General features: G+C 62.3%; 211 protein-coding genes, 6 tRNA genes, 1 pseudogene and 1 riboswitch (2 of these 219 only partly in view). Of the genes and pseudogenes, 60 read left to right on the top strand and 158 right to left on the bottom strand.

Going from position 1 to position 228,867, the window contains the following annotated elements:
- From LZ012_RS04815 to LZ012_RS04770, 10 genes are all read left to right on the top strand, one after another.
- Positions 1-1,026, top strand: partial view of a c-type cytochrome gene (locus tag LZ012_RS04815; protein WP_275708100.1) — the 3' portion only. It extends 507 nt beyond the left edge of the window; the window shows 1,026 of its 1,533 coding nt (coding positions 508-1,533); the start codon falls outside the window, past its left edge; the stop codon is at positions 1,024-1,026.
- Between the two features lie 14 nt (positions 1,027-1,040).
- Entirely contained in the window at positions 1,041-2,519 is a 1,479-nt protein-coding gene (locus tag LZ012_RS04810; RefSeq protein ID WP_275708098.1) for a c-type cytochrome, read from the top strand.
- A 51-nt stretch (positions 2,520-2,570) separates the two neighbouring features.
- Positions 2,571-3,059, top strand: coding sequence for a hypothetical protein (locus LZ012_RS04805; protein WP_275708096.1), 489 nt, complete (start codon positions 2,571-2,573; stop codon positions 3,057-3,059).
- A gap of 139 nt (positions 3,060-3,198) precedes the next feature.
- On the top strand, positions 3,199-3,477 hold the full coding sequence (locus tag LZ012_RS04800) for a hypothetical protein (protein ID WP_275708093.1): 279 nt from the start codon (positions 3,199-3,201) through the stop codon (positions 3,475-3,477).
- Between the two features lie 28 nt (positions 3,478-3,505).
- Positions 3,506-4,777 carry a cyclophane-forming radical SAM/SPASM peptide maturase GrrM/OscB gene (gene grrM / locus LZ012_RS04795; protein WP_275708091.1) on the top strand — a complete coding sequence of 424 codons (1,272 nt, stop codon included), beginning with the start codon at positions 3,506-3,508 and terminating at the stop codon, positions 4,775-4,777.
- Entirely contained in the window at positions 4,774-5,907 is a 1,134-nt protein-coding gene (locus LZ012_RS04790; RefSeq protein WP_275708089.1) for a TIR domain-containing protein, read from the top strand. Before grrM ends, LZ012_RS04790 begins: the two co-directional genes overlap by 4 nt.
- Positions 5,904-9,254: an nSTAND1 domain-containing NTPase gene (locus LZ012_RS04785; RefSeq protein ID WP_275708087.1), complete on the top strand. Its 3,351-nt coding sequence runs from the start codon at positions 5,904-5,906 to the stop codon at positions 9,252-9,254. The genes LZ012_RS04790 and LZ012_RS04785 overlap by 4 nt, the downstream gene beginning before the upstream one ends.
- Positions 9,255-9,588: 334 nt before the next feature.
- Positions 9,589-11,214 carry a methyl-accepting chemotaxis protein gene (locus tag LZ012_RS04780; protein ID WP_275708085.1) on the top strand — a complete coding sequence of 542 codons (1,626 nt, stop codon included), beginning with the start codon at positions 9,589-9,591 and terminating at the stop codon, positions 11,212-11,214.
- A gap of 294 nt (positions 11,215-11,508) precedes the next feature.
- Positions 11,509-12,480 carry a LysR family transcriptional regulator gene (locus LZ012_RS04775; protein ID WP_275708083.1) on the top strand — a complete coding sequence of 324 codons (972 nt, stop codon included), beginning with the start codon at positions 11,509-11,511 and terminating at the stop codon, positions 12,478-12,480.
- Positions 12,481-12,587: 107 nt separating this feature from the next.
- Positions 12,588-15,176, top strand: coding sequence for a PAS domain S-box protein (locus LZ012_RS04770; RefSeq protein WP_275708081.1), 2,589 nt, complete (start codon positions 12,588-12,590; stop codon positions 15,174-15,176).
- Positions 15,177-15,331: 155 nt separating this feature from the next.
- Here the strand turns inward: LZ012_RS04770 and loiP are convergent, their stop codons facing one another.
- Entirely contained in the window at positions 15,332-16,120 is a 789-nt protein-coding gene (loiP, locus tag LZ012_RS04765) for a metalloprotease LoiP (RefSeq protein WP_275708079.1), read from the bottom strand.
- A gap of 228 nt (positions 16,121-16,348) precedes the next feature.
- Here loiP and uvrA point away from each other — a divergent pair, with 228 nt between their 5' ends.
- Together uvrA and LZ012_RS04755 are read left to right on the top strand one after the other, a co-directional pair.
- Positions 16,349-19,174 (top strand): excinuclease ABC subunit UvrA, encoded by a 2,826-nt coding sequence (uvrA, locus tag LZ012_RS04760; protein WP_275708076.1) that lies wholly within the window; start codon positions 16,349-16,351, stop codon positions 19,172-19,174.
- Entirely contained in the window at positions 19,171-19,560 is a 390-nt protein-coding gene (locus tag LZ012_RS04755) for a diacylglycerol kinase (RefSeq protein ID WP_275708073.1), read from the top strand. The genes uvrA and LZ012_RS04755 overlap by 4 nt, the downstream gene beginning before the upstream one ends.
- A gap of 20 nt (positions 19,561-19,580) precedes the next feature.
- Here LZ012_RS04755 and LZ012_RS04750 read toward each other — a convergent pair whose 3' ends face one another.
- From LZ012_RS04750 to LZ012_RS04710, 9 genes are all read right to left on the bottom strand, one after another.
- On the bottom strand, positions 19,581-21,248 hold the full coding sequence (locus tag LZ012_RS04750; protein WP_275708071.1) for a phosphoethanolamine transferase: 1,668 nt from the start codon (positions 21,246-21,248) through the stop codon (positions 19,581-19,583).
- A 52-nt stretch (positions 21,249-21,300) separates the two neighbouring features.
- Positions 21,301-22,605 carry a GGDEF domain-containing protein gene (locus tag LZ012_RS04745; protein ID WP_275708070.1) on the bottom strand — a complete coding sequence of 435 codons (1,305 nt, stop codon included), beginning with the start codon at positions 22,603-22,605 and terminating at the stop codon, positions 21,301-21,303.
- A gap of 39 nt (positions 22,606-22,644) precedes the next feature.
- The gene (locus LZ012_RS04740) at positions 22,645-23,388 is read right to left on the bottom strand and encodes a substrate-binding periplasmic protein (protein WP_275708068.1); all 744 of its coding nucleotides are present in this window, start codon (positions 23,386-23,388) and stop codon (positions 22,645-22,647) included.
- Between the two features lie 64 nt (positions 23,389-23,452).
- Positions 23,453-26,845, bottom strand: a complete 3,393-nt coding sequence (locus LZ012_RS04735) for a UvrD-helicase domain-containing protein (RefSeq protein ID WP_275708066.1) — start codon at positions 26,843-26,845, stop codon at positions 23,453-23,455.
- Positions 26,842-27,228, bottom strand: coding sequence for a response regulator (locus LZ012_RS04730; protein WP_275708064.1), 387 nt, complete (start codon positions 27,226-27,228; stop codon positions 26,842-26,844). The genes LZ012_RS04735 and LZ012_RS04730 overlap by 4 nt, the downstream gene beginning before the upstream one ends.
- 51 nt (positions 27,229-27,279) lie before the next feature.
- Positions 27,280-27,828 carry an NADPH-dependent FMN reductase gene (locus tag LZ012_RS04725; protein ID WP_275708061.1) on the bottom strand — a complete coding sequence of 183 codons (549 nt, stop codon included), beginning with the start codon at positions 27,826-27,828 and terminating at the stop codon, positions 27,280-27,282.
- Between the two features lie 13 nt (positions 27,829-27,841).
- Positions 27,842-30,550: a PD-(D/E)XK nuclease family protein gene (locus tag LZ012_RS04720; RefSeq protein ID WP_275708059.1), complete on the bottom strand. Its 2,709-nt coding sequence runs from the start codon at positions 30,548-30,550 to the stop codon at positions 27,842-27,844.
- Positions 30,551-30,577: 27 nt separating this feature from the next.
- On the bottom strand, positions 30,578-31,252 hold the full coding sequence (locus LZ012_RS04715; RefSeq protein ID WP_275708057.1) for a ComEA family DNA-binding protein: 675 nt from the start codon (positions 31,250-31,252) through the stop codon (positions 30,578-30,580).
- 117 nt (positions 31,253-31,369) lie between these two features.
- A complete protein-coding gene (locus tag LZ012_RS04710) occupies positions 31,370-32,035 on the bottom strand; it encodes an OmpA family protein (protein WP_420839493.1) in 666 nt (221 codons plus the stop codon).
- A 183-nt stretch (positions 32,036-32,218) separates the two neighbouring features.
- On the opposite strand from LZ012_RS04710, the gene LZ012_RS04705 reads away from it, so the two are divergent.
- Genes LZ012_RS04705 through LZ012_RS04695 form a run of 3 tightly spaced genes read left to right on the top strand, consistent with a single transcriptional unit; the run spans position 32,219 to position 39,614 of the window.
- Positions 32,219-34,279 (top strand): site-specific recombinase, encoded by a 2,061-nt coding sequence (locus tag LZ012_RS04705; RefSeq protein ID WP_275708053.1) that lies wholly within the window; start codon positions 32,219-32,221, stop codon positions 34,277-34,279.
- A gap of 9 nt (positions 34,280-34,288) precedes the next feature.
- Positions 34,289-35,977: an autotransporter assembly complex protein TamA gene (locus tag LZ012_RS04700; protein WP_275708051.1), complete on the top strand. Its 1,689-nt coding sequence runs from the start codon at positions 34,289-34,291 to the stop codon at positions 35,975-35,977.
- Position 35,978: 1 nt separating this feature from the next.
- Positions 35,979-39,614, top strand: a complete 3,636-nt coding sequence (locus tag LZ012_RS04695) for a translocation/assembly module TamB domain-containing protein (RefSeq protein WP_275708049.1) — start codon at positions 35,979-35,981, stop codon at positions 39,612-39,614.
- Positions 39,615-39,620: 6 nt separating this feature from the next.
- Here LZ012_RS04695 and LZ012_RS04690 read toward each other — a convergent pair whose 3' ends face one another.
- The 38 genes from LZ012_RS04690 to LZ012_RS04505 all read right to left on the bottom strand — a co-directional run bounded on the left by LZ012_RS04690 (position 39,621) and on the right by LZ012_RS04505 (position 86,503).
- Entirely contained in the window at positions 39,621-40,067 is a 447-nt protein-coding gene (locus LZ012_RS04690; RefSeq protein ID WP_275708047.1) for a DUF4149 domain-containing protein, read from the bottom strand.
- A gap of 7 nt (positions 40,068-40,074) precedes the next feature.
- Positions 40,075-43,146, bottom strand: coding sequence for an efflux RND transporter permease subunit (locus tag LZ012_RS04685; protein WP_275708045.1), 3,072 nt, complete (start codon positions 43,144-43,146; stop codon positions 40,075-40,077).
- Entirely contained in the window at positions 43,143-44,279 is a 1,137-nt protein-coding gene (locus tag LZ012_RS04680) for an efflux RND transporter periplasmic adaptor subunit (RefSeq protein ID WP_275708042.1), read from the bottom strand. The genes LZ012_RS04685 and LZ012_RS04680 overlap by 4 nt, the downstream gene beginning before the upstream one ends.
- Positions 44,280-44,389: 110 nt before the next feature.
- Positions 44,390-46,393: an acyl CoA:acetate/3-ketoacid CoA transferase gene (locus LZ012_RS04675; protein WP_275708040.1), complete on the bottom strand. Its 2,004-nt coding sequence runs from the start codon at positions 46,391-46,393 to the stop codon at positions 44,390-44,392.
- A gap of 26 nt (positions 46,394-46,419) precedes the next feature.
- Positions 46,420-47,817: a GntP family permease gene (locus LZ012_RS04670; protein ID WP_275708038.1), complete on the bottom strand. Its 1,398-nt coding sequence runs from the start codon at positions 47,815-47,817 to the stop codon at positions 46,420-46,422.
- A gap of 160 nt (positions 47,818-47,977) precedes the next feature.
- Positions 47,978-49,384: a sigma-54 interaction domain-containing protein gene (locus LZ012_RS04665; RefSeq protein ID WP_275708036.1), complete on the bottom strand. Its 1,407-nt coding sequence runs from the start codon at positions 49,382-49,384 to the stop codon at positions 47,978-47,980.
- 15 nt (positions 49,385-49,399) lie between these two features.
- Positions 49,400-49,984, bottom strand: coding sequence for a CBS domain-containing protein (locus LZ012_RS04660; protein ID WP_275708033.1), 585 nt, complete (start codon positions 49,982-49,984; stop codon positions 49,400-49,402).
- Positions 49,985-50,248: 264 nt separating this feature from the next.
- Positions 50,249-51,160 (bottom strand): MraY family glycosyltransferase, encoded by a 912-nt coding sequence (locus LZ012_RS04655; RefSeq protein ID WP_275708030.1) that lies wholly within the window; start codon positions 51,158-51,160, stop codon positions 50,249-50,251.
- Between the two features lie 1,038 nt (positions 51,161-52,198).
- Positions 52,199-53,458: a glycosyltransferase family 4 protein gene (locus LZ012_RS04650; RefSeq protein ID WP_275708028.1), complete on the bottom strand. Its 1,260-nt coding sequence runs from the start codon at positions 53,456-53,458 to the stop codon at positions 52,199-52,201.
- Positions 53,455-54,678, bottom strand: a complete 1,224-nt coding sequence (locus LZ012_RS04645) for a glycosyltransferase (RefSeq protein ID WP_275708026.1) — start codon at positions 54,676-54,678, stop codon at positions 53,455-53,457. Before LZ012_RS04645 ends, LZ012_RS04650 begins: the two co-directional genes overlap by 4 nt.
- Before the next feature lies 1 nt (position 54,679).
- Entirely contained in the window at positions 54,680-55,717 is a 1,038-nt protein-coding gene (locus LZ012_RS04640; RefSeq protein WP_275708024.1) for a glycosyltransferase, read from the bottom strand.
- 204 nt (positions 55,718-55,921) lie between these two features.
- On the bottom strand, positions 55,922-57,451 hold the full coding sequence (locus LZ012_RS04635; RefSeq protein ID WP_275708021.1) for a hypothetical protein: 1,530 nt from the start codon (positions 57,449-57,451) through the stop codon (positions 55,922-55,924).
- A gap of 1 nt (position 57,452) precedes the next feature.
- Positions 57,453-58,850 carry a hypothetical protein gene (locus LZ012_RS04630; RefSeq protein ID WP_275708018.1) on the bottom strand — a complete coding sequence of 466 codons (1,398 nt, stop codon included), beginning with the start codon at positions 58,848-58,850 and terminating at the stop codon, positions 57,453-57,455.
- Positions 58,843-60,747, bottom strand: coding sequence for an asparagine synthase (glutamine-hydrolyzing) (gene asnB / locus LZ012_RS04625; protein WP_275708016.1), 1,905 nt, complete (start codon positions 60,745-60,747; stop codon positions 58,843-58,845). Before asnB (LZ012_RS04625) ends, LZ012_RS04630 begins: the two co-directional genes overlap by 8 nt.
- Before the next feature lie 6 nt (positions 60,748-60,753).
- A complete protein-coding gene (locus tag LZ012_RS04620; RefSeq protein ID WP_275708014.1) occupies positions 60,754-62,091 on the bottom strand; it encodes a glycosyltransferase in 1,338 nt (445 codons plus the stop codon).
- A 6-nt stretch (positions 62,092-62,097) separates the two neighbouring features.
- On the bottom strand, positions 62,098-62,922 hold the full coding sequence (locus LZ012_RS04615; protein ID WP_275708012.1) for a class I SAM-dependent methyltransferase: 825 nt from the start codon (positions 62,920-62,922) through the stop codon (positions 62,098-62,100).
- Between the two features lie 43 nt (positions 62,923-62,965).
- Positions 62,966-63,718, bottom strand: a complete 753-nt coding sequence (locus LZ012_RS04610) for an ABC transporter permease (protein ID WP_275708010.1) — start codon at positions 63,716-63,718, stop codon at positions 62,966-62,968.
- 51 nt (positions 63,719-63,769) lie between these two features.
- A complete protein-coding gene (locus tag LZ012_RS04605; protein ID WP_275708007.1) occupies positions 63,770-64,987 on the bottom strand; it encodes an ABC transporter ATP-binding protein in 1,218 nt (405 codons plus the stop codon).
- Positions 64,984-66,138 (bottom strand): ABC transporter ATP-binding protein, encoded by a 1,155-nt coding sequence (locus LZ012_RS04600; RefSeq protein WP_275709627.1) that lies wholly within the window; start codon positions 66,136-66,138, stop codon positions 64,984-64,986. Before LZ012_RS04600 ends, LZ012_RS04605 begins: the two co-directional genes overlap by 4 nt.
- 7 nt (positions 66,139-66,145) lie before the next feature.
- Positions 66,146-67,705, bottom strand: a complete 1,560-nt coding sequence (locus LZ012_RS04595; protein WP_275708004.1) for a hypothetical protein — start codon at positions 67,703-67,705, stop codon at positions 66,146-66,148.
- A gap of 118 nt (positions 67,706-67,823) precedes the next feature.
- On the bottom strand, positions 67,824-68,579 hold the full coding sequence (locus LZ012_RS04590; RefSeq protein ID WP_275708001.1) for a WbqC family protein: 756 nt from the start codon (positions 68,577-68,579) through the stop codon (positions 67,824-67,826).
- Positions 68,572-69,087, bottom strand: coding sequence for a GNAT family N-acetyltransferase (locus LZ012_RS04585; protein WP_275707999.1), 516 nt, complete (start codon positions 69,085-69,087; stop codon positions 68,572-68,574). The genes LZ012_RS04590 and LZ012_RS04585 overlap by 8 nt, the downstream gene beginning before the upstream one ends.
- Positions 69,084-70,430, bottom strand: a complete 1,347-nt coding sequence (locus tag LZ012_RS04580; protein WP_275707997.1) for a polysaccharide deacetylase family protein — start codon at positions 70,428-70,430, stop codon at positions 69,084-69,086. Before LZ012_RS04580 ends, LZ012_RS04585 begins: the two co-directional genes overlap by 4 nt.
- 173 nt (positions 70,431-70,603) lie before the next feature.
- Complete coding sequence (locus tag LZ012_RS04575) at positions 70,604-71,137, bottom strand: acyltransferase (RefSeq protein WP_275707995.1); 534 nt, start codon at positions 71,135-71,137, stop codon at positions 70,604-70,606.
- Between the two features lie 209 nt (positions 71,138-71,346).
- Positions 71,347-72,414 carry a GNAT family N-acetyltransferase gene (locus LZ012_RS04570; protein WP_275707992.1) on the bottom strand — a complete coding sequence of 356 codons (1,068 nt, stop codon included), beginning with the start codon at positions 72,412-72,414 and terminating at the stop codon, positions 71,347-71,349.
- Entirely contained in the window at positions 72,404-73,453 is a 1,050-nt protein-coding gene (locus tag LZ012_RS04565) for a DegT/DnrJ/EryC1/StrS family aminotransferase (RefSeq protein ID WP_275707989.1), read from the bottom strand. Before LZ012_RS04565 ends, LZ012_RS04570 begins: the two co-directional genes overlap by 11 nt.
- Entirely contained in the window at positions 73,450-75,333 is a 1,884-nt protein-coding gene (gene asnB, locus LZ012_RS04560; protein ID WP_275707986.1) for an asparagine synthase (glutamine-hydrolyzing), read from the bottom strand. Before asnB (LZ012_RS04560) ends, LZ012_RS04565 begins: the two co-directional genes overlap by 4 nt.
- 3 nt (positions 75,334-75,336) lie before the next feature.
- Complete coding sequence (locus tag LZ012_RS04555; RefSeq protein ID WP_275707983.1) at positions 75,337-76,482, bottom strand: DegT/DnrJ/EryC1/StrS family aminotransferase; 1,146 nt, start codon at positions 76,480-76,482, stop codon at positions 75,337-75,339.
- The gene (locus tag LZ012_RS04550) at positions 76,482-77,462 is read right to left on the bottom strand and encodes an NAD-dependent epimerase/dehydratase family protein (protein WP_275707980.1); all 981 of its coding nucleotides are present in this window, start codon (positions 77,460-77,462) and stop codon (positions 76,482-76,484) included. The genes LZ012_RS04555 and LZ012_RS04550 overlap by 1 nt, the downstream gene beginning before the upstream one ends.
- Positions 77,463-77,464: 2 nt before the next feature.
- Positions 77,465-78,586: an NAD(P)/FAD-dependent oxidoreductase gene (locus LZ012_RS04545; RefSeq protein WP_275707977.1), complete on the bottom strand. Its 1,122-nt coding sequence runs from the start codon at positions 78,584-78,586 to the stop codon at positions 77,465-77,467.
- A 3-nt stretch (positions 78,587-78,589) separates the two neighbouring features.
- Positions 78,590-79,660 (bottom strand): NAD-dependent epimerase/dehydratase family protein, encoded by a 1,071-nt coding sequence (locus LZ012_RS04540; RefSeq protein ID WP_275707975.1) that lies wholly within the window; start codon positions 79,658-79,660, stop codon positions 78,590-78,592.
- 13 nt (positions 79,661-79,673) lie between these two features.
- On the bottom strand, positions 79,674-80,606 hold the full coding sequence (locus LZ012_RS04535) for an NAD-dependent epimerase/dehydratase family protein (RefSeq protein WP_275707973.1): 933 nt from the start codon (positions 80,604-80,606) through the stop codon (positions 79,674-79,676).
- Between the two features lie 14 nt (positions 80,607-80,620).
- On the bottom strand, positions 80,621-81,556 hold the full coding sequence (locus LZ012_RS04530) for an NAD-dependent epimerase/dehydratase family protein (protein WP_275707971.1): 936 nt from the start codon (positions 81,554-81,556) through the stop codon (positions 80,621-80,623).
- A 43-nt stretch (positions 81,557-81,599) separates the two neighbouring features.
- A complete protein-coding gene (wecB, locus tag LZ012_RS04525) occupies positions 81,600-82,679 on the bottom strand; it encodes a non-hydrolyzing UDP-N-acetylglucosamine 2-epimerase (protein ID WP_275707969.1) in 1,080 nt (359 codons plus the stop codon).
- Positions 82,676-83,773 (bottom strand): DegT/DnrJ/EryC1/StrS family aminotransferase, encoded by a 1,098-nt coding sequence (locus LZ012_RS04520; RefSeq protein WP_275707967.1) that lies wholly within the window; start codon positions 83,771-83,773, stop codon positions 82,676-82,678. The genes wecB and LZ012_RS04520 overlap by 4 nt, the downstream gene beginning before the upstream one ends.
- Positions 83,770-84,351: a UDP-2-acetamido-3-amino-2,3-dideoxy-D-glucuronate N-acetyltransferase gene (wbpD, locus tag LZ012_RS04515; RefSeq protein WP_275707965.1), complete on the bottom strand. Its 582-nt coding sequence runs from the start codon at positions 84,349-84,351 to the stop codon at positions 83,770-83,772. The genes LZ012_RS04520 and wbpD overlap by 4 nt, the downstream gene beginning before the upstream one ends.
- Complete coding sequence (locus tag LZ012_RS04510) at positions 84,351-85,502, bottom strand: Gfo/Idh/MocA family protein (protein WP_275707962.1); 1,152 nt, start codon at positions 85,500-85,502, stop codon at positions 84,351-84,353. The genes wbpD and LZ012_RS04510 overlap by 1 nt, the downstream gene beginning before the upstream one ends.
- 925 nt (positions 85,503-86,427) lie before the next feature.
- Positions 86,428-86,503: transfer RNA gene (locus LZ012_RS04505), tRNA-Ala, on the bottom strand.
- A 114-nt stretch (positions 86,504-86,617) separates the two neighbouring features.
- On the opposite strand from LZ012_RS04505, the gene LZ012_RS04500 reads away from it, so the two are divergent.
- Positions 86,618-86,956: a 4a-hydroxytetrahydrobiopterin dehydratase gene (locus LZ012_RS04500; RefSeq protein ID WP_275707959.1), complete on the top strand. Its 339-nt coding sequence runs from the start codon at positions 86,618-86,620 to the stop codon at positions 86,954-86,956.
- Between the two features lie 10 nt (positions 86,957-86,966).
- Here the strand turns inward: LZ012_RS04500 and LZ012_RS04495 are convergent, their stop codons facing one another.
- From LZ012_RS04495 to LZ012_RS04470, 6 genes are all read right to left on the bottom strand, one after another.
- Positions 86,967-87,962: an L-threonylcarbamoyladenylate synthase gene (locus LZ012_RS04495; RefSeq protein ID WP_275707956.1), complete on the bottom strand. Its 996-nt coding sequence runs from the start codon at positions 87,960-87,962 to the stop codon at positions 86,967-86,969.
- A complete protein-coding gene (locus LZ012_RS04490; protein ID WP_275707954.1) occupies positions 87,962-89,101 on the bottom strand; it encodes a 5-(carboxyamino)imidazole ribonucleotide synthase in 1,140 nt (379 codons plus the stop codon). Before LZ012_RS04490 ends, LZ012_RS04495 begins: the two co-directional genes overlap by 1 nt.
- A gap of 5 nt (positions 89,102-89,106) precedes the next feature.
- The gene (purE, locus tag LZ012_RS04485) at positions 89,107-89,607 is read right to left on the bottom strand and encodes a 5-(carboxyamino)imidazole ribonucleotide mutase (RefSeq protein WP_275707952.1); all 501 of its coding nucleotides are present in this window, start codon (positions 89,605-89,607) and stop codon (positions 89,107-89,109) included.
- Positions 89,608-90,465 carry a bifunctional methylenetetrahydrofolate dehydrogenase/methenyltetrahydrofolate cyclohydrolase FolD gene (folD, locus tag LZ012_RS04480; RefSeq protein WP_275707949.1) on the bottom strand — a complete coding sequence of 286 codons (858 nt, stop codon included), beginning with the start codon at positions 90,463-90,465 and terminating at the stop codon, positions 89,608-89,610.
- A gap of 73 nt (positions 90,466-90,538) precedes the next feature.
- Positions 90,539-91,150, bottom strand: a complete 612-nt coding sequence (locus LZ012_RS04475; RefSeq protein WP_275707947.1) for an indolepyruvate oxidoreductase subunit beta — start codon at positions 91,148-91,150, stop codon at positions 90,539-90,541.
- Positions 91,147-93,024 carry a thiamine pyrophosphate-dependent enzyme gene (locus tag LZ012_RS04470; protein WP_275707945.1) on the bottom strand — a complete coding sequence of 626 codons (1,878 nt, stop codon included), beginning with the start codon at positions 93,022-93,024 and terminating at the stop codon, positions 91,147-91,149. Before LZ012_RS04470 ends, LZ012_RS04475 begins: the two co-directional genes overlap by 4 nt.
- A 186-nt stretch (positions 93,025-93,210) precedes the next feature.
- Between LZ012_RS04470 and LZ012_RS04465 the strand changes: the two genes are divergently transcribed.
- The 6 genes from LZ012_RS04465 (at position 93,211) to LZ012_RS04440 (ending at position 101,061) form a co-directional block, all read left to right on the top strand.
- Positions 93,211-93,810 carry a cytochrome c oxidase subunit 3 family protein gene (locus LZ012_RS04465; RefSeq protein ID WP_275707942.1) on the top strand — a complete coding sequence of 200 codons (600 nt, stop codon included), beginning with the start codon at positions 93,211-93,213 and terminating at the stop codon, positions 93,808-93,810.
- A 2-nt stretch (positions 93,811-93,812) separates the two neighbouring features.
- Positions 93,813-94,106, top strand: coding sequence for a hypothetical protein (locus LZ012_RS04460; protein ID WP_275707939.1), 294 nt, complete (start codon positions 93,813-93,815; stop codon positions 94,104-94,106).
- A 244-nt stretch (positions 94,107-94,350) separates the two neighbouring features.
- On the top strand, positions 94,351-97,032 hold the full coding sequence (gene aceE, locus LZ012_RS04455) for a pyruvate dehydrogenase (acetyl-transferring), homodimeric type (RefSeq protein WP_275707937.1): 2,682 nt from the start codon (positions 94,351-94,353) through the stop codon (positions 97,030-97,032).
- 14 nt (positions 97,033-97,046) lie between these two features.
- Positions 97,047-98,693 carry a dihydrolipoyllysine-residue acetyltransferase gene (aceF, locus tag LZ012_RS04450; RefSeq protein WP_275707934.1) on the top strand — a complete coding sequence of 549 codons (1,647 nt, stop codon included), beginning with the start codon at positions 97,047-97,049 and terminating at the stop codon, positions 98,691-98,693.
- Between the two features lie 12 nt (positions 98,694-98,705).
- Positions 98,706-100,481, top strand: a complete 1,776-nt coding sequence (gene lpdA / locus LZ012_RS04445) for a dihydrolipoyl dehydrogenase (RefSeq protein ID WP_275707931.1) — start codon at positions 98,706-98,708, stop codon at positions 100,479-100,481.
- Positions 100,482-100,569: 88 nt separating this feature from the next.
- The gene (locus LZ012_RS04440) at positions 100,570-101,061 is read left to right on the top strand and encodes a thioesterase family protein (RefSeq protein ID WP_275707929.1); all 492 of its coding nucleotides are present in this window, start codon (positions 100,570-100,572) and stop codon (positions 101,059-101,061) included.
- Here LZ012_RS04440 and ppk2 read toward each other — a convergent pair whose 3' ends face one another.
- From ppk2 to LZ012_RS04390, 10 genes are all read right to left on the bottom strand, one after another.
- Positions 101,062-101,991: a polyphosphate kinase 2 gene (gene ppk2, locus LZ012_RS04435; protein WP_420839492.1), complete on the bottom strand. Its 930-nt coding sequence runs from the start codon at positions 101,989-101,991 to the stop codon at positions 101,062-101,064.
- 245 nt (positions 101,992-102,236) lie between these two features.
- On the bottom strand, positions 102,237-102,692 hold the full coding sequence (locus LZ012_RS04430; protein ID WP_275707925.1) for a SixA phosphatase family protein: 456 nt from the start codon (positions 102,690-102,692) through the stop codon (positions 102,237-102,239).
- A 145-nt stretch (positions 102,693-102,837) separates the two neighbouring features.
- Positions 102,838-102,913, bottom strand: a tRNA-Phe gene (locus tag LZ012_RS04425).
- Positions 102,914-102,992: 79 nt separating this feature from the next.
- Positions 102,993-104,498 carry a sensor histidine kinase N-terminal domain-containing protein gene (locus tag LZ012_RS04420; RefSeq protein ID WP_275707922.1) on the bottom strand — a complete coding sequence of 502 codons (1,506 nt, stop codon included), beginning with the start codon at positions 104,496-104,498 and terminating at the stop codon, positions 102,993-102,995.
- Positions 104,476-105,147, bottom strand: coding sequence for a response regulator transcription factor (locus tag LZ012_RS04415; protein ID WP_275707920.1), 672 nt, complete (start codon positions 105,145-105,147; stop codon positions 104,476-104,478). Before LZ012_RS04415 ends, LZ012_RS04420 begins: the two co-directional genes overlap by 23 nt.
- A 324-nt stretch (positions 105,148-105,471) precedes the next feature.
- The gene (locus LZ012_RS04410; protein WP_275707917.1) at positions 105,472-107,148 is read right to left on the bottom strand and encodes a cation acetate symporter; all 1,677 of its coding nucleotides are present in this window, start codon (positions 107,146-107,148) and stop codon (positions 105,472-105,474) included.
- 1 nt (position 107,149) lies between these two features.
- Entirely contained in the window at positions 107,150-107,455 is a 306-nt protein-coding gene (locus tag LZ012_RS04405) for a DUF485 domain-containing protein (RefSeq protein WP_275707915.1), read from the bottom strand.
- A gap of 216 nt (positions 107,456-107,671) precedes the next feature.
- Positions 107,672-109,324, bottom strand: coding sequence for a chaperonin GroEL (gene groL, locus LZ012_RS04400; RefSeq protein WP_275707913.1), 1,653 nt, complete (start codon positions 109,322-109,324; stop codon positions 107,672-107,674).
- A 45-nt stretch (positions 109,325-109,369) separates the two neighbouring features.
- The gene (gene groES, locus LZ012_RS04395) at positions 109,370-109,660 is read right to left on the bottom strand and encodes a co-chaperone GroES (protein ID WP_275707910.1); all 291 of its coding nucleotides are present in this window, start codon (positions 109,658-109,660) and stop codon (positions 109,370-109,372) included.
- Between the two features lie 564 nt (positions 109,661-110,224).
- Positions 110,225-110,749: a hypothetical protein gene (locus LZ012_RS04390; RefSeq protein ID WP_275707908.1), complete on the bottom strand. Its 525-nt coding sequence runs from the start codon at positions 110,747-110,749 to the stop codon at positions 110,225-110,227.
- Positions 110,750-110,981: 232 nt separating this feature from the next.
- Between LZ012_RS04390 and LZ012_RS04385 the strand changes: the two genes are divergently transcribed.
- The 12 genes and pseudogenes from LZ012_RS04385 to LZ012_RS04335 all read left to right on the top strand — a co-directional run bounded on the left by LZ012_RS04385 (position 110,982) and on the right by LZ012_RS04335 (position 124,506).
- The gene (locus tag LZ012_RS04385) at positions 110,982-112,127 is read left to right on the top strand and encodes a sensor histidine kinase (RefSeq protein ID WP_275707906.1); all 1,146 of its coding nucleotides are present in this window, start codon (positions 110,982-110,984) and stop codon (positions 112,125-112,127) included.
- The gene (locus LZ012_RS04380; protein ID WP_275707904.1) at positions 112,124-112,765 is read left to right on the top strand and encodes a response regulator; all 642 of its coding nucleotides are present in this window, start codon (positions 112,124-112,126) and stop codon (positions 112,763-112,765) included. Before LZ012_RS04385 ends, LZ012_RS04380 begins: the two co-directional genes overlap by 4 nt.
- A gap of 141 nt (positions 112,766-112,906) precedes the next feature.
- Positions 112,907-114,841, top strand: a complete 1,935-nt coding sequence (gene nosZ / locus LZ012_RS04375; protein ID WP_275707902.1) for a TAT-dependent nitrous-oxide reductase — start codon at positions 112,907-112,909, stop codon at positions 114,839-114,841.
- 144 nt (positions 114,842-114,985) lie between these two features.
- Positions 114,986-117,133 (top strand): 4Fe-4S binding protein, encoded by a 2,148-nt coding sequence (locus tag LZ012_RS04370; RefSeq protein ID WP_275707900.1) that lies wholly within the window; start codon positions 114,986-114,988, stop codon positions 117,131-117,133.
- Between the two features lie 8 nt (positions 117,134-117,141).
- On the top strand, positions 117,142-118,395 hold the full coding sequence (locus LZ012_RS04365) for a nitrous oxide reductase family maturation protein NosD (protein WP_275707898.1): 1,254 nt from the start codon (positions 117,142-117,144) through the stop codon (positions 118,393-118,395).
- Positions 118,376-119,296, top strand: coding sequence for an ABC transporter ATP-binding protein (locus LZ012_RS04360; protein ID WP_275707895.1), 921 nt, complete (start codon positions 118,376-118,378; stop codon positions 119,294-119,296). Before LZ012_RS04365 ends, LZ012_RS04360 begins: the two co-directional genes overlap by 20 nt.
- A gap of 5 nt (positions 119,297-119,301) precedes the next feature.
- Positions 119,302-120,114: an ABC transporter permease gene (locus LZ012_RS04355; protein WP_338033154.1), complete on the top strand. Its 813-nt coding sequence runs from the start codon at positions 119,302-119,304 to the stop codon at positions 120,112-120,114.
- On the top strand, positions 120,111-120,638 hold the full coding sequence (locus tag LZ012_RS04350; protein ID WP_275707891.1) for a nitrous oxide reductase accessory protein NosL: 528 nt from the start codon (positions 120,111-120,113) through the stop codon (positions 120,636-120,638). Before LZ012_RS04355 ends, LZ012_RS04350 begins: the two co-directional genes overlap by 4 nt.
- Positions 120,639-120,707: 69 nt before the next feature.
- Positions 120,708-121,019, top strand: coding sequence for a c-type cytochrome (locus LZ012_RS04345; RefSeq protein ID WP_275707889.1), 312 nt, complete (start codon positions 120,708-120,710; stop codon positions 121,017-121,019).
- 167 nt (positions 121,020-121,186) lie between these two features.
- Positions 121,187-121,861 (top strand): annotated as a pseudogene (locus tag LZ012_RS19780) (methyl-accepting chemotaxis protein); the annotation flags it as partial.
- Between the two features lie 3 nt (positions 121,862-121,864).
- A complete protein-coding gene (locus LZ012_RS19775; protein WP_420839491.1) occupies positions 121,865-122,299 on the top strand; it encodes a CZB domain-containing protein in 435 nt (144 codons plus the stop codon).
- 26 nt (positions 122,300-122,325) lie between these two features.
- Complete coding sequence (locus LZ012_RS04335) at positions 122,326-124,506, top strand: putative bifunctional diguanylate cyclase/phosphodiesterase (RefSeq protein ID WP_275707885.1); 2,181 nt, start codon at positions 122,326-122,328, stop codon at positions 124,504-124,506.
- 20 nt (positions 124,507-124,526) lie between these two features.
- Here the strand turns inward: LZ012_RS04335 and LZ012_RS04330 are convergent, their stop codons facing one another.
- Positions 124,527-126,008, bottom strand: coding sequence for a type IV pili methyl-accepting chemotaxis transducer N-terminal domain-containing protein (locus LZ012_RS04330; RefSeq protein WP_275707883.1), 1,482 nt, complete (start codon positions 126,006-126,008; stop codon positions 124,527-124,529).
- A 227-nt stretch (positions 126,009-126,235) separates the two neighbouring features.
- On the opposite strand from LZ012_RS04330, the gene dacB reads away from it, so the two are divergent.
- Genes dacB through LZ012_RS04315 form a run of 3 tightly spaced genes read left to right on the top strand, consistent with a single transcriptional unit; the run spans position 126,236 to position 128,971 of the window.
- Entirely contained in the window at positions 126,236-127,675 is a 1,440-nt protein-coding gene (gene dacB / locus LZ012_RS04325; RefSeq protein WP_275707881.1) for a D-alanyl-D-alanine carboxypeptidase/D-alanyl-D-alanine endopeptidase, read from the top strand.
- On the top strand, positions 127,668-128,363 hold the full coding sequence (locus LZ012_RS04320) for a hypothetical protein (protein ID WP_275707879.1): 696 nt from the start codon (positions 127,668-127,670) through the stop codon (positions 128,361-128,363). The genes dacB and LZ012_RS04320 overlap by 8 nt, the downstream gene beginning before the upstream one ends.
- Complete coding sequence (locus LZ012_RS04315; protein WP_275707877.1) at positions 128,363-128,971, top strand: YitT family protein; 609 nt, start codon at positions 128,363-128,365, stop codon at positions 128,969-128,971. Before LZ012_RS04320 ends, LZ012_RS04315 begins: the two co-directional genes overlap by 1 nt.
- On the opposite strand, the gene LZ012_RS04310 is transcribed toward LZ012_RS04315, so the two are convergent.
- The 7 genes from LZ012_RS04310 to LZ012_RS04280 form a co-directional block, all read right to left on the bottom strand.
- On the bottom strand, positions 128,968-129,372 hold the full coding sequence (locus LZ012_RS04310) for a DUF4870 family protein (protein WP_275707875.1): 405 nt from the start codon (positions 129,370-129,372) through the stop codon (positions 128,968-128,970). The two genes, LZ012_RS04315 and LZ012_RS04310, sit on opposite strands and share 4 nt — an antisense overlap.
- The gene (locus LZ012_RS04305; protein WP_275707873.1) at positions 129,369-129,872 is read right to left on the bottom strand and encodes a GNAT family N-acetyltransferase; all 504 of its coding nucleotides are present in this window, start codon (positions 129,870-129,872) and stop codon (positions 129,369-129,371) included. Before LZ012_RS04305 ends, LZ012_RS04310 begins: the two co-directional genes overlap by 4 nt.
- Positions 129,873-129,931: 59 nt before the next feature.
- Positions 129,932-131,302 carry a peptide-modifying radical SAM enzyme CbpB gene (gene cbpB, locus LZ012_RS04300; RefSeq protein ID WP_275707871.1) on the bottom strand — a complete coding sequence of 457 codons (1,371 nt, stop codon included), beginning with the start codon at positions 131,300-131,302 and terminating at the stop codon, positions 129,932-129,934.
- Complete coding sequence (gene cbpA / locus LZ012_RS04295) at positions 131,299-131,454, bottom strand: modified peptide precursor CbpA (protein WP_275707869.1); 156 nt, start codon at positions 131,452-131,454, stop codon at positions 131,299-131,301. The genes cbpB and cbpA overlap by 4 nt, the downstream gene beginning before the upstream one ends.
- Positions 131,455-131,561: 107 nt before the next feature.
- Positions 131,562-131,697: riboswitch (cobalamin riboswitch) on the bottom strand.
- A gap of 62 nt (positions 131,698-131,759) precedes the next feature.
- Positions 131,760-133,235 (bottom strand): 4-hydroxy-3-polyprenylbenzoate decarboxylase, encoded by a 1,476-nt coding sequence (gene ubiD, locus LZ012_RS04290; protein WP_275707866.1) that lies wholly within the window; start codon positions 133,233-133,235, stop codon positions 131,760-131,762.
- Positions 133,232-134,122, bottom strand: a complete 891-nt coding sequence (gene ubiA, locus LZ012_RS04285) for a 4-hydroxybenzoate octaprenyltransferase (protein ID WP_275707864.1) — start codon at positions 134,120-134,122, stop codon at positions 133,232-133,234. Before ubiA ends, ubiD begins: the two co-directional genes overlap by 4 nt.
- A 58-nt stretch (positions 134,123-134,180) precedes the next feature.
- Positions 134,181-134,942 carry a hypothetical protein gene (locus LZ012_RS04280; RefSeq protein ID WP_275707862.1) on the bottom strand — a complete coding sequence of 254 codons (762 nt, stop codon included), beginning with the start codon at positions 134,940-134,942 and terminating at the stop codon, positions 134,181-134,183.
- 123 nt (positions 134,943-135,065) lie between these two features.
- Here LZ012_RS04280 and LZ012_RS04275 point away from each other — a divergent pair, with 123 nt between their 5' ends.
- Both LZ012_RS04275 and LZ012_RS04270 read left to right on the top strand, forming a co-directional pair.
- Positions 135,066-135,620, top strand: a complete 555-nt coding sequence (locus LZ012_RS04275; protein ID WP_275707860.1) for a thioredoxin domain-containing protein — start codon at positions 135,066-135,068, stop codon at positions 135,618-135,620.
- The gene (locus LZ012_RS04270) at positions 135,620-136,669 is read left to right on the top strand and encodes a class I SAM-dependent methyltransferase (RefSeq protein WP_275707858.1); all 1,050 of its coding nucleotides are present in this window, start codon (positions 135,620-135,622) and stop codon (positions 136,667-136,669) included. Before LZ012_RS04275 ends, LZ012_RS04270 begins: the two co-directional genes overlap by 1 nt.
- Positions 136,670-136,706: 37 nt before the next feature.
- Here LZ012_RS04270 and LZ012_RS04265 read toward each other — a convergent pair whose 3' ends face one another.
- A complete protein-coding gene (locus LZ012_RS04265) occupies positions 136,707-139,724 on the bottom strand; it encodes a response regulator (RefSeq protein WP_275707856.1) in 3,018 nt (1,005 codons plus the stop codon).
- 225 nt (positions 139,725-139,949) lie between these two features.
- Between LZ012_RS04265 and LZ012_RS04260 the strand changes: the two genes are divergently transcribed.
- Positions 139,950-140,312, top strand: coding sequence for an STAS/SEC14 domain-containing protein (locus LZ012_RS04260; RefSeq protein ID WP_275707854.1), 363 nt, complete (start codon positions 139,950-139,952; stop codon positions 140,310-140,312).
- A 9-nt stretch (positions 140,313-140,321) separates the two neighbouring features.
- Here LZ012_RS04260 and LZ012_RS04255 read toward each other — a convergent pair whose 3' ends face one another.
- The 8 genes from LZ012_RS04255 to LZ012_RS04220 form a co-directional block, all read right to left on the bottom strand.
- Complete coding sequence (locus tag LZ012_RS04255; protein ID WP_275707852.1) at positions 140,322-141,770, bottom strand: radical SAM protein; 1,449 nt, start codon at positions 141,768-141,770, stop codon at positions 140,322-140,324.
- 75 nt (positions 141,771-141,845) lie between these two features.
- A complete protein-coding gene (locus LZ012_RS04250) occupies positions 141,846-142,079 on the bottom strand; it encodes a hypothetical protein (RefSeq protein ID WP_275707850.1) in 234 nt (77 codons plus the stop codon).
- Positions 142,076-142,285 (bottom strand): hypothetical protein, encoded by a 210-nt coding sequence (locus tag LZ012_RS04245; RefSeq protein ID WP_275707848.1) that lies wholly within the window; start codon positions 142,283-142,285, stop codon positions 142,076-142,078. The genes LZ012_RS04250 and LZ012_RS04245 overlap by 4 nt, the downstream gene beginning before the upstream one ends.
- Positions 142,282-143,049 (bottom strand): prolipoprotein diacylglyceryl transferase, encoded by a 768-nt coding sequence (locus LZ012_RS04240; protein WP_275707846.1) that lies wholly within the window; start codon positions 143,047-143,049, stop codon positions 142,282-142,284. The genes LZ012_RS04245 and LZ012_RS04240 overlap by 4 nt, the downstream gene beginning before the upstream one ends.
- 21 nt (positions 143,050-143,070) lie before the next feature.
- Positions 143,071-144,951, bottom strand: a complete 1,881-nt coding sequence (locus tag LZ012_RS04235) for an MFS transporter (protein ID WP_275707844.1) — start codon at positions 144,949-144,951, stop codon at positions 143,071-143,073.
- The gene (gene aas / locus LZ012_RS04230) at positions 144,948-147,092 is read right to left on the bottom strand and encodes a bifunctional acyl-ACP--phospholipid O-acyltransferase/long-chain-fatty-acid--ACP ligase (RefSeq protein ID WP_275707842.1); all 2,145 of its coding nucleotides are present in this window, start codon (positions 147,090-147,092) and stop codon (positions 144,948-144,950) included. The genes LZ012_RS04235 and aas overlap by 4 nt, the downstream gene beginning before the upstream one ends.
- Entirely contained in the window at positions 147,092-147,403 is a 312-nt protein-coding gene (locus tag LZ012_RS04225) for an ArsR/SmtB family transcription factor (RefSeq protein ID WP_275707840.1), read from the bottom strand. Before LZ012_RS04225 ends, aas begins: the two co-directional genes overlap by 1 nt.
- Positions 147,404-147,638: 235 nt before the next feature.
- Positions 147,639-148,541: a LysR family transcriptional regulator gene (locus tag LZ012_RS04220; RefSeq protein ID WP_275707838.1), complete on the bottom strand. Its 903-nt coding sequence runs from the start codon at positions 148,539-148,541 to the stop codon at positions 147,639-147,641.
- A gap of 112 nt (positions 148,542-148,653) precedes the next feature.
- On the opposite strand from LZ012_RS04220, the gene rnk reads away from it, so the two are divergent.
- The 3 genes from rnk to LZ012_RS04205 all read left to right on the top strand — a co-directional run bounded on the left by rnk (position 148,654) and on the right by LZ012_RS04205 (position 150,457).
- Positions 148,654-149,064, top strand: a complete 411-nt coding sequence (gene rnk / locus LZ012_RS04215; RefSeq protein WP_275707835.1) for a nucleoside diphosphate kinase regulator — start codon at positions 148,654-148,656, stop codon at positions 149,062-149,064.
- Positions 149,065-149,161: 97 nt separating this feature from the next.
- The gene (locus LZ012_RS04210; RefSeq protein ID WP_275707833.1) at positions 149,162-149,407 is read left to right on the top strand and encodes a hypothetical protein; all 246 of its coding nucleotides are present in this window, start codon (positions 149,162-149,164) and stop codon (positions 149,405-149,407) included.
- Positions 149,408-149,578: 171 nt separating this feature from the next.
- Positions 149,579-150,457, top strand: a complete 879-nt coding sequence (locus LZ012_RS04205; RefSeq protein WP_275707831.1) for a pirin family protein — start codon at positions 149,579-149,581, stop codon at positions 150,455-150,457.
- Here LZ012_RS04205 and LZ012_RS04200 read toward each other — a convergent pair.
- Positions 150,454-151,398 (bottom strand): VTT domain-containing protein, encoded by a 945-nt coding sequence (locus LZ012_RS04200; RefSeq protein ID WP_275707829.1) that lies wholly within the window; start codon positions 151,396-151,398, stop codon positions 150,454-150,456. The genes LZ012_RS04205 and LZ012_RS04200 overlap by 4 nt on opposite strands.
- A gap of 192 nt (positions 151,399-151,590) precedes the next feature.
- On the opposite strand from LZ012_RS04200, the gene LZ012_RS04195 reads away from it, so the two are divergent.
- Positions 151,591-152,478, top strand: coding sequence for an alpha/beta fold hydrolase (locus LZ012_RS04195; protein WP_275707827.1), 888 nt, complete (start codon positions 151,591-151,593; stop codon positions 152,476-152,478).
- Between the two features lie 274 nt (positions 152,479-152,752).
- On the opposite strand, the gene LZ012_RS04190 is transcribed toward LZ012_RS04195, so the two are convergent.
- Genes LZ012_RS04190 through LZ012_RS04180 form a run of 3 tightly spaced genes read right to left on the bottom strand, consistent with a single transcriptional unit; the run spans position 152,753 to position 155,168 of the window.
- Positions 152,753-152,956, bottom strand: coding sequence for a 4-oxalocrotonate tautomerase family protein (locus LZ012_RS04190; protein WP_275707825.1), 204 nt, complete (start codon positions 152,954-152,956; stop codon positions 152,753-152,755).
- 12 nt (positions 152,957-152,968) lie between these two features.
- Positions 152,969-153,952, bottom strand: coding sequence for an acrylyl-CoA reductase (NADPH) (gene acuI / locus LZ012_RS04185; RefSeq protein WP_275707823.1), 984 nt, complete (start codon positions 153,950-153,952; stop codon positions 152,969-152,971).
- Between the two features lie 13 nt (positions 153,953-153,965).
- Positions 153,966-155,168, bottom strand: coding sequence for a YbfB/YjiJ family MFS transporter (locus LZ012_RS04180; RefSeq protein WP_275707821.1), 1,203 nt, complete (start codon positions 155,166-155,168; stop codon positions 153,966-153,968).
- A gap of 101 nt (positions 155,169-155,269) precedes the next feature.
- Between LZ012_RS04180 and LZ012_RS04175 the strand changes: the two genes are divergently transcribed.
- A complete protein-coding gene (locus tag LZ012_RS04175) occupies positions 155,270-156,133 on the top strand; it encodes a LysR substrate-binding domain-containing protein (protein WP_275707819.1) in 864 nt (287 codons plus the stop codon).
- 36 nt (positions 156,134-156,169) lie between these two features.
- Here LZ012_RS04175 and recG read toward each other — a convergent pair whose 3' ends face one another.
- Entirely contained in the window at positions 156,170-158,209 is a 2,040-nt protein-coding gene (gene recG / locus LZ012_RS04170; protein ID WP_275707817.1) for an ATP-dependent DNA helicase RecG, read from the bottom strand.
- Positions 158,210-158,218: 9 nt separating this feature from the next.
- Complete coding sequence (locus LZ012_RS04165; protein WP_275707814.1) at positions 158,219-158,599, bottom strand: RidA family protein; 381 nt, start codon at positions 158,597-158,599, stop codon at positions 158,219-158,221.
- Between the two features lie 40 nt (positions 158,600-158,639).
- Here LZ012_RS04165 and LZ012_RS04160 point away from each other — a divergent pair, with 40 nt between their 5' ends.
- A complete protein-coding gene (locus tag LZ012_RS04160; protein WP_275707812.1) occupies positions 158,640-158,984 on the top strand; it encodes a tetratricopeptide repeat protein in 345 nt (114 codons plus the stop codon).
- Positions 158,985-159,073: 89 nt separating this feature from the next.
- A complete protein-coding gene (locus tag LZ012_RS04155) occupies positions 159,074-159,415 on the top strand; it encodes a hypothetical protein (protein ID WP_275707810.1) in 342 nt (113 codons plus the stop codon).
- A gap of 58 nt (positions 159,416-159,473) precedes the next feature.
- Here LZ012_RS04155 and LZ012_RS04150 read toward each other — a convergent pair whose 3' ends face one another.
- The 4 genes from LZ012_RS04150 to LZ012_RS04135 are packed head-to-tail and all read right to left on the bottom strand — an operon-like array spanning position 159,474 to position 162,490.
- The gene (locus LZ012_RS04150) at positions 159,474-160,283 is read right to left on the bottom strand and encodes an SPOR domain-containing protein (RefSeq protein ID WP_275707808.1); all 810 of its coding nucleotides are present in this window, start codon (positions 160,281-160,283) and stop codon (positions 159,474-159,476) included.
- 8 nt (positions 160,284-160,291) lie between these two features.
- The gene (locus LZ012_RS04145; protein WP_275707806.1) at positions 160,292-160,801 is read right to left on the bottom strand and encodes a DUF2802 domain-containing protein; all 510 of its coding nucleotides are present in this window, start codon (positions 160,799-160,801) and stop codon (positions 160,292-160,294) included.
- Between the two features lie 45 nt (positions 160,802-160,846).
- On the bottom strand, positions 160,847-162,031 hold the full coding sequence (locus LZ012_RS04140) for an OmpP1/FadL family transporter (protein WP_275707804.1): 1,185 nt from the start codon (positions 162,029-162,031) through the stop codon (positions 160,847-160,849).
- Between the two features lie 60 nt (positions 162,032-162,091).
- Positions 162,092-162,490 carry an acyl-CoA thioesterase gene (locus LZ012_RS04135; RefSeq protein WP_275707802.1) on the bottom strand — a complete coding sequence of 133 codons (399 nt, stop codon included), beginning with the start codon at positions 162,488-162,490 and terminating at the stop codon, positions 162,092-162,094.
- A 94-nt stretch (positions 162,491-162,584) separates the two neighbouring features.
- Here LZ012_RS04135 and LZ012_RS04130 point away from each other — a divergent pair, with 94 nt between their 5' ends.
- On the top strand, positions 162,585-164,399 hold the full coding sequence (locus tag LZ012_RS04130) for an ABCB family ABC transporter ATP-binding protein/permease (protein ID WP_275707800.1): 1,815 nt from the start codon (positions 162,585-162,587) through the stop codon (positions 164,397-164,399).
- Between the two features lie 158 nt (positions 164,400-164,557).
- Positions 164,558-166,087 carry a SpoIIE family protein phosphatase gene (locus tag LZ012_RS04125; RefSeq protein WP_275707797.1) on the top strand — a complete coding sequence of 510 codons (1,530 nt, stop codon included), beginning with the start codon at positions 164,558-164,560 and terminating at the stop codon, positions 166,085-166,087.
- Between the two features lie 80 nt (positions 166,088-166,167).
- Here LZ012_RS04125 and rplQ read toward each other — a convergent pair whose 3' ends face one another.
- From rplQ to ilvD, 49 genes are all read right to left on the bottom strand, one after another.
- Positions 166,168-166,569 (bottom strand): 50S ribosomal protein L17, encoded by a 402-nt coding sequence (gene rplQ / locus LZ012_RS04120; protein ID WP_275707796.1) that lies wholly within the window; start codon positions 166,567-166,569, stop codon positions 166,168-166,170.
- A 56-nt stretch (positions 166,570-166,625) separates the two neighbouring features.
- Positions 166,626-167,600, bottom strand: a complete 975-nt coding sequence (locus LZ012_RS04115) for a DNA-directed RNA polymerase subunit alpha (protein WP_275707793.1) — start codon at positions 167,598-167,600, stop codon at positions 166,626-166,628.
- Between the two features lie 23 nt (positions 167,601-167,623).
- The gene (gene rpsD, locus LZ012_RS04110; RefSeq protein ID WP_275707791.1) at positions 167,624-168,253 is read right to left on the bottom strand and encodes a 30S ribosomal protein S4; all 630 of its coding nucleotides are present in this window, start codon (positions 168,251-168,253) and stop codon (positions 167,624-167,626) included.
- Between the two features lie 12 nt (positions 168,254-168,265).
- Positions 168,266-168,655, bottom strand: coding sequence for a 30S ribosomal protein S11 (rpsK, locus tag LZ012_RS04105; protein WP_150429728.1), 390 nt, complete (start codon positions 168,653-168,655; stop codon positions 168,266-168,268).
- Positions 168,656-168,667: 12 nt separating this feature from the next.
- Positions 168,668-169,030: a 30S ribosomal protein S13 gene (gene rpsM, locus LZ012_RS04100; RefSeq protein ID WP_275707789.1), complete on the bottom strand. Its 363-nt coding sequence runs from the start codon at positions 169,028-169,030 to the stop codon at positions 168,668-168,670.
- A 49-nt stretch (positions 169,031-169,079) separates the two neighbouring features.
- Positions 169,080-169,193 (bottom strand): 50S ribosomal protein L36, encoded by a 114-nt coding sequence (gene rpmJ / locus LZ012_RS04095; RefSeq protein WP_011286109.1) that lies wholly within the window; start codon positions 169,191-169,193, stop codon positions 169,080-169,082.
- Between the two features lie 76 nt (positions 169,194-169,269).
- Positions 169,270-169,488, bottom strand: coding sequence for a translation initiation factor IF-1 (infA, locus tag LZ012_RS04090; protein WP_027456657.1), 219 nt, complete (start codon positions 169,486-169,488; stop codon positions 169,270-169,272).
- Positions 169,489-169,497: 9 nt separating this feature from the next.
- Positions 169,498-170,820, bottom strand: a complete 1,323-nt coding sequence (secY, locus tag LZ012_RS04085) for a preprotein translocase subunit SecY (protein WP_275707787.1) — start codon at positions 170,818-170,820, stop codon at positions 169,498-169,500.
- Between the two features lie 20 nt (positions 170,821-170,840).
- Complete coding sequence (gene rplO, locus LZ012_RS04080) at positions 170,841-171,275, bottom strand: 50S ribosomal protein L15 (RefSeq protein ID WP_275707785.1); 435 nt, start codon at positions 171,273-171,275, stop codon at positions 170,841-170,843.
- Positions 171,276-171,278: 3 nt separating this feature from the next.
- Complete coding sequence (rpmD, locus tag LZ012_RS04075) at positions 171,279-171,461, bottom strand: 50S ribosomal protein L30 (RefSeq protein ID WP_203468451.1); 183 nt, start codon at positions 171,459-171,461, stop codon at positions 171,279-171,281.
- Positions 171,462-171,464: 3 nt separating this feature from the next.
- The gene (rpsE, locus tag LZ012_RS04070; RefSeq protein ID WP_275707783.1) at positions 171,465-171,992 is read right to left on the bottom strand and encodes a 30S ribosomal protein S5; all 528 of its coding nucleotides are present in this window, start codon (positions 171,990-171,992) and stop codon (positions 171,465-171,467) included.
- 27 nt (positions 171,993-172,019) lie between these two features.
- Positions 172,020-172,376: a 50S ribosomal protein L18 gene (gene rplR / locus LZ012_RS04065; RefSeq protein WP_275707781.1), complete on the bottom strand. Its 357-nt coding sequence runs from the start codon at positions 172,374-172,376 to the stop codon at positions 172,020-172,022.
- 9 nt (positions 172,377-172,385) lie between these two features.
- Positions 172,386-172,916, bottom strand: coding sequence for a 50S ribosomal protein L6 (gene rplF, locus LZ012_RS04060; protein ID WP_275707779.1), 531 nt, complete (start codon positions 172,914-172,916; stop codon positions 172,386-172,388).
- A 14-nt stretch (positions 172,917-172,930) separates the two neighbouring features.
- A complete protein-coding gene (rpsH, locus tag LZ012_RS04055) occupies positions 172,931-173,326 on the bottom strand; it encodes a 30S ribosomal protein S8 (RefSeq protein ID WP_150429720.1) in 396 nt (131 codons plus the stop codon).
- A 15-nt stretch (positions 173,327-173,341) separates the two neighbouring features.
- Entirely contained in the window at positions 173,342-173,647 is a 306-nt protein-coding gene (rpsN, locus tag LZ012_RS04050) for a 30S ribosomal protein S14 (RefSeq protein ID WP_150429719.1), read from the bottom strand.
- A gap of 7 nt (positions 173,648-173,654) precedes the next feature.
- Positions 173,655-174,194: a 50S ribosomal protein L5 gene (rplE, locus tag LZ012_RS04045; RefSeq protein ID WP_275707777.1), complete on the bottom strand. Its 540-nt coding sequence runs from the start codon at positions 174,192-174,194 to the stop codon at positions 173,655-173,657.
- Between the two features lie 9 nt (positions 174,195-174,203).
- On the bottom strand, positions 174,204-174,521 hold the full coding sequence (gene rplX / locus LZ012_RS04040; RefSeq protein WP_476728681.1) for a 50S ribosomal protein L24: 318 nt from the start codon (positions 174,519-174,521) through the stop codon (positions 174,204-174,206).
- Between the two features lie 10 nt (positions 174,522-174,531).
- A complete protein-coding gene (gene rplN / locus LZ012_RS04035; RefSeq protein WP_027456668.1) occupies positions 174,532-174,900 on the bottom strand; it encodes a 50S ribosomal protein L14 in 369 nt (122 codons plus the stop codon).
- Positions 174,901-175,052: 152 nt separating this feature from the next.
- Positions 175,053-175,319 carry a 30S ribosomal protein S17 gene (gene rpsQ / locus LZ012_RS04030; RefSeq protein WP_275707773.1) on the bottom strand — a complete coding sequence of 89 codons (267 nt, stop codon included), beginning with the start codon at positions 175,317-175,319 and terminating at the stop codon, positions 175,053-175,055.
- Positions 175,316-175,510, bottom strand: a complete 195-nt coding sequence (gene rpmC / locus LZ012_RS04025) for a 50S ribosomal protein L29 (RefSeq protein WP_027456670.1) — start codon at positions 175,508-175,510, stop codon at positions 175,316-175,318. Before rpmC ends, rpsQ begins: the two co-directional genes overlap by 4 nt.
- Positions 175,511-175,512: 2 nt before the next feature.
- On the bottom strand, positions 175,513-175,926 hold the full coding sequence (gene rplP, locus LZ012_RS04020) for a 50S ribosomal protein L16 (protein ID WP_150429715.1): 414 nt from the start codon (positions 175,924-175,926) through the stop codon (positions 175,513-175,515).
- Complete coding sequence (gene rpsC / locus LZ012_RS04015) at positions 175,927-176,712, bottom strand: 30S ribosomal protein S3 (RefSeq protein ID WP_150429714.1); 786 nt, start codon at positions 176,710-176,712, stop codon at positions 175,927-175,929.
- Positions 176,713-176,721: 9 nt separating this feature from the next.
- Complete coding sequence (gene rplV, locus LZ012_RS04010; RefSeq protein ID WP_150429713.1) at positions 176,722-177,051, bottom strand: 50S ribosomal protein L22; 330 nt, start codon at positions 177,049-177,051, stop codon at positions 176,722-176,724.
- A 9-nt stretch (positions 177,052-177,060) separates the two neighbouring features.
- Positions 177,061-177,336: a 30S ribosomal protein S19 gene (gene rpsS / locus LZ012_RS04005; RefSeq protein ID WP_076091637.1), complete on the bottom strand. Its 276-nt coding sequence runs from the start codon at positions 177,334-177,336 to the stop codon at positions 177,061-177,063.
- 10 nt (positions 177,337-177,346) lie between these two features.
- Positions 177,347-178,174 carry a 50S ribosomal protein L2 gene (gene rplB, locus LZ012_RS04000; protein ID WP_275707771.1) on the bottom strand — a complete coding sequence of 276 codons (828 nt, stop codon included), beginning with the start codon at positions 178,172-178,174 and terminating at the stop codon, positions 177,347-177,349.
- Positions 178,174-178,476 carry a 50S ribosomal protein L23 gene (rplW, locus tag LZ012_RS03995; protein ID WP_150429711.1) on the bottom strand — a complete coding sequence of 101 codons (303 nt, stop codon included), beginning with the start codon at positions 178,474-178,476 and terminating at the stop codon, positions 178,174-178,176. Before rplW ends, rplB begins: the two co-directional genes overlap by 1 nt.
- Positions 178,473-179,096, bottom strand: a complete 624-nt coding sequence (gene rplD / locus LZ012_RS03990; RefSeq protein WP_275707769.1) for a 50S ribosomal protein L4 — start codon at positions 179,094-179,096, stop codon at positions 178,473-178,475. Before rplD ends, rplW begins: the two co-directional genes overlap by 4 nt.
- Positions 179,097-179,105: 9 nt before the next feature.
- The gene (gene rplC, locus LZ012_RS03985; RefSeq protein ID WP_275707767.1) at positions 179,106-179,744 is read right to left on the bottom strand and encodes a 50S ribosomal protein L3; all 639 of its coding nucleotides are present in this window, start codon (positions 179,742-179,744) and stop codon (positions 179,106-179,108) included.
- A 110-nt stretch (positions 179,745-179,854) separates the two neighbouring features.
- Positions 179,855-180,166 carry a 30S ribosomal protein S10 gene (gene rpsJ / locus LZ012_RS03980; protein ID WP_028994183.1) on the bottom strand — a complete coding sequence of 104 codons (312 nt, stop codon included), beginning with the start codon at positions 180,164-180,166 and terminating at the stop codon, positions 179,855-179,857.
- Positions 180,167-180,229: 63 nt separating this feature from the next.
- A complete protein-coding gene (gene tuf / locus LZ012_RS03975) occupies positions 180,230-181,420 on the bottom strand; it encodes an elongation factor Tu (RefSeq protein ID WP_275707748.1) in 1,191 nt (396 codons plus the stop codon).
- A 21-nt stretch (positions 181,421-181,441) separates the two neighbouring features.
- Positions 181,442-183,535 (bottom strand): elongation factor G, encoded by a 2,094-nt coding sequence (fusA, locus tag LZ012_RS03970; protein ID WP_275707765.1) that lies wholly within the window; start codon positions 183,533-183,535, stop codon positions 181,442-181,444.
- A gap of 17 nt (positions 183,536-183,552) precedes the next feature.
- Positions 183,553-184,023, bottom strand: coding sequence for a 30S ribosomal protein S7 (gene rpsG, locus LZ012_RS03965; RefSeq protein WP_275707762.1), 471 nt, complete (start codon positions 184,021-184,023; stop codon positions 183,553-183,555).
- Positions 184,024-184,133: 110 nt separating this feature from the next.
- A complete protein-coding gene (gene rpsL, locus LZ012_RS03960; protein WP_011286083.1) occupies positions 184,134-184,511 on the bottom strand; it encodes a 30S ribosomal protein S12 in 378 nt (125 codons plus the stop codon).
- Between the two features lie 157 nt (positions 184,512-184,668).
- Positions 184,669-188,880, bottom strand: a complete 4,212-nt coding sequence (gene rpoC / locus LZ012_RS03955) for a DNA-directed RNA polymerase subunit beta' (RefSeq protein WP_275707760.1) — start codon at positions 188,878-188,880, stop codon at positions 184,669-184,671.
- A 22-nt stretch (positions 188,881-188,902) separates the two neighbouring features.
- Positions 188,903-193,186, bottom strand: coding sequence for a DNA-directed RNA polymerase subunit beta (rpoB, locus tag LZ012_RS03950; RefSeq protein ID WP_275707758.1), 4,284 nt, complete (start codon positions 193,184-193,186; stop codon positions 188,903-188,905).
- A gap of 210 nt (positions 193,187-193,396) precedes the next feature.
- Positions 193,397-193,771 carry a 50S ribosomal protein L7/L12 gene (rplL, locus tag LZ012_RS03945; RefSeq protein ID WP_150429704.1) on the bottom strand — a complete coding sequence of 125 codons (375 nt, stop codon included), beginning with the start codon at positions 193,769-193,771 and terminating at the stop codon, positions 193,397-193,399.
- A 37-nt stretch (positions 193,772-193,808) separates the two neighbouring features.
- The gene (gene rplJ, locus LZ012_RS03940) at positions 193,809-194,306 is read right to left on the bottom strand and encodes a 50S ribosomal protein L10 (protein WP_150429703.1); all 498 of its coding nucleotides are present in this window, start codon (positions 194,304-194,306) and stop codon (positions 193,809-193,811) included.
- Between the two features lie 225 nt (positions 194,307-194,531).
- Positions 194,532-195,227 carry a 50S ribosomal protein L1 gene (gene rplA, locus LZ012_RS03935; RefSeq protein ID WP_275707756.1) on the bottom strand — a complete coding sequence of 232 codons (696 nt, stop codon included), beginning with the start codon at positions 195,225-195,227 and terminating at the stop codon, positions 194,532-194,534.
- Positions 195,228-195,229: 2 nt separating this feature from the next.
- A complete protein-coding gene (gene rplK / locus LZ012_RS03930) occupies positions 195,230-195,661 on the bottom strand; it encodes a 50S ribosomal protein L11 (RefSeq protein ID WP_275707754.1) in 432 nt (143 codons plus the stop codon).
- A 106-nt stretch (positions 195,662-195,767) separates the two neighbouring features.
- Positions 195,768-196,301, bottom strand: a complete 534-nt coding sequence (gene nusG / locus LZ012_RS03925; RefSeq protein ID WP_275707752.1) for a transcription termination/antitermination protein NusG — start codon at positions 196,299-196,301, stop codon at positions 195,768-195,770.
- The gene (gene secE, locus LZ012_RS03920; RefSeq protein ID WP_275707750.1) at positions 196,298-196,651 is read right to left on the bottom strand and encodes a preprotein translocase subunit SecE; all 354 of its coding nucleotides are present in this window, start codon (positions 196,649-196,651) and stop codon (positions 196,298-196,300) included. Before secE ends, nusG begins: the two co-directional genes overlap by 4 nt.
- A 24-nt stretch (positions 196,652-196,675) precedes the next feature.
- Positions 196,676-196,751: transfer RNA gene (locus LZ012_RS03915), tRNA-Trp, on the bottom strand.
- Positions 196,752-196,814: 63 nt separating this feature from the next.
- On the bottom strand, positions 196,815-198,005 hold the full coding sequence (gene tuf / locus LZ012_RS03910; protein ID WP_275707748.1) for an elongation factor Tu: 1,191 nt from the start codon (positions 198,003-198,005) through the stop codon (positions 196,815-196,817).
- 52 nt (positions 198,006-198,057) lie between these two features.
- Positions 198,058-198,132 (bottom strand) — tRNA-Thr (locus tag LZ012_RS03905).
- A 30-nt stretch (positions 198,133-198,162) separates the two neighbouring features.
- Positions 198,163-198,236 (bottom strand) — tRNA-Gly (locus tag LZ012_RS03900).
- 42 nt (positions 198,237-198,278) lie between these two features.
- Positions 198,279-198,363, bottom strand: a tRNA-Tyr gene (locus LZ012_RS03895).
- A gap of 100 nt (positions 198,364-198,463) precedes the next feature.
- Complete coding sequence (locus LZ012_RS03890; RefSeq protein ID WP_275707746.1) at positions 198,464-198,772, bottom strand: c-type cytochrome; 309 nt, start codon at positions 198,770-198,772, stop codon at positions 198,464-198,466.
- A gap of 146 nt (positions 198,773-198,918) precedes the next feature.
- The gene (gene rhtB, locus LZ012_RS03885) at positions 198,919-199,539 is read right to left on the bottom strand and encodes a homoserine/homoserine lactone efflux protein (protein WP_275707744.1); all 621 of its coding nucleotides are present in this window, start codon (positions 199,537-199,539) and stop codon (positions 198,919-198,921) included.
- Complete coding sequence (ilvD, locus tag LZ012_RS03880; protein WP_275707742.1) at positions 199,536-201,392, bottom strand: dihydroxy-acid dehydratase; 1,857 nt, start codon at positions 201,390-201,392, stop codon at positions 199,536-199,538. Before ilvD ends, rhtB begins: the two co-directional genes overlap by 4 nt.
- 88 nt (positions 201,393-201,480) lie before the next feature.
- On the opposite strand from ilvD, the gene lgt reads away from it, so the two are divergent.
- The 3 genes from lgt to LZ012_RS03865 are packed head-to-tail and all read left to right on the top strand — an operon-like array spanning position 201,481 to position 203,548.
- Positions 201,481-202,272, top strand: a complete 792-nt coding sequence (gene lgt / locus LZ012_RS03875) for a prolipoprotein diacylglyceryl transferase (protein ID WP_275707740.1) — start codon at positions 201,481-201,483, stop codon at positions 202,270-202,272.
- Positions 202,273-202,312: 40 nt separating this feature from the next.
- Positions 202,313-202,789, top strand: a complete 477-nt coding sequence (locus LZ012_RS03870; RefSeq protein WP_275707738.1) for a VOC family protein — start codon at positions 202,313-202,315, stop codon at positions 202,787-202,789.
- Positions 202,790-202,795: 6 nt separating this feature from the next.
- The gene (locus LZ012_RS03865) at positions 202,796-203,548 is read left to right on the top strand and encodes a hypothetical protein (protein WP_275707736.1); all 753 of its coding nucleotides are present in this window, start codon (positions 202,796-202,798) and stop codon (positions 203,546-203,548) included.
- On the opposite strand, the gene LZ012_RS03860 is transcribed toward LZ012_RS03865, so the two are convergent.
- The 6 genes from LZ012_RS03860 to htpX form a co-directional block, all read right to left on the bottom strand.
- Positions 203,545-204,471, bottom strand: coding sequence for a GAF domain-containing protein (locus LZ012_RS03860; RefSeq protein ID WP_275707734.1), 927 nt, complete (start codon positions 204,469-204,471; stop codon positions 203,545-203,547). The two genes, LZ012_RS03865 and LZ012_RS03860, sit on opposite strands and share 4 nt — an antisense overlap.
- Before the next feature lie 116 nt (positions 204,472-204,587).
- On the bottom strand, positions 204,588-204,926 hold the full coding sequence (locus tag LZ012_RS03855; protein WP_275707732.1) for a P-II family nitrogen regulator: 339 nt from the start codon (positions 204,924-204,926) through the stop codon (positions 204,588-204,590).
- Positions 204,923-208,033 (bottom strand): efflux RND transporter permease subunit, encoded by a 3,111-nt coding sequence (locus LZ012_RS03850; RefSeq protein ID WP_275707731.1) that lies wholly within the window; start codon positions 208,031-208,033, stop codon positions 204,923-204,925. The genes LZ012_RS03855 and LZ012_RS03850 overlap by 4 nt, the downstream gene beginning before the upstream one ends.
- Positions 208,030-209,169: an efflux RND transporter periplasmic adaptor subunit gene (locus LZ012_RS03845; RefSeq protein WP_275707730.1), complete on the bottom strand. Its 1,140-nt coding sequence runs from the start codon at positions 209,167-209,169 to the stop codon at positions 208,030-208,032. Before LZ012_RS03845 ends, LZ012_RS03850 begins: the two co-directional genes overlap by 4 nt.
- Positions 209,166-210,410: a TolC family protein gene (locus tag LZ012_RS03840; RefSeq protein ID WP_275707729.1), complete on the bottom strand. Its 1,245-nt coding sequence runs from the start codon at positions 210,408-210,410 to the stop codon at positions 209,166-209,168. The genes LZ012_RS03845 and LZ012_RS03840 overlap by 4 nt, the downstream gene beginning before the upstream one ends.
- A gap of 228 nt (positions 210,411-210,638) precedes the next feature.
- Positions 210,639-211,523 carry a protease HtpX gene (htpX, locus tag LZ012_RS03835; RefSeq protein WP_275707728.1) on the bottom strand — a complete coding sequence of 295 codons (885 nt, stop codon included), beginning with the start codon at positions 211,521-211,523 and terminating at the stop codon, positions 210,639-210,641.
- Positions 211,524-211,623: 100 nt separating this feature from the next.
- Between htpX and LZ012_RS03830 the strand changes: the two genes are divergently transcribed.
- The 6 genes from LZ012_RS03830 (at position 211,624) to lipA (ending at position 216,546) form a co-directional block, all read left to right on the top strand.
- Positions 211,624-212,532, top strand: a complete 909-nt coding sequence (locus LZ012_RS03830) for a LysR family transcriptional regulator (protein ID WP_275707726.1) — start codon at positions 211,624-211,626, stop codon at positions 212,530-212,532.
- On the top strand, positions 212,532-213,707 hold the full coding sequence (locus LZ012_RS03825; protein ID WP_275707724.1) for a D-alanyl-D-alanine carboxypeptidase family protein: 1,176 nt from the start codon (positions 212,532-212,534) through the stop codon (positions 213,705-213,707). Before LZ012_RS03830 ends, LZ012_RS03825 begins: the two co-directional genes overlap by 1 nt.
- Before the next feature lie 4 nt (positions 213,708-213,711).
- Complete coding sequence (locus tag LZ012_RS03820) at positions 213,712-214,587, top strand: D-amino acid aminotransferase (protein WP_275707722.1); 876 nt, start codon at positions 213,712-213,714, stop codon at positions 214,585-214,587.
- A 1-nt stretch (position 214,588) separates the two neighbouring features.
- The gene (locus LZ012_RS03815; protein ID WP_121458068.1) at positions 214,589-214,858 is read left to right on the top strand and encodes an HP0495 family protein; all 270 of its coding nucleotides are present in this window, start codon (positions 214,589-214,591) and stop codon (positions 214,856-214,858) included.
- 73 nt (positions 214,859-214,931) lie between these two features.
- Entirely contained in the window at positions 214,932-215,582 is a 651-nt protein-coding gene (gene lipB, locus LZ012_RS03810) for a lipoyl(octanoyl) transferase LipB (protein WP_420839469.1), read from the top strand.
- The gene (gene lipA, locus LZ012_RS03805) at positions 215,575-216,546 is read left to right on the top strand and encodes a lipoyl synthase (protein WP_275707720.1); all 972 of its coding nucleotides are present in this window, start codon (positions 215,575-215,577) and stop codon (positions 216,544-216,546) included. The genes lipB and lipA overlap by 8 nt, the downstream gene beginning before the upstream one ends.
- A 68-nt stretch (positions 216,547-216,614) precedes the next feature.
- Here lipA and LZ012_RS03800 read toward each other — a convergent pair whose 3' ends face one another.
- The 6 genes from LZ012_RS03800 to LZ012_RS03775 all read right to left on the bottom strand — a co-directional run bounded on the left by LZ012_RS03800 (position 216,615) and on the right by LZ012_RS03775 (position 221,531).
- Positions 216,615-217,163, bottom strand: coding sequence for a YMGG-like glycine zipper-containing protein (locus LZ012_RS03800; RefSeq protein ID WP_275707718.1), 549 nt, complete (start codon positions 217,161-217,163; stop codon positions 216,615-216,617).
- A gap of 1 nt (position 217,164) precedes the next feature.
- Positions 217,165-217,506, bottom strand: a complete 342-nt coding sequence (locus tag LZ012_RS03795) for a hypothetical protein (RefSeq protein ID WP_275707717.1) — start codon at positions 217,504-217,506, stop codon at positions 217,165-217,167.
- Positions 217,507-217,669: 163 nt separating this feature from the next.
- Positions 217,670-218,965, bottom strand: a complete 1,296-nt coding sequence (locus LZ012_RS03790; RefSeq protein WP_275707713.1) for an acetyl-CoA hydrolase/transferase family protein — start codon at positions 218,963-218,965, stop codon at positions 217,670-217,672.
- Between the two features lie 127 nt (positions 218,966-219,092).
- Entirely contained in the window at positions 219,093-220,235 is a 1,143-nt protein-coding gene (locus tag LZ012_RS03785) for a THUMP domain-containing class I SAM-dependent RNA methyltransferase (protein WP_275707711.1), read from the bottom strand.
- 1 nt (position 220,236) lies between these two features.
- Positions 220,237-220,653 carry a CopD family protein gene (locus LZ012_RS03780; RefSeq protein ID WP_275707709.1) on the bottom strand — a complete coding sequence of 139 codons (417 nt, stop codon included), beginning with the start codon at positions 220,651-220,653 and terminating at the stop codon, positions 220,237-220,239.
- Positions 220,641-221,531, bottom strand: coding sequence for an NAD-dependent epimerase/dehydratase family protein (locus LZ012_RS03775; protein ID WP_275707707.1), 891 nt, complete (start codon positions 221,529-221,531; stop codon positions 220,641-220,643). The genes LZ012_RS03780 and LZ012_RS03775 overlap by 13 nt, the downstream gene beginning before the upstream one ends.
- Before the next feature lie 33 nt (positions 221,532-221,564).
- Here LZ012_RS03775 and LZ012_RS03770 point away from each other — a divergent pair, with 33 nt between their 5' ends.
- Entirely contained in the window at positions 221,565-222,578 is a 1,014-nt protein-coding gene (locus LZ012_RS03770; protein WP_275707705.1) for a CDP-6-deoxy-delta-3,4-glucoseen reductase, read from the top strand.
- 45 nt (positions 222,579-222,623) lie between these two features.
- Here the strand turns inward: LZ012_RS03770 and LZ012_RS03765 are convergent, their stop codons facing one another.
- From LZ012_RS03765 to LZ012_RS03740, 6 genes are all read right to left on the bottom strand, one after another.
- A complete protein-coding gene (locus LZ012_RS03765; RefSeq protein WP_275707702.1) occupies positions 222,624-223,277 on the bottom strand; it encodes a hypothetical protein in 654 nt (217 codons plus the stop codon).
- Positions 223,278-223,369: 92 nt separating this feature from the next.
- Entirely contained in the window at positions 223,370-224,074 is a 705-nt protein-coding gene (locus tag LZ012_RS03760; RefSeq protein WP_275707700.1) for an ABC transporter ATP-binding protein, read from the bottom strand.
- The gene (locus tag LZ012_RS03755) at positions 224,067-224,828 is read right to left on the bottom strand and encodes an ABC transporter ATP-binding protein (protein ID WP_275707698.1); all 762 of its coding nucleotides are present in this window, start codon (positions 224,826-224,828) and stop codon (positions 224,067-224,069) included. The genes LZ012_RS03760 and LZ012_RS03755 overlap by 8 nt, the downstream gene beginning before the upstream one ends.
- Positions 224,825-225,886 carry an ABC transporter permease subunit gene (locus tag LZ012_RS03750; RefSeq protein WP_275707696.1) on the bottom strand — a complete coding sequence of 354 codons (1,062 nt, stop codon included), beginning with the start codon at positions 225,884-225,886 and terminating at the stop codon, positions 224,825-224,827. The genes LZ012_RS03755 and LZ012_RS03750 overlap by 4 nt, the downstream gene beginning before the upstream one ends.
- A 121-nt stretch (positions 225,887-226,007) precedes the next feature.
- Positions 226,008-226,931 carry a branched-chain amino acid ABC transporter permease gene (locus LZ012_RS03745; protein ID WP_275707694.1) on the bottom strand — a complete coding sequence of 308 codons (924 nt, stop codon included), beginning with the start codon at positions 226,929-226,931 and terminating at the stop codon, positions 226,008-226,010.
- 70 nt (positions 226,932-227,001) lie between these two features.
- A complete protein-coding gene (locus LZ012_RS03740) occupies positions 227,002-228,405 on the bottom strand; it encodes a branched-chain amino acid ABC transporter substrate-binding protein (protein ID WP_275707692.1) in 1,404 nt (467 codons plus the stop codon).
- 120 nt (positions 228,406-228,525) lie between these two features.
- On the opposite strand from LZ012_RS03740, the gene LZ012_RS03735 reads away from it, so the two are divergent.
- Positions 228,526-228,867: the start of a GNAT family N-acetyltransferase gene (locus LZ012_RS03735; RefSeq protein ID WP_275707690.1), read on the top strand. It continues 957 nt past the right edge of the window; only the first 342 of its 1,299 coding nucleotides appear in the window; the start codon lies at positions 228,526-228,528; the stop codon falls past the right edge of the window.

Here is a 228,867-nt window from a genome sequence, read left to right as displayed (position 1 = left end):
GCCGATCCCAAATTCTCGAAGGAATACATCCTGCCGGAAATCGAGAAACAGGGCGCCAATCTCGACCTGCTCGACCGCTACCTGGTCTACCCCATCGCCATCGCCATCATGCGCGACCGGGTGCTGGCCCTGGCCGGGCGTTTCGACTGGGTGTTCAAGCAGCACGAATGGGGGCCGGGCCGGGTCGATACCTTCAACTCGGCCAAGGTTATTTTCAATTTCCCGATGAGCCACCTCGACCCCGGGGAATTCGACGCCCCGGCCGACTTCCCGTCGATCTGGCGGCAGCGCCAGCGCAAGGAGCCGAAGGAGATGCAACTGCACTGGGACGGCAACAACACCACTGTCGAGGAGCGCAACAAGAGCGCCGCCTTCGGCACCGGCACGACGCCGCCGACCATCGACCTCGCCCGCATCAAGCGCGTCGAGGCGTGGATCATGGACGCCACGCCGCCGGCCTTTGCCGACTTCTTCACTATCGACCGCCAGCTGGCCGCCCAGGGCGCCCCGATTTACCAGAAATACTGCGCGGCCTGCCACGGCGCCTCGGGCAGCGACTTCAGCGGCGAGTACGTCGGCACCGTCGAGCCGCTGACCAGGATCGGCACCGACCGCCGGCGGCTGGATTCCTACACCTACACGCTGGCCGCCAATCAGGCCACGCTGTACGCCGGCTACCCGTGGCGCTTCACGCATTTCCAGAAGACCCACGGCTACGCCAACATGCCGCTCGACGGCCTGTGGCTGCGCGCCCCCTACCTGCACAACGGCTCGGTGCCCAGCCTGCGCGACCTGCTGGAACCGGCGGCCAGGCGCCCGACCGCCTTCTATCGCGGCAACGATGTGTATGACCCGGTGAAGGTCGGCTTCGTCTCCAACGTGGCGGAAGCCGGCGGCAAGAAATTCTTCCGCCTCGACACCAGCGTGCCGGGCAACGGCAACGGCGGCCACGAGGGCAAGGCCTATGGGACGGAACTGAGCGCCGCCGAGAAGACGGCGCTGGTCGAGTTCCTGAAGACATTCTGAGAGGGGATGACATCATGACGACCTCCTGCTCGTGCAAGACCTGGCTGAAATACGCCGCGCTCGGCGTCGCCACGCTGGCCGTGATCGGCGCCATGATCGGCTACGACCGCGGCTTCCGCGAATACCCGCAACCCGACTGGGTGACCGCGACGCCGGAGATGCGCTTCAAGTACGGCTCGATCGGTGCCGAGCACGACGCCGGCATCCCGTACTGGATTTTCTACGTCCTGCCCCGGGTCTTTCCGGAAAAATTCAGGGAAGACGGCAAGGTCGTCCCCGGCGGCTACGCGGCGCTCGGCGTCGCCTGGGAGATGGGCCAGGAACTGCCGGTCGGCTTCACCAAGAAGACCATCGGCTTCCCGCGCGTTGCCAACAACTGCGCCGTCTGCCACACCACCAGCTACCGCGCGACGCCGGACAGCAACCCGGTCTTCGTGGTCGGCGGCGCCGGCCATACCACCAACGTCCAGGCCTTCTTCCGGCTGCTCATCGACTGCGCCAAGGACCCGCGCTTCAACGCCGACATCCTGATGGCCGAGATCAACCGCGTGACGCACCTCGACTGGATCGACAAGCTGCTCTACCGCTTTTTGGTCATCCCCATCACCAAGAAGCGCCTGCTCGAACGCGAAGCCCAGTTTGCCTGGCTCTACCGCCCGGATTTTCCCGAGTGGGGCCGCGGCCGCGACGACGCGATGAACCTGACCAAGTACTTCATGATCAAGGCGCCGATGGACGACACCTTCGGCCCGACCGACATGCCGTCGCTGTGGAACCTGAAGAAATACGTCTGGGACAAGGGCCATCGGATGAACTACGCCGGCGACAGCCACGACGCCTACTCGGTAATCATGGATTCCGCCCTCGGCGTGCTCGGCGCCCCGCCGGCCGACAAGGCGGACTTCCTGGCGCAGGTGAAGTGGCTCAAGGACTACCTGTCGGAGCTGCCGCCGCCCAAATACCCGTTCTCCATCAACGCCGCCAAAGCGGCCGCCGGCAAGCCACTGTTCAACACCCACTGCGCTGGCTGCCACGCCAGCGACAAGACCGGGACCCCGCTGCCGCTGGCCGCCGTCGGCACAGACCGCGGCCGGCTTGACTCGTGGAACAAGGGCGCCGCCATCAAGGCCAACCAGGTGGTCAAGGAGATGGGGCTGGAGCGCAAGGGCCTGGTCGAGGCCGACCTGATCGGTTACATCGCCCCCTTCCTCGACGGCATCTGGCTGAAAGCCCCTTACTTGCACAACGGCTCGGTGCCGACCCTGCGCGACCTGCTCGAACCCGCCGCCAGGCGGCCCAAGGTCTTCTGGCGGGGCTACGACGTGTATGACCAGGCGAAGGCGGGATTCGTCAGCGACGGCGCCGAGGCGCGCCGGGTCGGCACCCGACTCGACGTCGCGACCAAGGGCGGCGGCAACCAGGGGCACGAATTCGGGACGACCCTGCCGGCCGCCGACAAGGAGGCCCTGGTCGAGTATCTGAAGACGCTGTGATTTGCCCGGCCGCCATGGCTGGCGGCAGCGAAGAGGAAAGGAAGGTTTGCGATGAAACAAAATCTCCTGATCGCCGGCACTCTGCTGGCATTTGCCTGCACCGCCGCCTTCGGCGCTCCCGACAAACTGTCGCCGGCCGACCAGACGGCAGCCTTCAAGGCAGCCGGTTTCAAGCTCAAGAGCAAGCGCTGGCAAGCCTGTGACGACCCCAGCCCGTCCTACACGCCGGGTGTCATCGAAGACGTCCGCGACCTCAACGGCGATGGCCTGCCCGAGGCCATCATCAGCGAAGGCAGCAGCAACTGCTACGGCAATACCGGTGTCGCTTACAGCCTGGTCAGCAAACAGGCCGATGGCAGCTGGAAGCTGATCACCAAGGGCACGGGCATGCTCAATGTCCTGAACACGCGGGGAGCCGGCAACTGGCCCGATCTCGAAGTCGGCGGCCCCGGCTTCTGCTTCCCGATCGAGCGCTGGAACGGCCAGCAATATGCCTTGCATCGCCACCAGTACGAAGGCAAGGCTTGCCGACCGAAATAACTGCGGCGCCGTTGCCGGATTGCCGTACGCATCAAGGATCAACCGGAACTTTATTCACAATGAGAAATCACAAATTTGTTAGCTGCATGGTTTTGTGGGTGTTCCTGTCGGGGGAACCGTGAACAATTCAGGAAATCGCGTGATCGCTGTGCTGCGCCGCCTGTGCCTGGCCTTGCTGGCTGCTGTCGGGGGCCTGGGTACCGCGACGGCTGGCGCCAGTGTCGAGGAAGCGAAAACCGAGCGGCAGATTCTGGAAGCGCGCGTCCTCGAGATGCGCAAGTTCCTGCACGATGCGCAGTCCCCCGACGCCGGCAGCGAACCCGGACCGAAATACGCCCAGTGGTTCAACTGGCAGAACTGGGGCAACTGGAACAACTGGCCGAACTGGCGGAACTGGGGTAACTGGTTCAATCGTTAATCTGCGCAAGGGGGAAGTGACGGTGAGCATGGTGTCGACTATCCGCTGGAGTCCACGGCCCACTTCGACAGCGGTCCGGTCGGAAGCGGCCAGCTTCGCCCCGGCCGATTTCTTCCCGGCGCTGCGTACCCGGCTGCTGATATTGCAGCCGACCCCGTTCTGCAATCTCGACTGCGACTATTGCTACCTGCCGCAGCGCGACGCCAAGGCGCGAATGAGCCTGGAAACCGTGCGCAAGGCCGCCCGGCGACTGGTGGACGATGGACTGGCCGGCGCCGAGTTGACGGTGGTCTGGCATGCCGGCGAACCGCTGACCGTGCCGCCATCGTTCTACGACGAGGCCATTCCCTTGATCGCCGACGTGCTCGGTGCAAGCTGCGCGGTTTCGCATTCCATCCAGACCAATGCCACGCTAATTGACGACGCCTGGTGCCGACTGTTCACACGCCACGGCGTACGCATCGGCATCAGCGTCGACGGGCCGGCCTGGCTGCACGACCGGCATCGCCGCACCCGGCGCGGGCAGACCACCCACCAGCGGGTCGTGCAGGGCATGGCCCGGCTACGCGAACACGGCATTCCGTATCACGCCATTGCCGTCGTCACGGCGGAAACGCTGGGCCACGCCGATGCCTTCTGCGACTTCTTCCTGGCGCAGGGGATACACGAAGTCGGTTGCAACTTCGACGAGGCCGAGGGCGTGAACGACCGCTCCAGCCTGGCCGATCACGAGCCGCCCCACGCCCGCTTCGTCGAGCGCCTGCTCGCGCGCAGCATCGAGAGCGGCGGCAGTCTGCGGTTCCGCGAACTGGAGATGGCCATGCATCTGATCGCCGAGCCGCTGGCGAGTTACCGCTGGCGGGGCCGTGAACTGCCGGACAATGCGCAGACCCTGCCCTTCGCGCTGATTACCGTGGCGCACAACGGCGATTTCACGACCTTTTCGCCGGAACTCCTCGGCCAGCCGTCGCCGGAATACGGCGATTTCGTGCTCGGCAACGTGCACGCCGACAGCTTCCTGGACAGTGCGCGGCATCAGCATTTCGTCGATCTGTGGACGGCCATCCGTCGCGGCACTGGGATGTGCGAAGCGAGCTGCGCCTACTTCGGCTTCTGCGGCGGCGGCGCCCCGGCCAACAAGCTGTACGAAAACGGCGATCTGGCCAGCGCCGAGACGCTGTATTGCCGCACGATGCTGAAGCGCCCATTCGACGCGGTGCTCGCACGGCTGGAACGCGACGCGGCCGGCGACCGCAAGGACAGTTGCACCGCACTAGCGGAGATGGAGGGGATGCCATGACTGAAGCAATGGAGCGCCCGTTTTCCGAATGCCGGTTTTATGCATTCTTCAGCTATTCGGTGCCGGACGACGAGGGCTGGAATCAGTGGGTGTCCTGCTTCAAGGACGAACTGTTCTATTCCTTGCCCAGCCGCTTGCGGGGCATCAAATTGCCGCCCATCCACCTGTGCGGCGACGATCCCCTGGTCTCCGGCGTGCTCAACGAGCGCCTGGAAGACAACGTGCGCGATTCGTTTTCGCTGTTCCTGTTCGTGCACGACAACTACCTCGACTCGAAATGGTGCCTGAAGGAACTGGAATATTTCCGCAAACATTTCGGCGAGGATGGATTCCGCTATCGGCTCTACGTCATTGCGATGTCCAAGGACGCGATCGACACGCTGACCAGCCGCGACGCCTGGAAGACCATCTGCCCCTTCGAAGGGCAGCTGTGGATGCCTTTTTACCAGCTGGCCAAGCCGAACCGGCCGGTGCCGATCTATTCCGGCGACGACAATTCGGCCGAAGGCAAGCGGCGGGTCGTCTCCAATGCGTTCTGGGAGGCCTTCGTCGAAATCCGCGAGGGGCTGGCCGACAAAATCCGCCAGGCTGCGACCCGCAGCAAACAGCTAGTCGCCCCCGCGCCGACCGAGGACTCCGCCACCGTGCGCATTTACATCGAGAGCAACGAGCGGCAGGAAACCTATTGGGAGTCGCTGGGCAAACAGGTCACCAAGAGCTGGGACCAGCTGATCGCCAGCGAGCACGTCGAACCCTCTCTGTACGTGCGGCCAACCGGTCTACCGATGAACGAAATCAACAGCCGCCCCTATCTCGACGATGCCGATGGCGTCGTCCTGTTGTGGGACAAGAAGACTTCGGAGTCGCTGCTGGCGCAGATCACGATGGTCGAAGGCAAGCTGCGCGGCAGGACCGCCGCGCCCTGCATCATCGCCTACCTGATGGAGCCCGGCGGCAAGCCGCCGGAGGCCAACCGCGTGTCAAACTGGCAGGTCCTGAAATTCGAGCCGGATGGGCAAGGCGGCCTGCACATCGCCGACCAGGATGGCACGGCGCTGGTCATCTTTCTGACCAAGGTCCTGGAGCGCAAACGCCAGCGCCTGCTGGCCGGTACCGAGGAGCCGAAATGAGCGGCACCAACGGGCTGGGCGCGTTCCGCTTTCCGACCTCGCCCTATCCCGGCCTGCGCCCTTTCCTCGACCACGAGGCGGCGCTGTTTCTCGGCCGCAAGCGGCAGATCGACGATGTCGTCAAACGCCTGACGCAAAGCCAGTTCGTCGCCGTGGTCGGCGGTTCGGGCTCCGGCAAGTCGTCGCTGGTGCGTGCCGGCGTCGTTCCGAAACTGCGCGGCTACGGCATTCCCGACGCTGGCGACTACTGGGTGCCGGTCGTCTTCACGCCGGGCACCACGGCCATGCTGCCCACCGGCGACAGCGCAAGCGAGGCAGATGTCCCGGCCAACCAGACGCCCATCACCCGCCTGGCCTGGAAGTTTTCGCAACAGCTCGAACCGGCCGAACTGCCCGTGCGCCGGCGGCTGGAGAAGCAGGGGCAAACGGCCGAGGCCGGCAATGTCGATGCAGACCGGGAAAACGCCCGTCGCCTGGACGGCATCGCAACCATTTTCCGCCAGGGGGCCGGCTTCGCCCGCCTGGTCGACGCCTACACCGAAGACCTTCCGGCCGCCGGACCGGACCGGAAAAATGCCCGTTTTCTCTTCGTCATCGACCAGTTCGAAGAACTCTTTCACCCCAACAACAAGGGGAATGCCGACACCCGCACGCTGATCGAGGCGATCATCGATCATTTTTTCAGCCCGCATCCCCGCTGCTTCGTCATCCTGACCATGCGCAGCGAACACCTCGCCGACTGCGCCGGCTATCTCGAATTACCGGATGCGATCAACGAGTCGGTCTATCTGGTTCGCCGGCCCGACGAGGACGAGCTGCGCGATGCCATCACCGGGCCGGCCAAGGTTTTCCTGCGCCTGCTGCAGCGGGGCGACAGCGCATCCAGCCTGCCCGACGACATCGTCTTCGCCGATGCCGTCATCGCCCGCCTGCTCAAGGACGTGGAGCGGATCGCAGACGACCCGGACCATCTGCCGCTATTGCAGCATCTGCTGGCCAGGATCTGGCAGGTGGCGAGTGCGCGTTGCGGGGTCGATGGCCAGCACGGGGTGCCGAACGATATCCAATGGGGCGACCTGGAGCTGGGCGCCGACCCCAAGGCGAAGGAAGCCGGCTGGCTGCGCCAGCGGGACGACCTGAACACCTTGCGCGCCAGCCTGGAGAACTGGGCGAAGGCGACCTACGACGACAAGTCGGACGAGGACCGCAAGCACATCGATTTCGTATTGGAACGGCTGGCGTTCAAGGACCCCAACAACGGGACTTACAACCAGCAGCGGCTGGACGTGAACGATCCCGGCCTGTTTGCCGGCGATGCCACGCGGACGGACAAACTGCGGGATCTGCTCGAGAACGGTTATCTCGATTCCGTCCATTACCTGTATTGGGACAAGGAAAACCCGGCCCGGGTGACGCTCAAGGTGTCGCACGAATCCTTCATCCGCGGCTGGTCGCATTTCCGCGGACTGGTGGACGCGGAGGCCGAGCGCTTCGAAGAGTTCCTGAACGTGCTGCGCCGCTGTTCCGATTGGCAGGAAGCGGCCCGGCGGCCGGAACTGCTGCTCGGCCAGGCCGAACTGATCCGCCTCGATGCGGCCGGCCTGGGCCCGGTATTGATGCAGGCCGACCTGCGCGACGAGTGGTTCCGCACCCTGAAACAGTTTCGCGAAGGCGAACGGCTCGGCGTCGTCAAGACCGAGGTGGCGGACTATATCGCCAGTTCGCGCGCCCTGCTCGACGCCGAAGCCGAAGCCAGGCGGATCCTGGAAGAACGGGAGCACAAGGCGCAGGAAAACGCGCGGCGGGCCACTGAACGCCAGGAGCGCATGGTGGCGGAACAGAAACGCGAGGCGCAGACCCGGCGGCGCAAGCGCTGGGTCATTACCGGCGCGTTTTTCGTACTGGCGCCTTTTGTCGCCACCTACCCGGTGATGATGGCCGTGGACAAATTCGGCATGGCCCGCCAGCAGGTCGAACTGCGTTATGCCGACAGCGCGACCCCGGACCTCGGCGCGGCCGACCGCGAACTGGCCAAATTGCTGGCGGCGGCCGACCTGGCCGCCATGGGCCGGGATCAGTCGGCCTACGTGCGCAGCCCGGCCAGCAATCTGTTCAACTGGCTGCCCCAGGTGACCCTGGCCAAGAAGCTGCTCGAATTCCACGATACCGACTATTACGTGAATGGCAACCTGCGCCGCCGCCTGACCACCGGCATGTGGCACAGCGCCACCAATCCCGATGCCGGCGAATTCAAACAGGAGAAATTCATTCCCGACAAGCCGCTGGCGCTCGACTGCGTAGTCGACCAGGCCGGCAAAGGCAAGGCGGTGCGCGGTGTACTGTACCCAGAAGCCAGCAAGGGAAGGGGCATCTTCGTCAAGAAGCGCGATTACGACCAATGGGAAGACGTCGAACTGTATTCCGCCCGCTATGCGAAGCAGGACGGAACTTGCCAGACGGTCGACCTGATCAGCAAACCCAATAATTCGCCCGATACCTTCATCCTGTTCGACGCCCGGATCCGCTACATGGCGGTTTCGCGCAGCGGGCTGTCCGACGAACCGCCTTCGGTCAGCCTGTTCAAGATCCATTGGGACGATGATGAAAAGTCGCTGTCCGCGCGCGCCGAATTGCTGACCCAGGTCATCGGCGAGGAAGCGGTCGCCATCCTGCGCAAGGAAATCGAGGCGCAGCCGAAACAGGACGGCGATCCGCGCGTCAAAAGCGTGCTGTCCTGGCGAGAGGTCGGCGGCATCGGCGTTCGCGTCGCCGGCCTGTCATGGCGCCTGTTCGCCGACGGGGCGCAGCGCATCATCGGCAGCCCGGGCAGCGACCAGGACTGGCAGCCACTGGCCGCCGAGGCGCCGGAGGACTCCGGCTGCGGCCGGTTGAACAAGCGGCTGAAGGAACTGGGGATAACGCCGGGCTTCGATTCCCTGATGTATCACCACGACAAGCATTGCTTCCAGATTCAAAAGCCGGGAGCGGCCGGGCCAGGACGGGCGCCTACCGCCCAACGCGCCGGGCCGAACTACGCCAGCAAGGTGCTGATCGGCGTCTACGACGAGCCGATATTGCTCGACCTGCTGGCCGAAACGACCCCCGTGCCGGTCGCCAGCATTTCACCGTTCGCCGGTGCCCGCTGGGCCGGGGCCGACTGGATGGTAGGCGTTTCTGGTCCCTACGAGGGGTGGCTGGCGGTACGCCAAAAGGACGACAAGAGGGAATTCGTCGGTGCACCGTGGAGCACGTCCGCCCTCGTCAAGCTGGGCCGGGAAGTGGTCAACCACGCCCCGGCGCCGTCACCGGCCCATCAAAATCCGCCGGGAACGCCGGCCGCACAATAGAAAACGGACTATCCTTACCTCGACGAGCGGGCCGGCAGCCAGGCTTTCCGCCTTCGTCCGGCGGAAAGCCTGACCTTTTACTGCCTGGCGGCGATGCGGCCGCGTTCCGTCCGCCACTGCGCCGAAAAACGGCAGAAATCCGTTTTTTGCCAAAAGGTATAGTTATTTGATATCTATCAACAACAAGGCCAAGCCATGCCTATAATGTCGCCGGTATATTCCAAAAGGAATACCCGGTTCTCGTCAAATAGCACAAGTCAAAACAAGCAACCGTGCCGGCAGTATCCGTCACCGCCAGCGCACCATCCCACATCCATCCCATCCGGAAAATCTCATGCCAAACCTCACCGTCGCCAGCCGACTCGGCATTGGCTTCAGCGTCATCATTGCCCTCGTCCTGACCGTTGCCGCCATCGGCATTTCCAATCTGTCCCTGCTCGACACCAATACGCGGACCATCGAAACTCAGGTTGAGATGGTCGGCCTGAGCAACAGCATCATCACCAAGACCAATCAGATCGCCATCGCGCTGCGCAACATGCTGCTCGCCGAGAACCGCGACGATCTCGCCCGCCAGAAGCAGGCCGTGCTCGATAACCGGGCCTCCATCCTGAAGGACATCGAAAAGCTCTGGCCGCTGGTCAGCGACCCGCACGCCCGCGAAATCCTCGAACGGGCCAAGGCGCAACGCGGCCGCTACATCGAGGGCCAGGAAAAGCTGATGGCGACCATCGAAGCGGGATCGGCCGACGAAGCGCGGCGCTACCTGAACAGCGAGCTGCGCCCCATCCTGCTGCAGTACCAGACGGCGCTCAAGGATTTCAACGCTTATCAGGACGAGCAGGTCGCCCGCGCCGTCGTTCAGGCCCACGAGCATTACGGCAATGCCCGCAACCTGAGCATAGGCATCGTTTGTGCGGCGCTCGTCGTGTCGATCGGCCTCGCCCTGTGGGTGATCCGTTCGGTCACCGGCCCGCTCGGCGGCGAACCGGCCGCCGCCCAGGAAGTGATCGAGCGTATCGCCGAAGGCGACCTGACGGCCACCATCCCGGTGCGTGACAACGACGCGCACAGCCTGATGGCAGCGACCCACAAGATGCAGACCAGCCTGCGCCGAATGCTGGCCGAACTGCACCGCAATGCCGAGGGCGTCGCCACTTCGGCGCAGGAAATGGCGACCGCCTCGCATCAGGTGGCCAGCGCCACGGCGCTGCAATCCGAAGCGGCCTCGTCGATGGCTGCGGCCGTCGAACAGATGACGGTGTCCATCAACCACGTTTCGGACAGCGCCCGCCAGGCCCACGCCGTCACCACGCAAACCGGCGAGCTGTCGGATGCCGGCAATCAGGCCATCGAACACACCGTCGCCGAAATGCAGCGCATCTCGGCCACCGTGCACGACGCCTCGAACACCATCCGCGAAATGGGCGAAAGCTCGCAACGGATCAGCGGCATCGTCGGCGTGATCAAGGACGTCGCCGACCAGACCAACCTGCTTGCCCTCAATGCCGCCATCGAGGCGGCCCGCGCCGGCGAGGCCGGACGCGGCTTCGCCGTGGTCGCCGACGAGGTCCGCAAGCTTGCCGAGCGGACTGCCAAGGCGACCACGGAAATTTCGGAAATGGTCGCCGCCGTCCAGGACAACGCCCACCAGGCGGTCAGCACCATGGCCGAAAGCGTCGCCCGCGTCGAGGACGGCGTGAACCTGGCGCGCAAGTCGAGCCAATCGATGCTCAGCATCAACGACGGCGCCCGCCAGGTCATGCAGACGGTGACCGACATCTCCAACGCGCTGAGCGAACAGGGCACGGCGAGCAACGAAATCGCCGCCAATGTCGAAAACATCGCCCAACGCTCGGAGGAAAACAGCATCGCCGTGCGCTCGGTGGCCGACACCGCCGTTCGCCTGCAAAAACTGGCGGCCGAAAGCCATCAGGCGGTCGCCGCCTTCCGCATCTGAGCGGTACCGCCCCTCGCCACGGCGAGTAAGCCGCACAAAGGCAAAGGGCAGACCGGCGATGCCGGCCTGCCCTTGTTCCATTCCCCTGCCGGGGCAACGCTACCGGTAAGCAGCGCCTGTCCGGACCAACCGGAGCCGGGGTTCGGCCAAGTCTCCCGGCTGGTGGCCGGAAGCGTCGGTGCAGATCAGTTGAGGCCATTAGAACCCAGCGTGAGCCATCTGAAAAATTAAGAATTGTGATAACGGCATCTGGAAAAACGATAGACTGCAACATCGTTAATTTCCCGTTTCGCCATGGAACTGCGCCAGCTCCGCTACTTTCTCGCCATTGCCGAACACGGCAGCTTCTCCAAGGCCGCCAGTGCGGTCTTTGTCGCGCAGTCGGCGCTCAGCCAGCAGCTGGCGCAACTGGAAAGCGAACTCGGCCAGCCCCTCTTTCAGCGCCTGCCGCGCGGCGTCGAACTCACGGCGGCCGGCCGCGCCTTCCACCCGCACGCCCTGGCCATCCTGCGCCAGGTCGAGGATGCCCGGCAGAGCGTCACCCAGGCCGAGGGCGAAGCGGTCGGCAAGGTCATCTTCGGCATCCCGCACAGCATTTCGCAGGCCCTCGCCCTGCCGCTGCTCAAGGCCGTGCGCGCCGCCCTGCCCCGCGTCGAACTGGAACTGACCGAAGAACTCACCGGCAACCTGGTGCCGCAGTTGCGGACCGGCCTGCTCCATCTGGCGGTGCTCTTCGACGACGGCCGGCTCGACGAATTCCGCTGCCACCCGCTGCTCGACGAAGCGCTGCTGCTCATCTCGCCGGCCGATGCCCCGGATGCACCCAGCGGCCCGATCGGCCTGCGCGACGCCCTGCGCCTGCCGCTCATCCTTCCCGCTCAGCCGCACGGCGTCCGCCCCATCGTCGAAGCCGCCGCCCGCCAGGCCGGACTGGCTGCCCCCAACGTCGTGGCCGACATCAGCTCGATCAGCATCCTGCGCACCAGCCTGCTCGCCGGACTCGGCCACACTCTGTTGCCGCCGATGCCGATGCAGCGCGAACTGGAGCGCGGCGAACTGCGCGCCGTGCCGATTGCCCCGGAACACCTGAGCCGCCGCGTCATGCTCTGCGCCTCCCGCCACATCCCCGCCTCGGCTGCCACCCTGGCCGTGGCCCGGGTGGTGCAGACGCTGGTCGGCGAGCTTTGCCGTGACGGCAGCTGGCGCGAGGGGCGGTTGATCGCGAAGGAACAGGCCCCGTTCCTGGATATGCGGACGGAAGGATGATTATTTGTATGGCGACGGACATCTTGCCGCCGTCATCTGCCAGAATCCCATTCCGCAACCAATAGCAAAAAGATACCGGGACACCGCCTAAGGGCGGACAGCTTGCGATGAAAAAAAAGCAATCACTGAATGCATTCCTGACACTGCTGATCGGCATTTGTATCGCCCCGCTCGTGCTGCTGGCGGCTTACCTCGCCAAAGACAGCATCCAGGTCGCCAAGGACGGCCGGGATCAAAAGGCTTTCTTTCTGGCGCACAACTTTGCGACAGCGCTCGACCAGAACCTGACTTCCCGCATCAAGTCCCTGAACATGCTGGCGCTCTCTCCGCTGGCGGACAATGCCGCCCGCTGGCCCGAGTTCTATCGGGAGGCACAAAATTTCCAGCAAAGCTTCGACAGCCATGTCATTTTCGCCGACACCGAAATGCGCATGCTGTTCAATACCCGGACGCCCTACGGCACAGCCCTGCCCGCCCTGCCGCGGCCCGATGGGCGGGCGGCTGCTCCTTTAGCCTTGGCGACGGGAAAACCGGCGATCAGCGATCTGCTGCACGGCCCCATCGCCAAGGCCCCGCTGGTCGCCATCGCGGTACCTGTCTTGCGCGACGGGAAGGCCGTCAAACTGCTGCTGACCACCCTCGAGACCAAACAGCTACAGCAGCGCCTGGAGCAGTTGGCCCTGCCCCAGGGATGGTCGATGGCCGTCGTCGATGGGAACAAGCAAACCATCGCCCGCGTCGGGCCTCCGGAAAAAACCGGTGCGGCCGGCGATCCCGACGGGCAGGGACGGGTGGTTGCCCCGATGGGGGTGGCCCCGTGGTCCGTCGTGCTCGAAATCCCCCGTGACGTCTATCGCACGCCGTTGGTTTCCGCCGGCCTGGCGCTCGCCGCGGCCATCGTCGTCACCGTGCTGGCGAGCGTGCTGGGCGGCTTGTGGGCCAGCCGGCGGCTGGCCCGCGAGGTCATTTCGCTGACCGGGACCGACAGCCCGGAGGCTGAATCTTCCATCATTGAAATCGCCACCGCCCGGGAACTCCTGGTCTCGGCCAATAACGCGCTGCAGGAGGGTGAGCGGCGATTCCGGGCCACCTTCGACCAGGCGGCGGTCGGCATTGCGCATGTCGGGCCGGACGGACACTGGCTGCGGGTCAATGAGCGGCTGTGCGAAATCGTCGGCTATTCGAGCGACGAACTGCTGGACAAGTCCTTTCAGGACATCACCCACCCCGACGATCTGGCGCTCGATGAAGAATACGTGCGCCAGGTGCTGGCCGGCGAGCTCGCTTTCTACTCGATGGAGAAGCGTTACTGGCACAAGAGTGGCACCATCGTGTGGATCAACCTGACGGTTTCCCTGGTCCGGAAAGCCGACGGATCGCCGGACTACTTCATTTCGGTGGTCGAAGACATCAGTTCCCGCAAAAACACCGAGGCGAGACTGGCCGAGAAACAGCAGGTTCTCAAAAACCTGGCGGGAATCGCCTCCGACTATTTCTGGGCTATCGACGAGCGCTTCCGCTTTACGCAGATTTCCTCTTCCATCGCCAAGCATTCCAAACTCGACTATCAGGAGTACATCGGCAAAACCCGCTGGGAAATACCGTGCGTCGGGGTCGATGCGGCGGCCTGGGCACAGCACCGGGCCACCCTGGAGAACCATCAGCCATTTCGCAATTTCGAGCTTGGCTTGGTCAATCGAGATGGGGAACTGCGCTGGTTCGTCATCAGCGGCGACCCGATTTTCGGCGTATATGGCGAATTCAAGGGTTATCGCGGGGTCACCCAGGACGTGACCGGGCGCCGCAAATCGGAAGAAACGCTACGCCTGCACGCAGCTGTGTTTTCAAGCGTGCAGGAAGGCATCGTCATCACCGATATCCAAGGCACCGTACTCGCGGTCAATCCTGCCTTCACCGCGATCAGCGAATACGCGGCTGAGGAAGTCGTCGGCAACAACATGCGCCTGTTGCGCTCGGGCCGCCACGACGAGGCCTTCTACAGCAACATGTACCACAGCCTGGAAGTAACGGGATTCTGGCAGGGCGAAATCTGGAATCGCCGCAAGAGCGGCGAAGTCTATCCGGAATGGATCGCCATCAGCTCGGTGCGCAACGCCGAGGGCGAGCTGACCCACTATATCGGGGTGCAGATTGACATGTCCCGCATGCAGCATACGGAAACCAAGCTCGAGCGCCTGGCCCAGTACGATGCGCTGACCGAGTTGCCCAACCGCCTGTTGCTGGCCACCCGACTCGAGCATACCGTCGAGCGGGCCAAGCGCCACCGGATGCTCGGCGCCGTCCTCTACATCGATCTCGACCGCTTCAAACCGGTCAACGACACCTTGGGCCATGCCGCCGGAGACGAACTGCTGCAATTGGTAGCCAAGCGCCTGGGCGACCGCTTACGCGGGGTCGATACCCTGGCCCGGCAAGGCGGCGACGAATTCGTGGTGGTACTCGATGAAATCAACAATCGAGAAGGTGCCGCCCATGTCGCGCAATCGCTGATCAACGAGTTGCAGAAACCGTTTGTACTGTCCGGTGAGCGCGCGGTCCAGATTGGCGGCAGTATCGGCATCGCCATGTTTCCCGAATACGGCGAGCAGCCCGAGCAACTTATCGAACTGGCCGATCAGGCGCTGTATCAGGCCAAGCGCAGCGGCCGCGGCCGGTTTGCCTTCTACCAGGCGTGATCGACGAGGCGGATTCCACGCCCCACCGTCGTCCAGTCATGGCGCCGCTCGGACAGACTATCCGCTCCGCCCCATAGCAGCCGTCCGGGCAAAAAAAACCCGACGGCAAGCGTCGGGCCAATGGCCATCTGAGGGAGGAAGGCCTGGGGGTGTGCTTACTTCTTCGCGGCGATGCGCTCGCGGATGTGCTGGGCGCGGCCCGATGAAGACGGATGCGAGCTCAGCATGCTGTTGCTGTCGCCCAGTTTGGCGAGCTTCTCGAAGGCGGTGATCAGGCCCTCGCGCTTGAGCTTGGCGGCGGTCAGCAGATCGAAGGAGTAATCGTCGGCGTCGCTTTCCTGGGCTTGCGAAAACTGGGCATTGACCAGTTTTTCGGCAATGGCGCCGATGTCGGAAGAACTCAGGGCGGCCACGGCGGAATTGCCCGAGGCGGCCGCCACCTGGCGGGCGGCGCCGGCGGCGTAGGCGACCTGCATCGATTTCTTGGAATGGCCGAGGGCGACGTGGCCGATTTCGTGGCCGACCACGCCGCGCACTTCGTCGTCGGTCATCAAGTCCATCAGGCCGGAATAGACACGCACGCAGCCATTGTTCATGGCCCAGGCGTTGACGTCCTTGGTCTCGTAGACCTTGTAGTTGATGGTCACGCCATTGACGTCCTTGGGCATGTTCTTGGTGATCTTGGCCAGGCGCAAGGCGTACTTGCCTTTCGGCGCGGCGATCTTCGATTGACCGTCGAGTTCGGCGCAGGACTTGTCGGATAGCTGCATCACGTCGGCGTCGCTCAACGTGGCGGCCTGGACCGCAGCCTTGCCTGCTGTCATCAGGCCTTCGGCATTGGCGGCGGAAACGGCGGTGGTGCCGCCGCCGGTATTGCTGCAGGCGCTCAGAAGCGAGACGGACAGGGCGGCGACGGAGAGGAAAAGAGGCGAACCAAATTTCATGGCGGGAATCCTAATTCGTTGGAAAAATGGCCGCCCACTGCGGCCAAGGCGAAAATTTTATCACTTTGACATAATTCGAAATGGGTTTTATGCAGATGAAATAGCGCAACTCTTTTCACTCCGGCCACCCGCGAGCAATTAAGGCTGTATATAAAAACAGTTGTCCGTGCATAAAGGGGGCATTTTGCGTATAGTTCATCCCTCTCCCCAACCGTTCCCAGACCAGCGATGGAAACCATCCGCATTCGTGGCGCGCGCACGCACAACCTGAAGAACATCAATCTCGACCTGCCGCGCGACCAGCTCATCGTCATCACCGGGCTGTCCGGCTCCGGCAAGTCCTCGCTCGCCTTCGACACGCTGTATGCCGAGGGCCAGCGCCGCTATGTCGAATCGCTGTCGGCCTACGCCCGGCAGTTCCTGCAGTTGATGGAAAAGCCCGACGTCGACCTGATCGAGGGCCTCTCCCCAGCGATTTCCATCGAGCAGAAGGCGACTTCGCACAACCCGCGCTCCACCGTCGGCACGGTCACCGAAATCCACGACTACCTGCGCCTGCTCTACGCCCGCGCCGGCACGCCGTATTGCCCGGACCACAACCAGCCACTCGAAGCGCAGACCGTGTCGCAGATGGTTGATACTGTGCTCGCCCTGCCGGCCGAAACCAAGCTGATGATCCTCGCCCCGGTGGTCGCCAATCGCAAGGGCGAGCAGCTCGACCTGTTCACCGAACTGCGCGCCCAGGGTTTCGCCCGCGTCCGCGTCGACGGCACGGTCTACGAAATCGACGCCGTGCCCAAGCTGGCCAAGACGCAGAAGCACACCGTCGATGTCGTGGTCGACCGCCTCAAGGTCCGCGACGACATGCGCCAGCGCCTGGCCGAATCCTTCGAAACGGCGCTGCGCCATGCCGAAGGCCGGGCCATCGCGCTGGAGATGGACAGCAACGTCGAGCACCTGTTCTCGGCCAAGTTCGCCTGCCCGGTCTGCTCCTACGCTTTGCAGGAGCTGGAGCCGCGCCTGTTCTCATTCAACAACCCGATGGGCGCCTGCCCGAAGTGTGACGGCCTCGGCGTTATCCAGTTCTTCGACCCCAAGCGCGTCGTCACCAACCCGGCCGCCTCACTGGCCGCCGGCGCCATTCGCGGCTGGGACAAGAAGAACCAGTTCTACTTCCAGATCATCGAATCGCTGGCCGCCCATTACGATTTCTCGGTCGACACGCCGTGGCAGGACCTGCCTGAGAAGGTGCGCCAGGTCATCCTCTACGGCTCGGGCAGCCAGGCCATCGCCATCCGCTACCTGAACGAAAAGGGCACCCGTTTCGACCGCACGCACACCTTCGAAGGCATCATTCCCAATCTCGAACGGCGCTACCGCAGCAGCGACTCGAATGCGGTGCGCGAGGAACTGTCGAAGTACGTCAGCAATTCGGCCTGCCCGAGTTGCAGCGGCACCCGCCTGCGCATCGAGGCGCGCCATGTCCGCGTCGGTGACAAGACACTGCACGAAATCAGCGGCCTGCCGCTCGGCGAGGCGCGCAACTACTTCAACTGCCTGACGCTGACCGGCGCCAAGGCACAGGTGGCGGAGAAAATCCTCAAGGAAATCACCGCCCGCCTGTCCTTCCTGATCAACGTCGGCCTCGACTACCTGTGCCTGGAACGCTCGGCCGAGACGCTATCCGGCGGCGAAGCGCAGCGCATCCGCCTCGCTTCACAGATCGGCTCCGGCCTGACCGGCGTCATGTACGTACTCGACGAGCCGTCCATCGGCCTGCACCAGCGCGACAACGACCGCCTGCTCGAAACGCTGAAGAACCTGCGCGACATGGGCAACACCGTGCTCGTCGTCGAGCATGACGAGGATGCCATCCGCAGCGCCGACTACGTGATCGACATCGGCCCCGGCGCCGGCGTGCATGGCGGCTTCATCGTGGCCGAGGGCACACCCGCGCAGGTTGCCGCCAACCCGGCCTCGATGACTGGCGACTACCTGGCCGGGCGCAAGGCCATCCTGGCCCCCAAAAAGCGCCGCCAGCCCGACCCGAACAAGCAACTCAAGGTCATTGGCGCCTACGGCAACAACCTCAAGGACGTCACGCTGGAAATCCCCGGCGGCCTGTTCACCTGTATCACCGGTGTCTCCGGCTCCGGCAAATCCACGCTGATCAACGACACCCTTTATACCGCGGCCGCCAAGCATCTCTACGGCTCAAGCGCCGAACCGGCCCCTCACAAGGAAATCACCGGCCTCGACTTGTTCGACAAGGTGATCAACGTCGACCAGGCGCCCATCGGCCGTACGCCGCGCTCCAACCCGGCCACCTACACCGGCCTGCTGACCCCCATCCGCGAACTGTTCGCCCAGGTTCCGGAAGCGCGGGTCCGCGGTTACGGCCCCGGCCGCTTCAGCTTCAACGTCAAGGGCGGCCGCTGCGAGGCCTGCCAGGGCGACGGCATGATCAAGGTCGAGATGCACTTCCTGCCCGACATCTACGTTCCCTGCGACGTCTGCCACGGCAAGCGCTACAACCGCGAAACGCTGGAAGTGCAGTACAAGGGCAAGACCATCCATGACGTGCTCGGCATGACCGTCGAGCAGGCGCGCGAATTCTTCGACCCGGTGCCGGTCGTCGCCCGCAAGCTGCAGACGCTGGTCGATGTCGGCCTCAGCTACATAACCCTCGGCCAGAGCGCGACGACGCTGTCCGGCGGCGAGGCGCAGCGCGTCAAGCTGGCGCTCGAACTGTCCAAGCGCGACACCGGCCGCACCCTGTACATCCTCGACGAACCGACCACCGGCCTGCATTTCCAGGACATCGAAATGCTCCTCAGCGTACTCCAGCGCCTGGCCGCCAACGGCAACACCATCGTCGTCATCGAGCACAACCTCGACGTGATCAAGACCGCCGACTGGATCGTCGACCTCGGCCCCGAGGGCGGCGGCGGCGGCGGCCGCATTTTGGTCTCCGGCCCGCCTGAAATCGTGGCGAAACACAAAACCAGCCATACTGGCCGCTTCCTCAAACCGCTACTGGATAAATCGGCATGAGCCACGAACCGGCCAACAGCGCCATCGACGAATTCAAGGGCAAGCAGGGCCTGACCCGGCTGATCAATGCGCTCGGCTATTCCCGGGACGGCCTGTGCGCCGCCTGGCAGAACGAAGCGGCCTTCCGCGAAGAAGTGCTGCTCGCCGCCGTGGCCTTCCCGCTCGCCTTCTACCTCGGCCACAACGGCATCGAGCGGGCGCTGATGGCGGGCAGCATCATCGTTGTCCTGATTGTTGAAATCCTGAATTCGGCCGTCGAGGCCGTGGTCGACAAGGCCTCGCCGGAAAAGCACGAACTGGCCAAGCGAGCCAAGGACATGGGCAGCGCCGCGGTGCTGCTGTCGCTGCTCAATGCGGCGGTGATCTGGGCCTGCGTGCTCTGGTGATCATTCAGCCCTGAGCAGCCTCAGGGCTTGCGGCACTTGGCCGAAAAATCCATTTCCCGGGCGTAAACCGAGGTTTTCACGTCCAGCAAGCCGAGCAGGGTGTGGAAAATGTTGTCATGGCTGAGCGGTGTCGCCGCAACCTTGCCGACACACCCGTCATCAAGTTTGAAGCTGGCCGGGAAGCCGGTCGAAAACCACATCACCATCGGCACCTTGGTCTGCACGTCGGGCGCGATCTTGTACGGCACGCCATGCAGGAAGAGGCCCTTCTCGCCCAGCGACTCGCCGTGGTCGGAGACATAGAGCAGCGCCGAATCGTGGCCGGCGTGGTCGCGCAGCGTGCGGACCAGCGAAGCGACCACATGGTCGGTGTAGCGGATCGCGTTGTCGTAGGCATTGACGATGCTGTCGCCGGTGCACTTGGGCAGGTCCGGGTCTTCGCAGGCCGGCGTGAACTGCTTGAATTCGTCGGGATAGCGCTTGAAGTAGGCCGGGCCGTGGTTGCCCATCTGGTGCAGGACGATCATCAGGTTGCCCGGCGTTTCGCCGACCAGTTGCTTCAGCGACTCGACCAGCGCACCGTCCTGGCACTCACCGCCAGCGCACAGGGCGGGCGACTTGGCCGGATCGGGCCGCGTCGATTCGACGCCGTTGCACACGCCCTTGCAACCGGACTGGTTGTCGACCCAGACCACCCGGAAACCGGCCCGGGCGACGACGTCGAGGACCGATTCGCTGCTCCGGATGCGCGTTTCCTGATAATCGCGGCGCCCCCACGGCGAGAAGATGCAGGGTAACGAGGTCTCGGTGTCGGTGCCGCAACTGGTGACGTCGGCGAAATTAATGATGCCCGCCTCGGCCGCGAGCTCCGGCGTCGTCTGCCGGGCGTAGCCGGACAGGCCCCAGTTGGCGGCACGTGCCGTTTCGCCGAGGACCATGACCATGACCACCGGTTTCTTCCGCTCGTGCCAGCTGGCGCCTGGTACGGCATCGGTGCCGACCGGTTCGCGCACCTTGTCGGCCTCCTTGGCCTGGCTGCGTGCCACCTGGCTCAGTGAATACAGATAATTGGCTGGAGTGACCAGAAAGCGCAATTCGCGATTGTTGCGCATCAGCGAGGCCAGATCCTGGAAATTGGCGAACACCGCGCCGCCCGCCAGCAACAGGGCAAGCAGCAGCGAGCCAGTCCGTACCAGCAGGGCACGGCCGATGGCGCGCTGCTGCAGGCGGACACGGCTCAAGACCCAGAGCGGGATGCCGGCAAATAGCAGCAGCTGCGGAATCAGCGACCAGGTCATCAGGTCGCGCGCCTCACGCACGTCGGTGGCCAGCACGTTGCGCAACATGGCGGTGTCGAGATAGACCTTGTAGCGGGTCATGAAATGGACGGCGAAGGCGGTGGCCACGAACAGGACGGCGAGCAGCGGCTTGGTCGTCCAGCGGGTGGCCACCAGACCGAGGAGCACGAAATGCACCGCAACCAGCACGACGAACAGGGAGGCGCCGAGCAGCCAACTGGCGGGCCGCGCCATGTCGTAGCCGGCCAGCATGCCGGACAGAAACATGGTGTTGCAGAACAGCGCGAAGAACAGGCTGGCAAGGAGCAGCACGCTCTCGATGGAGAGAACGACCTGCCCCGCGGCAAGGCGTTGAGCGAATGAAATAAGCGCAGCCAGCGGTCGACGCATAAAAACTACCCGAAAAATTCAGCCCGGGATTTTAACTGGCCGCCGAGTCCGATCAGCGATTTTCTTGTACCAGCTTGATGACCGTGGCTCCGCCACCGATCACCACCCGGTTGCGGCCCAGGCGCTTGGCCTCGTACAAGGCCTCGTCGGCATGCCGGAGGGCGATTTCGATCGGGCATTCGCTGGCATCGGCCAGCCCGATACTGACCGTTGCCGTGACCCGCCGACCATCGGGCAGGACAACCTCGTTATCCGCTGCGCTGGCGCGCAGCCGCTCGGTCAGGATCGCGGTTTCGGCCGGCGTAATTTCCGGGAACAGGAAAGCGAATTCCTCGCCACCGTAACGGCAGACCAGATCGGACTGGCGCAGGGTTTCGCGCACCCGCTCGGCAAAAACCCGCAACACGGCATCGCCGGCGGCATGGCCGTAGGTGTCGTTGAGTTTTTTGAAGTAGTCGAGGTCGGCCATGGCCACCGTCACCGGCCGGCGATAACGCTGCGCCCGCTGCAACTCGACCTCGGCCGACTGCATGAAATAGCGGCGATTCATCAGGCCGGTCAGGCCATCCTTGTTGGCCAGCGCTTCCAGTCCGCGCCGGATTTCCTCGTTCTGGATGAGCAGCGCGTGGTGCTCGCGGATCGCTTCCTCGACGGACTGGATTTCCAGCATCCGCGAGGTGTCGAAGGCCGGGACGGGATGCTCGGCGCTGAGGCCGGACAGGGCACGGTCGATGCGCTGCAGCGGATAGATCAGATGACGGCGAACCAGGATGACGAAGGCGACGAGAAACAACCCGACCAGCACGAGAACCGCGATCAGCTTGTAGCGTGCCAGCATCATCGCCGCCGAGGCCAACTTGAGGTCGCCGCTGGCGAGATTGACGCCTTCGATCGACACATCGTCGACCTGGATGCCGAGGCGTTCCGCCAGGCGTTGCCACTCTTCGTAATAGGCGGCCGGCCGCTTTTCGTCCTGCGCCGACTGGCTGACCACCTTGCCGAGGAACTGCTCGGCCTCCCGCGCCAGACGGGCGGCCTGCGGATGCTCGAGGACGCTCGGATGGCTGGCGATCAGGGTCACCACGAACATGGATTGCTGGCGTGAGGCATGCGAACTGACCGCGAAGATGCGCTCGCCTTCCTGACGCAGCTGTTCGAGGTTACGCGCCAGGCGCTGGTAGCGGATGATTTCCGGGACCGTCCGCTCCTGCAGACGATCGTTGGCTTCGAGCACGCGCTGCTGGTCGGCAGCCAGCAGCAGCACGGCCAGCCCGAAGGCGACGACGAAAATGGCCGCCAGCAAGCCGAAAGCCCGGCCGGCATGAACGCCCTTGGGCTGCTTGCCGGCTTCAGGCATGGTAGCGAAGCAAGCGACGGAACAGGATGGACGACAGCATCAACTCACCCGAAAAGGAAGAAAGCGGGAATTGATACGATCATACGTCCCATTGCGCTTGATTCGCTCCAACGCCGTGTTAATTTCTGTCCGCAACTGCGGACGCAAAGGTGAAATGCCGAAGGAGATGTCGCCGCCCAGTTCGGGTGCCCGCAGCACGGTCGGCGCCAGCCCCAGGCGCCGGAACGCTTCGTTCTTCTGCATCTGCAGCGCGCCTATCATCGGTACCAGAGCGGCCTGCGCCTCGCCGGCGACCAGGATGCGCATCAGTTCCTCGCTGCTGCGTACCGAGCGTATTTCCCAGCCTTGCCGGCGGGCATAGTCTTCCTGGATGGAGCCGTACATCACGGCGACGCGCAGCCCCCTCCGTCCCGGCGGCACGTCGCTCTGCCCCAGCCACAGGCTGAAGGAACGGTAATACGGCGTGGCCTGCAGCATCCTGTTGCGCTGCTCCGGGGTCTCGAAAACGCCGCTCGCCGCGATGTCGGCCTTGCCCTGGAGCAGGTGCTCGAGCAGATTGCCCGGTGCCACCACGTCAAACACGCAACTGGCCTGCAATTCGTTGCACAGGGCGCGGGCGATTTCGACGCTGAACCCGGTCAGATGGCCGGATTTCTCGCGATACGCCATCGGCGCCGCATCGTCCGGCACGACGACGCGCAGTTCCAGCGGCCGCCCACCCTCCGCTCCCACCCGCAGGGAGAGGACAAGGCAGAGCAGGAAGGACAGGAAAAAGCGCAGCATGCCGAAGTCATTTTATGACAAGCGGCAATTATAGGTCTTGCCGCAGGACATGCGTTACTGGTTTTTACCCTAGGCCAAGATCATATTGCTCGCCGGGACAGGCCAGCGGCAATTCGACCAGTTCGCCCTGCAACGGGAAAAAGATCGCCGCCCGCAGCGGCAAGGAGTCACCGGCGAACAGCCCGGCATAGCGTTCCAGCTGTGGCCGGTAGCTTTCGGCACGCGGGCGTAGTTCGCCATCCGGCAGGCGCGCCGTCTTGTAGTCGACGATCCAGCGGCAGCCGTCGGCGACGAAACTGCGGTCGATGACGTGATGGCTGGTCGCGACGCTGTCCGTGGACGTCCACGCCTGCTCGGCGGCAGCCTCCGGGTGGGCGGCGAGCAGCCAGCGGCCGGTCGTGCTGCCCAGCGTGCAGGACAGCGCCGCCACCACGTCGGCCGCCCCGCTCGTCGCCGCGTCGGCGGCATGCCCCTGGTTCTCCAGCCAGCGCCGGTAGGCCGGCCGGGCGCCTTCGACGCGCTCCGTCGACCAGCCATCTAGACCTTGGCGGGCGATCAATTCCAGGCAGCGATGGACCAGCGTGCCGACCGAGGCTTCGAGCGACAGGCCGCTTTCGGCGATGTCGAGATCGACCGGGTTATCGGCCGGGCGCGCGCCCGGCGGCGGCGCCTGCAACGACTCGGGCAGGCCGGCCTGGCGCAGGCGTAGCAGCGGCGGCACGAAACGGGCCGGATCGATGCTGCCCCGCCGTGCTTCCGGCAGGGCACCGCCTAGCGCCGCAGCGCACGCCGGCTGGGCCACCGCCGGCCACAGCAGCTTGAGCAGCGTGCCGCTGCCCGGCGGCCGTAGCCCGTCGTCCTTGCGCTCGTCGGCCCGGGCGACGCCGACCAGATGCAGGCGGCGGATGGCCCGGGTGGCGGCAACGTAGAGCAGGCGCTCGGTTTCGTGCGCGGTGCGTTCGGCTTCCAGTCGGCGCAGGTAGTCGTAGGCGGTCGCTTCGGCGTCGCTGCCCTTCTGGCGGATGGGCGCGACGAGCAGATGTTCGTTGCCGTCGGCGCCGGCCACTTCGTCCCACAGCAGCAGGCTGCTCTCGTTGCCGCCGGTTTCGCGATGCACGCCGGGCACGATGACGGTGTCGAATTCCAGGCCCTTGGACTTGTGGATGGTCATCATCTGCACCGCGTCGCCTTGCGGGTCGGCCGGCGCGAACAGTTCGGCCGCCTGCGTCGCCAGCGTTTCGGCATTCAGGCTGCGCGCCGCGACAAGGCGATCTACCAGCGCAAAGAAGGCCGCCACGTCGCCCAGCGCTTCCGGCGCTTCCAGGCAGCGCGGGCCGCCCAGCATCAGCCAGACGCCTTCCAGCCAGCGCCGTGGATGCTGCCGGTCGCGCGCGGCGAAGGCCGCGGCCAGCACGTCACGCACATGCATCAGGCGTTGCTGGCCATCGGCGGACAGCCTTGCGATACGCCCGTCGTTCTGCATCAGTTGCCAGATCGTGCTCTGCCGGTCGTCGGCAGCCAGCGCATGCAGGTCGTCCAGGGTCAGGCCACACCACGGGGCACGCAGCAGGGCCAGCCAATGCACGCGGTCGGCGCGATGATGCAGGGCGCGGAACAGGGTCAGCAGGTCCTGCACGTGCTGGCGGCCGTCCAGCCCTTCGATGTCGACCGCCTGGAAACGCAGGTCGGGCGCGCTGCGCCTGATTTCGGCGACCAGCGCGTCGAGGTGGCTGCGCGCGCGGACCAGCACAGCGACACTCTTGTCCGGCGCCTCGCTGCGGGCTTGCTGGATCAGGGCGAGCACCTGGCGCGCCTCGTCGCCGGCGCTGTCGCTGCCCTCGCCTTCGATGACCGGGTGCATGAGCACGCCGCTGTCTTCCCGTACCCCGCGGGTCGCCGCCGATTCGGCATAGCGCACGGCGCCGGTTTCCGGCCAGTCTTCGGCTGGGAAGATGTCGGGGAAGACGGCATTGACCCAATCGACGATACCCGGATACGAGCGGTTGTTGCGGAACAGGCGCAGGTGTTCGAGGTGGATGTCTCCGATGCCGCGCTCGCGGACGCGCAGGAAGAGCCCGACGTCGGCCTTGCGGAAACGGTAGATGGACTGCATCGGGTCGCCGACCACGAACAGCGTGCGGCCGTCATCTGGAGTCCAGCCACGGGTCAGCTTTTCGAGCAGGCCGACCTGGGTCGGGCTGGTGTCCTGGAATTCATCGACCAGCAGATGGCGGATGCGGTAATCGAGGGCCTGCGCCAGGTCGGTCGGCGCCTCGTCGTCGCCCAGCGCCAGGCTGGCGCGGCCGGCGATCTCGATGAAATCGACCTCGCCGGCTTCCTGGAAGGCCAGCCACAGTTGCCCGGCGGCCAGCCGGAGCAGGCGCGAGAAGCACTCGACGGTGGCCCATTCGGCTTCACTCAACTGCGCCTGCGGCAAGGTCTGCAGCACGCCGAGGGCGGCTTCGACGCCGGCCGTGCCGCGCAGGTCAGCCAGCACTTCGAGCATGGCTTTTTTCTGGTCGGCGTATTCCTTATCGGCTGGGAAGCCGCAACGCTTGTCCACCGTCTTGCGCAGCGTGCCCGTCCCGGTCAGCAGCAGGCCGGCCAGGCCCTGCCAGCGTGCCAGGTCGTCCATCGCCGCGGCGAGCGGCGCGGACCAGTCGGCCAGCGCCGCGCAGGTGCCGGGCGCATTGGCATCGGCGAAGCGGGCCAGCGGCATGAGCAGCGACTGCATGCGGCCGTCGAGCAATCCGGCGGCCGTCGCCAGGTCGCGCTCGATCAGCGCAGCGAAACCGGCCTCGACCTCGCTTTTCATGGCGCCGCTTTCGATGCGCGAGGCGTGGTGCAGCCACTGGTCACGCTTGCCGAGCATGGCGACGAGCAGGTTCTCCAGGCGGCCGGCGTTGTTGTCCATGAAGGCCAGCGCGGCGGCCACCACCTCGGCGTCGTCGCCCCCGGCCTCGACCATTTCCAGCGTGCGCCGCGCCGCCGTCGCGTAGTGTGCCGCGGCATCCTCGGCGACGCCGGGCTGGCTGCCGAAACGGCTGAGGTAAGGCATCTGCCGGGCCAGGCTGGCGCACAGCGCGTCGAGCGTCGTGATGCGCAGGCGACCGGGGTGGTCAAGCAGACCCCAGCCGCGTTCGGCGTCCTGTTCCAAAGCTTTTCCGGCCAACCGGAAGGTCAGCTGCTTGTGGGGCTCAGGGGGCAGCACGCCGCCTGCCGCCGTTTCCAGGCTGCGCAGGATGCGGTCGCGCATCTCGGTCGCCGCCTTGTTGGTGAAGGTCAGCGCCAGCACCTCTTCCGGATTCTCGACCACGGCCAGCAGGCGCAGATAGCGCTGGGTCAGCAGCTCGGTCTTGCCGGCGCCGGCAGGCGCCTCGACGATGAAGGAGGCCACCGCCAGCGCCCGCTGGCGAGCGGCTTCGTCTTCCGCCAGGCGGTCGACCGCGGCCGTCACGCTTCCTCTCCGGCCAGCCCGAGATGGCGGCGGACGGCGGGCAGCAGATCGGCCAGATAGTCCTTGGACACGAAGGCATCCGCCCCCAGCCGGACCATGACGCTACCCTTGACCTCGCCGATGGTGCCGGAGACCAGGATGACCGGCAGCGCCGGCCAGCGTCGCTTCAGGTAGGCGAGGTTTTCCGGGAAGGAAATGCCGGGCACGGCGTAATCGGACAGCACGAGGTCCCAGCGTTCGTTGTCGAGCGCCGCCAACATGGCCTCGCGGTTATCGACCCAGTGGCAGCGACAGGGCAGACCGCTGCGCTTCAGTTCGCGCTCGACGAGCAGAAAATCCGAGCGGGTATCCTCGATGCACAGGATGGCCAGACTATCGCCCATGATCTCGCTTCCCCCGCCGGGCAGCGGGTTTGGAGCCTATCGTCGCCTGCATCATCCCTGCAGCTTCCTCGCCCAAGCGGCCAGCGCCTGCATCTGGCTGGCGACCAGCTGGATCAGCTTGGTGTCGGTCAGGTTACCGTCGGCGTCGAAGGCGCCGGTAAAGGCATTGGCGAAGACTTCCGGCTTGTTGAGCGGGTGCAGATCGAGGAAGACGCAGACCTGGCGCAGATGGTACTGCGAGCGCGAGGTGCCCATGCCGCCGCCGGCGCCCATGATGGCTACCGCCTTGCCGGTGATCGGCGCGCTGTTCGGCTCGCGCGACGCCCAGTCGAGGGCATTCTTCAGGGCCGGCGCCAGCGAATAGTTGTATTCCGGGCAGGCCAGCACCAGGGCATCGGCTGCCGTCATCTGGTCGAGCAATTTGCGGACTGCCGCCGGTTTCTCGGCAATGTCGGCGTTGTAGAACGGCACCGCCGACAGATCGGCGATCTCCATCGTCACCCCTTCCGGCAGTTCAGCCATCGCCGCCCGCAACAGGCCGGCATTGGTCGATTGGCGGCGCAGACTGCCGCAGATGCCCAGCAACTTCAATTCGCGCATGATGTTCTCCCGTTCAATGGACAATCGCGCCGGAGCCGGCTTCGGCCCCAGCCACCTGCTCGGCGGCCGCCGCCAGCAGGCGGCGGCGCTCCGGCAATCGTAGCAGCGGCAGCACTTCGCAGTACTGCAGCCCTTTTTCGTCGGCGAAAGTGACGCTCGCCACCCCGGCCTTCACTTCGCTGGCCACGGCGTGCAGGCGTTCCCGCCAGTGCGTGACCACCGCTACCCAGTCGGGAAATTCGGCCGGATCGAAGATTTTCTGCTTGTCGTCGCCGACGCCGTGCACGCCGGGCAGGATGTCCTTCTCGTCGGCGACCCCGGCGAAGGCCGGCTTGTCGAGCAGGACCTTGGCAAAAACCACGGCCGCCACCTCGTCGTTGACCAGCGCGGCGTAGATCGGCAGCTGCGGCTCGGTGATGCGCTGCTCGGCCCAGTTCCTGGTGTCGATGCCGGCGCCGGTCTTGTAGTCGATGATGACCTGCCGCCCGTCAGCGAGGCGGTCGATGCGGTCGACCACCATCTTCACCTTGATGCCTTCGATCTCGACCTCGGCCGGCTGCTCGCAGGCAATGACCTCAAAGGGCAGCCCGCGCTTGTCCTCGACCGTCAGCCACAGGTCAAGCAGCTTGTGCAGGCGGGCCGCCTCCAGTTCGCGGAAACGGGCCGGCAGGGTGATCCGGCGATCCAGCTCGAAATTCTGCAAGGCTTTGGCCACCGCTTCGCCGATCGCCTGCTGGCGGCCGCTGTCGGACAACGCGGCCAGGGCCTCGGACGAACGGAGTTCGCTCCACAGGGCCTCCAGCGCTTCATGCACCAGCGTGCCGCGCGCCGCCGGATCGAGGCCTTCGACCGGCTCGTCCATCGCTTCGCCGCCGAGCCGGAACTGGAAATAGGCCCAGGCCGGGCAGATGGCCTGGGCGCGCAGCAGCCAGCTGCCGCCAGAAACCTTTTCGCCGGCCGCCACCGGCGGTGCCGCGGCGTCATCTACCAATTCGATGGCGCCGGCCGACTGCTCGGCGAATTGCCGGGCGACGGTGACGATGGCGGAGACTGGCTCAGTCGAGGCCGGCAAGCCGTTGAGCAGGGGGCTGGGGCGCAGCACGCGGTTGCCGTCGGCGCAGGCATGGGAAAAACGGACCTCCGGTGCCGCTTGGGAAAGGCGCTCGTGCACGCGGCGGGCGAAATCGAGTTCGACCTCGGCGCTGGCGTGGCTGGCCCCGGCCGCCCGCAGCAGTTCGGCCGGCAACAGCGGATTGGGGCGCGGCGGCGGCGGCCACAGGTCGTCGTTCAGGCCCATCACCCACAGGCCATCGAAATGCAGGCCGGCGCTTTCGAGCACGCCGAGCACCTGGATCGCCGGCTGGCCGCGCGTTTCCGGCTGGAACAGGCGCTGCCGGCAAAGCTGGGACAGGCGGCGCACCGCCTCGGCCAGGTTGAGCGGCCCGAGTAGCGCATCGAAGCGCCCGAAACCGTCGAACACTTCGCCGAAGGCCCGGCGGGCCTGGAATTCATGGCTGGACAGCGGACGGTCGCCGGGCCAGCCGGCAGCGCCCAGTGCCGCCCGGAAAACGGCCGCCCAGCGCCCGGGCGGCAGCTTGCGCGGCGCGCCGTCCATCGTTTCCAGCAAGGCGGCCAGGGCGGCCACGCTGTGCGGGCAGAGTGGCGGCGCCGCGGCCGCCAGGCGCTCGGCCAGGCGCAGCACGGCGGAAAGGGTGGTGAAATACGGCAGGTCGCGGCGCATCGCGGCATCCAGGCGCGCCCGGCCATCGGCTTCGGCTTCCGCCGCCGACCAGCCGCCGGCCAGCAGCAGGGCCGACAGGCGACTCTGTTCGACCTTGGCCCGGCTGCCACCCAGGGCGAGCAGTTCAAGGGCGCTGCGGATCAGGGGCAGATCGGCCAGCGCCCGGCCGAGGGAAAAGTTGAAGCAGCGCGGCTGCTCGGCCGCATCCGGGCGAATCAGCGCCGGATGCAGGGTGTCGTCGAGCAGGAACTCCAGCCGGTCGCGCACGCCAGCCAGATCGGGGGCCACGATGCCGAGCCGGGCGGCCGGATCATCGGCCAGCCGCTGCCGCGCCCAGGCGACGACGGCGGCGCATTCAGCATCGAGGTCGGCACAGGCGAGCACCGATTTTCGGCTTGCCGCATGGAAGGCCGGCGACACAACTTCGACCTGGACACCCCGCCCGCTGAGGGCAGCCATCAGGTCGCTTTCGAGCGGCGTGAACCGATCGAAGCCGGCAAAAACGACGCTGTCCGGCAAGGCGAAATGGCCGGCCTCGATCAGCGCGATCAGTTGCCGGTGCAAGCCGGCCGCGTCGACCCAGCCGCTCGCCCGGCAGCGTTTGTCGAAATCGGCCTGCCAGCCAAGGAACAGGCGCGCCTCGTCAGACAGCTGGGCGGCGCCCGGGTGCAGTTTCCACACCCGGCACAGGGCCTGCGCCTCGGCCGCCGACGCCGCCATGCCTTGGATATCGAACAGCGGTGCCGCCTCGGTCAACGCACCGGCAATGACCTTTTCCCAAAGCAGTCGCTCGGCGAACGGATCGAGCACCGCCGGCAGCTCGGCCACGCCGCTCAACTGAGCCTCTTCGGCCAGTCCGGCCAGCCACTGGCCGAGCGTCAGCGCCTGGCGGGTCAGCCACACCCGCTGGCCGGCCGGCACCTCGCCGCGCAGGGTCTGCGCCAGGCGCGTCGTGGCGCACAGGGTCAGGCTAACGCTCAAGCAAACTCCGGCCGACGGCAGGCGGAATCAATACGACGGCGCCGGATGGGCCGGCACTGCGGGCCTGGCCGGGGCTGCAGGCGCCGCCGGTTTGCCTTGCGGCTCTGCCGCTGGCGCCTTGGCTGGGGTGGCTGGGGCGGCCGGCTTGGCGGGCATCGCCGGGCCTGCCGGTTTGGCCGGCGCGGCGGGAGCAGCCGGGGCCGAAGGTTTGGCGGGGACGGCCGCCTTCCCGTCGAACGATGGCTTGGCCGGGCTGGCCTGTTGGGCCGGCATCGCCGGCTTGTCGGCAGCGGGAGCCGGCCGGGCCGGAGCCTGGACTTCGGCTGGCGCCTTGCCGGGCATGGCCGGGCGAGCAGGCGCAGCAGGGGCCGCCTTAGCCGCTGCGGCCGGAGCAGAAGGTTTCGGCGATTCGGCGGCCGACCGGACGGCAGGCACGGCGCGCGATGCACCGCTGACCACGACATTGCCGCGCAATTCTTTCAGGGTGGTGGGACCGATACCGGGAACATTCTCCAGGTCGTCTACCGACTTGAACGGGCCGTTTTTCTTGCGGTAATCGACGATGGCCTTCGCCTTGGTCGGGCCGATGCCTTTCAGGCCATCGAGTTCGTCGACCGTCGCGGTATTGATATTGACCTGGGCGATGGCCACGCCCACCCACAACGCGGCAGCCACTGCGAACGACAGGAAACGTGCTTGCATGCTTGCTCTCCGGGAATTGGGTTGTCCAGTATGCCACCGTCAGCGCCGGTCGGCATGTTTGTTCCAAACGTAAAAAAGCCCTGCCGAGGCAGGGCTTTTCGCTGAAGCGTAGTCGGCTTACTTGGTGCCGATGACTTCGATGTCGACGCGGCGATCCGGCTGCAAGCAGTCGATCAGGGCCTTGGTCTTGGCATTGCCCTTGCACTTGTCGCCGGTGACCGGCTGCTTCTCGCCCTTGCCTTCGGTGTAGACGCGGTTGGCTTCGATACCCTTGGCAACCAGGTATTCCTTGACGGCGGCGGCGCGCTTCTCGGACAGCTTCTGGTTGTAGGCGTCACCACCGAGGCGGTCGGTGTGGCCGACGGCCAGGATCACTTCCAGCTTGATGGCCTGGGCCTTGGAGACCAGTTCGTCGAGCTTCTGCTTGCCGGCCGGACGCAGGACAGCCTTGTTGAAGTCGAACAGGGCGTCAGCGGCGACGGTGATCTTCTCACCGGACGGCTTGACGCCGGTGCCAGCCGGGGCGGCAGCAGCCGGAGCGGCAGCGGCGACCGGGGCGCAGGCGGAAGCCGGCAGCAGGTCCTTGTCGCACTCGCAACCGGCCTTGTCGGCAGCGGCAGCGGCCGGGGTCCAGTAGCCATCGCGCCAGCACAGGCCGAAGCCGCTCTTGGCAACGACGTCACGACCGTCGATCAGGTAAACGCGCTCTTGCGCAACAGCAGAGAAACCGATGCCGGCCAGCAGGGCCAGAACCAGAGATTTCTTGACGATATTCATAGTCAGCAGTCCCGGATATAAGTGATGCGTTGGATTTGTAATTTGCAGCTGTTTCATTCTATTACGAATCGTCACCTTTCAACCACTTGTCACATACATGAATGCCCATCAGCGTGCGCTCCCATCAGCTACGATGGCGGGTCAGGCGACTACGCCGCCCATGACAAGGGGATGTTTCCGATGACAAGAATGCGTACCTTTTTGCACTGGTTGCTGGGCAAGCCGGCAACCGCCGTCCACCCGGTCGGCAACGCGCTGCAGCGCTTCCGCCAGCCCGATGCCGACACGCTGGAACTGATCCGCAACCTAGTCGCCGTGCTGCGCCCACAAAACCGCGGCGACACCGGCTTCATCGACCGTTACCAGGCCATGCTCGACCACCTCGAAGCCGACGCCACGCTGCGTGCCGCCTTCTGCGGCCACGTCGTGCATTTCGTCGCCACCCGCCGCCTGGTCACCTTTTTTACCGACAGCGGCATCCTGCCCGGCACCGGCTTCTTTTCCGAATGGTGGCGCATCCTCGGCAACCGCCTTCTGCCAGAGGCGCCCGACGAGCGCCGCCTGAAGGACTGCCTGCACGTCATCTACCACCGTTCCGACGACTGGCGCTGGCTGCAGGAGATTCCGTCGGAATTTTCCCAGCGCTTCTGGGAACTGATCGCACCGGACCGGGAATTGCGCAACATCGACTGGCGCAGCATCCAGGAACAGATGCTCGATGCCGTGCTGCTGCTCGCCCACCGGGTCAGCGGCCTTGGCGTCGATAGCGAACTGATGCGCGCGTCGCCCAATTTCGATGACGATGTGCCACGCTTCGTCGCGCTGTCGGCCGAGGCCCTCGATTTCGTCAATGCCTTCCGCGCCGCGCTGGACGACCCTGAACAGCCGGCCGACGACGGCAGCCAGTTGCTGGTCATCGCCAGCCAGTGCCAGGAAACGCTGGAGAAAATCCGCAAGCGGGCGCTCACTGTCGGCACCAGCCTGCACCTGTCGTATCTGCTAACGCGCAGCGGGCAAAGCATCGACCGCCTGCACGAACTGGTCGCTATCCTCGGCGCCGGCCTGCAGGCCGCCACGCACGGCGCGGCGATCCGCGGCTGGGGTGAATTCGCCCACGCCGCCTTCATCGCCGAAAACCGCCGCAACAGCCTGCGCTTCTACCTGGCCCAGCTGTCCGGCCTGCTCGCCGCGCGCGTCACCGAAAATGCCGCCCGCTCCGGCGAGCACTACATCTGCGAAACAGCCGGCGACTACAGCCGGATGTGGCGTTCGGCGGCCGGAGCCGGCGTGGTCATCGCCTGCATGGCCCTGCTCAAGATCAAGGCGGCAGCGCTGCACGCTCCGCTGTTCGGCGAGGCCTTCCTGTTCAGCATGATCTACGGCCTCGGCTTCGTCGCCATTTTCCTGGGCGGCATGACGGTCGCCACCAAGCAGCCGGCAATGACGGCGCAGACGCTGGCCGGCCTGCTCGGCGACCTCAAGCTGAGCCGCAGCGCCGACCTCGAACGCCTGGTCGACGTCATCGCCGCGGTTTGCCGCAGTCAGCTGGCGGCCATCGCCGGCAACGTCATGGTCGCCTTTCCGGTAGCCGTCGCCGTCAGTGTCGGCGCCGGGCTCCTGTTCGGCCAGCCACCGGTCGGCGCCGACAAGGGCGCCCGCCTGCTCGCCGATCTCGACCCGCTGTCCTGGGCCATCCCGCACGCCGCCATCGCCGGCTTCTACCTGTTCCTGTCCGGCCTGATCACCGGCTATTTCGACAACCGCGCCGCCTATACCGACATCGGGCTGCGCCTCAGCCGCCTGCGCTGGCTGCAGGCCCTGTTCGGCAAACGGCGGGCTGAGCGCATCGGCGGCTACATCCAGGACCGGCTGGGCGGCATCATGGGCAATTTCCTGTTCGGCTGCATGCTCGGCTCGACCGGCATCATCGGCATCATCCTTGGCCTGCCGCTCGATATCCGCCACATCGCCTTCGCCTCAGCCAATGTCGGCTATGCGCTGACCGCCTTCCAGTTCGCCCTGCCCGCCAAGGCCATCGCCTGGGCGGTGCTCGGCGTCGCCGCCATCGGCCTGACCAACCTGACGGTCAGTTTCCTGCTCGCCCTGCGCACCGCCCTGCGCGCCCGCGACATACAGTTCGAGCATGGCGGGCGGCTGCTCCGGGCGCTGGGGCGCCGCCTGCTCCGCCAACCGCGTAGTTTCTTCCTGCCGCCCAGCCCGGAGCCCCGCCAGGCCAGCGCCGACGCGTAGAATGATGGCATGTCCGTCCGTCGCCCCTCTCTTGCCCTGGCCGCCCTGCTGCTCGCCGCCGCTACGCCGCTGGCGGCCGGAGAGCTGGTGCTGCAGGCGCCGCGCGACATCCGAGACCTGCTCACGCCCTACCTGCCCGACGAGGCGGGCAGCCCGCAGCGCCTGCAGGGTACGCTGAGCGAGATCCTGGCGACCGAAGGCTATTTCGCGCCGACATTCGAATTCACGGACACCGACGGCGAGCTGCACCTGGCCCTCGACGCCGGCCCGCGCACCGTGGTCGCCAGCGTCGATCTGAGCATCAGCGGCCCGGTGGACGCCAAAACCCGGGAACAACTGGAGAAGGACTGGCGCCTGCCGGTTGGCCAGCCGTTTCGCCAGGACGACTGGAACACCGCCAAGCAGCAGGTACTCGCCCGCCTGCTGGCCGGCGAACACGCCGATGCCCAGCTGGAGGATAGCGAGGCGGCCATCGATGTCGAAAAACACAGCGCCGAGCTGCACGCCCATTACGCGACCGGACCTCGCTACCGTTTCGGCGCCCTGCGCGTCGAGGGACTGGAGCGCTACGAGCCGGCCCTGATCGAGCGCTACAACCGCAGCGTGCAGCCCGGCCAGCCCTACAGCGAGGAGCGACTGAACGCCCTGCAGGGCACCTTGCAGGCTACGCCCTACTTCGCCTCCGTACGCACCACCATCGACCGCGACGCGGCCGAAATCGACGCCGACGGCACGGCCACCGTTCCGGTCGTCGTCCGCGTCCGCGAACGATCACCGCAGCGGGTGTCTTTCGGCGCCGGTGCCAGTTCCAACACCGGCGCCCGCGTTGAAGTCAATTATCACCACAACGACCTGCTCGGCCATGCCTGGGAGCTGGACAGCGGCCTGCGCCTCGAACAGAAGAAGCAGACCGCCTACGCCGACGTCTTCCTGCCGCCCGACGCCCGCTTCCGCCGCAACAGCGTTGGCGCGATGGCCGAAGCCACCGACATCGCCGGCCTGAAAACCGAGCGCTACGCCTTCGGCGCGCAGACTGTGCAGCAGCGCGGCAGCGTCGAGCAGCGCCTGTCGATCAACTGGCAACATGAACTGCGCGAACCGGACGGCGCCGAGTCGGTCACCAGCCGGGCGCTGGTGCCCAACGCGATGTGGACCTGGCGCCATGTCGACAGCCTGCTCGACCCGCGCCGCGGCATCGTGCTGCAGGGCCAGATCGGCGGCGGCGCCCGGGCGGCGCTGTCCGACCAGAATTTCGTCCGCCTGCACAGCCGCGTCCAGTACTACGTCCCGCTCGGCCGGCGCGACACGCTGACCCTGCGCGGCGAGGTGGGCTATACGCTGGCCGATTCGCGCCAGCACATCCCGCAGGACTACCTGTTCCGCGCCGGCGGCGCCGGTTCGGTGCGCGGCTATGCCTACCAGAGCCTGGGCATCAAGGAAGGCGCGGCGACGGTCGGCGGCCGCTACTTGGTCATTGCCAGCGCCGAAGCGACGCACTGGCTGAACGAGGACTGGGGCGTCGCCGCCTTCGTCGATGCCGGCGACGCACTCGATTTGCTCAAGGATGCCCGCCCGGCGTTAGGCTACGGCCTCGGCGCCCGCTGGCGCAGCCCGGCCGGGCCGATCGGCGTCGACCTGGCCTACGGCGAACGCACGCGCGGCTTCCAGCTGCATTTCTCGCTGGCCATCCCCTTCTGACATGCGCCGCCACCTCGTCCGTCGCGGCCTGATCGCCACTGCCGGCCTGCTTGGCGTCGCTGCTTGGCTGGCCGGCAGCGAAAGCGGCCTGCAGGCTGCGCTCAGCCTGGCGAGCGGCGCCAGCGGCGGCCGCCTGCACATCGAACAGGCACGCGGCCGGCTGCTCGGCCCGCTCGATATCGGGCTGCTGCGCTGGCAGGACGCCGACCTGCAACTGGCCGCCACCACGCTGCACCTCGACTGGTCGCCAGCCGCCCTGCTCCACGGCACGCTCGACGTCGCCGCGCTCGACGTCGCGACGCTGCACATAACCAAGCGGCCGAACGACGAGCCGACCGTCGTTCCCGCCGACCTGCAACTGCCGCTGGCCGTGGCCATCGCGCACTTCGGGCTCGGCGAACTGGCTTACAACGGCCGCCCGCTGGCCGGCCGCATCGCCGGCCGCCTGACCAGCGATGGTCGCCAGCACCGCGTCGACGACCTGAGCCTGCAGGCGGCCGACGTGTCGCTGGCCGGCGCCGCCAGCCTCGACGGCCAGGCGCCCTTCCCGCTCGCCGCCACGCTGAACCTGCAAGGTCAGCTCGACCAGCGGCCGCTCGCCATCGCGGCGACCGCCAGCGGACCGCTGGAGCGCTTCGACGTGGGCCTGGTCGCCACCCAGGGCGTGGACGGCCATGCCGAAGCCACGCTGACGCCCTTCGCCGCCGCCCCTTTCGCCAGCGCCCGCCTGCAACTCGACCACATCGACCCGGCCAGCTGGCAGGCCGGCGCGCCGCAGGCCAAACTGACCGTGGTCGCCGATATCGTGCCGGAAGGGGACGGCATCGTCGGCAGCTTCGGCCTGACCAACCACCGGCCTGGTCCGTTCGACCACCAGCGCCTGCCGCTCGTCACGGTGGCCGGCGCCCTCGCCTGGCACGGCGAGCAGTTGCGCTTGACCGATGTGCACGCCACCCTGCCCGGCGGCGGCGAACTGACCGGCCGCGGCGAGTGGCAGGCCAGCGCGGTCAGCCTCGAGCTGCAAGCTGCCCGCCTTGATGCCCGACAACTGGTTTCGGCCCTGCACAGCACCCGTCTGGCCGGCCCGATTACTGCCACGCTAGCCGGCGACCGGCAACAGCTGCACGTCGACCTGCGCGACCCCGGCTTCAGCCTGCTCGCCGACGCCAAGCTGGCCGAAAGGCACCTGCGTCTGACCAAGCTGGCGCTGAGCGCCGGCAACGCCCGCCTTGCGGCGCAGGGCGAGCTCGCCCTCGACGCGCCGCGCCAATTCACCGCCGAAGGTGAATTGCAGCACTTCGACCCGAGCCGTTTCGGCCGCCTGCCTGTCGCGCAGATCAATGCCCGCCTCAAGGCCAGCGGCCGGCTGGCGCCGCAACCGGTGGTCGACGCCGGCTTCGTCCTGGTCGACAGCCGGGTGTCCGGCCAGCCGGTGAGCGGCCAGGGCCAGCTCGCCGTCGCCTGGCCGCGCATTCCCAAGGCCGACCTCGAACTGGCCGCCGGCGACAATCGGCTGACCGCCCGCGGCGCCTACGGGCAGGCCGGCGACCTGCTCAAGCTCGACATTGATGCGCCGCAACTGGCGCCCTTCGGCCTGGAAGGCAGCGTACAGGGCCACTGGGAACTGAGCGGCACGCCGCACAGCCCCCGTCTGGCTGGCACGCTGAATGCCGGAAAGCTGGGCTGGCCCGGCCATGGCCGGTTGAACGGTTTATCCCTCGACGCGGCATTCGGCAGCGAGCCAGCGGCGCCGCTGCACATCGATCTCAGCATCGCCCAGGTCGATAGCATTGACCAGCCGGGCCTGCTACGCGCCGTTCGGATCCAGGGCGACGGCAGCAATCAGGCGCACCGCCTGACGGCCAGCGCCGACGTCGCCGGCAAGAACCATCTGGCACTGCTCGCCGAAGGCGGCTGGGACAGCACCAAAACAAGCTGGAACGGCCGGCTGGCCGAGGCCCGCCTCGACAGCGCCGATAGCGCCCGCAATGTCCGCCTGCTCGCCCCGGCCCCGATCACGCTGGCCGCCACGGCTTGGCAATTGGGGCCGCTGCGCCTGGGCGGCAACCCGCTGGACTGGCAGGCCACCGTGCAGGCCAGCGCCGACGAGCGGCAACTGGCCGCCACGCTGGGCGCGCGCGGCAGCCGCATCGGCCAGATCGACGGCCGGCTCGATGCGGCCATGCGCGGCGCCTGGTCGCTGGCCGGCGATAGCCGCTGGCAGGGCAGCCTGAGCGCCGACATCAACGACCTCGGCTGGCTGGCCGAAATGATCGGCGAGGGCTGGCAAAGCGAAGGGCGGCTCAAGGGCGAACTGCAGCTGGCCGGCACCCCGAACCGGCCGGTGAGCAGCGGCCGCCTGCGCGGCGACCAGCTGGCCCTGCGTCTGCCCACGCAGGGCCTGAACCTGGCGCGCGGCGAACTGGACATCGACCTGCGCGACAACCGGCTGCGCATCAACCGGCTGGGCTTCGACAGCCTGTTGCAGCCCCTGCCCCGCCCCCTGCGCGTCGAAACGCGCAACGACTTGTCCGGGTTGGACAAGACACCGGGCCGCCTGGAGGTCAGCGGCGAGATGCAGCTCGGCCGCGACGAGGGCCAGGAAAACGCCTGGCTGGCTGTCCGCCTCGAGCGCCTGGGCGCCTTCCAGCTGCCTGACCAGTGGATTGCCGTCTCGGGCACCGGCCGCCTGAGCTGGCAGGCCGGCACGCTCGGCGCCCAGGGCAAGCTGGCGGTCGATGCCGGCTACTGGCAACTGGCCAAGGGCGGCACACCACGCCTGTCCGACGACGTGGTGGTCAAGCGGCCGGGCAAGGAAAAGCCGGCGGCGGCGCTGCGCCCCCGCCTCGATCTCGACATCGCCACCGACCTCGGCAACAACTTCCTGTTCAACGGCGCCGGCCTCTCCAGCCGCCTCGATGGCGAAGTGCGCATCACCGCCAAGGGGCGCGATCTGCCGCGCGCCAGCGGCACCATCCGCACGCGCAGCGGCCGCTTCGAAGCCTACGGCCAGAAGCTGGACATCGAGCGCGGCGTGCTCAATTTCAACGGCCTGCTCGACAATCCGGGCCTCGATGTGCGCGCGGTACGCAAGGGTCTGGCCGTCGAACCCGGCGTCCAGATCAGCGGCACGGCGCAGAAACCTGTCATCAAGCTGGTCTCCGATCCGGACCTGCCAGATGCCGAAAAACTGGCCTGGCTGGTCCTCGGCCACGGCTCGGAACAGATGGGGGCCGGCGACGCGACGACCCTGCTCTCGGCGGCCAGCGGCCTGCTCGGCAACGATTCAGGCAATGTCGTGCAGCAGGTGAAAAAGACCTTCGGTTTCGACGAGTTGGGCGTGCGTCAGGGCAGCCTCGGCGACACCGGCGGCCGCCAGCAGGTCAGCCGGGTGGCCGGCGGCAGCGTGGACACCACGGGCAGCACCGGCCAGCAGATTTTCTCGGTCGGCAAGCGCCTGTCGTCGCGCGCCCTGCTCTCCTACGAACAGACCCTCGGCCGCGCCGAAAGCATCGTCAAGCTGACGGTCAATCTCAGCCGGCAAATCGCCGTCATCGGCCGGGCCGGCAGCGACAATGCGCTGGACGTGTTCTACACGCTGACTTTCGGGCGCAAGGCAGACAGCGACTCGCGCTGAGCGTCCTCACAGCCCAAGCGCGGCCACCACGATGGTCGCGGCGCCGAGCACCAGGTTGAACACGACACCCTTGCGGATACGCTCCAGCGCCTGTCCCGCCCGCTGCCAGTCGGCGGCGGCCACCGCCGCCGTCAGCGCCGGATAACAGATGCCGTACAGGTAGGCGAAGACGACGGCCATGATCAGGCCGCTGCTCATCATGGCGTGCCAGGCGCGCGGCGCTGCGGCGAAACCGACATCGAGCAGGCGCAGCAGACCGGACGCCACGATGACGAGCACGGCAATGGCGACGACCCGGAAGAAACGCCCGAGCACCGCCGCCATCAGCGGCAGACGCTGCGCCGGCGGCAGCTGGGTCACGGCGACCGGCCGCAGGCAGAACTGAACGAAGAACATGCCGCCGATCCAGACGATGACACCGGCGAGGTGCGACAGGAGCAGTACGTTTCTCATGGCGGGGTTATCCGTGTTTGGCGGGGTGATGCGGCAGATGGGCGCGTACCCAGCTTATCAGGTCGTCGACGTAGGTGAACACCACCGGGATGACCAGCAGGCTGAGGAAGGTCGAGGTGATCAGGCCGCCGATGACGACGATGGCCATCGGCGCGCGGAAGCTCGGATCGACGCCGATGCCGAGCGCAATGGGCATCATGCCGGCGCCCATCGCCACCGTGGTCATGACGATCGGCCGCGCCCGCTTGCGGCAGGCGTCGAGCAGCGCGCTCCAGCGGTCCAGGCCGTGCTCGCGGCGGGCCAGCACGACATAGTCGATGAGCAGGATGGAGTTCTTGGTGGCGATGCCCATCAGCATGATCAGGCCGATCATCGACGGCATGGACAGTGCCTTTTGCGCGACGAACAGGGCAAGGAAGGCGCCGGGCACCGAGAGGACCAGCGCGGCGAGGATGGTCACCGGCTGCACGAAATCCTTGAACAGCAGGACCAGCACGATGTAGATGCACAGCACGCCGGTGGCCATGGCCAGGCCGAAGCTGGCGAACAGCTCGCCCATCGCCTCGGCATCGCCGACCGTAGTCTGGATGATGCCCGGCGGCAGGTTGGCGATGCTGGGCAGGGCCAGCGCCTTAGCCTCGACTTCGCCGAGCGGTACGCCGTTCAGCTCGATTTCGAAATTGATGTTGCGCAGCCGGTCGTAGCGGTCGATTTCGGCCGGCCCGCCGGCGATGGCGATGGTTGCCACGTTGGCGAGCACCACCGGCCCGCGCGCGCCGGGCACGGTCAGCCGCTCGAGCAGGGCGAGGTCGGTGCGCGCTTCCGGCGGCAGCTTGACGACGATGGGCACCTGGCGCTGCGCCAGGTTGAGCTTGGCCAACCCCTGGTCGTAGTCGCCGGCGGTGGCGATGCGCAGCGTATCGGCGATGGCCTGCGAGGTGATGCCGAGATCGGCCATGCGGGCGAAATCGGGACGGATGACCAGCTCCGGGCGGACCAGACTGGCCGTTGTCGTCACGTTGCCGATGCCCGGGATGCCGCGCAGTTCGCGCTCGACGACGCGGGCATGCTCGGCCAGCAGCTGGCCGTTCTCGCTGGCCAGGACCAGGATGTATTTCTCGTTGGCCGAGCCGAGGCCGACCTTGATCTGGGCGCCGGGAATCGCCGTCAGCGCCTGGCGCAGCTCGCCCTCGATGTCCTGCTTGGTGGTCCCCGGCCGTTCGCCGCGCGGCGTCAGGTTCAGGGTCAGCGTCGCCTTGCGCACCTCGGCGGCGCCGGCTGGCGCGAACGGATCGCTGCCCGCCTTGCCGCCGCCGACGGCGGTATAGACCAGCCGCACGTGCTTGTTGGCCTCTGCGATGCTACGTGCCTGTTCGGCGGCGGCAAAGCTGTCGTCGAAGGTGACGCCGGGTGGCAGGGTCAGGTAGATCTGCGTCTGCGACAGGTCGTCGGGCGGCAGGAAGCCCTTGGGCAATAGCGGCACCAGCATGAAGGAGCCGACGAAGAAGACGGCGGCGGCGAGCATGGTGACGATGCGATGGCGCAGGCACCAGGCCGCCCAGCCTTCATATACCTGCAACCAGCGCAGTGGCTTGTGCTCGCTGCTCACCGGCTTCAGGATGTAGGCGGCCATCATCGGCGTCAGCATGCGGGCGACGACCAGCGAGAAGAAGACGGCGATGGCCGCCGTCCACCCGAACTGCACGAAGAACTTGCCGGCAACACCGCTCATGAAGGCGGTGGGCAGGAAGACGGCGATCAGCGTGAAAGTGGTGGCGATGACCGCCAGGCCGATCTCGTCGGCCGCCTCCATGGCCGCCTGGTAGGGCGTCTTGCCCATGCGCAGGTGGCGCATGATGTTCTCGATCTCGACGATGGCGTCGTCGACCAGGATGCCGACGACCAGCGACATCGAGAGCAGGGTCACGACATTGAGCGTGAAGCCCATCAGCCACATGGCGAAGAAGGTCGGGATGGCCGACAGCGGCAGCGCGGCGGCCGACACGAAGGTGGCCCTGCCGTCGCGCAGGAAGAGCCAGACGACGAGCACGGCAAGCAGCGCCCCCTCGATGAGCAACTTCATCGAGCCCTCATAGTTATCGACCACCGGATCGACGAAATTGAAGGCTTCGGTGATCTCGATGTCCGGGTGCTCTGCCTTCAACCGGTCCAGCGCAACGAGCACGGCATCGCGCACTTCGATCTCGCCCGCCCCCTTGCTGCGCGTCACCTCGAAACCGACCACCGGCTTGCCGTTGAGCAGCGCCGCCGTGCGCTGTTCGCCCACCGTGTCGCTGATCTTCGCTACCTGGTCGAGGCGGATATGGCGGCCGTCGGACAGCACGATGTCCATGCTGCCCAGTTCGTCGGCGCTCTGCACGGTGGCCAGCGTGCGCACCGACTGCTCGCTGCCGCCGATATCCGACTTGCCGCCGGAAGCTTCCTGCTGGATGCGCTTCAGCTGGCGCGAAATGTCGGCCGCCGTGGCGTTCAGCGCCAGCATGCGGGCCGGATCGAGTTCGATGCGCACTTCCCGCGTCACGCCGCCGACCCGCGCCACCGCGCCGACGCCGCGCGCCGACAGCAGCGCCTTGCTCACCGTGTTGTCCACGAACCACGACAGCGCCTCGTCGTCCATGCGCTGCGAGGCCACCGTGTAGGTCAGGATCGGCGCCCCCGACAGGTTCACCTTGCTGACCACCGGGTCCTTGATGTCGCCCGGCAGGTCGGCGCGGATGCGCGACACGGCGTCGCGCACGTCGTCCACCGCCTCCTGCGTCGGCTTCTCCAGGCGGAATTCGACGGTGACGATGGCCGTACCGTCCTGCACCTTGGTGTAGATGTGCTTGATGCCCTGCAGGGTGGCCACCGAATTCTCGATCTTGCGCGCCACCTCGGTTTCCATCTGCGCCGGCGCGGCGCCGGGCAAGCTGGCGGTGACCGTCACGGTAGGCAGATCGATATCCATGAACTGCTGGATCTTCATGCCCTTGAAGCCGATCAGGCCGGCCAGCGTGAGCAGCAGGAAGAAGAGGATGGCCGGCGTCGGATTGCGGATCGACCAGGACGAAACGTTCATGGCGCAGCGCCCGTCACGACCTTGACCGCGTCGCCGTCGGCCAGGAAGCTGGCCCCCGTTTCGACCACCCGCGCCCCGTCCGTCAGGCCGGACAGCACCTCGACCCGCTCGCCGAGACGGCGGCCGAGCGTTACCTTGATTTGCGCCACGCGGTCCTCGCCCTCGAGGCGGAACAGGTAGGCAAAGCCCTCGCGCAGCACCGTGGCCGTCTGCGGCACCGTCAACGCCGGGCTGCGCCCGAGTTCGAACTCGCCGCGTGCGAACATGCCGGCACGCACCGCCGGCGAGGCCGGCAGATCGACATAGACCAGGCCGTTGCGCGTCTGCGGATCGATGCTCGGCGCCACGGCGCGCACGCTGCCCTTGACCGCTTCGCCGCCCGGCGCGGTCAGCGTGGCGACGGCACCCGGCCGCAGCTTGGCCAGATCAGCCGACGGCACTTCCGCCCGCCATTCCAGACGGCCGCCGCGGATCAGGCGGAACAGCTCCTGCCCGGACTGGGTCAGCGAGCCGACCGTCGCGCTGCGCGCCGAAATGACGCCGTCGTCCGGCGCCAGCACGCCGGTCTTGTCCATTTTGAGCTGCGCCGCCTGCTGGCGGGCCTGGGCGGCAGCCAGCCGGGCCTGCGCCGTGTGCTGGGCGGTCTGGTACTGGGTATTCAGTTGCGAACTGTAGAAGCCCTTCTCGCGCAGTTCCCTGGCCCGTTCGGCATTGGCCTTCGCCTCGCCGGCGCTGGCTTCCAGTTCGGCGACGGCGGCCCTGGCCTCGGCCAGTTCGCTGGCCACTGTATCGCTGGCGATGCGCGCCAGCACCTGGCCCTTCTTGACCACATCGCCGACCTGCACACGCACTTCGGTGATGCGGTAATTGGCGATCTCGGGGCCGATCACCGCTTCCTGCCAGGCGACGACATTGCCGTTGGCCGGCAGAACCTGCGGCCAGTCGAGGGTCTGCGGCGTGGTCAGGCGCACGGTCAGGGCCGGCCGGGCCGCGGCAGCGGGCTTGGCGGGTTCCGCCGGCTTGTCGGCCGACGGACGCAACACAACGAAAAGGACGCCCGCCGCCCCCAGGGCAGCGAGCGCCAGCAGACGGGACTTGCGCCCGCCGGGCAGACCCGACGTCTTGAATTTCATGCCATTACCTGTATCGACCGCACACGGAAAGAAGCCCCCAGCAGGGGGCTGTAGCGGTCAATGATACCGCTTTCGGCGCTTATGTCAGCGCCTTAATGACCCTGCGGTCATCACGGTTTAGCCAGCTGTTCCTTGGCCTCGGCCTCCGTTTCGCTGATCTTGGGCGCGAGGTGGCGCTTCTCCATCGCCTCGCCCAGTTTCATGCGCAGGAAGGTGCTCGAGGTGTAGCGCGTCACATCGTGGTAGTGCCGGTCGACGACGCCTTTCACCATCTCGATGTAGTCGTCGACCAGTTCGGGCAGGATGCTGAAGCGGTCGTAATTGACGATGGCGTTGACCTTGTGGCCGAGCGGGTCGAGCGCCGCATCGACCGCCGCCTCGACGCGCCGGATGTCGTCGGTGCTGCGCACGTTGAGGCCGGAGAAGTCGAGGAAGAACAGGTTTTGCGCCGCGTCGTAGGACAGGCGGTCGGGCAGCGGCACGTCGAGCATTTCCGGGCGGATGCCCATCGGCCCCTCGCCGAAGATGCGCGCGTCCATGATCGCCAGCTCGCCGTCGATGATCGGGCGGAAAGCCATCTTGTCGAGGATGTCCTTCTGCAGGTCGATGCCGGGTGCGATTTCGGTCAGTTGCAGGCCCTGCGCCGTCAGCCGGAAGACGCAGCGCTCGGTGACGTAAATCACCTCCTTGCCGCGCCGCGCCGCTTCCGGGCCGCTGAAGGTGCGGTGCTCAACCTCGTGGACGAATTTGATCGACTTGCCGTCCTCGCGGATGTGCAACTTGCCGCCCTCGATCGCCACGTCCAGATTGCCGGCCGTGAAGGTGCCGACGAAGACGACCTTCTTGGCATTCTGCGAAATGTTGATGAAACCGCCGGCCCCGGCCAGCCGCGGGCCGAACTTGGAGACGTTCAGGTTGCCCTCCCGGTCGGCCTGGGCCAGACCGAGGAAGGCGATGTCCAGCCCGCCGCCGTCGTAGAAGTCGAACTGGCTGGGCTGATCGATGATCGCCTGGGTGTTGGTCGCCGCCCCGAAGCTCAGGCCGCCGGCTGGCACGCCGCCGATGACGCCGGGTTCGGCGGTCAGGGTCAGCAGGTCGATGATGTGCTCCTCGGCCGCCACGTTGGCGACACCTTCCGGCATACCGATGCCGAGATTCACCACGGCGTTGGCCTTGAGTTCCATGGCCGCCCGCCGGGCGATAATCTTGCGCTCGCTCATTTCCATCGGCGCGATGGCCGACATCGGCACCTTGATCTCGCCGGAGAAGGCCGGACTGTACGGCTCGGCGAAGGTCTGCATGTGGTATTCCGGCTTCTCGGCGACCACCACGCAATCGACCAGGATGCCGGGAATCTTCACCTGGCGCGGATTCAGCGTGCCGCGCTCGGCCACCCGCTCGACCTGGGCGATGACGATGCCGCCCGAGTTCTTGGCCGCCATCGCGATGGCCTGCGCCTCCAGCGTCAGCGCCTCCTTCTCCATCGTGATGTTGCCGTCCGGGTCGGCCGTCGTGCCGCGGATGATGCCGACATGGATCGGGAAAGCCTTGTAGAACAGGTATTCCTCACCGTCAATTTCCATGATGCGGACGATATCCGTGGTCGTCATGGCGTTCAGCTTGCCGCCGCCGAAGCGCGGATCGACAAAGGTGCCCAGCCCGACCCGGGTGATCGTCCCCGGCTTGCCGGCGGCGATATCGCGGAACAGGTGGGTGATGACGCCCTGCGGCAGGTTGTAGGCCTCGATGCGGTTGGCCACGGCCAGCGCCTGCACCTTGGGTACAAGCCCCCAGTGGCCGCCAATGACGCGGGCGAGGAGGCCATCGTGGCCGAGGTGATTAAGGCCGCGCTCCTTGCCGTCGCCCTGCCCGGCCGCATAGACCAGGGTCAGGTTGCGCGGGCTACCCTGGCCTTCGGTATCGGCTCCCTGGCTCTCAACAAAGCGCTGTTCGAGCGCGATGGCGATGTTCTCGGCAAAGCCGATGCCGACGAAGCCGCCGGTGGCGACCGTGTCGCCATCGCGGATCAGGCGAACCGCATCGCTGGCCGACACCACCTTGCCGGTGTCGGAAGCGCGCAGCGAGTTCGCCATGGGGTGGCGTGAAATTGGCATGTTCATCTCCTCGCTTTTTATTATGTTTAGACGATACCGGTGGCGTAGAAAACCCCGATCACCACGAACACCGCCAGCGTCTTGATGCAGGTGATGGCGAAGATGTCCTTGTACGACTGGCGATGAGTCAGGCCGGTCACGGCGAGCAGGGTGATGACTGCGCCATTGTGCGGCAGGGTATCCATGCCGCCGGACGCCATCGACGCCACGCGGTGGAAGACTTCGAGCGGAATGCCTGCGGCGTTGGCGTTGGCGATGAAGGTTTCGGCCATCGCGGCGAGCGCGATGCCCATGCCGCCGGAGGCGGAACCGGTGATGCCGGCCAGCGACGTGACGGTGATCGCCTCGTTGATCAGCGGATTGGGAATCGCCGACAGGGCGTTGGCCACCACCAGAAAGCCGGGCAGCGCGGCGATCACGGCGCCGAAACCGTATTCGGAAGCGGTGTTCATGGTCGCCAGCAGGGCACCGCCGATGGCGCTCTTGCTGCCTTCGCCGAACTTGCTGAACACCATCTTCCAGCCGAAGACGAAGACCGTCGCGATGCCGATCAGCAGGGCACCTTCGACCGCCCAGATGGCGGCCACCGCCTTGGTCTGCTGGACCACCGGCGCGGCCTTGCCGATCACCGCCGGGATGAAGGACACCTTCTCACCGTAGAGGGCCGGGATGGCCGAGGTGAACACCTTGTTCATGACGCCGACCATGACCAGCGGCAGGATGGCGATGACCGGATGGGCCAGGTTGGCGCTGTCGATCGGCTCCGGCTCGTTGCTGTGGCCTTCGCCATAACCTTCACCGGCGGCAGCGGCGCGGCGGCGGCACCATTCCAGGTAGCTCAGGCCGCAGATCAGGATGAAGACACCGCCGATGGTGCCCAGCCACGGTGCAGCGTAGATGTCGGTCTTGAAGAAGGTGGTCGGGATGATGTTCTGGATCTGCGGGGTACCGGGCAGCGAGTCCATCGTGAAGGTAAAGGCGCCGAGTGCGATAGTGCCGGGGATCAGGCGCTTCGGAATGCCGCCCTGGCGGAACATTTCCGCCGCGAACGGATAGACCGCGAAGACGACGACGAACAGCGACACCCCGCCGTAAGTCAGCAGGCCGCAGACGACGACGATGGCGAGCATCGCCCGCTCACGGCCGATGATCCGAATCACTGCGGCGACGATCGATTTCGAGAAGCCGGACAGTTCGATCACCTTGCCGAATACCGCACCGAGCAGGAAGACCGGGAAGAAGTTCTTCACGAAGCCGACCATCTTGTCCATGAACAGGCCGGTGAACATCGGCGCGACCAGGTTGGGGTCGATGAACAGTACGGCGCCCATGGCCGCGATGGGGGCAAACAGGATGACGCTGTAGCCGCGATAGGCTACGAACATCAGGAACGCCAGCGACGCCAGCACGATAAGAAAGTCCACGATTTGTCTCCTTGAGAATTGTTGTAAAGCCAACCCTAACGCACGGGGCGTGCCAGAAAAATCAACTCATTGAACAATATGGAATTTCTTGAAATCCTGAACGTCGCAACGGGTCCAGCGTGTTCGCCGGCCCGGACAGAGTGTCCGGATCGGCAGACAGTCAGGCCAACTGGGCGTCGACGCCCAAGGCTGCCATCTTTTCGTACAGTGCGGCGCGAGAGATGCCCAGCTGGCGCGCCGCTTCGGCCTTGTTGCCGCGGGCGCTCTGCAGCGCCTGGCGGATCGCCTCGCGTTCGGCCTGGGCCACCGCCTCGGCCATGCCGACCGGACGCAGGCTGACCACCTTGGGCGAGTCGACAGGCGTCGCCGGCATGACGGCATCGAGATCGTCGGCCTCCAGCGTGTCGCTGTCCGACATCAGCAGCGCCCGCTCCAGCACATTGGCCAGCTCCCGCACATTGCCCGGCCAGTCGTGCTGGCACAGGCGGTTGATCGCCCCAGCGCTGATCCCGCGCGGCGGCATGCCCTGGTTGCGGCAGATCGAATCGACCAGGTAATCGGCGAGCAGGGCGAAATCCTCGAGCCGCTCGCGCAAGGGCGGCGTGCGCAGGGTGATGACATTGAGCCGGTAGTAAAGGTCGGCGCGGAACTGCCCATCGGCGACCATTTTCTCCAGGTTGCGGCTGGTCGCCGCGATGACCCGGACATCGACGGTAGTCAGCCGGTTCGAGCCGACCGGCTCGAACTCGCCTTCCTGCAAGGTGCGCAGCAGCTTGGCCTGGAGTGCCGGCGACATGTCACCGATTTCGTCGAGGAACAGGGTGCCGCCGTCAGCCAGCTTGAACTTGCCGTCGCGGCCGCCGCGTTCGGCCCCGGTATAGGCGCCCGGCGCGACGCCGAAGAATTCCGCTTCGAGCAGGGTTTCCGGCACGGCGGCGATGTTGACCGCGACGAAGGGCGCGTCGATGCGCGCACTGGCGGCGTGGATGGCCTGCGCCAGCAATTCCTTGCCGGTCCCCGTCTCGCCCAGGATAAGCACCGCGGCTGTCGTCCGCGCCGCCCGCCGCGCCGCCTGCTTGACGGCGCTGCACGCCGCCCCGGCACCGACGAAGCTGGCGAAGGTGTATTTGGTCTTGCGCGCCTCGGCCAGTTTCTTTTTCGCTTCGGCTAGGTCACTACGCAGGCGCTGGTAGCGCGACATCAACGACAGCACATGGCGCGTATCGTCGTACAGCATGAAACCGACGGCGCCGACCACCTTGCCCGCCTTGTCGTGCAAAGGCAGACGGGTGACGACGAAGGCCGCATCGCCGAATTCCATGATGTCGAGCATGATCGGCCGCCCGGTTTCCACCACCTGGCGCATCAGGCTGTTGGGAATGATCTTCTCGATTTCCTGGCCGACGACCTGCTCCGGCACGGCGATCCCAAGGCGTTCCGGATAACGTTCGTTCATCCAGACGATACGCGCCTCGGCGTCGACGATGACCGCCCCCTCGCAATACTCGGCGTAATGCGCGAGCAGGGACTCGGAAGCGAGCTGTTGCAGGTCTTCGGCGGAATTCATGCCGCTATCGGTTCCTCAATTGGATAGCGCCGCCTCGATTTCGGCAAAGGTGCTGGCGAGCTCGAAACCGAGCACCGGCACGCCGAGCTGGCGACCGATGTTGGTAGCCGAGAACATGCCGCGCACGCGGGGCAGGCCCGAAGTCGGATCGACGTCCTCGACCAGGATGTGCTGGCGGCCGAGATGCTTCAGGGCGTCGAGAATGTCGATCACCCGGGCATGCAGCACCTCGTTGAAATACAGGGTATCGACGTGGCCGATCGGCGTCATCAGTTCGGCCACCCGCAGTTCGTCGCGCTTGCAGCCACGGGCCTGGGCGACCTGCATCGGCTTCTCGCCGAGAATGTCGCGGGCGGTGATCAGGCCGAGGACCGCATCGTGGGTGCCGCTGACGATCAGCATGCGGACCCCGCGCGCAATCATCCGCGCATTGGCCTCGATCACCGAGTCGTCGGGGCCGATCATCACCACATTGACACGCAGGAAATCGGTCATCGCCTCGATGGCCGGGGAATCAGCGCCCACCAGGTTGTATCCGGAAGCGCTCAGGGTAACGTTCTTGGAAATCTTGTGCGTACGCACTTTGGCAGCCAAAGTCATGTCTCGATCCTCCAGCGGGTTCTTGTTTTACCGACCAAACATCTCTCTGTGGAACCGGAGTTGCCCCGATGTGTTCAAGGCAGAACCGGTGCCCTTCAAGTATTCGGCGAATCGGGAGACATTACAAGCGTTTTGAGGGAAAACCCTAAGCCAGCAAAACTCAAACCAAAAGATCAATCTAACTTCCGCTGTCACGGGATTGTATGTTTGCCCGGATTCAGCATGATTCACAAAAGATGAAGCAAGTTGGACAACAGCATGCCTCTAGCTTCTCACATGCGTTTCATCTCCCGAAAACTCATCAGGTCTACCTGCCCCCAGCCACAATACCGCCAATACGAGCGGCACATAGGCAACGACCACGAACGTGGGCGACCACTCTGGCCAGTTCAAGCATGCCCAGGCCCAAGGTGCAACCCACAACACGTTAACTATCATCACGAGAAGCGTGACTGAACGGTGCCCCACCTTGTGCGCCCCTTGCCATCGGCGCGATAAGCGTTGATAGGCGTGGCTACTATGCGCTTCGTACCAACGCTCACCACGAGCAAGGCGAGTCAACAAGGTCACGGTTGCGTCGACAACAAACACCTCCGCCCAAACCAGCCAGGCCGCGTAGTTCAGCCAGCCTTTCTGTACGGAAATCAAACCCAGCGCAAAAATCACAAAACCCAACCAAGTGCTGCCTACATCGCCCATAAAAATTCTAGCAGGAGGCCAATTGAGCAGTAGAAAACCCAAAACGGCGGCAGCGACAGAGAGCATGAACAACCAGGCCGGATCAGCCATCGCCTCCGGCTGAACCTCGGCGGCCATGAGAGCACTCAAGAGCAACATAAAAACTGCCTGCACAGCAGCAATACCATCGATACCATCCATGAAATTGAATAAGTTGATCCACCAAACACCGACAAGGAGCAGTAGAGCACTCAATAACCATCCCGCTATCTCAAACTTGATTGAGCTTAAAAAACTCAGTGCCGGCAATTCACCCAAAAGAGCCAAAAATCCGGCGGATACCAAAATTTGTATGCCGAAGCGTGAGCGGACTGAAACCTGATGAATATCGTCTTGCAAGCCTACAGCGGCAAGAAGCGCACCAAGACAAATCACGCCCCACCCAAGCGACCAGCCGTACAGCAACACCAAACCGAAACCCGCTAAACTAGCTGCCATGACAAAGCCGAGGCCACCTCCCGTCGGTGTGGGCTGAACGTGCGAGGAGCGTTGGTTAGGGGCTTGTAGCAAACCAAGCACTTGCGCCTTCCTGCTCACCCAAGCGCCAACACCCCACGCAAATAGCACGCAAAAAAGAAGAGCTGCCTCAAGCACATTCACAACAGAACCTCGTCAAACGGAAAAGCAAAAACCGATTAAAAAATGCACAATCCCCAAAGATCACTTTGATCTTATCGCTTATAAATAATAAAACGCCCGCAACACCTAGCCAAAATCGTCATTTACGTATTGATTGTCTGCTACCAAACCACGAAGCGCACGTTCAACATTTATTTTCGAACGAATTGGCGCCAACATTTCTTAGCCATTACGATCAACAACAAAACGATACAGGGAAGTTGAATCAGCACTTGGTCTCGTATCAATAATCGCGTCTGAGTAACTCCGAAAAATAAATCCCCATCACTTATGCAATCAGCACTCAGAAATGATGGTTTCGTTTGTTTTCAGCGCTTCAACATAGGCACAAGCCAACTCATCAATATGGATAGGCTTGCATCAGCCATTTGCGCCAAATGAAATCGAAAATACCAAATCGCGGATTGTCGTCATGATGGACACCACATTACGGTCTGCATCCGCTCCATAAATTATGCTCTGCCGATACAACATCTCCCCAGTTGCATAACTGTTCATCGAGAAGAGCATTCTTGCATGACTTTGGAATACAGCAAAGTGCCACCAAATCACCGAAGGCGAACTTAACTTCGAAAACTACGCTACCGAACCCGATGCAATGACTCGCTCTACGTCAATGAAGGCAGTACGATCAAAGAGAGGTCTACGCCAACAAAGTAGAGGCTCAGGACAAATTGGCTGGTCGATTCTTCAAATACCAGAGTCGCCGCCCTACGGCACTGTTATCTTCTCGCACAATCCGACAAGCTACATATTCAGCAGATTTGGCCCAGGGAGCAGCGCCCAACAGACCTGGCGGAAGGCACTGACAACCGCCTGGTTTTAAGCTTGATCATATTAGCTTCCCTCTGCAACGACGGTGCTGTGATCGCTATTAGCAACACTCCGCAAAATTGACTCCATTTGCTGGCGCATCGTTACTGCGGAAAAGCGGTTTTGCACGTAAGCCAAGCCACCCGCTTCCATTTTCTTAACTCGAGTTTTATCGCTCAACAAATCAAGGACCAAGTTGCTAAGTTGCTCATCGTTATCGGGCTCAAATATTGCACCAGCACCGGCATCATTGATGATGCGTTCTGCTTCCCCCCGAATTCCGCAGAGAACCGCTTTTCCACACGCCATGTAATCAATCAATTTGGTCGGAATCGCACCATCAAAGAGAGGGATATTCCGCAGCGTGACCAAGCACAAATCAGCTGCATTGATATACAAACGTGCATCATCTTTTGGCACAGGGGGAAGAACGAGAAGATTCTTTAAACCAAGTTCTGATATCCGCCCTTCAGTTTCAATCCGCTTCATGCCGTCGCCAATCAAAACAAAAATAATGTCTTGCCTTGATTGCAAGCGATGCGCTGCACGAAGCGTTACAGATATGTTGTTGGCTTCACCCAAGGCGCCAAAGTACAAAATTATTTTTTTATCCTGCCAGCCAAATTTGTCCCGGATAAACGCCGCGCCCGGGGCGTCAGAATAAAGCTTGTCAAAATCCACGCCACAGGTGACCAGCTCAACCTTGGCTTTGGGCCAGCCTCGTGCGCAGATATCGTCGCGTATTCCTTGGGTCAAAGCCACAATTTTCGCCGACTGGTTGTATAGCACACGCTCCATCCATGCCATGACACCAATGAGTTGCCTATTTTTCAAAATACCCATCTGGATTGCAGATGCTGGCCACAGATCGCGAACCTCCATCACGAAGGGAATACGACGCAGCTTGCATATTAACCAAGCAGGAAACATCGGAAAAATTGGTGGTGAAGATGCCAGCACGACGTCTGGTTTATGGACGGTCAACAATCCAAGCGGGCATGACAAAGAAAAGGAGATAAAGCTTAGCAGACGGCCAAGGTAACTTCGGTGCAATTCCGAATAGGTGTAGGTTCGCACCACGTTCACCTTGCCATCGCATTCACGCCTAATAATGCGCCGATACCAAGGCAAGGTTGGGACATTTCGTTCCATGTAGCCCGTTTCACCGGAGACTACCGTAACATCGTGACCACGTTCGGCAAGAAACTGCGTTAACTCATAAACGAGAGAATGCCCAGGCGCACCGCACCCCTGGTAGTACTGGTAAACAACAACTACTTTCATTGCAATGTCCCGTAAATTTCGACCAGCTTGTTCTCTTCCTGCTCCCAGCAAATAAGCTCACGCGCCACTTTTACTTGGGCTTTCCAAGTAGCAAATCGATGTTCGTCCGAGAAAAAATCATCCACCAATGCCGCCAGCTTTTGGGGGGAGCCGGTGTCGCCCACTAGGCCAATCTGCAGCCCTTCAACCAATCTTCGAACCTCAGGCAAATCCGTTGCCAGAATCGGCAGACCAGCCGCAATAAACTCAAACAACTTGTTCGGCGTGCAGTAGTGATTGTTCAAGCAAGTGGCCTGATAGGGAATCACGCCGGCATCTGCGGCGGCGGTCAGTGCCAGCAATTCGTTTTGTGGCACGGCGGCATGAAAATAGACTCGCCCCTTGAGTTCCTGTTGTCGCGCCAGCTTCTGAAGACTGCACAACAAAAGTCCGTCACCAAGCACAACAAGCACCACGGACGTGTTTTGCACATAGCGCATCGCATCTACCAGCACCTCCAAGTTACGCCCGGCAGATAGCCCCCCCTGCAGCAACAGAATTTTTTTATCAAGCGGCAAGCCAAAGATTTCATGCAGACGACGTGTCATGATCGATGCTTGAGGGGTGCGCTCTGCGTTGTAGATCACCCGGACACCGCTTACGCCATACCGCTGCTCCAGTTCAGTTGCGATCGACTGGTTGACTGTAATCACCACGTCGCAAGCACCGATGTATTTGGCCTCTATCTCGGACCAGCGTCGCTTCTCGCGCTCAGAAAATTCTTGCTCGCTGTAGAGCTCATGGCTGTCATACACCAACTTAGCTCCGCACTCCTTGGCCAGTCGCCCAGCCACAGGCAACATGGGTAAATCATTGGCCACAAACACGCGCGGTGCATACTGCGACGCAGTGCTGTAGAACAGCTTGGAATAAAACGATTCCTGGTCCACCAGATAGCGCCAAGTTAACCGTTTCATCCAGCGCATCAGACGGCCATTCATCGGCAAATGACCACGTATCCAACGATATGCTTCCAGCACCCGGTTTTCCCTACTGATAGGGCCTGCTTTCGAACCGATTCGTACCACGCGTCGATCATCAGTTGCCTGCTCGTCCAGAGGCATGGCGATGATAGTTACCTCCCAACCGGCGGCTTCCAGGCTGTCCGCACTCAATAAAATTCTGCGGTCGATTTGACGATCTGGCGTCAGCATCACAACGGACGGTTTCAAGTTTTTCATGTTATGACGCCACCTTGAGTTCGCCTGTACGCACAACCGCGTGGTACCACGCTTCGATGCGAGCGAGCGCCCCACTCGCCGAGAAGCGAGCAAGAAAATCTGCGCGCAATATTTCCGGCTTATAGCGTCCTGCATGTGCAACCATGTCCTGCATGGCGACCACCAAATCATCCACACTATTCATTGGCACCAACAATCCGTTACGCGCATTCACGATCTCCTCAGGCCCACCACAACGCGTAGCTATCAGTGGTTTTCCAAAAGCCAACGCCTCAATGAAGGCAACGCCGAAGGTTTCTCCCTGGCTTGGCAGGACAAAGGCGTCGCAGGTCTGATAGTGCTCAGGCATCTGGTCACGCGGTATCGCACCCAACCACCGCACCCGCTCAGAGAGCCCCAGATCGTCAGCCAAGTGCTGGAAGAAAGCCATCTCTGGACCATCTCCAACCACTCGCAGAGTGACACCGGAGCTCACTTTAGCCAGTGCTTTCAAAAGCACATCAGTGCCTTTTGCATGGCTGGGACCGCCTACGCTGAGAAATGAAAATCCGCTCCCCGCAGGGCTCCGTTGGTCAGCCAATAGACCAAACTGGTCAGGCAAAAAATTGGGCAGGACCGTTACCTCATTTGCTAGGCCTAGTTCCCTGACACGATGTGCCAAAGACTGACTCACTGCGCTACACAGCGATGCACCCCCATAGGCATCGACCACCAGCGGCATGACTTGCCCGCTGGGCAGACACAACGTTGGCGGAGGAAAAGGGCCTAGGTGTTCTGTCAGACCGACAGCAATGCCGTATGCTTTTCCCAGTGCGACTGCAGCAGCACCACCGGGATAGACAGCTTGGGCATGGATCAGATCGGGCTTGCCAAAGCGTTGAATAAAGTCCTCCAGCGCCAATCTGGCCTGTGAAGCTAGGGCTTTGGCGTTAACAACCCATTTAATCTGCCGCCCGAAGCGAGGAAGGTAAGGCGACCATACTCGGTACTCGTGCAAACCGGACTGCGCCTCTAGGCGCTCCATCCGTGGAATACTCATCCAATCCTTCACAAACCGCGGCATCTCCCAAGGACGCCAAGGCATGCGCGATCGCGCTAGGTCAAACTGGCATATTGCAACAATCCAATCAGGCCGTAGCAAAGCCATTGCATGGGCTTGCTCGACAAAAAAGGTGCCACTCAAAGGCTGCTCAGCGGTTGGGCACCATGAGGGAAGTATAAACACGCGCATCGCTTGCACGGCTCAAGCCAGTTCGAGCGTTTGTAAATCGGCAATACGCCACAGCCCTAGCGATTTATCCCCTGCTAAACCACCAGCCTCGGTGCATTTCTCCGATATCAGCAATGCAGGCTGGGGCAAGTTGAAAGGGGGGAGGGTCAAGTTCAGTGCGCGCCAGCCTGCCGCATCCAGGTCGGCGTTGGGTGTATCCCGCGTGAACGTTGTCGTCAACAGCCACTGGCACTTGCTCTGTCGAATGGTCTCAATGGCTGCCAAGGCATCTTCGAAAGGCAAATGCACCAGGCAGTCGCGACAAAAAACTAGGTCTGCGACTGGTAGAGGGCCGGTAATCAGGTTGACACACTCGAACGCCCGCAACGGGCCACCGAACAGCTGCTGGTTTTTTCGGACCATGTCTTCCACCACATCCGCACCGGTGTAGTAAATGCCTGAAAGGTCCACATTGCGCATCCAGTGGAAGTCCCCGCAAGGAATATCGAGAACACTCTTGACCCCCAGTTCTCTAAAGAGCGCCGGCAGTTTCTGCCGTATGACGCGTGTCTGGAAGCTGGTAGAGCCTGCGCCTGAGAGGGACTCGGTACCGACGAATCCGTTATCACGGTAGATGGCGGAAAAATCCAGACGCGAGCTGACATTTTCCGCTTGGCTGGGTAGGATCGTCCGTAATAAGTGCTTTAACCAAACAGGAAGGCGGCGCCAAGTGCTGCGCAACAAAGGTTTGGCAAACGACGACAAGGCACGACGGCCATCCCCGCTTTGGCCCTGTAGTTTTCGTGCGGCACACCAGGCATCCCATGCCGCGAGAGGCAATCTCTGTTCCAACCGTGCCGCCGCTGCTTCACCCAGTACTGAAAACACGTCAGCATCGTAAACATCGCCCTTGCTAGACCGCACAAGGTCTGAAAGCAATTCCTTATACAAAACACGCAGACAAGACTTCTCCGCACCAGTGAAATGGGCCTGCCTAGTACAGCAAACCAAATTCGCAGCCATGCCCACCATATCTGCATGCTGGCTCAGGGCCAGAACAAAACCATGCAATGCAGCCACGCCGCAGCGCTCATCAAGCCCCCCCAAGTCTGTTAAGGCTTTCCGTGAAACCAACAACGTACTGCAATCAATCGGCAATCCGCAATAAATTTTACGAAACATCGATGCAGGATCGACTGATGGCAAAGTAATGAGTTGACCACCTTCAAGCCGACTATCCACAATGGTGTAGTTACAAAAAACCACAGCCTCCTGCAAGTCAAACTGCACAGCAAACGCTACCTGCATTGCAATCTTGTCTGGGGCGTAGCTAGCACCAGGAAGCAGCAGGCTGATAAAGTCACCCTTGCAGGCCGAAAGACCCACATTCACGGCCTGGGCAATTCCGGTAGCCCCTTGGACTTGAACCGGAATCACTTCCAGCCCATGCCAGGTTTGCGCGCGAGCCAAGTCCATACGCCTTCCGCTCTCATGTGCATCATCGGTGATGGGCACAATGATGGAAACCAATGGCAAATAGCCGGAAGGCAACACCTGCTGCACGCTACCACCTGCCTGTCAAAAGTCGCACGCACTTTCGCACCGTGGCGTACACCAATGCATTGCCTTGCAAGTACGCATTGCACTTACGTCCCATTGGTGAATACAGAACAGTTTCATAACGCCGCATTAACGCACGGTGCAGCGCCCCCCAGTTAATGCGCACGCTCACAACGGGGTCGGGTATCAGGTCAAAGTGTCGGAGCGGCTTGCTGGTAGGGGTTTGTATGCGCTGGCCAGAAATTACCTTGAGCGCTGCATCAGCAGATACGCGCCACGCAATCAACCCATAGCAAGGCTCGTAACCCTTACCCGGCAATTTCGCATTTTCAACATGCGCATCCAGCATGCCGATAAAGGTTCGGAAGTGATACTTGCCTGAGGCGATCACATCGTCATACGCACGCTGAATCATGGCCTCCAGGCTTGGCAAATCTTCAAGCGCAGAAAAAACCTCATCCACATTGCTGAAATCTTTCTTCAATGGAATGAAATGCTCCCATGGCCTAACAACGCCCGAATAGTTGCCTTCAAAAAGAACCAGCCCTGCTCTCAAAGCAATTGCTTCGAAAATTCTGGGAGAGATCTGGTTCATGTGGATCGTCTCATCGCGGCCCTGCAAAAAGCACTCGTGCACAGATTCGAAGTCGGCATCTGGATGCTCTTTAAGAAAAGCTTCAATGGCGGGCTTGGTCGATCCATCAAAGTCAAAAACATTGGAACCGCTCTCTGTGCCCAACACAGCCCTGCAGTTCCCAACAAACTCAGGCCATGCCGCCCCATAAATTCGAGACTCTTCCGTGACATCAATGTTGGCTGGAATGGACCTCTCTGCGCAGATTTGCCTCATGCGCTGCCCGATAAGAAGCTTTTCCTGTGTGAGCCGTCCATAAGCAAACGGAACCGGTCTGCTTCGATATCCCAGTATCCAACCCCGCTCAACAAGAGGCTTGGCGGAGTTCGACAAACTCAAAAGGCTATCCGGTACGTACCCCGTAAGAGCATTGAAAAAGGTAACGCGCCTGAAAGCATCATCACGAAAAACGTCACGCCAGTGGGCCTCTGGCACGCAGGTAACGATGGTGTCTATGCCTAACGCAATCAGCGTTTTTTCGTGCCAAAGAAAGTACTCATATTCGTCTTGAAGAATGGCTATCTTCAAGCCGGAGAAATCTGCAACACGCTCTCTAAAATCCGGCGAAACGGATAGGCAGCGCGCCCAGAAGCAATAATTAAAAATAATGCAGTCGAATGGCTCAAGGTCGAAATCCAGCGGCCCTGAATCCATATCGTAATAATGGATTCGATGCACCGAGTAATCGCCAAACGCCTGCACATAGTCTCTCACCGCATTGGTAAAAGACGGCAGGCGCGAATAACAAAAGAGTACGTTCTTAGACACCGGCACGATCCACAAACTGTTGGTGCCACAACTCAAGGCTCAGCAATGCCCAAAGATTGCGCCCATAGGCACTTTGCGAATCAAGAACCGCATCAATCGACAATCCGTTGCTTAGATAGGGGCGTGTGCGGGCGCTCCGAGAGCCCAGAATGTCGCCTATCAAATCTCTTGCCGGGCCGCCGCGCTTAAGCCACAGGTTCAACGGAACCGGAAAGCCCATCTTGTCTTTGCGGTCACGGATGGCTGAGGGCAAGTGGTTGCCGAACACGGCCTTCAGCAAACGCTTTAGTTCGCCATTGCGGAACTTGATGTCCGCCGGAATGGTGGCGGCAAACTCCACCAAGGGATGATCAAGGAACGGCACGCGGGCTTCCACGCCGTGTGCCATGCTCATGCGGTCTTCTACTTGAAGCAGCGCGGGTAGCAGCGTTTTGAAGTCAAAGTGCGTCATGGAATCAAAGTAAGACTCCTTGCCCACATTGCTGCCCCAAAAAATGCTCTTGAATTCCTCGAAGGTGGCACGTTGATCAATGGCATCAGGCACCAGAATGCTGCCAAAGGTATTGGCCCGGTTGACCAGGCGCCAGTAGCGCTCATCACGCTCACCAAACAGGCCACTCGCCCAAAACTCGCGCAACATGGGTTTGTATTGACGCAGGGTTTCCAGGTTGGGAATAATGGATTCGTAGGACACAACGTAATTACCGTTGTGAAGCGTTCCATCAATAGCGCCCTTGATGCACTGCTCAAAGTAAGCTACCAGGTATCGTGCATAGCCGCCAAAAATTTCATCCCCGCCTTGCCCGCCAAGTACTACCTTGATGTGCTGCCCTACCTGCTTGGAAACCATGTATTGCGGAAAAGACCCAGGGCCTGCCGTTGGCTGATCCAGATGCCAAATGATTTTGGAGATGTGATCTACAAAGTCCTGTTCGCTAATATCTGCCACATGCAGTTGCATGTTTTGCTCATCCGCCAGGGCTTTAGCGTAGTGAGATTCATCAAAATCAAGGCCATCCATAAAGCGGCCGTTAAATGCCTTAAATGGACCATCTGGCCGCACGCCACGTGCCAGAGAAGCCAACAGGCTTGAGTCCACCCCCCCGCTCACATAACTCCCCACCTCCACGTCAGCCCGCATGTGCATGCTCACAGAGTCTTGCAGTAGATCGCGCAGACGCTCGGTAAACCACTGCTCAGTATGATCGAAATCAACCTCGTAATGAACCTCCCAGTAGCGCTGTATCTTGGGCTGCTGATCTGGGGAGACGTAGGCAAAGTGAGCGGTTGGCATTTGCCAAACGCCATCCATCAAAGTCTTTTCACCCAGACAAAACTGAAAGGTGAAGTAATCGGAGAGCGCCGCACTGTTGACGGAACGCCGGTCAAGAAACGGCAGTAAAGCCTTGACCTCGGATGCGAAATAGAAACCTTGGGATGTCTTAGTCCAGTACAGCGGCTTGATACCGAACCGGTCGCGTGCCAAGAAAAGCCGTCGCTCAACAGCATCCCAAATGGCGATGGCAAACATGCCCCGCAACTTGTTCACACAGTCGGAACCCCAGCGATGGAACGCCCGTAACACCACCTCTGTGTCAGAATGGGTGCGAAACTGGCTTTCCCCCAACTCTGCTCGCAACTCGATGTAGTTGAATATCTCACCGTTATAGATAATGGTGTAGCGGCCATCGTCGCTGTGCATCGGCTGCGCGCCCGTTTCCAAATCAATAATGGAGAGGCGCACATGCCCTAGGGCCACCTGGCCACTGTCAGATACCCATTTTCCTGTGCCGTCGGGGCCACGGTGCCGGATGCGGGTCAAGCCGGCATCTAAGTCTGCTGATGACTCATCAATGGCGCGAGACTGGTCTGAAAGAAGACCAAAGATTCCACACATTTGTACTCAACCTCTTTGAATGAGCCGCTTTAACATCGGCTTTAACATCGGCTTCAACACGAGCCTCACCGACTCAGGTAGTTTCCACCATAGATAGATAGCAGTTCTCCTGAGCAAATCTTTTGAGTCCACAGCCCCAACCACAGTATTGATAATCGTGTCCGTAGAGGGCTGGGGCGGATTGGCTCTAATCGGGCTTGTTGTGATTGGCGTTAAAGAGTTATCGACGCGCTTTGAAAAGGAGCCCTTACAACACGCCAACACGCTGGCGGAGCGCTCCAATTCCTTATCAACCATGCCGACAAATGACTTATACGAGTACTTCCCAGAAACGATTACGTCTTTCCATGCGCGATCCGCCATAGCATCAACATAGTCCTCATTCTTTAACAGTCGAACAACATCATCTAAATTGCTACCATCTTTCTTTAATGCGATGAAATGCTCCCCAGGTCGGATCACACCCGAATACTCGCCTTCAAACAAGACCAAGACTGTTCGCGAGGCAATTGCTTCGAAGACTCTCGGTGAAATCTGATTGATGAGACCATCGATTTCCCTTGGCCGAACAATATCTCTATAGACTTCTTCATCTGACGCTCTTGGATTGTCCCTACGGTACCGTTCGATAACTTCGTGTAAGGTTCCATCCCAATCGAACACATTGCTACCACTTTCAGAACCCAGCATAGACCTGCACGACACAACGAAGTCGTACCACTTTGAGCCATAGATGCGAGCTTCCTCACTCCATGCGATGTCGCCATTTACATCAAATTGATCACAGTATTTTTTAACAATTTGACCAATTGCAATTTTTTCAATGCCAAGCTGCCCATAGCGAATTGGCAGGGGTCGCCCCCTGTAGCCCACCATAAGACTTCGCTCAGAGGGCCTTGGCAAATCTTGAGTGGGCGGGAGTTTTTCCGGCACATAGCCAGTTAGATTCGTGACGAAACGTGTATGCGGGAATTCTGCTTTTGGGTAAACGATTTCAATTCCTGCCTCTGGCACTACTGTGAACACTAGATTGATTCCTAGGCTCTGAATCCAATACCAAGTCCTGCGAGGATAGTCGTATTCATCTTGAATGAATAAAAACTTCAATCCGTTAAATGATTTGAGTGCCTTTTCAACTGAAGCTGAGACCTGATCAAACGGCAGCCTGATCGAGAAATGAATACCTACGGCATCAAAATTTTCAAGATCAAGATTGAGTTCCGATACAGGGTCGGAATGGGAATAAAACACCCGATGACTAGAGTAATCTGCGAAGCTGGCAAGGTGTTCGTAGACGGTATTCGTGAACGTTTGGGTTGAGTTGTATAAGAGTAAAACGTTCATGAGCGATTACTTTGTCGCAGTGGCATAGAGATCAAGACCTACAATAGAAGGCCACCTTGTCTTAAGCAGATCCTTGCGAGGGGTAGACCGGAATGGAGATTCCTGGTCAATGTTTTCGACTGAGGCCTTAAAGGAGGTGAATGCACCACAGTAGTCCTTCAACGACCTTTCCGAAATCCAATCAGTGTGGGGCGCTCCACCGCCATTAGAACTTGCATCGTATGCGGCCCGCTGCCGATTAGAGCCATTCCCCACAACACCTCGATATCCAAATGCCTCTTTGACCATGTTCTTAATGGTCAGAAGTGGTGTCATACGGAATCGCCGATAGGAATATGCGTAATAAACCATAAAGATCAACTGCCCACCAGGTTTAAGCAAGTTGTGACATTGCTCAATAGCAAACTTTAGGTTGCCCGTATGGTGAAGACAGCCGATCGCAATTACATAATCAAATGTGACGGCTGGTAATTGCGGCTCCAAAATGCTTCCCAGGATGGCTGAGCCTGGCAAATTGTTTTGGGCTAGGCGCTGATTGACCATGGAAACAGGGCCGTGGGCAATATCCAAACCCGTATAGTTGGCCCCTGACTCCGCCAACCGCTGTGACACTGTTCCATACCCTAGTCCGATTTCAAGAACATTCTTACCTTTCATGGATTCAAATGGGATGTAATCGAAGAGATATGGATAAAAATCAAAATACCAATCGTCAAATTTCTTCAATGACTCGGGAGATGAATCCGTTATCCCGAGAACCTTTGCCAGACCAGATCCACATAGCTCATTCCAGAATTCAGAGTTTTTTCTAGAGATTTCAAATTGAGACATTACCTATCCTTGTTTGAAGTTTTTATACGATCGCGGGCAGTGCCTAGATTGCCGAGTCAAAGGCCCCCTTTGCACGACGAAAAGCACGCAGGCCAAAATAGAATATGACGAAAGAAATCACCGCGACATACCCAAGTCCGACCATATCAGGCATGCGGCTCGCGATGATAATTACTCGATACCCTTCTGAAATATGATAAAGCGGGTTTGCAAGGGTGATCTTTTGAATAATCGCAGGCATCTTTTCAAACGGATAAAAAATCGGCGTCATAAACATGATTGCGGTAAGCAATGTCGGCAGGATTTGAATAACATCTCGGACGAATACAGTAATCGCCGAGAGCCACAAACCTAGTGCCGCTGCGAAGGCAAACTGCAACGCCATTACCAGCGGCAAGAACAAAAGATGCCAGGTGACCGGGTTTCCAGACCAGACCAGCAGTACAAACAGAAAACAAAGACTGACAGCAAGGTTGATCAGCCCGACCAGCGTCCCTGCAATCGGGAGCAGTTCAGTCTTGAACGCCATGTTCTTGACGAGCCCTGAAGCTCCCACCACAGAGTTGGCCGCCCCCGTGATGGACTCGTTTAACGCAATCCAGGGGCCGTAGCCACTAATCAACCAGATCACATAAACCAGCGTCGCTTCCGCACCCGGTAGCCTGATCTTGAAGACAAATCCAAAGACATAGGTGTAAAGCGAAAGCATGAAGAGCGGGTTGGTTATCGCCCAAAAACTCCCCAAGGAGGAACCGAGATACCTATCCCTGACGTTCATTTTGAAAAGGTTGATCATCAACCTGAAATCGTGCCGATTGAATCCAAACAAGATCATCTTCTCCAAGTCTCAGGCCGGCGAGGCGCCAGCCCGCACCGGGTAATAGAGCATCGGTTTGCCGCCAGCGGGCGGGGATAGCGAATACACCTCGAATATCGCCGACGACACCGCACACGCAGAGGTACCCGTCACGGGGCGATCGTGTAATTCGACATCGAGCCTATAAATCGCTGGCGCCAATGGCAACGGCGCGAACTCCAACTCCACGCCGAAAGCTCCGTCACCTTCTCCGAAGGCTCCCGTCTCGAAATCCTGCTGGAACAGCAAGAGATCATCCAGGCGCACGATGCGGATTCGACATATCGCCTCTGAATTTGCCAGCGGGATGGCTCCACGTACTCGAACCTTTAGCGTTTGCACTGCTTCGATTCGGACGGAATGGTCATGTCCGTCTCCCGACAGCATGACAGGAGTGTCTATCTCGTAGCCGCTGACGGCCGAGCGGTTACCGACATGCGCAGCAAAGCGCGCCATCAAAGCCGCCTCATCTTCACCCCTGACTTCGTTTATGTACGCCTTGGTCACCACCTCCGGCGTACCGTCCATAACGACGCGGCCATCCTTGAGGTAGATGCAGCGGTTGCAGATGTCACGCACCGACTGCATCCCGTGCGAGACGAGGATGACGATCTTCCCCTTGGCGCAAATTTCTAGGATTCGGGCGGTCGCCTTGGCGGAGAACGTGGCATCTCCCACCGAAAGTGCCTCGTCGATGATCAGGATTTCCGGGTCGATATGGGTGATCATCGAGAATGCCAGGCGCGCCTTCATTCCCGTCGAGTAGGTGCGGACCGGGTACTCGATGAACTTGCCGAGCTCGGAGAATTCGATCACTTGGTCGATCACGGTATCCACCTCGGCCCGCGATTTACCCTGGATTTCGCCATCAACATAGATGTTTTCGCGGCCAGTCAGATCATCACGCAGGCCGACGCCCAAAGTCATAATCGACGTGACCTTGCCGTTGATCCGGATCTCCCCCGAACTCGGATCGGAAATGCCGGCAATCATGTGTAGCAGGGTGGACTTGCCAGCACCGTTGCGCCCGACAATTCCCAAACGTTCCCCCTCCTTGAGCGTGAGGGTGACCTGATCCACTGCCAGTTTACCGGATGGAAGGCCAGCCTGGGGCGCATGCCCGCCCATGGCATTCATCAGATCGCCCGTCGCCGAGTTACCAGCAGGATATACCTTGGAGACCCCCTCCAAGGCTACGCAGAGATTCATGCAATCCCCTTAGGAATGCGTCGAGCAACGAACGGCAAGCGAACCGCAGTCTGCGCAACGTTGCCGTCGACGGTGAGGCGCAAGCCATTGCCATAAGTCCATGATCGGCAATCGCCGCCGCCGAGCTTGGCATGATTCAGAAAAAGGTTCAGGGAATAGTTCCCGGGCACCAAAGGCAAAGCAGGGATTTCAAGGCTCACACGGTAGGCACCCGACAGTTCGCCAACGCGAACGTAATCGGACAGGATCACGATCTCCCAGCCGATGCCAATGTGCAGCGTTTCGATGGAAATGGCACAGTAGACCGCACCCGGCTCAAGGATTTCAACCGGCAACTCGATGCGCAGTGTCTCGCCCGTTTGCGCCGAAAATGCTTCTGGCAGCATCCCGAAACGCGCTACCGATGCCGACGGCATGGGCAGCTTGAGGTAGGACACCACCGCCTTGTCGCTGGGCCCGACAAATGAAAACGTGCCATCCTCGATCACGCAGGCCGTCTCGCACAGTTTTACGATGGCCGTCCAGTCGTGCGTCACGAGCACACCGGATGCGCCATTCAGCAAACGCTCCCGCATGCGGCGCCAGCACTTGGCCTGGAAGTGCTCGTCGCCGACCGACAACAACTCGTCGATCAGGTAGATCTCATGCTGGTATGCCGTCGCGACCGCGAAGTACAGGCGCGCGGCCATCCCGGACGAATACGAGCGGATTCGCTGATCAAAGGCCTCGCCCAGTTCTGAGAAATCCGCAATATCGTCCAGAACGCCCGTCAAATCGACCGTTTGCACACCCATCAGCCGCAGGTAGCGCACGGCATAATCCCGCCCGGTCAGATTGGGATTGCCCATGCCGCCCAGTTCGAAGAGGCCGGCTACGATACCAAAGACCTCAATGCGGCCGCGCGTAGGCTCATAGACCTGCCCGAGCAAGCGCAACAGCGTACTCTTGCCCGCACCGTTGCGCCCCAGTATCCCGACGATCTTCCCGCGCGCCACCTCCAGCGTGATATCGCGCAAGGCCTCGATCACCGGCCCTCGCCCTGCCCCGTCCGCCCCGAGAAGAATGCGCCAGACACGCAATTCGCGCTGGACGGAGAAGCTCTTCGCAACGCTGGTACAGCGCAACGCAATGTCGTTGGCAACGGCATCCACTTCCAACTTAGCCTTTCAAGCGCAGCAACGGGTCGCCGGACAGCAGCGCACCGTAGATATGGTCAAAGCGCCGCCCACTCGCTTCAGCGGAGTGCCACTTCACGGCAAACTCACGGCTGCGCCGGCCGATCTCGCGCCGCTTTTCCGGGTTGGCGATCAGGTCGCGCAGGACGGCCTCCACCGTCTGCGGCGTCGCGCTGATGATCGGCAGTTCATCCGCATACTCTGGAATTTCCTCGCGGACACTCTTCAGCCATTCCGGCCGGATGAAGCAGATCACCGGCTTACCGAGCATCATCGCCTCGCGTATGTTTGCTCCGAACCAGCCGAAGGTGAGCATGTCGAGGAAGATGTCGGCCTGCGCCTGGAGGAAACGCACTTCCTTGTTGGGAATGCCGGTCGGCTCGATCAGGTCGATTTGCATGCCCTCAGCACGCAACTTATCGATGAGCGGACGATAAACGTGGGTCGACTTGATGTTCACCCCGTCGCTGCGCGTGCGCTCCTCGCGGTGCCCAACCGCATGGTAGAGGCGGATGGCGCGGCCATCCGTTGCCGGCAGCCGGTAGTTTTCGGGAATCCCGATATCCGGATGCCATAACTCTGGGTCCAGGCAATAGAACTCCGGCACTTCGTGGACTCGTGGGTCGTGGTTGTAATCAACGCGATTACCGCCCAGGGTGCATTGAAAATCCGCGACCTCGTTGCGGAACCGCCCCCAGGCAAGGTTGCGCTCGTCGCTGCAGACCGAAGGCTCGTGCTGCCAGCGACAGATGGCGCACACCGATTCCGGGCCCCACTTCGCAAATGCAGTCTGCGAGACACCGTCGAGGCACCCGTTGTTGGAATACACCAGTTTCTTGCCCAACGCCTTTAGAAGAAAAATCTCCGAGTGTTCCCCGAACTCTCGTGCAGCAGCCGACTTAAGGCTCCAACCGTAGGCGATCCCATGCGCATTGGAAAAATGAACGACATCGTAGCAATATAGTGATTCTAGGAAATAGCCAAGCTCACCTTCGAGCGTCTGCGGCACATCAACGCCAAGACGCGAATCCTGCCCATGGTAGTAGATGTCGTTGGAGAGATTTCCGTCCCAGTTATAGACATCTGCTTTCCAACCCAGCGGCCGCAGCGCCCGCGAGAGATACCAGGCGTTGTAATAGCACTGCCCACAAAATAGAACACGGCGCGAGGCGAGCGCCCGGAACGCCGGCCTCAGGGTCTCGGCAGCAGCGTGGAGAAAACGGAACTCGGTTAGCAGATCCTCAATATCAGGCTTCTCAGGGACGTCCGCTGGCAACCCCGCCGTCGCGCGCACCAGTCGGCGTAAATCCAGCGCACGCTGTTCGACATTCATCGAATTCGCCGATTTTTCCGCGTCGACCGCAGCAGAGAACGCCGCGACCGTGCGCGGCAACTCATTGACGCGCGCAATGACAGGAAAAAGTTCGGCCTTGAGTTCGGCCTTGAGTTCGGCCTTGAGTTCGGCCTTGAGTTCGGCCTTGAGTTCGGCCTTGAGTTCGGCCTTAAGCTCAGCCTTGAGCTCGGCCTTGAGTTCGGCCTTCACGCGTGCGGTCAGTGACCGGCCAAAGCCTGAATCCAGCGCTTTTCTCTCGGCGCCTCGCGCAATTCTCGAAAACATATGCATCCCAAGCAATCAAGGCGCTATTTTACCGTGTCATAGTTTAATATGCGCTGCAAATACACGCCGATGCGTATTTCTTGCGGTCTAACCCGCCCCCTCCCCGGAGAAGGCTACCGACGCCATGCCAACCCAGATTCATCGCCGCATCGATGATCGACAGTCCTGGAACGAATGACGTCGTGCCGTGCTGCGAATAAAACTTGGGAACAAAGCACTGATAGACCAGCGACAATCCGACGGCGGCGAAAGCCTCATCCTCCTGGTAGCCGCCTGCACCACCGCCACAGAGATAGCTTCGGCCGCCAACCTGCCTGGTCAGGTCGATCAGGCGCTGCGTCGCTGTCGAGACTGTCGGGAGACTCGAGCTGCGCACGAAGGAACCAGTCGGCAGGCCGAGCGCGCCGGCCAGCGTCACAATGGCATGGACGTTGTATTCCGCGACATTGTCTTCCGGGTAGCGAACCAGAGGCTCTAGCACGGCGAACGCGTTTTCGAAAAACGGGGCGCGCCGGTAGGCGGCGACTAGCGTCTTCAGCACCTTGGCGCGCCAATCCTCCTTGCAACAAAACACCATTTCATTGATCGCCCGCGTGCCGTGGTGGCTGCGATCTACCGGTGCGGTCAACCAACGCCCCTCGCCATTGATCAGCACCTTGACCCGGTTGGACCACGAGCCACCCGTTTTCGGATACTGCACGTCATCAAGCAGGATGAAGACATCTGCGCGATGGATCTTGTCGAAGTAGCCCAGCCAGGGGAAGAGATTGGGTTGGTGGATGGCGACGAGTTCAGTCATCCAACCCCCTGACCCGGGCCATGCAAACCACATCCAGCCAGTGCCCATCAATACAGGCGGCCTGCCGCAAAAGTCCTTCGCGAACAAATCCGTTCTTCTCGTATACGCGGATCGCTCGCTGATTGGTAGCAAATACGTGGAGGGCAATGCGGTGCAACCCCAGGCTCGAAAACCCATACGCAATCAATTGTCGCACCGCCTCGCTTCCCGATTCCCTGTTTTGGGATGTGGTGGAACCGATGCGGATTTGGAGTTCAGCCGAACGATGCACCGAATGGATGTTGAGAAGCTGACATGAGCCGATAGCCTTGCCACTCTCTGTGTCTTCGATCATGAAAAAAACAACATCCTTCCGAGATCGAATACGCGAGAACCAGGCATCGTGTTCAGGTCTGGAAACTTCCAGGAACGGAGCATTGAAAACTACGAGATCATGATCATTGATCCATCCAAACAAGAGATCGGAATCGGCATCGACAACCGGCCGCAGAAGCACAGCGGAGTTCATGCCGCCGTCCCGCCAGCACCGACTTCTGCCATCTCGGCCTTGAAGCGCCCCCACTTCTTCGCCAAAAACTTTGGAATCTCGTCGGCAAGCTCTTCCAGACGCTCGTTCAGCCCCCCCTCCGCAGTCTCGCAGGTCGGCAAGCCAATGGTGCCGAGATGAACAAGGCCGTCATAACCGATTGATTGCACCTTCCCCCAAGCCGCCAGCGCCGCGATGATCTCGCAGAGGAAGACGCATCCCTCCTCCAGTCGCTGCTTCTGCGCGGTACCGCGGCCATGAACTAACTGGTTACGCAAGCTGACCCACTCTTGGTAGGCATCGCCGCAGACACCCGAAGCGGCCTGCCACGACGACCCGAATACCCCGACAAATAGCCGCCAGCCGTCGATCGCAAGCGCCGGGCTATCGAAAAATGCATTTACCTCGCGGGCGGGCACCTGCCACTCCTTACGCAATACCGCCTTGCACAGGTTGTTGATCTGCCCCTCGTGCAAGCGCCACAACTCGACGAACAAGGCCGCCATCTCGCCGCTCATCCACAGGAAGTCCAGCAATGCGTAACGTTCAGGCAATACATCACGCAAAAACACCAAAGCGCAGGCGGGGCCCGAAAGATTCTCGCGACCGTACGCCAGAATCGTGGCGTCATTTTCAGCCATCACGGCCTTTGCCCGGCCGTAAATGCTGCGGAAAATACGTTGGCGCGGCGGCATAGGGGTCTCCTGCCACCACCCAGGATGCGTCAGCACCTGCAGGCATGGATCAGCTCCCTGGGCAAGCACATCGTGCAAACGGCGAAAACGCCAATAGCCGTTGGAGTCTGAACAGTACGGAACCTCGGTCCTGAATCGCCTCGAATAGCAGTTAACGAGCCCACCGTAAGACTCTGCTTCGCAACGCAAGTGCGAATCCAGCGGGTTGTGAAAGCTGAATGCCACCGGCCTTACGCCGAACACCCCCTCAAGCAATGCTGCTTCTTTGCGAACAACCGCCCCCAAACTTTCCTCATCAACTACGCCATGGAAAGCCGCATCGAAATGGAGCCCAATCTCATGCCCCAACCGAACAATCTCGCGGATGAGCAGAGACTGACTCCCCTCAAATATATTGTATAGCGAACTGTGTGGATTCAGGAAGAAAGTCGAACGAATACCGTGCGAGGCCTCAATACGCGCCAGCCGCAAAGAACGGTTCAACGAGATATCACAATCGTGACGCCATAAAACAAACCTTTCACCCCATGGTATCGCATCGTAAACAACAAAACGATAGCGCTGTTTTGCTAAACGCAATAATTCCGCGTAATGCGCCGTAGTGAAATCAGTAGATAATGTTGAAATCATTCTATGCCACCAGCCTTAGCCCTTGGCAATTGACCATGAACTAATTCCATCATTAACACACCCAGAATCATGTACCAGAACTGTCCTGAACCAACTGCAAGGAATGCCGGCCATTTTCAACTCTAAATGGAATATATCAACTGCCAAATCTTGCTCAGTTCAACGGCAAGACCCTAACCAGGGCAACCAAGGATTCTGTTGATAGTCGCCGGGACTCCTGAAGATATTGTGTAAGGAGGAATGGATTTAGTAACCACCGCGCCAGCACCTATCACAGACATCTTCCCGATCGTTACGCCAGGCAAAATAACAACACTCGCCCCGATCCAAACATCGTCATCTATACAAACCGGAGCTTCAACAATTAACCGATCCTTTATGCAAGGAAGATTCTGCAGTTTCGAATTGTTCGACCCAGACTGAGCAATGATGGTGACATTCGGAGAAACCGCAACCCGTTCACCGAACTTAACAAGCGGAAGATAACCGTCAGAAATTACCAGCCCAGAATTCAACACAGTACCGGCCCCAATCTCGACGCTTGTTAATTGAAAAAAAAGCTTTCGAGTCATGTTGTCGGGATGGTGAGATCCTAACCAGCGAAGTATTTTTTTGTCTAGACCAGCACATATCTCTTGGATCTCCCCTTGATCCAGAGATGCATACTCAAACATCAACCTTAGTATTTTGTCTTTATCTTCACTCATAAACACATATTCAATAAGGACGTGTCCCAAAACGTGTAACAGCACCGTTCGTCATTCCAACGGGAATCGGCAAGACGAAAGATTAAGCTCTGATCGTTGGCACAGGGCTCCGTAGAACGCGTTATTAATGCTCAGGCAATCATATTTGCACGGCACGTCGGAAAAATTGATAGCTGAAAAACTTATATTGCAAAATATTCAACAATAACTCATTCTGGCGCAAGCAGTCTGAAAGGAAAAGTAAAAAAATATGGGTAGCCGCCAATCAACTGAGACTTGCGGATTTCCGACAGATCAATATCGTCACCATACTTGGTTACGTAGTATCGATATGGGTGATCTTTCGTACCCCACCGTGACTTGAAGTGATATACGCCATCCTGACTCAGCCATGTCCCCCCCCAATTCCATGACTTTGCAGACCGTTCGATGACTGCGTCTTTCATGGCCAAGAAGATTAGCAAGCTCAATGGCTGGCCACTTCTGTAGTTTTCCGCTGTCGCAGGAGTGAAATACTCAACGAAATCTTTGAAATAGAAAACCAGCAGCGCCGCGGCCAGATGATCTCCCTTATACGCCAGATAGATGCGGAAGTCATATCCGTATTGGAATTCATCGACGATCGCATCAAAGACCTCTCGTGGCTTCGCCACCCCCCCTATTGCGCGCATGTTTTGTTCATGCATCGCTTGCAGGTCATGAAACGCCTGTCGCGATCCAGTATGGCTAACCCTGAAACCTCCCTTGAGCCCTTTTCTCACCAAATTTCTTGTCTTTTGATGATAAAGCGCAAGGAGTTCAGCTCCCACATCTTCAGATTGTGCGGATGGCAATACTGTAATTTGCCCGATACGGTCATCAAAATAATCTGCCTGCAAGGTACTGTACGATTCTCGCTCGTCGTTCAGAGAAGGCTCAATCACGGTCGAAAGCACCGCACCAATCTCTACGCAATGCTCACGCAACGCTGACAGCAGCGCTATCTTGACCTCAAGCCCGTAGCCCTCCCTTACAACAACTCCCCCGTGGCTACCATAGAACGGTAGCGAATTGACGACCAGCCCTAACGGACCAGCTCGCGAGAAGGTCGGAAGAGCGGCGACAATTTCACCATCGCGATAGGCAAGAAAATAGTGATCTTTAGCCTCCGGAAGTACTCGCCGGAGGAAATTGCGATAACGAATGGAATGATTAAACATTGCACTCGGCGCAGCACTCAAGAGAGCTTCGTATTCACCCTCGGTTGCTTCATCAAGAATTTTTATCTCAAAGGCCATTCTTCAGCAAATCAAACGAACGTCGGATAGCGCCAACTTCCTGATCCGTCAGCGATGGGTAAAAGGGTAGCGAAACAGTTTTCCGGAACAATTCTGTAGCACAAGGGAAATCGTCGTCACTCAAGCCCACGATCCGATGCAGTAGCTCATCCACACCCTTTCGAATAGAAATACCAAAGCTGGAATATTGATTCTGCAACTCCCCAAAAGGCTGGTCGACAAAAACGGTGAATCGGAACATTCCTCCTGAAGCATTTATTTCCTCGGCTTGCAATCCAAATTCCTGCGCAGCACACAGGTACTGTGTGCGTATTAGATTCCTTCGGTTGAGAAACTCCGGATAGCGGGTAAGCTGAGATAATCCGAGGGCGGCCTGCAAATCGGAAAGTGGCATGAACAACCGCTGCCCTTGACCAGCAGCCCCCATAGCAAGCGCACGAGCGCGCGTCGCTAATTCAGGGTCTCGACAAACAAGCATTCCCCCTTCACCCGTCGTCAAGCATTTCGTTGCGTGAAAGGAGTAAACCCCAATGTCTCCCAGTGTGCCCGCCCCCCTCCCCCCCAAGTCCAAGCCGAACGCCTGGCATGCGTCCTCAATTACGGGAACACCAAACGACCTAAGACTGACAATATCGCAGGGCCGGCCGAAAATGTGTACGGCAATGATCGCCTTCGTGCGCCTGGTAATAGCGTTCGAGACTACCTTCTGGTTTAAGACACCCATCAAATCAACATCGCAAATCACGGGCTTGGCGCCAACCGAGATCACCGCATCGAGAACACTCCGGCAAACGTAGGTCGGCAATACAACCTCATCCCGAGCCCCCAGAGATAGCGCTGCAAGCGCGAGAACGATCGCTGAAGATCCGCTCGCCACTGCGATGGCATGCTCTACACGAACGTATTCCTTGACCGCATTTTCGAACGCCTTTGCCTTCTCCCCCTGGGCAATCATATTGCCCGCGAGCGTATCTAATACCGCCTGGCGATCCTGATCGCTAATCCAAGGCCTTGAATGCGGGATATGCAAGTTCGTCATCGCGGAAAGTGCTGACCAAGCCAAGCCTCGACGTTCAGTAGAGACCAGATGAGTAAGCGGCGATTTTGAACCCCCTCCAAGTGTTCTTCGATCAATAGAGAGAGCGCTCTGAAGTCGAGAAACTCGTAAATATGTGCCGCGGGGTCAAGCAGCAGCCTCCTAACGAAGTCAATGCTCTCCCCCTTGAACCAGCTTGCATCCGGCGCAGAAAACCCCTGCTTTTCCCTTTGAGCAACCTCTGTTGGAATGTAGTGCGCCATGGCGTCGCGCAGGAGCTGTTTGCCGTCACGTGTGCGCTCAAAGTAGATCGCGGACTTCCCGCCAGGCTCGTTTTCGTTGATACGGATCACTTGAGCCATGTTGTTGAGCTTGAGCGATACCGGGCAGCGCATCGCGAAATCGACGAGATCGTTGTCGAGAAACGGCACCCGGCTCTCGAGTCCGTGCGCCATGCTGAGTTTGTCGTCCACAACCAGCAGGCCATGGAGAAAGGTCTTGGCCTCGAAGTAGAGCGAGTGGTTGATGTAGTCCTCGGGGGTGTACAGCCGGTCCGAGTGGTGCTTAAAGACATCGCGGAAAATGTCGCGCGTCCAAACATCCTTGACCTCGCCCCACACCGGCGCAAACACCTGCCTGATCTGCGAGTTTGGCAGCAACCGTTGCCAGAACTGGTAGTAGTTGTCGATGTAGTGCTCGAAGTCGTCGTTGACGACGGCACGATAGTAGCGCCACGGGTAGCCGCCGAAGAGTTCGTCGCCGCCAGCCCCGGAAAGCACGACCTTGACGAATTTGGATGCCAGCTTGGCCGCGTAGTAATTGGGATAGCTCTGGCCGACGCGCGGCTCTTCGATATGCCAGGCCAGCTTCGGCAATACGCGCTCCATGTCTCCCGCTTTCAGGACCATCTCGTAGTGCTCGGTCTTGAAGCAGTAGGACATGTATTCGGCCTTGCTGCGCTCGTCGAAGCCCAGCTCCAGACCTGACGCAGAACTGAGGTCGAAACCGCAGGTAAAGGTTTTCATGTACGGGTTGGCGCGTGCAGCGATCGCGGTGATCGACCCGGAATCCATGCCGCCGCTGAGGTAGCTGCCCAGTTCCACGTCGGTCACCAGTTGCCGCATCACCGCCTGCTGGAACAGCCGGTCGAGTTCTTCGCGATAAGCCTCCCTGTCGATCTGTCCCGTGGGTTCGCGAAACTCGAAATCCCAGTATTCGGTGAGCTTGAGCCTTGGCGCACTGTCCGAAAAATTGAGAATGCCATAGTGACCGGCGGGGAAGATCTTCACATCCTGCAGCAGGGTCCGGTCCGTGAAGATATTCTGGAAAGTGAAGTATTCCAGCAGCGCGGGCTTGTCCAGCCGTCGTGGGAACCCCGGCTGGGCGAGTATGGCTTTCTGCTCGGAGCCGAAAGCGAGCGTGTTGCCTACCTGAGCGTAATAGACGGGCTTGATGCCGTAGCGATCCCTTGCCAACAGCAAGCAGCGCTCCTGCCGGTCCCACAGGGCGAAGGCAAACATGCCGTTGAAACGACCGATCGCCTTGTTGCCCCATTGGATCAGCGCATTAAGGAGTACCTCGGAATCCGATTGCGAACGGAAGCGTACGCCCGCGGCCTCCAACTCGGCCCGCAATTCCCGGTAGTTGTAGATCTCGCCGTTATAGGTGAGTACGAAGCGCTGGTCCGCCGAAACCATGGGCTGGGCGGCCGCCTGCGAAAGGTCGATCACCGCCAGTCGGCGGTGCCCGAGGCCGACATTGCCTTCGACCCATTGGCCCTCGCCATCCGGCCCGCGATGGGCGATGGCGTCAGTCATTGCCTTAAGAGTCGCCGGCGAAACGGGCTCCCCCTTGAGGTTGATCAGGCCGGCGATGCCGCACATGGCTCAACGAATCGAATGGAGGGCGGCGGCGACATATTCGAAATCGGCCCGTGCCATGCGGTTGTGCAGCGGGATCGCCATCGTGTGATCGTTGCAGTCACGCGCGCCGGGAAAATCGTCGGGCCGGAGGCCGAAGCGCTGTGCGTAGTAACCAAGCATGTGAACTGCATGGGTTCCGGGACGGGTGGAAATACCGAGCGCCTGCAGGCGCTCCATGATCTCGTTACGCGGCAGCGGGGCCTTTTCGGGGTTTACGTAGAGGACATAAGCCTGCCAGGCGTGTCGAGATTCGTCCTGGACCAACGGCGGAAGCAGCCAGTCGACATCAGCCAGAGACTGGGTATAGAACGCGGCCCACTCGGCACGCTCATCGATGAAGCGGTCCAGTTTGCCGAGCTGAACGAGGCCGACCGCTCCTTGCAGATCGGTCATGCGGTAGTTGAAGCCGAGCAGGTTGAACTCGGGCAGCAGGTACGGACGCGGCCCCTTGTGACGCTGCTCCTCGGAAATGCTGGCTCCATGGTTACGGAGCATGTCGGCGATATCTGCCAAACGATCATCATTGGTTGTGACCATCCCTCCCTCACCTGTCGTGATCGACTTGCGCGGGTGAAACGAAAAAGCAGCCGCGAGTCCGAGGGAGCCTGCTGAACGGCCTTTGTAGCTGGCGCCTGCAGCGCAGGCCGCATCTTCGATGATCGGGATATGCTGAGGCAGGGAGGCGCGAAGCGCGTCCATGTCTGCGCACAGTCCGAAAAGGTGAACTGCGATGACAGCTTTGGTACGAGGCGTAATACGACGGGCGACATCGGCAGGATCGATGTTGTTGGTCCGCCGGTCAACGTCCGCAAAAACAGGGGTCGCACCACAGTAGGCAACGACATTGGCCGTAGCTACCCAGGTAAAGGCCGGAACGATGACCTCGTCCCCCGGCCCGATGCCCATTGCCGCGAGAATGAGGTGTAACCCGGTGGTGCAACTCGTCGTAGCCAAGGCACGCCCGACCCCATGACGTTTCGCGAACTCCTTTTCAAAAGCAGCGACCTTCGGCCCCTGGGTAAGCCAACCGGAGGCAAGCGGTTCCCGAGTAGCCTGCCATTCGTCATCGCCGGTGCAGGGTAGCGAAATCGCGATCGAGCGCTTCTCCATCAGTAGCGCCCCTTGTTGACATCGCGCCAAGCAATCAATTTCTGTAAGCCCTCCCGCAAGCCGTACCTGTATGTGAACGCGAGATCGGATTCTGCCTTTTTAGGGCACCCGATTCGGTGCTGCACTAAGCGACGGGCGTCATCCGGGTGGTATGGCTTGTAGGTGACCTGCAGATCCGATCGCTTGAGTTCAAGGATGAGATCGCAGAGTTGCTTGATGCTGGTTTGCACACCGGAGCCGACGTTGTAAAACTCGTCATTCGCGTCCGATTGGAGAGCCAGCACGTTGCAGCGGGCGACATCCTCGACATCGATGAAGTCGTACGCCTGCGTGCCGTCACCGTTAATGACAGGGGCTTCGTTGGCATCGATCTTATTGAGCATGATCGGGATCACCCCGGTGTAAGCCGCTGTCTGGTCCTGGTGCGGCCCGTAAACATTCATGTAGCGCAGCCCCACGTAGGAAAGACCGTAGCGGTCGTGAAAGGCGCGGCACATCGCTTCTCCCGCGATCTTGGAAGCACCGTAGAAATTGCGATTCATAAAGGGATGGTCTTCTGTCATCGGCACCTCAACCGCGTCGCCATAAACTGAGGCTGATGAAGAGTAGACGAGGCGCTTAATCTTGTTCTTAACACACGCTTCAAGGACATTGAAGGTTCCTTCGATGTTCACGTGAAAAGCGGTGCGTGGGAAATCCTTGCAATGCAGCAACCACATAGCGGCCAGATGAATGACATAGTCGCAGCCGCGCATGGCATCGTCGAGGAGATCCGTTTCGCGGATATCGGCGCCGTTCTGATAAATGACGCAGCGCGGGTCGCCGAGATGCGGCGCCAGGTAGTCCCGCTTGCCGCGGGCAAAATTATCATAAACCAGCACTTGGCCGACATCGGCTTTCAGGAGTTCACCGACCACATGGCTGCCGATGAATCCGGCGCCACCGATCACTAGAACCTTTGTATTCGTCAGTGAATTCATTCTTAATTTTCCAGTTGTTGGAGCCCGAGACGGGCCGCTACTTCATCGGCAATCACCAGGCAGGAGGTCAGTCCGGGTGATTCGATGCCGAATAGGTTCACCAGACCAGGGAAACCATGGACCGATGCATCCTGAATAACGAAGTCCTCGGCAACATTTTCCCGGGAACCTAGTTTGGGGCGGATTCCGGCGTACGCGGGAACGAGACGTTCCTTGTTGCAGTTCGGCCAATAGCTGCGTATTGCAGTACAGAACTTCCTGCGGCGCTCAATATCGACAGAATAACTGATCGCATCCACCCATTCGACATCTGGACCGAACCGCGCCCGCCCCTGCAAATCCAGCGTCAGGTGAATGCCCAGCCCGCCGGGCTCCGGCATCGGGTATATGAGGCGGGAAAAAGGACTCCGGCCAGTCAGTACGAAGTAATTTCCCTTGGCGAAGTAGCACTCGGGGACATGATCTATCGGGAATCCCAAAAGATTGGCCGCAACAAGAGGCGCATCGAGGCCGGCGGCATTGACCAAGAATCGTGACGACACGCGGGTGGATTTTTCGTCATCCAGTTCCACTACCGTTCCCCGCGCTTCGAACCATCCCCGCTTGACCGCCGAGCAACGCGCGAGAATACCTCCGACCGATTCGTAATCCGCGAGAAGGGCATCCATCAATCCATGGCTGTCGAGGATGCCGGTATCGGGCGAACTCAAGGCGGCGACACAAGCAAGTTCCGGTTCCTGGCGGCGCGCTTCCTTGCCGGAAATCATCGCGACACGGCACCGGTTATCTCGAGCATGGCTGACAATGGCTTCCAGCTTACCCTCCTGCTCCCGCCGAGTTGCAACGACAAATTTACCCACACGGCGATGCGCTACGGATTTTCGCTCGCAGTAACGATAGATGCGTTCTGCACCACGCTGGCAGAGCCGCGATTTAAGCGATCCGGCGGGGTAGTACAGTCCCGCATGGATCACTTCGCTGCTTCGGGAACTGATCCCCCGTCCGATACCTTTTTCCCGTTCAAGCAGCACAGTGTGCAACCCGAGCCTTGCCAGGCGCCGGGCACAGGCCAAGCCGACCACACCTGCGCCGACGACGACGGCATCGAAACGTAGTTCTGTCATGGATCACGGCGCCGAGCGTATCGCTGCCTGGGCCATCATCTTGTCGTGCTTGGCGATGCTGCGCGCTATCAGTTCGTGGTTGACACGGGTCCATTCGACCGTGCGTCGCAGCCCCTCCCGAATGTCGATCTGCGCATTGAAGCCCAGCTCCCGCGAAGCCTTCTCAATCGACGCGAAGCGCTTACCAGATCGATCCCAGTCGCGGGCGGGCCGAAGATCGAGCGGCGTCTTGTTTCCCGTGTATTCATTGATGATGGTGGCCAGATCGAGGATGCTGGTTTCCCGACCGGTCGCCAGGTTATAGACCTCCCCGGCCGCCCCCTTTAGGGCGCACGCCATCAGTCCACGCGCCATGTCTTCGACGAAGATGAAGTCTCGACTGGCGTTTCCGCCATTATCCAGGGGAAGGGCTTCACCATTCAGCGACCGCCAGACAAACGTAGGAGTGACGTTGCGCCACACGGTGTGCACCGTACCGCGCCATTGACCTGCCCCCAATATCTCGCGAGGACCATACACATTGGAGAACCTCGCTTTCACAAACGGTAGGTGATGCTGCTGGAAGTAATAATTGCCATACAACTCCCCAATAATTTTGGAGATCGAATACGGACTATCGTGATACAGCGTTACCGGCTGCTCTTCGGTAGTTGCTGTTGGTGTGTCATAAGTTTTCTCGGCCACAGCGCAAGCAGCAGCTGCATACACCACCTTCTTAAGACCTTTGATCTCTTTGAGCCGATCAAATAGCTTGAGAGACGTCAGCGTGTTGTTGTCGTGGTCGGCAAGCGGATTGGCAATCGAAGACTGGTTGCCGTGGTAGCAAGCGAGATGAAACGCGAAGTCCAGGTCGTCAGGTAAATTCGCGAGAATTTTGTCATCGGTAATTGAGCCGAATACGAAACGTACCCGCGGTTCGGCGGGAATATTGGCAACATCGGAGGACAAGAGATTGTCCACCACAAGAATCTCACTAGGGCCTTGATCCAAAATCTGATGAACAAGGTTGCTACCAACAAACCCGGCTCCACCGACAACCAGTACTTTGGCACCAGAAAACGATAACTTTGACATAGCTGTTCCTTGATTACTGCGCCGATGGAGACTTCAGATGTGAAAACACATCGGTCACGCCATGTTTGTCATACCAGGCCAGTTGGCGACGAATGGTCTCGCTGAATCCGATGCTGGCTTTCCAGCCAAACGCTCGCGTGGTTTCAGAAGCATCCAACGAGACAACTGGAACATCATCTGCTGCAGGTGGAACCACGGGCACTTCTTTGACGCCCAGACCGAGATAGTCGGTAACAATGTCGAAAATCTCTTTGATGGAATGTGCCTCTCCGCTGGCGAGGTTAAAAACGCCTGCTGGTGCATCCACCTTGATTGCCATATCCATGAAGTCGAGGAAATCGGACATGTCCAAAAAATCGCGCGAGGTGTCAGAACAAAAGCAGTTTTGACCTGCTTTCAGGCGCTTGTAGAAGGTCGGGATGGGGCCGATGGCCAAGCGTGGTCCGGTAACGTTGGCGATACGTAGCGTCAGCGTAGGTACGCCTGACATCAGCATGAATTGCTCACCCGCTGTCTTGGTTATGCCATAACTGGTGAAAGGCGCAGTAGGGTGGCTGGCAAAAATGGGCAACTGTTGTGGTCGACCGTAGCACAGTGCTGTTTGAAAATTAATCAACCGTTTGACATTATTGGCCTTGGCTGCTCGGGCGACATGGGCACTGCCGATGACGTTGGTGCGCGAATCTTCAATCCAGTCATCAGGATCTTTGTAGGCGGCAGCAGCGTGAATGACCACGTCTGGTTTGAACTGGCTGAAGCATTGATTGACCAACGCCTCATCGGCAATGCTGCCTTCCTTGACCGTCAGTCCTTCAACCTCTGGCACGACTTCGCGTTTGCCAGTGGCGAAGTTGTCAATGACAAAAATCTGGTGACCCTGTGGCAGCCAGTACTCGATGAGGTTTGAGCCAAGGCAGCCAGCACCACCCGTAATCAAAATGCGCATCTATCTGCTCCCTTTTACTTACGTTCTTGGCGCAAGTGGGTGTATTCCCCCAGAGTGCCGTGCTGCTGGTAGTAGGCCATGGCAGCCGAAACAGTCTCCTGCAGGGGGGTAAATTCAATGTTCCCGAAGTCTTCAAAAGTACGGGATGGGTCAAGCAAAATGGAAAAGACGTCATCTGGTCCAAGCTCTTTGACCTCTGCCTTGGGCTTGCCAGGCACATCGAGCGCCTCGATGACTGCGTCGTAGAGCTCCTGAATAGCGACATCTTTTCCTGAGGAAAAGTGATATGCGCCATGGCCGACACCATCGCAGGCCTTCAGGACAACTTTGGCCAGATCCTTGACGTAAACAAAATCGCGCCGCGCTTTAGTGACGAAGCACTGTTTTCCGTCTTTCAGGCGCTGATAGAAAATTGGCAGAGGACCAGCAACATTGCGCGGGCCGACAACATTAGCTAGGCGGAAGGTAACAAAATCCACGCCGGAGAGCTCGAGGTAATACTCGTTGGTAGTTTTGGAGATGGCGTAACTGCTACTCCCCGGAAACCGCGGGTGATCCAGTCGGATGGGCTGTTGCATCGGCTTAAGACCGTAGCAAAGCGCGGTTTGGAAATAGACGAAACGCTTCACGCCAAATTTTTTAGCCCCGTCCACCATATTTGCACCGCCAACACAATTGGTCAGCGTGTCGTTGTACCAGTCATCGGGGTCTTTGTAGGAGGCGGCGGTGTGGACGATGACATCTGGCTTGAAGTCACCAATGAGCTTGTCCATCAGGGGTTTGTTGGCAATCGACTCAATCACCACGGTAAGGTTGGGGTGATCAGCCAAGTGCTCGCGCCGACCGGTTGCCAGGTTGTCAACTGCGACGACCTTGTCGCCACGCTCCAGCAACATTTCAACAACATGCGATCCGATTTGACCCAAACCACCAGTTACGAAGACTTTCATTGTGTTTTCCTTGACTAAATTAAAGTTGTTTCAGAGACAACAATCAGTTCAACAAAGCCAGAATGTCACCTGCCGCATTGCCTATTCCGTAGGGTTTTTCCCCTGCTTCGCTAGGCGGACTTTGAATTATCTCGTTCACCGCCGAGATAATTGAATCGGAGGAAGCCCCCACTAACTGATTCCACCCTAAACTGACTGTTTCAACCCACTCGGTTTCGTCGCGCATGGTGATGCAAGGCACTCCATAAAAAAATGCCTCTTTTTGAACACCACCCGAATCCGTCAAGATGAGGCGTGAAGCTTGTTCCAAGGCCACCATATCCAGGAAGGGCAGAGGTTCAGTAATGATTAGCTTGGCTAACAGATGGACTAGCCCGTAATCTGCGACAAGTTTGCGCGTGCGGGGATGCAGCGGCAGCACAACCGGCAACCTAGGCGATATTTCAGACAACGCAATAAGAATCGACATGAGCCGCCGTGGGTCATCGGTATTTTCTGCACGATGGCAGGTGGCCAGTGCGAAGCCTCCAGTTGTCACCCCCAAGTTTTGCAGTGCCTTGCTATTTTGTCTGGCGCGGTCACGATAAAAAAGGGCCACGTCGTACATGACATCGCCGACGTTATGTACGCCCTGGCAAACACCTTCTGATTTTAGGTTGTTGACAGCCGTTTCAGTGGGGCAAAATAGCAATGACGAAACACGGTCCGCAAGAATGCGGTTCACCTCTTCCGGCATGCGCATGTTGAAGGAGCGCAAGCCAGCCTCAACATGCGCAACCGGAATATGCAGTTTGGCGGCGGCCAGGGCGCCGGCCAAGGTCGAGTTGGTGTCACCGTAGATCAACAACCAATCTGGCTTTTCTTGCAGCAGGACATTCTCAACCCCCTCCAGCATGCGCCCCGTCATCGCACCATGCTGGCCACCAGAAATTTCAAGGTTGTATTTGGGATGCGGGATGTCCAGTTCCTCAAAGAAAACTTTGGACATGTTGTCGTCATAATGCTGCCCTGTGTGAACCAGCACCTCGTCAATCTGACCCACGTAATCATTGCGTATAACCCGCGAGACAGCGGCTGCCTTGATGAACTGCGGGCGGGCCCCAACTACTGTAACGATCTTCACGCCCCCCCCCCGATCACAGCTCTAACAATCGAGTCTTGAGCAAATGCTGTCAAATCAGCACTCATGGGCAAACTCATGACCTGACAGGCGAGTTTTTTGCTGATTGGGGTGCTATCCGGGCAGCACAGATGCCGATAGGCTGGCTGCTCATTGAGCGGAATCGGATAATGGACCGCAGTTGGAATCCCCGCGACTTTGAGTTGTTCCTGCAGCTGCTCGCGGTTTTCCACGAAGACCGTGTATTGGGCAAAGACGCTGGTACGGCCGGGTCGCTGGGTAACAACCGAAACCTTGCCTGCCAAGAGCTCGTTATATCGAGCCCCTATCTTGAGGCGCTGCTCGACCTCCCAATCAAAACGCTCGAACTTGGCCAGCAAGATCGCGCATTGCAGGGTATCCATACGGCCCCCGACACCGATGCGCGTATGTACATAGCGCCGTTCCTGCCCATGCACGCGTATTTCGCGCATAGCTTTGGCCAAGGCATCGTCGCTGGTAAAGATCGCGCCACCATCGCCATAGCAGCCGAGCGGTTTGCTCGGGAAGAAACTGGTGCAGCCGATGGTAGAAAGGTTACAGCTCTTCCGCCCGTTGTAGTCGGCACCGAAACTCTGCGCCGCATCTTCGATGACAGGGATGTTTCCGTGGCGCGCGGCGATGGCGTTGATTTCGTCCATGTCCGCAGCCTGACCGTAAAGACTGACTGGCATGATAGCCTTGGTCTTTGGTGTGATGGCTGCTTCGATCTTACTCACGTCGATATTACAGGTGTCAGGTTCGATATCGACAAAGACCGGCACAGCACCTAGCAGGACAATGACTTCGGCTGTAGCCACGAAGGTGAACGGGGTGGTGATAACCTCATCGCCCGCCTTGACACCAATAGCCATGAGCGCAATCAAGAGCGCTTCGGTACCCGATGCCACCGTGATGCAATGCTTGGCTTGCGTATAGGTCTCCAGCCGTTCTTCCAACTCTCGAACTTCCGGCCCCATGATGTACTGGCCATGTTCAAGCACCGTGTTAATGCGTGTCTGGATCTCGGGCTTCAGGGCTTGATACTGATGCTTAAGGTCAATAAATGGAATCATCATGGGGAAACTCGCGTAAGGCGCTGGCCTTCCAGAACATAGCATTGACCGGTATGTGCGCATTGGTGCTGCCCCTGCCCCTCAAGTGGCAAGGGAATTTGCTCTCCGAACTCACTCATCCAACCGATTTGTCTGGCCGGAACACCAACCATTAGTGCGTAAGGTTTAACATCTTTATTGATGACTGCACCCGCGCCAACGAAGGCGAATTCGCCGATCGTGGCGCCGCAAACGATAGTGCAGTTGGCGCCAAGGGTAGCGCCTTTTTTTACCAGTGTGTGGCGGTATTCACTTTTTCGTTCGATGAGCGATCGAGGATTGTAGACATTGGTAAACACCATGCTGGGGCCGCAAAAAACCCCCTCTTCGAGCGTAACGTTGTCGTACACACTGACGTTGTTTTGGATCTTGCAGTTGTCGCCAATGATGACTTTGTTGCCCACGAAGACGTTTTGGCCAAGCGAGACATTTTGGCCGACGCGGGCACCACTACATACATGAACCCAGTGCCAAACGCGACTGCCATCGCCAATTTGCGCACCATCGTCGACAATGGCAGAGGGGTGAATGGTGGCGTTCATTAATACTCCAAAGGCAGGGGAACTGTTCTACCGTCACGTGCTGATAAATAAGCTGCTATTAGCAACTCGAGCGACTTGAGCCCCTCACGGCCATCAGTTTCTGGTTCGGCCTCTCCACGCAAAACATCAACAACGTTTTTGTAGTAAAGAGGATGACCAAACCCATAAACTGAAGTGGTTTCGTAGTTGGCACTCTGGATTTGCTGGTCGTAATCCGTGGCTTCTTCAAACTGCCAGAGCTGAATGTCGTTAACTGCCACGCCACCTACGCGCACGGTGCCTTTTTCACCCAAGATGGTAATGCTGCCTTCCAAATTCTGTGGATAGGTAAGCATAGTTACGCTCATGGACCCTAGTGCACCATTGCGCCATTTGACATTGAGCACACCGGTGTCTTCAACTTCAATATCCCGCGTGGTGCTCATCATGGCTTGCACCCTTTCCACAGGGCCGATTAGCCAATCAAGCAGGTCGACGTAGTGGCTGGCTTGATTCATGAAAGCACCGCCGTCAAATTCCCAAGTTCCGCGCCAGCCGTTACCCTGATCGTAATAGGATTGGGGGCGGGTCCAGAACACATTGAGGTGGACCATATGGATTTTGCCAAAACGCTTTTCAGTCACCGCGCGCTTGAGGAGCTGCAGCGTGGTGTTACGGCGGTTTTGTTTGACGACAAAAAGGCGCACACCAGCCTCATCGCATGCTTTAACCATGCGAACACCGTCGTTCCATCTGGTGGCCATGGGCTTCTCGGTCATCACATGTATTTTGTATTTGGCAACCAGTACAGCCTGATCCGGGTGAATGCCACTTGGCGTGCACAGAGCAACGAGATCCGGTTTCTCGCTTACCAGCATTTCTTCCAAGTCCCGATAGGCTGGAACCTTATATTTCTTGGCGTGCTCCGCCAGAACCACTGGGTCGGTATCACAAATAGCGACAAGCTCGAAATCGTCTCTATGTTTTTCAATAGAGCCGAAGTGATTTTTTGAGATGCGGCCGCAGCCAACAATGGCAATTTTGATTTTGCGACCAGTAATAGAAGGATAGTGAAGCATGCCAATTTCTCGCATTTTTAAAAGGCGGAAAACGGTGAAGCCGGTATCGGCCACCGCATGACGATCAAACAAAACTTTGGGGTCGCCTAGCACCGGCTTATCACCACGGCAAAAGCACGCTGGCCAACTAGCTTCTCAGATCGAAACTCGTTACAACCGATCACAGCGATCAAGGCATCAACTGGATTTTCTTTGTCGATAGCTCCCACGCGGAAGCCGCATTCGTGGAATACCATCGGAATTAGCCCCAGGGGCATCAACCACCACTTTAGCCCCCCAATACTCGAGCTCCATAACGAGATCAGCAACTTTGCTGCCGCGGATGTCTGGGCATTTTTCTTTGAAAGTGACGCCCCCCCGCGTAGCGCCCAGAAAGCCATCTACCCCCAAGTTTGGGGGCAGGAGAGAAGGGCACCGCAGCCTCCCTATAAGACTGCCAACACCCTGCTTTAGCTTGAAACTTATCCAAACAGTATAACCGGCCACAGTGACTATTGACAATGCCTACACGAGCCGGCAAAAGCACAAATGACAAAAGTGCTTCACGCCAAGGGGCCGATCGGCTAGATAGAGGACTATTCCCTAACCATTTTCGACAAGGGCTTTGTTTCTGCGGAAATTTTGCTGGGCTGGAGCGCGATGAGAACCGAAGGAAATTAGCTGATCCCAGCCAAGTCCAACACGAAACACGAAATCCTGTCAGGGATACCCTTCCGCCCGACAGAGCTTCTGTTGCGGGATGCCTCAACCTTAGAGCCGCTATTCCCGCCCCCGCCCCGCCCCCCCCAGCACTGAAGAGTCTGAGGCGCACACAGGAAACCATTCGGCCCAAGCGTGACAAGTGGCGAGCGCGGTAGTCTGGATTTAGGCAATTGCGTGTGTGATTGCCTGTGCGTGATCACACTTTGATCACATTGGACGTGATCAGCAACAGAGAACCCGAGCAGAGCAGGAAGCAACCCGGAACTCCGCCAAAGAAAAAAGCCCTGATTTCTCAGAGCTTTATTCAAGTATCGGTTGGTGGAGAGGAGGAGGATCGAACTCCCGACCTCCGCATTGCGAACGCGGCGCTCTCCCAGCTGAGCTACCCCCCCAACGCCCTGCGATTCTAGCGCACTCCATTTCGCTTATCAAAGTGCCAAATGGCGCCGGAACCAAGCCGCTCATCCCGGCGTCTGATTTGCTAAGGAAGGATAGGAGCGATCACCATGGCAACGACTTGCAATCTGGCCGAGCGGCAATGCCAGCCGTGCGAAGGCGGCGTGGCGCCGCTCGACGTGGCGGCGGCGGCCGAAATGCTGCAATCCCTGCCGGGCTGGGCTCTCGACGAGCAACGCCTGGAGAAGAGCTTCGTATTTCGCAACCACTACGAGGCAATGGCCTTCGTCAATGCCGTCGCCTGGGTGTCGCATCGCGAAAACCATCATCCGGAACTGACGGTCGGCTACAAGGACGTCCGCATCCGCTACTGGACGCATGCCATCGGCGGCCTGTCGGAAAACGATTTCATCTGCGCCGCCAAAGTCGACAAGCTGTTCGACCAGTAAACCGCGGGCATCAGCCCTGACCGGCTCCCGCCACCGCCCGGCGCAGGCGGTCAGCGACAGCGGTCCATGCGGCGTCCTGCGGCAGGGTTTCGACGACAATCAGATCGACGCCGGCATGGTCCATGTCGCGCAAGGCAGCGTACAGGTCGTGGGCATAGCCGACCGGGTCGGCCGGCATCAGGCGCCAGGCGTGCGGCATGCCGGCCTGCGGCGGCTGGTTGGCGCTAATCACCGCGCACTTGCCGCCGCGATGGCGCTGAGCGTTGATGAAATCGAGCAGGCGTTCGCCGGCCACCATGCGCAACGGGGTGACCGGTGCGTAATGGGCTTCCAGCGAACCGGAAACGCGCGGCGCGCCAGCGGCCGTTTCGACAGCCGGCTGGCGACCGAGCACCGCTTCGAGATGGACCGGCGAGATATGGCCGGGGCGCAGGATGACCGGCTCGCCGCGCGAGCAGTCGATGATGGTCGATTCGATGCCGACCTTGCATGCCCCGCCATCGAGGATCAGCGGCACCCGGTCGCCGAGTTCTTCACCGACATGCTCGGCAGTGGTCGGGCTGATGCGTCCGAAGCGGTTAGCCGATGGCGCGGCGATCCCGGCATGCTCGCCTTTGGCGGCGGCGAAACGACGGAGCAGTTCGAGCGCTACCGGATGGCCGGGGACGCGCAGGCCGACGGTATCCTGGCCGCCGGTCACGGCAGCGGGCACCCAGGCCTGCTTTTTCAGGATCAAGGTCAGCGGGCCGGGCCAGAAGGTTTCCATCAGTTCCCAGGCGACCGCCGGCACCTGCTCGGCCCAATGGTCAACGGCGTCGTGGCCGGCCAGATGGACGATCAGCGGGTGGTCGGCCGGCCGGCCCTTGGCGGCGAAAATCTTGGCTACCGCGTCGGGGTTGGCGGCATCCGCCCCCAGGCCATAGACCGTCTCGGTCGGGATGGCGACCAGCTCGCCGGCGACCAGCAGGTCGACGGCACGCCGGTAGTCGTTGTCCGACGGGGTCATCAGTCCTTGATGCCGATGGCGGTGCGGGCGGCCAGCGCAGTCTTCTGCACCTGCTCGGCGTTGTCGCCGATGACCGTGAAGTGGCCCATCTTGCGCCCCGGACGGGCGTGGTGCTTGCCGTAGAGGTGCAGCTTCAGGTTGGGGATGGCGTACAACTTGGCCCAGTCCGGTTCGCGGTAGGTGTCACCGTCGTACCACAGGTCGCCAAGCAGATTGACCATCACCGACGCCGAGTGGGCACGCGCTTCGCCCAGCGGCAGGCCGCACAGGGCGCGCACCTGCTGCTCGAACTGGCTAGTAACGCAGGCGTCGATAGTAGCGTGGCCGCTGTTGTGCGGACGCGGCGCCATTTCGTTGACGATCAACTGGCCACGGCTGACGAAGAATTCCACGGCCATGGTGCCGATGTAGCCCAGCTTTTCGGCGATGCGGGCGGCAACATCCTCGGCGTCGCTCTTGACGCAACCGGTGGTGCGCGCCGGCGCGATGGAGACATCGAGGATGCCCTTGGTGTGCTGGTTCTCGCCAGTCGGGAAGCAGGAAACCTTACCGTTTTCATCACGCGCCAGGACGACCGACACTTCGTAATCGAGGGTCAGGCGCTGCTCCAGCACGCAATGCTCGCCCTTGAAATGGCCGAAGGCGATCAGCGCTTCGTCGCGGTTATTCACCGTCGCCTGCCCCTTGCCGTCGTAGCCGAAGCGGGCGACCTTCAGGATAGCCGGGAACAGGGAAGCATCAGCATTGCGGATGTCGTCTTCGCAATCGATCGCCGCGAAGGGACCATGCGGGAAGCCGTTGTCGCGCAGGAAGGACTTTTCGGCGATACGGTTCTGGCAGACGGCGACAGCCGCAGCGTGCGGACGCACCGGGACGAACTTGGCGAGGTAGTCCAGCGTATCGGCCGGGACGTTCTCGAACTCGGTGGTGATCGCCGCGCAGCCGTTGGCGAATTCATCGAGCGCTGCATAGTCGTTGTAATCGACGCAGAAATGGCGTTCGGCGATCTGGCCGGCCGGGCTGTTATTGTCCGGATCGAGGACCCAGACCTGGTAGCCCATTTCGTGGGCGGCGGAAACGAAGAAGCGGCCGAGCTGGCCGCCACCGAGCATGCCCAGCGTGGCGGGCGGAAGAATCATCGCGCTCATACCTCGGGCAGCTTCATGGCGAGAACCTTGTCGGTCTGCGCCTGGCGGAAAGCCTGCAGTTTGTCGTTCAGCGACGGATTATCGTTGGCCAGCATGGCGACGGCAAACAATGCGGCATTGGCGGCGCCGGCCTCGCCGATGGCGAAGGTAGCGACCGGGATACCCTTCGGCATCTGCACGATGGAATGCAGCGAATCGACGCCGGACAGCGCCTTGGACTGGACCGGCACGCCGAGCACCGGCACTGTGGTCTTGGCGGCCAGCATGCCCGGCAGGTGGGCGGCGCCGCCGGCCCCGGCGATGATCGCCTTGAGGCCGCGCTCGCCAGCCATGGCGGCGTAGTCGAACAGTAGGTCCGGCGTGCGGTGGGCGGAAACGACGCGGGCCTCGAAGGAGACGCCGAATTCCTTGAGGATGACGGCGGCGGCCTGCATGGTCGGCCAGTCGGAATCGGAGCCCATGACGACCCCGACGAGCGGTTGGTGAGCGGCGTTCATTTAGCGGATCCCTGCCTTGCGTTCGGCGGCCTCGATGGTGTTGGCCAGCAGCATGGTGATGGTCATCGGACCAACGCCGCCCGGCACCGGCGTGATCTGGCCGGCGACTTCGAGGCAGTCGGCGTAATCGACGTCGCCGCACAGCTTGCCGTCCGGCAGGCGGTTGATGCCGACGTCGATGACCACGGCGCCCAGCCGGATCATGTCGCCCTTGACGAACTTGGGCTTGCCGACGGCGGCGACGACAATGTCGGCGCGCTTGGTGTGGAAGTTCAGGTCTTTCGTCTTCGAATGGCAGACGGTGACCGTGGCGCCGGCATTGATCAGCAGCATGGCCATCGGCTTGCCGACGATGTTGGAGCGGCCGATAACAACGGCTTCCTTGCCGGTCAGATCGACATTGCCCTTCTCGAACATCTTCATGACGCCGTACGGGGTGCACGGGATGAAGCGGGGGGCACCTTGCGACAGGGCGCCGACGTTTTCGGCGTGGAAGCCGTCGACGTCTTTCTCGACCGAAATGGCTTCGAGCACCTTCTCTTCGTCGAAATGCTTGGGCAGTGGCAGTTGAACCAGGATGCCGTGGATGGCCGGATCGGCGTTCAGTTCGGCGATCTTGTCGAGCACCACCTGTTGGTCGACCTCGCGGTCATAGACGATCTTTTCGGAATGCATGCCGATGGCCAGGCAGCCATTGACCTTGTTCTTCACGTAAACCTGGGAGGCCGGGTCCTCGCCGACCAGAATGACCACTAGGCCGGGCTTGTGGCCCTTGGCCGTCAGGGTTTCCACGCGGGCCTTGAAGCTCTGGCGCAGCTCGTCTGCCAGCGCCTTGCCATCGATAATTTGTGCCGTCATCGTCGCATCCAACAAAAAGAAAACGGGAAAGGCGACTGCCTTTCCCTTTGATTTGGCGCGAATTTTACCAGAATCAGGCGGCGGCTGCTTCCACTGCTCCAACGGCCGCCCGGCCGGCCGCGAAAGCGCGGCGGTTCAACTCGACCATGCGTTCGCCTTTTTTCTCGAAACGCTTGAGCACACAGGCCAGCAGGTCATCGGCCGCGAACGGCAGGTGATCGGCAATGGCGCCGAGCATCACGGTATTGCCCAGACGGATGTCGCCCAGATCCAGCGCGATGGTGGTGGCGTCGAAAGCGACCACATTGGTGCCGGCTGCCTTCATGTCACCGACCGGATCGGCCGGATAGTCAAACAGGCCGAGTTCGACGATGGGCGGCACGAAGCGCGAGTTGTTGACCAGCGCAATGGCGCCCGGGCGCAGCATGTGCTGCCAGCGCAGCCCCTCGGCTGCCTCGAAGGCGAGCAGGACATCGGCCGTTCCCGGCACGATCTGCGGCGACAGGACCCTGTCGCCGAAGCGCAGGTGCGATGAAACGACACCGCCGCGCTGCGCCATGCCGGCGACTTCGGTTTTCTTGGCATCGTGGCCGAGCGCGATAGCGGCTTCGGCCAGGATTTCGGTGGCGGTCATGACGCCCTGGCCGCCGATGCCGACGACGAGAATATTGCTCACGTTACTCATGCCGAACAGCCTCCCTTGACCAGTTTGATCGGCGATACCGGCGCGTAATGCTGGATGGCGTCCGGCGCGCAGGGCTGGACGCACAGGCCGCAGCCGGTACACACCGACGACTCGATGCGCACGAAGGACAGATCGACCTCGCGCCCGGAAGCCTTCACTTCCTTGCCGCGCCGGGTGACGTGGATGGCCGGGCAGCCGACATCCAGGCAGTTGCCGCAGCCGGTGCACTTGTCGTCCAGCACCTCGTACGGCTTCATCTTGTGGTAATCCTTGATCAGCACGCAGGGCTGGTCGGTGACGATGACCGACACGTCGGGCACCTTGACCTCGTCGCGGATGGTCTTGAACAGGGTCGGCAGTTCATACGGATTGACCTTGTGCACCCGTTCTTCCTTGACGCCCAACGCCTTGACCAGCTTGACGAAATCGATGCGCGGCGCTTCCTCGCCGTGGATGTCGCGGCCGTTGCCCGGGTTGTCCTGGCCGCCGGTCATGCCGACGGCGCGGTTGTCGAGCAGCATGACCGTGACGTTGGCCTTGTTGTAGACCATGTCGAGCAGGCCCTGCATACCCATGTGCAGGAAGGTCGAATCGCCGATCACGGCAACGATGCGCTTGTCCTTGTCGGACTCGCCGCGCCCCTTGTCCATGCCCAGCGCGACGCCCATCGAGGCGCCCATCGACACGCAGGTATCCATCGCCTGCCACGGGTGGCCGGCGCCCAGCGTGTAGCAACCGATGTCGCCGGAGATGTTGAGGTTGCGCACCTGCGACAGCGTGTAATAGACGCCGAGGTGCGGGCAGGCCACGCACATGGTCGGCGGCCGCGGGAAAACCTGGGCCGGCTTGACGCGCAGCGGCACTTCCTCGACCGGCTCGCCGAGCAGGCGGGCGATGGCCGGCTTGATGACCGGCGGCGCCAGTTCGCCCTGCAGCGGCAGGATTTCCTTGCCAATGACCTTGATGCCCTGCGCCTTCAGCTCGGTTTCGATCAGCGGCTCGACTTCCTCGACGATGACGACCTGATCGACCTGCGCCGCCAGTTCGCGACATTTCTCGAAGGGCACCGGCCACGAGAAGCCAAGCTTGAGCACCGGCGCCTCGGGGAAGGTTTCGCGGACATGCATGTAGGCCGGACCGGAGGTGATGAAGCCGACCCGCTTGTCGCTGCCCGTCTTGATGACGTTGAGCGGCGACTGTTCGGCTTCGGCACGCAGCGTGTTGTCGCGCTGGAACATCAGCGGGATGCGCTTGCCGGCATTGCCCGGCACCATCACGAAGCGCGACGGGTCCTTCTTGAAACCGGCGCCGACGCGATCCTGGCGCTCGCCGACAGTGACCAGCGCCTTGACGTGGTTGATGCGCGTGGTCATGCGCAGGATGACCGGCACCTGGTGCTTTTCCGACAGCTCGTAGGCGGCCAGCGTCATGGCGTAGGCTTCCTGCGAATCTGCCGGCTCGAACACAGGGACGTGGGCGAAGCGCCCCCAGTAGCGGGAATCCTGCTCGTTCTGCGAGGAAGACAGGCCGACGTCGTCGGCAATGGCGATAACCAGGCCGCCAACCACGCCGGTCAGGGTCAGCGTCATCAACGCGTCGGAGGCGACGTTCATGCCGACGTGCTTCATGCAGCAGAAGGCGCGGGAGCCGGCATAGGCGGCGCCGATGGCGACTTCCAGCGACACTTTCTCGTTCACCGACCACTCGGCGTAGAGGTCCGGATAGGTCGAGATCACTTCCAGCATTTCGGTGGACGGCGTGCCGGGGTAGGCGGCAGCGACCTTGACGCCGGCCTCCCAGACGGCGCGGGCAACCGCTTCATTACCGGACATCAGGATCCGGCTCGCGGCCGGTGCGGGCAGAACTGCCGCCATAAGGACTCCTCGAAAAGCTCAGTGCGAAACCCATGATTATAGGAAGGTGATTTCCAGACCATTTGATACAAAGCAAGTCATCCAATCTTTTTATTTTGTGTCACAAGAATGCGGTCGGTTGATGGACATCAATGCCGGGATGCCCCCGGCGCGGAGAATGAGTCGCATCGCTATTCCTGTTTTGCCATGACCGCCGCCACCCTCGATCACCTCGCACCGCCGGAAGACCCCACCCGGCGCATTCCCGGCAACAAGGGAATCTGGGTCGGCATCACCTGCGAATTCGTCGAGTTCGTCGTGCTGTTCGCGGTCTATTTCATCGCCCGCTCGCACTTTCCCGAGGCCTTCCACGAAGGCGCGCAGCGCCTGAACATCGTTGCCGGCACCAGCATCACGCTGCTCATGGTGACCAGCAGCTATTGCATCGCCTGCTCGGTGAACGCCATCCGCCTCGGCCGCCAGCGCAGCGCCGTGCTCTGGCTGGTGGCAGGGCTGGTCATCGCCCTCGGCTACCCGGTCGCCAAGGTGCTCGAGATCGACTGGAACCTGGCGCATGGCATCAACGGCGAATCGGGCATTTTCTTCACCGTCTACTATTACCTGACCTTCAACCACCTGGTGCATGCCACCTGGGGCATCCTCGGCATCCTGTGGGTGCTCGCCCGCCTGCTGTTCGGCGGCTACACGGCTGACGATTACGCCGGTCTGGAAGCGCTGGCCAGCTACTGGCACGCCACCGACATCATCTGGCTGGTCATCTTCCCCTTCTTCTACGTCCTCGCCTGAACATGCCGACCAAGGACCATTTCGCCCTGATCACCACCGCCTGGCTGGCCTTGGTCGCGCTGACCCTGGCCAGCCTCGGCCTCGGTGAATGGTTCCGCGACGTCTCCTGGCTGCCGCTCGTCGTCGCCGCCATCATGTGGATCAAGGGCGCCGTCATTGCCCGCTGCTTCATCGAAGCGCACGTCGCCCATCCCTTCATCGCCCGCGTGCTCAAGGTCTTCATCGCCGTATCCCCGATCGCCCTGATCATCACTGCCTTCTTCGGCAGCACCGTGGCCCGCTGGGCCAGCGTCTAGTCCTCTTTCCCCTCTCAAAAACCGGACGAAATGCTCCCGCCGGGCATTTCGCACTACGTGTTTTCCCTAACCCAAAACAGCTAAAAAACCCGCTCGTCTTTATTGCACGATGCGAATTTTGTTTTTACAATGCGAAACACGCATTAGGGAAAGTACGGACTCGCGAACCGGTCCGCAAGGAGTAAAGTTGTTTTGCTCAACAGGCAAAACAAACAGAGTGAAACACCAACCGTGGAGACAAATCATGGCCAATCAGCCGAATGCATTGCCTGACCCTGCTGACGTAGATCCGCAGGAGACAAAAGAATGGATGGACGCCCTGGAAGGCGTCATTAACGTCGAAGGCCCGACCCGTGCTCATTACCTGATTGAGAAAGTCATCGGTCAGGCCCGCCTGAATGGCGTGGACATCCCCTACTCGGCCAATACCGAGTACATCAACACCATTCCTGCCGAGCAACAGCCCAAGTACCCGGGCAATGCCGACATGGAAATCAAGATTCACTCCTATATCCGCTGGAACGCGATGGCCATGGTCGTCCGCGCCAACAAGGACACCAACGTCGGCGGCCATATCGCCTCCTTCGCCTCCGCCGCCGCCCTGTACGACGTCGGCTTTTCGCATTTCTGGAAGAGCGTCGACCATGAAACCGGCGGCGACCTGATCTTCTTCCAGGGCCACTCGGTCCCCGGTGTCTATTCCCGCGCCTTCATGCTCGGCCGCCTGTCCGAAGAGCAGATGGACAACTTCCGCCAGGAAACCGACGGCAAGGGCATCTCGTCCTACCCGCACCCCTGGCTGATGCCGGACTTCTGGCAGTTCCCGACCGTTTCCATGGGCCTCGGCCCGATCCAGGCCATCTACCAGGCCCGCTTCATGAAATACCTGGCCTCGCGCGGCCTGATCGACGCCGCCAAGGCGGAAAAGCGCAAGGTCTGGGCTTTCCTCGGCGACGGCGAAACCGACGAAGTCGAATCGCTCGGCGCCATCGGCATGGCTGGCCGTGAAAAGCTGGACAACCTGGTCTTCGTCATCAACTGCAACCTGCAGCGTCTGGACGGCCCGGTGCGCGGCAACGGCAAGATCATCCAGGAACTGGAAGCCGAATTCCGCGGCGCCGGCTGGAACGTCGTCAAGCTGATCTGGGGCACCCACTGGGATACGCTGCTCCAGCGCGACAAGAAGGGCATCCTGAAGCAGCGCATGATGAACTGCGTGGACGGCGAATATCAGACCTTCAAGGCCAAGAACGGCGCCTACGTCCGCGAGCACTTCTTCAATACGCCGGAACTGAAGGAACTGGTCGCCGACTGGACCGACGACGAAATCTGGCAACTGAACCGCGGTGGCCACGACCTCTTCAAGATCTTCGCCGCCTACAACGCCGCCGTCACCCACAAGGGCGCCCCGACCCTGATCCTGGCCAAGACCATCAAGGGCTTCGGCATGGGCCAGGCCGGCGAGGCGATGAACATTTCCCACCAGCAGAAGAAGATGGACAAGGAGCAGATCGCCCGCTTCCGCGACCGCTTCAGCCTGCCGGTACCGGACGACAAGCTGGAAGAACTGCCCTACCTGAAGTTCGCCGAAGATTCGCCGGAATACCAGTACATGCGCCAGCGCCGCATGGACCTCGGCGGCTTCCTGCCGTCGCGCCGCCGCAAGGCCGACCCGCTGCCGGTGCCGGCGCTCGAAACCTACGCCGCCCTGCTCAAGGCTTCCGGCGAAGGCCGCGAACTGTCCACCACCATGGCCATCGTCCGCATCATGAACATGCTGTTGAAGGACAAGCAGATCGGCAAGAACATCGTCCCCATCGTGCCGGACGAGTCGCGCACCTTCGGCATGGAAGGCATGTTCCGCTCGGTCGGCATCTGGAACCAGGAAGGCCAGAACTACGTTCCGGAAGACCATGACCAGCTGATGTTCTACAAGGAATCGAAGACCGGCCAGGTCCTCCAGGAAGGCATCAACGAAGCCGGCGCCATGAGCGACTGGATCGCCGCCGCCACCGCCTACTCGGTGCATGGCGTGCAGACCGTGCCGTTCTACATCTGCTACTCGATGTTCGGTCTGCAGCGTACCCTTGACCTCGTTTGGGCAGCCGGCGACCAGCGCGCCCGCGGCTTCCTGGTCGGCGGCACGGCCGGCCGCACCACGCTGAACGGCGAAGGCCTGCAGCACGAAGATGGCCACAGCCTGGTCCTGTCGCAACTGGTGCCGAACTGCGTTTCCTACGACCCGACCTTCCAGTACGAAGTCGCGGTCATCGTTCAGGACGGCATGCGCCGCATGAACGCCGAGCAGGAAGACGTCTTCTACTACATCACCGTGATGAACGAGAACTACGAGCACCCGGAAATGCCGGCTGGTGCCGAGGCCGACATCATCAAGGGCATGTACCAGTTCAAGAAGGGCAGCGAAGGCAAGTTGCGTGTCCAGCTGCTCGGTTCGGGCACCATCTTCCGCGAAGTCATCGCCGCTGCCGACCTGCTCAAGGCCGACTGGGGCGTCGAAGCCGACATCTGGGGCTGCCCGTCCTTCAACGAACTGGCCCGCGACGGCCAGGACACCGCCCGCTGGAACCTGCTGCACCCGCTCGAAGCGCCGAAGCTGTCGCATGTCGAGCAAAAGCTGGCCGGCGCAGAAGGCCCGGTGGTTGCCGCGACCGACTACATCAAGCTGTTCTCCGAGCAGATCCGTCCGTTCGTCAAGAACACCTATGTCACGCTGGGCACCGACGGCTTCGGTCGTTCCGACACCCGCGAGAAGCTGCGTCACCACTTCGAGGTCGATCGCCACTGGGTCACGCTGGCTGCACTGAAGGCGCTGGCTGACGAAGGCAAGATCGAGCGCGAGAAGGTTGCCGCCGCCCTGGTCAAGTACAACCTGGATCCGGCCAAGCCGAATCCGATGTCGGTTTAAGGGAGGAGACGAACATGAGCCAAATCATCGAAGTCAAAGTCCCGGATATCGGCGATTTCTCCGACGTGCCGGTCATCGACCTGTTCGTCAAGGTCGGCGACAGCATCAAGATCGACGATGCCATCGCCACCCTGGAATCCGACAAGGCAACCATGGACGTGCCGAGCACCGTTGAAGGCGTGGTCAAGGAAGTCCTCGTCCAGCTCGGCTCCAAGGTCAGCGAAGGTGCCGTCCTGATCAAGGTCGAGAGCGGCGCGGCTGCAGCCGCCCCGGCCCCGCAAGCCGCCGCTCCCGCTGCTGCACCGGCTCCGGCCGCTGCGCCGGCACCCGCTGCTGCCGCCCCCGCCGCCGGTGGTGGCGTGGTCGAGGTCAAGGTGCCGGATATCGGCGACTTCTCCGACGTGCCGGTCATCGACCTGTTCGTCAAGGTCGGCGACAGCATCAAGGTAGACGACGCCATTGCCACCCTGGAATCCGACAAGGCCACCATGGACGTGCCGAGCACCGTTGCCGGTACCGTCAAGGAAGTGCTGGTCCAGCTCGGCTCCAAGGTCAGCGAAGGCGTGGTGCTGATCAAGGTCGAAAGCGGCGCTGCCGCCCCGGCCGCTGCCTCCGCCCCTACCCCGCAAGCCGCTGCCCCGGCTCCGGCCGCTGCCGCACCGGTTGCCGCTGCTGCTCCGGCTGCCGCGCCCGCCGCTGCTGCAGCTCTGGCCCCGGCTCTGCCGATCGGTGCCAAGCTCCATGCCTCGCCGTCGGTCCGCGCCTATGCCCGCGAACTCGGCATCGATCTCTCCAAGGTCGCCGCCACCGGTCCGAAGGGCCGCATCGTCAAGGAAGACCTGACCAAGTACGTCAAGGGCGTGCTGTCCGGCGCCATTTCGGGCCCGGTCGCCTCGGCTGGCGGCGGCATCACCGGCGGCGGCGTGCTCGATCTGCTGCCCTGGCCGAAGGTCGATTTCAGCAAGTTCGGTGAAATCGAAGTCAAGCCGTTGTCGCGTATCAAGAAGATTTCCGGCCAGAATCTGTCGCGCAACTGGGTGATGATCCCCGCCGTGACCTATCACGAAGATGCCGACATCACCGATCTGGAAGCCTTCCGCGTCCAGCTCAACAAGGAAAACGAGAAGGGTGGCGGCGCCAAGCTGACCATGCTGGCTTTCCTAGTCAAGGCTTGCGTCAAGGCCCTGCAAAAGTTCCCCGAGTTCAACGCTTCGCTCGACGGCGACAACCTGGTGCTGAAGAAGTACTTCAACATCGGTTTCGCGGCCGACACCCCGAATGGTCTGGTCGTTCCGGTGATCAAGAACGCCGACAAGAAGTCGGTCTTCGAAATCGCCCAGGAATCCGGCGATCTGGCCAAGCTGGCGCGTGACGGCAAGCTGAAGCCGGCCGACATGTCCGGCGCCTGCTTCACCATTTCCTCGCTCGGCGGCATCGGCGGCACCTACTTCGCGCCCATCGTCAATGCGCCGGAAGTGGCCATCCTCGGTGTCAACAAGTCGACGATGAAGCCGGTGTGGGACGGCAAGCAGTTCGTGCCGCGCCTGACCCTGCCGATGTCGCTGACCGCCGACCACCGCGTCATCGACGGCGCGCTGGCCACCCGCTTCAACGTCTATGTCGCCCAGCTGCTGGCCGACTTCCGCCGCGTCGCGCTGTAAGGGGAGATGACCATGAGTCTCGTTGAAGTCAAAGTCCCGGATATCGGCGATTTTTCCGACGTGCCGGTCATCGACCTGTTCGTCAAGGTCGGCGATAGCATCAAGATCGATGACGCGATCGCCACGCTGGAATCGGACAAGGCCACCATGGACGTGCCCTGCACGGTCGAAGGCACGGTCAAGGAAGTGCTGGTCCAGCTCGGCTCCCGCGTCAGCGAAGGCGCCGTGCTGATCAAGGTGGAAGCCGGCGCGGCAGCCGCCGCCTCGGCTCCCGCTGCGTCCCCCGCTCCCGCCGCCGCTCCGGCGGCTGCCCCGGTTGCTGCGCCGACCGCGGCCAGCCACGGCGGCACGGCCGATCTCGAGTGCGAAATGCTCGTCCTCGGCGCCGGCCCCGGCGGCTATTCGGCCGCCTTCCGCTCGGCCGACCTCGGCATGAAGACCATCATCGTCGAGCGTTACGCAACGCTGGGCGGCGTCTGTCTGAACGTCGGCTGCATCCCGTCCAAGGCCCTGCTGCATGTTGCCGCGGTCATGGAAGAAGCCCAGCACGCGGCCGATCTCGGCGTCACTTTTGCCGCCCCGACGGTCGATATCGACAAGCTGCGCGCCCATAAGGACAAGGTTGTCGGCAAGCTGACCGGCGGTCTGGCCGGCATGGCCAAGGGCCGCAAGGTCGACATCGTGCGCGGCTACGGCTCCTTCCTCGATCCGAATCACATCGAGGTCGAAGTCACCGACGGCACGTCGCAGGACAAGACCGGCGTCAAGAAGATCATCAAGTTCCAGAAGTGCATCATCGCCGCCGGTTCGGCCGCCGTGCATCTGCCCTTCATCCCGCGCGACCCGCGCATCGTCGATTCGACCGGTGCGCTTGAACTGCGCTTCGTGCCGGAGAAGATGCTGGTCATCGGCGGCGGCATCATCGGCCTGGAAATGGCCACCGTCTATTCCACCCTCGGCTCCCGCGTCGATGTCGTGGAAATGATGGACGGCCTGATGCAGGGTCCCGACCGTGACGCCGTCAAGGTCTGGGAAAAGCAGAACGCCAGCCGCTTCGACAAGATCATGCTGAAGACCAAGACGGTCGCCGTCGACGCCAAGGAGGACGGCCTGTACGTGACCTTCGAAGGCGAAGGCGTGTCGCCGGAACCGGTCAAGTACGACATGATCCTGCAGGCCGCCGGCCGCGCGCCGAACGGCAAGAAGATCGGCGCCGACAAGGCGGGCGTCGTCGTCACCGACCGCGGTTTCATTCCGGTCGACGCCCAGATGCGCACCAACGTGCCGCATATCTTCGCCATCGGCGACGTCGTCGGCAATCCGATGCTGGCCCACAAGGCGGTGCATGAAGCGCACGTTGCCGCCGAAGTCGCCGCCGGTCACAAGGCCGCCTTCGACGCGCAGGTCATCCCGGGCGTCGCCTACACCCATCCGGAAGTGGCGTGGGTCGGCTACACCGAGGAACAGGCCAAGAAGGAAGGCCGCAAGGTCGAGACCTCCAAGTTCCCGTGGGCTGCCTCAGGCCGCGCCATCGCCAACGGTGCCGACTACGGCTTCACCAAGCTGATCTTCGACGCCGAAACGCACCGCGTCATCGGCGGCGCCATCGTCGGCCCGTCGGCCGGCGACATGATCGGCGAAGTCTGCCTGGCCATCGAAATGGGTTGCGATGCCGTCGATATCGGCAAGACCATCCACCCGCACCCGACCCTGGGCGAAACCGTCGGCATGGCCGCCGAAGTCGCCCACGGCACTTGCACGGACGTTCCGCCGCCGCGCAAGAAGTAAAGTCCTCTGCGTTACGCTAAGCAATTAGCGTTCGGTTTGGGCGACGGCTAACCCCGTCGCCCATTTTTTTATGTTAAAACTCGGCACCATGACGCAAAGTGCCCCCCTGCCCCGCCGCTCCGCCGACGAGCAAATCCGCCTCGAAGCCGCATTGCGCGACGTTTTCGAGCACAAGCTCTGTTTCAACGAATTGCTCGGCTTCAGGGTCGAATCGCTCGATCCGGCCGCCCCGCAGATCAGCTTTGCCATGCGCAAGGACCTGATCGGCCACTTCCTGCACGGCCGCCTGCACGGCGGGGTGATCGCCACGGTGCTCGACACCGTCGGCGGCCTGGCCGTCACCGTCGCAATCGCCGAGAAATTCAACGGCGAAACGACCGAGCAGGTCGGCCACCGCTTTGGGCGCGTCGGCACCATCGACCTGCGCACCGATTACCTGAGCCAGGGCATAGGCAAAAAATTTACTGCCACCGGCCGGGTAACCCGACTCGGCGGCCGTATCGCCTCAGTGCAGATGACGCTGGAGAATGAAACCGGCCAGCTCATCGCCACCGGTAGCGCCTCCTACGTCGTCAGCTGATCACAGCAGCGGCAGCCCCTGGTGCTCGCCGCGCTCGTAGACCACGTTGGCGCGGCCGACGATGAGCGGATCGAGATTGCCGATGCGCTGCGTATCCTTGTTGGCGTAGGGCAGCTTGTGCAGCACATAGCGCATGGCATTGAGCCGCGCCCGCTTCTTGCAGTTCGACTTGATCACCGTCCACGGCGCGTCCGCGGTATCGGTGTGAAAGAACATCGCCTCCTTGGCCTTGGTGTAGTCGTCCCACTTATCCAGCGAGGCCATGTCGATCGGCGACAGCTTCCACTGCTTGAGCGGATGCACCTTGCGCTCGCGGAAACGGCGGCGCTGCTCCTCACGGCTGACCGAGAACCAGAACTTGATGACGTGCGTGCCGTTCCTGACCAGCATGCGCTCGAATTCCGGTGCCTGGCGGACGAACTCCGCATATTCGTAATCGCTGCAGAACCCCATCACCCGCTCGACGCCGGCCCGGTTGTACCAGGAACGGTCGAACAGCACGATTTCGCCGTTGGTCGGCAGATGCTGCACGTAACGCTGGAAATACCACTGGCCGCGCTCGGTCTCGGTCGGCTTTTCCAGAGCCACGACGCGCGCCCCCCGTGGATTCAGGTGTTCCATAAAGCGCTTGATGGTGCCCCCCTTGCCCGCCGCATCGCGACCTTCGAACAGGATGACCACCTTCTGCCCGGTCTCCTTGACCCAGGCCTGCAACTTCAGCAACTCAACCTGCAGCCGGTATTTTTGCTGCTCGTAATTGCGCCGCTGCATCAGGTTCTTGTACGGATAGCCGCCCTCGCGCCAATCAGCCAGCAACTCGTCGTCCGGATTGGGCGCTGCCAGCCCGGCCGCCATGCGTTGCTGCTTGAGCAGCCCCTTGAGCAGGGCCACCGACTCCTCGGCCGGGATGCCCGAAATGACGTCGCGCATCGCCCCCAGCCGCAATTCCTGAGCCGCATCGACCGAACCATGGATGGTAAAACCTTCGATGGCGGGCGGCGTCAGGACAGGTGGCACATCGCCGGCGGCCACGCTACGCCGCCGCTCGCGGGGCGTTTTTGCCAGGACAAGCTGCGCGGGCTGAGCTTGCGGAGAATTCGTTTTTCTTTTGGTGGCCATGCTCCCTCCATCGTTCGATGCAATGGAGCTATTTCACGCCGAAGCGAAGTACTTGTCTAGTCGAGCAATTCGACCGGAGTCATGGCGCGCAGGACGGTCTGCGTCTCGTTGCGGCGCACGCGGTTGCTCAGCCACCACAAGGCGCCCTTCTTGATGCTCCATTCCGATTCGTGACCGGCCAGCAGCAGCGATGCCATGCGCCCCAGCGACGGCTGGTGTCCGACGATCAACACGCTGCCCTTGGCATGCGGCCAGCCGGAGGCGGCGATCAGCTCGGAGACACAGGTTTCCGGCCCGAGCTTACGGTTCGTTTCAAAAGGCAGTTTCAGCGCTTCCGCCGTCTGTTGGGTGCGCACGGCAGGACTGACGATGATCCGCAAATCCTTGGGCTGATGCTTACGTATCCACTCGCCCATTACGCGCGCCTGCCTTTCGCCCCGTTCGGTCAGCCGACGCTTCAGGTCGTCGTCGCCATCCTCCGCCTCGGCATGGCGCCACAGCAATAAGTCCATGATCGCACCTCGTTCGAAAGCCGGCATTATGACCATGCAATGTTACCGCAGCGTTGCAGCAGTCATGATCCGGCATATAGAAGAAGAGGCGGACGTCGAAAAGCAAAAAGCCCGGTCTTTCGAACCGGGCTTTTTGCTTGAATCTTGGTGGCCTGGGGCGGAATCGAACCACCGACACGCGGATTTTCAATCCGCTGCTCTACCAACTGAGCTACCAGGCCAAGAGAGGGCGCATTATAGCCGGGAGATGGCGACTCCGCAACACTTCGACCCATATTTCATCACTCTACCGCGAACGGCTCAGGTGCCGATCGGCGGCGACTGGCGATACAGTTCGGAAAAATCATCCGGCAGCGGCGGCGGTGACGGCGGCGGGCGCCAGGCGGCAAACACGACGCGGGCGATTGCCCCCTTGCCGGTCGGATTGGGGCGCAGGCTGGCCCGCGAGTCGTGCTGCATGGCAATTTCCTGGACGATGGCGAGACCCAGGCCACTGCCCTCGGTACCGGCATCATCGACGCGGTAAAAACGCTCGAATACCAGTTCGGCATGCTCCTCGCTGATCCCGACCCCGTCGTCTTCGACTTCGAGCAGCACGCTGTCCGGGTTGGCGACGATCCGGCAGGTGACGTGCCCGCCTTCCGCCGTATAGCGCAGGGCGTTGTCGAGCAGGTTCTTGGCCAGCTCACGAAGCAGGAAGGGGTTGCCGGTGATCATCGCCGGGCCGGACGACTCGAAACCGAGATCGATGTTCTTTTCGATGGCGATCATCACCCAGTCGGTCACCACATCGCGCATCAAGTCCGCCAAGTCGAGCACTTCGTGGCGGCGCTGCGCCAACTCCCCGCCTTCGGTGCGGGCCAGGGTCAGCAGTTGATTGACCAGCCGTCCGGCCCGGTCGACGCCGGTGGCGATCTGGCGCAAGGCATGGCGCAGGGCTTCCGGGTCGGTTTCGCGGATGGCGAACTGGGCCTGGGTTTTCAGACCGGTGAGTGGCGTGCGCATCTGGTGCGCGGCGTCGGCGACGAAACGCTGCTGCGCCTCAACGTTGCGCTGCATGCGTGCCAGCATTTCGTTGAAGGCTTCGACCAGCGGCTCCAACTCCTCCGGCACGCGGCGCGTGGCAATCGGCGACAGGTCGTCCGGCTGACGGGCATCGATGGTCTTGCGCAGGCGGGTCAGCGGCCGCAAGCCGCGCGACAGACCGAACCAGACCAGCATGACCGCGAGCGGGATGATGATGAACTGTGGCAGGATCACGCTGGCGACGATCTTATTGGCCAGCTGGCTGCGCTTTTCGGTGGTTTCGCCGACTTCGATGATGACCCACTGCGTCTTGGGCATGCCGGCTTCGGTCAGGTAGGTATAGGCGAGGCGGAGGTCCTGGCCCTTGTAATCGGCATCGCGCAGATAGATTTCGCCGGGCACGGTGTCACCGTCGACAGGCAGGGCGATCTGCGGCAGATCCTTGTCGCCGGCGAGCAATTTGCCGTCCATGGTGATGACGCGGAAATAGACGCTGTCCGTTTCGTCGGCCCGCAACAGCGCCCGGGCGGAAGCCGGCAACGAGAGCAGCGGCTTGCCGTTGACCAGCTTGACCTGACGGGCGATGGCCGCCACATGCTCGCGCAAGGCCTGGTCGTACGGGTAGTTGGCGACGTTGTTGGCGAAGTAGTGCGTGAAGGCGATGCTCAACGGCCAGACGAAGAGCAAGGGGGCCAGCATCCAGTCGAGGATCTCGCCAAACAGCGAGCGCTCGGTTTCCGACGTGGCGAGCGGGGAATTACTCGCCTTGGGGTCGCTCAAGGCAGTAGCCCAGGCCGCGGACGGTGGCGATCTTGACGCCACCCGGCTCTATCTTCTTGCGCAGCCGATGCACGTAGACCTCGATGGCGTTGTGGCTGACTTCCTCGCCCCAGCCGCACAGATGATCGACCAGTTGGTCCTTGCTGACCAAGCGCCCCATTCGACTAAGCAGGACTTCAAGCAGGCCGACCTCGCGCGCCGACAGATCGAGCGGCTGCCCCTGGATCTGGGCCACCCGACCGACCTGATCGTAGGTCAGCGCCCCGCACTGGATGGTCGGCGACGTGCCGGCCGAGCGGCGGGTCAGCGCGCGAACCCGGGCTTCCAGTTCGGCCAGTTCGAAAGGCTTGACCATGTAGTCGTCGGCGCCGAGGTCGAGTCCCTTGACGCGATCGCCGGTACCGTCGAGCGCCGTCAGAATCAGCACCGGCACCTGCGAATTGCGCGCCCGCAGGCGTTTGAGCACTTCGAGACCGGACAGCTTGGGCAAGCCCAGGTCGAGAATCAGCAAATCATAGGACGCGGTAACCAGCGCCGTATCGGCTTCCACACCGTTGGGAGCCCAGTCGACGGCATAGCCGCCCTGGCGCAAAGAGCGGGAAAGGCCATCGGCGATGATCGTGTCGTCTTCAGCGATAAGTATGCGCATTTATTCGAGTTTTGCCTGTTCAAACGTAAGATTTCTGTAAGGCAACAGCATTATTCTGATCGGGCTGTTCTCCTTTTATGGTCTTCGGAGTACGCGGTCTGACCGCTACTCAGGGGGTGACCCGATCCTGCACTGGGTGACCCCCTACCGTTTTTTTCCCCTCAGCAAACTCACACAGTCTAGCAAATAAACTGCGCATCTTTGTCCGCAGCGTATTGGCACGTCCAAATTTGGCGCATCCAGGAGCAACCGACAGCGCTCCGAAAAACGTGAACGAAAAAAGCCCGGGAAGCCCCGGGCTTTTTGTTTGTAGCGTTTGGCCGATTAGTGGGCAGCAGCCGAAGAGGCACCCAGACCGGTCTCCGAACGCAGTTGCTGCGACGGGTACAGCTCGCGCTCCTTCTTGGCCTGAGCCGAGTTGTCCAGGATGGACACCAGCCAGATCGTGAAGAAGGCAGCGGTCATCGAGAAGATGGCAGCAGAGTTGTACGGGAACCAGGCAGAACCCTTCGGATACTTCAGCACAGCTTCCCACACTGCGGCAGAACCGATGGTCAGCACGGCAGCCAGAACCAGGCCAACGAAGCCGCCAACGACAGCACCGCGGGTGGTGCAGTTCTTCCACAGCACGGACATGAAGAGGACCGGGAAGTTGGAGGAACAAGCGATGGTGAAGGCCAGCATGACCATGTAGGCGACGTTTTCCTTCTCGAAGGCGATACCGAGGCCGATAGCCAGAATGCCGAGGGCGATGGTAGCCATCTTGGAAACGCGCAGTTCCTGTTCGGACGAGCAGCCCTTGTTGAACACGGAAGCGTACAGGTCGTGCGACACGGCGGAAGCGCCGGACAGGGTCAGACCGGCAACCACAGCCAGGATGGTGGCGAAGGCCACGGCCGAGATGAAGCCGAGGAACAGGTCGCCGCCGACAGCCTTGGCCAGATGCACAGCAGCCATGTTGCCGCCGCCCTTCAGGCCCTTGGCCAGTTCGCCGCCGACGTAGAAGTCGCCCGGATTCTGGATCAGGTTGGTGATAGCACCGAAACCGATGATGAAGGTCAGGATGTAGAAGTAGCCGATCCAGGTGGTCGCCCAGGCAACGGACTTGCGGGCTTCCTTGGCATTCGGCACGGTGAAGAAGCGCATCAGGATGTGCGGCAGGCCAGCGGTACCGAACATCAGGGCCATACCGACGGAAATGGCGGAGACCGGATCCTTGATCAGGGCGCCCGGTGCCATGATGGCGTCGTGCTTGGAGTGCACTTCGACAGCCTTGGCGAACAGCGCTTCCGGCGAGAAGCCGAATTGCAGCAGCACGGCCACGGCCATGAAGGTGGCGCCGCCGAGCAGCATGCAGGCCTTGATGATCTGCACCCAGGTCGTTGCGGTCATGCCGCCGAACAGCACGTACATCAGCATGATGACGCCGACGAGAACTTCGGCGTACATGTATTCCAGACCGAAGAGGACCTTGATCAGCTGACCGGCACCGACCATCTGCGCAATCATGTAGAAGGCGACGATGACCAGGGAGGCGGAAGCGGCGAAGACGCGAACCGGGGTCTGGGCGAAACGATAGGAAGCGACGTCGGCGAAGGTGAACTTGCCGAGGTTACGCAGGCGTTCGGCCATCAGGAAGGTGATGACCGGCCAGCCGACCAGCCAGCCGATCGAGAAGATCAGGCCGTCGAAGCCGTTGGCGAACACCAGGCCGGAAATACCCAGGAAGGAAGCGGCGGACATGTAGTCGCCGGCAATCGCCAGGCCGTTCTGGAAACCGGTGATACCGCCACCACCGGTATAGAAGTCGGCAGCGGACTTGGTCTTGGCTGCGGCAACCTTGGTGATGTACAGGGTGAAGAGGACGAACAGGGCGAACATGACGATCGCCGTCCAGTTGGTAGCCTGCTTTTCGGCCTGGCCGAGATCGGCACCGGCAGCAAAGGCGCCACCGGCAACAGCCAGCGCAGCGACTGCGGAGAAAATGTGCTTGATGGACATATTACTTCTGCGCCTCCTTGATGATGGCTTCGTTGGTCGCGTCGAACTCGGTGTTGGCGCGGCGGACGTAGATCCAGGTCAGGACGATGGTGATGACGATGACGCCAACACCCAGCGGAACGCCCAGGCTGGTCACACCGGCACCGGTCTTCTGGGCCAGCAGATCCTTGTCGAAGGCGACCAGCAGGATGAAGCCATAGTAGATGGCTGCGCTGACGATGGCCATGATGATCGAGTATCGACTGCGCATGGCAATGAACTCGTGGAATTTCGGATTCTTGGTAATCCGATCAAGTACGTCTTGCATTGATTTTTCTCCTCAGATTCTGGTTATAGAGGCATTGCTGCGAAGCGTAATTTAGGCGCGGCATCTTACAGCTAACTTACAGGACGTAATTCGTTCCGCAAGGTTTAATACAATGCTTTAGACATATTGATCTATATGGTTTTTCTTTCCCTCCGGCAAAAGAAAAAGCCCCGCACAGGCGGGGCTTTCGGGGTGAGCGTAAGGCTCAGCGGGACATTACATGCCCATGCCGCCCATACCACCCATACCACCCATGCCGCCCATGTCGGGCATGCCGCCGACCGGCTTGTCTTCAGCCAGTTCGGCAACCATGCACTCGGTGGTCAGCATCAGGCCGGCCACGGAAGCGGCGTTTTGCAGCGCGGTGCGGGTGACCTTGGTCGGATCCAGCACGCCCATTTCGACCATGTCGCCGTACTCGCCGGTAGCAGCGTTGTAGCCGTAGTTGCCCTTGCCGCGAACAACCTTGTCGACCACCACGGACGGCTCGTCGCCGGCGTTGCCGACGATTTCGCGCAGCGGAGCTTCGATGGCCTTCAGGATCAGCTTGATGCCGGCGTCCTGGTCGTGGTTGTCACCCTTCAGCTTCTGGATGTTGGCGCGGGCACGCAGCAGGGCGACGCCGCCGCCGGCCACGATACCTTCTTCAACAGCAGCGCGGGTGGCGTGCAGGGCGTCTTCGACGCGGGCCTTCTTTTCCTTCATTTCGACTTCGGTGGCAGCGCCAACCTTGATGACGGCAACGCCGCCAGCCAGCTTGGCAACACGCTCCTGCAGCTTTTCGCGGTCGTAATCGGAGGTAGCTTCCTCGATCTGGATGCGGATCTGCTTGACGCGGGCTTCGATGGACACGGCTTCGCCGGCGCCGTCGATCAGGGTGGTGTTTTCCTTGCCGATTTCGACGCGCTTGGCTTGGCCCAGATCCTTCAGGGAAGCCTTTTCCAGGGACAGGCCGGTCTCTTCGGAGATGACGGTACCGCCGGTCAGGATGGCGATGTCTTCCAGCATGGCCTTGCGACGGTCGCCGAAGCCCGGAGCCTTGACGGCGACGGTCTTCAGGATGCCACGGATGTTGTTGACGACCAGGGTAGCCAGGGCTTCGCCATCGACGTCTTCAGCGATGATCAGCAGCGGACGGCCGGCCTTGGCGACTTGTTCCAGCACCGGCAGCAGGTCGCGAATGTTGGAGATCTTCTTGTCGAAGAGCAGGACGAACGGGTTGTCGAGCAGGGCGATCTGCTTGTCCGGGTTGTTGATGAAGTACGGGGACAGGTAGCCGCGGTCGAACTGCATGCCTTCGACGACGTCGAGTTCGTTGTTCAGGGACTTGCCGTCTTCAACGGTGATGACGCCTTCCTTGCCGACCTTTTCCATCGCGTTGGCGATGATTTCGCCGATGTCGGCGTCGGAGTTGGCGGAGATGGAACCGACCTGGGCGATTTCCTTGGTCGTGGTGCACGGCTTGGAGATGGTCTTCAGTTCGGCGATGGTGGCGGCGACAGCCTTGTCGATGCCGCGCTTCAGATCCATCGGGTTCATGCCGGCGGCAACGTACTTCATGCCTTCGCGGACGATGGCCTGGGCCAGCACGGTGGCGGTGGTGGTGCCGTCACCGGCGATGTCGGAGGTCTTGGAAGCGACTTCCTTGACCATCTGGGCGCCCATATTGGCGAACTTGTCCTTCAGTTCGATTTCCTTGGCGACGGAAACGCCGTCCTTGGTGACGGTCGGGCCACCGAAGGAACGCTCGAGCACAACGTTGCGGCCCTTCGGACCGAGGGTGACCTTGACGGCATCGGCCAGGATATTGATGCCTTCGACCATGCGAGCGCGTGCGGAATCGCCGAATTTGACTTCTTTAGCTGCCATTTAATAACTCCTGAATTGATCTGTTTGGAGAATCGACCGGGGCGCTTAGCCCTGGATGACGCCCATGATGTCTTCTTCACGCATGACCAGGACTTCCTGGCCATCGACCTTGACGGCCTGGCCGGCGTACTTGCCGAACAGAACGCGATCGCCGACCTTGACGTCGAGGGCGATCTGCTTGCCATTGTCGTCGCGCCTCCCCGGACCGACGGCCAGGACTTCGCCCTGATCCGGTTTCTCGCCGGCGGAATCCGGAAGAACGATGCCGGAAGCGGTGGTGCGTTCAGCTTCGACGCGCTTGACGATCACACGGTCGTGCAAAGGACGGATATTCATAAAACAGACTCCTGAAAATGAGTTGCAACAAACTTGAAATTGGCCGGCCGCGCAGAACGCGGACCCGGGAACCGGGCGGGCATCTTGTTAGCACTCAACCCCGGTGAGTGCTAATAATAGGGACGAGACAAATGGATTTCAAGAGGCCCCATCCGAAATTTGCTGCCAGCAAGTCAGGCAAATGTTCGGGAACCGACAGATAGCGCGGCAGTGAGGCCAAATGGAGAGGGGCGCTGGACCGCCTCCTGCCGGGCTCCATTTAGCGAGACGCAAGCGGCATACAGTTGGGGGCACCCATTCGAATGAATGCTGACGAATTGCGCTGAAACACGTGCGCCCCGGCCCGCCAACAAAGAAGCGCAATGCCCCTCGATAACAAAGCGCGTTCAGGCAACTCTGCGACGAGACTCGCCCTCGGTGCAAACTGGCGTCCTCGCAACATGGACTCTAGCAGCCCCTAACAATACGACCCCATGAATGCTTGCTGTTGCCGGTCACGCTCCATGGTTGCTTACAAGAGCCATGCGCTCGGGGATCGCTCGCACTTCGCGTAAGCCAACTCCGTCAATGCCGTGTGTCGCTCGTGCGTTGCCCCCTGCCCTGAACCAGGGCTAAACCTATTTCCCGATTTGCCAACAACTGTTCCTGCTCATTCCGTACGTGGGCGATCAGCGTGACGTGGCCGCGCCGGATGGCATAAAGAAGGACATCGGACAATCTGCCCTGCTTATTTACGCCATTGGCTCCCATGGCGGCCCCCATTAGCCCACCGAGCGCAGCGCCCCAGCCGATCATTGCCAGCGGCGCAATGAGCGGACTTGCGGTAAATAACGTCACGTTCGCCAGCGCCAGCACGGCTTCGCCCACAGCGCCAATTCCCGTACCCAAAATGGTGCCGGCAATGCCATCCACCAGAACATCCTTCAGGACCCGGTCTGCATCCATCAATTGCGGGTTGAAATCGTCTGCACGAACCCGCTCCACCACTTGCATTTGCTGACTGGGCAGGCCGCCTTCTTGAAGGTGACCGCATACTCTCTCAGCCTCCGGACGACTTGCGTAAATGCCGGCGAGAACTTGTTCAGTCATAGTAAATTCTCCTTAACAGAACCGTATCTTGGTTAGGCCCGGGCCGCTGTCGGAAGTTCGACGAGGCTCCCACGGCCCCTAGGAAACCGGGAGGCGCTTAGCTTCGCTGCAAGCGCGGCGTCGCGCCTCTGCGGTTTGTGGCCGTCTGGTTTGATGAAACAATGGCCGGCTTTCCGCTATCCAATTCTCGGCAACGTTCGAACCTGTGACCTTATTTTCCCTGCGGACCTCCATGGCATCCAGCAAGTTCCGCTTCCTGATCAATCCGGCGATCGCCACGGCGATGGCCGCCATCTTCGTCATCGACCTGCACACGCCGCTCGGTCTGGCGGTGCCCTTCCTCTATCTGCTGCTCGCCCTGCTGGCGATCGGCGTCGGCGCACAAACCAGGGTATTGGTGATCATCGCCGTTGTCGGACCGATACTGGCCGGCATCAAGTTGCAGATCCATCCCAGCGATGGCGTGGTCTGGGTCGGTCAGACCAACCGCCTGATCTTCTCGATGCTGATCTGGATCGCGGTCGGCCTGGAATGCGTCCGCCGCCGGCTCGAAGCGGGGCGTCGCGAAAACAGCCGCCTGCTGGAAAAACAAGTTGCGGAACGCACCGAAGCGCTGCGCACGGCCAATCAGAAGCTGGAAGTCGAAATCGCCGAACGCAAGGAAGCCGAGGCCACCATCGGCAGATACGCTTCGCGCCTAGAGGCCTTGAGCAATCAGCTGGTCACGGTGCAGGATTCCGAGCGCAAGGCGCTGGCCACGGAGCTGCACGACCGGATCGGGCAGAATCTGTCGGCCCTGAACATGAGCCTGAATCTGAACCTCGCCCTGCTTTCCGGCCCGCTGTCGCCGGCGGCGCTGTCCGCCGCCCAGGTGCGGATCAGGGATGCCCTGACCCTGGTCGAACAGACAACGGAAAAGGTGCGCAGCGTGATGGAAGAACTGCACCCGGCACTGCTCGAACAGTACGGGCTGACTACCGCGCTGCGCTGGCATGGCGAAGAGTTTGCCGGACGCACCGGCATCGCCTTCCGCTATTCCGCCGGAGAAAACCTTCCCCGCTGGCCGGGCAAGGTCGAGACCACGCTGTTCCGCATTGCCCAGGAGGCGCTGGTCAACGTCGCCAAGCATGCCGAGGCCACGGCGGTGACGGTCGCTCTGACACAGGGCGCGGAAGGCATCGCGTTGACCATCAGCGACAACGGCGTCGGTCTGGCGCCGGAGCCGCAGCGCCCGCCGGCGGCCGGCAGCGGCTGGGGACTGGCCATCATGGCCGAGCGGGCGCGCGCCGTCGGCGGCGCCTTGCAGATAGGGCCGGGCCACGGCCAAGGAACGGCCGTTGTCGTAACTATTCCGAACCGCCATCTGGAGACGGCATGACCATTACCGTACTGATCGCCGACGACCACGCCGTAGTGCGCGACGGCTTGCGCCTGCTGCTCGAGAACCAGGCCGACATCCGCGTCATCGGCGAAGTGGCCGACGGCCGCGAAGCCGTCGACGCCACCCTGCGCCTGCAGCCGGATGTCGTGCTGATGGATCTCGCCATGCCGCTGCTCAATGGCGCCGACGCCACCGCTCTCATCATGGAAAAGCGGGAGAGCAGCAAGATCATCATCCTGTCGATGCATTCCACCGTCGAGCATGTGTTCCGCGCCCTGCAGGCGGGGGCGCTCGGTTACCTGCGCAAGGAATCGGCCGGCAACGAGGTGGTCGATGCCGTGCGCGCCGTCCACGCCGGCCGGCGCTACCTGAGCCAGAAGATTACCGAGTCGGTGGTCGACGATTACGTCCGCAAACGCGCCGAGGAAAGTCCGCTCGAATCGCTGAGCCAGCGCGAACGGGAAATCCTGCAGATGCTGGTCGAAGGCCGTTCGGGGATCGACATCGCCCGCCTGCTGCATGTTTCGCCGAAAACGGTGGACACCTACCGTAGCCGGATGATGCAGAAACTCGGCATCGGCGATTTGCCCGGCCTGGTCAAATTCGCGCTGCAGCACGGCCTGACGACGCTGTGAAGGCGTGACGTTTGATCTATATCTAAAGTTCGCTTTAAATCAAGAAAACGGCCCTAGCCTGTCAGGTATATCCGACATACAGCGGCACCACCCGGGAAGGATCATGCAGTCACTACTGTTGATTCCTCTAGGGAGTGCCGTATGGCCGAAGATAGCAAGTCCACGAAGCCGCTCGACAACGGGCGCCGCAAGTTTCTGAACACGGCCGGCATCGCCGGTATTGCCGGTGCCGGCGCCACCCTCGGCCTGGCCGGCTGCAACAAGGCCGAACAGGCCCCGACCGCTGCCGCTCCCGCTCCGGCCAAGCCGGCCGCCGCCGGCCACAGCAAGGTCGAAGTGGCCCCGGGCCAGCTCGACGACTACTACCTGATGTCGAGCGGCGGCCACTCCGGCGAAATGCGCATCATCGGCGTCCCGTCCGGACGCACCCTCAAGCGCATCCCGATTTTCAACATCGATCCGATGTCGGGCTGGGGCATCACCAACGAATCGAAGAAGATCGTCGGCACCAAGGCCGACGGTAGCGTCAAGTACCGTACAGGCGACACCCACCACGTCCATGGCTCGTACACCGACGGCACCTACGACGGCAAGTATTTCTGGGTCAACGACAAGATCAACAACCGCCTGGCCCGCGTCCGTGGCGATTACATGGAATGCGACAAGATCACCGAGATCCCCAACGTTCAGGGCTTCCACGGCATTTTCCCGGACAAGCGCGACCCGGTCGATGCGGCGATCAACCACACCACCCGCGTCTTCTGCGGCGCCGAATTCCACATGCCGCTGCCCAATACGCCGAAAAACTGGAAAGAGGGCACCGGCTACGCCTGCCTGCTGACCTGCGTCGACGCCGAGAGCATGGAAGTGCGCTGGCAGGTCAAGGTCGACGGCAACATGGACCTCTGCGCCACATCCTATGACGGCAAGCTGGCCGCGCTGAACAGCTACAACACCGAAAACGGCCAGGTCTTCGCCGACATGATGTCGGCCGAACGCGACGCCTGCATCTTCTTCAACGTCGAACGCATCGAGGCCGCCATCAAGGCCGGCAAGAGCTTCACCGTCGGCGACTCCAAGGTGCCGGTAGTCGATGGCACCCGCGAGGCCAACAAGGACCCGAAGACGGCGCTGACCTGCTATGTGCCGGTCCCCAAGAACCCGCACGGCGTGAACATCTCGCCGGACGGCAAGTACTACGTCTGCGCCGGCAAGCTGTCGCCGACCGCAACCGTGATCGAACACGCCCTGGTCCTCAAGTGGTTCAACGGCGAAGTGAAGGAAGCCCAGGAATGCGTCGTCGGCGAGCCGGAAATCGGCCTCGGCCCCCTGCATACCGGCTTCGACAACAAGGGCAACGCCTACACCTCGCTGTTCCTCGATAGCCAGGTCGTCAAATGGAACGTCGCCGCCGCCATCGCGCAGTACAAGGGCGACAAGCAGGTCAAGGTCGTGCTCGATCGCATCGACGTGCATTACCAGCCGGGCCACAGCTACGCCTCGATGGGTGAGACCAAGGAAGCCGACGGCAAGTTCTTCATGTCCGGCAACAAGTTCTCCAAGGACCGTTTCCTGCCTGTCGGGCCGCTGCACGTCGAAACCGAGCAGCTGATCGACATCAGTGGTGACAAGATGGTGCTGCTCGCCGACCACACCGCCCACCCCGAGCCGCACGACGCGATCATCGTCCGCCGCGACCTGATCAAGACCAAGCAGATCTACACCCTCGAGGACCACCCCTTGCACATCAAGGGTTTCGACGACACGGGCATCAAGCGCAACGGCAACAAGGTGACGGTGCGCATCATGTCGGTGGCGCCGACGTTCACGCCGTCAGAGTTCGTGCTGAAGAAGGGTGACGAAGTCACCGTCATCATCACCAACCACGACAAGGTGGAGGACCTGCATCACGGCTTCGCCATCGAGTACCACGACGTCAACATGATCGTCGGCCCGCAGGAAACCAAGTCGGTGACCTTCAAGGTCGAGCGGCCGGGCGTGTTCTGGTACTACTGCACGCACTTCTGTCATGCCCTGCACCTGGAAATGCGCGGCCGCATGGTGGTCGAAGCCTGACCTTCCGCCTGCCCCCGGCGCCGAAAAGAGCCCGGGGCGCGGCGGGAACCGGCGCCGGGCGCCGGATTCCTGTTCCTCCCCGCCCGGTCTCCTTGTTGTAGCGGGAGGCCGGGCGCCCCCCGGCATCAAGTTTTCCCAATTTCCATGAAGCTGCCCCGATTTCTGGCCTGTCTCGTTCTTTTGCTGCTGTGCTGGTCTGCTGCCAGTTACGCCTCTTCCTACGACGCACCCCTGCCGCCGCAGCTCCACTCCGACCCCGACCTCTGTGCCTACGCTCCGTGCCGCGACGTGATGCCCGGCGCCGACAGCTTTTCGCCGCGCAAGGGCCGGCCGAGCTATGTCGAAGCCTACCGGGGTAGCGGCGAGCAACGCCAGCTGGTAGGCTACGTGTTTCTGTCCACGGACATCGTCGACATCCCAGCCTATTCGGGCAAGCCGGTGGTCACGCTGATCGGCATGTATCCGCAGGGCGTGATAAGCGGTGTTCGCATCCTGAAGCACAGCGAACCGATCCTGCTGGTCGGCATCCCGGAGAGCGAACTGACCAAGTTCATCGCTCAGTATGTCGGCCAGTTCGCCGGCGGCAAGGTGGAAATCGGCAAATCGACGGCCGGCGACGACCGTATCGGGCTGAATGCCATCAGCGGCGCCACGGTCACCGTCATCGCCGAGAACCAGGTGGTGATGCGCAGCGCCTACGCCATCGCCAAGCAGGTCGGCATCGTCAAGGTGGTGCCCAAGCCGGCGGCCCGTTTCACCGCACAGACCGCCAGCCTCGACTGGAAAGCGCTGGTCGCCGAAGGCAGCGTCCAGCACCTCGTCGTGCAGCCGGACCAACTGGGTATGCCGGGCAGTGGCCAGCCCTACATGGACCTCTATTTCGGCTACCTGAACGCCCCGGTCGTCGGCCGCAGCATCCTCGGCGAGGCCGGCTGGAAGCGCCTGATGAGCGAACTGAAGCCGGGCGAGCACGCCATTTTCATCGTCGCCAACGGCACCGCGTCGTTCAAGGGTTCCGGCTTCGTGCGCGGCGGCATCTATGACCGCATCCAGGTCGCCCAGGACCTGGACACTCATACCTTCCGCGACACTGACTACCTGAATCTCTACGGCATTGCCGCCGCCGGTGCGCCGGCCTATAAGGAATCGGGCATCTTCATCGTGCGCGGCGGCAATTTCAGCGCCGCCTACCCGTGGCAACTGATCTTCATGGCCAACAAGGTGGACAAGGAAAGCGGCGCCAAGACCTTCGCCAATTTCGACCAGGAATACTGGCTGCCCGACCGCTACCTGGAAGGCGGCCGACCGTTGGTGGTGCGCCCCGACCCGACCTGGGTCCGGGTATGGAAGGGCAAGCAGCTCGACATCGCGCTGTTCGTGCTGCTCCTTGCCGCCACTGCCGGCCTCTATGCAATGCGCGACAAGCTGGTGCGCCGCGCCACGCGCAAGGACAAGCGCTGGGTATCCATCCCCAAGTACCTGATCTGGTCCATCAGCATCGTCTTCGTCGGCTTCTACGGACTGGCCCAGCCGAGCATCACCCACGTCATGACCTGGCTGCACTCGCTGGTCTACCAATGGCGCTGGGAGCTATTCCTGTCCGACCCGCTGATCTTCATTTTCTGGTGGTTCATCGCCGCCGTGCTGTTCATCTGGGGGCGCGGCCTATTCTGCGGCTGGCTCTGCCCCTACGGTTCACTGTCCGAGCTGTCGTTCAAGATCGCCGGCCGGCTAGGTCTGAAGCGCTTCCAGTTCCACCTGCCCATGGCCTGGCACAACCGGCTGCGCTGGCTGAAGTACGGCATTTTCGCCCTGCTCATCGGCGTCTCCTTCTACGACATCGGCCTCGCCGAACAGATGGCCGAGGTCGAGCCCTTCAAGTCGACCTTCCTGGTCGGCGGCGTCTGGCACCGGGCCTGGCCTTTCGTCGCCTACTGGGCGCTGCTGTTCGTCGGCGGCCTGTTCGTCGAGCGGCCGTTCTGCAAGTACCTGTGCCCGCTCGGCGCCGGGCTGGCCATTCCGACCACCTTCCGCTTCATCCAGCTGAAGCGCAAGGCCGAATGCACCACCTGCCACGCCTGCCAGAAGGGCTGCGGCTCGCTGGCCATCGCCGACGACGGCAAGATCGACCAGCGCGAATGCCTACTCTGCCTGGAATGCCAGATCCTCTATTACGACGACCACACCTGCCCGCCGCTGTCCCAGGAGCGCCGCCGGCGGACCAAGGCCGGCATCGAGCTGACGCCGATCGGCGATGACGGCTACTACATCCCGATCAAGGCCGTGTCCTGAAGGCGGCGATGAAGAGCCTCGCCGCCACCCTGCTTCTCGTCATCGGCGGGCCGCTGTCGGCCGCCGAATGGCCAGTGGCGCCCGGCGAATCGATCGCCGCCGCGGTGCAGGCGGCCAAACCCGGAGACACCATCCGCGTCCAGCGCGGCTATTACGCCGAGCATCTGGTCATCGACAAGCCGCTGCGCCTGGTCGGTATCAACAACCCGACCTTGAGCGGCGGCGAAAAGGGTGACGTCATCCGGGTCAAATCGCCGGACGTAACGATCAAGGGCTTCATCGTCCGCGACAGCGGCGCCGACCTGACGGCCCAGAATGCCGGCATCTACGTCGAGCCGGGATCGCACCGGATCGTCATCCGGCACAATGTGCTGGTCTACAACCTGTTCGGCATCTGGCTCGAAAAGCTGAAGGATCCGGAAGTCAGCGACAACCTGATCACCGGCAAGCGCGACCTGTCATCGGCCCGGCGCGGCAACGGCATCCAGCTCTACAACACGAGCGGCGCCAAGATCATCGGCAACCACATCAGTTTCGCCCGCGACGGCATCTACGTCGATGTCTCGCACCACGCGGTGTTTCGCGGCAACCGCATGCATCACCTGCGCTACGGCAGCCACTACATGAATTCCAACGACAACCTGTGGGAAGACAACGAGAGCTACCTGAACCGCGGCGGCCTGGCGCTGATGGAAGTGCGCCGCCAGACGGTGCGCAACAACCGGGCCTGGGGCAACACCGACCACGGCATCATGCTGCGCACCATCCAGGATTCGGTCATCGAGAACAACGTGGTGGCCGGCAACGGGCGCGGCTTCTTCATCTACGACGCCGAATACAACGTGCTCAAGGGCAACCGGGTAATCGGCAACCGGGTCGGCGCCCATGTCTGGGCCGGCTCCATCCACAACGACGTCGACGGCAACGATTTCATCCAGAACCGCGAACAGGTGCACTATGTCGCCTCCCGCGACGAGCTGTGGGGCAAAGGAAAAGGCAATTACTGGAGCAACTACGCCGGCTGGGATGCCAATGGCGACGGCACCGGCGACGTGCCCTACGAAGCCAACGACCTGGTCGACCGGCTGACCTGGAAATACCCGCTGGTCAAGCTGCTGCTCAACAGCCCGGCGGTGCACAGCCTGCGCCTGATCGCCCGCCAATTCCCGCTGTTGCGCAGCCCGAGCATCGTCGACCAGCGACCGCGCATGCAACCTTTGAACCCCGACTGGAGCCAGTGGATTGACCGAACAGCTCATTGAAATCCGCAACGTGCACAAGGCCTATGGCGCGGTCAAAGCCGTGGATGGCGTCGACCTGGCGGTGGGCAGCGGCGAACTGTTCGGCCTGATCGGCCACAACGGCGCCGGCAAGACGACCCTGTTCAAGATGATGCTCGGCCTGTTGCCGGCCAGCAGCGGCGACATTCACATCGGCGGCCAGGCGGTGCGCGGCGAAGCTTTCCGCCAGGTGCGGCGCAGCATCGGCTACCTGCCGGAAAGCCTGGCGCTGTACGACAATCTGACCGGCTTGGAAACCCTGCATTTCTTTGCCCGGCTGAAAGGCGTGGACCGCGCTACCTGCCCGGCCCTGCTCGACCGGGTTGGGCTGGCCGGCGCCGCCGGCCAGCGTGTGCGCAACTACTCGAAAGGCATGCGCCAGCGCCTCGGTTTTGCCCAGGCCCTGCTCGGCACGCCGCGCCTGCTCTTCCTCGACGAGCCGACCAACGGCCTCGACCCGCAGGGCATCCTCGAGTTCTATCGCATCCTCGCCGAGCTGCGCCAGGGCGGCGTCACCGTCGTCCTCACCTCGCACATCCTGGCCGAGATCCAGCAACGCGTCGACCGCCTGGCGCTGATGCGCAACGGCCGCATCCAGGCCTTGGGCACCGTGCAGGCCTTGCGCCACGGTCAGGATCTGCCGCTGACCCTGCGCGTCAGTTTCCGGCCCGGTGATGAAAACCTTCTGCTGGCGGCTCTTGCCGCCCTGAACATCGCTCCAAGCGAAATGGCCGACGGCAGCGCCCGCTTCGCCTGCCCGCGCCAGCAGAAAATGGCCGTGCTGGCGGCCTTGACCGCCGCCGGCCCCGCGGTCCGCGATATCGACGTCCATGAACCTTCCCTCGAAGACATCTTCCTGGGCTACGCGGAGGAGGAGGCATGATGGGTATCGAATTCGGCCAGATCGCCGTCATCGCCGGCAAGGAATTCCGCGACCGCCTGCGCAACCGCTGGGTGCTCGCTGTCGCCGCGGTATTCACCGTCTTCGCGCTGGTCATCGCCTATTTCGGCGCCGCCCAGCAAGGGGCGGTCGGCTGGCGCAATATCGACGTGACCATCGCCAGCCTGGTCAGCCTGGTCATCTATCTGGTGCCGCTGATCGCGCTGATCCTCGGCTACGACGCCATCGTCGCCGAGCGCGAGCGCGGCTCGCTGGACCTGCTGCTGTCGATGCCGATCACCCGCTTCGAAGTGCTGCTCGGCAAGTTCGCCGGCCTGGCCGGGGCGCTGGGCGTCGCCACCGTCGCCGGCTTCGGGCTGGCCGGGGTGCTGCTCTTCTACCAACTGGGCAGCGCCGCGCTGTTCCACTACGGCGGCTTCGTGCTCAGCGCCTTCCTGTTGAGCCTGTGCTTCCTCAGCCTGGCGGTCATGGTCTCGGTGCTCAGCGCCGACCGCATGCGGGCGAGCGGCATCGCCATCGCCCTGTGGTTCTTCTACGTGCTGGTCTACGACCTGCTGCTGCTCGGCGTGCTGGTGGTCAGCGAAGGCAAGCTGAACCTGAATTTCTTTCCGGTCCTGCTCATGCTCAATCCGGCGGACATTTTCCGCATCCTCAATATTTTCGGTTTCGAGGACGTCCAGCGCCTCTACGGCCTGGCCACGGTCTTTCCCGAAACCCTGGCCGATCCGTGGCTGCTCGGCAGCGCCATGGTGTTCTGGATCATTGCGCCACTCGGGGTGGCGGCCTGGAGATTCAAATGATGCAACGCAATTCAAGACGGCACGCTAGCCGCTTCCTGCCCCTCCTGCTCGGCGCCCTGCTCCTCACCGCCTGCGGCGAACCGGCCAAGCCGGCGCAACCGCGGGAAATCGCCGCCGACACGTCGTGCGCGCTGGACGGCATGATCCTGCGCGACTTCCCCGGTCCCAAGGCGCAGATCCATTACGACCAGGGCGAGCCGGACTTCTTCTGCGACACCCGGGAAATGTTCTCCATCCTGCTCCGTCCGGAACAGAAGAAGCGGGTCGTCGCCGTCTATACCCAGGACATGGCCAAGGCCGACTGGAATGACCCGCAGGGCCAGTGGATCGATGCCAAGAGCGCCTTCTATGTCGTCGGCAGCCCGCGCCGCGGCTCGATGGGCCCGACCGTGCCGTCCTTCGCCAACGAGGCCGACGCCCGCAAGTTCGCCGACCAGTATGGCGGCAAGGTGCTGCCCTTTACCCAGGTCACCATCGACATGGTCGACCTGAGCGGCGGCGCCAGCCACGACGAAAAGATGTAGGCCGCTGTCGGCAACGACAGGCCCTGCCGCCCCCGATTTTTCCCTCAACGCAACGAAACGGAGTGCACCATGAAAATCATCAACGCCGCCCTGATCGCCGCTGCCCTGGCGACCCTCGGCCAAGCCCACGCCGCCGACGAACTGCCGCTGGCCAAGGCCAAGAACTGCCTGTCCTGCCACTCGGTCGACAGGAAGCTGGTCGGCCCCGGCTACAAGGAAGTCGCCGCCAAGTACAAGGACGACAAGGGCGCGCCGGCCAAGCTGGCGGCCAAGATCAAGGCCGGCGGCAAGGGCGCCTGGGGCGAAATCCCGATGCCGCCGAACAATGTCACCGACGACGAAGCCAAGCGCCTGGCCGCCTGGGTGCTGTCGCTGAAATAAGCCTTGCCGTTCAGGGCGAGAAAGCCGGCCGCGCGCCGGCTTTCTTTTTCGCCTTCTTTTTTGTCCTGTCACACGCAGCGCCCGCTAATTTGATTCCCATCATGGGCGCAACCCAAATACCCGAGTAAATTACTCAACAATTATCCCTACAGAGAAAAGGACAACCCATGTTCGGAAGCCAAACCAAACGGGAGCTGGCCACGGCGCTGGCCGACAATGCCGCGCTGCAAGCACGCTCGGCGGCGCTGCAGGCGGAACTGTCGGCCACCCAAGCCCGCCTCGCCCAATCGGAGAGCGAGCAGCAGGAACTGCGCAAACGCCAGGCGCTGCTCGACGGCGTGCTCGGCAACATTCCCCGCTTCGGCGAATCGCTGGCCGGCATCCGCCTGTCCTTTTCCGGGCTGTCCAGCCAGTTGAACGAGGATTCGGCCAAAGCCCTGACCGCGGCCACCGAGTCCGACGCCAATCGCTCGGCTTTCGAGAATATCGCCACCAGCCTGCATGCCATGTTCGAGCGCATCAGCGCCGCCGGCAACAGCGTCGAAGACCTTTCGCGGCGGGCCGGGGAAATCGGCGGCATCGTCCAGTTGATCAAGGAAATCGCCGAACAGACCAACCTCTTGGCGCTGAACGCCGCCATCGAGGCGGCGCGGGCCGGCGAAGCGGGGCGCGGTTTTGCCGTGGTCGCCGACGAGGTGCGCAAGCTGGCCGAGCGGACCGCCAAGGCGACCACCGAAATCGGCGGCCTGGTCACCGGCATCCAGCAGGAAACCGGCCAGGCCAAGGCGATCATGGACATCGGGGCGGACAGCGCCGCCAGCCAGAGCGCCGAAAGCGAATCGGCCATGCACAGCATGCAGCGCCTGCTCGGCCTCTCCCAGCACATGCAGGACAGCATCGCCTTGTCGTCCCGGCTGGCCAACGCCGAACTGGCCAATATCGAGGAACTGACGCTGAAGCTGGAGGTGTACAAGGTCCTGCTCGGCCTGTCCGATCTCCAGCCCGCCGATCTGCCGGACGAAACCCAATGCCGCCTCGGCCAGTGGTATTACGAAGGCGAAGGACGGGCCGAGTTTTCCCGCCTCCCCGGCTACCGCGAAATGGAAGCGCCGCACAAGGCGGTGCACGACCAGGCCCGGCAGGCGGTGGCGTGCTACCGCGGTGGCGATCCGGCCGGCGCCCTCGCCGCGCTGACCCGGATGGAGGAAGCCAATCTGACGGTGATGGCCGGCATGGAGCGCATCCTGGCCAAGGGGCCGGGACGGCTGGTCGCAGCATGAACTGCCGAGCCGAGACCCCGAGGCTGATGCCCGGCGCGGTGGACGACATTGCCGCCGAAATGGGCATCGATGCCGCCGAGATCGCGTCGCGCAAGGCCTTTCTTGAACTAACTGAAGCCGACGCCGGCCATCTGCGCGGCATCCGCGGCAAGCTGGCGGCGGCCCAGAACGGCTTTGCCGACGGCTTCTACGAATACCTGCGCCAGCTGCCGGAACTGGCCGCCCTGCTCCCCGACGACGCCACCGTCGCCCGCCTGAAGGCTGCCCACGGCCGCTATTTCGCCAGCCTGACCGAGGGCGATTACGGCGACGCCTACGTTGCCGGCCGGCTGCGGGTCGGCATGACCCATGCCCGGATCGGCCTGACCCCCAAGTGGTACGTCGGCGCCTTCCGCAAGTACCTGTCCGACATGCTGCAGGCAACGTGGACGGCCAGCGGCGGCGATTTTGCCGCTTTCGCCCCGGTTTTCGATGCCTTGCTCAAGGTGGTCATGCTCGACCTCGGGCTGACCCTCGACACCTACATCCATGCCGACAAACGGGCCATCGCACTGCGCGACCGGGCCATCGAATCGAGCGTCAACGGCATCTTCATCGCTGCCGCCGCGCCTGACGACTGCCGGCTGATCTACATCAACGCCGCCTTTTCGCAGATCATCGGCACGCCGCGCGACAAGGTGCTCGGCCAGCCCTGCCTGTGCACCGGCGACGACGACGGCTTTGCCGTCATCCGCAGCGCCATCGCCGAAGGGCGCGACGGCTACACGACCTTGTCGCGCCAGCGCAGCGACGGCTCGCAGCAGTGGATCGAACTCTTCCTGTCGCCGGTACGCGGCGATGCGGACAGCGTTTCGCATTACGTCGGCGTCCTCAACGACGTCACCGCGCGCAAGGAGGCCGAAGGCCAGTTGGCCTTCCTGGCCAACCACGACGCGCTGACCAACCTGCCTAACCGCAGCCTGTTTGACGACCGCCTGCGCCAGGCCCTGGCCCGGGCCGACCGCGGCACCGGTTTCGCTGTCTGCTTCATTGACCTCGACCGCTTCAAGCTGATCAACGACAGCCTCGGCCATGCCGCCGGCGATGCCGTGCTGATCGAGGTCGCCCAGCGCCTGGCGGCGGTCTGCCGCAGCGCCGACACCCTGGCCCGGCTGGCCGGCGACGAGTTCGTCATGCTGCTCGAAGGCATGCACGACGCCGGCGTGGCCGCCGGAATTGCCGGCCGCATACTGGCCGCGCTGGCGCCCCCGGTCCACGCCGGCGGCCGCGACATCGACGTGGCGGCCAGCCTCGGGCTGGCTCTCTATCCCGACGACGGCGGCGACATCGACAGCCTGCTGCGCAACGCCGATGCAGCGATGTATGCGGCCAAGGCGGCCGGGCGCAATACCTTCCGCTTTTACGACGAGGCGATGAACCGGCGCGCCAGCCAGCGCCTGGCGCTGGAAACCGATTTGCGCCGCGCCGTGGTCCGTGGCCAGCTCGAACTCTTCTACCAGCCGCAGATCCGCTCCGCCGACGGTCGCCTGGCCGGCGTCGAAGCCCTGCTCCGCTGGCGGCATCCGGAACGCGGCCTGGTCTCGCCGATCGAATTCATTCCCCTGGCCGAAGAGGCCGGCATCATCACCGAACTGGGCGAATGGGCGCTGGCCGAGGCGGCGCGGCAGATCGTCGCGTGGCGCCGGCAGGGCGTCGCCGTACCGCGCATGGCGGTCAACCTGTCGCCCCGCCAGTTCCACGCCGCCGACCTCGCCGACCGCGTCGAGCGCATTCTGGCGGCGGCCGGCGCGGCCAACGAATGGATCGAACTGGAGATCACCGAGTCGGCCGCCATGGCCCATCCGGAGGGTGCCGTGCAGGTGCTGCGGCGCCTGCGCGCGCGGGGCATCCACGTCGCCATGGACGACTTCGGCACCGGCCATTCCTCGCTCGCCATGCTGCGCACCTTGCCGCTCAATGTCCTCAAGCTCGACCGCAGTTTCGTCCAGCATCTGCCGGAATCGGAAACCGACGCTGCCGTAGCCAGCGCCGTCGTCACGCTGGCCCGCCGGCTCGGCTTGTCGGTGGTCGCCGAAGGCGTCGAAACCGAAGCGCAAAAACACTTCCTTGCCGACATCGGCTGCGACCTGCTGCAGGGTTTTCTCTTTGCCCGCCCGTTGCCGGCTGGCGAATTCGAAGCCTGGCTGGCGCGCGCCTATCCGTCCTGAGCGCGGGTGGCGCCAGGTCCTTACTTGGCTAGGCGCTCGAACAGCTTGACCGCGGTATCCACGCAGCGCAGCAGGCGTTCGCCCTCGGTGAGCACCAGCCGCGCATGCTTGGCCTTGCCGGCCGGCGACGGATCGGGGCACAGCGCGCGCGCGAAGCGCTGCCACTGGCTGGCCACGACCTCGAGTTGGGCGCCGAGTTCGGCCTGGCTACCGGCGACCCGGGCCAGTTCCGCGAGATTGCTCTCGAATTCCTGGCAGGTCTGCCGGGACAGCACGGCGATGCTGCCGTCCAGCTTGCCCCAGTCGTGGAACAGGAACAGCTTGCAGATGCGCTGCGACAGCATGCGGTTGCGTCCGGCCGTATTGACGTAATTCGCTTCCGGAATGGCGGCTTGGCTGGCCGCGCAGGCGGTCAGGCCGTCCGCCGCGTCGAGGATTTCCTCGCTGAGCACGAAGATGCGCTCGGCGTCCGCAGCGTCTTCGCTGGCCATGGCTTCCTGATAGGAGGGCCACAGCCGCTTGATGGTTTCCAGCTTGGCACTCGGCTCGGCCCCCAAACCCAGGCCGTCGAGCCGCTCCAGGTTGCGGATGAAGTCCTTCTCGCACTGGCGCAGCTTGATCCGTGCCCGACTGGGCGCCACCCCGGCAGCGATGCTGCCCCAGGCGACGGCCATGCGCTGCGACAGCAGCCGCAAACGACCGCACATATTGACCAGCACGCCGGAGGGCAGCGCCTTGCCGGCCGGCCGCGCGTCACCCTTGCGCTTGCGGCTGAAACTGAGCCTTTGTCCGGCGTCGCCGCTGACCGTATCGAGCAGCGCCGCATTCTGGATATGGACACAGCGCCCATCGACCACGATCACGCCCTTGTCGCTCAATTCGCGCAGATTGCGCGACAGCGATTCCGGCGTCATGCCGATGCGGGCGGCGATCACTTTCTTGCTGGCCTTGAGCAGGACGGTCGTTTCACCAGCCAGGCCGGCCCGCTCGCCGGCCTGGTCCAACAGGTAGTCGAGCAGGCGCTGGGCGCCGGTCTGCCCGTAGTGGAAGCCCGCCGCGTCGAATTCGGTGGCGCACTGGCGGCGGGCCAGTGCGGCGATGATGCGGCTGCTCAGATTACGGTTGAGGTGCACCGCCTCGCGCAGCTTGCGGATATCGATGGCGACCAACTGGGTGACGGTGATGCTCGAACAGGTGGCCGCATAATGCGTGGCGCCGAACACCTCGCCGACGCCAAGCAACTGTTCGTGCTGCACGATCTCGATGACCCGGCTGGCGCCCCCCGGCACATCGACCACGCGCTTGACGCTACCGGTGAACAGGATGTGCGCTTCGCGGATGGGCTGGCCGGCTTCGTACAAGGTCTGGTTGGCTGCCAGTTCGACGATGCGGCTGGCCGTCGTCAATCCGACGAGCAATGCCGGCGGCAAGCCGCCCAGCAACTGGCTGGCGGCAAGCAACTTGCGCTGGGCGCGCAACGCGTCGTTCGACCGTACGTTCAAAGTGGGAAATCCTGCCAATCTGTTGTCAGAACGACATGCTAGTAAAAAAGAACGAGATGGATAATCATTCTCTTGGTGGAGTTGCCCACCTCCTTTGGTGCTAGTGGACGTTGTTGCAGGCCGCAAACACCTTCGATCAGTTTCCAGCGCGCCTTCCCTCCGCTGTCGGAAAGCGCCGGCGGCAAGTGTTACGCTAGCGCCTTCACGCTCTCCTTCGCCCCCTACCGATGTTCGCCAAGTTCTTCGCTGCGCTGGCTCTGGCCGGCCTTGCCGCCGCAGCCTGCGCCGACGGCCTGCCGCCCGCCGTCCTCAAGGCCCTGAAAACGGCCCAGATTCCCACCGCCAACGTCGCCGTCGTCGTCCAGCCGGTCGATGCCACGCAACCGCTGGTCGCCCACGGCAGCGGCCAGGCGATGAACCCGGCCTCGGTGATGAAGCTGCTCACCACCTATGCCGCGCTCGACCTGCTCGGCCCGGCCTACACCTGGAAAACCACGGTGTGGACCGAGGTGGCGCCGGTCGACGGCGTGTTGAACGGCAATGTGTATATCCGGGGCAGCGGCGACCCGCGCCTGGCCATCGAGCATCTGTGGAGCCTGCTGCGCCAGCTGCGCGTGCGCGGCATCCAGCAGGTCGCCGGCGATTTCGTGCTCGACCGCACCGTCTTCGACGTGCCGGCCATCGACCCCGGCGCCTTCGACGACAAGCCGATGCGCCCCTACAACGTCGGCCCGGACGGCCTGCTGCTCGACTTCCGGGCGCTGCGCTTCACGCTGCTGCCGGACAACGGCAAACCGCGCGTGCTGCAAGAGACGCCGAGCGATGGCCTGCGTGTCGACAACCAGTTGCGCGCCGGCAATGGCGACTGCGGCAGCAACTGGAAGGACCTGATCACCGTTCGCCTGATTCCCGAAAACACCGGCAACCGGTTGGAATTCACCGGCAGCTACCCCGCCCTGTGCGGCGAGAAGCCGCTCAACCTGGCGCCACTGCCGGCCGACACCCAGGCCGGCGGCCTGGTCCGTGCCTTGTGGAAGGAACTCGGTGGCAGCCTGGTCGGCCAGGTGCGCGGCGGCACCGTGCCGATCGGCGCCCGGCTGCTCGCCCAGCACGAATCGGCGCCGCTGGCCGATGCCGTGCGCGACATCAACAAGTTCAGCAACAACGTGATGGCCCGCCAGGTGTTCCTCACCTTGGGCAATGACAATGCCCCCGCCACCCCGGAACGGGCCAGGCAACGGGTCGCCGACTGGCTGGCCGGCCGCAACCTGCGCTTCGGCGAACTGGTGCTCGACAACGGCTCCGGCCTGTCGCGCATCGAGCGGATCAGCGCCGGCAGCCTGAACCGCCTGCTGCTCGACGCCTGGAAAAACCCGGTGATGCCGGAATTCGTTTCCAGCCTGCCCATAGTCGGCATCGACGGCACGATGAAGAAGCGCCTGCGCGATACCACGGCGACCGGCCGCGCCCACATCAAGACCGGCACGCTGGAAGGCGTCAAGACGGCGGCCGGCTATGCGCTCGACGCCCAGGGACGGCGCTATGCGATCACTTTCCTGATCAACCACCCGCGCGCCCAGGCCGGCAGCGCCGCCATCGACGCGCTGATCGACTGGGTGGCGCAACGCCGCCTGGGCGAGAAACCGCCGGTGCTCGAAGATGAGTGAGCACCCCGCCCTGCCGGCCGAGTTCCTCGATCAGGCCGGACTGAACCGCCAGCACGTCTTCGACCTGGCCGCCCTGCCCGCCGAAATTAGCGGCCGCCTCGCCATCGGGGCCGGCGAGCGCCAGCTGATCCTGATCGGCCACGGCGGGCGGCGTCTGTGGCAATGCGTGCAGGCTTCCGGCATGGGCGGCGAGCATCCAATCGACGACTACAGCACGCAGACCGTCGCCCGCTGGTTCGCCGAGTGTCTGCCCGGCCACCGCTACCGCCTGCTGTTCCCCGGCGAACAGCCGATCGGCCTGCAGGCGCTGGGCGAACTGGCCGGCTGGCACCAGCCGTCGCCGATCATGGTCGGCGTCGACCGCGAATGGGGCAGCTGGTATGCCTACCGGGCCGTCGTAGTGGCCGATACCGATCTGCAGCCGTCCGTAGCACTGACCGGGCGCAGCCCCTGCCCAGCCTGCGCGGGGCAGCCGTGCATCGCCGCGTGCCCGGCCAATGCCCTGCGCGACGGCCGTTTCGATCTCGAAGCCTGCAGCCGCTTCCGCCTGCAGCCGGAATCGCCCTGCGCCCATGGCTGTCTGGCCCGCCAGGCCTGCCCGGTGGGCAGCGAACACCGCTACGACGATGCGCAGATCGAGCACAGCTATTCGCGCTCGCTCGCCGTCATCCGCTGCTACTACCGCTGATGACCGATAGTCGCCGCCATCGCCACAACCTGTTCGAGGATGCGCAGTCCCTGCTCGTGGCACCGCTGATTTTCGCCTTCGCCATCCTGCTGCTGCGCGAAGCGGGGCTGCTCACCGGCGGCACGGTCGGCATCGCCTTCCTGATCCACTACCTGAGCGGCTGGGCCATGGGGCCTATCCTGTTCGCCGTGAACCTGCCCTTCTACGTGCTGGCCATGCGTTCCATGGGCAAGGCCTTCACGATCAAGACCTTCCTGTCGGTCAGCCTGCTGGCGCTCTACACCGAACTGCTGCCGATGCTGGTCGACGTACATTCCCTGCACCGCGGCTTTGCCGCCATCATGGGCGGCTTCCTGGCCGGCATCAGCCTGCTCATGTTGATCCGCCACAAGACCAGCCTGGGCGGCCTCGGCATCCTGGTCATCCATTTGCAGAACACCCGCGGCTGGCGGGCCGGCAAATTGCAGATGGCGGCCGACTGCCTGATCCTCGCCGCCGCGGCCTTCGTCCGCGATCCGCTCAGCGTCGGCCTGTCCATCGTCGGCGCACTGGCCCTCAACCTGGTCATCGCGGTCAACCACAAGGCCGGCCGCTACATGGGCACCTAGGCTACGGGACGCCCGGCGGACAGCGCCAGCCAGCCGCAGATGACGCGGTAGCCGACCCACAGGCCGAGCAGGACGATCATGATCCAGGCCAGCGGGATACCGATGATGGTGATGATCAGCACGCCGTAGGCCACCAGCCAGAGTGCGGTGAACCAGAAGGTGCGGATCTGCCAGGCGAAATGGCTCTCCAGCCAGGTGCCGGCGACCTCGCCGCGCTTCAGGTAATTGAGGAAGACGGCGATCAGCGACGGCAGGCCGAAGACGAAACCGCCGGCCACGGTGGCCGACGAGGTGACGCCGATCAGCACGGCCAGCGCATGCAGGCCGTAGATGACATGGGTGAGCTGGACCAGCGACGGGCGAACACCGTGCAGGTCGGGGCTGGGAACAGGTTCGTTCATGCCGTTTCCTCCGGAAGATACTTCTGCATCAGCAGCGCATTGCCCGCTGCCGGATCAAGGACATAAGGCGTGAAACCGGCCTGGCGGTAGGAAGCCATCGCCCGCGTGTTGTTGGACAGCACTTCCAGGGTAAGTTTGCAGCAGCCGAGTTCGGCCGCCCGCCGTTCGGCCCAGGCGAGCAGTGCCTGGCCTATGCCCTGGCCGCGCCTGCTGGCATGGACCACGATATCGTGGACATTGAGCAGGGGCTTGGCGGCGAAGGTGGAAAAACCGGCGAAGCAGTCGATCAGTCCGACCGCCTGGCCGTCCAGCCAGGCCAGCGCGCCGTGGAAGCCGGGGACTTCCTTCAGCGTGTTGACCAGATGGACCTGAGCGTACTCGGACAGCCCGTCGCCACCGCCCATCGGGTCTTGCGCATAGTGTTCGAGCAGGTCGAGAAAGGCCTCGACGTGGCACTGATCGGCCAGATCGGTGGCGGTGATGACAAGGCGGGAGTGCATGGCTGGCGATGCCCGAAAGCGGAGGAAGGCGCCATGTTAAGACGCCCTCCGCCCTTTCTTCAAGCCAGCGCGAAAACGGTTTCCGTTCCTTCGTCCCAGCCGTCCCACAGGTAGTCGTCGGCCTTGCCGTCGGCGATCAGGCGCAGGGCGTAATTGACCTGTTCCTTGTAGAAGTCGCAGAAGGCGCCGATCTTGTCCATGCCGCCGTTCATCTCGAATGCCTCGGCCGGACAGGGCGAGCCGCAGAAATGGCGGATCGCGCAGTCGCCGCAGGGGCTGAACTTGTCCACGTCGCGGGTCGTCACCGCCTGGAAAGCCGGCGAGGCCAGGGCCGCCTCGACGCCACCGGTCAGCAGATTGCCGCCATTGAAGCGCGGCAGGCCGATGAACTCGCTGCACGGGTACAGGCTGCCGTCGGCGGCCAGCGCGAAGAAGGCGCGGCCGCCGCCGCAGGGCGAGATGTCGCACATCAGGCGGCGCGCCGTCGGGGCCAGGATGCCGATCAGGATATTGGCAAAATTGGCCACCATCAGCTTGCGGCCGGTTTCCCGGTACAGCTCGTGGGTGCGGTCCATGGCCGCGAAGAAGGCCTTGGCCATGGCGCCGTCGGCCGGCTTGACGCCGCGCGCCCCGGGCAGCGTGCAGCGCACGGTGTTGAGCATGCAGGTAGGCACTTCATGGGCGTGGAACAGCTCGACCATGTCCGTCAGGTAAGGCAGGTTCTCGGTCGTGCAGGTGGTGATCACACTCCACGATCCGTAGCCGCGCAGCTTCTCCATGGTGCGCAGTACCTTGTCGTGCACGCTCTTGCCGCCCCAGGTCCGGCGCGTCGCGTCGGTGATCCCGGCCATCGGCCCGTCGAGCGAGAGGCCGATGCTGACGTTGCGCGAGGTCAGGAAATCGATGGCCTGGTCGTCGAGCAGCGTGCCGTTGGTCTGCAGCCCGAAGATGAAGTCGTGGCCGAAGACGTCGATCGCCTCGAACACGGCGGCCTGGTTCATCAGCGGTTCGGCGCCGTGGAAAATGGCGCGCGGCTTGCGGCCGTCCGGCATGACCGAGCGGAAGTAGTCGCGCAGCTTGCCCAGCGAGGCGAGCAGCGTGTCGGCCGGCATGTGGCTGCCGCCGCTGCGCTGGGTATCGGGCAGGTAGCAGTAGGTGCAATTGAGATTGCAGCGCTCGGTCGGGTTCAGATAGACGCCGGAGGGCTTCAGGTCGAAACGCAGGGCATGCAGTTCGTTCCGGAAACCGTCGGCCTTTTCGCGATAGGCGGCGAGCGTCGCCGGATCGAGCCCCTCGCCGATCTTGTTCTTGTCGACCAGCGCCCAGAAGGCGGTATCCGGATCGGTCAGCGCCGCGTAGACAGCGTGGCCGATGTCCACGGGCTGGAAATGCGGGTCGCTCAGGGCGCCCGCGGGCAGCGCAGCGGTCATTTGGCGGCCTTCTTGTCCATCAGCACGTAGTGCGACAGGCCCATGCCTTCCGGATTGCAGCTCTTGCGCACCGCGATAGTCGGGGCGACCGGAGCGGCCTGGTTTTCGGTGGTTTGCGGGGCTTTGACGGTCGACGTCACGGTTTGGGTCATGTTCCACTCCTCGGGAATACAAAAACAAAAAGGGCTCCGGCTGACGGCACGCTTGTCGCATGCAGTCAGCCGGAGCCCTTGCCTTGGCTCCTGATGGGCATCGATTCGTCTTCTGGCTTCCGGATCAGCCGAAGCGCTGCGCCTTCCCCGCGCGGTATGCCGCGCAAGTGGCCGGTCTGGCGACCGTGCAGTCTTCGTCCCCGGTTACAGCGGCGGGCCCGCCACGGATTCGCACCGTGTTCCGTATCTCGATGCCGATAGGAGCGCGGATTCTCTCAAGCCGGCGAGTCGGGGGTCAATTCGTCCTAAAGACCTAGTTCCTGCCACATCGTGTCGACGCGTTTCTTGACGTCGGCATCCATCACGATGGGCCGCCCCCACTCACGATTCGTCTCGCCCGGCCACTTGTTGGTCGCATCCAGTCCCATCTTGGAACCGAGGCCGGCCACCGGCGACGCGAAATCGAGGTAGTCGATCGGCGTGTTGTCGACCAGCGTCGTGTCGCGGGTGGCATCCATGCGCGTCGTCATCGCCCACACCACTTCCTTCCAGTCGCGGATGTCGATGTCGTCGTCGACCACGATGATGGTCTTGGTGTACATGAACTGGCGCAGGAAAGACCAGATGCCGAACATGATGCGCTTGGCGTGGCCGGGGTACTGCTTCTTGATCGAAACGATGGCCATCCGGTACGAGCAGCCTTCCGGCGGCAGGTAGAAATCGACGATTTCCGGGTACTGCTTCTGCAACAGCGGCACGAAGACCTCGTTGAGCGCGACCCCGAGCACCGCCGGCTCGTCGGGTGGCTTGCCGGTGTAGGTACTGTGGTAGATCGGGTCGCGGCGCATCGTGATGCGCTCGATGGTGAAGACCGGGAATTCGGCCTGCTCGTTGTAGTAGCCGGTGTGGTCGCCGTAGGGACCTTCGAGCGCCATCTCGCCGGGATGGATGACACCCTCCAGCACGATTTCGGCCGAAGCGGGCACCTGCAGCGTCGAGCCGACACACTGCGTCAGCTCGGTCTTGCCGCCGCGCAACAGGCCGGCGAACTGGTATTCGGACAGCGAATCAGGCACCGGGGTCACGGCGCCGAGGATGGTCGCCGGGTCGCAGCCAAGCACGACGGCGACCGGGAAGGGCTGGCCAGGATTGGCCAACTGGTGGTCGCGGAAATCGAGCGCCCCGCCGCGATGGGCCAGCCAGCGCATGATGACCTTGTTCGGCCCCAGCACCTGCTGGCGGTAGATGCCGAGATTCTGCCGGTTCTTGTGCGGCCCCCTGGTGACAACCAGGCCCCAGGTGATGAGCGGCGCGATGTCACCCGGCCAGCAGTGCTGGATGGGCAGTTTGGCCAGATCGACATCCTTGCCCTCCCAGACGATTTCCTGGCACGGCGCGTTCGACACCTTCTTCGGCGCCATGTTGAGCACCTGCTTGAGGATGGGCAGCTTGTCCCAAGCGTCCTTCAGGCCCTTGGGCGGCTCGGGCTCCTTCAGGTAGGCGAGCAGTTTGCCGACTTCGCGCAGGGCCTGCACCGATTCCTCGCCCATGCCCAGCGCCACGCGTTGCGGCGTGCCGAACAGGTTGGCGAGCACCGGCATGCTGTGCCGGGTCAAGCCGGAGCGCGGCTTCTCGAACAGCACGGCCGGTCCGCCGGCGCGCAGCACGCGGTCGCAGATTTCGGTCATTTCGAGGCGGGTATCGACCTCGACGCCGACGCGCTTCAGGTCGCCGGTCTTTTCCAGTTGCGACATGAAGTCGCGCAGATCGTGGTATTTCATCCGAAGTTCTTTCCGGCGAGCAGGAAGTCGACGACGATGCCGGCAAAAATGGCCATGCCGACCCAGTTATTGTGCAGGAAGGCCTTGAAGCACGGCATGCGCTCGCGCCCCCGAATCCAGGTGTAATGCACGCCCATGATGCCGGCGGCGACGACCAGCCCGGCATAAAAGGCCCAGCCGAGATGCCGGCCGTAACCGATCCAGCCGATGATGCCCAGCGTCACGGCGTAGCACCCCATCACCGCCGCCACGTCGAAACGGCCGAAAGTGATGGCCGAGGTCTTGATGCCGATCTTCAGGTCATCCTCGCGGTCGACCATGGCGTATTCGGTGTCGTAGGCGACCGCCCAGAAGATGTTGGCAAGCAGCAGCCACCAGGCTTCGGCCGGCACGCCATCAAGCTGCGCTGCATAGGCCATCGGGATGCCGAAGCCGAAGGCGATGCCGAGGTAGGCCTGCGGGATGGCCAGGAAACGCTTGGTGAAGGGATAGCTGGCGGCGAGGAAGAGCGCCGGCAGCGACAGCCAGATGACCAGCGGCCGGCCGAGCAGCAGGACCAGCACGAAGGAGGCGACGCATAGCCCGACGAACAGCCACAGGCTCTCCTTGACGGTGACCCGGCCGGCGGTCAGCGGCCGCTCCTTGGTGCGCTCAACATGTTTGTCGAAGTCGCGGTCGGCATAGTCGTTGATGACGCAACCGGCCGAACGCATCAGCACGGTGCCCATCACGAAGACCCACAGCACGGCCCAGTCGGGGCGGCCGAGCGACGACAGCCACACCGCCCACAAGGTCGGCCAGAGCAGGAGCAGGATGCCGATCGGCTTGTCTAGCCGCATCAGCTTTTCGTAGAGGTCGAGTTTTTCCTTGAGCGCGATCCAGTTCATCCGCGGATTTTACCTTGGCGACCGACCGCCGCCGACGAAAACGGCGCCATCCGGGAGATCAATGGGCGCGATTGCGCGCCGCCTGCTGCCAGGCCACCACAGCCTGCCCGGAATGGGCGAGGATGGCTTGGTAACGCTCATCCGGCAGGGCGTGGCGCAGCGAGGCGAACAATTGCTGGGTGCCCTCCTGGGCCAGCGGCGAGGCCGGCGACTGCCCGGACAGCAGGCCGATCTGGATATTGGCCAGGGCGTCGGCAATCAGCCGCCAGCCGAGGAGCGGCATTTTCTGGTCGAGGGCGACCATCAGGCTGCCCAGCGTCTGCACGATGGCCTCGACCTGCTCGCTCGACTCGCAGGCCGCCATGGCGTGCCACAAGGCGAGGTGAATGCCGCGCCTCAGGTCGACCTTGAAATCGATGGCATCCGACTCGACAGCATCGAGCTGCTCGAAATATTTCTGGAACAGCGCTTCTTCCCGCGCATCGAGGCGAGTGCGCAGGCCGCCGATCAGGGCGGTCAGCGGGTGGATGGCGGTCAGGCCGAAAGCCTGCGTATAGGCCAGCCCCCACTGGTCGAGGCCGCCGATCAGCAAGGCCAGGCGCAGCGCCCGTGCTTCGTCGCTGCCGCCGGCCCGGCACCAGTTGGCGCATTGCGAGGCCACCTCGCCGAGCACGCCGACATCGGGCGTCCCGTCACCGGCTGCGGCCTGCCGGAAGACGCCGGCAAAGACATCCTGCGCCATGCGGGCGGCCAAGCGCTGGGTATCGGCATTGGCCAGTTCGGCAAGTTGGTCGGCGGGGATAGTAGCTGCGGTCGTCATGGCAAACAGTCGGAATCGGGAAAAGGGCGCCATTTTACCGGGCTACCGGCCAGCAGGTTATCATCGGGAAAAATGACAAGCGCGCCAGTCAGGCAACGCCCCCACCCCTTCCAGAGAACCCAAATGAACCCATCGCTATACGATATCCCGCTCGTCAGCCTGAGCGGCAGCCCCGCCCACCTCGGCCAATTCAAGGGCCAGGTCCTGCTCATCGTCAATGTCGCGTCGAAGTGCGGACTGACGCCGCAATACGAAGGCCTCGAAAAGCTGTTCGAAAGCCATCGCGCCCGCGGCCTGCAGGTGCTCGGCTTCCCCTGCAACGATTTCGCTGGTCAGGAGCCGGGCAGTGCCGACGAAATCGCATCCTTCTGCACCACCAACTTCGGTGTCCAGTTCCCGCTGTTTGAGAAAATCAGCATCAACAGCGCGCCGCGTCACCCGCTGTACGCCCACCTGATCGCCGCCCAGCCCCAGGCCAGCTTCCCGGCCGGCAGCGATTTCGTCGAAAAGCTCGGCCAGTACGACATGCTGCCCAAGCAGCCGGACGACGTGCTGTGGAATTTCGAGAAATTCCTGATCGGCCGCGACGGCAGCGTACTGCAGCGCTTCTCTCCGGACACCGCACCGGACGACGCAACGCTGCTAGCCGCCATCGAAGCCGCTCTGGCCCAGTCCTGATGAATACGCGCCATACCCCGCCGGCACCGGCCGCCAAGCGCGACGTCTGCCAACCCACCGGCTCGGCCGAGCTGGCCATGCTCGACGTCTACATGCCGATGATGAAATCGGCCGCCATCCTGTCCGCCGGCAAACTGGGCCTGTTCGAAGCGCTGGCCGGCGGCCCGCTAGCCATCCCGGCGCTGGCCGACAAGCTGCAGGCCAGCGCCAGCGGCACCCGCTTCCTGGCCGATTTCCTGGTCACCATCGGCTATCTGGAGCAGCACGGCGAGCACTTCGCCAACACCGCCAGCACCCAGCGCTGGTTCACCCGCGCCGGCCAGGTCGATTACACGCCCGGCCTGCTGTGGTCCCTGGAAGCCTGGCCGATGATGGGCGACCTGAGCGCCGCAGTGCGCCGCGGCGGGCCGGAGCGCACCCTGTGGCAGGCCATGGAAGACCAGCCGCAGCTCGGCAAGACCTTTTCCGCCTACATGGACGCCTTTGCCGGCGACCTCGGCCCCGACCTGCTCGCCCACGTTCCCGTCCTGCCGCAACACCAGCGCCTGCTCGACCTCGGCGGTTCGCACGGCATGCATTCGATCCGCTTCTGCCAGCGCTATCCGCAACTGAGCGCCCTGATCGTCGACCTGCCCAGCGCGCTGACCGAAACCGACACCACCATCGCCCGCCACGGCCTGGCCGAGCGCATCCACGCCAGCCCCGGCGAATTGCTGGTGCACGACTGGCACGGTCAGCACGACGTAGTGTTCTATCTGTCGGTGGCGCACAACCACACGGCCAACGAGAATCGCCTGGCCATCCGGCAGATTTACGAGGCGCTCAACCCGGGCGGCCTGCTGGTCATCCACGAATACCTGGCCGACACACCGCACAACGCCTTCCTGTCGGCTTTCCGCCTGACCCTGCTCTACGAAACCGGGACCCAGACCTATCGTTATGGCGAGTATGTCGACTGGCTGGCCAGCGCCGGCTTTGCCGACCTTAAACGCATCGACCTCGACCCGCTGGAAAAGGGTTCGCTGATCATCGCCCGCCGGCCCGACTGAGCGGTCAGCATCCCCGGCCGGCGCCGGGGAAAGGCGGCTAAATCTCTGGTTCCAGCGCCTCGGTTTCCGGGCGGCCGGCCACGCCGCCCGCCGACGCGGCAAACCAGCGCAGCAGCATGGCGAATAGCGCTTCGGGATCGACCGGCTTGGCGATGAAGTCGTCCATGCCGGCCTGCTCGCAGTGCGCCCGATCTTCGGCAAAGGCATTGGCAGTCATGGCGATAATCGGCAGCTTGTCGCCCGCGGGCAAGGCACGGATGTGGCGGGTGGCTTCCAGGCCGTCCATGACCGGCATCTGCATGTCCATCAGGACCAGGTCGTAATCGTTCCGGCCGGCCAGGGCCACCGCTTCGGCGCCATTTTCGGCGCAATCCACGGCCAGGCCCGAGCTTTCCAGCAATTCCAGCGAAATCTCGCGGTTGATCGGCTCGTCTTCGACCAGCAGGACGCGGCGACCGCGATAGTCGCGGGCCAGGACCTGCTCGGCCCCGGCGGTTTCCGGGGAGCCGTGATGGGCGACGGCGCCGCCCTTCTTCAAGCGGACGGTGAACCAGAAGCGGCTGCCGCTGCCGGGAACGCTGTCCACGCCGGCATCACCGCCCGACAACTGGGCGATTTTCCGGGTAATCGCCAAGCCGAGCCCGGTGCCGCCATGGCGTCGGGATGTCGAGTTGTCGGCCTGTTCGAAGGCGGAAAACAGGCGCGGCAGTGCTTCGGGCGCGATGCCGATGCCGGTGTCGGCCACCGCAAAGCGGAGCAGGACGCTGTCGTCAGCATCCTCGTCGATACTGACGCTCAGCGTGATGCTGCCGGTTTCGGTGAATTTGATGGCGTTGTTGGCGTAGTTGAGCAATCCCTGCTGCAGGCTGGTCACATCACCGAGCAGCGGATAGGGAATGGTCTCGATCTGCTGCCGCAGCGCCAGGCCTTTGGCCTGTGCGCGGTGGTGCAGCATCGAAACGATATTGCCGAGTATCTGCGCGACGTGGATGGGCTTTTCGTCGAGGGTGAATTTGCCGGCCTCGATCTTGGACAGGTCGAGGATGGCGTTCAGCACTTCCAGCAGATGCTCGCTGGCTCCCTCCAGCTTGGCCAGCCGTTCGGCCTGCAGCGGGGTCAGGCCGGCCCGCCGGATCAGGTGGGCCATGCCGGTAATGGCATTGAGCGGGGTGCGGATTTCGTGCGACATGTTGGCGAGGAAAGCGCTCTTCGCCACGCTGGCCGCTTCGGCCGCCTCCTTGGCGACGGCCAGTTCGCCGGTGCGATCGGCGACCAGTTTCTCCAGATGCAGGCGATGCTGCTCGAGTTCGATTTCGGCCGACTTGCGGGCCGTGATGTCGATGCGGTTGCCGACGATATACCCGCTGGGGGTCCGGTGCTCGATGATGAGCAGCCAGCGCCCGTCGTCCAGGCGCTGCTCGAAATGCCGGCCGTCGGCGGCCTGATGCAGCCTGACGCGCGCCTCGACCCAGGCGTCGATGTTGCCGACGGCTTCCGGGTACTGCCCCCGTTCCGCGCCCTGGCGGACGATTTCCGTAAACGTGGCGCCGGGCACGATCAGGTCGCGGCTGGTGGTGTACAGGTCCCGGTAGGCGTCGTTGCAGGCGACCAGACGATCGTGGTCGTCGTAGATGGCGAAACCGACCGCGATGTTGGCGACCGCTTCCTGGAACAGGGTATTCGCCCGCATCGCCTCGTGTTCGGCCCGCTTGCGTTCGCTGACGTCGCGGAAAGTGATCACCGCGCCGTCCGGCGCACCGCCGCCTTCGATCCGGGCGACGCTGTATTCCACATCGAACGGCGAGCCGTCCCGGCGCCAGAAAAACTCGTTATCGACATGATGCACGGCGCTGCCGCCGGCGACTGCGGTGGCGCCGAGCAGTCGCGCCAGGCGGCAGTCGAAGGCCTGGTTATCCGCGCCGGCGCTGTCCGGGCGATGGATCAGGACGTGGAAATTGGCGCCGACCAGTTGCTCCCGGTCATAGCCCAGCATCTGTTGCGCGGTCGGATTGACAAAGGTGATCGTGCCCTCGGCATCCACCCCGCAAATCCCTTCGCCAGCGGCGACGAGCAGCGATTCGTAACGCCCCGCTAGGCGATTGGCCGCCATCTCCGAGCGTTCGAGACGCCGCTGCGTCCGCAACTGGCGCAGGAACAGCCAGCCCAGGATCAGCGCGAAGGCCAGGACCGAGGCGCCGGCCAGCGCGGTCTGGATCCACCACGGCCGCAGGAAGTCATCGCGGGCGACGCCGACAATGGCGACCAGCGGGTAATTGTGCAGCCGTACGAAGGCGTGCACGCGGACGACGTCATCGACCACCGACGGCAATTCCATCACGCCGGAATTGGCGCCGGCATTGATGCGTTCCCAGAGCGGGGTGCGCACCGGCTCATTGACCTCGCGCTCGATGGCCGGCCGACGCACGATCAATTGGGCGGTGTCGCTGCGCCGGATGGCGATGACCGCCTTGCTGCCGATGTCCGGCGCATCGATCAGGGCCTGCATCCGGGAAAGGTCCAAAGCGCCGGCAACAGCGCCCAGGAAGCGGCCATCCGTGTCGCGGATCGGCACGGCGACAATAATGGTCGGCACGCGCACTGCCTTGCCGATCAGAACCTCGGAAACCGCCAGATTACGGCCGGGTTCGTCCCTCAGCGAGATGAACCATTTGCGATCGCTGACATTGAACCGTGCCGGATCTGGTCCCGCGTTCATCATGATGTCGCCATTCGCGGTAACCACCCGGTAATTCGAGACTTCCGGAAAGCGGCGCAAATGCAGCGCCATCAGCGACTCGACCTCGGAGCGGCGTTGTTCGCCGCGCTCCTGCCACAGATCGACCGGTTTCAATACCTTCGCAAAGACAAGCAGATCGCCTTCGGCACGGCGTAACGTGCCTTCGATATCCTCGCGCAGAATTTCCGCCAGGTTGGTTACCGTGGTTTCGGCCTCGTGGTAATAGCGGGCACGACTTAAGGCGGACAGGCCACCGACCAGGACGGCGACGCCCATCAGCGCGAGGCAAACGGCAACGATCTGAATGCGGGATTTCATCGGCGGATTACCGTAACAAGGCTGCTATGGCTTCAGCGGTGGTCTCGGGCTATCGAAGCGCGATTTGTATTGTGCCGGACAGCATAGCAGCTTTGTTTGCCGGCGGAACTCGCCTCGCATTTACGCGTGGCATGGTGGATTTCGGCAATCGCTTGCCGCCAGGGGAACCTACGCTTCGGGCAATGCTCCTAGCTACCATCTCGTGTTCAGCCCTGCGGGGAGGTAATGCCGTACAAGTTCACAAGGGAGCGTTTCGGTCTTTACCGGCGATTTTGGGGAGAGGTTTCCGAGGAAGAATTCCTGGAATCCATCAACCTGGTTCAGGCGCGTCCCGACTTTGACGAGATTCGCTACTCGATCATCGACCTCAGCGATGTCGATTCAATCGCCATCACCGAATGGGCCTTCGAGTGGGCGGGCGCCATGAGCTTCGGCGCCGCCAAGGCAAATCCGAACATCTCCATTGCCCTGGTCACGCCGAGCGAGGTGATCGCCAAACTGGCACCCCATTTCGTCTCCCCATATCAACTGCGGATATTTACCAAGCTTGAAGACGCACGCCGGTGGATAGAAGAGCGGCTATCGTAGCCTGCCGGATCATTCGGCAACGACGGCGATCACCTTGCGCCGCCGCGCCGCTCCCTCGGCGATTTCGGCCTGAATCTCCTGCGTTTTCGCCATCCGTTCGCCGCGATAGAACAGGTTGAACGCCTCAAAGGGAATCAGCCGGCCATCCGGCTGGGCGAAGTGGATGCAGGATTTTTTCAGAGCACGCAAATCGAGGTTGGCGGCGTCCATGAATTGCACGATCAGGACCCGGAAGACGTTCTCGTAGGCGAGTTCCGGCGCTGAAATCGCCGGCAGGCAGCAAAGCAGCGCCGACAGGCAATTGGCCTGCGACTCCGGCGAATGGTTGGTCGAGAACAGCTTGAACACGGCATCCTTCATGGCCGGATCGCGCTCGAAGACGATGGTGTTGCGCGGCCCGGCAAGCAGGGCCTCCGGGCCGAGGTGGCGGGTCAGCGGCAGGGCCTCGCCGCCCAGCTTGAGGGCGTAGCCCATGGCCAACGTGTCCGGATTGCATGGTACCGGCACGATATCGTCGAGCGTGAACAGCCCGGACTGTTCGGCAACGCGCCGCCGCACTTCGCTGACCGTCAGGCGGTGGCGCGCCGGTTCGAAGCCGACGTTGCGCCCGGCATCTGATACCGGCTGCAGCGTCACGCCGCGCACGCAGCGGTACTTCAGGCCGTGCTGGATGACGGCGCCGATTTCCTCGTCGTTGATGCCGCGCTTGACGGTCATCACCAGCGTCGTCGAAATGCCGTGTGCCTCCAGGTTGGCCAGCGCCCGCTCGTGGATGGCGGCGAGGTCGGCGCCGCGCATGTACTGCAGCACCTCGTCACGCAGCGAATCGAACTGCAGATAGATTTCGATGCCCGGCTTGTAGCTCGCCAGCCGGGCGACGAAATCCGGCTCGCGCGCCAGGCGCAGGCCGTTGGTATTGACCATCAGGTGGCGGATCGGCCGCGCTTTCGCCGCGCCGAGGATGGCGAAGAAATCCGGATGCAGGGTCGGTTCGCCGCCGGACAGCTGCACCACGTCGGGCTCGCCTTCGTTGGCGACGACGGCATCGAGCATGGCTTCTACCTCGGCCAGCGAACGATGCTGCTGGCGCTCCGGCCCGGACTCGGCATAGCACACCGGGCAGCGCAGGTTGCAGTGCTCGGTGATCTCGACCACCGACAGGCAGGAATGCTGCATGTGGTCGGGGCACAGGCCGCAATCGTAGGGGCAGCCGTGCTGCATGGCCGTGTTGAAGCGCTCCGGCATCTCCGGCGCCTTGACGTAGACCTCGCGGCACAGCCGGTAGTAGTCGGCATCGTCGGCGATCAGCACGCGCTCGATGCCGTGCGCCGGGCACCATTTATCGAGGAAGACCTCGTCGCCCTTGATGACGATCTTGGCTTCGACCTGGCGCAGGCAGGTGGTGCACACCGAGGCGGTGGTGTCGTAGAAAAGCCAGGGGCGGTTTTTGCGGCTCATTGCTGCTCCTTGTTGTGATTGTCCTTCAGCCATGCGTCGGCCTCATTCAGCACCGCCTGCCTGGCCGGCCAGCACTCAATGGGCATCTTCACCTTCCGTTTCCGGGCGCTCGCGCATCCAGTTACGCAAGATCCACCACACACCGGCCACACCCAGCAGCAGGCTGGCCATGCCAATTAAGGCCATGCCGCCGCCCCCGGTGTTCACGGTGCCGAACATGACGCACAAACCGCCGCCCGCGATGAACAACAGGCCGATACCGATCAGAAAAACCCGACCGATCACTTTCAAAATGGTTAACACGCTCATCGCCCCCTGTCTTTGTCTGCTTGCGACTTAGCGGATGCCCCGAAGGTCAGCCACAGGATGCCACCGCCGAAAGCCATCACTAGCCCACCAATCAACGCCAGAACACTCCAGCCGAAGGTGGCAATGCATGTCCCGCCACCTACGATGGCGTACAGACCAACGATCAGCACCAGTCCCTTGCCGACAATATTCAGCAAAGCCTTCATTGCGCCCTCTTTTCCGTGTGCCTCATCAAGACCGACACCCATTGTCGCCAAACGACCGGCAGGTAGATCACCAGTCCCACCAGGCACACCCACTGGATGCCTGACAGCCCGAACGGATAAGCATAGGGAATCGGCTTGATCGCATCGACCAGCAGGCGCCAGGCGAGATAGGCGATCAGCATCAGCTTGAACAACAGCCCGGGCGGCAGGGCCAACCGCTGCCGCGCTGTCGCCAGCCCCCACCACAGCAGGCCGGCGAAGAGAATTTCGTAAAGCTGTGTCGGGTGGCGCGGGATGCCGTCGCCGAAGTCGATGGCCCACGGCAAGCCGCTCGGATTGCCGTACGTGCCGTCGGCCAGCCCGGCCAGGAAACAGCCGGCCCGACCGATCATCAGGCCAAGCAGGACGGGAAAGACGAAGGCATCGCCGGTCGACTGCGCAATGCCGTTCAGCTTCTTGGCGATCTCGACACCGATCAACCCGCCGAGCAGGCCGCCGACCATCGACTGCCCGCCGAACAGCACGGTCGGCGTCGTCCAGTATTGCGCCAATAGATGCGGCATCTCGACCCAGAACACCAGCTTGTTGCCGATGGCCGCCCCGAAGACGCAGCCGGCGGCGACGACGAAGCCCGCGCCGTGCAGGATGCTGCCGCCCCCGCTCCGCCGTCGCAGCAGCCGGTAATAGGCGGCGCCGACGACAAGGGCCAACATTTCGAAAATGCCGTGCACCAAGGCTGCCTGTTCGGCCGGAATGAAGCTCATGGTCGGCGCGCCCATGCCTCGTCAGCGGCACTCGCCACGCAGGGTGCGGACCTGTGCCTGCAGATGCTCAGGCGTCGCCTCTACCGCCGGCACCGGTGCGCCGACATGCAGGGCGATATCCGAGAACAGTCCCCGCCGGAAGGGGGTCTTCATCGCCACGCCATCGACCCGCGAGAAGAAACTGCCCCACAGCCCGGCCAGCGCCATCGGCACCACAGGCACCGGATGGCTCGCCAGAATCCGGCTGACGCCCGGCCGGAAGGGCTGCAGTTCGCCATCCGCGGTGATGTTGCCTTCCGGAAAGATGCCGACCAGGTCGCCATCGGCCAGGGCGCGCGCCGCTTCGGCGAAGGCCGCTTCCATCATGGCCGGGTCTTCCTTGGCAGAGGCGATGGGGATCGCGCCGCAGTGGCGGAAAACGAAGCCAAGGAGCGGCGTCTTGAAAATGCGGTGATCCATCACGAAGCGGATCGGACGCGGCGAAGCGCCCATGATCACCACCGCGTCGGCGAAGCTGACATGGTTGGCGACCAGCACCGCCGCCCCTTCCTGCGGGATATTCTCCAGCCCGGTGGTGCGCAGCCGATACACCGCCTTGACCAGCAGCCAGGCGACGAAGCGGAGCAGGAATTCCGGCACCAGCCCGTAGATGTAGATGGCGACCAGCGCATTGAGCAAGGCGGCGAGCCCGAACAGGGCGGGGATCGACAGCCCTTTGCCGAGCAGGGCCGCCGCCCCCAGCGCGCCGACCACCATGAACAGCGCATTGAGGATGTTGTTGGCGGCGATGATGCGCGCCCGGTGGTCCGGCGAACTGCGCACCTGGACCAGGGCGTAGAGCGGCACGATGAAGAAGCCGCCGAAGACGCCGAGCATCATCAGGTCGAAGAGCACGCGCCAGACCGCGGGAATGCTCAGCAGCGCGAGCAGTTCATGCGGCGTCGTGCCGGCCAGCGCGTCCGGCGAGGCGAAATAGAGATCGAGCCCGAACAGGGTCAGGCCGATCGAACCGAAAGGCACCAGGCCGATCTCGACATGCTTGCCCGACATCCGCTCACAGAGCATGGAGCCGACCCCGATGCCGACCGTGAAGGTGGCGAGCAGCAGCGTCACCGACGACTCGCCGCCGCCGAGCACGAACTTGGCGTAGGCCGGGAACTGGGCGAGGAACAGCGCGCCGTACAGCCAGAACCACGAAATGCCGAGTATGGACAGGAAGACCGTGCGGTTCTGGCGGGCGAAGGCAATGTTGCGCCAGGTTTCGGACAGCGGATTGAGATTGACCTTCAGTTCCGGCGCTGGCGGCGGCGCCACCGGGATGCCGCGGCTGGTCAGGTAGCCCGCCGCGGCGACCAGGAAGCCACCGACCGCAATCCACGCCGGATGCTCGACCGAGCCGGCAAGCAGGCCACCGGCCAGCGTACCGATCAGGATGGCGACGAAAGTGCCGGCCTCGATCAGCGCATTGCCGCCGACCAGCTCATCCTCATGCAGGTGCTGCGGCATGATCGCGTACTTGACCGGCCCGAACAGCGTCGAATGGCAGCCGAGCAGGAACAGCGCGACCATCAGCACCGGCAGGCTGGTCAGGAAGAAGCCCGCCGCCGCGACGCCCATGATCGCCATTTCCAGCACCTTGACCAGCCGGGCGAGCATCGCCTTGTCGTACTTGTCCGCCAGTTGCCCGGCGGTGGCCGAGAACAGGAAGAAGGGCAGGATGAAAATGCCGGCAGCCAGGTTGGCCAGCAGCTCCGGCTTCAGCGTCGTCCAGTGCGCCGCCTGAAAGGTCAGCAGCACGACCAGCGCGTTCTTGAACAGGTTGTCGTTGAAGGCGCCGAGGAATTGCGTGGCGAAGAAAGGCCTGAAGCGCTTCTGTTTGAGGAGTCCGAATTGTCCGCTCATACAGCCTCCGCCAAGCGTTTCAGGGTCACGTAATCGACCTTGCCGGTGCCGAGCAGCGGCAACGACTCGACCTTGTGGATCTTGCGCGGCACGGCCAGTTCCGGCACGCCTATTTCCCTCGCCTTGGCGGCGAGCAGTTCGCGCGTCAGTTCGCCGTCGGTGGTGAACAGCACCAGCGCCTCGCCCTTGGCCGGGTCTGGCTGGCTGGACGCGGCATGCGGCAGGGCCGGCGACGTGGCCGTGGCGAGCTTCTCGACCACCTCCAGGCTGACCATCTCGCCGGCGATCTTGGCAAAGCGCTTGACTCGGCCGACGATCTTGACGAAACCTTCCTCATCCACCTCGACCACATCGCCCGTCTCGTACCAGCCGGCGCCGGCGTCCGACGCCGGAGGCTGCAGCACGCCGGGCTGATCCGCCTTCAAGTAGCCGGCCATTACATTCGGGCCGCGCACGTGCAGCAAGCCGCCCTGCTCGATCCCCGGCACCGGCACCAGCTTGTAGTCGACCCCCGGCAGCAGGTTGCCGACCGTGCCGGTCTTGTAGGCCATCGGCGTATTCACCGCCAGCACCGGCGCGGTTTCGGTCGCCCCATAGCCTTCGAAGATGCGCTGGCCGAATTTCTCGAACCACTGGCTGCGCACCGCTTCCGACAGCTTCTCGGCACCGGCCACGACATAGCGCAGGCGATAGAAGTCATAGGGATTGGCGAACTTGCCATAGTTGGCAAGGAAGGTCGAGGTGCCGAACAGGATGGTGCAGCCGCGGTCGTAGGCCAGTTCGGGAATTACCCGGTAATGCAGGGGCGACGGGTAGAGGAACAGGCTGGCGCCGTTGAGCACCGGCAGCAACGCGCCGGCGGTCAAGCCGAAGGAATGGAAGATGGGCAGCGCATTGAGCACCTTGTCGTAGACCGAGAAATCTATCACCGAGCGGATCTGCGCGATGTTGGCCAGGATGGCGCGGTGCGGCAGCACGACGCCCTTCGGCTTGCCTTCCGAGCCCGAGGTGAACAACACCACCGCCGCGTCCTCCGGTGAGGCCGGCAGTTCGAAGCTGCGCGGGAAATGCAGCGCCCACAGCACCAGCCACAGCTTGTCGGCGAGGCCGATACGCTCGCGTACGTCCTCCAGATAGATCAGCTGCACGTTGGCCAGCCCCGCCAGCTTATCGGCCAGCTTGGCCTGCTCGACGAAGGCGCGCGAGGTGACGATGGTCTTCACCTCGGCGGCATCGCAGGCCGCCTGCATGGCCTCGACGCCGGCCGTGTAGTTGAGCATGGCCGGAATCCGGCGGCGGGCGCTGAGGCCGAAGATCAGGCCGATGGTCGGCACCAGGTTGGGCAGCAGTAGGCCGACCCGCTCGCCGGGCCGGGACAGTCGCTCGATCTGGCGACCCAGCATCAGCGCCATCTTGAGCAAGTCGTTGTACGAATACTCGATCTGCTTGACGTCCTCGAGCAGGCGACGGCTGCGGCCGTAGATGTCCACCGCGTCGCACAGGGCGGCATACAGGGTCTGCTGTGGCCGGGAGGCGACGATCATGTCCTGCATCAGCCGGCGCATCGCCTCGCCCGACTTGCGCCTGCGCAGCTTGGCGGTGGCCCCTTCCGGCATCGGGAAATGCCGTGCCGGCATGATGGACAGGCGGATTTTCGGGAACAGCTGTTTCGGATGCTTGCCCGACAGGCGCGAGAAATAGGTACGCTCGGCACCCTGCAGACGGACCGGCACCACCGTCGCCCCGGTCTTGGCGGCAACGAAGGCCGGGCCGTCGTACACCTTCATTAGCGAACCGGTCAGCGTAATGCGTCCTTCCGGAAAAATGACCACCGGCCGGCCGGTTTCGATCAGGCGGATGACCTTCTTCATGGCCATCGGGCTGGTCGGATCGACTGCCAGGTAATCGACCTGCGAGAGCAGGATGCGGAAAAAGCGGTTCTCGGCGATGGTCGTATGCACGACGAAGACCGGGTCGATGGGCAGGAATAGACCGAGCAGCAGGCCATCGAGAAAGGACTGGTGGTTGGCGACGACAAGCAGGCGCTCATGCCGGAAATCGGCTTGCTGCGCAGTCACTTCGACACGGAACAGCAGGCGGGCCAGGCCGCGCAACAACGGCCGCAACAGGGTACGCAGCATCAGGTACTTTCCTTCAGGTAATCGAGGACATTGGTGAATGTGCTTTCCAGCGCCGGCCGGTCGATCCAGAACCAGACCTCCTTGCCGACCTTCTCGGACCCCAGCACGCCGGATTCGTGGAGAATCTTCAGGTGGTGCGAGACGGTCGACCGGGCCAGCGTCGACACTTCGGCGATCTGCCCGACATTGAGCCGTTCGCCCGGCTCGAACAGCATCAGGATGCGCTGCCGGTGCTCGTCTCCGAGGGCCATGAAGATTTTCGACATCGCCGCCCACTGGGGCGGAATGGCTTGCGAATAGTCTTTTTTCATATCGACAATCTTAGTTACATCGATATGACTATGTCAACAACCCAGAACCGGTTTTTACCGGCTGCGACTTGAATCGCCTCTTTCGCAGCGTGGAATCAGATAGCCAAGCCCTGTGCCACAAGGATTTGTGTGCTCGGCTCTCCTCCAGGGCGCGTACCGGGGAGATGCGTTCGGAATCACCATCGGGTACGCCCACCGCGTAACCCCGGATTCGGCCTGATCCTGCCGAACCCGACTAGCGGTCCCAGTACGGCTCGTCGCCGATGTGGGCAATCATGAAATCGATGAACATCCTGACCTTGCTGGGCAGGTGGCGAGTCGGCAGATACATCGCATAGACGTGCCGCTCCACCGGCAGGTATTCGGACAGCACGGCCTGCAGGCTGCCATTTTGCAGGTCCTTGCCGATGATGAAGGTCGGCAACAGCCCGACGCCCAGTCCGCCCAGGACCGCCTGCGACAGGGCCTCGTCGTCATCGACATGGAGCGGACCGTTGACCGGCACGGTGATTTCGCCGTCCGGGCCGGTGAAGCGCCAGCGCCCCGGCTCGCCGGAGCGGGTGTAGTCGAGGCAGTTATGGGCGATCAGGTCTGCGGGCGTCTGCGGAATACCCTTGCGGCAAAAGTATTCGGGCGTCGCGCACAGCTTCCGCCGGACCGGTGCCAGCGGACGCGCCACCAGATTGGGCGGCGGGTCGCCGGTCACGTGGATCGCCACATCGTAGCCCTCCTCGGCCAGATTAACCCAGCGGTCGGTAATGCTGAGGTCGATCCTCAGCTCCGGGTGGCGCGGCAGGAAGCGGGCGAGGGCCGGGGCGACGTGAAGGGTGCCGAAGGCGACCGAGGCGCTGACGCGCAGGGTGCCGCGAACCTCGCTGGCCAAACTGCCGACCAGCTGTTCTGCGGCAGTCGCTTCTTCCAGCAGGCGGGCACTGTGCTCGGCAACTAGGGCGCCAATTTCGGTAAGACTGAGGTAGCGGGTCGTCCGGTTCAGTAAATGCGCACCGAGCGATTTTTCCAGCCTCGCCACGGCCTTGCTGACGACCGATCGCGAAGTGCCCATTCGCCTGGCGGCTTCGGCAAAGCTGCCCGCCTCAACGACACGGGCGAAAGTTGCCATCAGGTTCAGATCTGCCATCGCCCTCTCCGTAAATTTCCGCATAGGCCATCACGATTGTCGCCCCTAACGCTACATTCTGATGCCGTATTGATGCCTACCGTGATGCCTGCGGCCCGCGTACGATACGCCAATGACCGATGCAAAACGCACTTCGCAACGCGAACTTTCCTGCAACCACAACGACCTTCAGCCGCTTATCCTGGGCGCGGACGATTATGCCCGCCTGTGCCAATACACCCTCAGCGATGAACTGACCGACGAGTTGGATCGCGCGATTGTAGTTCAAATGGAACACGTCCCTGGAGATGTGGTCACCATGCATTCCCGCTGCACCTACATCGACCAACGCAACGGTGCGCAGCGCGAGATCGAACTGGTCTATCCCGGCGAGGCCGATCCGGCGACCGGAAAAATTTCCGTCCTGGCCCCGGTCGGCAGCGCGCTGATCGGGCTCAGCGTGGGACACGAAATATGCTGGGACTTTCCGGACGGCTCCGTGCGCAGACTGAAGGTCGCCCACGTCACCCCGGCTGCCCGTTAGCCCTGCCGCTCGGATTTCTCGCTCGCGCCGGCAAATCCGGGCGGCGGCATGCCATGGGCTTGCCGGCCATTTTTTCACCCACCCACAGGAGCACCCAATGAACATGATCTTGGAAGCCGTTACGCAAACCCAGAAAACCTCGCTGGCGACCGCCGGTGACTTTACCGATACGTGCCTGGCCGTTACCGAACGACTGGCCCAGCTCAATCTCGAAGTCAGCCGCACCGCTTTTGAACAATCATCGGAAATGGCGCTGCTTTGCCTGGATGGCTGCCTGGCGTCGGTTACACCGCTCCACCAGGCAGCCATGTGCTACTGGCTCCCTTCGAACCGCCGGGCCTGAGGCTCGCCATGACTAGGGGCGACTTCCCGCTGGGGGCGTCGCCCCTGACAAAAATTGGGCATGCCTGGGGAATGAATTGGTCCGATGGCAATCGAACCGACAGTCACCCGGCAGCAGTCCAGGCGCGGATTGCCGCCGGCGTCCCCCGCAACCCCGGAACGGAGACCCGCCATGTCCGCCATCGTCCGCATCGAACCGCGCAGCGCCGATCTCGGCAACGGCATGCTGGTTCGCCGCACCCTGCCCAGCCGCCAGCAGCGCATGATCGGCGCCTGGTGTTTCCTCGATCATGCCGGGCCGGTCGTTTTCCCGGCCGGCCAGGGCATGCACGTCGGCGCCCACCCGCATATCGGCCTGCAGACCTTCACCTGGCTGATCGAGGGAGAAGTGCTGCACCGCGACAGCCTGGGCAACGAGCAGATCATCCGCCCCGGCCAGGTCAATCTGATGACCGCCGGCCGCGGCATCGCGCACACCGAGGACTCGCTGCACGACGGCCGGCGCCTGCATGCCGCGCAGCTGTGGATCGCGCTGCCGCCGGAAGCGGAAAACTGTCCACCCGCTTTCGCGCACCACCCGGACCTACCGCAATGGCAGCAAGGCGGCGCCCGGCTGACCTTGCTGGCCGGCACTTATGCGCGCTGGACGGCGCCGGCCCATGTCCACTCCCCGCTGCTCGGCCTCGACATCAGCAGCGACGGGCCGGCCAGCGTGGACCTTAGCCTTGACCCAGCATTTGAATATGGCCTGCTCCCCTTGGTCGGAGAGGCCAGCATCGAGGACGAGCGCTTTCAGGCCGACGAATTCGCCTATCTCGGCGACGGCCGCAGCAGCCTGCAACTCGACCTGACCGCCGGCACCCAGATATTGCTGCTGGGCGGTCTCCCTTTCGCACAACCCGTCCTGATGTGGTGGAACTTCGTCGGCTGGTCGAAAGCCGGTATCGCCGAGGCACAGCGCCAGTGGGAAAACGGCGATCCCCGCTTCGGGACTATCGGTGACGGCTCGGCCCCGCGCCTCAGCCCGCCGCCCCTGCCTTGGCGCGACTAGGCCAGCGAGCGCTCAGGAGCAGCAGTTGGTTGGCTGGCCAGCCAGGCCTCGTAACCGCCCTTCAGGGGCTTGACCGACAAATAGCCGGCATTGAGCAAATGCCGCGCCGCCTGCACCGCGCCGGCATCCTCGGGACAAGCACAGAGGGTGACGATGGGCCTGTCTTTCGGCCAGTCGCCGACCGCTTCGTGCAGGAAATCGTGCTCGGCAACACGGGCGCCGGCAATCGGCCCGGTTTCCGCGATCATCGTCGCACCGCGCAGATCGAGAACTAGCGGTGGCGTATCGCTGTCCAGCGCCGCGATCAATTCGGCCGGCGTGACATGCGGAACGGCGCAGAATTTCCGGAAACGATACTTCTGCCACAGCTTCCAGCCCAGCCAGACGGCCAGCACGACCAGTAGCACGACCAGCGCTCGCGCCATGTGACGGTCGAGCACGGCAATGGCCGACTGCACCGCGTCTTGCAGCAACCAGCCGACCCCGATTGCCGCCCCCGCCCATAACGCGGCGCCAACCCCGGCGGCCAGCAGAAAGCCAGTCTGGCTCATGCGCAGCGCCCCGGCGATGGGCGGCGCCACCGTCGAAAAACCGGGGATGAACTTGGCGACGACCAGCGACGAAATGCCCCAGCGAATGAAGCGCGCCTCGGTCTGGCTGACACAGGACGACGGATTGATCGACAGTTTGCACAACCCGGCCAGCACCCGATAACCGAACACCTTGCCCGACCAGTACCACAGCCAGTCGGCGAGTACGGAAGCGACCACGGCCGCGGCGAGCACCTGCCCCAGGCTGCCCGAAGTCGCCGCCAGGCTGCCGGCCAGCAGCAGGGTCGGCACGGCGGGAACCGGCAGGCCGAGCTGCTGCAACAGGACGTTGAAGAAGACGACGGTGACTGCATCCTGGCGCAGGGTCTGGGTGATCTGGGCGATGTCCATGGCGTCAGTCGCGACGGAGGGCGGGTGGAGGCAAATTGAACACGGCGTTTCCTTGGTGGATTCCGGCGTTGGAAAGCATAGCTTAGTCGAATGCAGGCAGCCTCTCGAACCGGCGCGCAAGAAGCCAGACAGCGCACTGGCATGCCAGGTTCCCGCTTACGACGCATCCGGCAGACGTGGCACAATGGCCGCATGCGTGCCTCCCGCTCCGAATTCCTGGACCTGCCCGAGGTCCGGCTCCACATCCGCCGCTGGGGCGACCCGCAGGCGCCGACCCTGTTTTTGCTGCACGGCTGGATGGACGTTTCCGCCTCCTTCCAGTTCGTCGTCGATGAACTGCAGCACGACTGGAATATCATCGCCCCCGACTGGCGCGGCTTCGGCCCGTCGCAGTGGCTGAACCGCCCCTACTACTTCGCCCAGCACGTCGGCGACATGGAGGCCATCCTCGACCATTACGCGCCGGATGGCCAGGTTCGACTGGTCGGCCACAGCATGGGCGGCATCCTGTCCTGCCTGTATGCCGGGATCCGCCCCGAGCGCGTCGACCGGCTGGTCACCCTGGACGGTTTCGGCATCGCGCCGACGACACCCGACATGGCCCCCGACCGTTACCGGCAATGGCTGGACCAGAGCCGCGAGACGCCCAAACTGCACGTGTACCGCGACCGCGCCGATTTCGCCCGGCGCCTGATGAAGACCGACCGCTTCCTGAGCGCCGAGCGTGCCAGCTACCTGTCACGCCACCTGGCCAAGATCGGCGAGGGCTACAACAAGGCCGGCGAGCGCCGGCATGGCGTGATCTGGAATGGCGACCCGTGGCACAAGAATTTCTCGCCCTACCTGTTCCGCCTCGAGGAATCGATGGCCATCTGGCGCCAGGTGCACTGCCCGGTGCTGTGGGTAGCCGGCCGCCAGTCCTGGGTAGTGCGCGACTTCGAACAACGCCCCGGCGACTGGGAAGCCCGTCAGGCCTGCTTCGCCAACATGCGTGAATGCTGGATCGAGGACGCCGACCACATGCTGCACCACGATCAGCCGGCCGAAGTCGCCCGCCTGATCGAGGAGTTCATGGCCTGAAAAACAACAAAGCCGGGAAAACCCGGCTTTGTCTCACGGCGCTCACATGGACGCCCAGGGGCATGGCAATGCTCAGTGATAGGCTTTCTTGGAAGCCAGTTTGGATGCCATGAAGCAGGCCAAAGTGAAAATCACCGCTGCAAAACCAATGCCGAAATAGGAAAGCTCGTCCATGTACGCCTCGTTACCGTTAAGTTAAAAATCAGGCGTTATAGACAGTGCTCTCCCTGAAAGTTCCCGCCCGCTGAAGATTTTGCCGCAGCGGTTGCGGAACTCACTCCCCGCGCGCCCGCCGGACGGTGATCGACTCGCCGGCCACGCCCCAGTTGTCGGTATCGACCTCGTCGATCACAACCACGGTGGTCTTCGGGTTCTTGTTCAGTACATCGACCAACAATTGCGTCACCCCTTGGATCAGGGCGGCTTTCTGCTCGGCGGTGGCGCCTTCGCGGGTAATCTTGATATTGACGTAAGGCATCGTGTCCTCCGCTTAACGATTCACATCGACGACAACACGGCCACGCACCTTGCCATCCATCAGCTGCGCCGCTGTCGGTATGGCTTCGGCCAGCGATACCTCGTGGGTGATCAGGTCCAGTTTGGCGATATCGAGATCGCGGGCCAGCCGCTGCCAGGCGACCAGGCGATCCGGACGCGGGCACATCACGCTGTCGATGCCGACCAGCGTCACGCCGCGCAGGATGAAGGGCGCCACACTGGCCGGCAAATCCATACCGCCTGCTAGACCGCAGGCCGTGACCACGCCGCGATAGCGGGTCGTTGCACAGATATTAGCCAGCGTGTGGCTGCCGACAACATCGACCGCCCCCGCCCAGCGCTCCTTGCCGAGCGGCTTGCCGGGTGCCGAGAATAGGCTGCGATCGAGCACTTCGGCGGCGCCGAGTTGCTTCAGGTAATCCGTTTCCTCCGGCCGGCCGCTGACTGCAACGACCGTGTAGCCGAGCTTGTTGAGCACAGCGATGGCCACGCTGCCGACGCCGCCGGCCGCCCCGGTGACGACGATCTCGCCGTCGCCCGGCTTGACGCCCTGCTTCTCCAGCGCCAGCACGCACAACATGGCGGTGTAGCCGGCGGTGCCGATGGATACTGCCTGCTTGGCCGAGAAGGCGGCCGGCAGCGGCACCAGCCAGTCGCCCTTGAGGCGCGCCCTCTGTGCCAGGCCGCCCCAGTGCGTTTCACCGACGCCCCAGCCGTTGAGCACGACGCGGTCGCCGACCTTGTATTCGGCGTTGTCGCTGGCCTCGACCGTGCCGGCGATGTCGATTCCGGGCACCATCGGGAACTTGCGCACCACCGGCCCCTTGCCGGTGATCGCCAGGCCGTCCTTGTAGTTCAGCGACGAGTAATCGACGCGCACCGTGACATCGCCTTCCGGCAACTGGCTGTCGTCGATTTCCTTTACTGCCGCACGATAGCCGGCGTCGTCCTTCTCGATCAGAATTCCCTTGAACATCGTTCTCTCCGTGTCAGTTTTGCGGGCAGGCTGCCGGCATCGCCTCGGCATCCCGTTTCTCAACGAACTTCAGTATAACCAGCAGGACGACCCCGACCACCATCACGCCGCCAGCCAGATAGAGGCCGATCGAATAGTTGCCCAGACGCGTCGCCAACCACCCTACCACCGCCGGCCCGATGATCTGCGCCACGCCGTAGGAGAGCGTCATCTTGCCCATCATCTTGGCCGGCCGCGTCGGGTAGTAGCGCCCCGCCATGGTCAATACCAGACTGACCATGCCGATGAAGGTTCCGCCGAAGAGCAGCGCACCGAACAAGGTCGGCAGCAACCCGCCCCAGGCAACCGGCAGCACGATGCCGACGATCTGCAGCGCCGCGGCGAGGATCAGCGCGTTGAGGTCGCCGGTGTAACGGGCGATCAGATCCCAGTTGAAGGCGGCCGGTGCCGCTGCCAGCCCGATAGCCAGGAAGGCCAGCGCCCCCTGCCCGGCCAAACCGGGCAAACCATTGACGATGGCGACGATGAAGGTGGCACTGATCACATAACCGAAGCCGGCACAGAAATAGGCGGCCATGAACAGGCGCAGGAAGAGCGGACTGGGCGGGTTGTCGTGCATCGGCGCACCGCTTTTGGTCACCGGGCTGGTATCCGGTGCCGGCAACCAGGCCAGCGCCGGCACAATCAGCAGACAGCCAATGGCCGTGAAGGCGAACCATTGCTCGCGCCAGTCCAGGCTGCCGGCCATCAGCCACACGGCAATCGAACAGCCGGCAATGCCGAGTCCGATGCCGGTGAAGTGGATGCCCAGCTCCGGCCGGTGATTGTGGCGGATCAGCCAGTTCAGTATCAGGCCGGTGCCGAGCAACATGCCGGCGGCACTACTCAGGCCGGCGATGAAGCGGGACAGCGTCCACAGCCACGGGTCATTGGTCAGCCCCATCATCAGGGTGCTGACGATGGCGACCACGAGGCCTATGCGATAGAGGCGGTCCTTCAAGACCAGGTCGCTGATCAGCGAGGCGACCAGCGCTCCGCTCAGGTAGCCGGCGTAGTTCAGGGCTGCCAGCCAGCCAGCTTCGGCCAGCCCCAGCCCGGCCTGTTGCTGCATGATCGGTAACAGGGGCGTGTAGGCGAAACGGGCGACACCGAAGGTCAGCAGCAGGCTGAAAATCCCGGCGCCCAATACCTGGAGGCGTTCTCTCTGTGAGGTCATGGGGTATCTCCTTTTTTGTACTTGAGCGTCCACGATATCCGCGCTAAATTATCTGCACAAATGATTTGTTTTGAACAAACCATTCTCTTTGGCAGATACAAATGGAACTTATCGCTCTCCGCACCTTTCAGGCCGTCGTCGAAGAAGGCGGCATCCTCGCCGCATCGCGCAAGCTGAACACCGTCCAATCCAACGTCACCAGTCGCATCCGCAAACTGGAAGAAGAACTCGGCGCCGAACTGTTTTTCCGCAAGGGGCGCGGACTGGAACTTGCCCCTTCGGGCCGTGTGCTGCTCGATTACGCCCGCCGCATGCTGATGCTCGAGCGGCAGACCGCGAGCGCCGTCCGCCAGGTGGGTGAAAGCGTCGGCGAGCTGCGCATCGGCTCGATGGAGACCTTCGCCGCCCTGCATCTGCCCAGCGCACTGAAGGCGGTGCGGGCCAGCCACCCGCGCCTGGAAGTGCGCGTCAGCACGGACACGACCAGCACGCTGACCGAGAAAGTGCTCGACCACAAGCTCGACTGCGCCTTCGTCGCCGGCCCGGTGGTCCACCCCGACCTGCGCTTCGAGGAACTGGTGGTCGAGGAACTGGTGCAGATCCACGCCACCGGAACTGACCCGGTACGGCTACCGCTGATTCTGTTCCGCGAAGGCTGCGCCTACCGCACCCGCGCCATCGCCTGGCAGCGCAGGCTGGGCCACGCCGTCGCCGACGCCATGGAATTCGGCACGCTGGAGGGCATCCTCGGCTGCATCGCCGTCGGCCTCGGCTGGACCGTGATGCCACGCCGGGTGGTCGAGCAATCAGCACATGCCGCCGACCTGGTCATCGAAAGTGTGCCGCCGGATATCGCCCGAATCCCGACCGGCATGATCGCGCTGCGCGAAGGACCGGCGATGCCGGCGCTAAAGACGCTGTGCGACGGCATCCTGGCCTCGACAGTTCGCGCAAAAGCCGCTTGACCCCGTCTTGCCATCCCCAAGCTGGAGGGAATCCATTCAGGACTTGAGCAGCTCTTCCCGTGAACCTAGCCAGCGCTGTAGATGTTTTTCGGCCAGATCCGGATGCGCGGTCAGCATCTCCTCGGCCACCTCGCGCGCCATGTCGATCAGATCGGCATCCATTTCCAGGTCGGCGTAGCGCAATAGCGGCACGCCGCTCTGCCGGGCGCCGACAAACTCGCCCGGACCGCGCAGTTGCAAATCCTGGCGGGCGATCTCGAAGCCGTCGGTGTTCTCGAAAATGATCTTCAGCCGCTGGCGGGCGATTTCGCCGAGCGGCCCGGCGTAGATCAGCACGCAGCTCGATTCGTACTGGCCGCGGCCGACCCGCCCGCGCAGCTGGTGCAGTTGCGACAGCCCGAAACGCTCGGCATGCTCGATGACCATCAGGCTGGCATTGGGCACATCGACGCCGACCTCGATCACCGTCGTCGCCACCAGCACATCGATCTCACCGGCGGCAAAGGCAGCCATTACTGCCTGTTTCTCGTCGGCCTTCAGGCGGCCATGGACCAGGCCGATGCGCAGCGCCGGCAAATCGGCGGACAACTGCTCGTAAGTGTCCTGCGCCGTCTGCAGTTGCAAGGCTTCTGATTCCTCGATCAGCGGGCACACCCAGTAGGCCTGTCGGCCTTCCTCGACGTGCTTCTTGACGAAGCCGACCACGTCCTCGCGCCGGTTGTCGGCAACCAGCCGCGTCTTGATCGGCGTCCGGCCGGGCGGCAGTTCATCGAGTACCGTGACGTCGAGGTCGGCGTAATAGCTCATGGCCAGCGTGCGCGGAATCGGGGTCGCCGACATCATCAGCTGGTGCGGATTGCTGCCCTTCTTGCGCAAGGCCAGCCGCTGCGCCACGCCGAAGCGGTGCTGCTCGTCGACGATGGCCAGCCCCAACTTGGCGAAATCGACACCGTCCTGGATCAGCGCATGGGTGCCGATCACCAGTTGCGCCTCGGCCGCCATCGCCGCCAGCTGCTCGCGCTTGGCCTTGGTCTTCAGGCTGCCCGACAGCCAGGCCACATGCACGCCGAGCGGTTCCAGCCAGTCTTTCAGCTTGAGGTAATGCTGCTCGGCAAGGATTTCGGTCGGCGCCATGAAAGCGGCCTGCCAGCCGGCCGAAATGGCCTGGCACGCTGCCAGCGCAGCGACGATGGTCTTGCCGGCGCCGACGTCGCCTTGCAACAGGCGTTGCATCGGGTAAGCCTGGGCCAGGTCGGCCCCGATTTCGGCCATTGCCCGCGCCTGGGCGCCGGTCAGGCCGAAAGGCAGGCTGTCGAGCAGGCGCGCCCCGAGATCGTCACGCGCACGCAAAACTGGCGCCCCCTGCTCACGGCGCGCCAGATAGGCCCGGCGCAGCGACAGCTGCTGAGCCAGCACCTCGTCGAACTTGACCCGCCGCCAGGCCGGATGATTGCGCGCATGCAGGGTGTCGAGATCGGTGCCGGGCGGCGGCCGATGCAGGAAATGCAGGCTGCGCGCCAGCCCCGGCAGTTTCAGGCGGTGGCGCAGGTCGTCGGGAAGTGTTTCGGACAGGTCGCCCGCCGCCAGCGCCTTGCCGATCAACTTTTGCAGCGCCGAGTTGGCCAGCCCGGCCGTAGTCGGATAGACCGGCGTCAATTCGCTGGGCAGCGGCTCGTCATCGCCGATCTTGCGAAAGCGCGGATGCACCATCTCGGCGCCGAAAAAACCGCCGCGTACTTCGCCGAAAGCCCGGATGCGCGAGCCTTCGCTGAGCATGGCCTGCTGGTTCGGATAAAAGCTGAAGAAACGCAGCGTGATTTCGCCGCTGTCGTCAGCCGCCCGCACGATCATCTGGCGGCGCGGCCGGAACTGGATTTCGTTGCCATGGACAACGACCTCCACCTGCACCGGCTCACCGGCAAAGCTGCGGGCCACCGGCGTGATCTGCGTCTCGTCCTCGTAGCGCAGCGGCAGATGGACCAGCAAATCGGCCTCGCTGTGGAGGCCGATCTTGGCGAGCTTCTTGAGCAGCGCATCGGAAGCGCGAATCGGAGCCGACGCCCCGCTCGTCGTCATCCCGGGCGATTAGCCGATGAACATCACGGCATCGGCCTCGACCAGGGCACCGCGCGGCAATTCCTTGACGCCGACGGCGGCGCGGGCCGGGAACGGCTCGCTGAAATATTTAGCCATCGTTTCGTTGACCTTGGCGAAATTGGCCAGATCGGTCAGGAACACATTGAGCTTGACCACGTCGGCCAGCGAGCCGCCGGCGGCCTCGGCCACCGCCTTGAGATTGTCGAAGACGCGAACGATTTGCGCGTCGATGCCGTCTACCATCTGCATGGAGGCCGGATCGAGGCCGATCTGCCCCGACAGGTACACGGTGTCGTCGACGCGCACGGCTTGCGAATAGGTGCCGATGGCGGCCGGGGCGTTCGGGGTGGCGATGATGGTCTTGGCCATGGGAAACTTCCTGTCTGAACAATCGAAACGAACATTCTAGATGAACCCACGCATCGAATCTTTGGAAAAAATGCTCGGCGGCCCACGCGACGGCGCCCTGCTCCGCTTCTCGCTCGGCAACGAATACCTGAAGGCCGGCGCGGCCGACAAGGCGGCCGAACATTTCCAGGCCGCAGTGGACCGCGACCCCGCCTATTCCGCAGCCTGGAAGGCGCTCGGCAAGGCCTGGGCCGAAGCCGGCGACAGCGCCCGCGCCCTGGCCGCTTACGAACAGGGAATCGCGGTGGCCGAAACCAAGGGCGACATCCAGGCCGCCAAGGAAATGACCGTCTTCGCCAACAGAATCCGCAAGGCACAACAGGCATGCGACAACGCATCCCCCTAACGATTTGTTACAACCTGACCGCGTCCTGACGTAGTCCGGGAACGGGGGCGTCGCGTTAATTGCTTATGCCAGCACGGAATTGTTCCATCATGAACCGCAAACAGTTCGCTCTTCGCATCGTCCTCGCCCTCTCGCTGCTTGCCAGCTTGGGCGCGTGCACGGTGGTTCCGGCCTATCCGGTCGGTTATCAGCGCCCGCCGCCGGCCTACGTCGAGACCTACCCGGTGTATGGCTATGGCTATCCGTCGACCAGCATCTATTACCAGTCCGGATATCGACGCTACGATGGATATGGCGGTGACCGGCGCTACTACGACGATCGCCGCTACGAGGACAGACGCAGCCACGGCGTGCCGCTGCCGCCGCCCTTGCAACTGCACCGCGATGTCCGGCGCAGCCTCGGCCTGCCGCGATTGCCCGGGATGCCCTGAGCGGGTTCTTGCCTAACCCCCGATTCGCTCAACTTGCCATGAGCGAAGAACTTGGGATTTAGTTCTTGCCCTTGGGCGGCACGAGTATGGTCTCGACGCCCAGTTCCCGCAGTTTGGCCTGCGCCGCCTCGGCTTCCTGCTTAGTGCGGAAGGGGCCGACCTGGACACGGGTTTCCAGCGTGGACGGCACGCCGCTCAAGGTCAGCTTGGCATGGAGTTCTTCCGCCCGCTGGGCGCTGGAAAAGACCCCGGCCTGCAGGATGAAACCCGAGAACAGGCGGGCTACGCTGCTCGGCGGCTGGACCGGTGCCGCCGGCCTGGGTTCAGGGGAGAGACGGCCAGCCGGTTTGGACGGCGCCGGCTCGACAGGAGCCGCAGCACGCGGCGGCGGCAAATTGGAAGGTGCGGTCGTGATCTCCGGTACGGCAGTTGCCGGCGCCTTCGTTACAGCGCTCGGAGCCGGAGTTGCCGCAGCCTGAGGATGCGCTGGCGCCGGTTTGGCCGCCGGAGCGGGTGCAGCGGGGCGCGTTTCCGGCTTGGCTTCGGCTGCTGGAGCCGGCTGCGCCTCGACCTTCGGCGGCGGCGGCGCTTCGGCCGGTGCGGCGCTCGGTTCGGGGGTCGGCGGCTCGGGCAGGTTCTCGGTGGGCTTGACCGGCTGCGATACTTCCTTCTTCGGCGCCACCGGCACCGGCTGCGTAAATACGGCCTGATCAGCCTCGTCGGGCGGATTGGCCAGATAGTCGAAGAAGGCCAGCACGCCGAGCAGGATGGCGACCAGGACACCGGCGACGGCGAGGCGCTTGACCAGCTGGCCGCGCAGTTCGCCGGAGGGGTTGTCGTTATCGGGTCCTGCCGGTTGTTCCGCCATGTCCTACCTCAACGTTCCTGGCTCTTGGCCAGTGCCACCACCAGATCGGCCTCGGCCCGCGCAATGCCACAGCGCTCGGCAATGGCCGCCGCATCGTAACCGGAAATCGCCATTTGCATGGCGTCGCCATAGATTGGCGAAACGCTCTGGCTGGCACGCAAATGGGCCAGTTCCGTCTGCATGTCGTCGCGCAAGGCAGCCAGCTCGCCACGCATGGCATCCACCTCATCGCGCAACTGGGCCACTTCCTGCTCCAGGCCGCTGCGCAATACATCGTCGCCCAAGGCTGCCGGAGCCTTTTCCCAGTCGGCCAAAGATACGGATTCCTCGGCATCGGCCGGCAACGACGGCGGCAGTTTTTCCGTGTCGGCGGGCGCGCCAAGTCCCTCTTCCTTGCGGGCGGCCGGCTCCGAAGACGCCGGCTTGCGCAGATGGAACATCCGGAGCAGCACGAAGAGAATGTAGGCGGCGACCAGCACGATCAGCACCATCAGCACCTCGCGCAGCCCTATCGTCATTCCCCCTAGCTCCAGTGTCGTCACCCGGCGTGCTTTCCCGGCAGCTTAGAAGCCGACCGAATACTGAACGCCGACGATATGGGCGCTGGCGTCATAGCTGCCGCGCAACAGCGTCGCGTTCTTGTTCATGTTGATATCGCTGTCCTTGACGTACAGGTAGCTATAACCGGCATCGATCTTGCCGTAACGACCGGCGTTCCACTGGCCGCCCAGCGACAGCCACAGGCGGCTGTTATCAGGCACGCGCGCCGAACGGTCGGTGTCATTGACCGGCGTCCGGTCATAGGCAATACCGAACTTGATCTTGGCCGCATCGCTGGCCTTGTAGGCCGCACCCCAGGCGACACGCCAGGAATTGTCGTAATTGAAGCGCTCGGTGCCGAGCGTTGCCCCGCTCGACCGGCTCAACACATTGAGGGAATTCAGCGTGCTCCACCGCGTGTAAGAGATATCGCCCATCGCTTCCCAGCGGTCGGAAACCTGCTGCCACACCGACAGGATGGCGGTATCTGGCAATTCGACATCGGCCTTGACCGGAACCGAGCCGTTCAGGGTGCCTTCCAGCGTGTATTTGATCGAGGATCGATAGGAAACGCCGACCCGCATGGCAGGCGACAGCTTAAACAGCGCCCCGACGTTCCAGCCCCAGGCCGAATCGTCACCCTTCAGGGCTGACAGCGAATTGGTCAGTTCGGCATCGATTTTCTGATAATTGACCCCGAAACCGAGCGAAATCTTGTCGTTGATCCGGTAGGCCAGCGACGGGTTGTAATTGACGGTGCGGATTTCAGACTTGATGGTCTGCGCCTTGCCGATCCAGCCACTATCGTATTCGGTCGCCAGACCGAAGGGCGACGAAACGCCGAAACCGAGCGACAGCTTGTCGGTCAGGCGACCGGACAGGTACAGATTGGGCACCGCATGCCAGCCACCTGCGTCGCCACCGTTGCCGCTGCCCATCGTGACGCCGGACGAGCCGCCATCTTGGAACTCGTAGCTCGGCCCGACCCCGACCACGCCGAGCGAAACCTGGTAGCCCGCCAATTCCGACATCCCGGCCGGATTGAAGAAGACCGTGCTGGCGTTATCCGCCACGGCCGCCGACCCGGCGTAAGCATTGCCGAGGCCGCTGGCATTTTGTTCCCACAGCTGGAAAGCAGCCGCCGAAGCAACGCTGGAAAAGGCGGCCAGCATCAGGGCCGGCACGGTACGCAAGGTCAGTTTGTTCATGGGTGTTGCTCGCTAGCGGGCAGGAAATTGATTAACCGTCGGATTTTAGACCATTTCTGCTCAGTTTTCGGGTGGCACGTTACGTTTCATACCGTCGCCATCGATTGCCACATAGGTCAGTTCGGCTTCGGTAACCTTGACGATGATCGGCGCCGCGTAATTGCGCTCGGCATAGACCTCGACACGCACCGTGATCGACGTGGTGCCGACGCGCACGATATCAGCATAAAAACTGACGATATCGCCGACCGACACCGGCTGCTTGAAGGCGAAGGAATTGACCGAAACGGTAGCTACCCGCCCTTTCGCCCGGCGCATGGCGGGAATGGCGCCAGCGACGTCGACCTGGGCCATGACCCAGCCGCCGAACACATCGCCGTTCTGATTAAGATCGGCCGGCATCGGCACAACGCGCAGCGTGCAATGCTTGGCCGGGAGCGTAAGGGAAGCTGTAGCCATGAATCACCCCTAAGTTAAATGTTCTGCGATTTTCCCGGAAAGCAGTGGGTTTTCATATACTCACCTGACCAATAACAAATCTTCTCCACACCCCATGCGCCGTACCACCACCCTCCCCAAACCGCCCGCCGGCAAGGCCCTCAGCCAGACCCACGCCTGGCTGACCATCCGCACGCTGTTCCCCTATCTGTGGCGCTATCGCTTGCGCGTCCTCGCCGCGCTCGGTTGTCTGATCGGCGCCAAGCTCGCCAACGTCGGCGTGCCGATGATCTTCAAGGAGATGATCGACGGGCTGGGCGGGGAGCAGCAATTGCTGGCCCTGCCCATCCTGCTCCTCGTCCTCTACGGCTTCCTGCGCTTTTCGACTTCGCTATTCACCGAGTTGCGCGAAATCCTGTTCGCCCGCGTCACCCAGCGCGCCGTGCGCCAGGTTTCGCTCGAGGTCTTCCGGCATCTGCATGCGTTGTCGCTGCGCTTCCACCTCGAGCGGCAGACCGGCGGCGTGTCCCGCGACATCGAGCGGGGCAGCCGATCGATTTCCAGCCTGATTTCCTACACGCTGTACTCCATCCTGCCGACCCTGGTCGAGATCGCCCTCGTTCTCGCCATTCTGTTCGTCAAATACGACGTCGGCTACGTCGTCATCACGCTGCTGTCGCTGGTCGCCTACGTGGTATTCACCATCAAGGTCAGCAACTGGCGCATCGATATCCGCCGCGCCGTCAATGAAAACGACTCCGCCGCCAACAGCCGCGCCGTCGACAGCCTGCTCAACTACGAGACGGTCAAATACTTCAACAACGAGGCCTGGGAAGCCCGCCGCTACGACCAGCAACTTTTCAAATGGGAAGAAGCGGCCACCCGCAGCCAGACGACGCTGGCCTACCTGAACCTCGGCCAGGCCGCGATCATCGCGCTGGGCGTCACCGCCATGATGTGGCGCGCCGCCAGCGGCGTGGTCGACGGGCAAATGACCATCGGCGACCTCGTCCTGGTCAACGCCTTCCTGATCCAGCTCTACATTCCGCTCAATTTCCTCGGCATCGTTTACCGCGAAATCCGCCAGGCGCTGACCGATATCGAGCGCATGTTCAACCTGCTCAAGGAAAACCAGGAAATCGCCGACGCCGCCGACGCGCGCGACCTGCCGGCGGGGCCCTTGCAGATCAATTTCGACGCCGTCCATTTCGCCTACGAGGCGAACCGGCAGATCCTGAAGAACCTGAGCTTCGCCATTCCACCCGGCAAGACGGTCGCCGTCGTCGGCCATTCCGGGGCCGGCAAATCGACCCTCGCCCGCCTGCTCTACCGCTTCTACGACGTTACCGGCGGCGCTATCCGCATCAATGGCCACGATCTGCGCAGCCTGCGCCAAAGCAGCCTGCGCGCCGCCATCGGCATCGTGCCGCAGGATACCGTGCTGTTCAACGACACCATCTTCTACAACATCAACTACGGCCGGCCCGACGCCAGCCGCGAGGAAGTGGTGGCCGCCGCCCGCGCCGCCCAGCTGCACGAGTTCATCGAATCGCTGCCGCTGAAATACGAGACCAAGGTCGGGGAACGCGGCCTCAAGCTATCCGGCGGCGAAAAACAGCGGGTAGCCATCGCTCGCGCCCTGCTCAAGAACCCGCCCATCCTGATTTTCGACGAAGCGACCTCGGCGCTCGACTCGGCAACCGAAAGGGCCATTCAGAGTCAGCTGGAACAGGTTGCCGTCGGGCACACGACACTGGTCATCGCTCACCGGCTATCGACCGTGATGAACGCCGACGAAATTCTCGTCATGAGTGACGGCCACATCATCGAGCGCGGCACACATCCTGAGTTGCTGGCGGCGGGCGGCCACTACGCGACCATGTGGATGCTGCAGCAGCAGGAAGAAGACCTGAGCGTGCCGAGCACCTGAGCCGGCGATTTTCGGTCCGGTCAGCGGTCAATGATGCGACGCCGGCTCCATGGTAGGATTGCTTGCCATGGCTCGGGGCCAGTGCGGTCGTTTCTCGTCCCGAACCTTCACCATGCAGGACGACCAGACAGCCGCGTTAAACATCCATGAATACCCTGATGACCAAAATGAAGGTACTGGCAGTCGATGACAATCGGACCAACCTTCATATCCTGCAGGTATTCCTGAAGAAACTCGGGCACGTTGTCGTTCTGGCCGAAAATGGTGAGGAGGCAGTGCGCAAGTTTGAGGCCGAACTGCCGGACCTCGTGCTGCTCGACATCATGATGCCCGTCATGGACGGTTTCGAAGCTGCCCGCCGCATCAAGGCGATGACACGCGACCGGTGGACGCCGGTCATTTTCCTGTCAGCGCTCAACCGCGACGAAAATCTGGTCGAGGGGCTGGATGCCGGCGCCGACGACTACCTGACCAAACCGATCAACTTTGTCGTGCTCGAAGCCAAGCTGCGCTCCATGCAGCGGTCGCTGTCCATGCAGCAGGCCTCCATCGACTCCCTGCGGCGGGTCCAGGCCATATCCGATAACGTCCTCGATGCCATCGTCACGACCGATGAAACGGGTGCCATCGTGTCGATCAACCAATCGACCGAACGCATTTTCGGATGGCTGCAACAGGAACTGATCGGGCAAAACCTCGCCATGTTGATGCCGGAAGAGACGATGCTGGGCAGTCCGGGCCGCCTGCCGCTGGCTTCCGAAGGCGGATCGTCGCCCATCGTAGCCAGGGAGTGCGAAATCCTGGCCCAGCACCGGGACGGTCATCGCTTTCCCGCCACCATCACTACCAGCCAGTTCACGCTCGACAATCACCGCATGCTGATCAGCGTCATCCGCGACATCACGGAACGTAAGCAGACCGAGCGGAAACTGGCCGAAAACGCCCACCAACTCCAGGATTACTACGACCAGACCCAGGCCGAACAGCAACTCGCCCTGCGCCTGATGGAAAAACAGCTGCACCGCAGCGGCTTGAACGATCGCTGCCTGCGCTACAAGGTCATCCCGGCCACCCACTTCAGCGGCGATATCGTCGCCGCTGCCCGCTCGGCCGACGGCCTGTTCTATGCCCTGCTCGCCGATGCCACCGGGCACGGCTTGGCCGCCGCCATCAGCGTCCTTCCCGTCCTCGCACTGTTCTACCGGATGACGAAGCTCAGTCGGTCGGTTCAGGACATCGTTCTGGAACTCAATCAGCAGTTGCAGGAATCGATGCCGGTCGGCCGCTTCGTGGCCGTGACCCTGGTCTGCCTCGACGAAAGCTCACGCCGCGGGGAAATCTGGGTCGGCGGCACCCCGGAAGCCTTCCTGCTCGACGGTACGGGCCAAGTTGCCCAGACCTTCCCCTCGGCCAACCTGCCACTCGGCATCGTGACAAGCAGCGAACTGGGCGGCGCGCCCATGGCTTTCACCTGGGAACCGAAAAGCCAGCTCGTGCTGTGTTCGGATGGTCTGCTTGAAGCGACCAATGCCGCCGACGAGCAATTCGGCATGCAAGGACTGATCCGGGCGGCTGCCAACACCTCGTCGGCGGATCGCTTCGAAAAGATTGAACAGGCCTTGCAAGCGTATCAGGACGGAAATCCGGCCAGCGACGATATTTCCCTGATGCTGATCGACTGCCCTTAGGCGGCCGAACTCTACAAAACGGAACCCACAAAAAAACAAAGGCCGGAAAATCCGGCCTTTGTTTTTTTAAGCAAACTGACTTATTCGCCAGCCGATTCCTCGACCTCGACGGCCTCGGTCGGTTCCGGGCGGTCCAGCAGTTCGACGAATGCCATAGGGGCATTGTCGCCGACGCGGAAGCCGCACTTCAGGATGCGCAGGTAGCCGCCCGGACGGGTGGCGTAGCGCGGGCCGATTTCGGCGAACAGCTTGACCACGATCTCACGGTCGCGCAGGCGGTCGAATGCCAGACGCTTGTTGGCGAGGGTCGGGTTCTTGCCGAGGGTGATCATCGGTTCGACGACACGACGCAGTTCCTTGGCCTTCGGCAACGTGGTCTTGATGGCCTCGTGGCGGAGCAGGGAAACGGTCATGTTGCGCAGCATCGCCAGGCGATGGCTGCTGGTGCGATTCAGTTTGCGAAGTCCATTGCGGTGACGCATGGTTAATCCTTTCTATGTTCTGCAGGCGTCCCTTGACTGCCCTGATCGGAAAAGGCTTACGCCTTTTCCAGACCGGCGGGCGGCCAATTTTCCAGTTTCATGCCCAGCGTCAGACCGCGTGCGGCCAACACTTCCTTGATCTCGTTCAACGACTTGCGACCCAGATTCGGGGTCTTGAGAAGTTCATTCTCGGTACGCTGGATCAGATCGCCGATGTAGTAGATGTTCTCGGCCTTCAGGCAGTTCGCGGAACGAACCGTCAGTTCGAGATCATCGACCGGGCGCAGGAGAACCGGATCGACTTGGGCGGGCTTGGAAGCCTCGGCCACCGGGGCCGTGCCTTCAAGATCGGCGAACACGGAGAGCTGTTCCATCAGCACGCGGGCAGCGTAACGGATGGCTTCTTCCGGCTCGACGACGCCGTTGGTTTCGATATCGACGATCAGCTTGTCGAGGTCGGTACGCTGTTCGACACGGGCGCTTTCGACGGCGTAGGCCACGCGGCGGATCGGGCTGAACGAAGCGTCCAGAACGAGCTTGCCGATGGTCTTGGCGTCGCCAAGATTGCGCACGTTACCCGGCACATAGCCGCGACCCTTCTCGACCTTGATCTCCATGGCGAGCTTGCCGCCCGGGGAGAGGTGAGCGATCACGTGTTCCGGATTGATGATTTCGACGTCGTGCGGCAACTCGATGTCACCAGCACGAACGGCGCCTTCACCTTCCTTGACCAGCTTGAGGTTGACGACGTCGCGGTTGTGCAACTTGAAGACGATGCCCTTCAGGTTCAGAAGGATATCGACGACATCTTCCTGCACGCCATCAACGGTGGAGTACTCGTGGAGCACGCCGTCGATGCCGACTTCGGTCGGCGCATAACCAACCATGGACGACAGCAGAATGCGACGCAGCGCATTGCCAAGGGTATGGCCATAGCCGCGTTCGAACGGCTCCATGACCACCTTGGCCTGCACGGGCGAAACGCTCTGCACGTCGATGATGCGGGGTTTCAGAAGTCCACTGCTTTGCATGGGCTAGATCCTCTGCTCAGTGCTTACTTCGAGTAAAGTTCGATGACGAGACCTTCGTTCAGGGTCGCCGGCAGTTCGGAACGTTGCGGCATGGCCTTGAACGTGCCCTTGCCTTCCTTGACGTCAACCGAAATCCACTCCGGGAAACCGCGGGATTCGGCGGCCTCAAGAGCGGCCTTGCAGCGCAGGGAAGCACGAGCGCGATCAGTCAGCTGGACCACATCACCCGGCTTGACCAAGAACGACGGGATGTTGACGCGCTTGCCGTTAACCAGAACGCCGTTGTGACGGACGACCTGACGGGACTCGGTGCGGGAAGCACCAAAACCCATGCGGTAGGCGACGGAATCCAGGCGGGCTTCCAGCAGTTGCAGCAGGTTTTCACCGGTCTGGCCCTTGCGGCGGTCAGCTTCGGCGAAGGTCTTGCGGAATTGGCCTTCCAGCACGCCGTAGACGCGACGGATCTTCTGCTTGGCGCGCAGGTGGACGCCGTAGTCAGACAGACGGGCGCCGGATTTTTGACCGTGTTGGCCCGGAGCGTAGGAACGACGCTCAATGGCACACTTGTCGGTAAAGCACTTTTCGCCCTTCAGGAACAGCTTTTCGCCTTCGCGGCGGCACTGACGGCATTTCGGATCGAGATTACGAGCCACTTGTCTTTCTCCTTAGATGCGGCGCTTCTTGGGCGGACGGCAGCCGTTGTGCGGCACCGGCGTCACGTCGGAAATCGCGGAAATCTTGATACCCAGCGCATTCAATGCGCGGACAGAAGATTCACGGCCAGGACCCGGGCCCTTGATGCGGACTTCGAGGTTCTTGATACCGCATTCTTGGGCAGCCTTGCCGGCCGCTTCGGCAGCAACCTGCGCAGCGAACGGGGTGGACTTGCGGGAGCCGCGGAAACCGGCGCCACCGGAAGTCGCCCAGGACAGCGCGTTGCCCATGCGATCGGTAATGGTGATGATGGTGTTGTTGAACGAAGCGTGAATGTGGGCGATGCCCTCGGCTACGTTCTTCTTGACCTTTTTGCGAACTTTAGGTGCAGTCTTTGCCATGTTCAGTCCCTATTACTTCTTGCCAGCGATGGCCTTGCGCGGGCCCTTGCGGGTACGAGCATTGGTACGGGTGCGCTGACCACGGCAAGGCAGGCCCTTGCGATGGCGCAGGCCGCGGTAGCAACCGAGGTCCATCAGGCGCTTGATGTTCATGGTGACTTCGCGGCGCAGGTCACCTTCGACGGTGAACTTGCCCACTTCATCACGCAGACGGTCCATGTCCGAATCGGACAGGTCCTTCATTTTGGTGTTACGACCAATGCCGGCTGCATCACAGATTTTCTGTGCGCGGGTGCGGCCGATGCCGTAAATCGCGGTCAGCGCGATTTCAGCATGCTGATGGTTCGGAATGTTTACCCCTGCAATACGGGCCATTCTATCGCTCCAATATTTCGAAAATTAACGAATGCCGACTCGACAGGGCTTAGCCCTGGCGCTGCTTGTGACGCGGATCCTTGCAAATGATGCGCACGACACCCTTGCGGCGGATAACTTTACAGTTGCGGCAAATGCGCTTCACTGAAGGTTGAACTTTCATGTTTTACTCCTCGTCTGCGAGAGCTTGGAAGCAGCCGTGATTCCTTGCCCTGCGGTTTATTGCGTAGAGAACTTTTTCACTTGGCCCGGAAAACGATCCGGGCCTTGGACAAATCGTATGGCGTCAGTTGAACGGTCACCTTGTCGCCAGGGAGGATGCGGATGTAGTGCATGCGCATCTTGCCGGAGATAAAGCCATGGACGATGTGTCCATTTTCCAACTTGACCTTGAAGGTTGCATTGGGGAGGTTTTCGACAACCTCGCCCTGCATCTCGATGTAATCTTCTTTTGCCATGAGTAACTATTACTTGATCATCGGCGAACCCTTGAAGTTTGCTTTCTTCAAGAGACTTTCATATTGGTGCGACATCACGTAAGCCTGCACCTGAGACATGAAGTCCATGGTTACGACCACGATAATCAACAAAGAGGTACCACCGAAGTAGAACGGCACGTTCCACTTCAAAATCAGGAATTCGGGCAGCAGGCACACGACAGTGATGTAGGCGGCACCGATCAGGGTCAGGCGCATCAAAATTTTGTCGATGTAGCGAGCAGTTTGCTCGCCCGGACGAATACCCGGCACGAAGGCGCCGCTCTTCTTCAGGTTGTCGGCGGTTTCCTTGGAATTGAAAACCAGCGCGGTATAGAAGAAGCAGAAGAACACGATGGCCGCGGCGTACAGCATGACGTAGATCGGCTGACCCGGCGACAAGGTACCGGCCACATCCTTCAGCCAGTGCATGGACTCGCTCGAACCGAACCAGTTGGCGACCGTCGCCGGGAACAGGATGATCGACGAAGCGAAAATCGGGGGGATAACGCCCGACATGTTCAGCTTCAGCGGCAGATGCGAGCTCTGGCCACCATAAATCTTGTTGCCAACCTGGCGCTTGGCATAGTTAACCAGGATTTTTCGCTGGCCGCGCTCGACGAACACGACGAAGCCGGTAACGACGACAACCAGGACGCAAATGATCAGTGCAGTCAGCGGATGCATGGCACCGGTACGCACCAGTTCCAACAGGCCGCCGATTGCATTGGGCAGACCGGCCGCGATACCTGCGAAGATGATGATCGAAATACCGTTACCCAGACCGCGCTCGGTGATTTGCTCACCAAGCCACATCAGGAACATGGTGCCGGTCAGCAGCGTGGAAACGGTCGTCAGACGGAACATGAACCCGGGGTCATTGACCAGACCGGCCTGCGCTTCTAGCGCAACGGCAATACCGAGCCCCTGGAAAAGGGCGAGGATGACAGTACCGTAACGGGTGTATTGAGTGATTTTGCGACGGCCGGCTTCACCCTCTTTTTTGAGGGCTTCGAGCTGCGGACTGGCCACACTCATCAGTTGCATGATGATCGACGCCGAAATGTACGGCATGATCCCCAATGCGAAAATGGTGAATCGCGACAAGGCGCCACCCGAGAACATGTTGAACATGCCCAGGATGCCGCCTTTTTGCGAATTGAAGAGATCGGCCAGCGCGTTGGGGTCAATACCCGGAACCGGGATATGAGCGCCGATGCGGTAAACCACGAGCGCGCCCAGCAGGAACCAAAGTCGACGCTTGAGATCGCCGAACTTGCCACCCTTGCCTACGGTATTGGGATTTGCTGCCAACGTTCTAACCTTTCCCTTCGTTACTCGGCGATGGAGCCGCCAGCGGCTTCGATCGCAGCCTTGGCGCCCTTGGTGGCGCCAACGCCCTTCAGGACAACCTTGCGGCTGATGGCACCGGACAGGATGACCTTGGCCGACAGGGCGTCGCCCGGAACGATACCGGCTGCCTGCAGAGCAAGCAGGTCGATTTCGTCGACCGGCAGACGATCCAGGTCGGTCAGGCGAACTTCGTAGTTACGGGCGCGGGTCAGCGAGTTGAAACCGCGCTTCGGCAGGCGACGCTGCAAGGGCATTTGACCGCCCTCGAAGCCAACCTTGTGGAAGCCGCCGGAACGGGACTTCTGACCCTTGTGGCCGCGACCGCAGGTCTTGCCCAGGCCGGAACCGATACCGCGGCCGACGCGCTTGGCGGCCTTCTTGGAACCTTCGCCCGGTTTGATGGTGTTCAGACGCATGGCTTAACCCTCAACCTTAACGAGATACTGAACCTTCTGGATCATGCCGCGAACTGCCGGCGTGTCTTCCAGTACAGCGGAACTGTTCAGCTTACGCAGGCCCAGGCCACGCACGGTGGCGCGGTGATCCTGCTTGGTGCCGATGATGCTCTTGACGAGCTTCACTGTGATTTTCTTGTCAGCCATGACTTACCCCATGATCTGATCAACAGACAGACCGCGCTTGGCAGCGATTTCTGCCGGCGTGTTGACCTTCGACAGACCGTCGATGGTAGCACGCACGATGTTGTAAGGATTGGTGGAGCCGTGAGCCTTGGCCACAACGTTGGTCACGCCGACAACTTCGAAGACGGCACGCATGGCGCCGCCGGCGATGATGCCCGTACCTTCCGGTGCCGGCTGGATCATCACGGTGGTAGCACCATGACGGCCCATCACGGTGTGATGCACGGTACCGTTGCGCAGGCTGACCTTGGCCATCTTGCGACGAGCCTCTTCCATTGCCTTCTGCACAGCCACCGGCACTTCGCGGGACTTGCCCTTGCCCATGCCGATCGCGCCGTCACCATCGCCAACCACGGTCAGCGCAGCAAAACCGAGGATACGGCCGCCCTTCACCACCTTGGTGACGCGGTTAACCGCAACCATCTTCTCGCGCATACCGTCGTCGCGCTCTTCAGCCTGCTGCGGCTTCTTGTTTCTTTCAGGTTTAGCCATTTCTTAACCTCGTCCTTTCGCCGTCGGTTAGAACTTCAGGCCGCCTTCACGCGCGGCTTCCGCCAACGCCTGAATACGACCGTGGTACTGGAGACCGGAGCGATCAAAAGCCACCTGCTCAACACCGGCGGCCTTGGCGCGCTCGGCGATCAGCTTGCCAACAGCAGTGGCAGCAGCCTTATTACCGCCGTTCGCGACATCGCCACGAACGTTCTTGTCCAGTGTGGAAGCCGAAGCCAGAACCTTGCCGCCACAGGGCGAAATGATCTGGGCGTAAATGTGGCAGTTCGTGCGGTTAACGCACAGACGCACAGCTTTGAGTTCGGCGATTTTGGCCCGGGTTTTGCGGGCACGGCGCAAACGCGCTTGCTTCTTGTTAAACATATGCCACCTTTACTTCTTCTTGGTTTCCTTGATAACCACCACTTCGTCCGCATAGCGAACGCCCTTGCCCTTGTAGGGCTCCGGCTTGCGATACGCACGAACTTCGGCAGCCACCTGACCGACTTGTTGCTTGTCCGCACCCTTGATGACGATTTCCGTCTGGGTCGGGCATTCAACCTTTACGCCAGCCGGCATCTTGTGCGCGACCGGATGAGAAAAGCCGAGGGAGAGGTTCAGCGTGTCGCCGGCGGCCTGGGCACGGTAACCCACACCAACCAGCTGCAGCTTGCGCTCGAAACCCTTGGAAACGCCGGTCACCATGTTGTTCAGGTTGGCACGCATGGTGCCCCACATGGCGCCTGCATTGACAGCGCCAGCAACCTTGGAAACAACAACGCTCTGACCTTCGACGGCGACGGTAACAGCCGGGTGAGCGGCCGCCTTCAGGGTACCCAGCGGGCCCTTGACGACGATTTGCTCACCGATGGTGACTTCAACACCAGCCGGCAGCACGACGGGATTCTTACCAATACGAGACATGATCGGTCAGCTCCTTACGCCACGATGCAGAGGACTTCGCCACCAACCTTGGTAGCGCGGGCCTTGCGGTCGGTCATGACACCCTTCGGGGTGGAAACAATCGCCACACCCAGGCCGTTCATGACGCGCGGAATATCTTCGCAGCCCTTGTAGATACGCAGGCCAGGCTTGGAAACGCGCTCGATACGCTCAATGACCGGACGGCCAGCGTAATACTTGAGGGCGATTTCGAGAGTAGCCTTGCCGTCGTTCTGACGAACAGCGAAATCTTCAACATAGCCTTCATCCTTCAGGACGGCAGCGATAGCGGCCTTCACCTTGGAAGAGGGCATGGACACAGACGCCTTTTCGGCGAGCTGGGCGTTGCGGATGCGGGTCAGCATGTCCGCGATCGGATCGCTCATAGCCATTTCTGTATCTCCTGATTACCAGCTGGCCTTAACAACACCCGGAATCTCGCCATTGAAGGCCAACTCACGGATCTTGTTACGACACAGACCGAATTTACGGAAAACACCACGCGGACGACCGGTCAGCTGGCAACGATTGCGCAGACGGGACGGGCTCGAGTTACGCGGCAGGGCCTGCAGCTTCAGACGGGCTTCATAACGCTCCTCGTCAGACAGGCTCACGTTGTTGAAGATCGCCTCCAGGGCAGCGCGCTTCTTGGCGTACTGAGCCACCAGCTTGCGACGCTTTTCTTCACGGTTGATCAGAGCAAGTTTTGCCATGATTGCCTCAATTCTTGAACGGGAACTTGAAGGACGTCAGCAGCGCCTTGGCTTCTGCATCGGTCTTCGCGGTCGTGGTGATGCTGATGTTCATACCCCGCAGAGCATCGATCTTGTCGTACTCGATTTCCGGGAAAATGATCTGTTCCTTGACACCCATGTTGTAGTTGCCCTGGCCATCAAAACCCTTGCCAGAGATACCACGGAAGTCACGAACGCGCGGCAGCGCGATGGTGACCAGGCGATCCAGGAACTCAAACATACGCGGACCACGCAGGGTGACCATGCAACCGATCGGGTAGCCATCACGAATCTTGAAGCCGGCGATCGACTTGCGAGCCTTCGTGGTGACCGGCTTCTGACCGGCAATCTTCTGCATGTCGCCAACGGCGTTTTCCAGAACCTTCTTATCGGCAACCGCTTCACCGACACCCATATTCAGGGTGATCTTGGTGATACGGGGCACTTCCATCACGGACTTGTAACCGAACTGCTTGGTCAGATCGGAAACAACGGTGTCCTTGTAAAACTGTTGCAAACGCGCCATGTCCACCCCTTATGCGTTCACCAGTTCGCCGTTCGACTTGAACACGCGAACCTTGCGGCCGTCTTCGAGCACCTTGATGCCGACACGGTCAGCCTTCTTGGTTGCTGCATTGAACAGCGCAACATTGGAGATATGAATCGGCATGTCCTTGTCAACGATGCCACCGGCCACACCCTTGATCGGGTTCGGCTTGACGTGCTTCTTGGCACGATTGACACCTTCAACGACAACATGCTCGGCATCAAGGCGGAGCACCACGGTGCCGCGCTTGCCCTTGTCCTTACCAGTAATGACGACGACTTCGTCGCCCTTGCGAATCTTTTCCATCATCCGCTCCTTACAGAACTTCCGGAGCCAGGGACACGATCTTCATGAAGCGCTCGGTACGCAGTTCGCGGGTCACCGGGCCAAAGATGCGCGTGCCAATCGGCTCGAGCTTGTTGTTGAGGAGAACGGCGGCATTGCCGTCAAAGCGTACCAGCGAGCCGTCCGGACGACGCACACCCTTGGCGGTACGAACCACCACGGCGTTGTAGACATCACCCTTCTTCACGCGACCGCGCGGCGCAGCATCCTTGATGCTGACCTTGACGATATCGCCAATACCAGCATAGCGGCGCTTGGAGCCACCCAGCACTTTGATACACATTACCGAACGCGCACCGGTGTTATCGGCGACGTCCAGAATCGTCTGCATCTGAATCATTTAAATTAACTCCAACTTAATCCGCTTGCGCGGTCAGTCTTGGAACCCGTACGGGTCGAACAACTTCACGGAGCCAGGACGGCACCCGCAAAAAAGAAGCCGGATTATACCGGCTTCTTTTAATACTGCGCAAGCGTTTTCAAAAACTTTCGTTATACAACGACAGCCTTTTCCAGAACGCTGGTCACAGCCCAAGTCTTGGTACGGGAAACCGGGCGGGTTTCGACGATCTCGACGAGATCGCCGGCCTTGGCGGTGTTGCCGTCGTTATGGGCGTGATACTTCTTGGAACGAACCATCACCTTGCCGTACATCGGGTGCTTGACCTTACGTTCGACCAGGACGGTAACCGTCTTATCCATCTTGTCGCTGACAACGCGACCGATCAGAGTGCGCTTGATGCTGGTGGTTTCGCTCATTGCTGCACCGCCTTTTCACGGATAAGCGTGCGGACGCGAGCGATATCGCGACGCACCTTGGACATTTGGCTGGTATTGGACAGCTGCTGGGTAGCAAGCTGCATACGCAGACCGAACTGGGCCTTCAACAGGTCCAGCAATTCCTTGTTGAGCTCGTCCACGCTCTTGGTTCTCAATTCGCTAGCTTTCATGATTACCCCAGATGACGAGTCACGAAGGTGGTGGCAATCGGCAGCTTGGCGGCGGCGAGAGCAAATGCCTCGCGAGCCAGCGCTTCGTTGACACCATCCATTTCATAGAGGACCTTGCCCGGCTGGATTTCGGCAACCCAGTATTCCGGGTTACCCTTACCGTTACCCATACGAACTTCGGCCGGCTTCTTGGAAATCGGCTTGTCCGGGAAGATACGGATCCAGATACGGCCACCGCGCTTGATGTGACGAGTCATGGCACGACGGGCGGCTTCGATCTGACGAGCCGTCAGGCGACCGCGACCGATAGCCTTGAGACCCCACTCACCGAAGGAAACCTTCGTACCACGAGTCGCCAGACCCTCATTGCGGCCCTTGTGTTCCTTGCGGAACTTGCGACGATTAGGTTGCAACATTTAGGCACCTGCCTTTCTGACACCGCGCTTGGCACCAGCGTCACCGTCGGCCTTCTTGACGGTGCGGGTACGCGGCTTGTCGCCTTCCGGCTTGCCCGGGGCGCGACGCGGACGACGCTCTTCGGCTGCCGGCTCTTCGGCCACCGGCTGGGCATTACGGTCGAGCATGTCGCCCTTGTAAACCCAGACCTTGATACCGATGATGCCGTAGGTGGTCAGCGCTTCGGAGGTTGCGTAGTCGATGTCGGCGCGCAGGGTGTGCAGCGGCACACGACCTTCGCGATACCATTCGCTACGGGCGATTTCAGCACCGTTCAGACGACCGGCGCTCATCACCTTGATACCCTGGGCACCGAGGCGCATGGCGTTCTGCATCGCGCGCTTCATGGCACGACGGAACATGATGCGCTTCTCGAGCTGCTGGGCGATCGAATCGGCGATCAGCTGGGCATCGATTTCCGGCTTGCGGATTTCTTCGATCGAAACATGGACGGGAACGCCCATGATGCGCTGAAGATCCGTACGCAGCTGTTCGATGTCTTCGCCCTTCTTGCCGATGACCACACCCGGACGGGCGGAGTAAACGGTGACGCGGGCGTTCTTGGCCGGACGCTCGATCAGAACGCGGCCAACGGAGGCGTGTGCCAGCTTACGCTTCAGGTACTCGCGCACCTTGACGTCTTCTTGCAGCATGCCCGGGAAGTCCTTGCTGTTGGCGTACCAGCGCGAACTCCAGTTCTTGGTGACGGCCAGACGGAAGCCAGTCGGATGAATTTTCTGTCCCATGGCTCTTCCTTAGTTACCAACGGTCAGATAGATATGGCAGGTCGGCTTGCTGATCCGATTGCCACGACCCTTGGCGCGCGCCGTGAAGCGCTTCAGCACCATACCTTTTTCGACGTAGATGACCTTGACCTTCAGTTCATCGATATCGGCACCGTCATTGTGCTCGGCGTTGGCGATTGCCGACTCCAGCACCTTTTTGATGATACCAGCGCCCTTGGTCGGGCTGAAGGCCAGGATGTTGAGAGCCTGACCAACCGGCTTGCCGCGCACGAGATCCGCCACCAGGCGGCCTTTTTGCGCAGAGAGGCGTACGCCCCGCAGACTTGCACGAGTTTCCATGTCAGCTCCTTACTTCTTGGCCTTCTTGCCGGCGGTGTGACCCTTGAACGTACGGGTCAGCGAAAACTCGCCGAGCTTGTGACCGACCATATTCTCGGTGACGAACACCGGGATATGCTGCTTGCCATTGTGGACCGCGATCGTCAGGCCGATGAACTCGGGGAGGATCGTCGAACGACGCGACCAGGTCTTGATCGGGCGCTTGTCATTGGTGGCGCGAACTGCCTCGACCTTGTCGATCAGGTGCGCATCAATAAACGGGCCCTTTTTGAGAGAACGTCCCATTTCCTACCCCTTAACGCTTATGACGGCGCTGAACGATCATGCTGTTCGTGCGCTTGTTGCTGCGGGTACGGTAACCCTTGGTGGGCTGACCCCACGGGTTGACCGGAACACGACCTTCGCCAGTGCGACCCTCGCCACCACCGTGCGGGTGGTCGACCGGGTTCATCGCAGTACCGCGAACCGTCGGACGAATACCACGCCAGCGCTGAGCACCGGCCTTGCCGATCTTGCGCAGGTTGTTTTCTTCGTTACCGACTTCACCAACGGTAGCGCGGCACTCGACGTGCACACGGCGAACTTCACCGGAGCGCAGACGAATCTGGGCGTAGGCACCTTCGCGAGCCAGCAGCTGAACGGAGGTACCGGCGGAACGAGCAATTTGCGCACCCTTGCCCGGCATCATCTCGACGCAGCAGATGGTCGTACCGACCGGAATGTTGCGGATCGGCAGTGCATTACCGGACTTGATCGGCGCTTCCGAGCCGCTCATGATCTGCTGACCAACCACCATGCCCTTGTTGGCGATGACGTAACGGCGCTCGCCGTCGGCGTAGCACACCAGAGCGATATTGGCGGTACGGTTCGGATCGTATTCCAGACGCTCAACCTTGGCCGGAACACCGTCCTTGTTGCGCTTGAAATCGACGACGCGATAAGCCTGCTTGTGACCACCGCCCTGATGGCGAACGGTGATACGACCGTTGTTGTTGCGACCGGAGTTCTTGGACTGCGACTCGATCAGGCCGGCGAACGGCTTACCCTTGTGCAGATCGGTATTGACGACCTGAACAACGCCACGACGACCCGGGGAAGTCGGTTTGACTTTAACGAGAGCCATTATGCATTGCCCCCTTCAACGAAATTGATTTCCTGACCCGGCTTCAGGCTCACGTAGGCCTTCTTCCAGCCCTTGCGACGGCCAGTTGCACCCTTGAAGCGCTTGACCTTGCCCTTGACGTTGGCGACTTGCACAGCCTCAACCTCAACCTTGAACAGGAGCTCGACAGCAGCCTTGATTTCCGGCTTGGTCGCATCAGATGCGACACGGAAAACCACTTGCTCGTGCTTGTCGGCAACGTAGGTAGCCTTCTCGGAGATTTGCGGTGCCAGCAGCACCTGCATCAGACGCTCTTGATTCATCCCCACATCTCCTCGAACTTGGCCACGGCGTTCTTGGTCACCAGAACCTTGTTGAAGCGAACCAGCGAAACCGGATCGGCCTCCTGGGCTTCCAGCACCAGAACATTGGGCAGGTTGCGCGACGACAGATAGAGGTTCTCGTTCAGTTCGTCGGTAACAACCAGAAGATTGCCTTCCAGGCCCATGCCCTTCAACTTCTGGGCAAACAGCTTGGTTTTCGGCGCATCGATGGACAGATCGTCGATCACCACCAGACGGTCCTGACGGGCCAACTCGGAGAGGATCGCAGCCATGCCGGCGCGGAACATCTTCTTGTTAACCTTCTGGGAGTAATTCTGGTCCGGAGAGTTCGGGAAAATCCGACCGCCTCCGCGCCACAGCGGGCTGCCGTTCGAGCCAGCACGAGCACGACCGGTGCCCTTCTGACGCCACGGCTTGGTGGTGGTGTGACGGACTTCGGAGCGATCCTTCTGCTTGCTGTCGCCAGAACGGGCGTTCGCCTGGTAGGCGACAACGATCTGGTGCACCAGAGCTTCATTGAATTCCCGACCGAACAGCACGTCGGAAGCCTGCAGCTTGGCAGCTTCCTGACCTTGTTCGTTAATAACCTTCAGTTCCATGTCGCCCCCTTAAGCCTTGACTGCCGGACGCACGACGACGTCAGAACCCTTGGCACCCGGAACAGCGCCCTTGACCAGCAGCAGCTGGCGGTCGGCATCGACGCGGACGATGGTCAGGCTCTGCAGGGTCGACTGAACATCGCCCAGATGACCGGCCATGCGCTTACCCGGGAAAACGCGACCCGGATCCTGCGCCATACCGATGGAGCCCGGCGCATTGTGCGACACCGAGTTACCGTGGGAAGCACGGTTGGAGCTGAAGTTGTGGCGTTTGATACCACCCTGGAAGCCCTTACCGATCGAGGTGCCGGTCACATCAACCTTTTGCCCTTCGGCAAAAATGGTGACAGCGATCTGATCGCCAGCCTTGAAATTGGCCAGCTGATCAGCTTCGATCTGGAATTCCTTGAGCACATGCCCGGCTTCCACGCCCGCCTTGGCCAGATGGCCAGCGAGGGGCTTGGAAACACGCGAGGCACGGCGCTTGCCGAATGCGACCTGAATGGCTGCGTAGCCATCGATCTCCGGCGTTTTGACTTGGGTCACGCGGTTATTGGACACGTCAAGCACAGTTACCGGAATGGACGCGCCATCCTCGGCAAAAATGCGAGTCATGCCAACCTTGCGACCAACAAGGCCTAGACTCATGGTTATTCTCCTCATCGCCGGCTGCGATTGGCCGGTCGATGTAAAACAACAAATGGGCAGCCGTCGCCGGCCACCCCCGAAAGGCGCGGATTATATCCGCAAAACTACAATTACTGCAACTTGATCTCGACGTCGACACCAGCCGGCAGATCCAGCTTCATCAGGGCATCAACAGTCTTGTCGGTCGGATCGACGATATCCATCAGACGCAGATGAGTACGGATTTCGAGCTGATCGCGGGAAGCCTTGTTCACGTGCGGCGAACGCAGGATGTCGAAACGCTGCTTGCGGGTCGGCAGCGGAACGGGACCACGAACGACAGCACCGGTACGCTTGGCGGTCTCAACGATTTCCTGAGCGGACTGATCGATCAGGCGATAGTCGAAGGCCTTCAGACGGATACGGATTTTTTGGCTTTGCATTTTCTTGGCTTCCAAAGAACGATGGGGTGAGCGCTTACCCACCCCGGTTTTCAAAAAGAACGATTACTCGATGATCTTGGCTACGACGCCGGCGCCGACGGTACGACCGCCTTCGCGGATGGCGAAGCGCAGACCTTCTTCCATGGCGATCGGAGCGATCAGCTTGACCGTCATCTGGATGTTGTCACCAGGCATGACCATTTCAACGCCTTCCGGCAGCGAGATTGCACCGGTCACGTCGGTGGTGCGGAAGTAGAACTGCGGACGGTAGTTGTTGAAGAACGGGGTGTGACGACCACCTTCGTCCTTGGACAGAACATACACTTCGCCCGTGAAGTGGGTGTGCGGGGTGATGGAGCCCGGCTTGCACAGGACTTGACCACGCTCGACGTCTTCACGCTTGGTGCCACGCAGCAGGGCGCCAATGTTGTCGCCGGCCTGACCTTGGTCGAGCAGCTTGCGGAACATTTCGACACCGGTACAGGTGGTCTTCTGGGTCGGACGGATACCAACGATTTCGATTTCCTCGCCAACCTTGACGATGCCGCGCTCAACACGACCGGTCACAACGGTACCGCGACCGGAGATGGAGAAGACGTCCTCGACCGGCATCAGGAACGGCATGTCGACAGCGCGCTCCGGGGTCGGGATGTAGGAGTCCAGGGCGTCAGCCAGACGGAAGATGGACGGCTCGCCGATTTCGGACTGGTCGCCTTCCAGGGCCTTCAGTGCGGAGCCGTGGATGATCGGGGTGTCGTCGCCCGGGAAGTCGTACTTGGAGAGCAGCTCGCGCAGTTCCATTTCGACCAGCTCGAGCAGCTCGGCGTCGTCGACCATGTCGCACTTGTTCATGAACACGAGAACGTACGGCACGCCAACTTGGCGGGCGAGCAGGATGTGTTCGCGGGTTTGCGGCATCGGGCCGTCAGCGGCGGAACAGACCAGGATGGCGCCGTCCATCTGGGCGGCACCGGTGATCATGTTCTTGACGTAGTCGGCGTGGCCCGGGCAGTCAACGTGGGCGTAGTGACGGTTGGCGGTTTCGTATTCGACGTGGGCGGTGTTAATCGTAATACCGCGGGCCTTTTCTTCCGGCGCAGCGTCGATTTCGTCGTATTTCTTGGCAGCGCCGCCGAACTTGGCAGACAGCACGGTGGTGATCGCAGCGGTCAGCGTGGTCTTGCCGTGGTCAACGTGACCAATCGTGCCAACGTTTACGTGCGGTTTCGTACGCTCGAATTTTTCCTTAGCCATTATCGGTTCTCCAATAAGGTGTTACTTCTTGTTGATGACAGCGTCAGCGACGTTCTTCGGCGCTTCGGTGTAGTGCTTGAATTCCATCGAGTAGGTGGCACGGCCTTGCGACAGGGAGCGCAGCGAGGTGGCGTAGCCGAACATTTCGGACAGCGGCACTTCAGCCTTGACAACCTTGATGCCGCCAACCTGGTCTTCCATACCCTGGACGATGCCACGGCGGGAGGACAGGTCGCCCATCACGTTACCCATGTAGTCTTCCGGGGTCTCGACTTCAACGGCCATCATCGGCTCCAGCAGCGTCGGGCTGGCCTTCTTCATGCCTTCCTTGAAAGCCATGGAAGCTGCCATGCGGAACGCGTTTTCGTTGGAGTCAACGTCGTGGTAGGAACCGTCGAACAGGGTGAACTTGATGTCCACAACCGGGAAGCCGGCGAGCACGCCGCTACCGATGGCATCCTGCAGACCCTTGTCGACCGCCGGGATGAATTCGCGCGGCACGACGCCGCCCTTGATGGCGTCGACGAAGGTGTAACCAGCACCCGGCTCGTTCGGCTCGATCTTGAGCCAGACGTGGCCGAATTGACCGCGACCGCCGGACTGCTTGACGAACTTGCCTTCCTGTTCGACAGCCTTCTTGATGCATTCACGGTAGGCAACTTGCGGCGCACCAACGGCAGCTTCGACGTTGAATTCGCGACGCATACGATCGACGATGATGTCGAGGTGCAGCTCGCCCATGCCGGAGATGATGGTCTGACCGGATTCTTCGTCGGTACGCACGCGGAAGGACGGATCTTCGGCAGCCAGACGGCCCAGCGCGATACCCATCTTTTCCTGGTCGGCCTTGGTTTTCGGCTCGACGGCAACGTGAATAACCGGATCCGGGAAGACCATGCGTTCGAGGATGATAGGAGCATCCGGATCGCACAGGGTTTCGCCGGTGGTCACGTCCTTCATGCCGACGCAAGCGGCGATGTCGCCCGCCAGAACTTCCTTGATTTCTTCGCGGTTGTTGGCGTGCATCTGCAGAATACGGCCGACGCGCTCCTTCTTGCCCTTGACCGAGTTGTACACGGTGGCGCCGGAAGCCAGCACGCCCGAGTAAACGCGGATGAAGGTCAGCTGGCCGACGAACGGGTCGGTCATCAGCTTGAAGGCCAGCGCCGAGAACTTCTCGGCGTCGTCAGCCTTGCGGGAAGCCGGCTGTTCGCGCTCGTCAACACCGGCAACCGGCGGAATATCGACCGGCGACGGCAGCAGTTCGACCACGGCGTCCAGCATGCGCTGCACACCCTTGTTCTTGAATGCGGTACCGCACAGCATCGGCTGGATTTCGCAAGCCAGGGTACGCAGACGCAGACCTTCCTTGATCTTGGCTTCGGACAGCTCGCCATTCTCGAGGTATTCGTTCATCAGATCTTCGGAGGCTTCGGCAGCCGCTTCGATCATCTGTTCGCGCCAGGTTTGCGCGCTTTCCAGCAGATCGGCCGGCACGTCCTGGTATTCGAACTTCATGCCTTGCGAGGCTTCGTCCCAAATGATCGCTTTCATCTTCAGCAGATCGACGACGCCCTTGAAGTTGTCTTCGGCGCCAATGGGAATAACGATAGGCACCGGGTTGGCCTTCAGGCGCGTCTTCATCATGTCGACGACCTTGAAGAAGTTGGCACCCGAACGGTCCATCTTGTTCACGAAGGCCAGACGCGGCACCTTGTACTTGGTGGCCTGACGCCAAACGGTCTCGGACTGCGGCTGCACGCCGCCGACCGCACAGTAAACCATGCAGGCGCCGTCCAGAACGCGCATCGAGCGCTCGACTTCGATGGTGAAATCGACGTGTCCCGGGGTATCGATGATGTTGAAGCGATGCTCAGGGAACGAGCTGTCCATACCCTTCCAGAAACAGGTCGTTGCAGCGGAGGTAATGGTGATACCACGCTCCTGCTCCTGCTCCATCCAGTCCATGGTAGCGGCGCCATCATGCACTTCACCGATCTTGTGGTTCACACCGGTGTAGTACAGGATACGCTCGGTGACGGTCGTCTTACCGGCATCAATGTGGGCGCTGATACCGATATTGCGGTAGCGCTCGATGGGAGTTTTACGTGCCACGTTAAGCCCTTTGAAAATTAGAAGCGGAAGTGAGCGAAGGCCTTGTTGGCTTCAGCCATGCGGTGAACTTCGTCACGCTTCTTGACTGCGCCACCACGGTTTTCAGCAGCTTCCATCATTTCGGCAGCTAGGCGCTGGCCCATGGACTTTTCCGAACGCTTGCGGGCGGACTCACGCAGCCAGCGCATGGCGAGCGCGGCGCGACGAGCCGGGCGCACTTCAACCGGCACCTGGTAGTTGGCACCGCCGACGCGACGGGACTTCACTTCGACCATCGGCTTGACGTTGCCCATGGCAGCGCTGAACACTTCCAGCGGGTCCTTGCCGGCCTTGGTGGTGATGATGTCGAAAGCACCATAGACAATGCGTTCAGCGACGGACTTCTTGCCGCTTTGCATGATGGCGTTTACGAACTTGGAGACTTCGACGTTACCGAACTTCGGATCCGGCAAAATATCACGTTTGGGTACTTCGCGACGACGGGGCATATTAACCTCTAATAAACACGATTCAGTTGAAAAGCCGGGAAGGGGTTTTCACCCACCCGGCTCTCTCGGCCGTCCAAAAGAACGACCACTTACTTAAGCCACTTAATGAATCAAGCAGCCTTCGGACGCTTGGCCCCGTACTTGGAACGGGACTGCTTACGATCTTTGACGCCTTGCGTATCCAGGGAACCACGCACGGTGTGGTAACGCACACCCGGCAAGTCCTTGACACGACCACCGCGGATCAGAACCACTGAGTGTTCCTGCAGGTTGTGGCCTTCACCACCGATGTACGAAATGACTTCGAAGCCATTCGTCAGACGAACCTTGCAAACCTTACGGAGAGCGGAGTTCGGCTTCTTCGGGGTGGTGGTGTAAACGCGGGTGCAAACGCCACGCTTCTGCGGGCACTTTTCCAGAGCAGGAACCTTGCTCTTGGCCTTTTCCGCGACGCGCGGCTTGCGCACGAGCTGGTTGATGGTCGGCATATCAAACTTCCTTCAACGGCCGGGCACCGAAACGTGGTGCACGACGGCAATTTTGTTATCCAAAGCAGAGACAATGATTAGCCTCCGCCGACAAAGACCATAAATTTTATGGCCGATCAACCCCCGTGTCAACGTGACCCGGGGGTTGCCTAACGATTTACAGGCCCTGATCTGCTTCCTGCGTTGCGTTTTCGACAGCAGCTTCTTCGAGCGGACGATTGGCTGCCTGATCTTCGCCAGCCGCCTGGGCCTTGCGGCTTCGGTGGTAGGCCAGACCGGTACCGGCCGGGATGAGGCGGCCGACGATGACGTTTTCCTTGAGACCACGCAGTTCGTCGCGCTTGCCCATGATGGCGGCTTCGGTCAGAACGCGGGTGGTTTCCTGGAAGGACGCCGCCGAGATAAACGAATCGGTCGACAACGAAGCCTTGGTGATACCGAGCAGCATGTGATCGAACGTGGCCGGCAGCTTGCCTTCGGCATTGGCACGATCATTTTCGGCCAGCAGTTCGGCACGCTCGACCTGTTCGGACTTGATGAACTTGGTGTCACCCGGTTCGACGATGGTCACGCGACGCAGCATCTGGCGAACGATCACTTCGATGTGCTTGTCGTTGATCTTCACGCCCTGCAGACGGTACACGTCCTGGACTTCGTCGGTGATGTAGCGGGCCAACGACTCGACGCCCTGCAGACGCAGGATATCGTGCGGATCCGGTTCGCCTTCGACGATCTTCTCGCCCTTGTTGACCACCTGGCCGTCGTGCACCAGAACGTGCTTGTCCTTCGGGATCAGGAACTCGTGGGCGATACCGTCGAGGTCGGTGATGACCAGACGCTGCTTGCCCTTGGTGTCCTTGCCGAAGCTGATCGTGCCAGTGGTTTCTGCCAGCACGGAGGCATCCTTCGGGGTACGGGCTTCGAACAGCTCGGCCACACGCGGCAGACCGCCGGTAATGTCGCGAGTCTTGGCGGATTCCTGCGGCATACGGGCCAGCACGTCACCGACACCAACCGTCTGACCGTCGACCACGGAAATGATCGAGCCGACCTGGAAGGCGATGGAGACCGGATGGTCGCTGCCGTGGATTTTCACTTCCTGACCGCTCTCGTCGAGCAGCTTGACGACCGGGCGGACGCCCTTGGTGGCTGCCTTGCCGCCGCGCTTGTGGTCGATAACGACCAGCGTGGACAGGCCGGTCACATCGTCGACCTGCTTGGCGACGGTGACGCCTTCTTCGACGTTTTCGAAGCGGACGATACCGGCGTACTCGGTGATGATCGGACGAGTGTGAGGATCCCAGGTCGCCAGCTTGGTGCCTGCCTTGACGGCCTTGCCTTCATCGACCGACAGCATGGCGCCGTACGGCACCTTGTGACGTTCACGCTCCCGGCCATGGTCGTCGGTGATCAACACTTCGCCGGAACGGGAAATGACGACCTTCTCGCCCTTGGCACTGGTCACGAAACGCATGTTCGAGGTGTAGCGGACGGTACCGGCCGACTTGCCTTCGACCTTGTCGGCGACGGCAGCACGGGAAGCGGCACCACCGACGTGGAAGGTACGCATGGTCAGCTGGGTACCCGGTTCGCCGATCGACTGGGCGGCGATGACGCCGACCGATTCGCCAGCATTGACCATGGTGCCGCGACCGAGATCACGGCCGTAGCACTTGGCGCACAGGCCGTAGCGCGTATCGCAGGTCAGCGGGGTACGGACCTTGACTTCGTCGATGCCCAGCTTGTCGATCAGGTCGACCAGATCCTCGTCGAGCATGGTGCCGGCGAAGATGACGGTTTCCTGGGTTTCCGGATCGACCAGATCGTCGACCGTGACGCGGCCGAGGATACGCTCGCGCAACGGTTCGATAACTTCACCGCCTTCGACCAACGCCTTGACGGCGAAGCCGTTCTTGGTGCCGCAGTCGTCTTCGGTGATCACCAGATCCTGGGTCACGTCGACCAGACGGCGCGTCAGGTAACCGGAGTTGGCGGTCTTCAGCGCGGTGTCGGCCAGACCCTTACGAGCGCCGTGGGTCGAGATGAAGTACTGGAGAACGTTCAGGCCTTCACGGAAGTTGGTGGTAATCGGCGTTTCGATAATCGAGCCGTCCGGCTTCGCCATCAGGCCGCGCATACCGGCCAGCTGACGGATCTGGGCAGCGGAGCCGCGGGCGCCGGAGTCGGCCATCATGTAGATGGAGTTGAAGGAGTCCTGCTTGACCTTCTTACCGTGGCGGTCGACGACTTCCTCGTGGCCGAGTTCGTCCATCATCACCTTGGCAACCTGATCGCCGGTACGGCCCCAGATATCGACGACCTTGTTGTAACGCTCGCCTTGGGTGACCAGACCATTCGTGTATTGGGTCTCGATTTCCTTAACTTCGGCTTCCGCCTCGGAAATGATCTCGTACTTCTTGGCCGGGACGCGCATGTCGTCCGAGCAGAAGGAGATGCCGGCGCGGGTCGCCAGAGCGTAACCGTTCTGCATCAGCTTGTCGGCGAAGACGACGGTTTCCTTCAGGCCGCAGCGGCGGAAGGACTCGTCGATCAGCTTGGAGATTTCCTTCTTCTTCAGCGCCTTGTCGATCGCCTTGAAGGGCAGTCCCTTGGGCAGGATCTTGGCGAGCAGGGCACGGCCGGCAGTCGTCTCGACGCGCACCATCTTCTCTTCCCACTCGCCATCGACGGCAGCCGGTTCGTATTGCTTCAGGCGAACAGAGATGCGGGCGTGGACGTCAAGTTCCTTGGCGGCCATGGCGCGCTCGATTTCGGCGACGTCAGCGAAGTACATGCCTTCGCCCTTGGCGTTGATACGCTCGCGGGTGGCGTAGTACAGACCGAGAACGATATCCTGCGATGGCACGATGATCGGCTGGCCGTTGGCGGGCGACAGCACGTTGTTGGAGGCCAGCATCAGGGTGCGGGCTTCCATCTGGGCTTCCAGCGACAGCGGCACGTGGACGGCCATCTGGTCACCGTCAAAGTCGGCGTTGAATGCCGCGCAGACGAGCGGGTGCAGCTGGATGGCCTTGCCTTCGATCAGGGTCGGCTCGAAAGCCTGGATACCCAGACGGTGCAGGGTCGGCGCACGGTTCAGCATGACCGGATGTTCGCGGATGACGTCTTCCAGGATGTCCCACACCACCGGTTCCTGGCCTTCGACCATCTTCTTGGCTTGCTTGATGGTGGTGGCGTAACCGAGCACTTCCAGCTTGTGGAAAATGAAGGGCTTGAACAGCTCCAGGGCCATCAGCTTGGGCAGGCCGCACTGGTGCAGCTTGAGCTGCGGACCGACCACGATGACCGAACGGCCGGAGTAGTCGACGCGCTTACCCAGCAGGTTCTGACGGAAACGACCGCCCTTGCCCTTGATCATGTCGGCCAGCGACTTGAGCGGACGCTTGTTGGCGCCAGTCATCGCCTTGCCGCGGCGGCCGTTGTCGAGCAGCGAGTCGACGGCTTCCTGCAGCATGCGCTTTTCGTTGCGCACGATGATTTCCGGGGCCTTCAGCTCGAGCAGACGCTTCAGACGGTTGTTGCGGTTGATGACGCGACGATACAGATCGTTCAGGTCGGAGGTCGCAAAGCGGCCGCCGTCCAGCGGCACCAGCGGACGCAGGTCCGGCGGCAGCACGGGCAGCACTTCGAGGATCATCCAGTCCGGCTTGATGCCCGACTTCTGGAAACCTTCGAGGATCTTCAGGCGCTTGGCCAGCTTCTTGTTCTTGGCTTCGGAACCGGTGACTTCCAGTTCGGCGCGCAGGGACTCGACTTCGCTGTTCAGCTCGAGGTTGCGCAGCAGTTCGCGAATACCCTCGGCGCCCATCAGGGCCTGGAAGTCGTCGCCATGCTCCTCGACCATTTCCAGATACTGGTCTTCGGTCAGCAACTGGGCACGTTGCAGGTTGGAGACCATGCCCGGGTCGGTCACGACGTAGGCTTCGAAGTACAGGACGCGTTCGATATCGCGCAACGTCATGTCGAGCACCATGCCGAGACGGGACGGCAGGGACTTCAGGAACCAGATGTGAGCGGTCGGCGAGGCCAGTTCGATGTGACCCATGCGGTCGCGACGAACCTTGGCCAGCGTCACTTCTACGCCGCACTTCTCACAGATGACGCCGCGGTGCTTCAGGCGCTTGTACTTGCCGCACAGGCACTCGTAGTCCTTGATCGGGCCAAAGATCTTGGCGCAGAACAGACCATCGCGTTCCGGCTTGAAAGTACGGTAGTTGATGGTTTCCGGCTTCTTGACTTCACCGTAGGACCAGGAACGGATCTTCTCGGGCGAGGCGAGGCCAATGGTAATCGCGTCGAATTCTTCCTCGGCGGTTACCTGCTTGAACAGATCGAGCAATGCTTTCATCGTTTAACTCCTAAGCCCTGAATCAGTAACGTTCCAGATCGATGTCGATCGCCAGCGAACGGATTTCCTTGACCAGCACGTTGAAGGATTCCGGCATGCCGGCATCGATACGGTGCTCGCCCTTGACGATGTTTTCGTACACCTTGGTACGGCCATTCACGTCGTCGGACTTGACGGTCAACATTTCCTGCAGCACGTAGGAAGCGCCGTAGGCTTCGAGCGCCCACACTTCCATTTCGCCGAAGCGCTGGCCGCCGAACTGTGCCTTGCCGCCCAGTGGCTGCTGGGTAACCAGCGAGTACGGGCCAGTCGAACGGGCGTGCATCTTGTCATCGACCAAGTGGTGCAGCTTCAGGTAATGCATGTAGCCGACCGTGACCTGACGCTCGAAAGCTTCACCGGTACGGCCGTCAAACAGGGTCATCTGGCCGGAGGACGGCATGCCGGCGAGCGCCAGCATGGCCTTGATTTCCTCTTCCTTGGCACCGTCGAACACCGGGGTGGCGAACGGCACGCCGGTGGTCAGGTTGCCGGCCATTTCCATCACTTCGGCGTCGTTCAGCTGGTCGAGATCCTCGGACTTGCCGTTCGAGTTATAGACCTTGTCGAGGAAGCCGCGGACTTCCTTGACGCTGGACTGGGCACGCAGCATGGCGCCGATCTTGTGGCCGAGGCCCTTGGCGGCGAGGCCGAGGTGGACTTCAAGAATCTGACCAACGTTCATTCGGGACGGCACGCCGAGCGGGTTCAGCACGATGTCGACCGGGCTGCCGTCTTCCATGTGCGGCATGTCCTCGACCGGCAGGATGCGCGAGACGACGCCCTTGTTACCGTGACGACCGGCCATCTTGTCGCCCGGCTGCAGACGACGCTTGACGGCCACGTAGACCTTGACCATCTTCTGCACGCCCGGCGGCAGTTCGTCGCCCTGGGTCAGCTTCTTGCGCTTGGCTTCGAAAGCGATGTCGAAGTCCTTGCGGGCTTGCTCCAGACCGTCCTTGACCTGCTCGAGCTGCTGGGCAGCTTCGTCGTCGGACAGGCGAATGTCGAACCAGTGGTGCGGGTCCATGCCGTCCAGGTAGGACTGCTCGATGACCGAGCCCTTGGCCAGCTTCTTCGGGCCGCCATTGGCCTTCTTGCCGAGGATCAGACGACCGACACGCTCAAAGGCGTCGCGTTCGACGATACGCATCTGGTCGGCGAGGTCGAGCTTGTAGTGACGCAGGTGCTCGTCGATGATCGACTGGGCACGCTTGTCGCGCTCGATGCCTTCGCGGGTGAACACCTGGACGTCAATGACGGTACCGGCGATGCCGGACGGCACGCGCAGCGAGGTGTCCTTCACGTCGGAAGCCTTCTCGCCGAAGATGGCGCGCAGCAGCTTCTCTTCCGGCGTCAGCTGGGTTTCGCCCTTCGGCGTGACCTTGCCGACCAGCACGTCGCCAGCTTCGACTTCGGCACCGATGTACACGATGCCGGAATCGTCCAGACGGGAGAGCTGGGCTTCGCCGAGAGAGGCGATGTCGCGGGTGATTTCTTCAGGTCCGAGCTTGGTGTCGCGGGCGACGACCGTCAATTCCTCAATGTGGATCGAGGTGTAGCGGTCTTCGGCGACGACGCGTTCGGAGATCAGGATCGAGTCTTCGAAGTTGTAGCCGTTCCACGGCATGAAGGCGATCAGCATGTTCTGGCCGAGGGCGAGTTCGCCCTTGTCGGTAGAGGCACCGTCGGCCACCACGTCGCCCTTGGCGATCACGTCACCAACCTTGACCATCGGGCGCTGGTTGATGTTGGTGTTCTGGTTGGAACGGGTGTACTTGACCAGGTTGTAGATGTCGACACCGACTTCGCCGGCGATGGTTTCGTCGTCATTGACGCGGACCACGACGCGGCCGGCATCGACATAGTCGACCTTGCCGCCACGCAGGGCGACGACGGCCGTACCCGAGTCAACCGCCACGGTGCGCTCGATACCGGTACCGACCAGCGGCTTTTCCGGACGCAGGCAGGGAACGGCCTGACGCTGCATGTTGGCGCCCATCAGCGCGCGGTTCGCGTCGTCGTGCTCGAGGAACGGAATTAGTGAGGCGGCGACGGAAACGATCTGGCCCGGGGCCACGTCCATGTACTGAACGCGCGACGGCTCGGCGAGGATGGTTTCGCCCTTTTCACGGCAGGTGACGAGGTCGTCGGACAGGCGGCCTTCGCCATCCAGCGCGGCGTTGGCCTGAGCGACGACGTAGTTGCCTTCTTCGATGGCCGACAGGTACTCGATGTCGTTGGTCACCTGGCCGTCATTGACCTTGCGGTAGGCGGTTTCGATGAAGCCGTAGCTGTTCACGCGGGCGAACAGAGCCAGCGAGTTGATCAGACCAATGTTCGGACCTTCCGGCGTTTCGATCGGGCAGACGCGGCCGTAGTGGGTCGGATGCACGTCGCGGACTTCGAAGCCGGCGCGCTCGCGGGTCAGACCGCCCGGGCCCAGAGCCGAAACGCGGCGCTTGTGGGTGATTTCCGACAGCGGATTGGTCTGGTCCATGAACTGCGACAGCTGGCTGGAACCGAAGAATTCCTTGATGGCGGCGCTGATCGGCTTGGCGTTGATCAGGTCGTGCGGCATCAGGTTGTCGGATTCGGCCTGCGACAGACGCTCCTTGACGGCGCGTTCGACGCGGACCAGACCGGCGCGGAACTGGTTCTCGGCCAGTTCGCCGACCGAACGCACGCGGCGATTGCCGAGGTGATCGATGTCGTCGATTTCGCCGCGGCCATTGCGCAGCTCGACCAGGATGCGGATCACGTCGACGATGTCGCGCGGCGACAGGGTCAGCTGTTCGCGGACTTCGATATTGGCGCCCAGCGGCTTCAGCTTGGCGGCCAGCGCCTCGGCTTCGGCTTGCGTCGAGTTCTCGATCATGGCACGGGCGCCGAACGGCAGCAGGCTGACCAGATCCTGAATCGCCGACAGGGCAAAGCCGGAGGCTTCGGCCAGGTTCTTCAGGGCTGCTTCGGCCTTGGAGGCCAGGCCCTTGACCATCAGCTTGTATTCGATGACGTCCTGACGTGACAGGCGACGGTTGAACTTCATGCGGCCGACGCCGGACAGGTCGTAGCGCTCGTCGGAGTAGAACAGGCCGTTGAACAGGATTTCAACCGCTTCTTCCGTCGGCGGCTCACCCGGACGCATCATGCGATAGATGGCGATGCGGGCAGCCTGGCGGGTGGCGGTTTCGTCGGCACGCAGGGTGTTCGAGATGAAGGCGCCACGATCGAGATCGTTGGTGTACAGGGTCTCGACGGTCAGGATGTCGGCTTCGCGCAGCTTGGCGAGCAGGGTCTCGGTGATTTCGTCGTTGGCATTGGCCACGACTTCGCCGGTGGCCTTGTCGATGATGTTCTTGGCGACAACGCGGCCGACCAGGAATTCGTCCGGCACGGCGATCTGCTTGATGCCGGCAGCGCCGATCTCACGGATGTGCTTGGCGGTGATGCGCTTGTCCTTGGCGACGATCAGCTTGCCGTCCGGGCCAACGAAATCGAAGCGGGCCACTTCACCGCGCAGGCGTTCCGGGACCAGCGTGAATTCGACCTTGTCCTTGCCGAGCAGGAAGGTGTCGAATTCGAAGAACTGGGCCAGGATTTCCTCGGACGACATGCCGATGGCCTTGAGCAGCGTGGTGACCGGCATCTTGCGGCGCCGGTCGACGCGGAAGAACAGGGTGTCCTTCGGATCGAATTCGAAGTCCAGCCAGGAACCGCGGTAGGGAATGACGCGTGCCGAGAAGAGCAGCTTGCCCGAGCTGTGGGTCTTGCCGCGGTCGTGCTCGAAGAACACGCCCGGCGAGCGGTGCAGCTGGGAAACGATGACCCGCTCGGTACCATTGATCACAAAAGAGCCGTTGGTCGTCATCAGGGGAATTTCACCCATGTAGACTTCCTGTTCCTTCACTTCCTTCACGGTATCCGGAGCTTCGCGGTCCATGATGACCAGGCGGACCTTGGCGCGCAGCGACGACGCGAAGGTCAGGCCGCGCTGGTGACACTCGGTCACGTCGAAGGCCGGCTCGCCCAGCATGTAGCTGACGAACTCCAGGCGAGCGTTGCCGGAATGCGAAACGATCGGGAAAATCGAGGTAAACGCAGCCTGCAGGCCTTCGTTCTTACGTTTTTCCGGGGCCACCTCGTCTTGCAGGAAGTCCTTGAAAGACTGCAGTTGGGTCGCCAACAAGTAAGGAACGTCCAAGACACTGGCGCGCTTGGCGAAGCTCTTGCGGATGCGTTTCTTCTCGGTGAAGGAGTAAGTCATGGTAACTCCGTGAGGATGAAATCAAACATAAAACCTGTGGAAACAGGCAAACGCAAACGGACTCCCCTCTCTTCGCAGAAAGAGAAAAGTTCGGTTTGCGTTTGCCGGCTGGCAGTGTTCAACGTCGCTTGCAGTATTTCGGTCTAACCTGTTTTACAAAGCACAAAAGGGCTGGCGGTTTTTGCCGCCAGCCCCGAGGGCAAAAGTCGATTACTTGATTTCGACCTTGGCGCCAGCGTCTTCCAGTTGCTTCTTGAGGGCTTCAGCGTCAGCCTTGGCAATGCCTTCCTTGACCGGCTTCGGAGCGCCGTCAACTAGGTCCTTGGCTTCCTTCAGGCCCAGGCCGGTAGCAGCACGAACGACCTTGATGACTTCAACCTTCTTGTCACCAGCGCCGGTCAGGACGACGGTGAATTCGGTCTGTTCTTCAGCAGCGGCAGCAGCGCCACCACCAGCCGGGCCGGCGACGGCGACGGCAGCGGCGGAAACGCCAAACTTCTCTTCGAATGCCTTGACCAGGTCATTCAGTTCCATAACGGTCAGGGAGCCAACGGCTTCCAGGATGTCTTCTTTGCTAATTGCCATTTCAAATAACTCCTAAATCAGTTCGTAAGCGGTACGGTTAAGCGGCAGCTTCTTCGCGCTGGGTGGCCAGTGCAGCCAGACCGCGGACGAAGCCGGCGACCGGAGCTTGCATGACGTACAGCAGCTTGGAGAGCAGCTCTTCGCGGCTCGGGACGGAAGCGAGCGCTTGAACGCCTGCCTTGTCGAGCACCTTGCCGGCGTAGGAACCGGCCTTCAGGACGAGCTTGTCGTTGGTTTTGGCGAAGTCGGCAAGGACCTTCGCAGCGGCCACCGGGTCGGCGGAAACGCTGTAAATCAGCGGTCCGACCATTTGGTCAGCCAGGCCAGCGAACTCAGTGCCCGCGACCGCGCGACGTACCAAGGTGTTCTTCAACACACGCAGGTAAACGCCAGACTCGCGTGCCTTCTTGCGCAGCACGGTGAGGTCGGTAACCTCGATGCCACGGTATTCGGCGACGACGATGGTCTGAGCGTTGGCCACTTGTGCCGACACCTCAGCTACAACCGCTTTTTTGTCGTTCAGATTGAGACCCACGGGTCTTTCCTCCTTTCAAGTCATAACACGATGGAAAAATTCCATCGCCCTTACGGCGACCTGAACCAGAAGCTATGCTGCCCGTTGCCGGTCAGCAGAAAATCTTGTTCGGGGACACCGTCTGCGCAGGTTGCTTTCGCGATTAAGCCCCGTTGCGGGGGCGCCTGCGGTCTTTGACGATCTGCAGACCTCCGCCGAAGCGAAAATCTGCAGCCCAAAGTTCTATTAAGCCAGCACCGTAGCCTGGTCGACGCGAACGCCGGGGCCCATGGTGGCGGAGACGGCGATCTTCTTCAGGTATTGACCCTTGGAAGAAGCCGGCTTGGCCTTGTTCAGCGCGTCGATCAGCGCCTTCAGGTTGCTTTCCAGGCTCTCGACGGAGAAGGAAGCGCGACCGATGGTGGCGTGAACGATACCAGCCTTGTCGGTGCGGTACTGCACCTGACCGGCCTTGGCGTTCTTGACGGCGGTGGCGACGTCCATGGTCACGGTACCGACTTTCGGGTTCGGCATCAGGCCGCGCGGACCGAGGATCTGACCGAGTTGGCCGACGACCTTCATGGCATCCGGGGTGGCGATGACGACATCGAAGTTCAGGTTGCCGGCCTTGACTTCGGCAGCCAGGTCGTCAAAACCGACGACTTCGGCGCCGGCAGCCTTGGCGGCTTCAGCCTTGTCGCCCTGGGCGAACACGGCGACGCGAACGGACTTGCCGGTACCGGCCGGCAAAACGACGGAGCCGCGAACGACCTGGTCGGACTTACGTGCATCAACGCCGAGGTTGACGGCCACGTCGATCGATTCGTCGAACTTGGCAGTGGCGGTTTCCTTGGCCAGGGTCAGCGCTTGCTGCAGCGGGTACAGCTTCTGCGCAACGACCTTGTCAGCCAGGGCTTTTTGTTTCTTCGTGAGCTTGGCCATGATTACAGACCCTCCACCGTGATGCCCATCGAGCGGGCGGAGCCGGCGATGGTTCGAATAGCTGCTTCCATGTCGGCAGCGGTCAGGTCAGGCATCTTGGTCTTGGCGATTTCCTCGCACTGGGCGCGGGTGATCTTGCCGACCTTGTCGGTGTGCGGCTTGGCCGAACCAGACTTGATACCAGCAGCCTTCTTGATCAGGATGGTCGCCGGCGGGGTCTTCATCACGAAGGTGAAGGACTTGTCCGCATAAGCAGTGATGACAACCGGAATCGGCAGGCCCGGCTCGACGCCTTGGGTCTGGGCGTTGAACGCCTTGCAGAATTCCATGATGTTCAGACCGCGCTGACCCAGCGCGGGACCGATCGGGGGCGACGGATTCGCCTTGCCGGCCGGCACTTGCAGCTTGATGAAGCCTACAATTTTCTTGGCCATGATTGCTCCTAAATTATGAGTGGTAGCGCGCTTTGGTCGCAGGACTGCCGACTACTGACGCTCCTCTTGCCGAAATCAGGGTTTCCGGCCGACCCTAAAACCAGGATCAGGCTTTTTCGACCTGACCGAATTCCAGCTCTACCGGCGTGGCGCGACCAAAAATGGTCACCGACACACGCAGGCGATTCTTTTCGTAATTGACGTCCTCGACCGAGCCATGGAAGTCGGTGAAAGGACCTTCCTTGACGCGAACGACCTCGCCAACTTCGAACAGCACCTTGGGACGGGGCTTTTCGACACCCTCCTGCATCTGCTGCATAATCTTGTCGACTTCCTTCTGGGAAATCGGCGTCGGCTTGGTGGCGGTACCGCCGACGAAGCCCGTAACCTTCGGGGTGTTCTTGACCAGATGCCAGGAATCGTCATCCATGTCCATTTCGCACAGCACATAGCCCGGGAAGAACTTGCGCTCGGAAATGGCCTTCTGACCACCCTTCATTTCAACCACTTCTTCGACCGGAACGAGAATCCGGCCGAACTTTTCCTGCATGCCCAAACGGGTAATGCGCTCCTGAATGGCGCGCATTACACTCTTTTCGAAGCCGGAGTAGGCGTGTACGACGTACCAGCGTTTGCTCATGATTTCTTCCAGCCCAGCACCAGGTCGTAGAGAACCCATTCGAGGCTCTTGTCAGTCAGATACAGGAAGACCGCCATAACCACGACAAAGGCGAAAACCGCCCCGGTGGTCTGCATGGTTTCCTTGCGAGTCGGCCAGACGACCTTCTTGGCCTCGACCACTGCCTCGTTGCCAAAAATGAAGAAGCGCTGACCCGGCTCAGTTTTCCAAGCCACGACAACTGCCAGCGCCAACCCAACGAGGACCGCCAGGACGCGCAAAATCATTGCCTGCTCGGAGAGCAGATAGAAGCCAGCCACGCCGGCCGCCAGAATAACCAGCGCCAGCGCAAACTTGATCTTGTCAGCCATGACGTTCGCGATCTTTAAAGAGAGTGGCAGGGGCGGAGGGAATCGAACCCCCGACCTTCGGTTTTGGAAACCGGCGCTCTACCAATTGAGCTACACCCCTGCAGCAGAGACACTAAAGCGCCCCGGTTCCCCGGAGCGCCTTTGCAACTTTTACAGCTATCGATTACTCGATGATCTTGGCTACGACGCCGGCGCCGACGGTACGACCGCCTTCGCGGATGGCGAAGCGCAGACCTTCTTCCATGGCGATCGGAGCGATCAGCTTGACCGTCATCTGGATGTTGTCACCAGGCATGACCATTTCAACGCCTTCCGGCAGCGAGATTGCACCGGTCACGTCGGTGGTGCGGAAGTAGAACTGCGGACGGTAGTTGTTGAAGAACGGGGTGTGACGACCACCTTCGTCCTTGGACAGAACATACACTTCGCCCGTGAAGTGGGTGTGCGGGGTGATGGAGCCCGGCTTGCACAGGACTTGACCACGCTCGACGTCTTCACGCTTGGTGCCACGCAGCAGGGCGCCAATGTTGTCGCCGGCCTGACCTTGGTCGAGCAGCTTGCGGAACATTTCGACACCGGTACAGGTGGTCTTCTGGGTCGGACGGATACCAACGATTTCGATTTCCTCGCCAACCTTGACGATGCCGCGCTCAACACGACCGGTCACAACGGTACCGCGACCGGAGATGGAGAAGACGTCCTCGACCGGCATCAGGAACGGCATGTCGACAGCGCGCTCCGGGGTCGGGATGTAGGAGTCCAGGGCGTCAGCCAGACGGAAGATGGACGGCTCGCCGATTTCGGACTGGTCGCCTTCCAGGGCCTTCAGTGCGGAGCCGTGGATGATCGGGGTGTCGTCGCCCGGGAAGTCGTACTTGGAGAGCAGCTCGCGCAGTTCCATTTCGACCAGCTCGAGCAGCTCGGCGTCGTCGACCATGTCGCACTTGTTCATGAACACGAGAACGTACGGCACGCCAACTTGGCGGGCGAGCAGGATGTGTTCGCGGGTTTGCGGCATCGGGCCGTCAGCGGCGGAACAGACCAGGATGGCGCCGTCCATCTGGGCGGCACCGGTGATCATGTTCTTGACGTAGTCGGCGTGGCCCGGGCAGTCAACGTGGGCGTAGTGACGGTTGGCGGTTTCGTATTCGACGTGGGCGGTGTTAATCGTAATACCGCGGGCCTTTTCTTCCGGCGCAGCGTCGATTTCGTCGTATTTCTTGGCAGCGCCGCCGAACTTGGCAGACAGCACGGTGGTGATCGCAGCGGTCAGCGTGGTCTTGCCGTGGTCAACGTGACCAATCGTGCCAACGTTTACGTGCGGTTTCGTACGCTCGAATTTTTCCTTAGCCATTCCAGTTCCTCAATAATCAGATAAATAAAAATCCAGAATCCAAGCTAATCGGTGGTGCCCATGGGCAGGATCGAACTGCCGACCTCTCCCTTACCAAGGGAGTGCTCTACCACTGAGCCACATGGGCCTACCTTAAAACTCCAGCCGTACCGTGTCGTGGAGCGGGTGAAGGGAATCGAACCCTCGTCTTAAGCTTGGAAGGCTTCAGCTCTACCATTGAGCTACACCCGCAAAACCCTACGCCCGCAGCACTGGCCGCTACAGCATTCAATCTGGTGGAGGGAGAAGGATTCGAACCTTCGAAGGCTGAGCCGACAGATTTACAGTCTGTTCCCGTTGACCGCTTGGGTATCCCTCCGGAAGAACCCGAGATTATCCAGACGACTGCACACCCTGTCAACACCCAAAAACAGAAAAGCCGGCATATAGCCGGCTTTCGGGGTATTTGCGCCTGAAAATTACTTCAGGGACAGGATCCAGGTCACCAGCTTCTTGGCTTCTTCGTCGGTGACGTTGTTCGGCGGCATCGGGATTTCGCCCCAGGTGCCCTTGCCACCGGCCTTGACCTTGGCAGCCAGCATGGCCGGAGCCTTGGCATCACCCTTGTACTTGGCGGCAACATCCTTGTAAGCCGGGCCAACCAGCTTCTTGTCGATGGCGTGGCAGGACATGCAGTTCTTGGCCTTGGCCAGCGCTTCGTCAGCCTGGGCCTGACCGGCCATCACGATACCAGCAGCAGCCATCATGGCAACATAAACAGCTTTCATTCTCTCGCTCCATTCTTCGGGTTGGTGGTTACATCAGGGCGGATGATAAAACCCTTTTCGGTCCCTTGCAAACACGGGGAAAGACGGTCCCGCGAGGTCATCCGCGAGCAAATAACGGCTCATTCGCGCCGTCGGTTGACAATAACTCAGGACGGCCGCGATGAAATAGCCAGCAACGCCCCCGCCGACACGAACAAGCCGCCAAAAAATCTGTTTTGCGCCCGGATGCTGCGCGGATCGTGCAACCACCGCCCCAGGCGGGAGGCCGCCACGGCGTAGCCGGACATGACCAGCACGTCGGTCAGGCACAGGGTTGCTGCGATGACGAGATATTGCGCAGCCTGCGGTTGTGCCGGATCGACGAATTGCGGGACCAGCGCGCCGATGAAGATCATGGCCTTGGGGTTGGTCAGATTGACCAGGATTCCCTGCAGGAAAGCCCCCTTGCGGGGAATCGCCGGCACGTCGGCATCGAGCGGAACGACCGGCGAGCGCCATTTTTGGATACCGAGCCAGATCAGGTAACCCGCCCCCAGGAACTTGATCGCGGAAAACGCCACTTCCGAGGTCGCCAGCAAGGCGCCCAGGCCGAGGGCGACGATCAGCAGCTGTATCAGCAGCGCCACCTGTAATCCCAGAATGGTGACCAGCGCCGTCCAGTACCCGTGGCGCAGGCCGGTGGTCATGCTGATCACGGCGCCCGGCCCGGGCGTGACGGCGATGACGATCGCCGCCAGCAGGAACCCGAACCAGACGGTGAGCGTCATTTGCGGCGCTCGATCAGCGTGACGTCGCGCACCGCGCCCTTGTCGGCCGAAGTGGCCATCAGGGCATAGGCCTGCAGGGCGGCCGAAACCTTGCGCTGGCGATCAACCGGGTGCCAGGCGGCGTCGCCCCTGGCGTCCATGGCGGCGCGGCGCTGGGCCAGCGTATCGTCGGACACCGCCAAGTGAATGCGGCGATTCGGGATGTCGATCTCGATGGTGTCGCCCTCTTCCACCAGGCCGATGGCGCCGCCGTCTGCCGCTTCCGGCGAGGCGTGGCCGATGGACAGGCCGGAGGTGCCGCCGGAGAAGCGGCCGTCGGTGAGCAGGGCGCATTCCTTGCCCAAGCCCATCGACTTCAGGTAAGAGGTCGGATAGAGCATTTCCTGCATGCCCGGGCCGCCCTTCGGGCCTTCGTAGCGGATGACGACGACGTCACCGGCAACGATCTGGCCGGCCAGGATGCCTTCGACGGCCGAATCCTGGCTCTCGAAGACGCGGGCGCGGCCGGTGAATTTCCAGATCGACTCATCGACGCCGGCGGTCTTGACGATGCAGCCGTCGACCGCGATGTTGCCGTAAAGAACGGCCAGGCCGCCGTCCTTGGAATAGGCGTTGGCCTTGTTGCGGATGCAGCCGTGGGTGCGATCGAGATCGAGTTCGGTGAAGCGGCGATCCTGCGAGAAGGCCACCTGGGTCGGCACGCCACCCGGCGCCGCCTTGAAGAATTCATGCACCTTGACGTCGTGTTCGCGCACCACGTCCCAACGATCGATCGCTTCGCCCAGGTTCTTGGCGTGGACGGTCGGCGCGTCGCGATGGAGCAGGCCGGCGCGGTCAAGTTCGCCGAGGATGCCCATGATGCCGCCGGCGCGGTGCACGTCCTCGATGTGGTACTTGTCGGTCATCGGCGCCACCTTGCACAGGCAGGGCACCGAACGCGAAATGCGGTCGATGTCGGCCATGGTGAAATCGACGCCGGCTTCCTGCGCGGCAGCCAGGATGTGCAGCACGGTGTTGGTCGAGCCGCCCATCGCCACGTCGAGGGTCATGGCGTTTTCGAAGGCGCCGCGGGTGGCGATCGAGCGCGGCAGCACAGAGGCGTCGTCCTGCTCGTAGTAGCGCTTGCACAGCTCGACGGCCAGACGCCCGGCGCGCAGGAAGAGTTGCTGGCGGTCGGCATGGGTAGCGACGACGGTGCCGTTGCCGGGCAGGGACAGGCCGAGCGCTTCGGTCAGGCAGTTCATCGAATTGGCGGTGAACATGCCGGAGCACGAACCGCAGGTCGGACAGGCGGAACGCTCGATTTCGTCGAGATCGGCCTGCGAGACGCTGGCGTCGGCGGCCTTGACCATGGCATCGACGAGGTCGAGGTGGACGATCTGGTCCTGCAGCTTGACCTTGCCGGCTTCCATCGGGCCGCCGGAAACGAAGACGACCGGGATGTTCAGGCGCATGGCGGCCATCAGCATGCCCGGGGTGATCTTGTCGCAGTTGGAGATGCAGACCATGGCGTCGGCACAATGGGCGTTGACCATGTATTCGACCGAGTCGGCGATCAGGTCGCGGCTGGGCAGCGAGTACAGCATGCCGCTGTGGCCCATGGCGATGCCGTCATCGATGGCGATGGTGTTGAATTCCTTGGCGATGCCGCCGGCCGCTTCGATTTCACGTGCCACCATCTGGCCCAGGTCCTTCAGATGGACGTGGCCCGGCACGAACTGCGTGAAGCTGTTGACCACCGCGATGATCGGCTTGCCGAAGTCGCCATCCTTCATGCCGGTAGCGCGCCACAGGGCGCGGGCGCCGGCCATGTTGCGACCATGGGTGGAAGTGTGGGAACGATATTGCGGCATGGCTCTCTCTCCGTCTGAAACTGAACGCCACGGTGTTGTCACGGGCGCGAACTATAATCGGCTAATTCTAGCCCACTCTGTGCTTGCGATGCTTCTCCACCCGCAGTTCGACCCCGTCGCCTTTTCTGTCGGCCCGCTTTCCGTGCGTTGGTACGGTTTGATGTATCTGGTCGCCTTTGTTCAATTTATTTTGCTCGGCCGTTACCGGATCAAACAGCGGCCCGGCTTCCTGACCGTGGAACAACTTGACGACCTGTTGTTCTACGGCATGCTCGGCGTCATTGTCGGCGGCCGGCTCGGCCAGGTCTTGTTCTACGAACCGGGCTACTACCTCTCCAACCCGCTGGAAATCGTCGCCGTCTGGAAGGGCGGCATGAGCTTTCACGGCGGCTTCCTCGGCGTTCTCGTCGCGATGGGCCTGTGGACGCGCAAATATGCCCTGAACTGGTTCGACGTGATGGACTTCGTTGCGCCGCTGGTGCCGCTCGGCCTGGCCGCCGGGCGCATCGGCAATTTCATCAACGGCGAGCTGTGGGGCCGCGTCGCCGACCCCAGCCTGCCGTGGGCGATGATCTTCCCGCAGTCGGGCGACATGCAGCCGCGCCACCCGTCGCAGCTCTACCATGTCGGACTCGAAGGCCTGTCGTTGTTCGTCATTCTCTGGCTATTCACCGGCAAGGCCCGGCCGCGGGCTGCGGCGTCCGGCGTTTTCCTGATTGGCTACGGCGCCTTCCGCTTCATCACCGAGTTTTTCCGCGAACCGGACAATGGTATTTTCGGGCAGTCCTACACCATCAGCATGGGGCAGTGGCTGTCCCTGCCGATGATCCTGACCGGGGTCGGCCTGGTGGTATTTGCCTACCGGAAGAAAGCCCTATAATTATGGATTACGTTCTTCAACCCAAGACAGGAATCCAGTCATGACACGTCCGTTCAAGGTTCTCGGCATCCAGCAAATCGCCATCGGCGGCCCCTCCAAGGAAAAGCTGCGCACGCTGTGGGTCGACAAATTCGGCCTGGAAATCACCAGCACCTTCGTTTCCGAGCGCGAGAACGTCGACGAGGACATCTGCGCCATGGGTACGGGCCCGTTCAAGGTCGAAGTCGACCTGATGCAGCCGCTCGATCCGGAAAAGAAGCCGGCCGTGCATGCCACGCCGCTCAACCACGTCGGCCTGTGGATCGACGATCTGCCCAAGGCCGTCGAATGGCTGTCGGCCAACGGCGTGCGCTTCGCGCCGGGCGGCATCCGCAAGGGCGCCGCTGGTTTTGACATCACCTTCCTGCATCCGAAGGGCAACGAGGAATTCCCTATCGGCGGCGAAGGCGTGCTGATCGAACTGGTCCAGGCGCCGCCGGAGGTGGTTTCGGCCTTTGCCAAGCTGGCCGGCAACTAAGGAAAAATGGACGATCTCCCCGAGGACGATCTCGAGGAATCCCGGGCGGCGTTCGCTCCGCTGTTGGACGCGACCGCCGCCATCCTGCCCTGGGTGGCCAAGTCCCGCCCTGCCCGCTTTGACACCAAGCTCAACGAGCGCTGGTGCGACGGTTGCAAACGTCTGGACCAGGCCTGGTCGAATCGGCACGGCACCGGCGGTGATGATATCCGCCCGGCCATCTTCAATCTCTACGCCATTGCCCTCGAAACCGCCGACGCGGATTGCCTGCGCCTGGGCGAAGCGCTGGCCGGCGCGGCAGACCGGCTGGAGGATGGCGATCCGTCACCCCGACTGATCGCCGCCTTGACCGGCGCCATCGAATGCCTGCACGAACCGGACGGACTGGAGCATGGGGCCTTCGCCGAGCGTGCCCACCACTTTGCCGAGCGGCTGGAGAGCGCGGCATCGTCGCTGAACGACAGCGAACGGTCGACGGTAGTCGATCAATTATTTGTGGACGAAGCGCACGAGCAGCTGGAAATGTTGCGCGACGCGCTGGCCGCCCTGCCCCCCGATGCCTACGTATTGGCCAGCGAAGCGCTGAAACTGGCCCAGCATGCGGAAATGCTGGAAATCTGGGGGGTCATGCATCTGGCTCGCCAGTTCGCCGAATGCGTCACCCGGCACGGCAGCGAACTCGATAGCCCCGCAGCGCGGGATGCCCTCGACGCGCTGCTGCACACGCTCAGCGCCAGTATCGACGCCGTTGTGGTTTAAGCGGCGCGGAGAACGCTCAGGGCGAGGCAGCGACCGTCGCTCAGTTCAGTTCCCTTCGCCGACACGCTGACCGGGATCTTGCGCCCGTCGCTGCGCTGGACTTCGGCGGCCAACAGGCTGGCCCCGGTGCGGCCTGCGAGCATGCGCAGCACCTCGCCGGCCACCGTCTTCTGCTGTTCGGCGGCATAGAGGCTGCCGTAGTGGCGGCCGAGCAATTCCTCGCGCGTACGTCCGGTCAAGGCTTCGGCCTGGCGATTGACGTCAAGAATTTCGCCGCTGTGGCCGTCGGCCAGCAGCATCGCGTCCTGCGAGGCGTTGATAACGGCGCGTAGTTGCTCCCTGGCCACCAGAGCCTGACGCTTGGCTTCCTCGGCCTCGTATTCGACCAGGGCCATGGCCACCAGATTGGCTACCGCCTGGGCGAAAAGCCGGTGAGCACTGGCCCACGGCTGGCGGGTGCCGACCTGCTCCAGGCAGAAAACGCCCTGCAATTCGCCGCGGATATGGATGGGCGTCGCCAGCAAGGCGGTAATCCGGTGGCGCGGCAGGTAATAGCTGACGAATTCGGCAGTCAGCGGATGCACATAGACGTCGTCGACGGCAATGCAGCTACCTTCGCGCAGGGCGCGGAAATAGGCCGGATGGCCGATGGCATCGATGGTGTTGCCGCTGCTGTGCTTGCCGGCGGAACGTTCAAACAGTTCGAGGCAACGGAGTTCCCGCTGATCGTCGGTCAGCGCCCAGATGCTGGCGCGCTCGACGCCGCAGGTCGTGGCCGCCGACTCGGTCAGGATGCTGAGCATCATGTCGAGCGAGGCTTCCCGGAAATAGGCGCCGCGCGAAAGGCTGGCAATGCCCTGTTGCAGGTCGTCCGCCGACATCAAGGCGGTGCCGGCGACGAGATCGGACGAGTTTTCCATCATGCTGAGACTGTATTCGCGCTCGTGGCGCCATGGTGACAGTCTCGATTTTAGTGATTCTCACCCCGATAGTCTGTGAATTTCACCACATTTAACGAAAGTGACAATTGCATTCCCGATCAGTCCGGCCCCGGCGTCGTCTTGAAAACAAAGGCCGCTTTGTCGACTTCGGTGATCCACACCAAGCCATCGCCGTAATGGCCGGTCTGGGCGATTTCGGTGATGCGCTGGAAGATGGCCTCCGCCACCTCATCCGGGGCGACGATTTCGACGCGCACCTTGGGCGTGTAGTCGGTCAGTTCGTCCTTGATCTTGACCTTGGCCGGGATGTGCCGGGTCGGTGCACTGCACCCTTCGACCTTGCTCACCGTCATGCCGGGAAAGCCGGGCAGCACGACTAGCGCATCGCGCAGGACCGGCAACTTGTTGGGGCGGATGATCGCCTTGATTTCCTTCATGCTTCGACTCCTTCTTCGTCGAACCAGCGATAGAGGGTGGGCAGCACCACCAGCGTCAGCAGGGTCGATGTAATCAGTCCGCCGATGACCACGATGGCCAGCGGTCTTTGTACCTCGGAACCTGGCCCCGTCGAGAACAGGAAGGGGATCAGGCCGAGCATGGCCACGGTGGCCGTCATCATCACCGGCCGGAAGCGCAGTTTGGCGCCCTCGACCACCGCCTCGCGTACATTGCGCCCTTCTTCGCGCAGGCCGCGGATGTACGACACCAGCACCACGCCATTGAGCACGGCGATGCCCCAGAGGGCTATGAAACCGACCGAAGCCGGCACCGACAGATATTCGCCGGTGACGAACAGGCCGACGATGCCGCCGATGGACGCGAAGGGCAGCACCGTGATGATCAGCGTCGCGAAGCGCAGCGAATTGAAGAGCAGGAAGAGCAGGAAGAAAATCGCCGCGATGGTGATCGGGATGATGATCTTCAAGTGACCGAGCGCCCGCTCCATGTTCTGGAACTGGCCACCCCATTCGAGGTAGTAGCCATCGGGCAGCTTGACCTGCTTTTCCACCTTCTGCTGCAGTTCGGCAACGAAACTGCCGAGGTCCCTGTCCTTGACGTTGACGCCAACCACGATGCGGCGCTTGCCCAGTTCGCGGGAAATCTGCGCCGGGCCGTCGAGCACGCTGATCTTGGCGACATCGGCCAGACGGGCCTGGGCGCCACTGCCCGAGGTGATCAGGATGTTGGAAATGGCCTCGACGTTGTTGCGGAAGCGCTCCGGCAGGCGCACGACACCGGGGAAGCGGCGTTCGCCCTCGAAAATTTCGGTCGCCACCTTGCCGCCGACCGCCGTTTCGAGCAGGTCATTGACGTCGGAGACATTGATGCCCAGTCGGGCGATGGCCTGGCGGTCGATTTCGACGGACAGGTACTGCTGGCCGCTGATCCGCTCGATGCGCAAGTCCTGCGCGCCCTGCAGGCTCTGGGCGACCTTGCCGATCTGGCCGGCGACTTTCTTCAGCTGATCGAGATCGTCGCCGAAGACCTTGACGGCGATATCCGAGCGCACGCCGGTGACCATTTCGTCGACGCGGTCGGAAATCGGCTGCGCCATGACAATCTGCACGCCGGGCAGCGCCTTCAATTTCTCACGCATGGCGTCCTGGATGTCGTCCTGGGTCCAGCCGGACGGCCACTCGCTGCGCGGCTTCAGACTGACGATGGGAGTCGACTCGTTCGGCCCCTGCGGGTCGGCCGGCGATTCGCCGCGGCCAACGCCGGACACCGCCGACTTGACCCCGGGAACCTGCATGACCAGCCGCATGGCCTCCATTTCCATCTTGATCGACTCGTCGAGCGAGATGTTGGGCACCCGGTTGATGCCGGGCACCACCGAACCTTCCTTCATTTCCGGGATGAAGGCGGTGCCCAGGAAGGGCAGCATGCCGACGGTCAGCGCGAAGGCGCCGACGGCCAGCGCGACAGTCTTGCGCTCGTTGCCCAGCGCCCAGTGCAGCATCTTCAGGTAGCGGCCCTTCATCGCCGCGATCAGCCGGGTGTCGTGATCGCCGTCATGGGCCGGCGGCTTGAGCAGGTAGGTGGACATCACCGGGGTCAGCGTCATCGACAGGATCAGTGAAATGCCGAGCGCGATGGCGATGGTGTAGGCGAGCGGCGCGAACATCTTGCCCTCCATGCCCTGCAGCGTCATCAGCGGCAGGAAGACGAGGATGATGATGCCGACGCCGAAGATGACCGGCGTCGCCACCTCGACCACGGCGCGCAGGATGACGCGGGTCTGGCTGTCGCCGCTCTTCGCCATCCGTCCCAGTTGCAGGAAGGCGTTCTCGACCACCACCACCGAGCCGTCGACCATCAGGCCGATGGCGATGGCCAAGCCGCCGAGCGACATCAGGTTGGCCGAAATGCCCAGCTTGTTCATCGCCATGAAAGTCAGGAGCGGGGTCAGGACCAGCGTGCCGACCACAATCAGCGACGAACGGACGTCGCCGAGGAACAGGAAGAGCACGACGACGACCAGCGCCACGCCTTCGAGCAGCACCTTGGTCACCGTCCACAGCGCTGCATCGACCAGTTCCGAGCGGTCGTAATAAGGGACGATTTTCAGGCCGTCGGGCAGCATGCCCTTGCGGTTGATTTCCTCAACCCGGTCCTTGATGCGGCTGACCACCTCCTTGGCGTTGCCGCCGGCGATCATCATCACCACGCCGCCCACCGCCTCGGTAACGCCGTTCTTGATCACCGCGCCTTGGCGCACCTCGTGGCCGATCTGCACCTCGGCCACGTCGCGCACATAGACCGGCACGCCGTCCTTCTCCTTGAGCACAATGGCGCGCAAGTCCTCGACATCGCGCACCAGGCCGATGCCGCGGATCAGGTACTGCTCGGCATACTGCGGCAGCACGCCGCCGCCGGCGTTGGCGTTGTTGCTGCCCACCGCCCGATAGACATCGGCCACCGACAGGCCGAAGTGGCGCAGCTTTTCCGGATTGACCAGGACCTGGTACTGCTTAGCAAAGCCGCCCTGCGAATTGATTTCAGCGACGCCGGGAATCGAGCGCAGCAGCGGCCGCACCACCCAGTCCTGGGCGACACGCCGCTTCATCAATTCCTCTTCGCCCAGCGCCTTGTCGCCGTCGTCGGCGCGCTCCAGCGTGTATTGATAGACCTCGCCGAGGCCGGTGGATACCGGGCCGAGGACCGGCGCGATGCCCGGCGGCAGGCGCGAGCCGACCTCGAGCAGGCGTTCCATGACCAGCTGGCGGGCAAAATAGACGTCGGTCTTGTCGGAGAACACCAGGGTGATCAGCGACAGGCCGGGCTTGTTCAGTGAGCGCATTTCCTCCAGCCCGGGCAGGCCGGTCATCGCTACTTCCAGCGGCACGGTGGCGAAGCGTTCGACCTCTTCCGGCGAGCGGCCCGGCGCCTCGGTGGCGATCTGGACCTGAATATTGGTCACGTCGGGGAAGGCATCGACCGACAGCTTCTGCGCGGCGTTCAAGCCGAAGAAAAAGAGGACGGCGGCAATGACCGCGACGATCAGACGCTGCTTGAGCGCCGCACGGACGAGAGATTCGATCACGTCCCCTCCATTTCCTTGCGGTTACGCTCGTTGTTCAGGTGAAAGGCGCCGTCAATGACCAGCTTCTCGCCGCCCTTCAGGCCGCCGAGCACGACCCGCATGCCGCCTTGCTCGGGGCCGAGCTTGACCTTGACCAGGCGGAAGGCGCCATCGCCCTCGGCCGCGAAGACATAGTCCTCGTCGTTCTGCCGAACCACGGCGCTGGCCGCCACGACCAGCCGCTCGACCGGCTTGGCCTCGATCAGCATCGACGCCAGCATGGCCGGCTTCAGGCGGCCGTCGCGGTTGTCCAGCTCGGTGCGTACCAGCACCGTCCGCGTTTCCGGATCGATGGTCTGGCCGACGAAGATCAGCTTGCCGACCAGCTTTTCGTTGCCCAGCGCCGGCACCTCGATATTGACGGTCTGCCCCGCCGTAACCTGGCTGACCTGCTGCTCGGGCACCTGGGCAACCGCCCACAAGCGCGACAGGTCGGCGACTACGAACAGCGCATCGGCCGGCTGCACCACTTGGCCCTGGGCCAGCTTGCGTTCTACCACCACGCCGCTCAGCGTGGCGACCACCGGCGTCACCGAATTGACCTCGCCCTGCTTGCCCAGGCGCTCGATGGCGGCCGCGCTGACTCCAAGCAATTGCAACTGGTCGGCGGCGGCACGGGTTTCGGCTTGGGAAATCTTGTATTCGCTTTCCCGGCGCTGCAGTTCGGCGGCGCCGATCACGTCGGCCTCGAACAGCGCCTTGGCGCGCTCGGCATTGCGGCGGTTCAGTTCGAGCTGGGCGCGCGCCTTCAGGTAGGCCAGCTGCTGCTCGGAGAGTTGGCTGCTGTTCAGGCGGGCCAGCACGTCGCCCCTTTTCACATCCTGCCCAAGCCAGGCGTCGATATCGGTGACCCGCCCGGTAATTGTCGCGCCGATGCGCGCCAGACGTTGTTCGTCGAAGTCGATCCGCCCCGCTACGCGCAAGGTCTCGGCCACCGGCTGGCGGATCACTTCGGCCAGCTTGAGTTGGGCGAGCAGTTCGGCCGACGGCGCCACGGTCATCGGATCCTGGACCTGCTGGACCGCCGCCTTGTCGCTTTCCTTGTTGCACGCGGCCAGCAGTGCCGCCGCCATGATCAGCACCAGTATTCTCTTCATTCGGTTTTACCTCCCGGGCTGGCCCGCAGTCGTTCGATTTCGACCCAAGCCGCCGCCAATTCGTAACGGGCAGCAATCAACTCGGCACGCGCGGCCCGGAAAACCCGTTGCGCGTCGAGCACTTCCAGAAAACCGCGTTCGCCGAAGCGGTAGGCCGCTTCCGCCACGCGCAGCGCGTTCTCGGCCTGCTTGACGATGCCCGACTCGAGCGCCGTGACCTGGGCCTGGGCGATCTCGTATTGCTGGTAGGCCACCGCCAACTGCTGATCCAGCGAGAACTCCTGGGCCGCCAGTTCGTGGCGGGAACGGGCGAGTTGTGCCGAGGCCTCGCCGACCGGACCGCTGCGGCGATCCCACAATGGCACGGTCAGCACGACACCGACGCGTGAGGTGCGCATGTCCGGGTCGTCGTCGTAGCCGCCCTTCACTGCCAGGCTGGGCCAGCGCTGCCGGCGCTCGAATTCGAGCTGGCGCTCGGCCCGGCTCACTTCGGCGCGGCTGCGTGCCAGAGCCGGGCTGTCGGCAGGCAGTGCCTGGCGCACGGTCTCGATGGGCGGCACATCCGGCACTTCGCGCAAGGCGCCGCGCAGGGAATAGTCGGCCGGCAGACCGGGACCGACGCTTTGGCGCAGGTGCGAACGCGCCTGCTCGGCACGGAAACCGGCGGCCTGCAACGACTTCTGGGCATTCAGCATTTCTGCATCAGCCTTGATCAGTTCGAAGCGCGGCGCTTCGCCGGTCTCGACGCGTAGGGCAATGCGCGAGCGGACGCTTTCCATCAGGCTGACGTCTTCCCGGGCATTGCGCAATTCGGCATTGCGGCGCAGCACCTCGAAATAGCGCTGGCGTACGCTGGCCAGCAGGTCGGCCTCGAAGGCGCGCAAACCGGCCTCGCCGGACTGCAACCCCGCCTCGGCGGCACCGATGCGCGCAGCGCGCACCCAGGGCAGGTCGATGGGCTGGGTCAGCGTCACGCTGCGTGCATCGCCGGAATTGCCGCCGGCCGCCCGCGAACGTGCCGTCCCGGTCAGGTACTCGACTTCCGGATTGGGGAAGGCGCCGGCGCTTTGCACGGCGTAGCGGGCAGCCGACACCTGCTCGCGGGCCGCCATCATGCTGCGGCTCGAATCGAGAGCCAGCCTTTCCAGTTCAGGCAGGGCATATTCCTGACCGGCAGCGTGGACCGCTGCCGAAACCCAGACACCGACCAGCAGAGCGAGAATTTTATTGCGTTGCACCATGAGCGAAATTTAGCAAGCGTTATGCCACCAGGTTCGGCCGATTAGTCAGCGTAGCCTCGAAAAGCCCGACCGTAGGAGCATTCAAACCAACAGCGCAGATCGGCGAAGCGAACTCGCGCCAGCTGCAAAGGATGGGCGTTGCACAGAACTGCACCAGTCTTGTGCAACGCACCAGGAGCGCATCATAACAAATCGTCAGTTTCGCGTCAGCTTTATGTCAACCAGCGGTCAGCTACGCTGCGAAGCCAGGGCGGCGATACGCTCTTCCAGCGGCGGGTGGGTGGCGAACAAGGCCATGAAACCACCCTTGCCACCAGCGATACCGGAGGCTGCCATGTTCTGCGGCAGCGGTTCGGTATGCAGGTTGCCCAGGCGACGCAGCGCGTTCTGCATCGGCAGCGCCGTGCCCATCAGGCCGGCTGCCCCCGCGTCAGCACGGAATTCGCGCTGACGGGAAAACCAGGCGACGATGATGCTGGCGAGCAGGCCGAAGACGATTTCGCACACCATGCTGGTCACCATGTAGCCGATGCCGGGGCCGCTGCTTTCCTCGTCATTGCGGCGGAGGAAGCCGTCAACCACATAGCCGACGATGCGCGACAGGAAGACGACGAAGGTGTTCACCACGCCCTGGATCAGGGTCAGCGTCACCATGTCGCCGTTGGCGATGTGGGCGACCTCGTGCGCGAGCACGGCTTCGGCTTCCTCGCGGGTCATGCTCTGCAGCAGCCCGGTGGATACGGCGACCAGCGAGCTGTTTTTCGTCGCACCGGTGGCGAAGGCGTTCGGCTCGCCATCGTAGATCGCCACTTCCGGCATCGGCAGCTCAGCCCGCTTGGCCAGCTTGGCGACGGTATCGACCAGCCAGACCTCGGTGGACGTACTCGGATGCTCGATGACCTGAGCGCCGGTACTCCACTTGGCCATGGTCTTCGACATCAGCAGCGAGATGAAGGCGCCACCAAAACCGATCACGGCGGCGAAAACGAACAACATGCCGACGTTCAGGCCGTTGGCCGTCAGGAACTTATTGACGCCGAGCAGGCTGGTGACGACGCTGAGCACCAGCATCACGGCCAGGTTGGTCAGCAGGAACAGGACAATGCGTTTCATTTTTTACTCCTTGAAGAGAAACGGGTCGATGCTAGGGCATTGCAATTAGCAAAAAAATCGGAGCAAAATTGAGCATCACTTCGATTTTTTCTGTGAACTTATGACTCCGCTCAATTTCAAGCACCTGCATTACTTCTGGGTCGTTGCCCAGGAAGGCAGCATCACGCGCGCCGCCGAGCGCCTCGATGTGGCGATCCAGACCATTTCCGGCCAGCTTTCGTTGCTCGAACGACAACTGGGCAAGGCGCTGTTCAACAGCCAGGGGCGCGGCCTGGTGCTGAGCGACGCCGGCCGCGTCGCCCTCGGTTACGCCGACCAGATTTTCCAGTTGGGCGACGCGCTGATCGACGCCGTCCAGCACAGCGACAGCGAAGCCACCCTGCGCCTGCGTGCCGGCATCTCGGACGGCATTCCCAAGCTGCTCGCCTACCGCCTGCTGTCCACGGTCACCGAAATGCCGGCCGACGTCCGCCTGATCTGCGACGAGGGCGAATTCGAAACCCTGCTCGCAGACCTCGCTCTGCACCGTCTTGATGTCGTCTTGACCGACCGCGCGGCGCCGGTCGGCGGCAACCTGAAGGTGTTCAGTACCCGGCTCGGTGAGTTCGCCACCGGTCTGTTCGGCACGCCGGCCCTGGTCGAACGCTATGCAAAAGACTTTCCCGCCTCGCTCGACGGCGCGCCGCTGCTGCTGCCCACCCGCCACAACGCGCTGCGCGGCCGGATCGACCGCTGGCTGGAACACACCAATATCCGTCCCAAGGTGGTCGGCGAATTCGAGGACAGCGCCTTGCTCAACACTTTCGGACGCGGCGGCTTGGGCCTTTTCCCTGCCCCCCTGGTCCTCGCCGAGCAGGTCGAGCAGCAGCTCGACGCCCGGCCGCTGGGCGCCATGACCGGGGTCAGCGAACAGATCTACGCCATTTCCAGCGAGCGGCGCATCCGCCATCCGGCTGTAGAAGCCCTCTGTGCTGCAGCGCCGCAAGAGGCTCCGGAGCCGAGGGTATAATGATCCTCCCCCAACGCATCATCAAAGAAAATTCCATGTCGCTGTTCCGCAAGACCGCTGCCCTCCTGCTCAGCTTTGCGCTCGCCTCGTCGGCGCTCGCCCAGCAGCTTCCCGTCCCGCCGGCCCTGGCCGCCAAGTCCTGGCTGCTGCTCGATGTCGGCTCGAACCAGGTGCTGACCACCGAAAAACCGGATGACCGCCTCGAGCCGGCATCATTGACCAAGCTGATGACGGCCTACCTGACCTTCGCTGCGCTGCACAAGAAGATGCTGTCCCTCGAACAGCCGCTGCCGGTCTCGGAAAAGGCCTGGCGCACCGGCGGTTCCAAGATGTTCATCCGCGTCGACACCCAGGTTCCGGTCGAAGACCTGATCAAGGGCATGATCGTGCAGTCCGGCAACGACGCCTGCGTCACGCTGGCCGAAGGCATCGCCGGCAGCGAGGATAACTTCGCGCAGATGATGAACCGCGAAGCCCAGCGCCTGGGCATGAAGAACAGCCACTTCATGAACTCGACCGGCCTGCCCGACCCCAACCACTACACCACGGCGCGCGACCTGTCCCTGCTCGCCTCGGCGCTGATCCGAGACTTCCCGGCCGAATACGGCAAGTACTACTCGATGAAGGAATTCCGCTACAACAACATCACCCAGCCAAACCGCAACCGCCTGCTCTTCATCGACCCCACGGTCGACGGCGTCAAAACCGGCCACACCGAGGCTGCCGGCTACTGCCTGATTTCCTCCGCCCTGCGCGACAAGCGCCGCCTGCTCTCCGTCGTCCTCGGCACCGCCTCGGACAGCGCCCGGGCCAGCGAATCGCAGAAGCTGCTCAACTGGGGCTTCATTTCCTACGAGGCTGTCGCCCTGTTCGCCAAGGAGCAGGCCGTGTCCACGCTGCGTGTCTGGAAGGGTGCCCAGAGCCAGGTCAAGGCCGGCTTCACCAGCGATCTGTCGGTGGTGGTGCCGAAGGGCTACGGCGACAAGGTGAAGTCCGAGTTCACGCCCGAGCCGCGCCTGATTGCCCCGGTCGAAGCCGGCCAGAAAATCGGCGTCCTCAAGGTCAGCATCGAAGACAAGACGTACGGCGAATACCCGGTGGTCGCCCTTGAAAAAGTCGAACTCGGCAATATCTTCACCCGCATCATCGACACCATCCGCCTGTGGTTCAACTAAGGCCATGACTGCCTACGTCGCCGACCCCGTCTATCTAAATGGCCGTTTCCTGCCGCTGGCGGAAGCGGGCATTTCGCCGCTCGACCGCGGTTTTCTGTACGGGGACGGCGTCTATGAGGTCATTCCGGTCTATTCCCGGCGCGCCTTTCGTATCGACGAGCACCTGCAGCGCCTGCAGGCGACGCTGGACGGCATCCAGATGGCCAATCCGCTGTCGGCCGAGGCATGGCAGGCCGTCGTCCTCAAGCTGATCGAAACCGCCCCCTGGGACGACCAGTCGATCTACCTGCAGGTGACCCGCGGCGCCGACGACAAGCGCGACCATGCCTTCCCGCCGGCCAGCGTGCCGCCAACCGCCTTCGCCTTCTCCTCACCGCTGGTCACCACGCCGGCCGCGGTGCGCGCCAAAGGCGTCGCCGCCATCACCGTGCCCGATCTGCGCTGGTCGCGCTGCGACCTCAAGGTCGTCTCGCTGCTCGCCAACGTGCTGGCCCGCCAGCAGGCTGTAGCCCAGGGCTGCGCCGAGGCGCTGCTGATCCGCGATGGCCTGATGAAGGAAGGCGCTGCGTCCAACATCTTCATCGTCAAGGACGGCGTGCTGATCGCCCCGCCCAAGACCCACCTGATGCTGCCCGGCATCACCTACGACGTGATCCTCGAACTGGCCACCGCCCATCAGCAGCCGCTGGCCGTCCGCGAAATCACAGAAACTGAACTTCGCGCCGCCGACGAGGTCTGGATGACCTCCTCGACCAAGGAAATCCTGGCTATCACGACGCTGGATGGCAACCCCATCGGCAACGGTCGCCCTGGCCCGTACGGCGAGCAAATGTGGCAGTGGTATCAGGACTTCAAGAACACGGTAATGCGCAAAGGCTAACATGGCTTCGTATAAGGACACCCTCCTCGAATTTCCCTGCGACTTCCCCCTGAAGATCATGGGCAAGGCGCACGACGAGCTGGCCCAGGCGGTGCTCACCATCGTCACCAAGCACGCCCCCGATTTCGACGGCGCGACGATGGAAATGCGCGCCAGCTCCGGCGGCAACTACCTGAGCCTGACCTGCACCGTGGTCGCCACCTCCAAGCCACAACTCGATGCGCTGTATATGGAATTGACCTCCCATCCGCTGGTCAAGGTCGTGCTGTGACTCACCAGACAGGGGTCCCGCAGTGCGGGGATGCGCGTACGACGAACAGCACGGGCTGCCGACAGCGCGGTGCTTGCGAACGCGCAAAGGCTTCGGAGGCAGCGTTCTGAATCTCGTCGTCAAGCGCCTGGGCCGGGTCGACTACGAACCCACCTTCCAGGCCATGCAGGACTTCACGGCCAGCCGCACGGCCGACACGGCCGACGAGCTGTGGATCGTCGAGCATCCGCCGGTCTACACCCTGGGCCAGGCCGGCAAGCCGGAGCACATCCTGCGTGACGTCGGCATCCCGCTGGTCAAGATCGACCGCGGCGGTCAGGTGACCTACCACGGCCCCGGCCAGGTGGTGATCTACCTGCTGCTCGACCTGCCGCGCCTGAGGATCAAGGTGCGCGAACTGGTCAGCGCCATCGAGCAGGCGGTCATCGACCTGCTCGCCGACTACGCCGTCACCGCCGAACGCCGCGACGGCGCCCCGGGTGTCTATGTCGGCGAAGCCAAGATTGCTGCCCTCGGCCTGCGCATCCGCAACGGCTGCTCGTATCATGGCGTATCGTTGAATGTGGACATGGACCTGACCCCGTTCGACGCCATCAACCCCTGCGGCTACGCCGGGCTGAAAGTGATTCAAACCAAGGACCTGAACATCCCGCTCACCGCTCACGAGGCGGGCGAGCGACTCTCGCAACACTTGCTACAGCAACTGGACAAACAACATGGCTGACAACACCAACCAAGGTGGCGCAAAGCAAAAAGGCGTCAAGCAAAAAGGCGAACTGAAGACCGCCCGTATCCCGATCAAGATCGTGCCGGTCGATGAACCGCTGCGCAAACCGGAGTGGATCCGCGTCAAGGCCGGCAACAGCGCCGGGCGCTTCGGCGAAATCAAGACCATGCTGCGCGAGAAGAAGCTGCACACCGTCTGCGAGGAAGCCGCCTGCCCGAATATCGGCGAATGCTTCGGCCGCGGCACGGCGACCTTCATGATCCTCGGTGACATCTGCACGCGCCGTTGCCCGTTCTGCGACGTCGGCCACGGCCAGCCCCTGCCGCCCAACCCGAACGAGCCGGCCGAACTGGCCGATTCGGTGTCCTCGCTAAAGCTGCAGTACGTCGTGATCACCAGCGTCGACCGCGACGACCTGCGCGACGGCGGTGCCCAACACTTCGTCGATGTCGTCCGTGCCGTGCGCGAAGCTTCGCCGAAGACGACCATCGAAACGCTGGTCCCCGACTTCCGTGGCCGCATGGACATCGCTATTGACATCCTCGGCGCCAGCCTGCCCGACGTGCTGAACCACAACATGGAAACCGTGCCCCGCCTCTACAAGCAGGCCCGCCCGGGTGCCGATTACGCCCATTCGCTGACCTTGATGAAGCAATTCAAGGCCCGCTATCCGCACGTCAAGACCAAGTCCGGCCTGATGGTCGGCCTCGGCGAAACCGACGAGGAAATCCTCGAAGTCATGCGCGACCTGCGCGCTCACGACGTCGAGATGCTCACCATCGGCCAGTACCTCGCCCCTTCGGGCCACCACCTGCCGGTCAGCCGCTACGTCCACCCCGACACATTCAAGATGTTCGAGGCCGAAGCGCTGAAGATGGGCTTCTCCGGTGCTGCCTGCGCGCCCATGGTGCGCTCCAGCTATTGGGCCGATCAGCAGGCCCACAGCGCCGGCGTCGCCTGACTTTCGCCGACCTGAAATGAAAAGGGCAGCCCGTTTCGAAGCTGCCCTTTTTTATTGCTGCCTGGCCTTCATCTGACGTTGGCCGGTGGTGGCGGCGGCGCACCGGGCGGCGGCGGCGGAATGCTCGGGTCCTGCGGCTGGAGCTGCTGCGAACGGACCGGCGCCGAGTAGCTCATGTTGCCGGGAACCGGCACGCGATGCCCCTTGGAATACATGCACTGGATATAGGCATTGTCGTACATGCGCTGCGCCCCGGCGGTCGAGGCACGTGAAGCATCGCTTCCCGCCGCGCCGCCCATCAGCAGGCCGGCGCCGGCACCGATCGCGGCGCCCTTGCTGTTGCCGCCGATGGCTGCGCCGGCAAGCGCGCCGACTGCAGTACCGACCGCCGCGCTGGTCACCGCCGATTCCTTGCCCGCATCGCCGGCCGTCTTGCCACCAATCTGGTAGTTCGCATACTGACGGCAATCGATATCGTCCGCACGGAAACGCTCGAAAGGCTGGCCCGATCCCGGCAGGACCATCACGCTGGGTCCGGTCGGCATGACCGTACAGGCACCCAACAGCAGGGCCAAGCTGACGACAGCCAGCTTCGGCGCATATCTTTTGTCGCTCATCTCATCGCTCCGGTTGCGGTTGAACCCGCTGCCAGCCTTCTGGGCAGTCCTTGACGTAGGGGTAGTAGCCCTTGCTGCTCTTGCAGTAGTACCAGTATTGCTGCTGGGCCGGTGCCGGCTGCGCGGCCGGCTCAGCCTGTTCGACATAGACCGGCGGGGGTGCAGGTGGCACAACGACAACCTGCGGCGGATAGTAATACGGCGGCGGATACCACACCGGCCCCCAGACCGGACCACCGACATACACCCCCAGCCGCACGCGGCCGCCATGCGCCCAAGCACTGGAGCCGGCGGCAGCCATGGCCAGCGCCAGCAAGACAACAATCAATTTTCGATAATTCATGGCAATACCCAATGCGCCAATAACTCACTTCCAAGATAGCGAATTATCGGTCATCAGGGGAGCACAAAATTGCTACAGTTTGTAAGTTTGACGCCGGCTTACGACAAACTAGGGCGAGGGGCTTCCAAGAAAGCCCTTCGAAAGCTGACCGGCTGCCTGCTGCCTAGAGCAGCTTCAGTTTCTTCGCCGCCTCGCGCAGTTCGCCGCGGAAATCCGGGTGGGCGATGCCGATCAGGGCTTCACAGCGCTGCTTGGCGGTCTTGCCGCGCAACTGGGCGACGCCGTGTTCGGTCACGACGTAGTTGATGTCGTTCTTGCTGGTCGACACGTGGGTGCCCGGCGACAGGGTCGGCACGATGCGGGAGATGGTGTCGTCCTTGGCGGTGGACGGCAGCACGATGAAGGCCTTGCCGCCCTTGGAGCGGTTGGCGGCGCGGACGAAATCGGACTGGCCGCCGGTGCCGGAATAAGGAATGGGACCCAGGCTTTCCGAGCCGCACTGGCCGAGGAAGTCGATCTGCATGGTCGCGTTGATGGCATGCAGGTTGTCGTTCTGACCGGCCAGGTAGGGGTCGTTGGTGAAATCGACCGGATGCATTTCGAGTGCCGGGTTGCGATGCATGAACTGGTACAGTTTCTTCGAGCCAAGGGCGAAGGTAGCCAGCATCTTGCCGTGGTGGTAATTCTTGCGGCGGTTGGTCACCACGCCGGCCTCGACGAGGGTCATGATGCCGTCGCCGACCATTTCGGTGTGGACGCCGAGGTCGTGCTTGTCGGTCAGCTGCATGACCACGGCGTCGGGAATGCCGCCGTAGCCGATCTGCAGGGTGGCGCCGTCGGGAATCATTTCGGCGACATAGCGGCCGATCGCTTCCTGGACCGGCCCGATCTTGGGCAGGCCGACTTCAAGGATGGGTTCTTCGCTCTCGCACAGCGCAGCGACCTGCGAGATATGGATGTGGCAGTCGCCATTGGCGAACGGGACGTTAGGATTGACTTCGAGCACCACGACGCGGGCCTTTTCGATGGCGGCCATGGTGTAGTCGGCGGCCAGCGCCAGCGAGAAATAGCCATGCTCGTCCATCGGCGAGGCCATGCTGAAAACGACGTCGGCCGGCATCAGGCCACGCTCGATCAACTGGGGCATCTCGGAGAAGTAGGCCGGGATGAAATCGACCCAGCCTTCCTTGGCGCCCGGACGGGTGGCGCCGCTGTAGAAATAGGCGGTATGGCGGACGTTATCGACGGTTTCCGGATCGAGGTAGCCGTATTTGCGCACCGCCAGAATCTGCGACACCGTCACGTTGCGAAAATCGCGCCGCGCTTCCGACAACGCAGTCAGCAGGCTGGGCGGTTCACCAACGGCGGTCGGCACCACGATGGTGTCACCGTTCCGGACGACTCGAATGGCGTCGAACGGAGCCATCTTCTTTTGCTGGTAAAGGGCCTGGTAAGACATGCGCTATCTCCTATACGTTTTTATTTGGAAATACTGATGGTCACATAATGGTCAGACCAAAAGCCTGACCCAGATCAAACTCCGATATTCATTGCAGCGAAAAATGTACGGTAGCGTATGGTAACGATCATCCCTTCCGATTGCTACCGCTCACCATGCGGATTTCGAACAAGCGGCATTCCAGCGGCCCGTTGAACAACGGTGTCTTGCGGCTGGGCTTGAGGCCGACCAGCTTGGGCAGGCGCAGGTCGGCGGTGAAGAAGAAGCAGTTCCAGCCGGCCCAGTGCCGCTTCAGCGCGGTGCCGAGCTGCGGATAGAAGGCGGCCAGTTCGTCCTGCTCGCCGATCCGTTCGCCATACGGCGGGTTGGCAACGAGGATGCCATGGTCGGTCAGCGGCTGGGTTTCCAGCACGTCGCCATGATCGACCGTCACCACGCCGCCGAAGCCCGACTCCTGCAGGTTGCGGCGTGTGGCGCGCACAGCACGCTCGTCGCTATCGTAGCCGCGGATGTCGAGCGGCTCGGCCGGCTTGACCCGTGCCTCGGCGGCGGCCCGGATATGCGCCCAGTTCATCGCCTCGAAGCTCTTCAGGCGCTCGAAGGAGAAGGTGCGATCCAGACCCGGGGCGCGATCGAGCGCCATCTGCACCGCTTCGAGCAGGAAGGTGCCGCTGCCGCACATCGGGTCGATCAGCGGCGTGCCGGGTTGCCAGCCGGTCAGCTTCAGAATGCCGGCGGCGAGGTTCTCCTTCAGCGGCGCATCGACGCTGGCCTTGCGGAAACCGCGCTGCCACAGCGGCTGGCCCGAGGTGTCGAGGTACAGCGTGCATTCGTTTTCGGTCAGGAAGACATGGACGCTGACATCAGGGTTGCGCGTCTCGATATTCGGCCGGTCGCCAAGGTCCTCGCGGAAACGGTCGCACACGGCATCCTTGACGCGCAGGGTAACGAAATCGAGCGACTTCAATGGGCATTTGATCGCCGTGGTCACCACGCGCATGGTGTTGGTGACGGTGAAGTGATTCGGCCACAACTGGCGCACGGCCAGGCGGTAGATGTCCTCTTCCTTGACGTAGGGGCCCTTGACGATGTGCCACAGGATGCGGGTGGCGATGCGCGACTCCAGATTGGCGCGGTAGCAGGTGCTCCAGTCGCCGGCAAAGAACACGCCGCCATGTACCGCCTGCAGGTCTTCGCCGCCGACGCCGCGCAGTTCGTCGAGCAGCAGTTCTTCAAGCCCACGCGGGCAGATCGCAAAATATTTGTTCATGTCAGAAAGGCTTCAGGACGACGAGGAAAAGGACGAGGAGCAGGACAAGGACCGGCACTTCATTGTAGAAGCGAAACCAGACATGGCTGCGCGTATTGCCGCCGGCCCGGAACTGCTGGAGGAGGCGGCCGCAATACCAGTGATAGCCGGCCAGCACGGCAACCAGACAGGCCTTGGCGTGCAGCCAACCGCCGCTGAAGCCATAGCCGAACCACAGCCACAGGCCGAACAGGATGGCCAGGATGCCGAGCGGGGTCATGAATTTGTACAGCTTGCCGGCCATCAGCAACAGGCGGTCGCGCTCGGCCACGCTGTCGGCCGGCACCATGGCCAAGTTGACGAAAATGCGCGGCAGATAGAACAGGCCGGCGAACCAGGAAATGACCAGCCAGATGTGGAGCGTCTTTACGACGAGCATGCGTTTCTCCGGGCAAGGGCGTCGGCGATTCCATCGTCGACCGACGGAAAGGCGAGGCGCAGTTTCAATTCGTTCTTCAGGCGCCGGTTGCCGATGCGGCGCGATTCGCGCATGAAGGACATCTGGACCGGCGGCAGCATCTTTTCGGCCTCGGCCCGGCTCAGGCGCGGCGCCTTGGGCAAGGCAAAAGCCGCGGCGACCCGGTCGAAGTAGTCGGCCATCTTGAGGTCGGAATCGTCGACCGCGTTGTAGGCGCGGTTGGCCCGGCCATGGCGCAGCGTGGCCAGGCAGGCGGCCGCCAGATCGTCGGCGTGGATATGGTTGGTGTATACGTCGTCGCTATCGACCAGCGCCGGTGTTCCCTTGTGCAGGCGCTCGACCGGCAGCCGGTCGGCGGCGTAGATGCCCGGCGCCCGCAGGATGGAAACGGCGACCCCGTTGCGTGCGCCCCATTCGCGCAGGCAGCGTTCGGCATCGACGCGGCGGCCGGCGCGGGCGCTTTCCGGCTGCAGGCGGCGGGTTTCGTCGATGACGGCGCCGCCGCAATCGCCGTAAACCCCCGTCGTGCTTACGTAGATCAGGCTGCGTGGTAGACTTTTGCCCTTGCCCAGGGCGGCCAGCAGGTTGCGGGTGCGCGTGTCGCGCTGCCCAGTGTTCGGCGGCGGTGCCAGATGCAGGATGCAGTCGGCCAGCCCGGCCAGGCGAGCGAGGCTGGCCCGGTCGTCGAGATCAGCCAGCACCGGCGTCGCGCCGGCGGCCCGCCAGTCACCGGCACGGCCGGCATCGCGCAGCAAGGCATAGACGCGGGCGCGCGGGGCAAGTTGGGAAAGGATGCGGCGGGCGACGTCCCCGCTGCCGACGATCAGAATGTTTTGCACGCCGGCATTTTAGCCGAGCAACGAGGGGAACCGATGAGCTATCAAGTCACCGTCCAGCCGAGCGGCCGCCAGTTTGCGGTCGAGTCCGACGAAACCATACTCGACGCCGCGCTGCGCCAGGGCCTGACCATGCCCTACGGCTGCAAGGACGGCGCCTGCGGCGCCTGCAAGGGCCACGTCCAGTCCGGCGCCGTCGACCACGGCAAGGCCCAGGCGCACGCCCTGAAGGACGATGAAAAGGCCGCTGGCATGGCTCTCTATTGCTGCGCCACGGCGCAGTCCGACCTGGTCATCGAATGCAAGCAGATCACCTCGGGCAGCCAGATTCCGGTCAAGACCCTGCCCTCGCGCATCGAAAAGCTCGAAAAACTGGCCCCGGACGTCATCGAGCTGCAGCTGCGCCTGCCGGCCAGCGAACGCCTGCAATTCCTCGCCGGCCAGTACATCGACATCCTGCTCAAGGACGGCAAGAAGCGCAGCTTCTCACTCGCCAATGCGCCCCACGACGACGCGCTGCTACAACTGCACGTCCGCCATGTACCGGGCGGCCTGTTCACCGACCAGGTGTTCTCAACCATGAAGGTGCGCGACATCCTGCGCTTCAACGGCCCGCACGGCAGTTTCTACCTGCGCGAGGATTCGCCCAAGCCGATGATCCTGCTCGCCGGCGGCACCGGCTTCGCGCCGATCAAGGCCATCGTCGAGCACGCCATCGCCGAGAACTGCCAACGCCCGATGTGCATCTACTGGGGCGCCAGGGCGGCGGTGGACCTGTATCAGAATGCGCTGCCGGAGAAATGGGCCGCCGAGCACACCAACATCCGCTACGTGCCGGTGCTCTCTGAACCGACCGCCGACGATGCGTGGACCGGCCGAAGCGGTTTTGTGCACCAGGCCGTGCTGGCCGACTTCCCCGATCTTTCCGGCTACCAGGTCTATGCCTGCGGCGCCCCGGTCATGATCGAGGCGGCCCAGCGCGACTTCATGGCGCAAGGCCTGCCGGCGGAAGAGTTCTTCGCCGACGCCTTCACTTTTTCGACCAACTGAGTCCGTTGCCGGCCGATGCACTCGGCCGGCCTTCCAGCAGCGCCCTCAGCGCTGCCAGGCGCAGCCCTTCAGGATCTGGCCGTCGACGGTGACGGTGGCCGTCCAGCCAAAAAACGCTTCGGCCGTGACATCGCGGCACAGCTTCTGTTCGAAGCGCAGCGTCACCTGCTGCTGGTCCTTGGCTGCGAAGGTCGCCAGCCCTGGAGTCAGCGTCAACGGCCCGGCTGGAACCACCGCTTCCGGCTGCCCCTGGCGTTTCACCTGCACGAACTCGCTGCCGACCGCCAGCGCCCAGGCCGGATCATTGCCGGAGGCCCGCCACGACTCCGTGCTGCCGCCCGGCATCTGGCAGCGCCCGTCGGTCTGGGCGAAATTGATCTGCGACGCCTTCAGCGCATCGCCCTCGCGGATGCCGAGTACCTCGGCGTAGACCTTCTTGCCGGCCGCAAGGCCGAGCTGGTCGAGCGCCTTGCCGACATGGCCGTCGCTCGACACATCCTCGAACATCGCAAAACTGCGGTCGCGGCAGGGCGAGAAAATCACCTTTTCGCCGTACTTGATCATCTGCCCGTAGGCCAGCTTGGGCACGTTACCAACCGGGCGGTTGGCCGGCAGATCTGAAACATTGACCTCTTCGGCCTGCGCAACGGCTCCCAGCAAAGCAAGGAGGGCCAGACAGGCGGCTTGACGGATTTTCATGGCGTTTCGATGGCGGATGATGGTCGACAGGCCCGCATTGTTGCCGATCGCGCCGGCAAAAGGTTTGATGCAGTTGAAAAACTGCCTCCCGGCTACTCGCCGAGATAGGCGGCGCGCACCTTGGGATCGTCGAGCAGTTGCGCCGATTCGCCATGTAGCGTGATTTCGCCGCTTTCCATGACGTAGCCGCGCTGGCTGCTTTCCAGCGCCAGCTTGGCGTTCTGCTCGATGAGCAGGATGGTCATGCCGTCGGCCGCCACGGCGCGGACGACCTCGAAAATCTTCTGCACCATGATCGGTGCCAGGCCCATCGAGGGTTCGTCGAGCAGCAGCAGCTTGGGACGGCTCATCAAAGCGCGGCCGATGGCCAGCATCTGCTGTTCGCCGCCGGACAGGGTACCGGCCAGCTGGCCGGCACGTTCCTTGAGGCGTGGGAAATAGGCGAACACCCGCTGCAGGTCGCGCTCGACCTCCGCCGAATCGTGGCGGATGAAGGCGCCCATATGCAGGTTCTCGAGTACCGACAGGCGCGGAAAAACGCCCCGCCCTTCGGGCACCAGCGCAATGCCCTTGCGCACAATGTGGTGCGGCGCGATGCGGCTGATCTTCTCGCCGCAGAAATGCACGTCGCCGCCGACCGCATCGAGGACGCGGGCCAGCGCCTTCAGCGTGCTGGTCTTGCCGGCACCGTTGGCGCCGATCAGCGCCACCGTCTCGCCTTCGCCGACATGGAAGGTAATGCTGCGCACCGCCTGGATGCCGCCATAGGCGACGCGGAGTCCGGTTACTTCAAGCACCTAGGTAAGCCTCGATGACACGTTGATCTTTCTGCACCACGGCGGGCACATCCTCGATGACCAGGGCGCCGTAGTCGAGCACCGCCACCCGGTCGCACAGGCCCATGACCAGCTTGACGTCGTGCTCGATGAGCAGGATGGTCGTCCCGTCGCGCCGGATGCCGTCGATCAGGTCGCGCAGGTCGGCCGTTTCGGTCGCATTCATGCCGGCCGCCGGCTCGTCCAGGCAGAGCAGTTGCGGCTCGGTGGCCAGGGCGCGAGCGATTTCCAGACGGCGCTGCTCGCCGTAGGACAGATTCTTGGCTAGGTCGTCGGCGCGTTCCTCGATGCGCACGTAGTGCAAGAGGTCGATGGCACGCTGGCGGATGGCCGCTTCCTCGGCCCGGGTCGCGGCATTCTGGAACATGGCGCCGAGCACGCCGGCGCGGGTCCGCACGTGACGGCCGACCATGACGTTTTCCAGCGCCGTCATGTTGCCGAACAGGCGGATGTTCTGGAAGGTGCGGGCGATGCCGCGCTCGGCCGCCTGGTGCGGCGCATCGGCGACCAGCGGCGTGCCGGCGAAGTCGAAACCGCCGCCGTCCGGCACGTAGAGCCCGGTCATGCAGTTGAAGAAGGTCGTCTTGCCTGCTCCATTCGGACCGATCAGGCCGTAGATCTCGCCGCGCCGGATAGTCAGCGATACGTCGCGCAGCGCCTTGACGCCGCCGAAATGCTTGGCGACCGCTTTGGCTTCGAGCAGGTTGCCACTCATGAGCGCTTCTCCTGCAGTTCCCGTTTGCGCTCCGGAGACGGCCACAGGCCGGCCGGCTTGAAGCGCATGACGAGGACCAGGGCCAGCCCGAAAACCAGCATGCGCAGGCTTTCCGGATCGACCAGCATCTTGCCGAACAGGACCATCTGCGCCGGGCCGACGCCGTAGCGCAGGACTTCCGGCAGGATGCTGAGCAGTACGGCGCCGAGGATGACGCCCGGGATATGTCCCATGCCGCCGAGCACGACCATGGCCAGGATCATGATCGACTCCATCAGCGAAAAGCTCTCCGGCGACACGAACCCCTGCATGGCGGCGAACACGCCGCCGGCAATGCCGCCGAAACTGGCGCCCATGGCGAAGGCGAGCAGCTTGAGGTTGCGCGTATTGATGCCGACCGCCTTGGCGGCGATCTCATCTTCGCGGATGGCCTGCCAGGCGCGGCCGATGCGCGAATTCTGCAGGCGCAGGTTGATGACGATGACCCCGATGGCCAGCGCGACCAACAGGTAGTAATACTTCATCGGCCCGCTCAAGGTCAGTCCGAAGAGCTGCGTATTGCCGGAAAACTTGAAGCCGCCGAAGGCCACCGGATCGATCAGCGTAATGCCCTGCGGCCCGTTGGTGATGTTGATCGGTGCGTTCAGGTTGTTCATGAAAATGCGCACGATTTCGCCGAACCCGAGCGTCACGATGGCCAGGTAGTCGCCGCGCAGTTTGAGCGTCGGTGAACCGAGCAGCACGCCGGCGAAACAGGCCAGCCCGGCCCCGATCGGCAGGATGACCCAGATCGGCCAGTGCAAGCCGAAGTGCGGGCTGGCGAGCAGCGCCCAGGCATAGGCGCCAACGGCGTAGAAGGCGATGTAGCCGAGGTCGAGCAGGCCGGCAAAACCGACGACGATGTTCAGGCCCAGCGCCAGGAAAACGTAGAGGATGGCGAAATCGAGGATGCGCACCCAGGCCTGGCCGCCCATCGCCGCGACGAAGGGCAGGCCGAGCAGGGCGACGGTGATCAGCACGATGCCGAACAGCGAGCGGGGAGTCAGCCATTTTTTCATGCAGCCACCCATGCGAAGGCAAGACGAGGCGGCAAGCCAGCCGCCAACGAGACAGTGCTGTAGCACGGCGAGGAGGCGGACGGCGCAGCCAACGAAGTATTGGCGAGCAGGGGCGGCTGCATCATGCCCGATCCCCCGTCTTTTCGCCAAACAGGCCGCTCGGCTTGAACATCAGCACGACGATCAGCACGATGAAGGCGAAGATGTCCTGGTAGTGGCTGCCGAGGAAACCGCCGGTCAGGTCGCCGATGTAACCCGCCCCCAGCGCCTCGATCAGGCCGAGCAGCACGCCGCCGAGCATGGCGCCGGCCAGGTTGCCGATGCCGCCGAGCACGGCAGCCGTGAACGCCTTGAGGCCGAGCATGAAACCCATCTGGTAGTGGGCGATTTCGTAATAGGTGCCGACCATCACGCCGGCCAGCGCGCCGAGGGCCGAGCCGATGACGAAGGCGGCTGCGATGACGCGGTTGATATTGACCCCCATCAGGCTGGCCACTGCCGGATTCTGGGACGTGGCACGCATGGCCATGCCCAGCTTGGTGCGGTAGATTAGGCCGAGCAGCCCGGTCATGGTCGCCGCCGAGACGAGCACGATGACGATCTGGATGGCGGTGAAATTGACCCCGGCGAATTCGAAATCGATTTTCGGCAGCAAGGCCGGAAAGGTCAGGTAATTGCGGCCCCAGATCATCATCGCCAGATTCTGCAGCACGATGGACATGCCGATGGCCGTGATCAGCGGCGTCAGGCGCGGCGCATTGCGCAGCGGCCGGTAGGCGATACGCTCCAGCCCCCAGCCGAGCGCCATGCAGACCAGCACTGAGGCGCTCAAGCCGCCCAGACCGGCCAGCGCCACCGGCATGCCGGCCTTGAGCAGCGAACCGGCCACGGTGATGGTGACCAGGGTCCCGATCATCACCACCTCGCCGTGCGCGAAGTTGATCAGGCCCATGATCCCGTAAACCATCGTGTAACCCAGGGCGACCAGCGCGTAGATGCTGCCCTGGACCAGCCCGTTGACGATTTGCTGGAGAAAAATATCCATTTAGTCTTTTTTTCTGGAACATAAGGAAACGGCACCTTGCGGTGCCGTTTCCGTTTAGCGAAGCGCTATCTTACTTCTTCTCGGCCGCAGCCTTGGTTGCCTCGGCGGCATCCTTGACCTTTTCGGCAGCTGCCTTGGTAACCTCCTTGCCGGCGTCCGCTGCACTCTTGGCCATTTCCTTGGCCTCGGCGGCTACTTCCTTGCCGACCGCCGTCGCTACACCAGCCACCGCCTTGGCGGCATCCTTCACCTCGACGACCGCTTCCTTGACGTCGGCCTTGGCCGTGTCGGCCGGGCTGCCACCCAGGGTTTCGACATAGTCGAGCTTGCCGCCCTTGTACTGGTAGATGGAGATGGCGCCGCCCTTCAGGTCGCCCTGGGCGTCGAACTCGATCAGTGCCGTCACGCCGTCATACTTGGTCTGGCCGACGCTCGGCAGGAATTTGGCCGGGTCGACCGAGTCGGCGCGCTTCATCGAATCGGCCATGACCATCACGGCATCGTAGACATACGGTGCGTAGAGCTGGATTTCGGCATTGAACTTCTTGGTGAACTTGTCCTTGAACTCCGGTCCCTTGGCCAGCTTTTCCAGCGGCATGCCTGGCAGCGAGCAGAACTGGCCTTCGCTGGCCTCACCGCCCAGCTTCATGAATTCCGGCGTACACACGCCGTCGCCGCCGAGGAACTTGGCCTTGATGCCCAGTTCCTTCATCTGCTTGACCATCGGGCCGCCCTGGGCGTCCATGCCGCCGTAGAAGACCAGTTCGGCCTTGGTGGACTTGATTTTGGTCAGGATGGCCTTGAAATCGGTGGCCTTGTCGGTGGTGTATTCGGTGGCGACGACCTTGAGGCCCGACACTTCGGCCGCTTTCTTGAACTCGTCGGCCAGACCCTGGCCGTAGGCGGTACGGTCATCGACGATGGCCACCGTCTTGATGCCCTGCTTGACGGCGAATTCGCCGAGGATCTTGCCCTGCTGCACGTCGTTGGCCATCACGCGGAAGGCGGTCTTGAAGCCCTGCTGGGTGTATTTCGGATTGGTGGCGGAACCGGAAATCTGCGGAATGCCGGCATCGGAATACAGCTTGGAGGCCGGGATGGTGGTTCCGGAATTCAGGTGGCCGATGACCCCGTTAACCTTGGCGTCGACCAGCTTCTGGGCCACGATAGCACCCTGCTTGGGGTCGGCGGCATCGTCTTCGGCCAGCAATTCGAACTTGACCTTGGCGCCGCCAATTTCCATGCCTTTGGCATTTAGCTCATCGACCGCCAGACGGGCGCCGTTTTCGTTGTCCTTGCCGAGGTGTGCCTGCGGGCCGGTCATCGGCGCGACGTGCCCCAGCTTGACCACGACTTCGGGTTTGGACGCCGGAGCTGCCGGGGCGGCCGGTTTCGGCTCTTCCTTCTGGCCGCAGGCGCCAAGGGCAAAAGCCGCAACGATGGAGAGGGCAACAACGGAAAGCTTCGCGTGCATCGGTATATCTCCTGATCTCTGGGGTTATGAACTGTCCGGCGATTGTCCGGAGCCACCTGATGCATGTCAATAATTAGGTGTTATGATCCAACGACGTAGTCATTCTTTTGAGCGTGCCAGATGCCGGCTATTGCCCGATTGCGCTTCCTGCTTACCCAGACGGCCCGCAAGCTGTTCTCGATGCTGCCGCAGAAAAGCCGGCATAACGTCTACCGTTCCTTCGTCGATTGTCGAGAACCAAACGCGCGTCTGGTCCTCAAAATCGCCGAAACTCAGGAAGAACTGGAAGCCTGTTTCACTTTGCTGCACGACGCCTATGTCAGCAGCGGTTTCATGACGCCCGACCCGTCGGGCATGCGGGTAACCATTTACCACGCGCTGCCGACGACGACGACCCTGTGCGCCAAGATCGGCGACCAGGTGGTCGGCACGCTGTCGCTGATCCGCGAAAGCGCCATCGGC

It is taken from the genome of Dechloromonas hankyongensis (genome assembly GCF_022012295.1).
GTDB lineage: Bacteria > Pseudomonadota > Gammaproteobacteria > Burkholderiales > Rhodocyclaceae > Azonexus > Azonexus hankyongensis.
The sequence above is the reverse complement of the archived record's forward strand: the minus strand, read 5'-3'. Positions and strand labels throughout refer to the sequence as shown.

What these genes read in the sequence shown, in the direction of transcription:
- LZ012_RS04810 (WP_275708098.1), top strand. Translation starts at nt 1,041, where the DNA reads ATGACGACCTCCTGCTCGTGCAAGACCTGGCTGAAATACGCCGCGCTC.
- LZ012_RS04805 (WP_275708096.1), top strand. Translation starts at nt 2,571, where the DNA reads ATGAAACAAAATCTCCTGATCGCCGGCACTCTGCTGGCATTTGCCTGC.
- grrM (WP_275708091.1), top strand. Translation starts at nt 3,506, where the DNA reads ATGGTGTCGACTATCCGCTGGAGTCCACGGCCCACTTCGACAGCGGTC.
- LZ012_RS04790 (WP_275708089.1), top strand. Translation starts at nt 4,774, where the DNA reads ATGACTGAAGCAATGGAGCGCCCGTTTTCCGAATGCCGGTTTTATGCA.
- LZ012_RS04785 (WP_275708087.1), top strand. Translation starts at nt 5,904, where the DNA reads ATGAGCGGCACCAACGGGCTGGGCGCGTTCCGCTTTCCGACCTCGCCC.
- LZ012_RS04780 (WP_275708085.1), top strand. Translation starts at nt 9,589, where the DNA reads ATGCCAAACCTCACCGTCGCCAGCCGACTCGGCATTGGCTTCAGCGTC.
- LZ012_RS04775 (WP_275708083.1), top strand. Translation starts at nt 11,509, where the DNA reads ATGGAACTGCGCCAGCTCCGCTACTTTCTCGCCATTGCCGAACACGGC.
- LZ012_RS04770 (WP_275708081.1), top strand. Translation starts at nt 12,588, where the DNA reads ATGAAAAAAAAGCAATCACTGAATGCATTCCTGACACTGCTGATCGGC.
- loiP (WP_275708079.1), bottom strand. Translation starts at nt 16,120, where the DNA reads ATGAAATTTGGTTCGCCTCTTTTCCTCTCCGTCGCCGCCCTGTCCGTC.
- uvrA (WP_275708076.1), top strand. Translation starts at nt 16,349, where the DNA reads ATGGAAACCATCCGCATTCGTGGCGCGCGCACGCACAACCTGAAGAAC.
- LZ012_RS04755 (WP_275708073.1), top strand. Translation starts at nt 19,171, where the DNA reads ATGAGCCACGAACCGGCCAACAGCGCCATCGACGAATTCAAGGGCAAG.
- LZ012_RS04750 (WP_275708071.1), bottom strand. Translation starts at nt 21,248, where the DNA reads ATGCGTCGACCGCTGGCTGCGCTTATTTCATTCGCTCAACGCCTTGCC.
- LZ012_RS04745 (WP_275708070.1), bottom strand. Translation starts at nt 22,605, where the DNA reads ATGCCTGAAGCCGGCAAGCAGCCCAAGGGCGTTCATGCCGGCCGGGCT.
- LZ012_RS04740 (WP_275708068.1), bottom strand. Translation starts at nt 23,388, where the DNA reads ATGCTGCGCTTTTTCCTGTCCTTCCTGCTCTGCCTTGTCCTCTCCCTG.
- LZ012_RS04730 (WP_275708064.1), bottom strand. Translation starts at nt 27,228, where the DNA reads ATGGGCGATAGTCTGGCCATCCTGTGCATCGAGGATACCCGCTCGGAT.
- LZ012_RS04725 (WP_275708061.1), bottom strand. Translation starts at nt 27,828, where the DNA reads ATGCGCGAATTGAAGTTGCTGGGCATCTGCGGCAGTCTGCGCCGCCAA.
- LZ012_RS04715 (WP_275708057.1), bottom strand. Translation starts at nt 31,252, where the DNA reads ATGCAAGCACGTTTCCTGTCGTTCGCAGTGGCTGCCGCGTTGTGGGTG.
- LZ012_RS04705 (WP_275708053.1), top strand. Translation starts at nt 32,219, where the DNA reads ATGCGTACCTTTTTGCACTGGTTGCTGGGCAAGCCGGCAACCGCCGTC.
- LZ012_RS04700 (WP_275708051.1), top strand. Translation starts at nt 34,289, where the DNA reads ATGTCCGTCCGTCGCCCCTCTCTTGCCCTGGCCGCCCTGCTGCTCGCC.
- LZ012_RS04695 (WP_275708049.1), top strand. Translation starts at nt 35,979, where the DNA reads ATGCGCCGCCACCTCGTCCGTCGCGGCCTGATCGCCACTGCCGGCCTG.
- LZ012_RS04690 (WP_275708047.1), bottom strand. Translation starts at nt 40,067, where the DNA reads ATGAGAAACGTACTGCTCCTGTCGCACCTCGCCGGTGTCATCGTCTGG.
- LZ012_RS04685 (WP_275708045.1), bottom strand. Translation starts at nt 43,146, where the DNA reads ATGAACGTTTCGTCCTGGTCGATCCGCAATCCGACGCCGGCCATCCTC.
- LZ012_RS04680 (WP_275708042.1), bottom strand. Translation starts at nt 44,279, where the DNA reads ATGAAATTCAAGACGTCGGGTCTGCCCGGCGGGCGCAAGTCCCGTCTG.
- LZ012_RS04675 (WP_275708040.1), bottom strand. Translation starts at nt 46,393, where the DNA reads ATGCCAATTTCACGCCACCCCATGGCGAACTCGCTGCGCGCTTCCGAC.
- LZ012_RS04665 (WP_275708036.1), bottom strand. Translation starts at nt 49,384, where the DNA reads ATGAATTCCGCCGAAGACCTGCAACAGCTCGCTTCCGAGTCCCTGCTC.
- LZ012_RS04660 (WP_275708033.1), bottom strand. Translation starts at nt 49,984, where the DNA reads ATGACTTTGGCTGCCAAAGTGCGTACGCACAAGATTTCCAAGAACGTT.
- LZ012_RS04655 (WP_275708030.1), bottom strand. Translation starts at nt 51,160, where the DNA reads ATGGCAGCTAGTTTAGCGGGTTTCGGTTTGGTGTTGCTGTACGGCTGG.
- LZ012_RS04650 (WP_275708028.1), bottom strand. Translation starts at nt 53,458, where the DNA reads ATGAAAGTAGTTGTTGTTTACCAGTACTACCAGGGGTGCGGTGCGCCT.
- LZ012_RS04645 (WP_275708026.1), bottom strand. Translation starts at nt 54,678, where the DNA reads ATGAAAAACTTGAAACCGTCCGTTGTGATGCTGACGCCAGATCGTCAA.
- LZ012_RS04640 (WP_275708024.1), bottom strand. Translation starts at nt 55,717, where the DNA reads ATGAGTATTCCACGGATGGAGCGCCTAGAGGCGCAGTCCGGTTTGCAC.
- asnB (WP_275708016.1), bottom strand. Translation starts at nt 60,747, where the DNA reads ATGTGTGGAATCTTTGGTCTTCTTTCAGACCAGTCTCGCGCCATTGAT.
- LZ012_RS04620 (WP_275708014.1), bottom strand. Translation starts at nt 62,091, where the DNA reads ATGAACGTTTTACTCTTATACAACTCAACCCAAACGTTCACGAATACC.
- LZ012_RS04615 (WP_275708012.1), bottom strand. Translation starts at nt 62,922, where the DNA reads ATGTCTCAATTTGAAATCTCTAGAAAAAACTCTGAATTCTGGAATGAG.
- LZ012_RS04610 (WP_275708010.1), bottom strand. Translation starts at nt 63,718, where the DNA reads ATGATCAACCTTTTCAAAATGAACGTCAGGGATAGGTATCTCGGTTCC.
- LZ012_RS04605 (WP_275708007.1), bottom strand. Translation starts at nt 64,987, where the DNA reads ATGAATCTCTGCGTAGCCTTGGAGGGGGTCTCCAAGGTATATCCTGCT.
- LZ012_RS04590 (WP_275708001.1), bottom strand. Translation starts at nt 68,579, where the DNA reads ATGACTGAACTCGTCGCCATCCACCAACCCAATCTCTTCCCCTGGCTG.
- LZ012_RS04585 (WP_275707999.1), bottom strand. Translation starts at nt 69,087, where the DNA reads ATGAACTCCGCTGTGCTTCTGCGGCCGGTTGTCGATGCCGATTCCGAT.
- LZ012_RS04580 (WP_275707997.1), bottom strand. Translation starts at nt 70,430, where the DNA reads ATGATTTCAACATTATCTACTGATTTCACTACGGCGCATTACGCGGAA.
- LZ012_RS04575 (WP_275707995.1), bottom strand. Translation starts at nt 71,137, where the DNA reads ATGAGTGAAGATAAAGACAAAATACTAAGGTTGATGTTTGAGTATGCA.
- LZ012_RS04570 (WP_275707992.1), bottom strand. Translation starts at nt 72,414, where the DNA reads ATGGCCTTTGAGATAAAAATTCTTGATGAAGCAACCGAGGGTGAATAC.
- LZ012_RS04565 (WP_275707989.1), bottom strand. Translation starts at nt 73,453, where the DNA reads ATGACGAACTTGCATATCCCGCATTCAAGGCCTTGGATTAGCGATCAG.
- asnB (WP_275707986.1), bottom strand. Translation starts at nt 75,333, where the DNA reads ATGTGCGGCATCGCCGGCCTGATCAACCTCAAGGGGGAGCCCGTTTCG.
- LZ012_RS04555 (WP_275707983.1), bottom strand. Translation starts at nt 76,482, where the DNA reads ATGGAGAAGCGCTCGATCGCGATTTCGCTACCCTGCACCGGCGATGAC.
- LZ012_RS04550 (WP_275707980.1), bottom strand. Translation starts at nt 77,462, where the DNA reads ATGAATTCACTGACGAATACAAAGGTTCTAGTGATCGGTGGCGCCGGA.
- LZ012_RS04545 (WP_275707977.1), bottom strand. Translation starts at nt 78,586, where the DNA reads ATGACAGAACTACGTTTCGATGCCGTCGTCGTCGGCGCAGGTGTGGTC.
- LZ012_RS04540 (WP_275707975.1), bottom strand. Translation starts at nt 79,660, where the DNA reads ATGTCAAAGTTATCGTTTTCTGGTGCCAAAGTACTGGTTGTCGGTGGA.
- LZ012_RS04535 (WP_275707973.1), bottom strand. Translation starts at nt 80,606, where the DNA reads ATGCGCATTTTGATTACGGGTGGTGCTGGCTGCCTTGGCTCAAACCTC.
- LZ012_RS04530 (WP_275707971.1), bottom strand. Translation starts at nt 81,556, where the DNA reads ATGAAAGTCTTCGTAACTGGTGGTTTGGGTCAAATCGGATCGCATGTT.
- LZ012_RS04520 (WP_275707967.1), bottom strand. Translation starts at nt 83,773, where the DNA reads ATGATGATTCCATTTATTGACCTTAAGCATCAGTATCAAGCCCTGAAG.
- wbpD (WP_275707965.1), bottom strand. Translation starts at nt 84,351, where the DNA reads ATGAACGCCACCATTCACCCCTCTGCCATTGTCGACGATGGTGCGCAA.
- LZ012_RS04500 (WP_275707959.1), top strand. Translation starts at nt 86,618, where the DNA reads ATGGCAACGACTTGCAATCTGGCCGAGCGGCAATGCCAGCCGTGCGAA.
- LZ012_RS04495 (WP_275707956.1), bottom strand. Translation starts at nt 87,962, where the DNA reads ATGACCCCGTCGGACAACGACTACCGGCGTGCCGTCGACCTGCTGGTC.
- LZ012_RS04490 (WP_275707954.1), bottom strand. Translation starts at nt 89,101, where the DNA reads ATGATTCTTCCGCCCGCCACGCTGGGCATGCTCGGTGGCGGCCAGCTC.
- purE (WP_275707952.1), bottom strand. Translation starts at nt 89,607, where the DNA reads ATGAACGCCGCTCACCAACCGCTCGTCGGGGTCGTCATGGGCTCCGAT.
- folD (WP_275707949.1), bottom strand. Translation starts at nt 90,465, where the DNA reads ATGACGGCACAAATTATCGATGGCAAGGCGCTGGCAGACGAGCTGCGC.
- LZ012_RS04475 (WP_275707947.1), bottom strand. Translation starts at nt 91,150, where the DNA reads ATGAGTAACGTGAGCAATATTCTCGTCGTCGGCATCGGCGGCCAGGGC.
- LZ012_RS04470 (WP_275707945.1), bottom strand. Translation starts at nt 93,024, where the DNA reads ATGGCGGCAGTTCTGCCCGCACCGGCCGCGAGCCGGATCCTGATGTCC.
- LZ012_RS04465 (WP_275707942.1), top strand. Translation starts at nt 93,211, where the DNA reads ATGACCGCCGCCACCCTCGATCACCTCGCACCGCCGGAAGACCCCACC.
- LZ012_RS04460 (WP_275707939.1), top strand. Translation starts at nt 93,813, where the DNA reads ATGCCGACCAAGGACCATTTCGCCCTGATCACCACCGCCTGGCTGGCC.
- aceE (WP_275707937.1), top strand. Translation starts at nt 94,351, where the DNA reads ATGGCCAATCAGCCGAATGCATTGCCTGACCCTGCTGACGTAGATCCG.
- aceF (WP_275707934.1), top strand. Translation starts at nt 97,047, where the DNA reads ATGAGCCAAATCATCGAAGTCAAAGTCCCGGATATCGGCGATTTCTCC.
- lpdA (WP_275707931.1), top strand. Translation starts at nt 98,706, where the DNA reads ATGAGTCTCGTTGAAGTCAAAGTCCCGGATATCGGCGATTTTTCCGAC.
- LZ012_RS04440 (WP_275707929.1), top strand. Translation starts at nt 100,570, where the DNA reads ATGACGCAAAGTGCCCCCCTGCCCCGCCGCTCCGCCGACGAGCAAATC.
- ppk2 (WP_420839492.1), bottom strand. Translation starts at nt 101,991, where the DNA reads ATGCGCGACGTCATTTCGGGCATCCCGGCCGAGGAGTCGGTGGCCCTG.
- LZ012_RS04430 (WP_275707925.1), bottom strand. Translation starts at nt 102,692, where the DNA reads ATGGACTTATTGCTGTGGCGCCATGCCGAGGCGGAGGATGGCGACGAC.
- LZ012_RS04415 (WP_275707920.1), bottom strand. Translation starts at nt 105,147, where the DNA reads ATGCGCATACTTATCGCTGAAGACGACACGATCATCGCCGATGGCCTT.
- LZ012_RS04410 (WP_275707917.1), bottom strand. Translation starts at nt 107,148, where the DNA reads ATGTCCATCAAGCACATTTTCTCCGCAGTCGCTGCGCTGGCTGTTGCC.
- LZ012_RS04405 (WP_275707915.1), bottom strand. Translation starts at nt 107,455, where the DNA reads ATGCAAGACGTACTTGATCGGATTACCAAGAATCCGAAATTCCACGAG.
- groL (WP_275707913.1), bottom strand. Translation starts at nt 109,324, where the DNA reads ATGGCAGCTAAAGAAGTCAAATTCGGCGATTCCGCACGCGCTCGCATG.
- groES (WP_275707910.1), bottom strand. Translation starts at nt 109,660, where the DNA reads ATGAATATCCGTCCTTTGCACGACCGTGTGATCGTCAAGCGCGTCGAA.
- LZ012_RS04390 (WP_275707908.1), bottom strand. Translation starts at nt 110,749, where the DNA reads ATGACTGAACAAGTTCTCGCCGGCATTTACGCAAGTCGTCCGGAGGCT.
- LZ012_RS04385 (WP_275707906.1), top strand. Translation starts at nt 110,982, where the DNA reads ATGGCATCCAGCAAGTTCCGCTTCCTGATCAATCCGGCGATCGCCACG.
- LZ012_RS04380 (WP_275707904.1), top strand. Translation starts at nt 112,124, where the DNA reads ATGACCATTACCGTACTGATCGCCGACGACCACGCCGTAGTGCGCGAC.
- nosZ (WP_275707902.1), top strand. Translation starts at nt 112,907, where the DNA reads ATGGCCGAAGATAGCAAGTCCACGAAGCCGCTCGACAACGGGCGCCGC.
- LZ012_RS04370 (WP_275707900.1), top strand. Translation starts at nt 114,986, where the DNA reads ATGAAGCTGCCCCGATTTCTGGCCTGTCTCGTTCTTTTGCTGCTGTGC.
- LZ012_RS04365 (WP_275707898.1), top strand. Translation starts at nt 117,142, where the DNA reads ATGAAGAGCCTCGCCGCCACCCTGCTTCTCGTCATCGGCGGGCCGCTG.
- LZ012_RS04350 (WP_275707891.1), top strand. Translation starts at nt 120,111, where the DNA reads ATGATGCAACGCAATTCAAGACGGCACGCTAGCCGCTTCCTGCCCCTC.
- LZ012_RS04345 (WP_275707889.1), top strand. Translation starts at nt 120,708, where the DNA reads ATGAAAATCATCAACGCCGCCCTGATCGCCGCTGCCCTGGCGACCCTC.
- LZ012_RS19775 (WP_420839491.1), top strand. Translation starts at nt 121,865, where the DNA reads ATGCACAGCATGCAGCGCCTGCTCGGCCTCTCCCAGCACATGCAGGAC.
- LZ012_RS04335 (WP_275707885.1), top strand. Translation starts at nt 122,326, where the DNA reads ATGCCCGGCGCGGTGGACGACATTGCCGCCGAAATGGGCATCGATGCC.
- dacB (WP_275707881.1), top strand. Translation starts at nt 126,236, where the DNA reads ATGTTCGCCAAGTTCTTCGCTGCGCTGGCTCTGGCCGGCCTTGCCGCC.
- LZ012_RS04320 (WP_275707879.1), top strand. Translation starts at nt 127,668, where the DNA reads ATGAGTGAGCACCCCGCCCTGCCGGCCGAGTTCCTCGATCAGGCCGGA.
- LZ012_RS04315 (WP_275707877.1), top strand. Translation starts at nt 128,363, where the DNA reads ATGACCGATAGTCGCCGCCATCGCCACAACCTGTTCGAGGATGCGCAG.
- LZ012_RS04310 (WP_275707875.1), bottom strand. Translation starts at nt 129,372, where the DNA reads ATGAACGAACCTGTTCCCAGCCCCGACCTGCACGGTGTTCGCCCGTCG.
- LZ012_RS04305 (WP_275707873.1), bottom strand. Translation starts at nt 129,872, where the DNA reads ATGCACTCCCGCCTTGTCATCACCGCCACCGATCTGGCCGATCAGTGC.
- cbpB (WP_275707871.1), bottom strand. Translation starts at nt 131,302, where the DNA reads ATGACCGCTGCGCTGCCCGCGGGCGCCCTGAGCGACCCGCATTTCCAG.
- cbpA (WP_275707869.1), bottom strand. Translation starts at nt 131,454, where the DNA reads ATGACCCAAACCGTGACGTCGACCGTCAAAGCCCCGCAAACCACCGAA.
- ubiD (WP_275707866.1), bottom strand. Translation starts at nt 133,235, where the DNA reads ATGAAATACCACGATCTGCGCGACTTCATGTCGCAACTGGAAAAGACC.
- ubiA (WP_275707864.1), bottom strand. Translation starts at nt 134,122, where the DNA reads ATGAACTGGATCGCGCTCAAGGAAAAACTCGACCTCTACGAAAAGCTG.
- LZ012_RS04280 (WP_275707862.1), bottom strand. Translation starts at nt 134,942, where the DNA reads ATGACGACCGCAGCTACTATCCCCGCCGACCAACTTGCCGAACTGGCC.
- LZ012_RS04275 (WP_275707860.1), top strand. Translation starts at nt 135,066, where the DNA reads ATGAACCCATCGCTATACGATATCCCGCTCGTCAGCCTGAGCGGCAGC.
- LZ012_RS04270 (WP_275707858.1), top strand. Translation starts at nt 135,620, where the DNA reads ATGAATACGCGCCATACCCCGCCGGCACCGGCCGCCAAGCGCGACGTC.
- LZ012_RS04265 (WP_275707856.1), bottom strand. Translation starts at nt 139,724, where the DNA reads ATGAAATCCCGCATTCAGATCGTTGCCGTTTGCCTCGCGCTGATGGGC.
- LZ012_RS04260 (WP_275707854.1), top strand. Translation starts at nt 139,950, where the DNA reads ATGCCGTACAAGTTCACAAGGGAGCGTTTCGGTCTTTACCGGCGATTT.
- LZ012_RS04255 (WP_275707852.1), bottom strand. Translation starts at nt 141,770, where the DNA reads ATGAGCCGCAAAAACCGCCCCTGGCTTTTCTACGACACCACCGCCTCG.
- LZ012_RS04250 (WP_275707850.1), bottom strand. Translation starts at nt 142,079, where the DNA reads ATGAGCGTGTTAACCATTTTGAAAGTGATCGGTCGGGTTTTTCTGATC.
- LZ012_RS04245 (WP_275707848.1), bottom strand. Translation starts at nt 142,285, where the DNA reads ATGAAGGCTTTGCTGAATATTGTCGGCAAGGGACTGGTGCTGATCGTT.
- LZ012_RS04240 (WP_275707846.1), bottom strand. Translation starts at nt 143,049, where the DNA reads ATGAGCTTCATTCCGGCCGAACAGGCAGCCTTGGTGCACGGCATTTTC.
- LZ012_RS04235 (WP_275707844.1), bottom strand. Translation starts at nt 144,951, where the DNA reads ATGAGCGGACAATTCGGACTCCTCAAACAGAAGCGCTTCAGGCCTTTC.
- aas (WP_275707842.1), bottom strand. Translation starts at nt 147,092, where the DNA reads ATGCTGCGTACCCTGTTGCGGCCGTTGTTGCGCGGCCTGGCCCGCCTG.
- LZ012_RS04225 (WP_275707840.1), bottom strand. Translation starts at nt 147,403, where the DNA reads ATGAAAAAAGACTATTCGCAAGCCATTCCGCCCCAGTGGGCGGCGATG.
- LZ012_RS04220 (WP_275707838.1), bottom strand. Translation starts at nt 148,541, where the DNA reads ATGGCAGATCTGAACCTGATGGCAACTTTCGCCCGTGTCGTTGAGGCG.
- rnk (WP_275707835.1), top strand. Translation starts at nt 148,654, where the DNA reads ATGACCGATGCAAAACGCACTTCGCAACGCGAACTTTCCTGCAACCAC.
- LZ012_RS04210 (WP_275707833.1), top strand. Translation starts at nt 149,162, where the DNA reads ATGAACATGATCTTGGAAGCCGTTACGCAAACCCAGAAAACCTCGCTG.
- LZ012_RS04205 (WP_275707831.1), top strand. Translation starts at nt 149,579, where the DNA reads ATGTCCGCCATCGTCCGCATCGAACCGCGCAGCGCCGATCTCGGCAAC.
- LZ012_RS04200 (WP_275707829.1), bottom strand. Translation starts at nt 151,398, where the DNA reads ATGGACATCGCCCAGATCACCCAGACCCTGCGCCAGGATGCAGTCACC.
- LZ012_RS04195 (WP_275707827.1), top strand. Translation starts at nt 151,591, where the DNA reads ATGCGTGCCTCCCGCTCCGAATTCCTGGACCTGCCCGAGGTCCGGCTC.
- LZ012_RS04190 (WP_275707825.1), bottom strand. Translation starts at nt 152,956, where the DNA reads ATGCCTTACGTCAATATCAAGATTACCCGCGAAGGCGCCACCGCCGAG.
- acuI (WP_275707823.1), bottom strand. Translation starts at nt 153,952, where the DNA reads ATGTTCAAGGGAATTCTGATCGAGAAGGACGACGCCGGCTATCGTGCG.
- LZ012_RS04180 (WP_275707821.1), bottom strand. Translation starts at nt 155,168, where the DNA reads ATGACCTCACAGAGAGAACGCCTCCAGGTATTGGGCGCCGGGATTTTC.
- LZ012_RS04175 (WP_275707819.1), top strand. Translation starts at nt 155,270, where the DNA reads ATGGAACTTATCGCTCTCCGCACCTTTCAGGCCGTCGTCGAAGAAGGC.
- recG (WP_275707817.1), bottom strand. Translation starts at nt 158,209, where the DNA reads ATGACGACGAGCGGGGCGTCGGCTCCGATTCGCGCTTCCGATGCGCTG.
- LZ012_RS04165 (WP_275707814.1), bottom strand. Translation starts at nt 158,599, where the DNA reads ATGGCCAAGACCATCATCGCCACCCCGAACGCCCCGGCCGCCATCGGC.
- LZ012_RS04160 (WP_275707812.1), top strand. Translation starts at nt 158,640, where the DNA reads ATGAACCCACGCATCGAATCTTTGGAAAAAATGCTCGGCGGCCCACGC.
- LZ012_RS04155 (WP_275707810.1), top strand. Translation starts at nt 159,074, where the DNA reads ATGAACCGCAAACAGTTCGCTCTTCGCATCGTCCTCGCCCTCTCGCTG.
- LZ012_RS04150 (WP_275707808.1), bottom strand. Translation starts at nt 160,283, where the DNA reads ATGGCGGAACAACCGGCAGGACCCGATAACGACAACCCCTCCGGCGAA.
- LZ012_RS04145 (WP_275707806.1), bottom strand. Translation starts at nt 160,801, where the DNA reads ATGACGATAGGGCTGCGCGAGGTGCTGATGGTGCTGATCGTGCTGGTC.
- LZ012_RS04140 (WP_275707804.1), bottom strand. Translation starts at nt 162,031, where the DNA reads ATGAACAAACTGACCTTGCGTACCGTGCCGGCCCTGATGCTGGCCGCC.
- LZ012_RS04135 (WP_275707802.1), bottom strand. Translation starts at nt 162,490, where the DNA reads ATGGCTACAGCTTCCCTTACGCTCCCGGCCAAGCATTGCACGCTGCGC.
- LZ012_RS04130 (WP_275707800.1), top strand. Translation starts at nt 162,585, where the DNA reads ATGCGCCGTACCACCACCCTCCCCAAACCGCCCGCCGGCAAGGCCCTC.
- LZ012_RS04125 (WP_275707797.1), top strand. Translation starts at nt 164,558, where the DNA reads ATGACCAAAATGAAGGTACTGGCAGTCGATGACAATCGGACCAACCTT.
- rplQ (WP_275707796.1), bottom strand. Translation starts at nt 166,569, where the DNA reads ATGCGTCACCGCAATGGACTTCGCAAACTGAATCGCACCAGCAGCCAT.
- LZ012_RS04115 (WP_275707793.1), bottom strand. Translation starts at nt 167,600, where the DNA reads ATGCAAAGCAGTGGACTTCTGAAACCCCGCATCATCGACGTGCAGAGC.
- rpsK (WP_150429728.1), bottom strand. Translation starts at nt 168,655, where the DNA reads ATGGCAAAGACTGCACCTAAAGTTCGCAAAAAGGTCAAGAAGAACGTA.
- rpsM (WP_275707789.1), bottom strand. Translation starts at nt 169,030, where the DNA reads ATGGCCCGTATTGCAGGGGTAAACATTCCGAACCATCAGCATGCTGAA.
- rpmJ (WP_011286109.1), bottom strand. Translation starts at nt 169,193, where the DNA reads ATGAAAGTTCAACCTTCAGTGAAGCGCATTTGCCGCAACTGTAAAGTT.
- infA (WP_027456657.1), bottom strand. Translation starts at nt 169,488, where the DNA reads ATGGCAAAAGAAGATTACATCGAGATGCAGGGCGAGGTTGTCGAAAAC.
- rplO (WP_275707785.1), bottom strand. Translation starts at nt 171,275, where the DNA reads ATGCGTCTGAACACCATCAAACCGGGCGAAGGTTCCAAGAAGGCCGCC.
- rpmD (WP_203468451.1), bottom strand. Translation starts at nt 171,461, where the DNA reads ATGGCTGACAAGAAAATCACAGTGAAGCTCGTCAAGAGCATCATCGGC.
- rpsE (WP_275707783.1), bottom strand. Translation starts at nt 171,992, where the DNA reads ATGGCTAAACCTGAAAGAAACAAGAAGCCGCAGCAGGCTGAAGAGCGC.
- rplR (WP_275707781.1), bottom strand. Translation starts at nt 172,376, where the DNA reads ATGTTTAACAAGAAGCAAGCGCGTTTGCGCCGTGCCCGCAAAACCCGG.
- rplF (WP_275707779.1), bottom strand. Translation starts at nt 172,916, where the DNA reads ATGTCTCGTATTGGTAAGAATCCCGTCGTGCTGCCGGCTGGTGTTGAA.
- rpsH (WP_150429720.1), bottom strand. Translation starts at nt 173,326, where the DNA reads ATGGCTATGAGCGATCCGATCGCGGACATGCTGACCCGCATCCGCAAC.
- rpsN (WP_150429719.1), bottom strand. Translation starts at nt 173,647, where the DNA reads ATGGCAAAACTTGCTCTGATCAACCGTGAAGAAAAGCGTCGCAAGCTG.
- rplE (WP_275707777.1), bottom strand. Translation starts at nt 174,194, where the DNA reads ATGGCGCGTTTGCAACAGTTTTACAAGGACACCGTTGTTTCCGATCTG.
- rplX (WP_476728681.1), bottom strand. Translation starts at nt 174,521, where the DNA reads ATGGAAAAGATTCGCAAGGGCGACGAAGTCGTCGTCATTACTGGTAAG.
- rplN (WP_027456668.1), bottom strand. Translation starts at nt 174,900, where the DNA reads ATGATTCAGATGCAGACGATTCTGGACGTCGCCGATAACACCGGTGCG.
- rpsQ (WP_275707773.1), bottom strand. Translation starts at nt 175,319, where the DNA reads ATGAGCGAAACCACCAGCATCAAGCGCACTCTGATCGGTCGCGTTGTC.
- rpmC (WP_027456670.1), bottom strand. Translation starts at nt 175,510, where the DNA reads ATGAAAGCTAGCGAATTGAGAACCAAGAGCGTGGACGAGCTCAACAAG.
- rplP (WP_150429715.1), bottom strand. Translation starts at nt 175,926, where the DNA reads ATGTTGCAACCTAATCGTCGCAAGTTCCGCAAGGAACACAAGGGCCGC.
- rpsC (WP_150429714.1), bottom strand. Translation starts at nt 176,712, where the DNA reads ATGGGACAGAAAATTCATCCGACTGGCTTCCGTCTGGCCGTCACCAAG.
- rplV (WP_150429713.1), bottom strand. Translation starts at nt 177,051, where the DNA reads ATGGAAACTCGTGCAAGTCTGCGGGGCGTACGCCTCTCTGCGCAAAAA.
- rpsS (WP_076091637.1), bottom strand. Translation starts at nt 177,336, where the DNA reads ATGGGACGTTCTCTCAAAAAGGGCCCGTTTATTGATGCGCACCTGATC.
- rplB (WP_275707771.1), bottom strand. Translation starts at nt 178,174, where the DNA reads ATGGCTCTCGTTAAAGTCAAACCGACTTCCCCGGGTCGTCGTGGCGTT.
- rplW (WP_150429711.1), bottom strand. Translation starts at nt 178,476, where the DNA reads ATGAATCAAGAGCGTCTGATGCAGGTGCTGCTGGCACCGCAAATCTCC.
- rplD (WP_275707769.1), bottom strand. Translation starts at nt 179,096, where the DNA reads ATGGAACTGAAGGTTATTAACGAACAAGGTCAGGAAGCTGCCAAGCTG.
- rplC (WP_275707767.1), bottom strand. Translation starts at nt 179,744, where the DNA reads ATGAGTCTAGGCCTTGTTGGTCGCAAGGTTGGCATGACTCGCATTTTT.
- rpsJ (WP_028994183.1), bottom strand. Translation starts at nt 180,166, where the DNA reads ATGCAAAGCCAAAAAATCCGTATCCGTCTGAAGGCCTTCGACTATCGC.
- tuf (WP_275707748.1), bottom strand. Translation starts at nt 181,420, where the DNA reads ATGGCTAAGGAAAAATTCGAGCGTACGAAACCGCACGTAAACGTTGGC.
- rpsG (WP_275707762.1), bottom strand. Translation starts at nt 184,023, where the DNA reads ATGCCCCGTCGTCGCGAAGTACCCAAACGTGATATTTTGCCGGATCCG.
- rpsL (WP_011286083.1), bottom strand. Translation starts at nt 184,511, where the DNA reads ATGCCGACCATCAACCAGCTCGTGCGCAAGCCGCGCGTCGCGGAAAAG.
- rpoC (WP_275707760.1), bottom strand. Translation starts at nt 188,880, where the DNA reads ATGAAAGCATTGCTCGATCTGTTCAAGCAGGTAACCGCCGAGGAAGAA.
- rpoB (WP_275707758.1), bottom strand. Translation starts at nt 193,186, where the DNA reads ATGACTTACTCCTTCACCGAGAAGAAACGCATCCGCAAGAGCTTCGCC.
- rplL (WP_150429704.1), bottom strand. Translation starts at nt 193,771, where the DNA reads ATGGCAATTAGCAAAGAAGACATCCTGGAAGCCGTTGGCTCCCTGACC.
- rplA (WP_275707756.1), bottom strand. Translation starts at nt 195,227, where the DNA reads ATGGCCAAGCTCACGAAGAAACAAAAAGCCCTGGCTGACAAGGTCGTT.
- rplK (WP_275707754.1), bottom strand. Translation starts at nt 195,661, where the DNA reads ATGGCCAAGAAAATTGTAGGCTTCATCAAGCTGCAAGTGCCGGCCGGC.
- nusG (WP_275707752.1), bottom strand. Translation starts at nt 196,301, where the DNA reads ATGAGCAAACGCTGGTACGTCGTACACGCCTACTCCGGCTTCGAAAAG.
- secE (WP_275707750.1), bottom strand. Translation starts at nt 196,651, where the DNA reads ATGGCTGACAAGATCAAGTTTGCGCTGGCGCTGGTTATTCTGGCGGCC.
- tuf (WP_275707748.1), bottom strand. Translation starts at nt 198,005, where the DNA reads ATGGCTAAGGAAAAATTCGAGCGTACGAAACCGCACGTAAACGTTGGC.
- LZ012_RS03890 (WP_275707746.1), bottom strand. Translation starts at nt 198,772, where the DNA reads ATGAAAGCTGTTTATGTTGCCATGATGGCTGCTGCTGGTATCGTGATG.
- rhtB (WP_275707744.1), bottom strand. Translation starts at nt 199,539, where the DNA reads ATGACGCTCACCGTCTGGTTCGGGTTCCTGCTGGCGGCGATCGTCATC.
- ilvD (WP_275707742.1), bottom strand. Translation starts at nt 201,392, where the DNA reads ATGCCGCAATATCGTTCCCACACTTCCACCCATGGTCGCAACATGGCC.
- lgt (WP_275707740.1), top strand. Translation starts at nt 201,481, where the DNA reads ATGCTTCTCCACCCGCAGTTCGACCCCGTCGCCTTTTCTGTCGGCCCG.
- LZ012_RS03870 (WP_275707738.1), top strand. Translation starts at nt 202,313, where the DNA reads ATGACACGTCCGTTCAAGGTTCTCGGCATCCAGCAAATCGCCATCGGC.
- LZ012_RS03865 (WP_275707736.1), top strand. Translation starts at nt 202,796, where the DNA reads ATGGACGATCTCCCCGAGGACGATCTCGAGGAATCCCGGGCGGCGTTC.
- LZ012_RS03860 (WP_275707734.1), bottom strand. Translation starts at nt 204,471, where the DNA reads ATGATGGAAAACTCGTCCGATCTCGTCGCCGGCACCGCCTTGATGTCG.
- LZ012_RS03855 (WP_275707732.1), bottom strand. Translation starts at nt 204,926, where the DNA reads ATGAAGGAAATCAAGGCGATCATCCGCCCCAACAAGTTGCCGGTCCTG.
- LZ012_RS03845 (WP_275707730.1), bottom strand. Translation starts at nt 209,169, where the DNA reads ATGAAGAGAATACTGGTGCTGATCATGGCGGCGGCACTGCTGGCCGCG.
- LZ012_RS03840 (WP_275707729.1), bottom strand. Translation starts at nt 210,410, where the DNA reads ATGGTGCAACGCAATAAAATTCTCGCTCTGCTGGTCGGTGTCTGGGTT.
- htpX (WP_275707728.1), bottom strand. Translation starts at nt 211,523, where the DNA reads ATGAAACGCATTGTCCTGTTCCTGCTGACCAACCTGGCCGTGATGCTG.
- LZ012_RS03830 (WP_275707726.1), top strand. Translation starts at nt 211,624, where the DNA reads ATGACTCCGCTCAATTTCAAGCACCTGCATTACTTCTGGGTCGTTGCC.
- LZ012_RS03825 (WP_275707724.1), top strand. Translation starts at nt 212,532, where the DNA reads ATGATCCTCCCCCAACGCATCATCAAAGAAAATTCCATGTCGCTGTTC.
- LZ012_RS03820 (WP_275707722.1), top strand. Translation starts at nt 213,712, where the DNA reads ATGACTGCCTACGTCGCCGACCCCGTCTATCTAAATGGCCGTTTCCTG.
- LZ012_RS03815 (WP_121458068.1), top strand. Translation starts at nt 214,589, where the DNA reads ATGGCTTCGTATAAGGACACCCTCCTCGAATTTCCCTGCGACTTCCCC.
- lipA (WP_275707720.1), top strand. Translation starts at nt 215,575, where the DNA reads ATGGCTGACAACACCAACCAAGGTGGCGCAAAGCAAAAAGGCGTCAAG.
- LZ012_RS03800 (WP_275707718.1), bottom strand. Translation starts at nt 217,163, where the DNA reads ATGAGCGACAAAAGATATGCGCCGAAGCTGGCTGTCGTCAGCTTGGCC.
- LZ012_RS03795 (WP_275707717.1), bottom strand. Translation starts at nt 217,506, where the DNA reads ATGAATTATCGAAAATTGATTGTTGTCTTGCTGGCGCTGGCCATGGCT.
- LZ012_RS03790 (WP_275707713.1), bottom strand. Translation starts at nt 218,965, where the DNA reads ATGTCTTACCAGGCCCTTTACCAGCAAAAGAAGATGGCTCCGTTCGAC.
- LZ012_RS03785 (WP_275707711.1), bottom strand. Translation starts at nt 220,235, where the DNA reads ATGAACAAATATTTTGCGATCTGCCCGCGTGGGCTTGAAGAACTGCTG.
- LZ012_RS03780 (WP_275707709.1), bottom strand. Translation starts at nt 220,653, where the DNA reads ATGCTCGTCGTAAAGACGCTCCACATCTGGCTGGTCATTTCCTGGTTC.
- LZ012_RS03770 (WP_275707705.1), top strand. Translation starts at nt 221,565, where the DNA reads ATGAGCTATCAAGTCACCGTCCAGCCGAGCGGCCGCCAGTTTGCGGTC.
- LZ012_RS03765 (WP_275707702.1), bottom strand. Translation starts at nt 223,277, where the DNA reads ATGAAAATCCGTCAAGCCGCCTGTCTGGCCCTCCTTGCTTTGCTGGGA.
- LZ012_RS03755 (WP_275707698.1), bottom strand. Translation starts at nt 224,828, where the DNA reads ATGAGTGGCAACCTGCTCGAAGCCAAAGCGGTCGCCAAGCATTTCGGC.
- LZ012_RS03750 (WP_275707696.1), bottom strand. Translation starts at nt 225,886, where the DNA reads ATGAAAAAATGGCTGACTCCCCGCTCGCTGTTCGGCATCGTGCTGATC.
- LZ012_RS03745 (WP_275707694.1), bottom strand. Translation starts at nt 226,931, where the DNA reads ATGGATATTTTTCTCCAGCAAATCGTCAACGGGCTGGTCCAGGGCAGC.
- LZ012_RS03740 (WP_275707692.1), bottom strand. Translation starts at nt 228,405, where the DNA reads ATGCACGCGAAGCTTTCCGTTGTTGCCCTCTCCATCGTTGCGGCTTTT.